Annotated in this window: 194 protein-coding genes, 1 tRNA gene and 1 pseudogene; 101 read left to right on the forward strand and 95 right to left on the reverse strand. The window is 40.9% G+C overall.

Translation table 11 applies throughout. From position 1 onward, the window contains the following. Window positions 1-191 precede the first annotated feature (191 nt). Entirely contained in the window at window positions 192-422 is a 231-nt protein-coding gene (locus CXF88_RS14440; protein WP_101087475.1) for a hypothetical protein, read from the reverse strand. Window positions 423-783: 361 nt separating this feature from the next. Between CXF88_RS14440 and CXF88_RS14445 the strand changes: the two genes are divergently transcribed. Then, window positions 784-1,230 (forward strand): Hsp20 family protein, encoded by a 447-nt coding sequence (locus tag CXF88_RS14445; protein WP_101087476.1) that lies wholly within the window; start codon window positions 784-786, stop codon window positions 1,228-1,230. 142 nt (window positions 1,231-1,372) lie between these two features. On the opposite strand, the gene soxR is transcribed toward CXF88_RS14445, so the two are convergent. Beyond that, entirely contained in the window at window positions 1,373-1,813 is a 441-nt protein-coding gene (gene soxR / locus CXF88_RS14450; RefSeq protein ID WP_101087477.1) for a redox-sensitive transcriptional activator SoxR, read from the reverse strand. 97 nt (window positions 1,814-1,910) lie between these two features. Here soxR and CXF88_RS14455 point away from each other — a divergent pair, with 97 nt between their 5' ends. Then, window positions 1,911-2,333, forward strand: coding sequence for a VOC family protein (locus CXF88_RS14455; protein WP_197708452.1), 423 nt, complete (start codon window positions 1,911-1,913; stop codon window positions 2,331-2,333). 101 nt (window positions 2,334-2,434) lie between these two features. On the opposite strand, the gene pepE is transcribed toward CXF88_RS14455, so the two are convergent. Then, the gene (gene pepE / locus CXF88_RS14460) at window positions 2,435-3,142 is read right to left on the reverse strand and encodes a dipeptidase PepE (protein ID WP_101087479.1); all 708 of its coding nucleotides are present in this window, start codon (window positions 3,140-3,142) and stop codon (window positions 2,435-2,437) included. 268 nt (window positions 3,143-3,410) lie between these two features. On the opposite strand from pepE, the gene htpX reads away from it, so the two are divergent. Together htpX and CXF88_RS14470 are read left to right on the forward strand one after the other, a co-directional pair. After that, window positions 3,411-4,274, forward strand: a complete 864-nt coding sequence (htpX, locus tag CXF88_RS14465; protein ID WP_101087480.1) for a protease HtpX — start codon at window positions 3,411-3,413, stop codon at window positions 4,272-4,274. Window positions 4,275-4,573: 299 nt separating this feature from the next. Next, window positions 4,574-7,093, forward strand: a complete 2,520-nt coding sequence (locus CXF88_RS14470) for an EAL domain-containing protein (protein WP_101087481.1) — start codon at window positions 4,574-4,576, stop codon at window positions 7,091-7,093. A gap of 67 nt (window positions 7,094-7,160) precedes the next feature. Here the strand turns inward: CXF88_RS14470 and CXF88_RS14475 are convergent, their stop codons facing one another. Both CXF88_RS14475 and CXF88_RS14480 read right to left on the reverse strand, forming a co-directional pair. Continuing rightward, window positions 7,161-7,523 carry a hypothetical protein gene (locus CXF88_RS14475; RefSeq protein ID WP_242445174.1) on the reverse strand — a complete coding sequence of 121 codons (363 nt, stop codon included), beginning with the start codon at window positions 7,521-7,523 and terminating at the stop codon, window positions 7,161-7,163. A gap of 63 nt (window positions 7,524-7,586) precedes the next feature. Continuing rightward, window positions 7,587-7,850, reverse strand: coding sequence for a hypothetical protein (locus CXF88_RS14480; protein WP_101087482.1), 264 nt, complete (start codon window positions 7,848-7,850; stop codon window positions 7,587-7,589). Window positions 7,851-7,986: 136 nt separating this feature from the next. Between CXF88_RS14480 and CXF88_RS14485 the strand changes: the two genes are divergently transcribed. From CXF88_RS14485 to CXF88_RS14505, 5 genes are all read left to right on the forward strand, one after another. Then, entirely contained in the window at window positions 7,987-9,483 is a 1,497-nt protein-coding gene (locus CXF88_RS14485) for an ATP-binding protein (protein WP_197708453.1), read from the forward strand. A 2-nt stretch (window positions 9,484-9,485) separates the two neighbouring features. Continuing rightward, complete coding sequence (locus CXF88_RS14490) at window positions 9,486-10,190, forward strand: response regulator (protein ID WP_101087484.1); 705 nt, start codon at window positions 9,486-9,488, stop codon at window positions 10,188-10,190. 748 nt (window positions 10,191-10,938) lie between these two features. Then, complete coding sequence (locus tag CXF88_RS14495; protein ID WP_101087485.1) at window positions 10,939-11,811, forward strand: 6-carboxytetrahydropterin synthase; 873 nt, start codon at window positions 10,939-10,941, stop codon at window positions 11,809-11,811. Between the two features lie 127 nt (window positions 11,812-11,938). Next, complete coding sequence (locus CXF88_RS14500; RefSeq protein WP_242445177.1) at window positions 11,939-12,763, forward strand: M23 family metallopeptidase; 825 nt, start codon at window positions 11,939-11,941, stop codon at window positions 12,761-12,763. A 228-nt stretch (window positions 12,764-12,991) separates the two neighbouring features. Continuing rightward, a complete protein-coding gene (locus CXF88_RS14505) occupies window positions 12,992-13,396 on the forward strand; it encodes a GFA family protein (protein ID WP_101087487.1) in 405 nt (134 codons plus the stop codon). Window positions 13,397-13,572: 176 nt separating this feature from the next. Here CXF88_RS14505 and CXF88_RS14510 read toward each other — a convergent pair whose 3' ends face one another. Next, window positions 13,573-15,192 (reverse strand): NAD(P)/FAD-dependent oxidoreductase, encoded by a 1,620-nt coding sequence (locus CXF88_RS14510; RefSeq protein ID WP_101087488.1) that lies wholly within the window; start codon window positions 15,190-15,192, stop codon window positions 13,573-13,575. Between the two features lie 205 nt (window positions 15,193-15,397). Between CXF88_RS14510 and CXF88_RS14515 the strand changes: the two genes are divergently transcribed. Continuing rightward, the gene (locus tag CXF88_RS14515; RefSeq protein ID WP_101087489.1) at window positions 15,398-16,063 is read left to right on the forward strand and encodes a DUF3047 domain-containing protein; all 666 of its coding nucleotides are present in this window, start codon (window positions 15,398-15,400) and stop codon (window positions 16,061-16,063) included. Window positions 16,064-16,131: 68 nt separating this feature from the next. On the opposite strand, the gene cls is transcribed toward CXF88_RS14515, so the two are convergent. After that, window positions 16,132-17,586 carry a cardiolipin synthase gene (cls, locus tag CXF88_RS14520; protein WP_101087490.1) on the reverse strand — a complete coding sequence of 485 codons (1,455 nt, stop codon included), beginning with the start codon at window positions 17,584-17,586 and terminating at the stop codon, window positions 16,132-16,134. 322 nt (window positions 17,587-17,908) lie between these two features. On the opposite strand from cls, the gene CXF88_RS14525 reads away from it, so the two are divergent. Next, complete coding sequence (locus CXF88_RS14525; protein WP_259395491.1) at window positions 17,909-18,715, forward strand: endonuclease/exonuclease/phosphatase family protein; 807 nt, start codon at window positions 17,909-17,911, stop codon at window positions 18,713-18,715. Window positions 18,716-19,026: 311 nt separating this feature from the next. Here the strand turns inward: CXF88_RS14525 and CXF88_RS14530 are convergent, their stop codons facing one another. The 3 genes from CXF88_RS14530 to norV all read right to left on the reverse strand — a co-directional run bounded on the left by CXF88_RS14530 (window position 19,027) and on the right by norV (window position 22,270). Further along, window positions 19,027-19,362: a DUF1971 domain-containing protein gene (locus CXF88_RS14530; RefSeq protein WP_101087492.1), complete on the reverse strand. Its 336-nt coding sequence runs from the start codon at window positions 19,360-19,362 to the stop codon at window positions 19,027-19,029. 260 nt (window positions 19,363-19,622) lie between these two features. Further along, on the reverse strand, window positions 19,623-20,768 hold the full coding sequence (gene norW, locus CXF88_RS14535) for an NADH:flavorubredoxin reductase NorW (RefSeq protein WP_101087493.1): 1,146 nt from the start codon (window positions 20,766-20,768) through the stop codon (window positions 19,623-19,625). After that, window positions 20,765-22,270, reverse strand: a complete 1,506-nt coding sequence (gene norV / locus CXF88_RS14540; RefSeq protein WP_101087494.1) for an anaerobic nitric oxide reductase flavorubredoxin — start codon at window positions 22,268-22,270, stop codon at window positions 20,765-20,767. Before norV ends, norW begins: the two co-directional genes overlap by 4 nt. A 434-nt stretch (window positions 22,271-22,704) precedes the next feature. Between norV and CXF88_RS14545 the strand changes: the two genes are divergently transcribed. The 4 genes from CXF88_RS14545 (at window position 22,705) to CXF88_RS14560 (ending at window position 24,756) form a co-directional block, all read left to right on the forward strand. Continuing rightward, window positions 22,705-23,073 carry a PH domain-containing protein gene (locus tag CXF88_RS14545; RefSeq protein WP_101087495.1) on the forward strand — a complete coding sequence of 123 codons (369 nt, stop codon included), beginning with the start codon at window positions 22,705-22,707 and terminating at the stop codon, window positions 23,071-23,073. A 226-nt stretch (window positions 23,074-23,299) separates the two neighbouring features. Beyond that, window positions 23,300-23,794, forward strand: coding sequence for a GNAT family N-acetyltransferase (locus CXF88_RS14550; RefSeq protein WP_157822814.1), 495 nt, complete (start codon window positions 23,300-23,302; stop codon window positions 23,792-23,794). Window positions 23,795-23,964: 170 nt separating this feature from the next. After that, window positions 23,965-24,276 carry a hypothetical protein gene (locus CXF88_RS14555; protein ID WP_101087497.1) on the forward strand — a complete coding sequence of 104 codons (312 nt, stop codon included), beginning with the start codon at window positions 23,965-23,967 and terminating at the stop codon, window positions 24,274-24,276. A gap of 21 nt (window positions 24,277-24,297) precedes the next feature. Beyond that, window positions 24,298-24,756 carry a GNAT family N-acetyltransferase gene (locus tag CXF88_RS14560; protein WP_101087498.1) on the forward strand — a complete coding sequence of 153 codons (459 nt, stop codon included), beginning with the start codon at window positions 24,298-24,300 and terminating at the stop codon, window positions 24,754-24,756. 431 nt (window positions 24,757-25,187) lie between these two features. Here the strand turns inward: CXF88_RS14560 and CXF88_RS14565 are convergent, their stop codons facing one another. Continuing rightward, window positions 25,188-25,790, reverse strand: coding sequence for a VOC family protein (locus CXF88_RS14565; protein WP_101087499.1), 603 nt, complete (start codon window positions 25,788-25,790; stop codon window positions 25,188-25,190). Window positions 25,791-25,842: 52 nt separating this feature from the next. Further along, window positions 25,843-26,346: a L,D-transpeptidase family protein gene (locus CXF88_RS14570; RefSeq protein ID WP_101087500.1), complete on the reverse strand. Its 504-nt coding sequence runs from the start codon at window positions 26,344-26,346 to the stop codon at window positions 25,843-25,845. Window positions 26,347-26,512: 166 nt separating this feature from the next. Between CXF88_RS14570 and CXF88_RS14575 the strand changes: the two genes are divergently transcribed. Next, window positions 26,513-27,343 (forward strand): ion transporter, encoded by an 831-nt coding sequence (locus CXF88_RS14575; RefSeq protein WP_162022836.1) that lies wholly within the window; start codon window positions 26,513-26,515, stop codon window positions 27,341-27,343. Window positions 27,344-27,403: 60 nt separating this feature from the next. Then, window positions 27,404-28,984 (forward strand): MATE family efflux transporter, encoded by a 1,581-nt coding sequence (locus tag CXF88_RS14580; RefSeq protein WP_101087501.1) that lies wholly within the window; start codon window positions 27,404-27,406, stop codon window positions 28,982-28,984. 272 nt (window positions 28,985-29,256) lie between these two features. Here the strand turns inward: CXF88_RS14580 and CXF88_RS14585 are convergent, their stop codons facing one another. The 4 genes from CXF88_RS14585 to CXF88_RS14600 form a co-directional block, all read right to left on the reverse strand. Beyond that, window positions 29,257-29,454: a DUF2986 domain-containing protein gene (locus tag CXF88_RS14585; protein ID WP_101087502.1), complete on the reverse strand. Its 198-nt coding sequence runs from the start codon at window positions 29,452-29,454 to the stop codon at window positions 29,257-29,259. Between the two features lie 216 nt (window positions 29,455-29,670). Continuing rightward, complete coding sequence (locus tag CXF88_RS14590) at window positions 29,671-30,117, reverse strand: hypothetical protein (RefSeq protein WP_101087503.1); 447 nt, start codon at window positions 30,115-30,117, stop codon at window positions 29,671-29,673. A 164-nt stretch (window positions 30,118-30,281) separates the two neighbouring features. Continuing rightward, window positions 30,282-30,638, reverse strand: coding sequence for a glutathione S-transferase N-terminal domain-containing protein (locus CXF88_RS14595; RefSeq protein WP_101087504.1), 357 nt, complete (start codon window positions 30,636-30,638; stop codon window positions 30,282-30,284). A 120-nt stretch (window positions 30,639-30,758) separates the two neighbouring features. Further along, on the reverse strand, window positions 30,759-34,229 hold the full coding sequence (locus CXF88_RS14600; RefSeq protein WP_101087505.1) for a DUF748 domain-containing protein: 3,471 nt from the start codon (window positions 34,227-34,229) through the stop codon (window positions 30,759-30,761). 311 nt (window positions 34,230-34,540) lie between these two features. Between CXF88_RS14600 and CXF88_RS14605 the strand changes: the two genes are divergently transcribed. The 4 genes from CXF88_RS14605 to CXF88_RS14620 all read left to right on the forward strand — a co-directional run bounded on the left by CXF88_RS14605 (window position 34,541) and on the right by CXF88_RS14620 (window position 36,413). Beyond that, window positions 34,541-34,936 carry a GNAT family N-acetyltransferase gene (locus CXF88_RS14605; RefSeq protein WP_101087506.1) on the forward strand — a complete coding sequence of 132 codons (396 nt, stop codon included), beginning with the start codon at window positions 34,541-34,543 and terminating at the stop codon, window positions 34,934-34,936. A 146-nt stretch (window positions 34,937-35,082) separates the two neighbouring features. Further along, on the forward strand, window positions 35,083-35,790 hold the full coding sequence (locus CXF88_RS14610) for a DUF445 domain-containing protein (protein ID WP_101087507.1): 708 nt from the start codon (window positions 35,083-35,085) through the stop codon (window positions 35,788-35,790). Window positions 35,791-35,884: 94 nt separating this feature from the next. Then, window positions 35,885-36,235 (forward strand): VOC family protein, encoded by a 351-nt coding sequence (locus CXF88_RS14615; RefSeq protein ID WP_101087508.1) that lies wholly within the window; start codon window positions 35,885-35,887, stop codon window positions 36,233-36,235. Continuing rightward, the gene (locus tag CXF88_RS14620; protein WP_192116125.1) at window positions 36,216-36,413 is read left to right on the forward strand and encodes a DUF1289 domain-containing protein; all 198 of its coding nucleotides are present in this window, start codon (window positions 36,216-36,218) and stop codon (window positions 36,411-36,413) included. The genes CXF88_RS14615 and CXF88_RS14620 overlap by 20 nt, the downstream gene beginning before the upstream one ends. A 47-nt stretch (window positions 36,414-36,460) precedes the next feature. On the opposite strand, the gene CXF88_RS14625 is transcribed toward CXF88_RS14620, so the two are convergent. Further along, a complete protein-coding gene (locus tag CXF88_RS14625; RefSeq protein WP_101087510.1) occupies window positions 36,461-36,976 on the reverse strand; it encodes a GNAT family N-acetyltransferase in 516 nt (171 codons plus the stop codon). 119 nt (window positions 36,977-37,095) lie between these two features. Further along, entirely contained in the window at window positions 37,096-38,760 is a 1,665-nt protein-coding gene (asnB, locus tag CXF88_RS14630; RefSeq protein WP_101087511.1) for an asparagine synthase B, read from the reverse strand. A 609-nt stretch (window positions 38,761-39,369) separates the two neighbouring features. Here asnB and CXF88_RS14635 point away from each other — a divergent pair. Continuing rightward, entirely contained in the window at window positions 39,370-39,771 is a 402-nt protein-coding gene (locus CXF88_RS14635; RefSeq protein ID WP_101087512.1) for an ACT domain-containing protein, read from the forward strand. Window positions 39,772-39,913: 142 nt separating this feature from the next. On the opposite strand, the gene CXF88_RS14640 is transcribed toward CXF88_RS14635, so the two are convergent. Next, complete coding sequence (locus CXF88_RS14640; RefSeq protein WP_101087513.1) at window positions 39,914-41,572, reverse strand: M28 family metallopeptidase; 1,659 nt, start codon at window positions 41,570-41,572, stop codon at window positions 39,914-39,916. A gap of 158 nt (window positions 41,573-41,730) precedes the next feature. Further along, on the reverse strand, window positions 41,731-42,477 hold the full coding sequence (locus CXF88_RS14645) for an HAD-IIA family hydrolase (RefSeq protein ID WP_011637074.1): 747 nt from the start codon (window positions 42,475-42,477) through the stop codon (window positions 41,731-41,733). A gap of 621 nt (window positions 42,478-43,098) precedes the next feature. Between CXF88_RS14645 and CXF88_RS14650 the strand changes: the two genes are divergently transcribed. From CXF88_RS14650 to CXF88_RS14680, 6 genes are all read left to right on the forward strand, one after another. Further along, window positions 43,099-44,775, forward strand: coding sequence for an AMP-binding protein (locus CXF88_RS14650; protein ID WP_101087514.1), 1,677 nt, complete (start codon window positions 43,099-43,101; stop codon window positions 44,773-44,775). A gap of 1,337 nt (window positions 44,776-46,112) precedes the next feature. Beyond that, window positions 46,113-46,646 carry a hypothetical protein gene (locus CXF88_RS14660; protein WP_101087516.1) on the forward strand — a complete coding sequence of 178 codons (534 nt, stop codon included), beginning with the start codon at window positions 46,113-46,115 and terminating at the stop codon, window positions 46,644-46,646. A gap of 116 nt (window positions 46,647-46,762) precedes the next feature. Further along, a complete protein-coding gene (locus CXF88_RS14665) occupies window positions 46,763-47,182 on the forward strand; it encodes a hypothetical protein (protein ID WP_101087648.1) in 420 nt (139 codons plus the stop codon). A 120-nt stretch (window positions 47,183-47,302) separates the two neighbouring features. Then, window positions 47,303-48,082, forward strand: a complete 780-nt coding sequence (locus tag CXF88_RS14670; RefSeq protein WP_101087517.1) for a hypothetical protein — start codon at window positions 47,303-47,305, stop codon at window positions 48,080-48,082. A 110-nt stretch (window positions 48,083-48,192) separates the two neighbouring features. Further along, window positions 48,193-48,705: a hypothetical protein gene (locus CXF88_RS14675; RefSeq protein ID WP_101087518.1), complete on the forward strand. Its 513-nt coding sequence runs from the start codon at window positions 48,193-48,195 to the stop codon at window positions 48,703-48,705. A 181-nt stretch (window positions 48,706-48,886) separates the two neighbouring features. After that, on the forward strand, window positions 48,887-49,219 hold the full coding sequence (locus CXF88_RS14680) for a hypothetical protein (RefSeq protein ID WP_101087519.1): 333 nt from the start codon (window positions 48,887-48,889) through the stop codon (window positions 49,217-49,219). 216 nt (window positions 49,220-49,435) lie between these two features. Here the strand turns inward: CXF88_RS14680 and CXF88_RS14685 are convergent, their stop codons facing one another. Both CXF88_RS14685 and CXF88_RS14690 read right to left on the reverse strand, forming a co-directional pair. Next, window positions 49,436-50,563 (reverse strand): zinc-binding dehydrogenase, encoded by a 1,128-nt coding sequence (locus CXF88_RS14685; RefSeq protein ID WP_101087520.1) that lies wholly within the window; start codon window positions 50,561-50,563, stop codon window positions 49,436-49,438. A 139-nt stretch (window positions 50,564-50,702) separates the two neighbouring features. Then, entirely contained in the window at window positions 50,703-51,380 is a 678-nt protein-coding gene (locus CXF88_RS14690) for a glutathione S-transferase (protein ID WP_101087521.1), read from the reverse strand. Between the two features lie 221 nt (window positions 51,381-51,601). Between CXF88_RS14690 and CXF88_RS14695 the strand changes: the two genes are divergently transcribed. From CXF88_RS14695 to CXF88_RS14705, 3 genes are all read left to right on the forward strand, one after another. Then, on the forward strand, window positions 51,602-52,513 hold the full coding sequence (locus CXF88_RS14695) for a LysR family transcriptional regulator (RefSeq protein WP_101087522.1): 912 nt from the start codon (window positions 51,602-51,604) through the stop codon (window positions 52,511-52,513). Between the two features lie 436 nt (window positions 52,514-52,949). After that, entirely contained in the window at window positions 52,950-53,372 is a 423-nt protein-coding gene (locus CXF88_RS14700; protein ID WP_101087523.1) for a hypothetical protein, read from the forward strand. Window positions 53,373-53,707: 335 nt separating this feature from the next. Continuing rightward, window positions 53,708-54,568 carry a hypothetical protein gene (locus CXF88_RS14705; RefSeq protein ID WP_101087524.1) on the forward strand — a complete coding sequence of 287 codons (861 nt, stop codon included), beginning with the start codon at window positions 53,708-53,710 and terminating at the stop codon, window positions 54,566-54,568. Window positions 54,569-54,606: 38 nt separating this feature from the next. Here CXF88_RS14705 and CXF88_RS14710 read toward each other — a convergent pair whose 3' ends face one another. The 5 genes from CXF88_RS14710 to pdsR all read right to left on the reverse strand — a co-directional run bounded on the left by CXF88_RS14710 (window position 54,607) and on the right by pdsR (window position 59,936). Beyond that, entirely contained in the window at window positions 54,607-54,801 is a 195-nt protein-coding gene (locus tag CXF88_RS14710) for a hypothetical protein (RefSeq protein ID WP_101087525.1), read from the reverse strand. Between the two features lie 423 nt (window positions 54,802-55,224). After that, entirely contained in the window at window positions 55,225-55,650 is a 426-nt protein-coding gene (locus CXF88_RS14715; protein WP_101087526.1) for a hypothetical protein, read from the reverse strand. A gap of 67 nt (window positions 55,651-55,717) precedes the next feature. Next, a complete protein-coding gene (locus CXF88_RS14720; protein ID WP_101087527.1) occupies window positions 55,718-56,908 on the reverse strand; it encodes a cystathionine beta-lyase in 1,191 nt (396 codons plus the stop codon). A 163-nt stretch (window positions 56,909-57,071) separates the two neighbouring features. Next, window positions 57,072-59,243 (reverse strand): proteobacterial dedicated sortase system histidine kinase, encoded by a 2,172-nt coding sequence (gene pdsS, locus CXF88_RS14725; RefSeq protein WP_101087528.1) that lies wholly within the window; start codon window positions 59,241-59,243, stop codon window positions 57,072-57,074. Window positions 59,244-59,246: 3 nt separating this feature from the next. Then, a complete protein-coding gene (gene pdsR / locus CXF88_RS14730) occupies window positions 59,247-59,936 on the reverse strand; it encodes a proteobacterial dedicated sortase system response regulator (RefSeq protein WP_011637090.1) in 690 nt (229 codons plus the stop codon). 262 nt (window positions 59,937-60,198) lie between these two features. Between pdsR and pdsO the strand changes: the two genes are divergently transcribed. The 3 genes from pdsO (at window position 60,199) to CXF88_RS14745 (ending at window position 63,871) form a co-directional block, all read left to right on the forward strand. Further along, window positions 60,199-60,966, forward strand: a complete 768-nt coding sequence (gene pdsO, locus CXF88_RS14735) for a sortase-associated OmpA-like protein PdsO (RefSeq protein WP_101087529.1) — start codon at window positions 60,199-60,201, stop codon at window positions 60,964-60,966. Window positions 60,967-61,055: 89 nt separating this feature from the next. Then, on the forward strand, window positions 61,056-63,224 hold the full coding sequence (locus tag CXF88_RS14740) for a marine proteobacterial sortase target protein (RefSeq protein WP_101087530.1): 2,169 nt from the start codon (window positions 61,056-61,058) through the stop codon (window positions 63,222-63,224). Between the two features lie 14 nt (window positions 63,225-63,238). Continuing rightward, complete coding sequence (locus tag CXF88_RS14745; RefSeq protein ID WP_101087531.1) at window positions 63,239-63,871, forward strand: class GN sortase; 633 nt, start codon at window positions 63,239-63,241, stop codon at window positions 63,869-63,871. 82 nt (window positions 63,872-63,953) lie between these two features. Here the strand turns inward: CXF88_RS14745 and ilvN are convergent, their stop codons facing one another. From ilvN to CXF88_RS14760, 3 genes are all read right to left on the reverse strand, one after another. Then, window positions 63,954-64,448: an acetolactate synthase small subunit gene (gene ilvN / locus CXF88_RS14750; protein ID WP_101087532.1), complete on the reverse strand. Its 495-nt coding sequence runs from the start codon at window positions 64,446-64,448 to the stop codon at window positions 63,954-63,956. Further along, window positions 64,448-66,166: an acetolactate synthase 3 large subunit gene (locus tag CXF88_RS14755; protein WP_101087533.1), complete on the reverse strand. Its 1,719-nt coding sequence runs from the start codon at window positions 66,164-66,166 to the stop codon at window positions 64,448-64,450. The genes ilvN and CXF88_RS14755 overlap by 1 nt, the downstream gene beginning before the upstream one ends. A 397-nt stretch (window positions 66,167-66,563) precedes the next feature. Then, window positions 66,564-67,724, reverse strand: coding sequence for a multidrug effflux MFS transporter (locus CXF88_RS14760; protein WP_101087649.1), 1,161 nt, complete (start codon window positions 67,722-67,724; stop codon window positions 66,564-66,566). A 304-nt stretch (window positions 67,725-68,028) separates the two neighbouring features. Here CXF88_RS14760 and CXF88_RS14765 point away from each other — a divergent pair, with 304 nt between their 5' ends. From CXF88_RS14765 to CXF88_RS14785, 5 genes are all read left to right on the forward strand, one after another. Beyond that, window positions 68,029-69,945 (forward strand): choice-of-anchor I family protein, encoded by a 1,917-nt coding sequence (locus tag CXF88_RS14765; protein ID WP_242445175.1) that lies wholly within the window; start codon window positions 68,029-68,031, stop codon window positions 69,943-69,945. 214 nt (window positions 69,946-70,159) lie between these two features. Then, the gene (locus CXF88_RS14770; protein WP_101087651.1) at window positions 70,160-71,899 is read left to right on the forward strand and encodes a SulP family inorganic anion transporter; all 1,740 of its coding nucleotides are present in this window, start codon (window positions 70,160-70,162) and stop codon (window positions 71,897-71,899) included. A 228-nt stretch (window positions 71,900-72,127) separates the two neighbouring features. Further along, the gene (locus tag CXF88_RS14775) at window positions 72,128-72,751 is read left to right on the forward strand and encodes a 2OG-Fe(II) oxygenase (protein WP_101087534.1); all 624 of its coding nucleotides are present in this window, start codon (window positions 72,128-72,130) and stop codon (window positions 72,749-72,751) included. 181 nt (window positions 72,752-72,932) lie between these two features. Beyond that, window positions 72,933-73,523 (forward strand): GNAT family N-acetyltransferase, encoded by a 591-nt coding sequence (locus CXF88_RS14780; RefSeq protein WP_101087652.1) that lies wholly within the window; start codon window positions 72,933-72,935, stop codon window positions 73,521-73,523. A gap of 33 nt (window positions 73,524-73,556) precedes the next feature. Further along, window positions 73,557-73,946: a hypothetical protein gene (locus CXF88_RS14785; protein ID WP_242445178.1), complete on the forward strand. Its 390-nt coding sequence runs from the start codon at window positions 73,557-73,559 to the stop codon at window positions 73,944-73,946. 64 nt (window positions 73,947-74,010) lie between these two features. Here the strand turns inward: CXF88_RS14785 and CXF88_RS14790 are convergent, their stop codons facing one another. The 5 genes from CXF88_RS14790 to sbcB form a co-directional block, all read right to left on the reverse strand. After that, complete coding sequence (locus tag CXF88_RS14790) at window positions 74,011-74,343, reverse strand: YdbL family protein (protein ID WP_101087536.1); 333 nt, start codon at window positions 74,341-74,343, stop codon at window positions 74,011-74,013. Between the two features lie 15 nt (window positions 74,344-74,358). Further along, window positions 74,359-74,517: a YnbE family lipoprotein gene (locus CXF88_RS14795; protein WP_081430160.1), complete on the reverse strand. Its 159-nt coding sequence runs from the start codon at window positions 74,515-74,517 to the stop codon at window positions 74,359-74,361. 63 nt (window positions 74,518-74,580) lie between these two features. Continuing rightward, window positions 74,581-77,727, reverse strand: coding sequence for a YdbH domain-containing protein (locus CXF88_RS14800; protein ID WP_101087537.1), 3,147 nt, complete (start codon window positions 77,725-77,727; stop codon window positions 74,581-74,583). A 468-nt stretch (window positions 77,728-78,195) separates the two neighbouring features. Next, window positions 78,196-79,092 carry a cytidine deaminase gene (gene cdd, locus CXF88_RS14805; RefSeq protein WP_101087538.1) on the reverse strand — a complete coding sequence of 299 codons (897 nt, stop codon included), beginning with the start codon at window positions 79,090-79,092 and terminating at the stop codon, window positions 78,196-78,198. Between the two features lie 45 nt (window positions 79,093-79,137). After that, a complete protein-coding gene (gene sbcB / locus CXF88_RS14810; RefSeq protein ID WP_101087539.1) occupies window positions 79,138-80,553 on the reverse strand; it encodes an exodeoxyribonuclease I in 1,416 nt (471 codons plus the stop codon). A 167-nt stretch (window positions 80,554-80,720) separates the two neighbouring features. Here sbcB and CXF88_RS14815 point away from each other — a divergent pair, with 167 nt between their 5' ends. The 3 genes from CXF88_RS14815 (at window position 80,721) to CXF88_RS14825 (ending at window position 82,840) form a co-directional block, all read left to right on the forward strand. Then, entirely contained in the window at window positions 80,721-81,527 is an 807-nt protein-coding gene (locus CXF88_RS14815) for a hypothetical protein (RefSeq protein ID WP_101087540.1), read from the forward strand. Between the two features lie 26 nt (window positions 81,528-81,553). Next, window positions 81,554-82,378: a 23S rRNA (guanine(745)-N(1))-methyltransferase gene (gene rlmA, locus CXF88_RS14820; RefSeq protein WP_101087541.1), complete on the forward strand. Its 825-nt coding sequence runs from the start codon at window positions 81,554-81,556 to the stop codon at window positions 82,376-82,378. A gap of 255 nt (window positions 82,379-82,633) precedes the next feature. Next, window positions 82,634-82,840 carry a cold-shock protein gene (locus tag CXF88_RS14825; RefSeq protein ID WP_011637160.1) on the forward strand — a complete coding sequence of 69 codons (207 nt, stop codon included), beginning with the start codon at window positions 82,634-82,636 and terminating at the stop codon, window positions 82,838-82,840. A gap of 1,139 nt (window positions 82,841-83,979) precedes the next feature. On the opposite strand, the gene CXF88_RS14830 is transcribed toward CXF88_RS14825, so the two are convergent. The 4 genes from CXF88_RS14830 to CXF88_RS14845 form a co-directional block, all read right to left on the reverse strand. Beyond that, entirely contained in the window at window positions 83,980-84,879 is a 900-nt protein-coding gene (locus CXF88_RS14830; protein WP_101087542.1) for an ABC transporter ATP-binding protein, read from the reverse strand. Continuing rightward, entirely contained in the window at window positions 84,876-85,709 is an 834-nt protein-coding gene (locus CXF88_RS14835; protein ID WP_101087543.1) for an ABC transporter permease subunit, read from the reverse strand. The genes CXF88_RS14830 and CXF88_RS14835 overlap by 4 nt, the downstream gene beginning before the upstream one ends. 38 nt (window positions 85,710-85,747) lie before the next feature. Beyond that, a complete protein-coding gene (locus CXF88_RS14840) occupies window positions 85,748-86,401 on the reverse strand; it encodes a DUF480 domain-containing protein (protein WP_101087544.1) in 654 nt (217 codons plus the stop codon). Between the two features lie 105 nt (window positions 86,402-86,506). Next, entirely contained in the window at window positions 86,507-87,340 is an 834-nt protein-coding gene (locus tag CXF88_RS14845) for a S1-like domain-containing RNA-binding protein (RefSeq protein ID WP_101087545.1), read from the reverse strand. Window positions 87,341-87,927: 587 nt separating this feature from the next. On the opposite strand from CXF88_RS14845, the gene speA reads away from it, so the two are divergent. The 14 genes from speA to CXF88_RS14915 all read left to right on the forward strand — a co-directional run bounded on the left by speA (window position 87,928) and on the right by CXF88_RS14915 (window position 104,644). Next, on the forward strand, window positions 87,928-89,838 hold the full coding sequence (speA, locus tag CXF88_RS14850; RefSeq protein ID WP_101087546.1) for a biosynthetic arginine decarboxylase: 1,911 nt from the start codon (window positions 87,928-87,930) through the stop codon (window positions 89,836-89,838). Between the two features lie 252 nt (window positions 89,839-90,090). Continuing rightward, window positions 90,091-91,020 carry an adenosylmethionine decarboxylase gene (locus tag CXF88_RS14855; RefSeq protein WP_101087547.1) on the forward strand — a complete coding sequence of 310 codons (930 nt, stop codon included), beginning with the start codon at window positions 90,091-90,093 and terminating at the stop codon, window positions 91,018-91,020. Window positions 91,021-91,377: 357 nt separating this feature from the next. Continuing rightward, window positions 91,378-91,653: an arginase family protein gene (locus CXF88_RS22220; protein ID WP_347400441.1), complete on the forward strand. Its 276-nt coding sequence runs from the start codon at window positions 91,378-91,380 to the stop codon at window positions 91,651-91,653. 102 nt (window positions 91,654-91,755) lie between these two features. After that, entirely contained in the window at window positions 91,756-92,394 is a 639-nt protein-coding gene (pdxH, locus tag CXF88_RS14865; protein ID WP_101087548.1) for a pyridoxamine 5'-phosphate oxidase, read from the forward strand. A gap of 29 nt (window positions 92,395-92,423) precedes the next feature. Further along, window positions 92,424-92,891 (forward strand): YaiI/YqxD family protein, encoded by a 468-nt coding sequence (locus CXF88_RS14870; protein ID WP_162024328.1) that lies wholly within the window; start codon window positions 92,424-92,426, stop codon window positions 92,889-92,891. A gap of 60 nt (window positions 92,892-92,951) precedes the next feature. Further along, the gene (locus tag CXF88_RS14875) at window positions 92,952-93,527 is read left to right on the forward strand and encodes a YceI family protein (protein ID WP_101087550.1); all 576 of its coding nucleotides are present in this window, start codon (window positions 92,952-92,954) and stop codon (window positions 93,525-93,527) included. An 82-nt stretch (window positions 93,528-93,609) separates the two neighbouring features. Further along, window positions 93,610-93,960: a DUF3802 family protein gene (locus tag CXF88_RS14880; RefSeq protein WP_101087551.1), complete on the forward strand. Its 351-nt coding sequence runs from the start codon at window positions 93,610-93,612 to the stop codon at window positions 93,958-93,960. A 55-nt stretch (window positions 93,961-94,015) separates the two neighbouring features. Then, complete coding sequence (locus tag CXF88_RS14885) at window positions 94,016-94,900, forward strand: RimK/LysX family protein (RefSeq protein ID WP_101087552.1); 885 nt, start codon at window positions 94,016-94,018, stop codon at window positions 94,898-94,900. Between the two features lie 538 nt (window positions 94,901-95,438). After that, on the forward strand, window positions 95,439-98,306 hold the full coding sequence (locus CXF88_RS14890; protein ID WP_101087553.1) for an ExeM/NucH family extracellular endonuclease: 2,868 nt from the start codon (window positions 95,439-95,441) through the stop codon (window positions 98,304-98,306). A 479-nt stretch (window positions 98,307-98,785) separates the two neighbouring features. Beyond that, window positions 98,786-99,769 carry a phenylalanine--tRNA ligase subunit alpha gene (gene pheS / locus CXF88_RS14895; protein WP_059745381.1) on the forward strand — a complete coding sequence of 328 codons (984 nt, stop codon included), beginning with the start codon at window positions 98,786-98,788 and terminating at the stop codon, window positions 99,767-99,769. Window positions 99,770-99,784: 15 nt separating this feature from the next. Then, window positions 99,785-102,172, forward strand: a complete 2,388-nt coding sequence (gene pheT, locus CXF88_RS14900) for a phenylalanine--tRNA ligase subunit beta (RefSeq protein ID WP_101087554.1) — start codon at window positions 99,785-99,787, stop codon at window positions 102,170-102,172. Between the two features lie 3 nt (window positions 102,173-102,175). Further along, window positions 102,176-102,475 (forward strand): integration host factor subunit alpha, encoded by a 300-nt coding sequence (ihfA, locus tag CXF88_RS14905; protein WP_011637176.1) that lies wholly within the window; start codon window positions 102,176-102,178, stop codon window positions 102,473-102,475. 315 nt (window positions 102,476-102,790) lie between these two features. Continuing rightward, a complete protein-coding gene (gene lpxM / locus CXF88_RS14910) occupies window positions 102,791-103,726 on the forward strand; it encodes a lauroyl-Kdo(2)-lipid IV(A) myristoyltransferase (RefSeq protein WP_101087555.1) in 936 nt (311 codons plus the stop codon). A 48-nt stretch (window positions 103,727-103,774) separates the two neighbouring features. Further along, window positions 103,775-104,644: a mechanosensitive ion channel domain-containing protein gene (locus CXF88_RS14915; protein WP_101087556.1), complete on the forward strand. Its 870-nt coding sequence runs from the start codon at window positions 103,775-103,777 to the stop codon at window positions 104,642-104,644. A gap of 83 nt (window positions 104,645-104,727) precedes the next feature. On the opposite strand, the gene hisIE is transcribed toward CXF88_RS14915, so the two are convergent. The 8 genes from hisIE to hisG all read right to left on the reverse strand — a co-directional run bounded on the left by hisIE (window position 104,728) and on the right by hisG (window position 112,053). Next, the gene (gene hisIE, locus CXF88_RS14920; protein WP_101087557.1) at window positions 104,728-105,348 is read right to left on the reverse strand and encodes a bifunctional phosphoribosyl-AMP cyclohydrolase/phosphoribosyl-ATP diphosphatase HisIE; all 621 of its coding nucleotides are present in this window, start codon (window positions 105,346-105,348) and stop codon (window positions 104,728-104,730) included. A gap of 52 nt (window positions 105,349-105,400) precedes the next feature. After that, a complete protein-coding gene (hisF, locus tag CXF88_RS14925) occupies window positions 105,401-106,174 on the reverse strand; it encodes an imidazole glycerol phosphate synthase subunit HisF (RefSeq protein ID WP_101087558.1) in 774 nt (257 codons plus the stop codon). Continuing rightward, on the reverse strand, window positions 106,156-106,893 hold the full coding sequence (gene hisA / locus CXF88_RS14930; protein WP_101087559.1) for a 1-(5-phosphoribosyl)-5-[(5-phosphoribosylamino)methylideneamino]imidazole-4-carboxamide isomerase: 738 nt from the start codon (window positions 106,891-106,893) through the stop codon (window positions 106,156-106,158). Before hisA ends, hisF begins: the two co-directional genes overlap by 19 nt. After that, on the reverse strand, window positions 106,890-107,540 hold the full coding sequence (gene hisH, locus CXF88_RS14935) for an imidazole glycerol phosphate synthase subunit HisH (RefSeq protein ID WP_101087560.1): 651 nt from the start codon (window positions 107,538-107,540) through the stop codon (window positions 106,890-106,892). Before hisH ends, hisA begins: the two co-directional genes overlap by 4 nt. Before the next feature lie 9 nt (window positions 107,541-107,549). Continuing rightward, complete coding sequence (hisB, locus tag CXF88_RS14940; RefSeq protein WP_101087561.1) at window positions 107,550-108,617, reverse strand: bifunctional histidinol-phosphatase/imidazoleglycerol-phosphate dehydratase HisB; 1,068 nt, start codon at window positions 108,615-108,617, stop codon at window positions 107,550-107,552. 112 nt (window positions 108,618-108,729) lie between these two features. Further along, on the reverse strand, window positions 108,730-109,779 hold the full coding sequence (gene hisC / locus CXF88_RS14945) for a histidinol-phosphate transaminase (protein ID WP_101087562.1): 1,050 nt from the start codon (window positions 109,777-109,779) through the stop codon (window positions 108,730-108,732). A gap of 82 nt (window positions 109,780-109,861) precedes the next feature. Then, on the reverse strand, window positions 109,862-111,148 hold the full coding sequence (hisD, locus tag CXF88_RS14950; RefSeq protein WP_101087563.1) for a histidinol dehydrogenase: 1,287 nt from the start codon (window positions 111,146-111,148) through the stop codon (window positions 109,862-109,864). Window positions 111,149-111,153: 5 nt separating this feature from the next. Next, window positions 111,154-112,053, reverse strand: coding sequence for an ATP phosphoribosyltransferase (gene hisG / locus CXF88_RS14955; protein WP_101087564.1), 900 nt, complete (start codon window positions 112,051-112,053; stop codon window positions 111,154-111,156). 809 nt (window positions 112,054-112,862) lie between these two features. Here hisG and CXF88_RS14960 point away from each other — a divergent pair. Together CXF88_RS14960 and CXF88_RS14965 are read left to right on the forward strand one after the other, a co-directional pair. Next, on the forward strand, window positions 112,863-113,747 hold the full coding sequence (locus CXF88_RS14960; RefSeq protein ID WP_101087565.1) for a diguanylate cyclase: 885 nt from the start codon (window positions 112,863-112,865) through the stop codon (window positions 113,745-113,747). A gap of 234 nt (window positions 113,748-113,981) precedes the next feature. Next, window positions 113,982-114,365, forward strand: a complete 384-nt coding sequence (locus tag CXF88_RS14965; protein ID WP_101087566.1) for a Fis family transcriptional regulator — start codon at window positions 113,982-113,984, stop codon at window positions 114,363-114,365. Window positions 114,366-114,420: 55 nt separating this feature from the next. Here the strand turns inward: CXF88_RS14965 and CXF88_RS14970 are convergent, their stop codons facing one another. Both CXF88_RS14970 and CXF88_RS14975 read right to left on the reverse strand, forming a co-directional pair. Further along, on the reverse strand, window positions 114,421-114,972 hold the full coding sequence (locus tag CXF88_RS14970; protein ID WP_101087567.1) for a DUF1569 domain-containing protein: 552 nt from the start codon (window positions 114,970-114,972) through the stop codon (window positions 114,421-114,423). Window positions 114,973-115,125: 153 nt separating this feature from the next. Next, entirely contained in the window at window positions 115,126-116,469 is a 1,344-nt protein-coding gene (locus CXF88_RS14975; protein WP_101087568.1) for a hypothetical protein, read from the reverse strand. A gap of 349 nt (window positions 116,470-116,818) precedes the next feature. Here CXF88_RS14975 and CXF88_RS14980 point away from each other — a divergent pair, with 349 nt between their 5' ends. The 12 genes from CXF88_RS14980 (at window position 116,819) to rnd (ending at window position 128,855) form a co-directional block, all read left to right on the forward strand. Then, window positions 116,819-117,832: a permease gene (locus CXF88_RS14980; protein WP_101087569.1), complete on the forward strand. Its 1,014-nt coding sequence runs from the start codon at window positions 116,819-116,821 to the stop codon at window positions 117,830-117,832. Window positions 117,833-117,848: 16 nt separating this feature from the next. Continuing rightward, window positions 117,849-118,079, forward strand: a complete 231-nt coding sequence (locus CXF88_RS14985; protein WP_101087570.1) for a thioredoxin family protein — start codon at window positions 117,849-117,851, stop codon at window positions 118,077-118,079. Window positions 118,080-118,441: 362 nt separating this feature from the next. Next, the gene (locus CXF88_RS14990) at window positions 118,442-119,464 is read left to right on the forward strand and encodes a YHYH protein (RefSeq protein ID WP_101087571.1); all 1,023 of its coding nucleotides are present in this window, start codon (window positions 118,442-118,444) and stop codon (window positions 119,462-119,464) included. Window positions 119,465-119,496: 32 nt separating this feature from the next. Further along, entirely contained in the window at window positions 119,497-120,024 is a 528-nt protein-coding gene (locus CXF88_RS14995; RefSeq protein WP_101087572.1) for a hypothetical protein, read from the forward strand. A 222-nt stretch (window positions 120,025-120,246) separates the two neighbouring features. Then, window positions 120,247-122,172: an ATP-dependent DNA helicase gene (locus tag CXF88_RS15000; protein WP_101087573.1), complete on the forward strand. Its 1,926-nt coding sequence runs from the start codon at window positions 120,247-120,249 to the stop codon at window positions 122,170-122,172. A gap of 73 nt (window positions 122,173-122,245) precedes the next feature. Continuing rightward, complete coding sequence (gene tsaB, locus CXF88_RS15005; protein WP_101087574.1) at window positions 122,246-122,947, forward strand: tRNA (adenosine(37)-N6)-threonylcarbamoyltransferase complex dimerization subunit type 1 TsaB; 702 nt, start codon at window positions 122,246-122,248, stop codon at window positions 122,945-122,947. A 59-nt stretch (window positions 122,948-123,006) separates the two neighbouring features. After that, entirely contained in the window at window positions 123,007-123,336 is a 330-nt protein-coding gene (locus tag CXF88_RS15010; RefSeq protein ID WP_059745362.1) for a hypothetical protein, read from the forward strand. After that, window positions 123,329-124,006, forward strand: coding sequence for a M50 family metallopeptidase (locus CXF88_RS15015; protein WP_101087575.1), 678 nt, complete (start codon window positions 123,329-123,331; stop codon window positions 124,004-124,006). Before CXF88_RS15010 ends, CXF88_RS15015 begins: the two co-directional genes overlap by 8 nt. A 77-nt stretch (window positions 124,007-124,083) precedes the next feature. Further along, a complete protein-coding gene (locus CXF88_RS15020) occupies window positions 124,084-124,866 on the forward strand; it encodes a methyltransferase (RefSeq protein ID WP_242445179.1) in 783 nt (260 codons plus the stop codon). A 21-nt stretch (window positions 124,867-124,887) separates the two neighbouring features. Beyond that, window positions 124,888-125,781, forward strand: a complete 894-nt coding sequence (locus tag CXF88_RS15025) for an alpha/beta fold hydrolase (RefSeq protein WP_101087577.1) — start codon at window positions 124,888-124,890, stop codon at window positions 125,779-125,781. Window positions 125,782-125,979: 198 nt separating this feature from the next. Beyond that, the gene (gene fadD, locus CXF88_RS15030; protein WP_101087578.1) at window positions 125,980-127,653 is read left to right on the forward strand and encodes a long-chain-fatty-acid--CoA ligase FadD; all 1,674 of its coding nucleotides are present in this window, start codon (window positions 125,980-125,982) and stop codon (window positions 127,651-127,653) included. Window positions 127,654-127,742: 89 nt separating this feature from the next. Then, entirely contained in the window at window positions 127,743-128,855 is a 1,113-nt protein-coding gene (rnd, locus tag CXF88_RS15035; protein ID WP_101087579.1) for a ribonuclease D, read from the forward strand. Window positions 128,856-128,957: 102 nt separating this feature from the next. Here rnd and minE read toward each other — a convergent pair whose 3' ends face one another. Genes minE through minC form a run of 3 tightly spaced genes read right to left on the reverse strand, consistent with a single transcriptional unit; the run spans window position 128,958 to window position 130,723 of the window. Continuing rightward, on the reverse strand, window positions 128,958-129,218 hold the full coding sequence (minE, locus tag CXF88_RS15040; protein WP_011637201.1) for a cell division topological specificity factor MinE: 261 nt from the start codon (window positions 129,216-129,218) through the stop codon (window positions 128,958-128,960). A gap of 2 nt (window positions 129,219-129,220) precedes the next feature. Then, window positions 129,221-130,030 carry a septum site-determining protein MinD gene (gene minD / locus CXF88_RS15045; RefSeq protein ID WP_011637202.1) on the reverse strand — a complete coding sequence of 270 codons (810 nt, stop codon included), beginning with the start codon at window positions 130,028-130,030 and terminating at the stop codon, window positions 129,221-129,223. 27 nt (window positions 130,031-130,057) lie between these two features. Next, window positions 130,058-130,723 (reverse strand): septum site-determining protein MinC, encoded by a 666-nt coding sequence (gene minC / locus CXF88_RS15050; protein WP_101087580.1) that lies wholly within the window; start codon window positions 130,721-130,723, stop codon window positions 130,058-130,060. 119 nt (window positions 130,724-130,842) lie between these two features. Here minC and CXF88_RS15055 point away from each other — a divergent pair, with 119 nt between their 5' ends. From CXF88_RS15055 to CXF88_RS15065, 3 genes are all read left to right on the forward strand, one after another. Next, window positions 130,843-131,121 (forward strand): YcgL domain-containing protein, encoded by a 279-nt coding sequence (locus CXF88_RS15055; RefSeq protein ID WP_101087581.1) that lies wholly within the window; start codon window positions 130,843-130,845, stop codon window positions 131,119-131,121. A gap of 31 nt (window positions 131,122-131,152) precedes the next feature. Then, complete coding sequence (locus CXF88_RS15060) at window positions 131,153-132,121, forward strand: lytic murein transglycosylase (protein WP_101087582.1); 969 nt, start codon at window positions 131,153-131,155, stop codon at window positions 132,119-132,121. 62 nt (window positions 132,122-132,183) lie between these two features. Next, window positions 132,184-132,630: a YcgN family cysteine cluster protein gene (locus CXF88_RS15065; RefSeq protein WP_101087583.1), complete on the forward strand. Its 447-nt coding sequence runs from the start codon at window positions 132,184-132,186 to the stop codon at window positions 132,628-132,630. 69 nt (window positions 132,631-132,699) lie between these two features. On the opposite strand, the gene dsbB is transcribed toward CXF88_RS15065, so the two are convergent. Then, the gene (gene dsbB / locus CXF88_RS15070; protein ID WP_101087584.1) at window positions 132,700-133,209 is read right to left on the reverse strand and encodes a disulfide bond formation protein DsbB; all 510 of its coding nucleotides are present in this window, start codon (window positions 133,207-133,209) and stop codon (window positions 132,700-132,702) included. A gap of 116 nt (window positions 133,210-133,325) precedes the next feature. Then, window positions 133,326-134,912 (reverse strand): sodium/proton antiporter NhaB, encoded by a 1,587-nt coding sequence (gene nhaB, locus CXF88_RS15075; protein ID WP_101087585.1) that lies wholly within the window; start codon window positions 134,910-134,912, stop codon window positions 133,326-133,328. Window positions 134,913-135,500: 588 nt separating this feature from the next. Between nhaB and fadR the strand changes: the two genes are divergently transcribed. After that, entirely contained in the window at window positions 135,501-136,220 is a 720-nt protein-coding gene (fadR, locus tag CXF88_RS15080; RefSeq protein WP_101087586.1) for a fatty acid metabolism transcriptional regulator FadR, read from the forward strand. A 117-nt stretch (window positions 136,221-136,337) separates the two neighbouring features. Here the strand turns inward: fadR and CXF88_RS15085 are convergent, their stop codons facing one another. From CXF88_RS15085 to sodB, 4 genes are all read right to left on the reverse strand, one after another. Beyond that, window positions 136,338-137,849 (reverse strand): SpoVR family protein, encoded by a 1,512-nt coding sequence (locus CXF88_RS15085; RefSeq protein WP_101087587.1) that lies wholly within the window; start codon window positions 137,847-137,849, stop codon window positions 136,338-136,340. Window positions 137,850-137,858: 9 nt separating this feature from the next. Continuing rightward, window positions 137,859-139,124 (reverse strand): YeaH/YhbH family protein, encoded by a 1,266-nt coding sequence (locus tag CXF88_RS15090; protein WP_101087588.1) that lies wholly within the window; start codon window positions 139,122-139,124, stop codon window positions 137,859-137,861. 64 nt (window positions 139,125-139,188) lie between these two features. Continuing rightward, a complete protein-coding gene (locus tag CXF88_RS15095) occupies window positions 139,189-141,123 on the reverse strand; it encodes a PrkA family serine protein kinase (RefSeq protein WP_101087589.1) in 1,935 nt (644 codons plus the stop codon). A 297-nt stretch (window positions 141,124-141,420) separates the two neighbouring features. After that, entirely contained in the window at window positions 141,421-142,005 is a 585-nt protein-coding gene (gene sodB, locus CXF88_RS15100) for a superoxide dismutase [Fe] (RefSeq protein ID WP_011637213.1), read from the reverse strand. Window positions 142,006-142,239: 234 nt separating this feature from the next. Here sodB and grxD point away from each other — a divergent pair, with 234 nt between their 5' ends. Then, a complete protein-coding gene (grxD, locus tag CXF88_RS15105) occupies window positions 142,240-142,581 on the forward strand; it encodes a Grx4 family monothiol glutaredoxin (RefSeq protein WP_101087590.1) in 342 nt (113 codons plus the stop codon). A gap of 122 nt (window positions 142,582-142,703) precedes the next feature. Here the strand turns inward: grxD and CXF88_RS15110 are convergent, their stop codons facing one another. Beyond that, window positions 142,704-143,933, reverse strand: coding sequence for a uracil-xanthine permease family protein (locus tag CXF88_RS15110; protein WP_101087591.1), 1,230 nt, complete (start codon window positions 143,931-143,933; stop codon window positions 142,704-142,706). A gap of 238 nt (window positions 143,934-144,171) precedes the next feature. On the opposite strand from CXF88_RS15110, the gene CXF88_RS15115 reads away from it, so the two are divergent. Further along, a complete protein-coding gene (locus CXF88_RS15115) occupies window positions 144,172-145,269 on the forward strand; it encodes a DUF2066 domain-containing protein (protein WP_101087592.1) in 1,098 nt (365 codons plus the stop codon). Window positions 145,270-145,423: 154 nt separating this feature from the next. Further along, window positions 145,424-146,134 carry a DnaA inactivator Hda gene (gene hda / locus CXF88_RS15120; RefSeq protein ID WP_059745344.1) on the forward strand — a complete coding sequence of 237 codons (711 nt, stop codon included), beginning with the start codon at window positions 145,424-145,426 and terminating at the stop codon, window positions 146,132-146,134. A 113-nt stretch (window positions 146,135-146,247) separates the two neighbouring features. Here the strand turns inward: hda and CXF88_RS15125 are convergent, their stop codons facing one another. From CXF88_RS15125 to CXF88_RS15140, 4 genes are all read right to left on the reverse strand, one after another. Then, on the reverse strand, window positions 146,248-148,197 hold the full coding sequence (locus CXF88_RS15125) for a hypothetical protein (RefSeq protein ID WP_101087593.1): 1,950 nt from the start codon (window positions 148,195-148,197) through the stop codon (window positions 146,248-146,250). A gap of 150 nt (window positions 148,198-148,347) precedes the next feature. Continuing rightward, window positions 148,348-148,725 (reverse strand): DUF2069 domain-containing protein, encoded by a 378-nt coding sequence (locus CXF88_RS15130; protein ID WP_011637219.1) that lies wholly within the window; start codon window positions 148,723-148,725, stop codon window positions 148,348-148,350. A gap of 11 nt (window positions 148,726-148,736) precedes the next feature. Further along, complete coding sequence (gene arsC, locus CXF88_RS15135; RefSeq protein ID WP_101087594.1) at window positions 148,737-149,093, reverse strand: arsenate reductase (glutaredoxin); 357 nt, start codon at window positions 149,091-149,093, stop codon at window positions 148,737-148,739. 97 nt (window positions 149,094-149,190) lie between these two features. Next, window positions 149,191-150,624 (reverse strand): M48 family metalloprotease, encoded by a 1,434-nt coding sequence (locus CXF88_RS15140; RefSeq protein WP_242445180.1) that lies wholly within the window; start codon window positions 150,622-150,624, stop codon window positions 149,191-149,193. Between the two features lie 163 nt (window positions 150,625-150,787). On the opposite strand from CXF88_RS15140, the gene CXF88_RS15145 reads away from it, so the two are divergent. Then, the gene (locus tag CXF88_RS15145; RefSeq protein ID WP_101087596.1) at window positions 150,788-151,009 is read left to right on the forward strand and encodes a sulfurtransferase TusA family protein; all 222 of its coding nucleotides are present in this window, start codon (window positions 150,788-150,790) and stop codon (window positions 151,007-151,009) included. Window positions 151,010-151,034: 25 nt separating this feature from the next. Continuing rightward, window positions 151,035-152,117 (forward strand): AI-2E family transporter, encoded by a 1,083-nt coding sequence (locus CXF88_RS15150; protein WP_101087597.1) that lies wholly within the window; start codon window positions 151,035-151,037, stop codon window positions 152,115-152,117. 263 nt (window positions 152,118-152,380) lie between these two features. Here CXF88_RS15150 and CXF88_RS15155 read toward each other — a convergent pair whose 3' ends face one another. The 13 genes from CXF88_RS15155 to CXF88_RS15215 all read right to left on the reverse strand — a co-directional run bounded on the left by CXF88_RS15155 (window position 152,381) and on the right by CXF88_RS15215 (window position 164,604). Beyond that, complete coding sequence (locus CXF88_RS15155; protein WP_101087598.1) at window positions 152,381-152,614, reverse strand: DUF2897 family protein; 234 nt, start codon at window positions 152,612-152,614, stop codon at window positions 152,381-152,383. 75 nt (window positions 152,615-152,689) lie between these two features. Beyond that, window positions 152,690-153,427, reverse strand: a complete 738-nt coding sequence (gene kdsB / locus CXF88_RS15160) for an 8-amino-3,8-dideoxy-manno-octulosonate cytidylyltransferase KdsB (protein WP_101087599.1) — start codon at window positions 153,425-153,427, stop codon at window positions 152,690-152,692. Window positions 153,428-153,515: 88 nt separating this feature from the next. Then, window positions 153,516-154,586 carry a 3-deoxy-alpha-D-manno-octulosonate 8-oxidase KdnB gene (gene kdnB / locus CXF88_RS15165; protein WP_101087600.1) on the reverse strand — a complete coding sequence of 357 codons (1,071 nt, stop codon included), beginning with the start codon at window positions 154,584-154,586 and terminating at the stop codon, window positions 153,516-153,518. 71 nt (window positions 154,587-154,657) lie between these two features. Beyond that, entirely contained in the window at window positions 154,658-155,842 is a 1,185-nt protein-coding gene (gene kdnA, locus CXF88_RS15170; RefSeq protein WP_011637227.1) for an 8-amino-3,8-dideoxy-alpha-D-manno-octulosonate transaminase KdnA, read from the reverse strand. A gap of 169 nt (window positions 155,843-156,011) precedes the next feature. Then, window positions 156,012-156,626: a carbonate dehydratase gene (can, locus tag CXF88_RS15175; protein WP_101087601.1), complete on the reverse strand. Its 615-nt coding sequence runs from the start codon at window positions 156,624-156,626 to the stop codon at window positions 156,012-156,014. A 109-nt stretch (window positions 156,627-156,735) separates the two neighbouring features. Next, window positions 156,736-157,584, reverse strand: coding sequence for an alpha/beta hydrolase (locus CXF88_RS15180; RefSeq protein ID WP_157822816.1), 849 nt, complete (start codon window positions 157,582-157,584; stop codon window positions 156,736-156,738). Window positions 157,585-157,619: 35 nt separating this feature from the next. Then, window positions 157,620-158,330, reverse strand: a complete 711-nt coding sequence (locus tag CXF88_RS15185; RefSeq protein WP_101087603.1) for a M15 family metallopeptidase — start codon at window positions 158,328-158,330, stop codon at window positions 157,620-157,622. After that, entirely contained in the window at window positions 158,321-159,466 is a 1,146-nt protein-coding gene (gene dapE / locus CXF88_RS15190; protein WP_197708454.1) for a succinyl-diaminopimelate desuccinylase, read from the reverse strand. The genes CXF88_RS15185 and dapE overlap by 10 nt, the downstream gene beginning before the upstream one ends. Then, a complete protein-coding gene (locus CXF88_RS15195; protein WP_101087605.1) occupies window positions 159,454-159,795 on the reverse strand; it encodes an ArsC family reductase in 342 nt (113 codons plus the stop codon). The genes dapE and CXF88_RS15195 overlap by 13 nt, the downstream gene beginning before the upstream one ends. A 275-nt stretch (window positions 159,796-160,070) precedes the next feature. Continuing rightward, a complete protein-coding gene (gene crr, locus CXF88_RS15200) occupies window positions 160,071-160,580 on the reverse strand; it encodes a PTS glucose transporter subunit IIA (RefSeq protein WP_101087606.1) in 510 nt (169 codons plus the stop codon). 81 nt (window positions 160,581-160,661) lie between these two features. Next, window positions 160,662-162,383, reverse strand: a complete 1,722-nt coding sequence (gene ptsP, locus CXF88_RS15205; RefSeq protein WP_101087607.1) for a phosphoenolpyruvate--protein phosphotransferase — start codon at window positions 162,381-162,383, stop codon at window positions 160,662-160,664. Window positions 162,384-162,395: 12 nt separating this feature from the next. Further along, window positions 162,396-162,653 carry an HPr family phosphocarrier protein gene (locus CXF88_RS15210; RefSeq protein ID WP_041413537.1) on the reverse strand — a complete coding sequence of 86 codons (258 nt, stop codon included), beginning with the start codon at window positions 162,651-162,653 and terminating at the stop codon, window positions 162,396-162,398. Between the two features lie 334 nt (window positions 162,654-162,987). Next, window positions 162,988-164,604 carry a methyl-accepting chemotaxis protein gene (locus CXF88_RS15215; RefSeq protein ID WP_101087608.1) on the reverse strand — a complete coding sequence of 539 codons (1,617 nt, stop codon included), beginning with the start codon at window positions 164,602-164,604 and terminating at the stop codon, window positions 162,988-162,990. Between the two features lie 275 nt (window positions 164,605-164,879). On the opposite strand from CXF88_RS15215, the gene CXF88_RS15220 reads away from it, so the two are divergent. Beyond that, the gene (locus CXF88_RS15220; RefSeq protein WP_101087609.1) at window positions 164,880-165,590 is read left to right on the forward strand and encodes a DUF3334 family protein; all 711 of its coding nucleotides are present in this window, start codon (window positions 164,880-164,882) and stop codon (window positions 165,588-165,590) included. Window positions 165,591-165,735: 145 nt separating this feature from the next. Here CXF88_RS15220 and CXF88_RS15225 read toward each other — a convergent pair whose 3' ends face one another. Both CXF88_RS15225 and CXF88_RS15230 read right to left on the reverse strand, forming a co-directional pair. Next, window positions 165,736-166,164 carry a hypothetical protein gene (locus tag CXF88_RS15225; RefSeq protein WP_157822818.1) on the reverse strand — a complete coding sequence of 143 codons (429 nt, stop codon included), beginning with the start codon at window positions 166,162-166,164 and terminating at the stop codon, window positions 165,736-165,738. After that, window positions 166,140-166,580 (reverse strand): T6SS effector amidase Tae4 family protein, encoded by a 441-nt coding sequence (locus tag CXF88_RS15230; RefSeq protein ID WP_082707333.1) that lies wholly within the window; start codon window positions 166,578-166,580, stop codon window positions 166,140-166,142. Before CXF88_RS15230 ends, CXF88_RS15225 begins: the two co-directional genes overlap by 25 nt. 345 nt (window positions 166,581-166,925) lie before the next feature. Here CXF88_RS15230 and CXF88_RS15235 point away from each other — a divergent pair, with 345 nt between their 5' ends. Both CXF88_RS15235 and CXF88_RS15240 read left to right on the forward strand, forming a co-directional pair. Next, a complete protein-coding gene (locus CXF88_RS15235) occupies window positions 166,926-167,963 on the forward strand; it encodes a LacI family DNA-binding transcriptional regulator (protein WP_101087611.1) in 1,038 nt (345 codons plus the stop codon). 193 nt (window positions 167,964-168,156) lie between these two features. Next, on the forward strand, window positions 168,157-169,089 hold the full coding sequence (locus CXF88_RS15240) for a DUF808 domain-containing protein (protein WP_101087612.1): 933 nt from the start codon (window positions 168,157-168,159) through the stop codon (window positions 169,087-169,089). A 164-nt stretch (window positions 169,090-169,253) separates the two neighbouring features. Here CXF88_RS15240 and CXF88_RS15245 read toward each other — a convergent pair whose 3' ends face one another. The 6 genes from CXF88_RS15245 to CXF88_RS15275 form a co-directional block, all read right to left on the reverse strand. Next, the gene (locus CXF88_RS15245; protein ID WP_101087613.1) at window positions 169,254-169,649 is read right to left on the reverse strand and encodes a DUF805 domain-containing protein; all 396 of its coding nucleotides are present in this window, start codon (window positions 169,647-169,649) and stop codon (window positions 169,254-169,256) included. A gap of 170 nt (window positions 169,650-169,819) precedes the next feature. Continuing rightward, window positions 169,820-172,282: a glucan 1,4-alpha-glucosidase gene (locus CXF88_RS15250; RefSeq protein WP_101087614.1), complete on the reverse strand. Its 2,463-nt coding sequence runs from the start codon at window positions 172,280-172,282 to the stop codon at window positions 169,820-169,822. A 337-nt stretch (window positions 172,283-172,619) separates the two neighbouring features. Next, window positions 172,620-174,179, reverse strand: coding sequence for an MFS transporter (locus CXF88_RS15260; RefSeq protein WP_101087615.1), 1,560 nt, complete (start codon window positions 174,177-174,179; stop codon window positions 172,620-172,622). 399 nt (window positions 174,180-174,578) lie between these two features. Continuing rightward, a complete protein-coding gene (locus CXF88_RS15265) occupies window positions 174,579-176,672 on the reverse strand; it encodes a glycoside hydrolase family 97 protein (RefSeq protein ID WP_101087616.1) in 2,094 nt (697 codons plus the stop codon). A gap of 223 nt (window positions 176,673-176,895) precedes the next feature. Next, window positions 176,896-177,492: a tRNA (pseudouridine(54)-N(1))-methyltransferase TrmY gene (gene trmY / locus CXF88_RS15270; protein WP_101087617.1), complete on the reverse strand. Its 597-nt coding sequence runs from the start codon at window positions 177,490-177,492 to the stop codon at window positions 176,896-176,898. A 235-nt stretch (window positions 177,493-177,727) separates the two neighbouring features. Continuing rightward, complete coding sequence (locus CXF88_RS15275; RefSeq protein WP_101087618.1) at window positions 177,728-179,938, reverse strand: putative Ig domain-containing protein; 2,211 nt, start codon at window positions 179,936-179,938, stop codon at window positions 177,728-177,730. A gap of 333 nt (window positions 179,939-180,271) precedes the next feature. Between CXF88_RS15275 and CXF88_RS15280 the strand changes: the two genes are divergently transcribed. Further along, window positions 180,272-180,514: a YecH family metal-binding protein gene (locus CXF88_RS15280; protein ID WP_101087619.1), complete on the forward strand. Its 243-nt coding sequence runs from the start codon at window positions 180,272-180,274 to the stop codon at window positions 180,512-180,514. A 419-nt stretch (window positions 180,515-180,933) separates the two neighbouring features. After that, complete coding sequence (locus CXF88_RS15285) at window positions 180,934-182,247, forward strand: coproporphyrinogen III oxidase family protein (protein WP_101087620.1); 1,314 nt, start codon at window positions 180,934-180,936, stop codon at window positions 182,245-182,247. Between the two features lie 104 nt (window positions 182,248-182,351). Here the strand turns inward: CXF88_RS15285 and CXF88_RS15290 are convergent, their stop codons facing one another. The 4 genes from CXF88_RS15290 to CXF88_RS15305 all read right to left on the reverse strand — a co-directional run bounded on the left by CXF88_RS15290 (window position 182,352) and on the right by CXF88_RS15305 (window position 190,840). After that, the gene (locus CXF88_RS15290) at window positions 182,352-184,340 is read right to left on the reverse strand and encodes an alpha-amylase family protein (RefSeq protein WP_242445176.1); all 1,989 of its coding nucleotides are present in this window, start codon (window positions 184,338-184,340) and stop codon (window positions 182,352-182,354) included. 151 nt (window positions 184,341-184,491) lie between these two features. Then, window positions 184,492-186,411 (reverse strand): glycoside hydrolase family 13 protein, encoded by a 1,920-nt coding sequence (locus tag CXF88_RS15295; protein WP_101087622.1) that lies wholly within the window; start codon window positions 186,409-186,411, stop codon window positions 184,492-184,494. 68 nt (window positions 186,412-186,479) lie between these two features. Continuing rightward, window positions 186,480-188,003: a tryptophan halogenase family protein gene (locus tag CXF88_RS15300; RefSeq protein ID WP_101087623.1), complete on the reverse strand. Its 1,524-nt coding sequence runs from the start codon at window positions 188,001-188,003 to the stop codon at window positions 186,480-186,482. Between the two features lie 116 nt (window positions 188,004-188,119). Continuing rightward, the gene (locus CXF88_RS15305) at window positions 188,120-190,840 is read right to left on the reverse strand and encodes a TonB-dependent receptor (protein WP_101087624.1); all 2,721 of its coding nucleotides are present in this window, start codon (window positions 190,838-190,840) and stop codon (window positions 188,120-188,122) included. Window positions 190,841-191,345: 505 nt separating this feature from the next. Here CXF88_RS15305 and CXF88_RS15310 point away from each other — a divergent pair. The 4 genes from CXF88_RS15310 (at window position 191,346) to CXF88_RS15325 (ending at window position 198,408) form a co-directional block, all read left to right on the forward strand. Next, the gene (locus CXF88_RS15310; RefSeq protein WP_101087625.1) at window positions 191,346-192,980 is read left to right on the forward strand and encodes an alpha-glucosidase family protein; all 1,635 of its coding nucleotides are present in this window, start codon (window positions 191,346-191,348) and stop codon (window positions 192,978-192,980) included. 162 nt (window positions 192,981-193,142) lie between these two features. Continuing rightward, a complete protein-coding gene (locus CXF88_RS15315) occupies window positions 193,143-194,408 on the forward strand; it encodes a sugar MFS transporter (protein ID WP_101087626.1) in 1,266 nt (421 codons plus the stop codon). Window positions 194,409-194,711: 303 nt separating this feature from the next. Further along, window positions 194,712-195,926, forward strand: coding sequence for an RsmB/NOP family class I SAM-dependent RNA methyltransferase (locus CXF88_RS15320; protein WP_101087627.1), 1,215 nt, complete (start codon window positions 194,712-194,714; stop codon window positions 195,924-195,926). A 223-nt stretch (window positions 195,927-196,149) separates the two neighbouring features. Then, window positions 196,150-198,408, forward strand: a complete 2,259-nt coding sequence (locus CXF88_RS15325) for a GGDEF domain-containing protein (protein WP_101087628.1) — start codon at window positions 196,150-196,152, stop codon at window positions 198,406-198,408. A gap of 137 nt (window positions 198,409-198,545) precedes the next feature. Here CXF88_RS15325 and ald read toward each other — a convergent pair whose 3' ends face one another. After that, entirely contained in the window at window positions 198,546-199,661 is a 1,116-nt protein-coding gene (ald, locus tag CXF88_RS15330; protein WP_101087653.1) for an alanine dehydrogenase, read from the reverse strand. A 182-nt stretch (window positions 199,662-199,843) separates the two neighbouring features. Between ald and lrp the strand changes: the two genes are divergently transcribed. From lrp to serS, 6 genes are all read left to right on the forward strand, one after another. Continuing rightward, entirely contained in the window at window positions 199,844-200,341 is a 498-nt protein-coding gene (gene lrp, locus CXF88_RS15335) for a leucine-responsive transcriptional regulator Lrp (RefSeq protein WP_101087629.1), read from the forward strand. A 273-nt stretch (window positions 200,342-200,614) separates the two neighbouring features. After that, on the forward strand, window positions 200,615-203,272 hold the full coding sequence (locus CXF88_RS15340) for a DNA translocase FtsK 4TM domain-containing protein (protein ID WP_101087630.1): 2,658 nt from the start codon (window positions 200,615-200,617) through the stop codon (window positions 203,270-203,272). Between the two features lie 2 nt (window positions 203,273-203,274). Continuing rightward, a complete protein-coding gene (lolA, locus tag CXF88_RS15345; RefSeq protein ID WP_101087631.1) occupies window positions 203,275-203,919 on the forward strand; it encodes an outer membrane lipoprotein chaperone LolA in 645 nt (214 codons plus the stop codon). Between the two features lie 8 nt (window positions 203,920-203,927). Further along, window positions 203,928-205,259 carry a replication-associated recombination protein A gene (locus tag CXF88_RS15350; RefSeq protein ID WP_101087632.1) on the forward strand — a complete coding sequence of 444 codons (1,332 nt, stop codon included), beginning with the start codon at window positions 203,928-203,930 and terminating at the stop codon, window positions 205,257-205,259. Further along, window positions 205,252-205,626, forward strand: a complete 375-nt coding sequence (gene crcB, locus CXF88_RS15355) for a fluoride efflux transporter CrcB (RefSeq protein ID WP_101087633.1) — start codon at window positions 205,252-205,254, stop codon at window positions 205,624-205,626. Before CXF88_RS15350 ends, crcB begins: the two co-directional genes overlap by 8 nt. A gap of 18 nt (window positions 205,627-205,644) precedes the next feature. Then, the gene (serS, locus tag CXF88_RS15360; protein WP_101087634.1) at window positions 205,645-206,931 is read left to right on the forward strand and encodes a serine--tRNA ligase; all 1,287 of its coding nucleotides are present in this window, start codon (window positions 205,645-205,647) and stop codon (window positions 206,929-206,931) included. 498 nt (window positions 206,932-207,429) lie between these two features. On the opposite strand, the gene CXF88_RS15365 is transcribed toward serS, so the two are convergent. The 6 genes from CXF88_RS15365 to punR form a co-directional block, all read right to left on the reverse strand. Beyond that, window positions 207,430-207,768, reverse strand: a complete 339-nt coding sequence (locus CXF88_RS15365) for a TusE/DsrC/DsvC family sulfur relay protein (protein WP_101087635.1) — start codon at window positions 207,766-207,768, stop codon at window positions 207,430-207,432. Beyond that, window positions 207,762-208,070, reverse strand: coding sequence for a sulfurtransferase complex subunit TusB (gene tusB / locus CXF88_RS15370; protein WP_101087636.1), 309 nt, complete (start codon window positions 208,068-208,070; stop codon window positions 207,762-207,764). The genes CXF88_RS15365 and tusB overlap by 7 nt, the downstream gene beginning before the upstream one ends. Next, a complete protein-coding gene (gene tusC, locus CXF88_RS15375) occupies window positions 208,067-208,423 on the reverse strand; it encodes a sulfurtransferase complex subunit TusC (protein WP_101087637.1) in 357 nt (118 codons plus the stop codon). Before tusC ends, tusB begins: the two co-directional genes overlap by 4 nt. A gap of 19 nt (window positions 208,424-208,442) precedes the next feature. Next, window positions 208,443-208,832 carry a sulfurtransferase complex subunit TusD gene (tusD, locus tag CXF88_RS15380; protein WP_101087638.1) on the reverse strand — a complete coding sequence of 130 codons (390 nt, stop codon included), beginning with the start codon at window positions 208,830-208,832 and terminating at the stop codon, window positions 208,443-208,445. Window positions 208,833-208,897: 65 nt separating this feature from the next. Then, window positions 208,898-209,557, reverse strand: a complete 660-nt coding sequence (locus CXF88_RS15385) for a Bax inhibitor-1/YccA family protein (protein ID WP_101087639.1) — start codon at window positions 209,555-209,557, stop codon at window positions 208,898-208,900. A gap of 217 nt (window positions 209,558-209,774) precedes the next feature. After that, the gene (gene punR / locus CXF88_RS15390; RefSeq protein WP_101087640.1) at window positions 209,775-210,677 is read right to left on the reverse strand and encodes a DNA-binding transcriptional activator PunR; all 903 of its coding nucleotides are present in this window, start codon (window positions 210,675-210,677) and stop codon (window positions 209,775-209,777) included. A gap of 339 nt (window positions 210,678-211,016) precedes the next feature. Here punR and CXF88_RS15395 point away from each other — a divergent pair. The 7 genes and pseudogenes from CXF88_RS15395 (at window position 211,017) to CXF88_RS15425 (ending at window position 213,781) form a co-directional block, all read left to right on the forward strand. Next, window positions 211,017-211,106: transfer RNA gene (locus CXF88_RS15395), tRNA-Ser, on the forward strand. A gap of 154 nt (window positions 211,107-211,260) precedes the next feature. After that, a pseudogene (locus CXF88_RS15400) lies at window positions 211,261-211,485 on the forward strand (transposase); the annotation flags it as partial. A 251-nt stretch (window positions 211,486-211,736) separates the two neighbouring features. Continuing rightward, complete coding sequence (locus tag CXF88_RS15405) at window positions 211,737-211,964, forward strand: hypothetical protein (RefSeq protein WP_157822819.1); 228 nt, start codon at window positions 211,737-211,739, stop codon at window positions 211,962-211,964. Between the two features lie 221 nt (window positions 211,965-212,185). Continuing rightward, window positions 212,186-212,536, forward strand: coding sequence for a hypothetical protein (locus CXF88_RS15410; protein WP_101087642.1), 351 nt, complete (start codon window positions 212,186-212,188; stop codon window positions 212,534-212,536). Window positions 212,537-212,573: 37 nt separating this feature from the next. Beyond that, window positions 212,574-212,918 carry an energy transducer TonB gene (locus CXF88_RS15415; RefSeq protein WP_101087643.1) on the forward strand — a complete coding sequence of 115 codons (345 nt, stop codon included), beginning with the start codon at window positions 212,574-212,576 and terminating at the stop codon, window positions 212,916-212,918. Between the two features lie 83 nt (window positions 212,919-213,001). Beyond that, window positions 213,002-213,268, forward strand: coding sequence for a hypothetical protein (locus CXF88_RS15420; RefSeq protein ID WP_101087644.1), 267 nt, complete (start codon window positions 213,002-213,004; stop codon window positions 213,266-213,268). Window positions 213,269-213,535: 267 nt separating this feature from the next. Continuing rightward, on the forward strand, window positions 213,536-213,781 hold the full coding sequence (locus CXF88_RS15425) for a hypothetical protein (protein ID WP_101087645.1): 246 nt from the start codon (window positions 213,536-213,538) through the stop codon (window positions 213,779-213,781). Window positions 213,782-213,805: the final 24 nt, after the last annotated feature.

Genomic DNA, 213,805 nt, shown 5'->3' on the forward strand with positions numbered 1-213,805 from the left:
CATATAGCGGGCTGTTTTGTGTAAAAAACAATATGTAGCCCTTAACTCTCCATAATGACCGCAATCAAAGAGCTCGCTTATTTCGATGGCATTAATTAAATGGCTATTTAATATAAGCAACTTTATGAAATCAACAATACCACTCAATACACTCAATAAGGTGGCGTTGTTTAAGATTCTCTCTGACAGTGTTACGCGTTATTTATTTTTTGCTTTAGGTCATAAGCATCGTCGGTAACAACACGTTCAAGTACTTCAATTCGTTGACGCAGGGCGTTAATTTCATCATGCAGTGCTTTATTGTTAGTTTCTTGTTCTGCAGTCGTATGCGATTGTCTTTGCTTCAGCTTCATGATAGTGACAATAAAGCTGCCTAAAATGGCCAGAATAGGAATTAATAATGCCAATGTTGGTGGGTTCATAATGTGTCCTTAATTGTTTCTATTTATTGTGACGTTTTCAAGCAGAAATACTAGTGACAAAAGTCATCATTGTGAAATGACCACCAACTTATTCATTATGTTATAAATTAGTTGTTATCTTAATTATTGATTATAAAGTCTATTTTTTATTTTAGGTTATTAGTAACTCACTTTTTTATCCATTGCACTTGATATAGCGCCAGTGGTCCATATATCTAATTCTGTAGCAGGAGCGAATCATGAAATGCTCGATCGAGGTTTCAGTAAACTTGCTACCACAGTGCCGTAAGGGCTGTGAAAACTAAACACCACAAACAGACTGTGGTCATTTTTACATATTGCTTTAGACAAGGGTATGAACATGCGTAATTTTAATATTTCTCCAGATTTAACACCTCTTTATCGTAGTGCTATCGGTTTTGATCGTTTAGCACAACTTGCTGAACATGCTGCAGCTAACAATAGCAACAGTGGTTATCCTCCTTATAATATTGAACTTTTAGGCGAGAATCGTTATCGGATAACGATGGCCGTCGCGGGTTTTTCTATGCCAGAACTCGATATTATGAGTGAAGGTGAAAAACTATTAGTAAAAGGTAATAAGACAGCTACAAGTGATGAACGTAAATATTTGCATCAAGGGATTGCTGAGCGTGGTTTTGAGCGCACTTTTCAATTAGCAGATCATGTACGAGTAATCGGTGCGGAATTAGAACACGGTTTATTAAATATTGATTTAGTACGTGAAATTCCAGAAGCAATGAAACCTCGTAAAATTGATATTGTTGCTACCAACACCCTTAGTTAAGGCGTTATTGTGAATTAATACGATTGATGGCTTAGGTGTTAATAGCATTTAAGCCATATTCTCAACCTTCTAGTTTATCTCCCCCCAATTTAGCCAATTGCTTACGCCTAGTTTGTTATCAAACTAGGTTTTTTTGTATTCATCATTTATTCAAAAGCACTGGGCCAGGGCCTTGATCTGCAAGAATATCGTTAGGATTATACAGTGGGCAATTTGTCATCGATAAACAACCGCAACCGATGCAACCTTCTAGTGAATCTTTTAATTTTTGCATTTGAGCGATCCGCAGCGTGAGTGATTTATTCCAAACATGTGATAATTCTGCCCAATCTTCTTTAGTCGCTGTTCGTTCATTCGGTAAAGCAGCAAAAGCCTGCTTGATATTATCCAACGATATCCCTAATTGTTGCGCAGCTTTGATGAGCGATATTCGCCTGATAACGTCTCGTGTATAACGACGTTGATTACCATTATTGCGCCAACTGCTGATGAGACCTTTTTGCTCATAAAAGTGAATCGCAGAGATATTTATTCCACAACGCTTAGCGACTTGGCCAACACTTAACTCAGTATCTACTGACATTCAACCTCCGAATTTTTTATCATTTTGGCAAAAATAGTACTTTACCTCAAGTTAACTTGAGGTATTAAGCTGTGTTGCATTAATCATAAGGAGATAAGTGATGCGATTAGAACATTTAAATCTAGTAGTTAATGACTTAGATGAATCATTAGTATTTTATAAAGCCGCCTTTCCACACTGGCGAGTGCGTGGTGGTGGTGAGTCAGTCTGGCATGATACGCCACGGAAATGGCTTCACTTTGGTGACGATTATCATTATTTATCGTTAAATGATTCTGGTAGCGGCGAGGTGCGCGATCTTAAAAGTAATGCATTGGGTTTGGCACATTTCGCTTACGTTGTGGACAATATTGATGCATTAGTTGCTAGGTTGTCACAAGCGGGTTTTGAGGTGGCGATTATGGGTAGACACGACCCTTTTTATAAAAGCCGTTACTTTATTGATCCGAACGGATTTGAAGTTGAGTTTGTTGAATACTCAACGGATATTCCTAGTGAACGAAATCAATACGGTGGTTAGTAACTTATCAATATGCACCATTGGGCTTATAGAGTAAGCCCAATGGTTTTGATCAAAATCGATTATCAACAAAAGCCATAGGTTAATAGCAGGTTAGCTAACTAAAGGTAGTGTGATAAGTCGCTGTTAGCGGTAAGCTCAACTTCTTGTTGTTTACCATGGAATAAGTAAGCCGCCTCTTTACCAATAAGGTGTAATTTATCGCCCTGGCGCCATAGGGCGCTACCTTCTTGGATTCCGATCACCGGTGTCAGTGGATCGACCATGGTAAACTCTAACAGTCGTTGCGCACGTGTTTCACCATTATGGCCTGGCATTTGGTAATTGGTGTAATGCGGATTTAATTGGAATGGCAATATACCCAATGCTGTAAACGAGGGCGGTTCGACAATTGGCATATCATTGGTGGTACGAATACTGGCTCCAGTAATGTTTGATCCCGCACTCCAACCCACATACGGCATGCCATTGTCTACTTTTTCACGAATTAAATGTAGCAAGTCGTAGCGATATAATTCGTTGAGCAATTGGAATGTATTGCCGCCACCAACCAAAATGCCTGCAGCATCTTGAATGGCTTGTTTTGGGTCTGCAAACTGATGAATACTACTAATGGTAATTGTTAGGGGTTCAAGTGCCGTTTGCACTTTTGTTAAATACTCATCATAACTTACACTGACGCCAGCATAAGGAATAAACAGCCATTGTTGTCCTGGTTGAGTGAGTGGACGAATAAGCTCAACGGTATGGCTTAGATATGTCGAATTACCGACCCGTGAGGCGCTCAACATTAATGCATTAATGGGCATAAAAAGTCCTTTTTGGTTTTAGTTTTTGACAGTTTATCAAAGATTAATCACTGCCGACACAGAGTTTGTTTTTGTAGTCTATTTTTCAGTTTCAATTAATCAATTCTCCCTAGACTCTGCTCGCGTGAATTTCAAGACGATGTTTTATCAAGTTAAAAAAGAGTCATAAATCTTTTTTAATATAACTAAGCTTGAATTTTCATTTTATGGACATATTATGTCTGTAGTAACAATCGTAAATCGGCACTTTTGCCATACAGGAGCTTAAATGAAGCGTATATTTTTGTTGATTGCAACCAACTTTGCCATCTTACTGGTTGCCTCAATTGTAATGTCTATTCTTGGGGTTAATACCTCAACGATGGGTGGACTGTTAGTATTTGCTGCCATTTTTGGTTTTGGTGGCTCGTTTATCAGTTTAGCCATTTCAAAATGGATGGCGAAGAAAACCATGGGCTGTGAAGTTATTACGCAACCACGTGACAGTATGGAACGTTGGTTAGTTGAAACGGTTGCACGCCAAGCTGAAAAGTCTGGTATTAAGATGCCTGAAGTGGCTATTTACCAGTCGCCAGAAATGAACGCATTTGCAACGGGTCCAAGTAAAAACAATGCGCTTGTTGCTGTGAGTTCTGGTTTGCTTTACGGTATGACTCAAGATGAAATTGAAGGTGTACTTGCACATGAAGTGAGCCACGTGGCGAACGGTGACATGGTGACATTAACCTTAATCCAAGGTGTGGTGAATACTTTTGTTATTTTTGCTGCGCGTGTTGTTGCTGGCATTATTAACAATTTTGTTTCCAGTAATGACGAAGAAGGTGAAGGCCTAGGTATGTTCGCCTACATGGCTGTAGTATTTGTACTTGATATGCTATTCGGTATTTTGGCATCGATTATCGTAGCTTACTTTTCACGTATTCGTGAGTTTAAAGCTGATGAAGGCGCGGCACGTTTAGCAGGCAAAAATAAAATGATTGCCGCATTAGAACGTTTACGTCAAGGGCCTGAATCTGGCGATCTGCCAGCACAAATGTCAGCCTTTGGTATTAATGGCAAACGTTCAATGGCTGAGTTAATGATGAGCCATCCTCCACTAGAGAAACGTATCGCTGCATTAAAAAACAGCTAGTATTCATGCGTTTATCATCATTTATAGTAAAGTTAAACTAAGGAGCCTTTTGGCTCCTTTTTTATTTATTGGGTTAGGTTATGATTGAATATGCCCTATTAATCGGGTAATTATAGTTAACTAATAGTATTAACCGCTCGAATCGATTGCATTTTGTTGTTTAATCACAGCGTATAGGATAGGTTCTGATGTATAGTTAGACTCGGCACTTATATTCATAACACTACTTGTTACAGTATTCATACATATTGAGTATGGCTCGTTTAACATGGTCTATTAAACATTATCAGGATCTTAATATGCTTAAAAAAGCTATTTCTCAAGTACAATTAAGAGAATGGCAGCTAGAAATAAATGATATTTCTGCCGAGTTTCGTCTTACCATCATGTTTTACCAAATTAATGCTGAAAACAGTATTGAAGCTATTTGTACCAGCCAAGGTATTGATGACAATACCCAGCGACAGCATCAAGATAGCTTGTTACAACATCTTAAAGCGGCAGATGCTCAAAGTGTCCAAACGGTAGACAAACATGTTACCGTTTATCATCAGCCTATTCGTTCATCTAAAGGTCATATCATCGGTGTGATCACCTTTAGTGACAAAGCTATCGAACCATCTCAGCAAACATTATTTAAGCCCTTGTCGGCAATGCAAACACGCATAGCGGATATGCTAAGTAATGCCATTCGTTATTATATCAATTCCTTAGCTGTTGATCCTAATGCATCTGAGTCTGTGTCGCTCGATGTTGATTTACAGTCATTTATTGATGCTTTTGATGAACATATGTGGGTTAAAGATGCTAACGGACACTATGTAGCGTGTAATAAAAGTGTTGAGCGAGCTTGGCGAAAGTCTACAGAACAAATTGTTGGCAAAACCGACTTTGACCTTTTTGATCAACGCACTGCAAATGAATTTATTGAGAGTGATAAATTAGCCATCAGTAACGGTTCGACTGTCGTGGTGTCTGAATGTGAAGAAGTTGATGTCAATTTTAATAAAGTCTGGCTCGAAACCATCAAAGCGCCCATTTATAATACCCAAGGTCAATTGACTGGTGTTATAGGGATGACACGTAACATTGCCAAACACAAAGAGGCGCAGGATCAACTCATATTAGCCGCCAATGTGTTTCAAAATGCAGTCGAAGGGGTAGTGATAACAGACAGTAATGGCAATATTACCGAAATTAACCAAGCGTTTACTGATATTACCGGTTACAGCCGCGAAGAGGTTATAGGCCAAAACCCTAGAATGCTGAGTTCAGGTCGCCATCCTAAAAGCTTTTTTGAACGATTGTGGAATACCTTATTAGTCCAAGGCAAATGGCATGGTGAAATTTGGAATCGCCGTAAGCATGGTGCTATTTTTCCGCAAGCGATAACCATCAGTGCTGTATTCGATAAACTCAATATCATTCAGTATTATGTTGCCGTATTTGCCGATATTTCAGCGCAAAAACAAAATGAAGAAAAGCTGAAAAACTTAGCCTATTTTGATCCGTTGACACAATTGCCTAATCGGATGCAATTTATGTCACTGCTAGAGCAAGAGGTAAATCACTCTCATCGGGCTAAAAAGCAGCTGGCTATTGTGTTTTTAGATATCGATTTCTTTAAGCACATTAACGACAGTTTAGGCCATGTTATTGGCGACGAAATTCTGGTTGAATTGGCTAAACGCTTATCTTACGCTTTATCTGATTTTGACGTATTAGCACGTTTAAGTGGTGATGAGTTTGTGGTCATGTTGCCGAGCATTATGGGAACTGATTCTGTAACGTCATCGGTTGACCGTATTCGCAGTGTATTTGAACGCCCATTTATATTGGACAATACCCAATCTGTACGCCTTACCGCCAGTATGGGAGTGGCGATATACCCAAGTGATGGTGATGATCACGACAGCTTATTACGTAATGCCGACGCTGCAATGCACCGAGCCAAGTTAGATGGGCGAAATAATTATGCCTTTTATACTGAGTCGATGACCAAACAGGCTGTAGCACAATTAAAACTGCAAACAGCATTGCACCAAGCGCTGGTGAATGAAGATTTTTATTTAGTTTATCAACCTAAGTTGAAACTGTCTGATCTGTCTCCTAGTGGCTTTGAAGCGTTAATTCGTTGGTCTGATCCTGTCTACGGCAATATCTCTCCAGCAGAGTTTATTCCATTAGCAGAGAAGATTGGTTTGATTTGGGATATAGGTTTGTGGGTATTAAAGGCCGCTTGTTTACAAGGGGTTGAATGGCTAACCCAAGGTAAAATGTTTGAACGCATTTCGGTAAATGTAGCCAGCTTACAGCTGCAAAGAAATGATTTTGTCGATAAAGTGCGCTCGATTTTATTGGAAACGGGATTACCGGCCAAACATTTGGAATTAGAAGTCACCGAGTCTTGCATGATGAATGATCCAGACGCGATTATTCGTGATTTGAAATTGCTTGGCGCCATGGGCATTGCCTTGAGTATTGACGATTTTGGTACCGGATACTCATCTCTCAATTATCTCAAAAAGTTACCAATTGATAAGTTGAAAATCGATCAATCTTTTGTACGTGATATCCCTCATGATGCAAATAACACTGCGATTGCTAAAGCGGTTATTGCACTGGGGCATGCATTGAATTTGCAGATTATTGCTGAAGGTGTGGAAACTATCGATCAAGCAGATTTTCTGCGGCTCAATGGCTGTGATTTGGTTCAAGGGTATTTGTACAGTAAACCGCGATTGCCACAAGATCTTAACGAGTTTTTACCGATATTCCATAACCGTATTAACCTGGCCACTGATATTAAATTAAAGTAAATAAAATAGCAGCTTACATAATTTGTAAGCTGCTTTTATATCACTATTACGACTTTTTAATGCTGTATTAAGCGTAAATATCTACGTTCACAGAGGTTGAATTACTGTTAGCCGTTGCGGTGTTATCACCATTATAAATACTGCTCAATGCCTCAAAGAAAATACTGCCGATGTCCTCGTCAGTTAATCCATCTGTAAGTGGTTTTAATTCATCTAACATAGACTTCAACGACTCTTGCTGCTCGTCGGTCAATGATGACAACATGTCTGTGGTTAATTGCTGTTGATCATCAGACAAGGTCGATACCGCTGTATCTAGCCCAGGCGGTACACCGCCTTTTGGTGGCGGCGGGCCATCAGGACGCGGAGGTCTTTGTGTGTTTTCGGTCGATGTCATTTGCATCGAAGTATTACCACTCGTCACTTGCATATTTACTCCTTAGATATTCTCTGTAATCTATTTTTGATGAAACTACCTAGCAACATATTATTGTTAATTACGTTGTTTTGGTGGTTGTTTCATATCGTCAGGACCATTGGCAGGTACAGCGACAAGCTCGCCATCGATAATTTGACAACTTGCTTCAAGGGTGTCTCCCCGCGGGGTGTCAAAACTAACCTGATCATTTTCAACACTGTTAGCACACGCTTCAACAGCTTCTTTAGGTGGCTTTCTATCATGCGGGTTAGCATTAGCAGCGAAAGATGCTAATAACAGAAAGCTAAGTAGACCAATACTGATTGGCTTAAGAGTCATAGTGACACTCCTTGGTTAGGTAACTAAAGGTAATATAACCTAACAATGTGGAGTAATTGTGCAGAATTGGAGGAGATTTTTATCAGTTATTTATCGCGACTAGTTTATGCGTATATAGCTGGTTATAATGTATTTTATGCAAATATCTCAAAAGCTTTTCTTGGCCTTTGTTGGCCTAACCAGTATTGTACTTATCGCCACGTTATCGTTAGCGAGGTGGAGTTTTGACCAAGGTTTTTTAGACTATATCAACGGATTAGAACAAGAACGTTTACAGCATTTATCGAATGAACTATTGACACTTTATGCGGCTAATCCGGAAGCACAAACCGATCCATCAGTCATGACAGATCAACAATCTACACAAGTGTGGCAGTCGATTAATCAAAAAACATTAACACAAGCCATTTCGCTTCACGCTCCATTTTCAAAAAGAAATAGACCCGGCGACGGGGCAAGACCGCCAAGACCTGCAGGTGATAATCGTCCTCCAATGGGACCTGATCGACGTTTAGGTCCTCCTAGGCAACGGCCACCTTTTTCACCACCTTCTGGTCCACCGACGGGGTTATACTCAGCAGAACAACAGTTTATTAGCGGCGTTGATATTGGCAATGTGGATAATCGGATTAGCTTAACCTTGTTATTCAACGATCGTATAGTAGGCTATTTATACAGTAGCCCTATTCGTGAAGTTGAATCGTCTTCAGCTACCGCATTTTCTCAGCAACAACGTTGGACCAGTATCGGAATCGGTTTATTGTGTTTACTGCTTGCCAGTGCAATTGCTTGGTGGTTGTCACGTTTTCTACTGATCCCCGTTAAACAAGTTATGCTGGGAGTATCGTATTTATCTCAAGGTAATTATGATGAACGCTTATCACCTCAGCGTGCAGATGAGCTGGGTCAATTAATGACCAATATTGATCATCTCGCCATGACGCTATCGAAAAACCGCAGTGCTAAAAATCGTTGGTTAGCTGATATTTCTCATGAACTGCGCACGCCATTGAGTATTTTATGTGGTGAGATTGATGCGATTAAAGCAGGGATCAGGACGTTCGATAACACTCAGCTGAACTCACTCGAACAAGAAGTGCTGCGTATGAAGCACTTAGTTGATGATTTGTATGAACTGTCTTTATCTGATGTTGGTGGACTCCGATATCATTTTCAGCGGGTGAACGTCAGTGAGTCCCTACACAGCACGCTTAATAGTATGGCTACCAGCCTACAAGATAAAGGCCTAACGCTACAAAGTCAGCTCCAGCCGGGGGTGTATTTATCTGCCGACGTGCTTCGTCTTGAACAACTATTTATTAATTTACTAATGAATTCTATGGCTTACACAGACAGTCCTGGGGTAATTGATGTGCGATTGTCACAACAAGCCAACATGATGATATTAACCATCAATGATACTAAGCCCAGTGCCAGCATTGAAGAGTGTGAACACCTGTTTGAGCCATTGTATCGCCAAGACAGTGCCCGCACACGCCGTGGTAGTGGTGCAGGTCTTGGTTTAACCATCTGTAAGAATATTGTCGAAGCGCATGATGGCACCATTAAGGCCGTCCCATCACCATTGGGTGGGCTTTGTATTGAAGTACAATTACCTATGCACAGGGAATGACTATGAGTGGACATGTTCATCAACAACCATTGACCATATTAGTGGTAGAAGACGAGCCTAAAATAGCGCAGATTTTAGTCGACTTTTTAACCCTTGAAGGTTTTAACACCTTGGTACAACACGATGGTCGTGATGTAATTGAAACCATTAAGTCTCAACAAATTGACTTTATGATTCTAGATTTGATGTTGCCCTATAAAGACGGTTTAACCATTTGTCGTGAATTGAGGCAATTTTCAATGCTGCCAGTGCTAATGTTAACGGCGCGGGTAGATGAAATTGACCGCTTAATGGGCTTAGATATCGGCGCAGACGATTATGTGTGTAAGCCATTTTCGGCTAGGGAAGTCGTTGCTCGGGTAAAAACGATTTTAAGGCGAGTCGAAAATACTCTCGGCAGTCAAAGCGAGCAGGTTATTCGTTATAAACATCTACAAATCAATATCGAACGCTTTAAATGTCAGGTCGACCAACAAGACGTAGAATTAACCCCTGTTGAGTTTAGATTACTGCATACTTTGCTAAAACGGCCAGGTGTGGTGCACTCTCGAGATAGCCTCATGCAGGTGTGTTATGTCGACGATCGTATTGTGAGTTCACGTACCATTGACAGTCATGTGAAAAATCTACGACATAAGTTAACCCAAGCCAGCCAACAAAAGGAGTTACTGCATTCCATTTATGGTGTGGGTTATAAGGTAGAGTAATGCTGCATTTTATTGGTAAGTCTATTTTTACGTTTTAAAGCCGTTTCATAAGCATCCTAATGCAATGGGTAAGCTTAGTAGCTGGCGATTAATGTGTATTACTGATCGGCTTTAGTTTCGGCAAAACTCCTTTAAATCTGCACTTTTTTTGCGCTTTTGATTGCTAACATCACTATACCTAATGCTCCTAGCTGTCTGGATTAACAAGGAATAGTTTTATGCCGTCACTAATTTTATTATTACTGCTGTGCTGTCAGATTTTTCTGACCATTACCTTGGTCGTAGTATTTATTGGTGGTTATCAGGAACCGTCATAATTTGACCTTAACGCCAGAGTCTCTTGTTAACCTTTCAAGTATCCACGCGAATCATTTTCTAAGTGTTTTATAAAATGCTCAGCATTTTGTTGTTGCTGTTCCCCTAGCAAGATTATTATCCGATTCAGGTGCATTGCAGCAGCTTTATCGATTTATTACATTTATCTACGATGTTTACTCGCTCAAAGCGTGGCTTTTGTTTAGAATGTCGTTGATATCATTTAGGGTATCAACGTGGTCTTGTGCAGGTATTAAATATACTGGCGCGTTATTACTCATCGCTAGCAGAACGTAGTCATTAACCCGTGAATGTTAGACTAAGAGTTGATAGTCGGATAAATTCCGATCACGTAAGATAGACCTTCCACTGGCATGCGCCGTTAGGAATACATTTATACTGAGGTGGACTGTTTTTCTGCCTAGGAGCATTAATGCAACTGTTTGTAAAAGATTTAACCGTTATCGATTTCTCTTACCTTTGTCCTGTTCGTGGCATGGTTGGTGAAAGCTGGATTGTCGATGTGCTATTAGATGGCGGCCTAGATGAGCAAAATATGGTGCTCGACTTTGGTAAGGTTAAACGCATCATCAAAAACACCATTGATGATGTAGCCGATCATCGCTTGTTAATCCCTACTGCGTGTAGCGAAGTGCGCTGGCAGCAAAAAAGCGACCGAGTTTGGATGGATTTTAGCAGTGAAAAAGGTGACATACATTTAGCATGTCCTTCACAAGCATTTGCGCTTATTCCTACAGAAGTGATTGACTACCAAAGCGTTAATGACTTTTTGAAAAAAGCCTTACGTGAAGTGTTACCTGAAAATGTCCAAGGCATCAGCCTCACATTGCGCAGCGAAGTGCTCGATACCCCGTTTTACCATTACAGCCACGGATTACGTAAACATGACGGTAACTGTCAGCGTATTGCGCATGGTCATCGTAGCCCGGTAACCGTATTTGAAAATGGTATTGCAGAGCCGAAATGGGACCAATACTGGGCAGAACGTTGGCATGATATTTACCTCGGCACTGAAGAAGACTTAGTGTCAGTGAAAACACTAGAGTTGTCGAAGCAGACTAAAATCAACGACGAAACTCATTTTGGTTTTCACTATGTTGCACCTCAAGGTGATTTTCAATTAGCGATGCCTAAGCATTGCTGTGACTTAATTCCTCACGACACCACGGTTGAGATGCTAGCTGAATACATGGCAAAGACATTGGCAAGTCAAGCGCCTGAAAGTCATTTTAAAGTTATCGCTTATGAAGGTATTGGCAAAGGGGCCATTGCGGTAAGAGGTTAATCAAGTATTATTAATGGGCTGCCTTAAGGTGGCCCTTTTTTTTATGTTTTTTGGCGCTATTAACAAGGAATGCGTTTTGATTATGTTATTAAAAAATACCGTTTTAAAATCGATATCAACAGCTGCAATGCTGGTGGTCAGCTTTTGCGGCTTAAGTGCTAATGCGATTGCCGCTGTGACATTTCAAGGCCAGTTTGAACAAGGTGCATTAGTGCGCGGCGCAGTGCCGGTCGGCAGTAAAGTATTACTTAATGGCCAATCGGTAAAGGTCACCCCAAACGGTCAGTTTGCCATTGGATTTGATAGAGACGCTAAGTCAGAACAAGTGTTTAAAGTCATTTATCCAGACGGATTAACAGAAATTAAGCCGTTAACCATAGCCGCACGACAATACCAAATTGATCGAGTCACAGGCATCAGCCAAAAAATAATGAAACCGGATCCAATAGCCCAAGCCAGAGCGGCAAAAGATGCCAAACAGACTCGCGCTGCCAGAGACTTATTTAGTCAACAACAGGCGTTTATGCAAACATTTATTTGGCCGGTTACTGGCAGAATTTCAGGTGTTTATGGCAGCCAGCGGGTTTACAACGACGTACCCGGTAATCCGCATTTTGGCGTTGACGTTGCCCGTCCAAAAGGCACTGTAGTGGTTGCGCCAGCAGATGGTGTTATTACGTTAGCCGAGCCAGATATGTTTTATTCTGGTGGCACGGTGATTATCGATCACGGTTATGGTGTCAGCTCTACCTTTTTGCACCTGAGTAAATTGTATTTAACCGTTGGTGATAAAGTTGTGCAGGGTGATAAGGTCGCTGAAATTGGTGCCACCGGTCGAGTGACTGGCCCGCATTTAGACTGGCGCTTAAACTGGTTCCAAATGCGTTTAGACCCCGTTTCGATTGTACCGTCAATGGCGACAGTACTGGCAGCGGAGAAAGCGGCAAAATAGTGTTAAGCCATATGTTAGGGTTTCGGTATGACGATTGAACCGGAACCCTTTATTCAATGGTAATGCTATTCGCTTGATAACTTGCACTTCATACGTCCTGAATTCACCACAACGTCAACGCTATTTGCCTCACAAAACTGATGATGTTGAAACGTTTTCTCACTTTAAGCGACAAACTTATATCGAACGACTAGATGCTTATCGTCAACATCACAAAGGGTTCTGGTTATGATCAAGCAAGTGGGTAATACCGTTATTGAGTTAAAGCACAAAGCAACATGTCATTGTGGTGCCGTTGAACTCGAGCTCACGTTACCCAATGGTATCGAAAATCCGCGACGCTGTGATTGTTCAATTTGTCGTAGAAAAGGTGCGATTGCTGGGTCTGTTAAACTGGACGGGATCAGGGTGGTAAAAGGTCAAGATGTGTTAACGCTTTATCAATTTAACACCAATACCGCGAAACATTTTTTCTGTTCTCATTGTGGTATTTATACTCATCACCAACGTCGCTCAAACCCAACAGAATACGGTTTTAACATAGCTTGTTTAGACGGTGTTAATCCATTTGATTTAGGTGATGTACAAACGAGTGATGGGGTAAACCATCCATCAGACCGAGACGTTGTATAGCAAATGGTAAGGCATGTTAATAAAAGGCATTAGGTATTGTATTTTCATCTCAGAGTATCTAATAGAAAACCTCATCATGAATAGCTCTGAATTTGAAAATAAATCTAATGTTATTGTTGCGATGAAGCAATAAACAGAGCATTCAAATATGACTGCTCTGTTTATTAAAGATGGATTTAACTGTTTGTCATTTCTTTAATCATGTCTAATGCAACGGCTTCTGCAATACTGATACCGTCGATACCCGCCGATAAAATCCCGCCAGCATAACCGGCGCCTTCACCTGCAGGATATAAACCTTTGGTGTTAATGCTTTGGAAATCGGCCCCACGTTTAATTTGCACCGGTGAAGAGGTACGAGTTTCAACGCCGGTTAACATGGCATCTTTACTGTCAAAACCACGAATTTTTTTACCAAATGCTGGAATGGCTTCACGAATAGCATCGATAGCGAATTGCGGTAATGCATCGCTTAAATCGGTCATTTTTACGTTGGGTTTATAAGACGGCTCAACGTTTTCAAACGGTTTACCAACACCTGCAGCTAAAAAGTCACCGACCATTTGCGCTGGAGCATCGTAATTGCTGCCGCCCATGATATAGGCGTGGCGTTCCAATTTACGTTGTAGCGCAATACCTTGAAGTGGATCGTTGTCAAAATCACTCGGATCAATGCCAACCACAATGGCACTGTTGGCATTACGTTCACTACGCGAATATTGGCTCATGCCATTAGTCACTACCGCATGTTCTTCAGACGTCGCCGCCACAACCACACCACCAGGGCACATACAAAAGCTGTAAACACTGCGACCACTTTTGCAATGGTGGACTAACTTATAATCAGCTGCACCTAACATTGGGTGACCCGCGTTAACGCCAAAGCGATCTTTATCAATCATTTCTTGTTTATGTTCAATACGAAAGCCAATCGAAAATGACTGCGCCTGCATATACACGCCTTTATCATGTAGCATTTGGAAAGTATCACGGGCACTGTGACCAATCGCAGCAATGACATGTTTAGAATGCAGTACTTCGCCATTTCTCAGGGTGACACCAGTCACTTGACGGTCAGTAATGTTGATTTCATCAACACGGGTTTCAAAGCGAATTTCACCGCCTAATCGGATTATTTCGCGGCGCATTTTTTCCACCATGGTGACCAACTTAAAGGTACCTATGTGTGGTTTACTAACATAAATGATTTCAGCTGGTGCACCCGCAGCGACAAATTCTTGTTTGACTTTTAAGCCTTTAAATCCAGGGTCTTTAACTTGGCTATATAACTTTCCATCCGAGAATGTACCAGCGCCACCTTCACCAAATTGTACGTTTGATTCAGTGTTTAACTCACTGGTACGCCAAAAGCGGAAGGTATCTTTAGCGCGTTCGTGGACAGATTTTCCACGCTCTAAAATAATCGGTTTAAAGCCCATTTGTGCCAACATAAGCCCAACAAATAAGCCGCATGGTCCCATGCCTATCACCAATGGACGTTCCGTTAAGCCTTCTGGTGCAGTCGCGACATATTTATAGTCGGTATCTGGCGACACGCGGATATTATGGTCGTCAGCAAGTGATGCCAATAACGCGGCTTCGTCTACGTTGGCTAATGTCACATCTAATGTATAAATTAACGAAATTAAATTCTTTTTACGGGCATCGTAGCCACGCTTAAACACATGTATATCAACCAGCTGATCCGCTGAGATAGAGAGCCTTTGCAATACGAGTTGTTGCAGCGCATCTTCATTATGGTCGAGAGGCAATTTTACTTGGTTTAAACGGATCATGATCTACCTAAAAAGAGACTTAAAAAACAGCGCGTAGTTTACGTGATTTAACCTTAAAATGAAATTATCTATTGATGGTACTTGCTCTATGTCATGCTGTATTCTTTACCTTCATGATTAAATAGTAAAACAGATCACCCAGTTTAGCTCACTCTAGCGGGTGAACTCAGTGTGATACAAGCGAGTAGGGCGATAGGAAGTGAATATGTTGCGATGGATTATATTTCTTTATAGCGTAACAGTTTGTGTGAACGTGCAAGCTGCAACCAATGTGACTTTATTGAGTGATAACGGGATTGAGAGTTGGACCACCAAAGTATTCTCTGGTGAATCAATTTACAGCGTTGGAGACTATAAAGGGCGCCTAGCATTAAAAGCACTCAGTCACCATTCCGCGTCAGGCCTGGTGCTAGAAAAGCAAATTGACCTCATTGCAACGCCTTACCTAAACTGGAGTTGGTTAGTTGAAAAGACGCTGCCGCAGTTAGACGAGCGAAGTAAAGCTGGTGATGATTTTGTGGCGCGAGTTTACGTGGTTATTGATGGTGGTTTTATGGTGTGGAACACCAAATCATTAAACTATGTTTGGTCGAGCAATCAAGCCAAAGGCTTGGTTTGGAACAACGCTTTTGCTGGCTCAAGTGTTAAAATGATGTCTGTGCGAGGACAGCAATCGCAGCAAAGTCAGTGGTATGAAGAAAAACGCAATGTGTATCAAGATTTGATTGAAACATTTGGGGATAAAGGCAGTGAAAAAGCTAACCGCAAAGCGTATCAATACATCGATATGATTGCGATTATGACCGATACCGACAACAGTGGCAAAGATGCAGAAACGTATTATGGCGACATAATATTTACTGAAAAATAGCAACTGATCAACCTGCATTTACTGGTGCTTAGCGACCTAGCAAAGTCGCATTGATTTTTACTTTATCGTTAAAGTAGTGGGCTAAATAAGTAAAAAAACTGCTCGACTAATCGTTTAACTAACGGTCTTTTACGCCACTGGCGCGCATCCATTTTTATTGAATTAGCCATATATTGATGTTGGACTTCACTAAGCGATTGAGTGAATTCTAAATTTTCAACAGAAAGAGTCACTTCAAAGTTAAGCCATAGGCTGCGCATATCAAGATTAACAGTGCCGATTAGACTATGGTGCAGGTCAATGACCACTGACTTTGTGTGCAGTAAACCGCCACGAAAACGATGAATATTGACACCTGCATTCAGTAACTCGCCAAAGAAAGATCTGCTGGCCCACTCCACCATCATTGAGTCGTTTTTATCGGGTATGATTAAATTGACCTCCACACCCCGTAATGCAGCTGCTGTTAATGCAAACAGTAGGTTTTCACTGGGGACAAAATAAGGGCTAGTGATGGTGATGCTGTGTTTTGCTTGATAAATACTGAGCAATAAAACTTGTTGGATCATATCCTCAGGCATACCGGGTCCTGATGGAATAACTTGAACCATGTCGGATGGTTCCTCGTCGTGCGGATGGCATTGTGGCGGTTCGGGTAACATTCTCTGGTCTGTTTCGGTTTCCCAATCCCAGGCGAGAATGCAGTTAAGCACTGGTACACTGGAGCCGGTAATTCTCACCATGACATCAACCCACTCACCAACACCAGCGCTTTGCTTAAAATATTTGGGATCGACTAGATTCATTGAGCCGGTATAACCGATTTGGTTGTCTATCACGACTATTTTACGATGAAGGCGAAGATCTAAACGGCGGAAGATCATACGTACAAGAGAAACAGACAGTGCGGATACCAAATTTATGCCAGCTTCACGCATTTTTTTTGGCCACTTACTGTTAAAAAAGGTTCGACTTCCTGCAGCATCTAATAATATTCTCACTGCCACATCGCGTTGAGCAGCTTGAATAAGTGCTTGGGCAACTTGGTCAGCAAGCCCACCAGGATGCCAAATATAGAACTCTAAATGAATCGAGGTTTGCGCTTGTTGTATGTCTTCAATCAGGGTTGTTAAAATCGTTTCGGCGGATGATTTAAGTGTTAGTTGATTATTGGCTAACGTAGGAATGCCCAGACGTTTTTCACATAAATGGCTTATGGGAATCGCGTAATCACTTAAGTTGTGAGGACGATATTGCTGAATGGCAAACAGTCGACGAAACCATTCCCGATAGGGGCTGTACATCTCTTTAGCTCTCACTGCGCGGGTTTTACCAAGGTTCATCTCGCCAACGAGGAAATAAAGGAAAATACCTAAGATGGGGACAACATAAATAAGCATCATCCAAGCTAAGGAAACACCAATAGATCGCCGTTTATAGACAATACGCGTGGTGATACCAGCAATGAGCAGCCAATAAGCTAATACGCTGATTATCGTTAATATTTTATAAAGCTCAACCATAGCTAGCCAGTGTATCAATCATGTAGAAAAACATGCACTTATCATATCAGGTTTTCAATCGGTATTGTCTACAGTCATCCGTCTGTACGGCTGGGTATATCAAACAGTTTGTTTTATTATAAAGACTCTGGTGCTATTCAGTTTAATGCGAACCAAACGCTAGCATCACTTTAAGTCACTTTTAGTCATTTTCAGATAGCCCTCCCAAAACGAATAGAGGTATTCATCCATCGGTATTTTTCGCTCAAAGCCAACATCGACCTTACAGCCTAAGCGTAAACTGCTTGGGCTTGCTCGATGGGGAAGTCTGGTTATCGTCATATTGTTGATGATGACAGTTGTGGTTGTGCCAAAATTTGTTCATTTAGCCACAGAGCCTCAAGTGATTAATAATGAGCAAGAGTCGTTTGCTGCACAATGTGTAAAAGCCACACCTATCGCTAAATTGGATACTGATGGCCAACTGGCGGTCGCGAGCTGGAATGTTTATAAACAGCAAAATGCTGGCTGGCAAACGCTGCTCAGTCAGTTAGCTAAACAACATCAATTATTGTTGCTGCAAGAGGTGAAGTTATCTGACGAGTTTCAGTTGTGGCGCCAACAACATCACCAACAATTGGCGATGGTGCAAGCATTTAGCCAAGACCATATACCACTAGGGGTGATGAGCTTGTCTCAAGTTGCTGCGAGTGAAAGTTGCGGTTATTTGACGGCTGAACCCCTAATACAGTTTCCCAAGTCGAGTTTGTTAAGTTATTTCCCCTTATCGAATGGTGAAACTTTGCTGGTGGCTAACTTGCACAGTATTAACTTTGAGTATGATCTAGACAGTTATGCTGCGCAGTTACAGCAGCTACTACCAGCGTTAAGTGCTCATAAAGGACCGATAATTTTCGGCGGGGATTTAAATACTTGGCGTCAAGCCAGATTATCAATGTTAGCCTTGATGACAAAGAAATTAGGGCTAAAAGCGGTGATCCCCGCGGATGACAAACGCACAACCGTGATGGGTTATCCAATTGATCACCTTTATTATCGAGGACTAACTTTAGAGTCATCTCGGGTCATTATGACTAAAAGCTCAGACCATTATCCTTTGTTAGCGCAATTTAGATTAGGCGAAAGTTAACGCTCATAGTTTATGACGGCTATTAACTGATTAAAGTTGTGTTAAAGGTCATAAAGACCGCATGGGCTCGCTCAAGATTAATTGATTAGTGCGGCTGACAGGCACATCAATGTTAAAATCGATTCACAGTCGTTTTTCAATTCGAGTAAAATAACCTTTAACGATTTAATGTGTGTTTTGTGCAAGTTAAAACGATAAGAGCATAATACATTATGATCTTATCGTTAATTAACCCGCTGATTAAACGACTATATCAGTAGCTTGATATGTCTCTCAATATTGATTTTTTTATCTGCCACAGCTTCAATTAATTATTTCTTATTAAACATCGCTTGGCCGGTTTTATCTTTTTCAGACCAGAAATTAAGATTGAACTGGGCATCAGGGCTTAATTCAATACGATGCCAGTACTCTGGTGGACTAGTGGCAAATTGGCCTGCTTTGATCACCACTTTTACTTCTGGTTCAGTTGCTTCGCTGTCTGCAAAACCAAAATACGTGACCACACCTTCCATTACACATAACTGGCCGAATACACCTTCGGCGGTATTGTGGTGAGTCAGTAGCGCATCAGGCACATTTTTAGTGGTGAAAAATGGCGTAGAGCGTTGAATTGTCCAGTTTGCTGGGATACGTTGATGAGACATAATGTTCTCCTAAATAACCTGAACTCGGGATAATAAACGCCTTTCAAACAGTCCTTTGCCCTGCTAACTGCGTTGAATCGACTTACAATAGGCTAGCTATTGACGCGTCAATTCGCCTTGTTCGCATAACCAATGACAAGCTTGAAAGTGAGGAGGGTTAACATGCTGATTTTAAATAGCATAAGTTCATCCCTTATCCCAATTTCAGGTTAAGTTGATTGATGAGTAGGCTTTATGAGTAAAGCCTACTCGATAAAATACTAAAGACTTGCTGGTAAGGCTCTGAGTAGCGGGAAGGTATTGTTCATGTGGCCTTCTGTTACCACAAAACCGATTATCTGTTTTTGCTCATTGTACGCTTTTACTGAGCAACCCAGAGCATCAATATCAACCTGCCACGATGCAACGTCAATTACGGTATTCCCGCCTAATTGAATGGGCATTTGCGGTGTTTTAACTTTGACTAACATAGCCGGTAGTTTCAAATCTGTCGGTTGGCCTAATAAGGTTTTCGCTAACGCATTGGCGCTTAACATAATGGGCTGCAAGTAGGACATCACCTTACCATTGATTTCGGCGCAATCTCCTAAGGCATAAACATTGTTCGCTGAGGTTTGCAGTTGCAGATTAACCACTAAGCCATTATTGACTTTGAATCCTGACTTTCGTGCTAAGCCAACATTAGCCTTTAATCCCGCAGCTGAAATAACACAATCGACAATATGGGTATTACCACAACTGAGTGTGGCACAAATACCTGATTCAGTTTTGTTTAGCGAACTAATGGTACGGCCAAACTCAAATACAACACCGTTATCGACCATCTTCTTTTGTAAAACACTGGCGACTAAATCTGGCAGCATGGTTGCCATCACGCCGTGACTTGGATCAACCACCACAACGTTTTTACCGCTGCGATTAAGATCCATGGCTATTTCAGTGCCGATAATACCCGCGCCAATAACCAAAACACGTTGTGCATTTTGTAGTTGCAGCTGCGCATTATCAAACTCACTAAGACTGTTTAAGGTGACCACACTGTTTGTTGCGTTACCAAGCATTGATGGCACAAAGGTTTTTGCTCCTGTTGCTAGCACCAGTTTTGTATAAGGGTAAGCAACACCTTCAACAAACACCGCTTGCTGTTCACTATCAATGCAATCAACCTTGGTAAAAGCATGCAGAGTAATATTATTCTCGGAGGCAAACTCTTGTGCAGTAAGGCGGATTAAGTCCGCACTGTTTTGCTTGTTACTAAATACATGGCTCAAGTCCGGTTTATTATAATCGTGGCCTTCATCAAAGGTGAACACGGTTATCGGTAAATGCTTATCTGTGCGTCTAATGGTTTTGATTAGTTGATATGAGCCAAAGCCGCTACCGATGATAATGATGGGGGCGCTCATGATGCTTTCCTCTCAGCGATAGGGACAAAAACATCTTTGCCAAGGCCGCAATCTGGGCAAAGGAAAAAGTCTGGCACTTCGCTCCACGGTGTACCTGGTGTTACATCTTGATTAGGCTCACCCAATACTGGCTCATATACCCAATTACACACAGTGCAGAGCATATTTTGTGAATCACTCATTGCCGTCGCTGTTGTACATGTCGGTTTGGTTGCTTGAGTTGCTTGAGTTGGCTTAGTGGTTACAGTGGCTTGAGCGCTCTTAGCTAGCGATGCCGGTGAAATGGATTTTACATTACTTAAATCATGCCATGCCCAGCTTTTAGCTATCTGGCGACCGTGCTCACGGCATTCGCGCATCGCTTTACCATCTGGTCGCCATTTTGCTTTTAAGCCGACAATAGTTTCAAATCCGGCATCTGTAAGACGGGTGTGAATACGGTCAACGGCGCCGCCGTTCCAGCCATAACTTCCAAATGCACCTGCTTTTTTATCTTTAAAGCGCAGGCCTGTGATCTCTTCTAGCATTCCCGCGACTTTCGGCATCATGACATTGTTCATGGTTGATGAGCCTACCAAAATACCTTTGGAGCGGAACACGTTAGCTAATATGTCATTTTTATCATGACGGGCCACGTTAAACACTTTAACCGACACAACAGGGTCAACGTCGTGGATGCCTTGAGCAATGGCATCGGCCATCATGCGGGTGTTATTAGACATCGAATCATAAAAAATGGTGATTCTGTCTTCCTGATAGTTATCTGCCCATTGCAGATATTGATGAATAATCTGTGCTGGGTTGTCGCGCCACACTACGCCATGGGCGGTAGCAATCATGTCAACGGGCAGGTTAAAGCTTAGCACCTCGTTAATTTTGGCGGTAACCAGCGAGCTAAACGGGGTTAAAATATTGGAATAATAGCGTAAACATTGATCCATCAATTCAATTTGGTCTACTTCGTCATTAAACAAATGCTCATCGCAGTAATGCTGACCGAACGCATCATTGCTAAACAACACAGCATCTTCCGTTAAATAGGTCATCATGCTGTCAGGCCAATGCAACATCGGAGTTTCAATAAACACCAGCTGCTTACCGTTACCAATGTCTAAGGTATCGCCGGTTTTAACGATATTAAAATTCCACTCTGTATGGTGATGTAAGCCAGTAATAGAGTCGATAGCATTTTCGGTACAGTAAATCGGGGTATTAGGAATTTTAGCCATTAAAGCCGCTAAGGCACCTGAGTGATCTTCTTCCGCATGGTTAATGACGATGTAATCAATCTTATCGAGATCAATTTCCATCTCAAGGTTTTGGATAAATTGCAGGCTGAAACGATGGTCAACAGTATCGATTAAGACATTTTTCTGTTCACGAATAAGGTAACTATTATAACTGGTGCCTTTGGTGGTTTTATATTCAGTACCATGGAAGTCCAATATTTCCCAGTCACGTTGTCCGACCCAATCGATGTTATTTTTAATGTGAATTGTCATATGTACACCTGTAATAAATTAGAAGTTAAAGTTGATAGAGATATTTCAAAAGTTAACTTCGTTATTGCAGAGTGCATGCCAACTGTTTATCTTATTGATTATATGAAAGTAATGTATTTTTAGTGAATTTTATTGATGTCATAAAGACATGCTCTTTATTGTTTATATGACACATAAGTGTCATATTGACTTCTTGTTGTGTTCTAAAACGACATTATTGATGAAATGCCAATCACAGGCTTTATCGCTATTTATCAGCTAATACAAACTGGGATAAATGCTTGCTTCAGCTGCATTTTGTAATGTTATTGTTATTACATTAAGCTAAGGCTATTCACTAGAATACGATAACCACGAAATTTACTGAGCTGTTTATGTCGTAAAATTTGTATTAATTCAATCCCTTTGGATGTCAGATATAAAAAGGATGTTAGATGATAGATTTTAATAATAAAGGTTTTTTCAAACTGAAGCAGAATTCTGATTTTGCAGACAAAGCCCGCGATTTACTTGTCGATGATGAACGAGTCATTGATTCATATAAATCCATGCGTGATGGTGTCATTTTTACCAGTAAAAGAATTATCGCTGTTAATGTTCAAGGCATTACAGGAAGTAAAAAAGATTTTACATCTTTGCCTTACAAAAATATTGTCGCTTACTCAATTGAAACATCGGGGACATTCGATCTCGATTCCGAACTAGAAATATACTTTTCAGCGATAGGCAAAGTTAGGTTTGAGTTTACTGGTAAGGCCTCAATGCTGGAGATATCAAAAATAATCTCAGGTTATTTATTATAGGTCTGCAAATGCCGCTATTGTCAATAATTGCTTAATAAATTGATAATTTCAACAAACGAACCATTAAGGTTTAATCTGTTGTAAAATATGAGTTTAGTCTAGAATTTAATGCTGAAACTGAGGAGTGTTAAGTGGGTCATTTCGTCAGTTATCTGGCGTCGAGAAAGACTAAAACGTGGGGTGTAAAATTGTAAATATGGCTAATGTTCAAATCAGAGTGTTGCTGATGAGTGATTGGGAAATCTATAGAAGGTTACGTTTATTAGCATTACAAGACTCGCCAGATTCGTTTGGCTCGACTTATGAACGAGAAGCTGAATTTACCGACGAAGAGTGGATTTCTCGTCTTAATGCAAGCAATCGAGCAAAGCATGCATTGCCACTGATCGCTGAACTTGATGGCGTCGCTGTAGGCTTAGCATGGGGACAGATCCATAGTTCTAGTTCTATTCCTATGAATACTGATGCTGCACATGTGTATCAAATGTGGATGTCACCACGCGCGCGCGGATATGGACTTAGTAAGTTATTACTGAATAGCATTATTGATTGGGCCAAAAAATCTAATCGAAAAGTCGTTTGCTTAGAGGTTACTATTGCTAACGAGGCCGCTGTTAATCTCTATAAATCAATTGGTTTTGTTGCTGTTGGTGAAACACAGACTCTACGAGAGGGTAGTGCATTACTGACTCAAACCATGATACTGGAGTTATGTGGTTAATAAATGAGTCATGTTCTCAATAAAATCGACGTTTTCGGCAAAATAGTTTTCAGTAAAATCGTTTTCAATAAAATCTAGGTGACACGACTCACTTTTAGGGTATTGTCGCAACGGTTTAATTAACCACGTTTCGCTCATTAACTGAGTGGCTTTTACAATGGAGTGTAAAAATGAATGAATCTCAAGCAGATAATATTATCCAATCTTATGAAACGGATAGCATTACCGCTTTACGTTCAGATTTAGATAAACTGAGACCCAAACCATATACTTGGTTAATCCAATGGCTGATGTGTTTGGCGACTATTGGCGCTATTTTATATATTGCAAAAGTAGACCTATTAGTAGAACAAAATTTTGTGTGGTTGCTACTGTTATTTGTCGCGATTGGCTTTAGCCATCGAGATGATTATTTAGCTCATAAACGTATCGATTTGGTGATTAAACTACTCGATAAAAATGCATTTCATAAACGATCATAGTTCAAAAGGAAGCCTTGGCACATGGATATTATGATTGATGATTTACAGGGCTCTGGCGTGGTTGAGTTACTGCAAGCACATTTGGCTGACATGTATGCAACGTCGCCACCGGGTAGTGTTCATGCATTAGATATTGAAGCCTTAAAACATCCATCAATTACTTTTTGGTGTGCCAAACAAGGTGACATAGTACTTGGGTGCGTAGCGATAAAACAGTTAACGCCAACCCACGGCGAAATTAAGTCTATGCGAACGGCTGCAATGGCGAGAAACCAAGGAGTAGCATCGGCATTGTTATCGCACATATTGGGCGTAGCTAAGTCTTGTGGTTATCAGCGGTTGAGTTTGGAAACTGGATCGATGGATTTTTTTGCGCCAGCAAGGCGTTTGTATGAACGACATCAATTTGATTACAGCGGCCCATTTGCGGACTATGAACTAGATCCTAATAGCTTGTTTATGACAAGATTAATTGAGTAAATTGATTTGTGATAAAGGTAAAGCTTAGCAAAGCGCTAATTTATGAAATGTGTAAGCGACTATTACTCTTCTTCATTATTTTTGGCATTGCCATCGTAATATTAATGACCCCCAGAAGGTGAGTGTGTAGCATTTTTTAGCCATAGCTTGTGCACAGGAAAAGATAAGTGGGTTATTGTAAAGTGGATTTTTTTGTTTGATTCATTGTTACTGGCATACACAGCTTTGTCTGTGTTGCATTACTTAGCGCTAAGATTTTTAATTAAGCATAAAAACTGACCTCTAAATGGGTTTTGAAAAGCTTAATGATTTACAACCTTTCTATCATTGATCTAAACAAGCCAAACTCAGTTATAGCATTGGCATAACTGAGTTTGGCTTGTTTTATATTAGTGCTGCAGTTTCCAGACAAAGCGTTATTAATACTATGCCTAGCAGGCTTGTTCACTCTCAACAATTTTTTGAATATCGTGCGGGTGTACTTTAACGCAAATGCCATTGGCCTTAAATGCGATAGTTGGGTTAGCAAGGCGCTCTTTATCACCTTTTGGCGAACTTTGTTTAACCTTAATATCACTGTTTTCGTTACTACCTGCAATAGTATTACCTGCAATAGTATTACCCGCAATAACATCAGCCAGTAGTGGCACTTTTTCGATAAGCTCTGCGACGAGTTCATCACAGGTTTGTGCCTGTGATGGGAACACTAATTCGATATGCTCCCAACCTTCAACCGGATAAGATTTGTCAGATGGAAAGGGCAGCTCAACACATTGAATTTTCATCGCACCGATAACTAATGGTTCGGCTAATTTAATGATTAAAATCGGCCGACCGTTGATGATGTTATTAGAGATGATTTTGCCGTGTTGACTAAATTCATCGACGAGTAACTGCGCTGTTTGATTATCGTTCACCCGCAGAGCAGCATGATCACAATTCAATGCTAAGTTGTCTAAACCTAACCGATGAATAAACGCGCTTATGCGCTGGCTAAAGTCTGCCCAAGTATGTTGTAGATGTTGGTAATTCATTTAATAACCCAAGAAACAAAGCAAAAAATGGTATGGTTGAGATTGAATAAGCTTATGGCCATATTTCAATCGGTGTACCAGCATCAATCATTTGCCACAATTCATCCATTTCTTTGTTGGTGACGGCAATACATCCATTGGTCCAGTTGTACTTTTGTGCTTCTTCTGGCGGTAAAGTTGAACGAGGGTTTTCACCGTGGATCATAATCATGCCACCGGCTCTAATGCCTAATGCATCAGCTCGTAATTTATCTTCTTCATTGGGATAAGAGATATGAATCGATTTATAAAATGCACTATCAGATTTTTTATAATCTAATACATAACGACCTTGCGGAGTACGTTGATCACCTTCTTTAAGCTTATGACCACTTGGCACATCGCCCATAGCAATAAGGTAACTTTTAATCACTCTTCCGTCACGCATGACAGATAAGCGTGATTCAGATTTATTGACGACAACTAAATCTACTTTTGCTGTAGTTTGGCTTGAAGAGGCAACCGCCAATGACGGGCTGAAAATTAAGGCTATAAATATTATGTACAACGCGCGCATGAAATCTCCGTAAACCAATGACCTTTTTAATTTTTATTGTAAAATGACCCTATTTCGAATGTTAAAACTCGACAGTCAATGTTAGATTTTAACGACAACAAGGGTTAATTGATATTAGTTAACCGAGTTTATTTGCAATTTATTACCCGAGACAGTGAATATTAAGATGAATATCGAAGAAAAATCTGACAGTCCACTAAAAAAACAGCTTAGAAGTGTGATTTTTGGTACCGAAACCCCAGCAGGAAAACGTTTCGATATTGCCCTTATGGTCTGTATTGTACTGAGTGTGATATTGATTTTTATCGATACCACAGAATATGTTAATTCCCTTTACGGTGACTATATTAGTATCGCCGAATGGACCTTTACGGTATTGTTTACCGTTGAGTACATATTAAGACTCTATTGCTCGCTTAATCGGTTACACTATGCACGCAGTTTTTTTGGTGTAGTGGATTTAGTGTCAATTTTACCCAGTTATTTAGGGTTGATTTTCCCTGGTGCCAATGTCGCGTTAGCGTTAAGAGTACTGCGTTTATTCCGGGTGTTTAGAGTATTAAAGTTACTTCGATACCTAAGCGATGGCCAAATATTGCTTAAAGCCATGGTGCAGTCTGGTCGAAAAGTGTTTATGTTTTTCTTCTCGGTAAGCCTGATTATTATGGTGTTAAGTGTGGTTATGTATGTGGTTGAAGGCCCTAACAATGGCTTTACTTCCATTCCTAAGTCCATGTATTGGACCGTAGTGACCATTACCACCGTTGGCTACGGAGATATTACGCCGCAAACGCCATTGGGCCAAGGGATTGCGGCACTTACTATGCTGATTGGTTATTCGATTATTGCGATCCCCACCGGTATTTTAACCGCTGAAATTTCACATGAAATGGTCAGAACCCGTGATTTACGTAAATGCAGCAATTGTGGCAAAAAAGGCCACGATAAAGATGCTGAATATTGTAATCATTGTGGTAGCGAACTTGAAAAACTCTAGGGTTACAGCCTGTAAAGCTGATTTAGATTTGATTTTTATTATAGACACACAAGGATATTGATGACCGCTGCTAAATTTGTTGAGGGTTCCATTTTACGCCATATCCTGGTGATGAGCTCTACTGCTGCTGTGGGTATTTCGGCACTTTTTGTGGTCGACTTACTCGATATTTTCTTTTTAAGCTTACTTGGTGAAATAGAGCTCGCCGCCGCAGCAGGTTATGCTAGCACGATTTCATTTTTTACGACTTCGATAGGTATCGGCTTATCGATTGCTCTAGGCGCTTTGGTGTCAAAAGCGGTGGGGTCGAAAAACATAAAGTTAGCCAAGAGATTATTTTTAAACAGTGCCATCGTGACGTTAATTACCAGTGTGCTGGTGGCTGCAGTTGTCATAGCGTTTATTCCCGAATTGTTAGCGTTGGTGGGTGCAACAGGGCGCACTGCGGAATTGGCTGAAAGCTATTTGTATATTCTGGTGCCATCCTTACCATTTATTTGTTTAGCAATGGCGCTTGGCGGCGCGCTGCGTGCAGTGGGTGATGCCAAACTATCGATGATGTCGACACTAGCTGGTGGCGGTGTTAACGCCGTATTAGACCCTATCTTTATCTTTAGTTTATCAATGGGTATTGAAGGTGCTGCGGCTGCATCGGTATTGGCCCGTATTGCGGTGTTTGTCATCTCAGCTCGCGGAGTGGTGGTTAAGCATAAGCTGTTAGGTCAATTTTCGTGGATTGAGTTCAAGCAAGACCTAGGGGTGATTTTTGCCATAGCCGCACCTGCAATGCTCACCAATGTGGCAACTCCCATTGGTAATGCGGTGGTAACGCGTGCCATAGCTGATTTTGGTGATAGTTATGTAGCTGGCTGGGCGGTATTAGGACGTTTGATCCCCGTCTCGTTCGGGATGATTTTTGCGTTGTCTGGCGCAGTCGGACCGATAGTGGGGCAAAACTTTGGTGCCAATGAAATTGAACGAGTTCGATTGAGTTTAAACAAAGCGATTCAATTTTGTGTTGTTTATGTTCTGGTGGTGTCACTGGTACTGTTTTTATTACGAAATGTCATTATTAGTAGTTTTGATATGAAAGGCGATGCGGCAGAGCTTATTTTGTTTTTCTGTCAGTACATCGCGGTGTTCTTTATCTTTTCGGGCATTTTGTTTATTGCCAATGCCTCATTTAATAATTTAGGTAAGGCTAAATACTCGACCTTTTTTAATGTCGGTAAAGCAACCATCGGCACCATACCATTTGTGTATTTTGGCGCCCAGTGGGGCGGTGTATTTGGGGTGTTAATTGGTCAGGTGATTGGGGCAATTATATTTGGTGTGATAGGTATTTTATGTGCATATCGATTAGTCGACAAAATTAGCCGCCAAGGTATGCTTTCAGCGGGTGCTAATCGACAACTACTAGAAGACGATGCGATAAACATTGATATGGTGGCCGCTCCTTCACCTATGCCAGGGCGCACTCAGATGGCTCAATTAGATGAAGATCCACTGTGTAAGCAAGTTGCTCAACAAGACAACGCCGATACAGCCAATGGCGACACAAATGATACAGAAAAATCCGGTGCTGATAGCGCTAGTACCGATAACATTGGCAGTGAGAAAAACAGCGATAAAATCAATTGATCTGATAGATGCTATGTAGATGTGACTTCGTTTAGATGTGACTTAGTGTAGATGTGACTTAGTGTAGATGTGATTCAGTGAAGATGTGATTCAGTGTAGATGTGATTCTGTGAAGATACGATAGAGTTTACATGTGATTGGGATCGAGACGTGATGCTATGATAGATATTTAATCTCTGGCTAATGCCCATAGAGCAGATAATAAAAAGCCCCTATTTTTGGCCTTAACCGAGAATAGGGGCTTTTTGATACTGACACCTTGTAAATGGGTGTTAGTCTTTGTCAGTTTCTGAGCTGGCTTCTGTGGCAACTGTTTGTTCAGCCGCTTCTGCTAACGCAATTTTCTCACGTTCAGCTTTAGAGATATAACGCTCAACAGGCTTGTTACTTGGGTTAGCCGGCACCACTTTATTTTGGCGAGCCTTGGCACGTTTGGCCAATTTTTTGATCATCTCTTGCTTTCTATTCATCTGATTTCTTACTTTGTAAACGACAAACTATTAATATCATTCTAGACGATACACGGCTTATCGGAGCGTGATGACACTGGTCTTGGAGCCTACGGCAACATCACGAGAAAATTTGGATGCTAATTTTAGCTTAATTGCTTAGCTGGATATAGTGTTTTATCCGTCAGTGACAATAATTAACCTATTAAGTCAGTTAAAGCAGCATCGGCTTGGCAATTAGGCGCCGAATTTTTTAATATCTTCAGCGGTAGCACCATCATTACATTCGCCACGAATTTCACCGCGCTCAGTTTCAACATAACGACTTAATTCAATAAAACCGGCTTTACAATAACCATTCATTTCGATGGTTTTTCTAAGACCCAGATCAATTTGTTGATGCCATAGTTCGAGGCGATTCTCTGCGTTACGTTGTTCAATTAAATAACTCTGTGCATCTTGTTTACTGCGAATTCTTCTTTCTAGCGGGGAATCACCAGGAATGCTGCGGTCAAGGGCGGTAGCTAATTTTGCTTTATAGACAAACAACTTAATCCCATTACCTTTAATTTGAGTACTGAATGCATCGCGAAACTGCCCCGCAAAGTCCATAGGATCAGGTTCGCTTGCGCTACAGGCGCTAAGCAGTATGAGACTGCAGATGATTAAGCTTATTTTTGACACTCATTACCTCATTCGTTCTTATGTTAAATGAAACTCGAATAAATGCTGCAAAATATTATCATGACCTTTACTGATACAAGCATGGCCAGAGTAAAAATATTTCTACAGCAATATGTTAGCCACAGTGTTGAGATAAACTGTGGCGACATGACATAACCAGTGCTTTATGCGAAACGTTCGTTGAGGTAGCTGGTAATGGCTTTTGACTCATATAACCATTGGGTGTTGCCGTCTTGTTCGATACGTAAACAAGGCACTTGTAGCTTGCCACCATGGCTTACTAACACGCTTTTGTTGTCATCTTGTTTGGCGTCGACTAAGTTAATGGTTAAATTTTGGCGACGCATATCACGACGAACCTTGACACAAAAAGGGCAGGCGGCGTATTGATACAATGCCAATGATTGAGTTTGTTGATCGACAATAGCTTGTTGATCTTGTGGACGTTGGCGCTTTTTAGGAGCAAACACAAAATTTAACAACAAAATAATTCGACCTAAAATCCAGCGAACGATAAACATAGATAACCTCAATCTTAACAATATTAATGATACATCATGATTACAAACGTTTGTTATTACTCGTTTGCAATGTATGCGCAGTCTACCCGATGTAGATAGCGGTTAACAGCCACAGACAGGTTATTTTACTTGTAGTTCAAGCAATGCTTCTGCGGCATCTTCTGCTGTGTTGATACGGCTTTCAAGCACAAATATTTTACCTGCATCAATTCCTGCTTGAGCAATTAAATAGGCTTTAACCGCTTTAGCGCGCTCTTGGGCTAAAAGGCCAAATTCATCTGCAGTAAACTGTTGGTGATTTTTAAGCATATTGTACAAACCAATGTGCCAACGCGTGATCAGCTCTGCTTCAGTCAGTTTTGGTTTTTTCTGCTGTAATTTTTGCTTGATGTCTAATGGATCCTGCGATAACTCTTGCTCAACCAATTGATACAATGCATCTGCTAATGGCCCCGTAACAGGGTATTTGCTGGCAGAGACACTTTTGGGGAAATCTTTGAATTTTATCCCCGCAGCGTTAGCCAGTTGCTTATGCAGTTTGGTTTCTGCTAATGCTTGTTTATCGTTAATTATGTCGATACTGCCTTTAATATTTAGATTAAGCAGCGGCCTGTCTATTAACGCTTTAGCCAGTTTGTCTAAGGTGCTTTTTTGTTTAAGTGAGATGTTGCTGCGTCCATACTCAAAACTGATTTTATCTATTTGTTCATCACTGCCCACAAGACCAGCTAAGAATGAAAACGGTGAGGTCACCGCTTTGGTTATGATATTGCCTAGTGCATTAATGATGATGCTACCAAAACTAAAGCTAGGAGAATCAATATCCCCAGACACATCAACGCCTAAATCAATTACGCCATGTCGGTCTTGCAATAATGCTATCGCTAATGTCACCGGTAGGCTGGTTGCTAAACTGCTGTTACTGCGTTTACCTAGTTCGAGTTGATCAATCACTACATGATTACTGCCAACTAATTCATTATTTTTAAGCTGATAGTTTAGATCCAGTGACAACTGACCTTTATCAATATAATAACCAGCATAAGTGCCAGAGTAAGGGTTAACCGAGGTGAGCTCTACTTTGTCAAAGTTCAAATTAAGGTCAAGATAAGGTTGTGCTAATAACGGGTTAACATCACCTTTTAACGTCACCGGTGCGTATTTGTCTATTTTTCCCGCTAAATCAACTGATGCAGTGGTTTCTGGATTTGATGATAAGTTGGTGATCTGGCCGTTAAGCATTTCAATGCCCGAAGCAAAATTGGGCGTTAACGAATTATCCGCAAAGAAGGCCGAGCTGTCTTTAAAGCCAATCTTATTAATGTTGAGCTTCATTTGTGGCGCATCGGTGGTGGATTGCTCATTGCCTGTCGATAAGGTCGCTTGTTCAGCTTTACTTGGACTAACAGCAACTTTATCTGTCTCAACACTATCTGTCTCAACACTAGCAGTGGTTTGTTTTACGTCTGCAGGAGTATTGATCAACTCGCTAATATTGGTGCTGCGGTCGGGTGAGATAATCAGGCGACTAAACAGCTTATCGAAGTTTATTTCATCAATATCAATGTTAGCTTGTTGGCGATCAAACGATAATTGGTTGATGTCCATGGTTTGCCATGTCAGCAAAGGTTGTTTTAACACGTTATCGTTAATGTGTAATTGACTAATGTTTGCACTGCCAGAGTAGGTTAGCGTGTCTTTAGCGTCTGCATGCAAAATGCCCTTAGTGGAAAACATGCCATCTTCAATAGTGATATTGATGTAAGGAGCAATATAAGGTTGTAAACGTGACAGCAACATATTACTAAAGTCGATTTCAGCATTCACTGTTTGCGCTAATGCATCAACTTGTCCTGTTGACGTTAATAAGCTTTGTTGATTAATTCCTGCCGAAAATTGATAATCAATCGGGCTGGATAGATCTGATTTTATTACCCCAGTAGTCAGGTCAATCGGGCCGATTTGCCAAAGAATAATCTTATCACTGGCAATGCCTTCACCCAGTTTAACTTGATACTGCGCGATACTGATTTTGTCTAGTGTGACTAACCAAGGGGAGTCAGCATCGATGGAGTTAGACGTTACTGCTGTTTTTTGTTGAGTCGTTTGTGAGTCTGTCTCAACTGTCGCTTCTTTCGTAGCATCTTGTGTCGCTGATGGTGGTGATTGCTGCGCTAATAGTGGTTCTGCATCTATTTCTGTATCTGTTTTTGCAGTTGTATCGCTAGCTGCTTTTGTGTTGAGATCAGTGGTGACTTGTTTAACGGTCGCGATGGCTTTATCAGTAATGGTATCAGCCACATTTGTGCTGTCAGCTTTTTGCTCATCTGAGTTAGCTTTCTCTATATCTATACTGCCTAAATCTGCAGTCTCTGAATCTATCGTGTCTGTAGTAGCTGATTCGGTAGTAGCTGATTCGGTAATAGCAGACTCGGTAGTCGTTGAGGCTGTAGAAGATAAATCTGAGGTATCTACGGTAGTTGTTAACTCAGTGTCTTTAGGCAGCAATAAAGCAACCAAATCAGCACCAGTAGGAGTGATATTGAGTTTGATATTACCTTTTTCGGTATGGAACTCACCAATGCTAACGCGTTTTTTGTGGCTGTCTAAATTGATATTATTTAATGCTAAGACATCAATGGCGATTTTTTCATCTTGCTGATGTAACGCTTTAAAACGTTTAATCACTATCTGTGCTTTGGTGACATTGATATGGCTTATTGGTGCTAAGTTTTTGTCTTGCAATATCACGTCATACTGTCCGTTTAGGCTCAGCGTGCCTTCAGCTAAGTTAATCGCAAACAGTTGATCAACAAAAGACCAGTAACGCGATAAATCAATCCCAGTCACCTTAACATCGCCTTTTATTGCCAGGGGCGCTAATTGGAATTGCCCTTGCAATGCGACCGAGCCTTTGAATTGATCTTCTATGCGTAAGTTATAACGATTTACTTGGTCTTGCTTGTCGTTTAACGCACTACTCAAGCTATTGAATTGTGCCAATGACACATTGATGTTGGGATAATTAATGTGGGTATCTGTGACGTTGTCGTCTAGGGTAAACACGCCTTGTTGGATCTGAATATTAGCAATGTTTATCGCCGGTATAACACTCGGTTCAGTACTCATTGGTGTTGGCTGACTATTTTGGCTTAGGCGAGTAATAATGTCACTGAAGTTAAATACAACTTGTTGATTTGCCGTTTCAGTACGCGCCACTCTAAAGGTGGGTTGTTGTAGACGGATATCTTCAATCACTATCGCCCAAGATGAGATCGATTGCCATAATTGAATGTTGCCATAGGCCGCGGCGAATGACGCAAACGTTTTCGGGCTATCAAGTTCGTTGATTTCAAAACCCGATACCGCTAGTTCTAACGTAAATGGGTTGATACTAATGTCTTGTAGGGTAACGTTTCTGCCTAATTGCTCGGTTAATATCGTTGGTGCTTGTTGTTTGGCAATATATGGAATTAATCCGCCGAGAACAGCACAACCCAATAGATAAACAGTTAATCCATAAAGGGCTAATTTTAGAATACGAGAGCGCGGTGTAACCGCTGAGCGCAATTGCGCAAAAAACGAGGTCATAAGAGGTAATCTTGATACAAAACAGTGGCAACAGCTGACTATTTTACCAAAAAAACAATCGTAACGAATGATTATTTTGTCAGGATAATAGATTAATTTACATTTATGTTTATTGATGTTAACTTTATATTTAAGCTTATGTAATTAATAGATTTTCTATTTATCTTTTTTATATAGGTTCATTTTGTTTTGTGCGTTAAACACTTACAGTGACATATTGTTTTAACCTGATGGCTTGATGCCATCACTTAATAGGCATGATATCTGCGATATTCATACGCGGTATTTAATCCTAATTTCAAGGATGAGAAATGCAAATACGTCTAGCTTCGAGCATCGATTTAGAACCATTGAGCCTGCTATTTGATCTATATCGGCAGCAACTACAACAGCCCTCTGACTATCCAGCGTGTCATCATTTTTTGAAGCATCGCTTGGCCGAAAATGATTCGATGATTTTTGTCTCCATCAGAGACGACGAAATGGTGGGCTTTATTCAATTATACCCCTCGTTTTCTTCATTGCGCCTTGCTCCTGTGTGGTATTTGGAAGATGTGTTTGTAAAACCTCAATATCAGCAGCAGGATGTTGTTAGCCAAATGTACCAAAAGGCTCAGTTGTTGGCACAAAGTACTGGGGTATTATTGATTAACCACCATGATTCCCAAGTGCCTATCGAACCTGAATCATTAAGTTGTACGGCGTAAATTGATCAGTATTATTTGCTTACCATTAACCATGGTAATTAAGTCTGTGATGAGATGAACGATGAATTATGTAGACCTCAGTTATTTCTGATAAAATAGCTGAGGTTTTTTATTATTTTATCATCATAGATGTTAAGGAAAAGAGATTGAATAAGAGCGTATTAACCAACCTTATCGCGGCTGTCTTTATGCTGGTTGGGTATGTGTTACAACAACAAATTGTCATGACAATAGGGTTATTTGCGTTGTCGGGTGCATTAACCAACTGGTTAGCAATCCATATGTTGTTTGAAAAAGTCCCCGGTTTGTATGGTTCCGGTGTGGTTCCATCACGATTTGAAGAGTTTAAAGCGGGCATTAAACATTTAATGATGCAGCAATTTTTTACTCAAGAGAATATCGATCGCTTTTTGACAACCAGCAGTGCCAGTAGTATTGATTTAACCCCTGTGATAGAAAAAATTGATTTAGCGCCATCATTTGATGCATTAGTGTCGACTATCGAAAAGTCATCATTTGGTGGCATGTTAGCGATGTTTGGTGGAACCGAGGCGTTGATCCCACTGAAAGAGCCATTTATTGAAAAAATGAAACTGTCGTTAGTTGAACTGGCTCAAAGTGAAGAGTTCAATGCTATTTTAGTCAATGAGCTTGAAAAGCCAGATGTTATCGCAGATATGCAAGCTAAAGTGGCCAATATTGTGGAACAGCGTTTAAATGAACTCACGCCTGAATTAGTGAAGCAAATCATCCAAGACATGATTAAAACCCATTTGGGTTGGTTAGTTGTGTGGGGTGGTGTGTTCGGCGGTATTATTGGCGCCGTCGCGGCAGTGCTGCAGCAATACAGTTAACCCCAAAACGTATTATTTTCATGGCGTTGTCTGCCATATGATATTGTCTGCCATATAATATTGTCAGCCAAATAACAGAGTAACAGAGGTGAGTATGAGTCAACATCATAGTATTAATTATTTAGAAATACCCGTGAGAGACCTCATCGCAACCAAAGCCTTTTTTACTCAGGTTTTTGGTTGGCAGTTTCAAGACTATGGTCCTCAATACAGTTGTTTTTTGCAGGTCGGAATTGATGGTGGATTTTATCAAGCAGACTCTCAATTCACCTTAGCAAACGGCAGTCCGTTAATTGTGCTTTACAGCCAAGATTTGGCCGCCACAGAAGCTAAAATTATTCAGGCTGGTGGACTCATCACCAAAGCTGTATTCAGTTTTCCTGGCGGTAGACGTTTCCATTTTACCGACGTTAATGGTAACGAATATGCCGTCTGGTCAGAATAACGACAATCAAATTGCCTCACCTTGTGTGAGGCAATGTTGTTTAGATCAACAGGATATCTGTTTAGGTTGCCATCGCTCGCTCGATGAGATTCTGGCTTGGCATACAATGGACCAACAACAAAAAAGCGCATTGCTGGAAACGTTACAACAACGCGCTATCGCGCGTAAAAAACGCTAGTAGGCCGCTAATCTATAATTGTTGAGCACTACAAATATCGTATTGAGCTACACCGCAGTTGGGTTGGTTCTCGGTTCGGTATCGGTTCTAAATAAGCTAAACCCGCGAGCTTGGTAGTTTTGTAAAGCGCTTGGGTGATCTAATGAGCAAGTATGCACCCAAACACGGCGGGTGTTAGGTAGCGACCACGCTTGTTCAATAGCCTGAGTCAGTAAATAGCCGCCAAAGCCTTTACCGATAAAGCGTTCGCCTAAACCAAAATACATAATCTCGACAGTCGCGTCACCTTGTTGCTGCAACTCAAAGTAACCCGCTGGTGCACCGTCTTTATACGCGACAAACAAATGCAAATTATCCGCTTCACTGTATTCCTGCCATTGGCTATCGGACAAGGCTAATTTATCTGCCCACTCCCACGCAGCACCCACAAATTGATATAAAAAACGATTGAATTGATATTGTTTTATTTTCACCTCAACCACGGTTAAGCCGTTGGCATCATGTTTAGGTTTTAATTGACTGCGGTCGGTCATCTCAAGATTAAAAATGCTGATGTCTGTCATGGAGAACCTTATTATTATGTATGAAACGAAAAATATCATTATCTTACAAGATGGCGCCAAACAAAAACACCACCCAAAAGGTGGTGTTTACAATTGTACTGTTCACATAGAGCTAATGATTAATACGCGCTAGCGTGAACGTTTTTAACTGCGCGGCCCGATGGGTCGTTAAGTCCTTGTAAACTAGCATCCCACAATAGTGCTTCAGGGGTTGAACACGCTACGGTTTTACCACCTGGCACTGTTTCAGCGGCACTGGCTAATGGGAAAAACTCTTCAAAGAAGCTGCGGTAAAAATAGGCTTCTTTCGACTCTGGCGTGTTGTATGGGAAACGGAATTTTGCGTTAGCAAATTGCACGTCATCTACGTTTTCTGCCGCATGAGCTTTTAAGCCATCAATCCACGAGTAACCTACGCCGTCACTGAACTGTTCTTTTTGGCGCCATACCACTTCTTTAGGTAATTTGTGCTCAAACGCTTGACGTAAAATGTGCTTCTCGATACGACCATCTTTAGACATCTTCGCTTCAGGGTTAATGCGCATTGCTACGTCAATAAACTCTTTATCTAAGAAAGGCACACGTGCTTCAAGTCCCCATGCTGCCATAGCTTTGTTGGCACGCAAGCAATCAAATAAATGCAGCTTATCAAGCTTACGGACTAATTCTTCATGGAACGCTTGTGCGTTAGGCGCTTTATGGAAATACAGGTAGCCACCAAATAGTTCGTCAGCACCTTCGCCAGACAACACCATTTTAATGCCCATGGCTTTAATTTTACGTGCCATTAAATACATTGGCGTAGCGGCACGAATAGTGGTTACGTCGTAAGTTTCTAAGTGATAAATCACTTCTTTAATCGCATCCAAGCCTTCTTGGAAGGTATACACAATAGGGTGATGAATTGTACCAATAGCATCAGCCACTTTTTGCGCTGCGACTAAATCTGGAGACTCAGCTAACCCTACAGCAAATGAATGCAGTTGTGGCCACCATGCGCCTGTTTCGCCGTCGTTTTCAATACGGTGTTTTGCATATGTTTGAGTAATGGCAGAAATCACTGATGAATCTAGGCCACCAGACAATAATACTCCGTAAGGAACATCAGACATTAACTGGCGTTTTACCGCTGCTTCTAATGCTTCACGTAATTCTTCAATGCTAGCTGGGTTATCTTTAACGGCATCAAAATCGCGCCATTCACGGTGATAATACTGTGTCGGTTTACCGTCGGCAGAATATAAATACTGTCCTGGGTAAAACTCAGCAACTGTTTTACATACGGGCATTAATGCTTTCATTTCAGAGGCAACGTAGAAGTTACCAGACGAATCTAGACCAGTATAAAGTGGGATAATGCCCATGTGGTCGCGACCGATTAAGTAAGTGCCTTTGGCTTTGTCATACAGTACGAATGCGAAGATACCGTTCAGTTTGTCTAAAAAGTCACAACCGTATTCTTGGTACAATGACAAGATCACTTCGCAATCTGAGTTAGTTTGATACTGGTATTTGTCACCTAGCTGAGCTTTTAACTGCTTGTGGTTATAAATTTCACCGTTTACGGCTAACACTATGTTGCCATCAAGGCTGATAAGCGGCTGCGCTCCGTGGTCAACGTCAACAATCGATAAACGTTCATGAGCTAAAATGGCTTTGTCATCAGCATATATGCCAGACCAATCTGGGCCGCGGTGACGCAGCAGTTTTGACATTTCTAACGCCACTTGGCGAAGTTTGCTTGCATCAGTTTTGATGTCTAAAATTGAAAATATTGAACACATAATACGGCTCCAGCAGCGTTGGCTAATCTTTATCTGGTTCCTACTTTGCCAGCATTTTGGTTAACTGCCAAGCTTGTTTTTTGAGATAACATCATAAATATAGCTATTTTAATGATTTTATCTCTTTTAAATATCTTTTTGTTTGAGTAATGTTTTGTTAAATGTCATTTTTATTGAGATATCTTTATTTTTATCGTGATTATGGCTATTTTTTTTAAGATTTCATAATCAAATACCACTAAAAGCCATAATTGCACTAATGCTGTGCGTATGATGTTTATTTGAACAAAATTGGGGCTTAATGGTCATTTAACGCCTTTAACGTAGTCATAATCGTGCCTACGTGGCATGTTGATGCGCGATAATGGGGCTTCAATTCACTCGGTGATAGTCAACCAAGCAGCGCTAAACTTGTTAAGTGTTTTAATACTGGATAGGGTTATGTTGATCACTTCTGTTAGTCACTTATATGGGTCACTTATGTGTAGCAAGCAGCAAAGCTGCATTTACGTTAAGCCACATTTTATTAAGGCTGGCGCTTTTTATTGCAACACAAGACCTTGAACCATAAAATCGCTTTATAACGGAAACATATTTAAGGAAAAAAGTATGGTAGGTGAAACAAATTTAACGGCATTACTTGCATCGATGTCACCGGTATTATTAGATGACGAATACGTTTTTTGCTCAGTGCCGGGCGGCCAATATGGCGATTATCAAACTTTATCGCCACTCGCGACGTTTCGCGAATCTGAAGGGCTGACATTAGTATTAACCAAAGCGGCTGCTATAGAGGGCGGCTTGTCTTTTGAATCAGTATTTAAAGGCATTACCTTAACGGTACACTCTAGTCTGGATGCCGTTGGTTTAACGGCTGCAGTGGCCAATAAACTCACCGAAAAAGGCATTAGCGCTAATGTTATTGCCGCTTATTATCATGACCATATTTTTGTGCAAACAGAAAAGGCGGCTTTAGCCATCGAAGCGCTAAATGAATTTAGTAAAGTGTAAGTCAGGTTATCTAAAGGCTTAAATCAGATACTCATGACACAAAGCTTAATGACATAAATTCTAATAGCCAAATACCAATAAAAAAGCCCATCAAATACATGATGGGCCAATCCTTGGGGGGAAGGAATAGGGTAGTGCGGAACTAATCTGCAGGACGTAATTGATTAAATTCAGAACCGGCAAAGTATCCTGGCCAATCTTGGTTATTACCTAACTCTGCCGCAGCTTGGTAATACACGCCTAAATCTTGTAATGAACCGGATAAATCCCATTCAGGACGATAATGATCGCAAACGTTATGGTAACAACCCTTCATTTTGACCAGCATTGCCGTTTTGTATTGTGCGGTAGCTTCATCAAGCGGTTCGTTACCACCACCGGCAAATACTGCTGGCACGCCTAATTTAGCAAAGCTGAAGTGATCTGAACGGAAAAAGCCGCCTGATGCAGGGTTTAGCTCACCTTGGCTGGTACGATTTTGTTTAGCGACAGCGCGGTCTAAATAGTTTTCTAACTCAGACTGGCCTTTACCGACAATCGTGTAATCTTTGGTTTTACCATAAATATTGGTGCTGTCGAGGTTAAATACTGCCACGGTTTTATCAATTGGATAAATTGGGTTTGCAGCATAATAACGTGAGCCTAATAAGCCTTGTTCTTCACCCGTAGTGGCAATAAAGGTTAATGAACGGGCTAAGCCATGCCCTTGTTTAGCTTGCTGGGCAAACTGGCGGGCAATTTCTAAAATACCGGCGGTACCAGTGGCATTATCTAACGCGCCATTATAAATTTGGTCGCCGTCTTTGGTTTCATCGGTACCGATATGATCCCAATGGGCAGTAAATAAAATCTGCTCATCAGCTTGTTTGCTGCCAGCTAATGTTGCAACCACATTATAACTGTCGGCATATTCGGCTTTATTGGCAAATTCAATGCTGGCTGTTTGGGCTAAATCGACATTGAGTGAATTGGTTGCGGCGCGATCCATTAATGACGTTAATGACAAGCCCGCTTTATCGAATAAGGCCGTAGCACTGTCTAAGGTTAACCAACCTTCAACTTGGACCCGCTGATCTTGTTCTGCTTTGCTTTGAACTAAATCTTGTTGAGCACCGGTCCAGCTGTTTTCAACTACCGACCAAGGGTAAGAGGCAGGTTCGGTATCATGAATGATAATTGCGCCTAACGCGCCTTGGCGACTGGCTTCTTCAAATTTATAGCTCCAACGACCATAGTAAGTCATCGCCTTACCATTGAACTTGGCACCTTCAGGATGTGCAAAGCCTGGGTCATTGACTAAAATGATGGCAATTTTGCCTTTCATGTTGAGGTCTTGGTAATCATTCCAGCCATATTCAGGCGCATTAATACCGTAACCTACAAACACTAATGGCGCATCTTTAATACTCACCTGGTTACTATCGTGACGACTGCTTAACACGATATCTTGGCGGTACTGTAAATCCAACCCCGCTAAAGTAACTTGTTGTTGTTCGCTAGCGGTGTAGCTCACCATTGGAACCGGTTGCAAAAAACTGCCTTTATAAGCGCCTTTAAGCCCCATTTGGGTGAAAGCGGCAGACAAATACTCTATGGTGAGCTTTTCGCCTTGGGTTGTTGGCGCGCGACCTTCAAACTTATCTGACGATAATGTTTCAATATCGGTTCTAAAGCGTTGTTCGTCAAAGGTTACCGCAGTCACTTTAGCCGGAATAATATCGTCGGTTGCAGCGTGTTTAGCATCATCGCCGTTACATGCTGACAGTAAGGCAATGGCGCAAAAAGGAAACAATCGTTTCATGCTATGTCCTGTTATTGTTATTCGTTTTTATTTCAGACAAGCATAATGAAGCAAGCCAGTGCTTGAAAACAAGTTCACTGGCTTGGAATTGTGTTACCTAATGTAAATTGTGTCTTGGGTGCTCAGCTTATTAACTGGCGGACATTAACTGGTGCTAATTAAACGACGTCGATATCGCCAGCGCAGGCAAACACATGATTTGGTCTGAAAGGTTCTTTGTCTATATCACTCATTTGGCTTACGCCAGTCGTCACCAGAATCGTTTCCAGGCCTGCTTGGAAGCCAGCCAGAATATCGGTGCGCATGTTATCGCCAATAATAACGGTGTTTTCAGAATGTCCCTGTATATGATTCAACGCCGAGCGGATAATCCACGAGCTAGGCTTACCCACATAAAATGGCATCTTACCTGTGATACGCTCAATGGCTGCACATAATGCGCCACATGCTGGGCTAAATGCAGGGCCGTGGGTGTCTGGGTTGGTGGCAATAAAGCGTGCACCGCCAGCAACAAAACGAGATGCTTTATGGATCATATCCCAGTTGTAAGAGCGGGTTTCACCGACAATGACAAAGTCTGGATTAATATCCGTTATGGTGAAACCGGCATTGTAAAGTTCGTGTGTAAGCGCACCTTCGCCAATTACATAGGCTTTATTGCCGGTTTGGTGTTTTAGAAAGTCTGCCGTAGCCATGGCTGAGGTATAAAAACAGGTTTCTGGTACATTAATACCTGCAGCGCCGAGTCGATTTTGTAAGTCTTTGCCAGTTTGAACGGGATAATTAGTGAGGATAACCAGCGGATTACCTTGTTCAAGTACGCGGTGAATAAACTTGTCGCTTCCAGGGATTAGCTTGTTGTCATGCAGTAGCACACCATCAATATCGCAAATAATATTTTTCATTCAGTAATTTCTTCCTTCAAATACAACCTGCTTACATCTAATGCTAATTCAATTCAGAAAACAACGATTAAATATAAAAAATGCCTGTTAGGTGATTGATTTACTCTTTGAGAGTTGGAGATATTGGTTGCAGGTTGCAGGTTGCAGGTTGCAGGTTGCAGGTTGAGGAGTAGGGGATATTGATTATAGCGTTTGCTGTTGTCGATATGGCTGCGGCCACTAACGTCCTGGCGCGTCACACCAGATCAAGAGAAACGGCCCAGCCACCCCGCAACATTTTCTCTATTGACTTAAACAACAGATATGAAAAAGTCGCCATGGCGATTTATCCTGCTTTTTAGTTCATGTGTCTGACTAACGAAGCTTACTTTAACAACAACCCCTGATACATGTATGTGCCACAGTAGAAACTGTCATGATAATGTAATAGCTGAATGTTTTTTTATTGATGAATAAAGATAGAGTGAAGCGGAAAAGCGATAAAAGCAGGGATGAGTCACACTCCGAGAGATTAGCTACTGATAACCCCCCTAGAACAGTAGTTAATTCATTGAATTCAGTCTATTATTTTTATACTGATTAGGTAAATTAATTTACAATAGTGATGTTTAAACAACATTAATGATGGCTATAATGACAAATGATAAACCGTGGCTAACACAATATCCTGAGGATGTGCCTGCAAAAATAGATTCAAGTATGTATAACAATATCAATGATTTGTTTAAAGAGTCTTTTAATGCGCATGCTAAAAAAGCAGCATATATTAATATGGGACATAGCTTATCCTATCAAGATCTCGAAAGTAAAAGTAACGCTTTTGCTGCTTATCTACAATCTGAACTAAAAATGAAAAAAGGCGAACGAATCGCCTTGATGATGCCTAATTTATTGCAATATCCCATCACTATTTTAGGTGCATTAAAAGCAGGACTCATTATTGTCAATGTTAATCCACTTTATACTCCTCGAGAGTTAAAACATCAATTACGAGACTCAGGGGCCAGTGCTATTGTTGCCGTAACAAATTTTGGTAATAACCTTCAGCAAATACTGCATGAGACTAACATTAAGCATGTTATGTTAACCAAAATCGGCGATGAGTTAGCTATGCATAAGCGTACATTGGTTAACTTTCTTATCAAACATGTCAAAAAAATAGTGCCTAAATATCATATTCCCGACGCTATTTCATTGCGTAGAGCATTAACCGAAGGCAAGAAACTTCCCTTTATTGATCCCCAAATAACAGTAGATGATTTAGCATATCTCCAATATACAGGTGGAACGACGGGTCCTGCGAAAGGGGCAATGCTGACTCATAGTAATATTATTTCTAATGTTCTACAGGTTCATGCTCATTTTAGCCCAAGAACCTTATATGATAAGGAATATGCAGTAACCCCACTTCCGCTTTATCATATTTTCGCCAACTCAGTGAGTATGATGTTTATGCTCTTTCTCGGTGCAACGAATCTACTCATTACCAACCCAAGAGATATAGATGGTTTTGTAGCAGATTTAAGTAAATATCCATTCACAATGGTTTTTGGTTTAAATACACTTTTTAATGGTCTAAACAATCATGCTGGTTTTCAAAAATTAGATTTTAGTCACGCTCGTTTTACTATTGCAGGTGGAATGCCGACGCAGAAACATATTGCTGATCGTTGGCAACAGCTCACTGGAATGCCTGTCATAGAAGGTTATGGCTTAACTGAATGTTCCCCAGTAGTCGCTGCAGGTACTCATCAACAACAATCATTTATTTCTTCAATTGGTGTCCCTTTACCCAGCACTGAACTTCGTATCGTTAATGATGAACATGAACCTTTAGGTCCTAACCAAATTGGTGAAATTCAAATTAGAGGGCCCCAAGTGATGAAAGGCTATTGGCAACAAGAAGCCGAAACTAATACTGTAATGCATGCAGGAGGTTGGTTAAGCTCTGGCGATATAGGAAGAATGGATGACGATGGGATTTTTTATATTGAAGACCGTAAAAAAGATATGATTCTAGTATCGGGATTTAATGTTTTTCCAACTGAAATTGAAGAAGTTGCAACCCTTCACCCTCACATCATCGAAGCTGCGGCCATTGGCATTCCTGATGACGCCACAGGTGAAAAAGTTAAATTATTTATTGTACGCAAAGGTAATGTGACCGTTGATGAAATAAAAAAACATTGTAGAAAATATCTTACCGGTTATAAAAACCCAAGGATAATCGAATTTAGAGATGAATTGCCAAAATCAAATGTTGGCAAGATCTTACGTCGAGAATTGCGAGATTCATAGGCGCTATTACTAACGTGCTAAGGATAATCAACATATTTGGTATTGATATGAGGCGCAGCCGAACAAATCCGACGAAACCTCATTCACATGCTGACTGAGGTTTCCGTCAACGGCCATTTCAGCAATTTGGTGCGAGAAAGGCCATGTGAGCTTCACGCATTCTTGTATAAAGAGTTTTCAACGGCCTCAAGTTCAGAGTTGAATCACACCTTTTGAAAGTAAAATCTTTAACTTATTTATGCCCCAAAGTTGGTTAGGCTATGGCCTGCGGCCACTAACGTCGTGGCGCTTCGCCCACACCAGAGCAAATGGGTAAAGCGCTTGTACCCCTTTGCAAACCCTCAGCGTTCCGGCAATATTTTCTGAACAGCGAAAATGTCGCAACGGAAATTAATCGAGCTTTTGGCCTCGTTTGAATCCTTCTTCGGTCAACTCTTTATAGTAAAGAATGAAAATGCTAACGCTTCCGATGGTACATCCTGTACCGCGAAAGTTAAGCTCACCATCCATGGCCAGCTCACGTATTCTTTTATAAAGAGTCTTCAACGTGCTCAAGTCCAGAGTTGAATCACACCATTTCCAAGTCAAGAAAACTAACTCGTTTTTGCCCCAAAATTTGTTTGGGCTATGGCCTACGGCCACTAACGTCGTGGTGCTTCGCCCACACCAGACCAAGAGGAAACCAACGGCTGTTCCCTCTTGGATCACCCAGCCGCCCCGCAACATTTTCGCTATTTACGAAACAACAGCTGCGAAAAGGTCGCCATGGGGTAGATCCAGCTTTTAACTTTATTTTTAGTCAGCCTCGGCCTTATTCGAAAATGCTAACGCTTCCGATAGGCCATCCTTGGCCAACGAAAGCTAGCCTGACGTCCTGTCAGGCTCACGCTATTTTCTTCAACGTCCTCAAGTTCAGAGTTGAATCACACCATTTCCAAGTCAAGAAAACTAACTCGTTTTTGCCCCCAAAGTTTATTTCAAATATGAACCTGTGGCTACATCATCCCAGACGAAAAAAGCTAATATGTTGTGTGTACTGTATACAAAAACAGTTGTAATGGTTTTTCGTGCTTTTTTAAGTTAAACCGGCTAATAAGTAAACTAAAGTAGTACGATAAATAATTTGTTTATTTTGTAATGTATTGAAATAAATGTGTTTTTATTTCCTGTTGAATATTGTGTCCACTTTTAACGCGCAACCTCGCTTTTTATTTGTCAGTGGAGTTAAATAAAACTGCTTTACATCAAGAAGATAGTAAATGTAGGATGATATTAATCAATAACTTAAAAGGGCGACTTTAATTTTTTTTGCCCTTCAATAAGCTGTTAGAGTACTCATGAGATTAGCATTCTTTATATCTATATTATTTCTAATTAGCTCCTGTGCAAAACACGAGCAGCTATTAGATTTTAGTGGGGAATTTAAGCTTTCAACTGATGTAGCACATTTCATGTATGTTCAAACTATACCAAGAATTATTAACGGCAAAACATGTGACTACGCTGTAAAAGAATACGAAGTAATTAAGACCTTTAAAGGTGAACTAAAGCAAGGTGAATTAATTAGAGTTTTAGCTACGGGTAATGAAGCTAAGGGCGACGAAAGTATTTTACTACTTTACCGAGAGAGTATTGATGATTATAGAGAGCCTAATAATTGCGTTGTTGATAGGGTTCAAAACTATAAATCTGTAATGCTGTCATATGTTATTAAGAAAGACTCCGCTTCTAACAAGAGTGTTGTTTTCTTTGAAATGCCTAATTCTGAAACTAGAGGCCCTGACATATTAATTGGCTTACGAGATGTATATAGTAAGCTAGAAGAATTTGGTGAAAAGTACTCTAACAAGGCAATAAAGTCGGATTCGTAACAGTTTGCTCGGTTCCACTTCGTTTCACATTTTAGCAAACTGTTACTCACCGCTTATTGCGGCGTTAGGCATATACAGGAAGTATTGTGTTAGATTCAAGTACAAATAAACCTCTTATGTTAGGTGCATTCTTCAGCGCAGTTGCTGCTGTAGCTCATCTAGGATGCATTATATTTGGTGGTGATTGGTATCGCTTCTTCGGTGCTGGTGAACAAATGGCTAGGATGGCAGAGTCAGGAGAGTCTTACCCTACTATTGTTACATCTGTTTTGGTTTTACTACTTTTAACTTGGTCTGCTTATGGGTTATCTGGTGCAAAGTTAATCATCAAACTTCCGCTTTTACGTACAGCTTTAGTTCTTATATCATCTATTTATGTATTACGTGGCGTATTATTCTTTATGTTAATACCTATATTTCCTGAAAATAGTATTACATTTTGGGTTGTAAGCTCCACAATATGTTTAAGTATCGGTATGCTATATTCTGTTGGTACTTATCAAAGCTGGTCAAAGTTAAGTGTAAAATATGCCTAACAAGGCATTGCAAAGGACTAAAAACAGTTGGCCGTTGCTCGTGCCTCGCTATTTTAGCCAACAATTTTTAGCCTCTGAATGAGGCGTTAGCTCTCTATTGTATTTACACAGGCAACCTCGATGAATTTATCACCATGGGCAAAAGGTCCATTAGAACTAATAAAGCATGCATTGGAACATTTAAATGACGGTGGAGACACAGATCGTCGTATTGCTTTGATTGGCTTTGATAATGCAACAGAGGTGTGCGTGGATGTATTTATTCGATTACCGCCAAAGCTTCGTAACAATTATGAAATTAAACGAGAAGATGTAACTAAACACCTACGCAGTTTTAATAGCAAAATTGGTTTTGTAGAAGATTATATTAATGAAAAAGCTATAGAAACAGACCTTTCTATTAATGAACTTCTTTGGTATCACACATTACGTAATGAACTTTATCATTCTGGCAATGGGATGGTTCCTGAACTCCATGTATTAGAGGGGGCGAGAGATAATTGTTTAGCTGTTTATAGTTGCATATTTAGTGTCGATGCATTTGAAATGCTAGGAGTTAATAAAGAGGTAAAAGAGCAAGATATGCCATTTGTTTCTCAAAATATTGAAATGGAATATCTTCGAACATTTATTGAATTTGAAAAAAGTTTAAGAAAGTATGTAGTAAAGCGTAAAGGTCCAGAAAAAGCGAAACGGGGTGCATTTATGCACATTCGTGAATTTGGAGGAGAGCTAGGTTTTACTCCAGATCTACTTAATAGGCTACGTGAAGCTAATCAAATGAAAAATGGTATCGTTCATGGCGATGACGAGATATTAATACCTGATTTCAATTACGAAACTGCTACAGATACTCTGATTGAAGCAAATGAATTAGTAAACTGTAAGCTAGAGAGCTAACAAGACACTTAAAACGAAACTAAAACAGTGGGTTAGGTTTCGCTTCGCTCCACATTACGACCCACAATTTTAGTCCGCATAGCAAGGCGTTAGGGCTCTAAGGAGAGAGTGTGGAAGCATCAGAGTTAGAGTGGACATTTTCACCACACATGTTAGAAACAGCTCATCATTACTATGAAGCTGCAAAAATTTTATACCCTCATGGAAACTTAGGACAGGTTGCAGTTATAAATGCAGCATTAGCAATAGAAATTGTCTTCAAAAGCTTCAACTCATCTGTTTCCGCAAACGAAGGTAAATTGAATGAAAAATATGATTTTCAGCGCAATAAGCTTTCGAACAGAAGGGACGCACATAACCTAATAGAGCTCTATGAGCTTTTGCCTAAAGAAATCAAATGTAAATTCCGTGATAAATTTACACTTGATATGCTAAAAAAATATAAAAATGTATTTACCGCAGATAGGTATTTTTACGAAAAAACTGCTCGGAGTTCATACTCAGGCACACTTATTGACATTGCAGGGAAGTTAATCCATATCTCGGCATTAATTTATAAAGAAAAAGGTTGTACTGATATTTGGGTTGAAAATTATCCAAACGTATCAAGCATTAGAGCTTAGGTTGCACAAAGCGAGTCCTAATCGGATAGCCGGACACAGGATAACATGGCCACCCACGATTGTTGTTCGAGAAGATAGAACGTCAATATGGCATTCAAGAGTTGGCCTAACAAATCATTGTAGTCGGAATTTTTCTCGCTTCGCTCCCAAAGTTCCGGTGAGTGAAGCGTTGGTAAATAATATGAATTCATTCTTTATCCGTCTGGGTTATAAATCAGATCATAATTTGATCGAGTTTAGCGGTGATCACAGATCTGGTGATTTTCCTGATGTCCTTTACATATTGAAAAATGCTCTCAAGCCTTCAAGAATTATAATGGAAGACTACGTAACTGATGATTATGTTTGGAAAGTCGAATTTGAGAGAGGGATCTTCGAATTAAATGATGATTGGGGTGGCTTGTTTATTATCCCTAAAACCAATCATAAAAAAGTAATCGAGCAGATTTCAAAAATACTAGTTTCTTCAGGCTCTTTTAAGGAGATTCAAGTTGATAAAAGCAAATACACATAACAAGGTTAGGCATGCTCGCCTTCGGCTGGAACTCCTGAAACTGTCATCTTATGTGCAAAAGGTCGAAAAAAATCCGTCCAAGATACAAGATAACATGGCCACCCACGATTTTTGCTATGATGAACAGGCAAATAAAAAGCAGATACTATAATCAGTATCTGCTTTTTATTACGTTAACAATTAATCACTTAAACGGTTATGATCTTTGAGGGTTAACTACTTATGCGGTGTAATTAAGTACTTCTCACCAGTAGCATGTTTAGAATAACCCGCTATTGATTTTAATTGTAATACTTCAGCCAATGACACTTCATGGGTGTAGTGGCTAGCAAATGTGGTGGTGATTTCATCTGCAACACGTTTACGCATCGCCATAACCGTTTTCGTGCCTAACTTGGCTAGCGCATTGAATAATAAGAAGCCATTAACACCCCATGCAAAACCGAAGTTACGATTTAGAGTAATAGGGCCGCGGTCTAATGCGCCATAAATATAAGCTTGCTTGAAAGTGTCAGAACCATAAACGCTGTGTTCTTTCATATCGCGCGATGCAGCCACTTCCATACAGTTAAGAATGTCACTGGTTAATTTACCGCCACCAATTGGGTCAAACGCAATCGTTGCACCTGTTTCAATAATTGCTGCGGTTAAGTCAGCTAGGAAAGTATCACTGCTTGAGTTAACAACGTATTTTGCGCCCATGTCACGTAATAGCGTTTCTTGTTCCGCTTTACGGACGATGTTAATTAAATCGACGCCATCGGCAATACAAATACGGTTTAACATTTGGCCAAGATTAGACGCAGCTGCTGCATGAATAATGGCTTTATGGCCTTCAGCACGCATTGTTTCGACCATTGCTAATGCCGTAAGCGGATTAACAAAAGAAGATGCACCTTCTTTAGCGGTAGTGCCTTGTTTCAATTCTAGGCAGCTTTGCACATTGGCACATAGGTACTGACGATACGTTCCACCGCCAATGACAGCAACGGTTTTACCCATTAATGCTTGCGCTGCAGGCGATGAACCCGCTGCGACAACGGTTCCTGCACCTTCATTACCAACAGGAATGGCTTTACCGACTCGGGTTTTAACCGCTGGCATAAATTTAGCCGGAACATCCGCAATAATAGCGGGGCTTTGTTCAGTGCCTGCTTGTGTCGCAGTAGTCATATCTGCAGCGCTGAACAGAACGGCTAAATCAGACGGATTTAATGGCGCAGCTTCAATGCGAATAACCACTTCATCGGCACCTGGTTGTGGCATGTCGATGTTTTTTAACGCAAGCGTTAATTTATTGTCTTCGCTGATCAATGAAGTCAGTTGGATATTGGTATCTGTCATTGGGATTCTCTCCTGCAAAATAATTAATTCATTGAGCCAATCACTTTATGGTATTGGCTATTTCTGTTTGTAATTGAATTCAAGTCAAACGTCAGTATTGATTGTTTTTATCGCTAATATCATTTCGTATAAATAAGTATTATCCAGCGTTCGCCGCTTGGATTTGAGCTTTCACTTTTTGCATAAATTCGGGCATGTTTGCTAGGCGATCGGATTCCACCTGTTGGGCAATAACCGTTTGGCTCATGGCATCTTTCCACTGTTTCATGCCTGGTATTTCAGCCAGTACATCCCAGTTAAGCTGGCTCGAGCCAAACGAGCTGACTATGGTGTTGACGTAATAAACGTAGATATCTGCCATGGTGAATTGTTCGCCGGCAATCCAAGGTGAAAACTGACACAAACGACTTAAACCGGTAATGCCACGGGTTAACACTTGGCGGACCTCAGCTTTAACCGATTCAGGAACTTCTGTGCCAGAAAATGCATAAGGTATAAGTCGTCTGCTTGGCAGTTCAAAATAAAGCTCTGCCATTTTCATAATTTGACGCACAACTGCACGCTCTCCGGCATTTTCAGGGTATAGCGACGTTGCAGGGTAAGTCTCTTCGATAAAGTCGCAAATAACACTCGACTCTGAAATATTCAGTCCTTCAGTCGTTGTGATAGCAGGTACTTTGCCAGCTGGACTGACTTTCAGTAACTCGTCACTACCACCGTAAATAAGGTTTTCTTGAAATGGCAGTTGTTTGTATAGCAGTACATGTTTCACTAGGTTGTAATAGTTGCTAGCAGCAAAACCGTGCAAAGTAATCATAAGTCAGTGTCCATCATTTACGTGAAGGTTGGTGTTAATTGCTGAAAAATGCAATTAACACCTCTGCTTTTAACACGCGGCAACAGGGTTAAGGTTGCAATGTTTAAGTTAACTGTATTATTACCTGTTTTAATTTGGTTATATATAAGGGAAAATGCTAATCACTATTGCTTTTAAGACAATAATAAAGCTAAAGTACTTAGATTTAATGGAGAAGTAAGTTGGATCAACTACGTGCAATGCGGTATTTCAGTAAGGTAGTAGAAACGGGCAGCTTTACCAAAGCGGCGAGTGCGTTTAATGTGCCGCCATCATCCTTGTCTAGACGAGTTGCTGATTTAGAAAAGAGTTTGGGGGCGACCTTGTTAAAGCGTTCGACCCGAATCGTTAAACTAACCGAAGTGGGGCAAATTTATTATAACGATGTACAGCAAATATTGAATCAACTAGCGCAAAGTAATGAAACGGTTCGTAGTTACCAAACAACGCCAATGGGGCGTTTACGGATCAGTTCGATGGTGGGTTTTGGTGAAAAGATATTACTGCCGTTGTTAGATGAATTTAGCGCGTTATACCCTCAAATTGTTTTAGATGTCAGTTTAAGCGACGAGTTATCAACACTCGGACGTGACGATGTCGATATTGCTATTCGCGGTGGTTACGCGCCCAATGAGCGCGTGTTAGCAATAAGACTGATGGACAATGGCTTTATTCCTGTGGCGTCACCAAGTTACATAGAGAAACACGGTGTGCCTAACAATGCGATGGAATTAACGCAACATAATGGCCTGTATTTTAAAGCGCCAACAGGGCCAACGCCTTGGTTATATAATATGAACGGTCAATGGCATGACGTTTCAGGGCCGGCGGTGGCGATTTCAAATAACGGACCCTGGCTGGCGAAAAAGGCTTGTGATGGGGAAGGTATCTTAATGTCAACTCGATGGGCGTTAGCGTCTTATCTTGAGTCTGGTAAATTGCTAGAACTTAAGTTTGAACATGAGTTAGCTATCACTCAACATTCTGATATGGCGGTTTATTTATTGTATCAAAAACAGCGTTACTTAGTCCCAAAAGTAAAAGCGGCAGTAGACTTTTTAGTGGAAAGAATAAAAGTAACAAATGATCGTTAGAAAGCGCCATTCTCTTTCGTGGTGCCGTGGAGCTTCATTTCTGATACTTACTTGTTTTGTCATTATGACTTTCAACGTAAATATTTCTTTTGAAGCAAATTAAATAGTCTGTAATGGTCAAGTATTTCTAGAGAGATTTTAAGCCGCTTTTATTCAATATTTTATGCCGCGCACTTCCTACTATTTGGGTGTCAAAGTACTGCAATACGGTCTCCCAAGATTGCTCGGTAAATAAAGCAGAGTTTATTTACTCTTTCAAAATAATGATTAAAAATGGCCAGACCAAGATAAACTATCGTTAGTCTAGAAGGCATGCCTTACTTTAATAGTGTCGGAAGCTATCGCACTTCAAGCTAAAGAAGTGATGTTAATTAATTATAGGTAGGGAGTTGTCCGAGGTTGGATAATAAGCGATTAACTGTAAAAGGAGCTCGTCATGCAGTATAAAAACACTCAGCTTGGAATCGCGATGCTTTCAGTTATGGGAATTGTAACATTAGTGCTTATCTTTGCTTCGGCAACTCAACCTACCGAACCGATCGGATTTGCGTATTTAATTGTAGGTGTGGTTTCAATTCTTTTTTCAGCATTAACAATCAAAGTTGAAGATGGGAAAGTTAAATGGTTTTTTGGTCCAAAATTTTGGAATAAATCAATAAAAATATCTGAAATTGAGTCGACACAAGAGATAAGAACAAAATGGTACTATGGGCTCGGCATCCGGTTAATCTCAACTGGATGGTTATATAACGTTTCTGGTCTAACGGCTGTTGAATTAAAACTTAAAGATGGCACAACGGTTTGTCTGGGTACAAACGATCCAGAAAATCTAATAAAGGCTATTAAGCAAAGTAGCTGACTTGTGTTCGTTCATTGCAAGTTTGAGTCAACTATTTTCCGCCTTTTACTGTGCTCGTTACTATCTCGCTTCTGTCCCGAAACGATTTAGATAGTGAGCAAATCATATCGTCAGTCGCGGGGGGAACCACTCCATTATGAATAGCAAACCCACTAACAGCCCAATTGTTGAGCTGCTTCTAGCATGTTAAGCTCAATCTAGAATGTCTGCCGATAATGGTTAGCATTATTGAAAATAGTATTTTTATTAATAACTTGCTATTGTTTCACTAAGTTTTAAGGTTCCTTTAATCGCTTATTTTAAAGGTTCGTTTTTATAGAAAATGTGGATAGCAAATGATTGATGCGGTTTGTACTTATGGTGGGCAAAAGCACACTTTTTCAATTTTGAAATTTCAGGCGTTAACTGAAACAGAAATTGAAAAGTTTAGGCAATTTTTACAATGCCCTGAGTGCAAAGGAAAAGCTTACTATCGTAAGAGAAGCTCAGACGGTAAAGCGGCGTGTTTTGGCTCTAGATATCATGTTGCAGAATGCGATGAAGGTCATTTTTCAACTCAACGAGACCGAGAGAATCGGCATAGCGTAGAAGTGAATAAAGTCATTTCAGATGCTGATATTATTAGCATTGATTTCATGTTATCAAACACCAAAAAGCCAGTTACAGAGGTGCAAACGGTTGCCTCTACATCAAGCCTCACCTCAAGCAGCCTCCCAAAAATCGATAATGCCAGTCGTAAACACAATGGCAACAATGAACAAACCAAGGTCAAAGTGCTAGGGCTGGAGAAAATACTCAATAGCCTAATGCGTGGTAGCGACTTAGCTGAGTCGAGTACTTTGATTGAGCTTGATACGGGTTATAAATTCAAAGCGAAGAATTTATTTGTTAACTTTGCCGAGGCTGAGCCAAGCGATAATGCTAAACAGGCAAAGCCTAAAATGTACTGGGGTACGATTTCGCATCTAGACAAAGAACTTGATTGGTTAAATCCATCTGATTGTACTGATGTTGGCATTCCTATCTCTAAATTTAAATCGGCAATATTAGAACGTTTCAATGTATCGGAAGGGCGTCAGTTAGAAGGTGCGGGGATTATTTTGTTTGGAAAATGTTTTTGGAACTCAAAGAAGACACGCAAGATAATTGAACTGTGGAATGCAGACAGAATTTTCATATCAGTACTTGAAGACTAATCTGCAATAAGCCGTTTAGCCATTAAAGGCATACAGGCTTATATCACAATATGTTGTTTACAAAATTGAAGCAGCTTTTTGATAAATGGCATATTTGGTTTTACAGTCGTGTTTGCCGCACTTTTGCTATTGGATTGACCTTTGAGTCGATCTTCTCTTATTTTACGCCGATCATCGGCACGGTTAGCGACTTCGGCAAACTGTTGTCGTTGTGCCAATGTCATGCTTGCCATAAAGCTCCGAAAAGGAACTTTGGGCGTGGCAGCGGCTAGGTTAGTTTTTGGTGTGCTACACATAGTTAAACTCTAGTTGGCAAATACTGGTGTACTTAATAAGACCGACAAGAGTGAGATAACATTTCATTTGTGGCGTAATTTACATTTGACGGGCGATATCATCACATAAGTACGCTCAGATATTTATCACTTCTATAATTCCCTAAAGTATGTTTTGAACAACTGTTTTGCTAAATGATTGCTAATAGTTTTGGCAACTATTGACTAAACGTTTGGTAAACTGCTTAGTCTTTGTTTTTATGACTATTATTGATAATAAAAAGCCCTGAGACGATGACGACTCAAGGCTTAGATTGATGGCAATGTTGACTAGCAAGATATGTTCACCTTGCTTTGTTTAGCGCTCAAATTCGGATTCTGTTAAATACGTGCCATACGTTTAAGCAGTAACAACCACAATACAGGGAGCAGTAAGATATAGAAAAATAGCACTTTTGCACCGATATCACCGTAGAATAAGGTGTTGTTTACAAACCTTACAATACCCATAGGATCCCATGGCATGTAATGGATATTACCGTGTAATAACATAGCGCCTAAAATCATAATGGTAATGGCAATCCATTGTCTTGCGGGCTCGTAACTTCTCACTAGAAACGCAGGGATTAACGCGGCTAAGCCGATACCAACAAAGTTCTGTGCAAGGTGAGCCAGTATTGGATATTCACTGCTATTAAACCACCACAATAAGTTACCAGCAGCAGACTGGCCAATTGCCACGATAGTTAATGCATAATAGCCAATGCTAATACACAGGCTGAGTATGACTAATTTGATGATATTCATTTATTCCCTTATTGTTTGAACATTCCATTAACGTTTTTTGCAAAACGTTTCAGCAGCTGAGTAGAAGCTACTTTTGTAGTATTGCATTATATCGGCTAAATGCCGTATCGAGATCGGCAATTAAATCGTCGGCATCTTCAAGTCCAATATGTAAGCGTATTAATGGTTTGCTGCTGTCCCATTGAGTAGCGGTACGGATATTGTTAATACCGAATACCCCTAAAATTAAGCTTTCGAAACCGCCCCATGAAAAGCCCATTTTAAAATGGTCCATGTTTTCAACAAAAGCTGTGACTGACGCTAAGTCGCCTTGCTTAAGTACAAATGAGAACAAACCGTTACCGCCGCTAAAATCGCGTTTAAAAAACTCGTGACCTGGGCAAGTATCAAATGCTGGATGACGGACATGATCCACTTCTGCACGAGTCACCAACCAATTCGCCACTTTTAAGGCATTTTTATTATGTTGTGCCATACGTACCCCTAGGGTACGTAAGCCTCGCGCAGCTAAATAGACGTCATCCGGCGAGGTAGTTTGGCCCATTAAGTAACTGTTTTCGCGCAGTTGTTCCCAATGCTGTTCATTGGCAGTGGCGGTACCCATCATCACATCTGAATGGCCGACAATGTACTTGGTGGCGGCTTGAATAGAGATGTCGACACCCATATCAAATGGACGAGAATTAATCGGTGATGCCCAGGTATTATCCAGCATTACAATGACATCATGTTCGTGAGCGATACGGCTAAGCGTCGGTACATCTTGCACTTCCATGGTGATAGAACCTGGTGATTCTAAAAATAATACCTTGGTGTTAGGACGAATTAACTCACGAATGCCTGCGCCAATCATTGGGTCGTAATAGGTGGTTTCGATGCCAAAACCTGCTAGCATTTTATTGCATAAATCGCGCGTTGGTTCATAGGCGGTGTCGACCATTAATAAATGGTCGCCACTTTTTAAAAATGATAACAAAGCGCTGCTGATCGCGCCCGCACCAGAAGGGTATAACGCCGTGCCAGCTCCACCTTCAAGTTCGCATATGGCTTGTTGAAATGAAAAATGGGTTGGGGTGCCGCGACGACCGTAAAACATTTCACCGTTGGTTTTGTTTTTAATCGCAAAACGCATCTCATCCATGGTGTCGAACACCACGGTAGAGGCTCTAAATACTGGCGGATTAATAATGCCTTTAGTGAACTTTTTGTCGCGGCCAACGTTAACAATTTGGGTGGCCAGTTTATCGTCTTTGCTCATGTTGTTATTTCCATTATGTGTAGAGTCCATGGTTTATGTTTTAGCTAATGTTTATTAGCAAATATCAATGACATGGATAAATGCGCTACGGTGAATGATCTACTGATGTTTATCATCCTAGCACCAACAAACCTAAATAAAAGCGCCTAAATGCTGTGGTTGACTATTTTTCATCACTCAAGGGTAACGTCAGGCATATTTCAACCCCTTCAATGTCGTTCTCTATTATGTTGGTTGCTTTAATGCTGCCATGGTGAAAGTCGGTAACTAATCGGGCAATGTATAAGCCTAAACCAAGATGAGGCTTACCATTAATACCTTGAGGCCTGATAGACACCATAGATTCAAAAATTTGGCTGTTCATGTCTTTTGGCAGTAAAGGACCAATGTTACTGACTTTTAATATTGCCTGTTTATGATATTGGGTCAGGCTGACGGTGATGGCGCTGTCGGGCTGATGAAATTCAATGGCGTTGTTGATCAGTTTATCCATTAATTGGGCGATGTATTCCGGTACACCGTCGCAAGACATGGCTTTATCTTCAATGTGGATGCTAAAGAGCTGGTCTGGATAAGTCATTTGATAGCCTTGCATACAACCGCTAATCACTTTCTTTAATGAAAAACGACAGCTTTCAGCTTGGGTTAAACTGGCTTCCAAGCGAGTTGCTTCGCTTAAGTTATTTAAAATAAGGTGTAGGCGGCTGACACCTTCTTGGGCACGGCTAACATATTTTTGTGATTGCTCGTCCAGTTGTTGCAAACCTAAGTGTTCAAGTGAGCTGCGCACCACGGCAACAGGGGTACGCAGTTCGTGCGATAAACGCGACGACATGTTTTCTAAATAATGAGTGTATTGCCCAAGGCGACTGACAATACTTGAAAAGCTGCGTGACAAATCACCGATTTCATCTCGGTTTTTTGATGCCACAATCTGCTGTCTTACTCGGCCCTGGCTGTCGATGGCGAGTTCAGCCTGATCACGTAAACGGCGGATGCGGCTTGAAATACTCGAGGCAAAAATAAACAAGGCTAATGTGCCCATGCTCATAATAGTTAATATGACGTTAAACAGTTTTTCCAGGGCGCGGTTACGCAGGCTGCGAATGCCGTGAGTGGTTTCTTCTGCAATAACGACTCCCATGACTTTATCGTCAATCCAAATTGGGCTTGCTGCGGCTAATACTACGGCTTTGTTGTCTGGCGTTAAGCGCCATGTAGAGCCTTGTTTGCCGCTTAAGGCTTTTTCAATGTGGCTACCAGTGAGTTCAGTTGAATCTTGCAGTGAATCGATAAAGTCTTGTGGCGGACGAGTTAATATTTTGTAGTATAACGGCAGAATATATTGCTGTTTAAAGTGCAGCCAAAAAGACTCAGGTTGATTGACCTCGATATCATCTGCCCAGGTGTTGGACGATGAACGAATATCACCCGATTTTGCCAGTACGCGGCCATGATTATCGACGACCCAAATACGTGAGCTGTTGTGGCTCATGCCTTTAATGATATTTTCAATTTCAGGCGAGGGCACTAACACCGTGCCTAAACTGGCTACTGAGTCGGTGGCTGAGGTACCAATAACATTCACTAATTGACGTGTTTTTGTATCGTTTACATTATGTATCGCAAAGCCTAATTTGCTGCCTACCATTTCAAGTGGCAGTCTAAACTCAATATTGTATCCCTTGTCGGTTTTTAACCACTGGCCTTGAATGCGCACTTCTGGGGTAACGGGCATCGATTGGCTGGGGTCGGCGGGTAATTCAAACGCACTAAGCCAACCACTTTGGGTATTGGCAATAATATAACGCCTGAACATGCCATCGGGCGATTGAGTTGCCATGACTAAGTGATCGTTTCTATCAATGCGTAAGCTTTTACGGTTACGAAAAATCAAACTCGGGTCATTGACGTTGAAAAAGCCGTATAAATAGCCGCCGTATTTGCCCACCATATGACTAAAGCTAATATCGATTGGCTCAGTTTCGCTGCGCTGATAAATAACATGTTTGTCTGAATAGTTGAGGGTGCGATGTTGGTATAAGTCCCAGTCACTCAGTTTACCGTCGAGTTGAATGGGCCCAGCTAACGGGTAGGCGTATAAGTCGCGGCCTTTTTCAACTTGGTTTAAAAAGCTGGCTTGGTTATCAAATAATTTTGGTCGCTCATGTAGCGCCGTAGCAAGCGCTTGAGTGGTGCCTTCAAGGGTTTTTTCTTGGCCATAACGCAGGTACTTCTCCATTTCCCACACATATTCATACCCAAGCCATGGTAGGCAGAGTAAAAACAGCGACAAAATGACGACCTTGGCACGCAGCCCTATCGGTAAATTCATCTGTTAGATATTGTCCCAGCGGTAGCCCATGCCATAAACGGTATCGATACAGTCAAACTCAGCGTCGATAACGATAAACTTTTTCCTAATGCGCTTAACGTGCGAGGTGATTGTGCTGTCGTCGACGTAAATTTTAGCTTCTTGCATTAAATCCTGACGGCTGCGCACATGTCCTGGATGTTTGGCCATGGCATGAACCATCCAAAACTCGGTCACGGTCAGTTCAATGGGTTGCGATTTCCAATATACCTGAATGCGATTGCCATCGATGGTGAGGTGGCCGCGCTCAAGTAAGTTGTCTTCTATTGGGCTTGAACCGATTAATTCTGAACGGCGAAACAGGGCGGCAATACGGGCCATTAAATGGGGGAAACTGACTTCTTTTGTTAAATAATCATCGGCCCCTAAACGCAGACCACACACGGTGTCAAAGTCACTGTCGCGTGCAGTTAAAAAGATGATTGGTAGGCTGCTCGACATTGCACGCAGTGCCTGGCATAGGGTAAAGCCGCCGTCTATTTCATGCTCTAAACCAATATCAATAATGGCTAGGTCTGGTAAGCGGGCATTAAAGGCGAGCATGGCTGCGGGGCGATTTGCATAGGCTTGAACACTATACCCTTGCTGTTGCAGGACATCTTTGTAGTTTTCGCGGATAGCGGCTTCGTCTTCAACAATGGCAATTCGTTTCATGGGATGATTTCAATTAATAGGCTGATAATTAGATACAGTACTGACTATACAGGATTTTATCGACCAAAAAAGCCGTTGACGGCAATTGCCATATTGTTGCCACATTTGATCGCCACATTGCCATTTTTGCTCCCCAATAAAGCCACCTATGAGGTGTTTAATAGCGACATAGAGTTAATCAGCAACGCATTAACTCATGTATTGATGATAACCATCATTTTTTTAAACAACCACTTTAAACAACCGCTAAAAGGGATTCTTTATGAAAAAGCAACTTATTGCCGCAACAATTATTTCTACCATGATGATTTCAAACGTCAGTTGGGCAAATGACAATGACCATGGCATGAGCGAAGAGCGCGAACACACAGAAGAGCTAGTGGGTTTGAGCTCTGGGATTTTACTCGGTGCTGTTATCGGCGGCCCAGTGGGTGCCATTATTGGTGCATTTACCGGTACGTTTATTGGTAAGTCGGTTGGCGATGAAGCAGAACTCAGCGTCCAGAAACAACAATTAGTGCAGCAAGAACAAAAATTAACGCAAACTAACGAGCAATTAATGGCATTGAGCACTAAGCAGCAGTCGTTGGAGCAAGTGTCGGAGAAATATTATCAATTACAGTCTAACTTGGCTGAACAAAAAGCGAATCAACAACAAACGCTTAATGAGTTAACCATTGGAATGAATGTGCAGTTTAAAACCGGTTCGAGCCATATTGAGCCGTTATTTGAACAACAATTAGATAATGTGGCTTACATGATGAGCTTGTCACCAGAATTGACCGTAGATTTAACCGGTTATGCCGACCGCCGTGGCGATAATGATTTCAACCAAGCCTTGTCTGAACAGCGTTTAGCTGAAGTGACACAATACTTAGTTACCCAAGGCATTGCCCGCGAGCGTTTGCATGGACAGGCTTATGGTTCAACGTTGCCAATGCACCAGGAACAAAATTTTGAAAACGACTTTTTTGATCGTCGGGTGACGCTCAAGTTATTAGCCCCAGGTGCTGAACTTGCTGCTAACTAAATTTACACGTCGATTTTCCTTTTTGTTTTGAATATTACCCATCTAGGCGCAAACATTGATGTTGTAGCCTAAATGGGTGAGGAGCGAGTATGCGCCCGTTGTTGTTAATCTCACATTTGTCTATTAAACCTGTTTGTAAATCGCTGTGTTTTGGTTTGTTGTTTGTCATTTATGCCAGTATTACAACGGCATTTGCATCACCGTCTGGGTATCAAGAAGACGATATCACTCAAGGAACATTAGAGTACTTTCAACAAAATCAAGTGATACAAGCTTTTGCGCTAGATACACAAGTGAGCATGGATGTGTCGGGATTACTCAATCGGGTCACCGTTAAGCAAGTGTTTATCAATGATTCTGATCAATGGGTGAATGGGCGATACCTATTTCCGTTACCTGAAACTGCAGCGGTCGATAGCATGCAGTTACGCATTGGCGACAAAGTCATAGCAGGACAAATACAACCTAAAAAACAAGCATTACAGACTTTTGAAACTGCCAAGAAACAAGGTAAACAAGCGAGTTTGTTACAGCAACAACGACGCAATTTGTTTACCTCAGATGTGGCCAATTTAGGGCCACACGAGCAACTCGTGGTAGAAATTAGTTATCAACAAAAGGTTGAGTATCGTGATGGGCTGTTTAGTTTACGTTTTCCATTAGCGATAACACCGCGTTATAACCCGCAAGCAGATCGCACTACCGAGCAGCCGCCATTGGCCATGCCATCGAGCGCTAATACGGCGACATCTGTTAAACAAGTAATACCTGAACTAAATGTGAAGATGCAGGTGAACATTGATGCCGGTTTTGAACTAACCTCATTAAACAGTCTTTATCATCCGATTAAACAGTCTATTGCCGGTAATCATTACAGTGTTAACTTTGACGGCAAGCAAATTGCTGACCGTGATTTTGTGCTGCAATGGCAGGCTAACGTAGGGGCATTACCACAAGCCGCGACGTTTTATCAAACCGGTAAAACCCATGTGATAAACAATAGCGTTGGACATGAACAGACAGCACAAAGACAACCAAATCCGGTTGATAACAATATGTACTCGCTCTTGATGTTAATGCCGCCGAGTGTGGAAGTGAGCGAGCAACACCTTATTGCCAGAGAACTGATTTTAGTTATCGATACGTCTGGTTCTATGTCTGGCCAGTCTATTACTCAAGCCAAGCAAGCATTACAGTTCGCACTAGCGGGACTGCGTGACATCGACAGCTTTAATATTATTGAATTTAATAGTGACGTAACAATGTTATCTGCCACGCCATTGTCTGCTAATAGCCGTAATATTGGTAAAGCAAACCGATTTATTCAGTCACTAGATGCTGATGGCGGCACCGAAATGCGCAGTGCATTACAAACTGCGCTGGTGGACAGCGTACAGCAAGATTCAGATCAAACCGATGCTCACAGCGAAATGTTACGCCAAGTGATTTTTATGACCGACGGTGCCGTTGGCAACGAACATGAGTTGTATCAGCTTATTAATGATCAATTGGGTGACAGCCGATTATTCACGGTCGGAATTGGCTCTGCACCGAATTCCGATTTTATGCGCCGAGCGGCAACAATGGGTCGAGGAACATTTACCTATATTGGCAATGAGTCTGAAGTGCAGCAAAAAATTGAACAATTACTTAATAAAATTGAGCAACCCGTGCTGACCAATATTGGCTTGTATTATCTTGATGGCAGTGTCCCGGATTATTGGCCGACCACCATTAGCGATTTATACCAAAATGAACCCCTTTGGGTAAGTATTAAATCGGCGTCACACCAACAACAGCCCATCATAGTGTCTGGCAATATTAATGGTCAATATTGGCAACAACAACTTGATTTTGAAGAAAATCAAGCAGCTAAGGGGATTGATTTGTTATGGGCAAATGCGCAAATAACATCACTTGAGCTTTATAAAGACAATGCCAGCCGCGACCGCGTCAATAAGCAAGTTGAAGCATTAGGCTTGTTGTATCACTTAGTGACCAGTCAAACCAGTTTAGTTGCGGTGGATGTGACACCGGTTAACCCATTAATTGATAGCCCTATAGATGTGCAGTTACAGCCGCATATGCCCCATGGATTAAATGCATCGCAGTCGTCGCAAGTATTGCCACAAACCGGTACCGCTAGTCGATTATGGTTATTAATTGGTTTTAGTTTGCTTGGCTTAGGATTGTTGCACTATTTATGGTTAAGGCAGCGCTTACCAGGCCAATTGTTAGTGATTGAATCACATGATTAAACAGGAGCGGAAATATGCAGCGAACAATATCACCGACCAAGCATTGGATTGTGATTGTGCTTCTAAGCGTACTGGGATGTGCATTATTATTACAGGGAGGTTATATGCAAGCTAAAGCCCATTTTGCCCAGTTTTTAATTGAACGGGCTTTTGAAAAAACCTTGGCAGATAGCCAACCACATAAACCCTGGTCTTGGGCAGACACTCATCCGGTAGCTAAGATGCGTGTGTTGCAACAACACAATGATAGCTTGCAACCTTTAGGCAGTGACTTGTACGTATTAGCGGGGGCCTCTGGGCGTAATTTAGCCTTTGGCCCTGGATTAATGTTAGCGGGGGCGGCGTTGGGTGAGCAGGGCAATATGATAATTGCCGGCCATCGAGACAGTCATTTTATGCGTTTACAATACGTTAAGGTTGGCGACATGATTGAGCTTTATAGCACTGCAGGTGAGCGAGTGTTATATCAAATTACTACCACGCATGTGGTGCATGAAACCGACTTAGATGTGCTGGCTCCCACAGCAGAAAGTCATTTAACCTTGATAACCTGTTATCCGTTTGACCAACTGAGTGGCAATGCCGAATATCGCTATATTGTTGAAGCTAAACCAATCGATACAAAACCGCGATACAGTGTGAGTTAGCTATTTATGGCCACTTGTCTTAATTGCAATAAAAAAGCAGAGCCCAATAGGACTCTGCTTTTTTGTGTCAGACAACCTGTAATTAGGCTCTCATTGATTTTTCACCTCGGGCTAAACCAACCACACCAGAACGCGATATTTCAATCACTTTGGTCATATCGGTGATCGCATGGATAAACGCATCAATTTTATCGCTGGTTCCGACCATTTGGATCGTATAAATATTGGCGGTAACATCAACGATTTGGCCACGAAAAATATCAGCAGTGCGTTTGACTTCTTCGCGTTGATCGCCTTGAGCTTTCACTTTAACTAAGGCAATTTCACGTTCAATATAGGCCGACTCGGTAATGTTAGCCACTTTCAAAATATCGATAAGCTTATGCAATTGTTTTTCAATTTGCTCAAGAATATTGGCATCAGCAATCACGGTAATATTTAAGCGTGACAAGGTCACATCTTCAGTCGGCGCAACGGTTAAGCTTTCTATGTTGTAACCGCGTTGAGAAAATAATCCCACCACTCGTGACAAAGCGCCTGGTTGGTTTTCAAGTAATACAGAAATAATACGACGCATTAGCTTTTCTCCGTTTTGCTTAGCCACATTTCGTTCATCGCGCCGCCGCGAATCAGCATTGGGTACACATGTTCAGTCTCGTCTACGCTGATATCAACAAACACTAACTTGTCTTTCATCGCCAACGCTTCAGCCAGCTTAGATTCTAATTCATCTGGATGATTAATGTTCATTCCCACATGGCCATAGGCTTCAGCAATTTTGGCAAAGTTAGGCACAGAATCCATATAAGAATGGGAATGACGACCTGAATAAATCATGTCCTGCCACTGTTTCACCATGCCAAGGAAGCGGTTGTTTAAGTTGATAATTTTAACCGGAGTATCATATTGCAGTGCCGTTGAAAGCTCCTGAATATTCATTTGGATAGAACCATCACCCGTAACGCACACTACAGTCGCTTCAGGGAACGCCATTTTAACGCCCATTGCCGCAGGCAAACCAAAGCCCATGGTGCCTAATCCACCTGAGTTAATCCAACGGCGTGGTTTATCGAACGGATAATATAACGCGGCAAACATTTGATGTTGGCCGACATCCGACGCCACATAAGCGTCACCATTGGTGAGTTTGTACAATGTTTCAATAACTTGCTGTGGTTTGATTCTATCTGTAGTGCGATCGAACTCTAAGCTCTTTCGTGAACGCCAAATTTCAATGTCACTCCACCATGCTGCCATAGCAGTAGCATCATTGGTGTCCTTGGATTCATCAAGTAGATCTAACATGCCGTCTAAAATATTGTCGGCAGAGCCAACAATTGGAATATCGACCCGAACCGTTTTAGAGATAGAAGATGGATCAATATCGATGTGTAAAATGGTGGCGTTAGGACAATATTTTTCAACATTGTTGGTGGTGCGGTCGTCAAAACGGACCCCAATACCAAAGATTAAATCGGTGTTGTGCATTGCCATATTCGCTTCGTATAAACCATGCATTCCTAGCATGCCTAAACTCTGCTTATGGGTGCCAGGAAACGCGCCTAAGCCCATCAAAGTACTCACGACAGGGATGTTTAAACGTTCGGCAAGGGCAAGTATTTGTGCATCACAACCCGAAATAATCGCGCCACCACCGACATATAATACCGGTTTTTTAGCCGCTAACAGGGCTTGCAAACCGCGACGAATTTGTCCTTTATGACCCGATGTAGTGGGGTTATACGAACGCATTTTAACGCTGTCCGGATAAACATAATCATGCAGTATATCTGGGCTTAAACAGTCTTTAGGCAAATCAATGACCACAGGGCCAGGGCGACCGGTAGCGGCAATGAAAAAGGCTTTTTTAACCGTTTCTGGAATGTCTTTTGCATCTGTTATTAAAAAACTGTGCTTAACGATTGGGCGAGAAATACCAATCATGTCGCATTCTTGGAAGGCATCATTACCAATCAAATTACTCGGCACTTGACCAGACAACACAACCAGTGGGATTGAATCCATGTAAGCAGTGGCAATACCAGTAATAGCATTGGTAGCACCAGGGCCTGAAGTGACTAACACGACGCCAACTTTGCCAGTTGCACGGGCATAACCATCAGCCATGTGCACAGCGGCTTGTTCATGACGAACTAGGATGTGTTCAATACCAGATATTTTATGCAGAGAATCATAGATGTCTAATACCGAACCACCGGGATAACCGAAGATATGGCTGACACCTTCATCTATTAATGAGCGCACGATCATACTCGCGCCAGAAAGCTTTTCCATGAAATGAATCCTTGTTAAGTTACCGTATGGTAAACAGTATCTTGTATACAACGACGGTAATCGTTTTAAAAAATAAGTTTGAAGGATAATCCAAACTCGAAGATTGAAATTGCTGTCGCAATATTCAATGGCTGGTTTCATTGTTACTGAACAAGTAACTAGCCTCCATCTTATGTAAATTTATTTTTACTGCAACCCCTTTAGTTAATTATTTTTCAAGGTTGAAATCATTTCATGTTTGTGAACTATTTTTTGGTTGTTGTGATGAGTTTAATGTTTAAGTGCTGCTATTTGCTCGACGAAAGGGGATTGATAGTGTCTATCACCAATAATAAGGCAATAAAAAGACCACTAAAATAGTGGCCTCTGCATAATGTTATTTCAGAAATATTTTGCGTTATTCAGTTTTAGGTAAGGTACTTTGAAAAAACTGACATAATCCGACTAGCAATATTGCGCCAAGCATCAGCGCTGAAAAGGGCACGGCAGTACCATCATAAAAGTACGCCAACAGTGGCCCCGCTACTGCACCAAAACCAAATCTTAGCGTACCAATGACGGCAGTTGCGGTGCCGGTTTCTTGCTTGAACTTCATTAATACAATGGCGTCTGCATTGACCGACATGACCCCGAGCGAACCCATTAAAGGGATAAGCATTAACACGGTAAAATGATAACTTAAATCAAGTAAATTAACCGCTAGTAGGCCGGTTGCGGCAATGACGCCGAAGAATGTTGCTACGTGTAACATCCGTTTTGAGCCGAATCGGGTTACCACTCTAGAGTTAACAATATTGGCGAGCATCAAGGCTCCCACATTGGTGCTAAATAAAATCGCAAACAGCGATTTATCTAAATTAAACACTTCCATGTAAATAAATGGCGAAGCGGTTAAGTAACAAAAGAAAGCAAATGACGTTAATACACCGCTGGATAAATTCAGTTTAACGCCATTGCGAGCAAAGACTGTGTAGTAACCGCCTAAAAATGATTTTTGGCTGCGACCGCCTAAGTCCTTATCGCTGGGCATTTTTAGTTTAAATAATACTAATACCAATAATGTGATGGCATAACAACTTTGGCTTAAAAAGATAAGATGCCAATCCCCGAGCTCCATAATTAAACTGCCCAAAGTAGGGGCGAGTAATGGTGCTAACATCATGATAAGACTTACATAAGACATACCTTTGGCGGTGTTGTCGCCATAGATCTCTTTAATATAACCCGGTACCACAACCGTGGCAGCTGCGCCAATGAGAGCTTGTGCAAAACGCAATATTAAAAACTGTTCAATACTGGTACTAAGTGCAATTAACAAACTGATAATGGTGAAACCTAACAACCCAAAAATCACCAGTGGTCGACGACCAATTTTATCGGCAAGGGGGCCAAAAATCAGCATGCCTAAGGCATAACCTGCAAGATAAATACTGAGTGACTGTTGTACTGTGGTGATGTCGGTCTCAAAACCTAATGCCAGCATGGACATTGCCGGTAAGTACATGTCTATGGCTAAAGGCGTAATGGCGACAATAGCGGCAAGCATAGGGATTAGCATCGCTAAGTGGGGAATACCCGCAGAGACTGGAGACGAGTCGAATTTTGATGGCGATACCACGTGAACCTCATGTGCTTTAGGTGTTGCAGACGATGCTAATTTAATCAACACTAGTTTACCACGATATTAGACATTTACTGCGGCTGATTTTGTAATGAATAATATGTACAGATTGTGCTTACATTTTCATTATATTGATTTTTATTGATGGCACATAAATGCAACATTATTGTCATTAAAGCTTCATTGTTTTTGATTAGATTATTCGCTTTAGATTACCAACCTCTATTCGGAACTTGAGTTTATGATGCGCTTTGTTCAAGGAAAAACGGCACTGCTAGTGTCTGCAATAATGACCACCATGCTACTAACAGCATGCGATGGCGATGACGGCCAAATGGGCTCAAAGGGTGATAGTGGCGTAGATGGAGCCAGTGGTAATAATGGTTTATCTGCTTTGGTTAGTGTAACCCCTCTTGTTGTAGGTCATGCTCAGTGCACGTTTGGTGGTCAGCAAATTGACACTGGATTAGACACTAATAGTAACGGTGTATTAGAGATGAGTGAGGTTGATAGCAACCAAACTCAAACGATTTGTAATGTTACCCAAAATACTTTGGCAGTTGATTTAGTGGGGCGTTATCAGTCTGGTGTTTATGGCTTAAGTGCTGCAGAAATTGTCGATTATCATCCGTTGAGTCAGAGCGCATTTGTGGTGAATGCTCAAAGTGGCAAAGTAGATGTACTCGATTTATCGACATTAACTCAAACAGCCGTTCAAGATGAAGCAGGCTACAGTTTAAATAATATTGCCAAAAAGACCGAATTGAATATTAGCGTCGATACCGGGTTAACCTTACTGGGCGCCGTGAACAGTGTCAGTGTCTCGGGTAATTTGTTAGCGGCAGCCGTTGAGCGAGGCGATGGGTTAGGTAACGCTACTCAAGGTAATGGTATAGTGGCGTTCTATCGATTATCTGAAAGCGCATTACCCGTTTATTTGTCGTTTGTTGAGGTGGGTGCATTACCTGATAATGTCACTTTTAGCCCTGACGGTAGTGTGTTGTTAGTTGCCGATGAAGGTGAGCCTAATAGCGCTTATGATGTTGACCCTGAAGGTTCTGTTGCGTTAATTGCCATTGTGGGTGGTGTGCCAGCAACCACGGCAACTGTCATTGATTTTAAAGATTTTAATATTGGTGGTACGCGTAATTCAGAGCTTAATCCATTGATTAAAATTAATGGTCCTGGCGCGAGTGTGGCGCAAGATTTAGAACCTGAGTACATTTCAGTGTCAGCTGACAGTCAATTTGCGTATGTCAGTTTACAAGAAAACAATGCTATTGCTGTGATTGATATAGCAACAGCAACGGTAAAGCGTATTATTGCATTAGGGCTTAAAGATTTTGGTTTAGACGCTAATAAAATTGATGCCAGTGACAAAGACGATGCCATAAATTTACAAGCTTACGAAGGTGTTTATGGTATGTATCAGCCTGATACTATTGCTAGTTATCGATGGAATAATACTGATTTTATCGTAACGGCCAACGAAGGTGATGCCCGCGACTATGACGGTTTTTCTGAAGAAGCTCGAGCTGAAGATTTGAATTTAGATCCTAACCATCCGCAGTTTGCTGCCGCACAAGATAAAACCCAACTTGGGCGCTTAAAAGTCACCACGAGTATGGGCGATGAGAATAATGATGGCTTAATGGATAAAATAGTCGCTTACGGTGGCCGTTCATTTTCGATTTGGACTGCAGAGGGGCAACAAGTTTTTGACAGTGGTAGTGATTTCGAGCGTATTACCGCGGCGTTATTAGCGATGAACTTCAATAACAACAACGATGAAAACAAAGGTGATAGCCGCAGCGACGACAAAGGCCCGGAGCCAGAGGCATTAGCTATTGGCCAAATAGGTTCACATACTTATGCCTTTATTGGTTTAGAACGCACCGGTGGTTTTATGATCTACGACATTACTAACCCTTTTGCCGTATCGTTTGTCGATTATGTTCGTAATCGTAATTTTGATGCCGACTTTGCCATTGATACCGACACCGGCGAAGTAGAAGGTGATGCCTCTTTAGCGGGTGATTTAGGTCCTGAGGGGATGAAGTTTATTGCTAGTCAATACAGCCCTACCGGATTGCCATTATTGTTAATTGGTAATGAAGTCAGCGGCACCACTGTGGTATATCAATTACGTTTACAGTAACGATATCGCTACTTCTGTATCATTATGGCTATTTTATATTAGCCACAAATTAGTAACTCAAAACGCCAAGTCTAACTCGCTTGGCGTTTTTTATTGGATGAAATTTTATTTATCGTTGGTGAATATGTCGTAATTAATTTGAAATAAAACTATGATAACAACCTGCTTTATTATTATTGAGGTTGTTGTGTTACTGAGTCGGTTATATGGATTTATGCCTGGTTTAGAAACCTTTTCTCGTTACGAGCGAAGCTGGCTTAAAGATGATGTTCGTGCTGGTTTATCTGTTGCTGCAGTCGCTTTACCCGTGGCAATTGCGTATGCGCAGTTAACGGGCGTGAATGCAGCTGTAGGTTTGTATTCATGCGTGTTGCCGATGCTCATCTACGCCTTATTTGGCACCTCAAGACAACTAATCGTTGGCCCTGATGCTGCAACATGTGCGGTAATTGCCGCCGTTGTGACCCCTCTAGCGGCCGGCGATAGCCTAAAACATTGGCAATTAGTGATGACCATGACCGTGATGACAGGGTTTTGGTGCTTGATTGCAAGTCGATTTAAATTAGGCGTGTTAGCCGATTTCTTATCCAAACCCATTCTGATGGGGCTGCTTAACGGTGTCGCTATTACCATTATTGTGGGGCAATTCTCAAAAATATTCGGTTTTACCTTTGATGAAAAATACTTGCTTGAACGCCTAGGCGGTGCGCCAAGTTATTTATCACAAACTCACATACCGACATTGATGATGGCCATTCTCACTGTGGTTGTTTATTTTGTGATGAAGCGGTTAAAACCGACATGGCCAGCATCAATGTTTGCAATTGCAGTAGGTGGTGCATTGGTGTGGGCTTTTCATTTAACCGATTATGATGTGGCGGTTATTGGTAGCGTGGCAGGTGGTTTGCCATCATTTCAAGCTCCTGTGTTTAACATAGGTATTGCGCGTGAATTAGTGATGCCGGCACTCAACTTAGCCATGGTCAGTTTTGTGAGTATGATGCTGACCGCACGCAGTTTTGCTGCTAAAAATGGTTACGACATTGATGCCGACAAAGAGTTTAAAGCCTTAGGCTTAGCCAATATTGCTTCTGCATTATCGCAAGGTTTTGCCGTGAGTGGTGCCGATTCTCGTACTGCGGTGAACGATGCTAACGGCGGCAAAACTCAGTTAGTATCGGTAATTGCTGCAGTGTTAATCGCCGTAGTGGCGGTGTTTTTAACCGCGCCGTTAGAGTTTATTCCCAGCGCAGCGCTCGGGGTAGTATTAGTGATAGCGTCTGTGCACCTTATCGACTTAAAAGCGATTTGGGGCTTACGTTTACGTGATCGCCAAGCCTTTTATTTAGCTTTAACCACTTTCCTCGCAGTACTTTTTATTGGCGTGATCCCTGGGATCACCCTTGCAGTGTTATTAGGATTGTTTCAGTTTCTTCGTACGGTTATGCGACCGACGGATCAAGTGTTGGGGCTGGATGCAAAAGGCATTATTCGCAGCTTAGATAGCAGCGACAAAGCCTCATCGGTACCTGGCGTGTTTATTTATCGGTTCAATTCTCCGCTAACCTATTTTAATGCCACCTACTTTAAACGCCGTTTACTGGAACGCTTTGCTCGGCAGAACCAACTTGAAACGGTCGAATGTGTGATTATTGACGCGGTACCCTGCTTTACTCATTTAGATCTAAGCGTAATGGCAATGCTGACCGACATCGATGTGTTATTAAGAAAGCGTGGTGTCAGTTTAGTGTTGGCAGGGCGTAAGCGGCAGTTAATTAGCTGGTTTGAACAAACAGATATGGTGTCGGGCTTAGAAGGTATTACTATTCGCTCAGATTTATATCTCGCCTTAAAAATGCAACAAAGTCATGTTGCAGCGTGTGAAGCACAAAAGCTTGATGATAGTCATAGCGATGATTCAACCGAGGCCGTATTAACACACAGCCAAATTTAACCATTAGGTTTACCTGGTACTGTGTGTTAGCTTGGTTTAAGTTTATGAATTTTAATGATTTTAATAAATGTTGTTCATGGCGGTTTTATTCTATAAAATCGCCGAAAATAATCAAGGTATGGCAATCATACTTTGTAATGACGCCCCCTCGAAAATCAGGCCCTTAATTTCCTTTCTGTGCCCTTGAGTAAAGTAAAAAGCGTAGTCTTTCTGTTGGATGTGGCATATATGGTTTCGCAAGTAAGTGAAGCAATGCTGGATGTGATCGCAGATGCGTTAGTCGATAAAGGGTATATCCTTTTATCTGATATCATTCCTGATTATGTAAGTTTAGCCTTGCTTGAAAAAGTGCAAGCTCAGCAAGATATTGATTTTAAAAAAGCCGCCATTGGTCGAGGGATTGAACAACAAATCAATACTGAAATTCGCTCGGATAAAATTAGCTGGTTAGACAATCAAGATCATATTGACCGTGAATATTTATCGATTATGAGCCAATTGAAAGACGGGTTAAATCGTCGTTTGTTTATGGGGCTGTTTGACTTTGAAAGTCACTATGCTGTTTATGAGCCTGGTGCTTTTTATAAAAAACATGTTGATGCGTTGCATGGCAGCCAAAATCGTATTTTATCGACAGTATTTTTCTTGAATCCAGATTGGCAACACAGCGATGGTGGCGAATTGATCATTTATGATGAGTTTGATGCACCTTTAGAAGTCGTTAATCCTAACATTGGTACCTTGGTATTGTTTTTAAGTGAACGCTTTCCGCATGAAGTCAGGCCGACCACAAAAACCCGTAATAGTATTGCCGGCTGGTTTAGGGTGAGTAACGCGAATCACGGTTTTTAATTTTACCGTTGGCAAGGGATCCGTCTTTAGTGATTGGTTGTAGCAACAGCAAAACAATGTTTTTACGCGATAGATAAAAACATTGTAGTTGCTGGCTGTAAATCTATATGCAGTTAAGGTAATGTAACCTTTTACTATAAGGAGCGTTAATTTGAGCTGGATTAATAGACAAGATTGCTTAATGGGCGAACATGTTATCCTAGAGCCACTGTCTTTCGATCACGTTCCTGGATTAACTGTGGCTGCCAGTGATGGCGATTTGTGGACATTATGGTTTACGCAAATTCCTAATGCCGATGGTATGAAAGAGTATGTCGAGCACGCTTTAGCTTGTGAAAACAAAGGCGAAGCGGTCGCGTTTGCGGTGCGTGATAAAGTCTCTGGCAATATTATTGGTTGTACTCGAATTTGCCACTGGGACCAACCTAATCGTAGACTCGAAATAGGCTACACTTGGTACGCTAAATCTTATCAACGTAGTGCTATTAATACTGAGTCCAAGTTATTATTACTCCGCTATGCATTTAATACCTTAGATGCTATCGCGGTCGAATTTAGGACGCATTGGCATAATCATGCCTCTCGAAACGCTATCGCACGGTTGGGTGCTAAGCAAGATGGCATTATACGCAATCATAAAATTCAAGCTGACGGGACTATTCGTGACACTGTGGTGTTTTCGATTATTGAAACCGAATGGCCTCAAGTTGAACAATTTTTAACATCTCGCTTAGCGCATTATCAATCGTTAACTTTATCTCCAAATTTCTAAAAACGAAGGGAAACAACCATGAACAAATCTGCTATGTGGGTTTTTACTGTGTCGGCTATATGCATGAGTGTAACTGCACACGCAGAAGATGCTGCAGAAAAAGCATTCACTGATGAACTACTTGAATGTGCAGCGTATTATCAAATTAGCTCGGAAGCGATTGCTGCGATGAATGCCCCACAAATGAAAGCGGTGGGTGATCGTTTAAAAACCTCTGCAATTGATGCCGTGGCGATAGCGGGTAAGTACCGTGCCCCAGAGCAAGTTGAAAAAGATGTTGTTGCTGCTAAACAAAAGCAAATTGATAAATTAGCTGGGTCGAATAACTTAGGCGCATTGATGTCAAAATACAAAGACTCTTGCAAATCGATTGTCACAGACCCACAGAAGCGCTTAGATTATTGGGTTATGGCGACCATGTAATGGTTTGTTAGACATAGACATAGACATAGACATAGACATAACCACGTAGAGGCAACTCTCGTGGTTATTTTTTTAGCCATTGCCCTTGTGGCGTTTGGATCATATGCCCAGGTTCCGCTGCTTCAATCGCTTTTTGAGCCGCAAGAGTGGCAATTTTATCTAGGCTAATTTTATTTCTCTCAGCGATGAGTTGATAATAGTGTTTGCGTTTGGTATTAACCGTGAGTACGAGCTGTTGTGTTTCTTTTGATTGAATGACAACACCTAAATAACCGTTTGTTTGCTCACCTACTAGTCTGGCCGTTTTGGCTTGTTGCAATGTCATTGCCCAAGCAGTGGCACACCATAATAAACTGGTTAAGCATACGGCAGTGGCTAAAACGAATCTAGATTTCATCTTGATAACCTCTGCTTAAAATAACTCGTCATTCTCAAGTAAATTATTGAGTTCTTTTTCCACTTTAATTCTAATTTCATGCTCAATTTTAACATTTAAGTTAATGACAATTGGCTTGTCAGGTGGCTCTATCTTTACGGTAGGCGTACAAGCTGATAACCATAACGATGCCATTATGGTGCTGATACTGACTAAATATGTCGATGAATATTTCACGTGGGCGATCCTTTTATGCTGCTATTGGACTTTTGCTTCAATTTTGCTTTGTAGCTGATTACCGATCTGAGTACTTTTGTATAACTGAATTAAGTTTTCTTGGTGAGAGTAATTAAGGTGAACAGGGCGCTCAATGTCACGGCTGTTACCTTTTACTGCAATATTAATCTGTGCATCGCCGTTGGGTATCATGTCAAAGGAGCTCGACAATTCAGTATAGTTAAGATGCTCAAGTGCGGTAAAGACTAATCCAAGATAAGGCTGAGATAATTCTAGCTGATCCATTGCAGGATTTCCGGCAACTTCAATTAATCCTCCAGGTGCTCGCGCAGCCAGTTTGCCACCAGTAACAGTCACTTTGCCATCAACCAGTACCGCGGGTAATACGCCATCAAATAAGCCATTGGCTTTAACACCCACTTGCGGTTGCTCTTCTAAGAATTTTTCTAGGCTCAACCCTTGTAATAATAAGTATCCATAAGATTTATCATGCAATTTTAGTACAAACTCAGGTAATAAAAAGCGTCCATCAAGCATGTCGCCGCTGGCGGTAAGGTTGATGTTGGTCTCGCTTAACCCTGTAACTTGCTGTAACCAATTGGTCGGCGTTTTATTGCCGTCTTTATTGAGTTCGATATCGGCATTCAAATTCAAGTTTGTTAGCGATAAACCAAGTTTAGCTTGCTGTAAACTGATTGCGGTTTGTGGGCAGACTAATTGACTGTGAGCAAAGTGTTTTTCAGCCGCAGGAGTATTAGGACCATCGTGAGTTTGCTGCCAGTTAAATTGGCATTGGGCAAACACGTCACCGCCGTTAAAGGTTTTATCTTCCCATTGGCCTGACAAAGATGATAACTGTTGTTGAATTTTCATTTCAAACTGACTGGTGTTGCCTATTTCGCTTAATGCAAAACCTGCGATTAGTTTGCTGTGGCCTTGAATTGTAAAGTTATCTGGCAGGGGTTGGACTTTTTGTAATGTCTTGATTGCTGTTTCAATATCGGTATCAAAAGTCCATTGGCCAGCTAATGATAATGGGCTTTTTTTATCAGCAAATTTAAGTAAGTGATAACTGCTTAAATTAAGGGTATCGAGTTGCCATTGTTCGCTACCAACCAGTAATCCTTTGGATAAATTGAGCTGCTGAGTAACCGTAATCTTATCAAGCGCAAGTAGTGGCTGGCGGCGACTTTTGCCCAGTTGCTTGGTGATATCGAGTTTATTGATACGCCAAGCTATGTCGTTGGTTGCAGGGTTTTGTAACCAACGTTCTAGCGACTTGTCGATGGGCTCATCTTGATGTAACGCCAAGATTATACCTTGATTGATGGCAATATCGGCTTTGTTAACCGAGGCCAGTGTAGTTGATAGTTTACTGTTGTCCACTTGGGTTGCTTGCTGAACAATCAATTGGCCAATTTGCAGTGTAAACGGAGATAGATTGAGTTGAGTATTATTTTGTTTGAATGACATGGTCGAGGTGTCGTTAAGCACAAGTCCGAATGACCCTAATAGTGCAGAAGATTTTTTGGTCTGCTTGGTATGTTGTTCATTCTCACTGGTAATACTGCGCAATATACTTGTGTTGTTGACGGCTACGCTGGAGCTTGGCAGCAATGACAGTTCGAGTTGATGTTGTTGCCACTGCGATATTTGACCGACTAGATTCACTTTCGCATTAGAAAGTGACAGCTGCTCTAACGGGATCTCAGGGAATAAGGCTTTTATATCAATGATACTTGGAGCCATCGTGGTTACTGGTGCTGATGTTGGTTCGGATATATTTTCACTGACGGTTACGGTTGTGTTGGCTGTGGTGAGTGTGTTAATTGGCTGTTGTTGTGTCTTGCCTGTTGCTTCCGGGGTCGACAATGCCATACCCCAATCGAAATGACTGTTAAATTGTTGATGACTATTGAATGTGGTGTGCGCCAGTTTTAATTTGCTTTGGAGCAATAACCCTTCAATGCTGACGCTTAGGTCAGGAATTGACACCTGCAGAGGTAGAGCATCATTTTGCAGCGGGATAACGACTTCAACGGGATAGGCCATGCCTACATCGATACTGGCTAGCTGAGAAGGTGATTTAGGGGTTAACTGTTCAATGATATGAACTATTTGATTGGCGTGATCATCGGCTAACAATGCAATTAATTTATTTCTGTCGTCTTGTGAGGGCGACAGTTGGTAGTGTAGCGGGGCAATATCAAGTTTTAGCGCGAAGGCATCGATGGTTTTACTGTTGTCTAGTGAGGCCTGTAGCGGGTAATTGCCCAAATTAAGCATCGCCTTAATGGGTTGTTGCGGCGAAAAATAGACACTAGGCCAAAGTGGCGAGTGCAAAGATAATCCGTCTATCGATTGCTGACTGCTCATCTCGCCGCTGATTAAATTAATTTTACTGTTGGCTGTCCATTGGCCTTCTATGGTGACTTGCTGTTGACGAATGGGTTGTAGAAGTTGTGATAGCTGCGTATGCAAACCATGAAGCATATTGTTGCTTTGCGCTTGTTGTGACTGTTGTTTATTGTTTAATAAGCTTAAATATTGTTCCAATGAATCAAGCCCTTGATAGCTTAACCCTAAATCAACAAGGGTGTTAAATTGCCAAGCACGTTTGTCTAAGCTGGCATCTAGGCTAAATAGCGGGAAGTCATCAAATCGCCACAAGGTATTTAGTTGACCTTTTTGTGTCAACGTAAGCTGGTCCATCTTTAAAGTGTGTTGCTGTGGGAGATCTTTATCCAGCACTGGTAGCTTAATGTTTATTTCACCTAGCTCAATAGTGGGTAATTTTGCGAGGTTGAGTTGCATTGCCGCTGGAGATTCTTCAGTTTGTTGTGATTGACGAATGAAAAAACTGTCGCCCAAATCAACATAGACACTCTGGGTTTTGATGCTAACGATATCGTCGGCGTTGATTTGTTGGTTTTTAAGAATTTGCAGGCTGTCACGCAGCTCAAGATTGAACTCTTGGATAGCGATATGACTGTCTTCAATTTTTAGGACTAACCTGGGGATCCGAATATGATTAAATGAGACATATTCGGCATCAAAATTAAGCACTTCTATGTGGTTGTCGGCTAATAAGTTGTTGAGTATTTTGACCGTAAGAGGTTTGGCATTTTCGATAATGGCCCATACTAAAGCGACTGTACAAAACAGCATAAAGAGTAAAACTTTGCTAAGGCTCGATATGCGCAATAGTGACTCGCTTTACATTTGTTTGTTCATAGATAACGATGTGCCCGTTAATAATGTTGCAGTTATTATCTGAATTTGGCTATAAGATTGATTAATATCGGCCATGGTAATAATCCTACTCATTATCTGCCATTAAAGGAGATAAATTATCTACAGACTGTTGTTGATTAAACGCTGCATTAGATGAAAATTATTAGCCAGTAAATAATTAAAATAGCAATAAACAGTTGTTTGTTTAACGATGTGTACACCGATAATTTAATGTTATCCATGCTAAAAATGTCAATTAGCTTAGCATGGTATCAGCAGTAGATTGTTAAAATATAATACATTATTAATCTAGGTTTAATGTAGTGTTAATCCAAATAAAAAAAGGCGCTTATTAGCGCCTTCCATCTATCTGAATATTTAACATAGTAAGTTTGCTGTTATTTATCCCAGCAATGGTTCTACAACCATATGTTGAAGCTCAATCGGTGCGATTGCATGCAGAGCATCCATAGCAGCGCCGACCAAGGTAATTTTGCCTACTGATGATTCGACTAATACCGCGCGCTTTATTTCGCTGTATTGACGGTTATGGCGGATTAAATTGGATAATGCCATTTGCATCGGTTGCATTGATGGATTAAATGCCGCACTTTCAGCATAACGACCACAGAAAGTGGCGCCGTCGTTAGTTTCTAATACAACAGCGGCATTGCTATTAGTATATGGCGCGTAACTGAGGCCCATTTGATCAATGGCTTCGATGATCATTGGGTCATCTGAATCACAATTAAATTCTTGCTCGCGCTTACATAATAGTGGCACGGTTATATCTAAGTCTGCCGGCCCAAACGCATAAGGTAAATAATGCGCTAATGTTTGGGTTGGTTGATTAGGCAGGTGAATATTTATTTTACTGCCATTGACTAGTTCGTTCATAAATTGGCGACAATGACCACAAGGACTGAAGTTTACAATGATATCAACAATTTCTGTTTCACCACTTAACCATGCATGACTAATGGCACTTTGTTCAGCATGAACACTGTGAAATAACGCTTCTCCGGGTAATTCTAAATTAGCACCCATGTACAAGTCGCCACTGCCACCTTTTGCAATAGCACCGACATAAAATTCGCTTATCGGTGGGTTAGCGAGTGCTGCGGCAATAGGTAATAAATCCATGAGCACTTGTTGCTCTGTTTTACCGCTTGCGTTAACTAGGCCTGCAAATTGACTTGCATCAATATGACCGCAAAATTGCTCGTGTAATAATGGCACAAGCGCATTGGCCAAAGGTTTGTCTAGTTGAGTAATGCTTTCTAAAAAACGATTTTGCATTCCCTTAATCCTTAGATGAAATAAATTGGGTAAAAATAAAATTTACTATAGTGACTGTAAATATTGATATAGGGCTTTTAATAGCTTTTGTTTGTGTTCATTCTCGCTGGTTTCTTCGACCAGGTTCTCGAGTTTAATCACATAATCGGCATCCGATAAGCGTTGTTGACAGAAATCACGCCATTTACGGACTTCACTGTCGCTTAATGTTTCTGGATAATTACGTGCCCGAAAACGAAACAACATTTCATTGATCCGCGGATCATCAAATTGCAATGCCAAAGCTGCTAAATTATGTGGTGCAGTATGGCAAATAATGTCCATTTTTGTTTTATCAGCATGGCTGAAAAATCCACCGCTATATAGCATTAAATCAGGATCGGTGATCGGTTTACGATCTGATTCAAGTTCAAATACTTGGTTAAGCTTTTCGCGCAATTCTGGGTGGTTTTTTAAGCGTTTATATTGCTCACGTGCAAATGCTTTATCGAACTGTAATTTTTCAGCTACCTCGTCGTCAAGTAATTTTGGCGATCCGATAAAGGGACACTTGTTAAGGTGGATTTGTTTGAGTGGTATTGCGAGCTCATTTTCAGCTAAGTTTTGACGAGACGTATACATACGATCATTTATTTCTTGAGCAGATAATTCTAATAATGGCGAGATATCCATGGCCAAATTAACGCATATCACCGCATTTTTATTAGTTGGGTGATATGCCACTGGCGCGATTAACGTAGTACAGCCTTGCAGCGCACTAATTTTTGAACTGACATGAACCAAAGGCTGCATTTTAAGGACATCAATATGATCCGCAACCGCTTGTTTACGCCTTAAATTAAAATAATATTCGTACAGCTTGGGTTGTGTCTGCTTTATCAGTTTAGCCATAGCAATCGTGGCATAAACGTCTGACATAGCATCATGGGCTTTTTCATGACTTAAACCATTCGCTTGGGTGAGTAACTCTAGCTTGAAACTCGGTGAGCCATCTTCTTTCTTCGGCCAATTTATTCCGTCTGGACGAAATGCATAGCAAGCTCGAACTAAATCAATGATATCCCAACGAGAATTACCGTTTTGCCATTCTCGCGCGTAAGGGTCGATAAAATTACGATAGAAACCATAGCGACTGACCTCATCATCAAAACGTAATGAGTTATAGCCCACAACACAGGTGCTGGGTTGGCTAAACAGCGTATTAATACGTTTCATAAACTCAGCTTCTGGTACGCCCTTAAGGTTGGCCAGTTGTGGGGTTATCCCCGTAATTAATATGGCTTCGGGAGACGGTAAATAGTCAGGCGCGAGTTTGCAATAAAAGGTTTCAGGCTCACCGATAATGTTGAGTTCTAAATCGGTTCGAATACCCGCAAACTGAGACGGACGATCTTTGCTTGGGTTTGCCCCGAATGTTTCATAATCGTGCCAGAATAAGGTGGGTTGAATTGCGTTAGCCATAGTAAGTATAAGATCCTTTTCGCGATTAAAACCATGTTAACATTTATCAGCATAAAAAAATGATAATGAGGTAACCTTCAATATGATTTTTCTAATATAACCTTGTTTACTGGTGACTAATGTGGATTTGCTGGTTACAATTTAGTGAAGTAGTAAAGGAATATTGTATGCATCATCATGTATTTACTCAACCATGCGTCAGTGAAATAACTCAACCGACTGCGTTGACACTTCGTTTACCGGATAGTGTGAGTGATTTATTAGTACTTTCAACGATGAGTAATCCTTTAGTTGAGTTTGTGGTTAGCCAAGTTGAGCATAAACAAACGACACTCATTTTACGTATTCAACCTTTTTTGACTTTTGCTTTTGAACATACACAAACAATGATTGAAACGCCTACTCAGCCAAGGCTCGTAGGGCAGGGAATTAAGTTATATCCTTCAATGGGGGTAGCTCCACGTGTGTGTATTGAACAACTCAGAAATGGGGTGACGATTAATATTCACGCTGATGAAGATGTGCACTTTAGTGTAGCTGCTGAAGCTCGTTTTGAACTAGTGACGTTAGAGAATGACTTACGGATTTTGAGTGAACCTCAAGCTCTAGTTATGGCTAAAGCGATATTAGGACGTAAGTTTGATTATGATGAGCCTTCTACCATGCTTGCGGTTCATATCAGTGAATTAGAGCAAGTTCGACGAGAATTACGTGATTACCTCCGAGGCGAGTCGGGCAAAATCCACCCAGGTGTCTCAACTGAGCTACTAAAACTCGATCATTTATTGCAAAATAAGCATCAATGGTTGTTACGGACCTATCATCAGTCATTAGAGCGTTCCAACTTCGGCCGCTCGTCTAATGAACAATTTTATAATAATGAACAATTACAGCGTAAATTGGATTGTTTTGAACTTTTAGCCCCTAAAGACGTGTCGGAAATGGTCAATAAGCTGTGTGATGACGATCTTTAACTTTTCAGTAACTCTAGAGCCCACCCATGTCTTATATTTGCCCTATTTGTAGCGCGCCATTAGTACAACAACAACATTCTTGGCAATGTGAACTGCGTCATCAATTTGATTGTGCTAAAGAAGGTTACGTTAATTTATTGCCTGTACAAAAAAAGAAAACAAAAGATCCTGGTGATAACAAAGAAATGATGATTGCCAGACGAGAGTTTCTTAATCAAGGCTTTTATCAACCTTTAAGCGACAAAGTAAATCAGTTAGCGCTAGAGTTTGCTGGAGGAGATGCCACTAAGGTGCTCGATATAGGGTGTGGCGAAGGGTATTACAGTCATCGGTTATTTGAAACGTTGCAGTCTGTGGTTAAACCCCATTGTGAGTTTTATGGTTTAGATATTTCTAAGTCTGCAATTCGTTATGCTGCCAAACGCTATAGTGGATTACATTTTTGTGTGGCAAGTGCATTTGAAATGCCTTTTGCTGATGACAGTTTTGATTTAGCGATACGTATTTATGCGCCGTCTAAAGTTGAAGAGTTACAGCGGGTGATAAAACCGACCGGAATACTGATAACCGTTTCTCCCGGGCCGATGCATCACTATGCGTTAAAAAAGAAAATTTATAGTGAACCCAAACAACATCCACAAGAACCTATGGTGTTAGATGGCTTTACTTACTTAGCACACCAAGCGTTAGCTTATTCATTAACATTAACTCGTGCGGAAGACATTGATCACTTTCTTAACATGACTCCTTACGCATGGAAGTTGAGTGATTCACAGAAGTCTCAGATAATAGAGCAAGGGCTCGAGTGTGAGATAGATTTTAAAATCGAAATTCATCAACGAGAACAATAAGCAATCAGATAATTGATATAAATAACTATTTGATGCTCAAAGATAAACCTTTTTGAAATGAGACTAATTAAATACCATTGTTTGGTTGATGTTTGTTGACTTATCCTGAAAATGGTTTATAGTTTACTCAGCTTGAAGGTTGGGCTTATATTTATCAATACGAACAGTTTCGTCCTGTAAACATAAGTAATACCGGCATTTTCCAGCTTTACTGCCGTTAAGGCTTTAACTATTTTTTTTTACAGGATTTATATTATGTCTCAAGTTACTGGTGTTGTTAAGTGGTTTAACTCTGATAAAGGTTTCGGATTTATTGAGCAAGAGTCTGGTCCAGACGTATTCGTTCATTTCCGTGCTATCAACTCAGACGGTTTCAAAACTCTTGACGAAGGTCAGAAAGTTTCTTTCACTGTGACTCAAGGTCAGAAAGGTCCTCAAGCTGAGAACGTTTCAATCGTTTAGTATTTAGCTTCGGCTAAGTGTTAAAAGATTTAAAACTGTAGCAATTTATTGCTGCAGTTTTTTTTGCTTTTTTATTGTGTATTGTCATCATGCTAATCGTCTAATCGTCTAATCGTCTAATCGTCTAATCATATGTTGTATATCATTAATCTATTTATCTCTCTCTCATATCATTAATACACATAGAAATATTGTTATGCGCATCAAATCATTTATCAGTTCAAAATGACTCCAGAAACTCATTCAAAGATGATAAAAACCGTTCTTCTGTCGACGCTATACGGTCGACCCGCGTATCCCTATATGCTGTACCGTCACTTAAGATTTAGCTTTTCTAAAGAACCAGGTGGCTCACTCATAAACGGTCATCACATAAAGCCAACTTAATAAGATGACTAGAATTGAGGATTATTAGTTTGTCTTTGTTATGTAAATACATTAACAGCCAAAATTGTTGAGTATTATAAGCACAATAACAGCAATGGCTTGTTTGCCATTTAGTGACAATACAGAGCAGACTCAGAACTAATACACAACGAATTCATCGTTATAAACGCTCATTCAGCCGTTGCTTATTGAATATCTGGATTGTATTAGTCGTAACGACAGGTTATTAGCGCATTAAAACACACGTCAGCAATGGGCGTGTTTAAGTCTAAGCTTATAAAATCATTATTATTATGAATTTTGCCTATTTATGTTGTCTATTTTAGAATCTTTTAATAGATTTTAGCGTTGAGCTCACTAACTGAAGGACGCTGAGTTAATTGCATTGAGGTTGCTGGGAAGGCTTCTTTACTTAAGGGCCTAGTCATTTAGACTGATTTCTTAGCATTTAGTCGTTATTTTGAATGTAGAGTATTTGCTGTTTTAGAGTCGCTGTAGAGGAGGGATGAGCGATTGAAGACACTTTAACATACCTCATTTGATGTGGTTTTTTAAGCAATTAAATTTTCATTATATCGACCTGATACGTAAATAATATATTAAAAAATGCCATCGTTTATTAATATGGTGAGTTATCACTAATTAATAAACGATGGCATTAGAGACTGATGCTTATGAGGTTTGTTGTTAAGCCTTTTTACGCAAACCGATTTTAGTCAGCATTAAAGGTTCATTTAACCATTGGCGGTGAGTTAAGAAAACAAGGTTTCTTCTAAGGTACGGCCTTTAAGTAATGCTTTATATTGCCACTGGTGAGCAGTAAACAGCTCAAACAACTGCATTTCAATGGCAAAGCCGGATTGCTTTTGGTACTCGATAACATATTGCTCATCACCGATACGCCTTACTTCAATGATATCGTTAAGGCCTAATAACTGCTGATGGAGGCTGTCCATGTCACATTGCTTCATTGTCAGCGTGATAAAGTCTGTCGCTTGGCTGGCTTTAATTGATACCGATTGCTGTAATTTGCCATGTTCGAGATAGACAACTTGGTCGCATAACTTTTCAAGTTCATCAAGGTTATGTGAGCTGATCACAAAAGTCGTATGGTCGGATAAATCTTTGACAATTTGACGAATTTTTTTCGCATTGGCAGGATCAAGTCCCGCTGTCGGTTCGTCGAGTAACACAATCTTAGGAGAACCCATGAGGGCTTGGGCAATAGAGACTCGTTTACTCATACCATGACTTAAACTTTTAGGTTTCGCCTCTGCTGAGTCACTTAAGTCGACAAGGGCGAGAACTCTTAATGCTTCTTGTTTTGCTGCCGCTGCTGTCATGCCTTGTAATTGGGCAAAAAACTGGAGTTGCGACACAATACTAAAATTAGGATCCAATGCTGCATCTTGTGGCAATGCCGACAATAGTCCTTGTAACGCTTTGCTACCGGGTTTATGGCCTAAAATGCTAATACTGCCATTGGTGGGTTGAATAAAACCGCATAGTAAACTAAATAGCGTTGTTTTACCGGCACCATTTGGACCCACTAATGCAATGGGAGCACCTTGTGTAAGCGTTAACGATACAGTGTCGAGCGCAAGTTTATTACCGTATTGTTTAGAAAGGTTGTCACATTGAATGATACTCATAGCGCACTCCTACTCATTAAGACTTTACCAGCAAATAAAATAACCGCAGTTTGCAGTAAAGGAATGGGAGCGTATACGAATGAACCTAATCCTTGAGTATTGATCAAATTACCTATTTGCGAACCAGGCAGTATCCAGTTTAACCAGCTTAATTGTGGGAAATTCATATTAATTAATGCAATAAATATTGATACTACAGCCCACAAGATAACCGCAAATATACTGGCTTGTCTTGCTGAGTTTGCATGTAATGACAGCACCGCCATAGCAGCAGTGTAGGGTAATAATACGATCACTAGATTAACCATTACGATTAAGCTAGTTGTTATTGATGGCAATAACAAAGATATATCACGTGATAATGCTAATGCGATGGTTGCCAATAACGTTAAGATGATCAACATCAATTGGATAAACATTTGCCCTAAGAAACGACCAAAAAACAAACTGGAACGACTGACTCTTAAGGTTAGAAATCGCAAACTACCACGTTGTTTATCTGAACTAAATTGGTCTGCGGCAATAAAAATACTGAACATGGGGAAAAGGTACAGTGCAGCTAACCAAAACACAGCAAACTCTTCGACGGTCCATTCAAACAGATGGCGTAAACTCCCTGGCCCAAAGAGGGCTTCAGTAAAGTCTTTGAAGTTAGGCTGCATAATAAATTCAGATGCACTCTTGATAGGGTACAGCAATAAAATTGCCCAAATTAGCATAAAGGCGATTAATGAAATCATACCGCTTTTGTTAGTAAAACGTTTGGTTAACTCATATTTGGCTAATAACCAAATATGAGTTAACGTCGATGGAGAGGCGGTACGGTCCATATACTTTTCCTTGCTTAACCTGTTTTGGAAAGCGTTAATTAGTTTAAAAGCGACTCTAATTGGGCTAGCTTTTGTTCTAGCAACTCAACTCTTTGTTCTAGTTCTACAATCCGAGAATCTTGCTGTACAGTTTGTTGAGTGTGAGTCGACACGACAATGGCATCACTGCTGTTCACATCATAATCATCAACGTTGCCACTAAAGCACTCAAGGAAGCGACAATCACGTTTATTCGCTTCTCGAGCAAGTTGAACTACTAAAGGCTTTTCACGTTGGCTTAATGCCAGTAATGCAGTTTCAACCTGTGAGACATCAGTGAATTCGTGGAGTCGATTGGTACGAGTTTTGAGTTCGCCTGGTGTTTGCGGTCCCCGCAATAACAACACGCAAATTATAGCGACTTCCGCACTGCTTAACTGCAATTCACTGAATTCAGTATTACAAAAGCGATGCTTATATTTTACGACTCGACTACCGAAACCAGATTGCTCGCTGAGTAAGCGTTTTTTGGTAAGATCGTCTAATACTGTTTTTACTTGAGATTCGCTCAGTGACAGCACAGGTTCGCGGCTGCTTTTTTGATTACATGCTAAGGCGAGTGAATTTAATGACAGAGGATATTGATCTGGAGTCGTGAGTTCTTTTTCGAGTAAACATCCGATAACTCTAGCTTCTAGTGAGGTTAATTCCATACACAGTATCCTTTTAATAAAAAGCATGATTCTATTACTTTTATAACAGAGGCATGCTTTTTCTCAAAGGATTGGACTAGTTTACCGAGGCTAATCGATTATTGTTCACACAGTTAGGCGAATACCTTCACTTTCGATTGTGATTTCACCTGCTTTAAATAAACCACCAATTGATTTCTTAAAGGCTTTTTTACTCATGCCGAGTTTGTCATAAATGACATCAGCATCAGTTTTGTCATGTAGTGGTAAAAAACCATTAGCGCTACGCAATTTATTAATGATCAAACGGGCATTTTTATCTAGCTCGTCTTTATCACCTTTTTGCAGTACAAGATCAATTTTGCCATCACTGCGAATCGTTTTGATATAACCAGTCACTTTTTGACCAAATCGCAATTTTTGGAAAACTTCATTAGTGTAAATTACGCCCCAATGCAGGTTGTTAATAATGGCTTTGTAACCCAACTCTGTAGTGCCACCGATGATTAAATTAACCTGTTCACCTTCGGTATAATGCGCTTCTGTTTTATCGACAAACTTATCCAGTTTTGACGATGCCATAATACGTTCGTCGGCATGGTTAGCATGGACATAAACTAAATATGAGTGGCCTTCTTCTGCCGGTTTATGTTGCTCGCCAAAAGGGAGTAGTAAATCTTTGTCTAAGCCCCAATCTAAAAATGCGCCGAATGGGCCCGTGGCGATTACTTTTAAATAAGCATATTCACCCACTTGAGCTAACGACTTTTGGGTAGTAGCAATCACAATGTCTTCAGAGTCTAGGTAAAGAAACACATCTACCATATCACCGACATTACAACCGGTAGGGACAAATTTATTAGGAAGCAAGACTTGTCCAAGCTCTTGAGCATTTAGATAAACCCCAAAATTAACTTGTTTAACAACTTCTAATGAATAACGTTTACCGATTTGTATCATGAATGACTCTACTTTAATTAAAAATGAAAAAGATGATCTTAAGAAAAACACGTAATTATACACGTAAATTAAGCTCACGTTGTGCCAATTAAGCGCTATCGAAAATCATTTAGGCTTATCGCCTTGTTTGTTGAGGTTTATGACAACAATTGTAGATGATTTTTTATAGTAATTAATCGGTAATTAACTTGCATTACACCGCATAGCAGGTTTTAATTGCGCCGTTTTTATAAAGGCTAAAAATGTGGTTGGTTAGCAATTAAAAAGTGAACTAACTGCAGGCGTAATCAGTAAAATACTTGTTACAGCAGCGAACTGATGTTCAGCAGCCAAAATTTGCATGCTTTGTGGATTTCTGCGTAAGATGTTCTATATAAGCAGATGCGAAACATGATAACAATGACGATATGATCTCGAGCCAATATATAGGGCCTTCATTTTGTCTGTCACAGGTTTTACAGCCATAATCATAGTGCTGAATAAACCATTTTATTTCTTGGATAGCATTGTTGTGTTATCTGGATTTTTAACAAGCAGAAGCCACTTTTGGTCAACTGCTAACTTTGATACAAATACGGAAAATAATTATGTCTGATTGGTCTATCGAAGATGCTCGCTCGGGTTATAACGTGACTCACTGGAGCCAAGGTTTTTATGGTATTCGTGAAGATGGCGAAGTGACAGTGTCACCTAACCCACAAAATCCTGATCATAAAGTCGGCTTAAATGAACTAGCCAAAAGTATGGTCGAAGCAGGCGTCTCGTTACCGGTATTAGTCCGTTTCCCGCAAATCTTACACCATAGAGTGGAAAGTTTATGCGAAGCATTTAACGATGCAATTAAGAAGTACGATTATCAAAATGATTACTTGTTAGTTTACCCAATTAAAGTAAACCAACAGAAAACGGTAGTTGAAGAAATTTTAGCTAGCCAAAAATCTAAAGAAGTCCCTCAGTTAGGACTTGAAGCCGGTAGTAAGCCAGAGTTAATGGCTGTACTTGCCATGGCACAAAAAGCCAGTTCAGTCATTGTATGTAATGGTTACAAAGATAAAGAATACATTCGTTTAGCACTTATCGGCGAAAAGCTTGGCCATAAGGTGTATATCGTTCTGGAAAAAATGTCAGAACTTAAAATGGTATTAATTGAAGCTGAAAAGCTTGGTATTACACCTCGTTTAGGTTTACGTGTTCGTTTGGCTTTCCAGGGCAAAGGCAAATGGCAAGCCAGCGGTGGTGAAAAGTCTAAATTTGGTTTGTCTGCAGCACAAGTGTTGAAAGTTATAGCTGAATTGAAAAGTGCTAATATGCTTGATTCTCTGCAGCTATTGCACTTCCATTTAGGTTCGCAAATTGCCAATATTCGCGACATTCGCCAAGGCGTAAGTGAAGCTGGCCGTTTTTACTGTGAATTGCGCCAACTTGGTGCCAGCATTGATTGTTTCGATGTGGGCGGCGGGTTAGCGGTTGACTACGACGGTACTCGTAGCCAGAGCAATAACTCAATGAACTATGGTTTAAATGAGTATGCTAACAATATCGTCAACGTATTAACCGATTTATGTAATGAGTACGAGCAACCAATGCCGCGTATTATTTCTGAATCTGGTCGCCATTTAACGGCGCATCATGCGGTGTTAATTACTGATGTTATTGGTACTGAAGCGTATCAACCAGAAAATATTCAGGAACCAAGTGAAGAGGCGCCGCAATTGCTCCACAATATGTGGCAATCTTGGTTAGAAATCAGCGGTCGATATGATCAACGTGCAATTATTGAAATTTACCATGATAGTCAAAGTGATATTTCTGAAGCACACTCATTGTTTGCTGTGGGTCAATTAAGTTTGGCTGACCGAGCTTGGGCAGAACAAGCTAATTTACGTGTTTGCCATGAAGTGAAGGGACTATTAAGCAACAATAACCGCTATCACCGTCCAGTGATTGACGAATTAAATGAAAAGTTAGCTGATAAGTTTTTCGTTAACTTCTCTTTATTCCAGTCATTACCTGATGCATGGGGTATTGATCAAGTGTTCCCAGTGTTGCCGTTATCGGGTTTAGATAAAGCACCTGAGCGCCGTGCGGTTATGTTAGATATTACCTGTGACTCTGACGGTATTGTTGACCAATACGTAGACGGTCAGGGAATTGAAACCACATTGCCAGTCCCAGCATGGAGTGCCGATAGCCCATATTTGATTGGTTTCTTTATGGTGGGTGCATACCAAGAAATTTTGGGTGATATGCATAACTTGTTTGGTGATACTAACTCTGCTGTTGTACGCATTGATGAGCGTGGATTAAGCCAGATTGAATCTGTTTTAGAAGGCGATACGGTAGCTGACGTTTTACGTTATGTAAACTTAGATGCGGTTGACTTTATGCGCACTTATGAAGAGCTTGTAAATCAGCATATTGTTGAAGAAGAGCGTGCCAGTATTCTAGAAGAGTTACAGTTAGGGCTTAAGGGTTACACTTACTTAGAAGATTTTTAATCTTATCGACTAAGTGATGTTAGCTTATTATTAAAAAGCCTAGCGATCTCAGGTCGCTAGGCTTTTAAGTTGCTAACATATTTGTAATTATTCAGGCAGTTTTATTTAAGCCTATTTTATCGTTGGGAAATGCTCATTTAAACCGCTAAACTACGCTTTTTTCGCTTTTTACTGCGCATATATGGCTTAACCATGAGACATTACATTTTTATACAAACGTCTCTAATTAGAATAAGTGCTGAGTAGTTACACATGTTTTTTGAAGGTTCAGAGAAAAAGTTAGAGATTATTGTTAATGAATCAGCGCCTAAATTACGATCCTTAGATCGAACATTTTGGCTGGGGCTCGTTGCTGCCTCAAATGCAGACATTTTATCTTCCATAAGTAATGAATATTGTGATGCTTATTTGCTGAGTGAATCGAGTTTATTTGTTTGGGATGATCGTATCGTTATGCTCACTTGCGGGGCTAGCACGTTGGTAGAATCTGCATGCTACTGCATTGATCATTTAAGTGAACAGGCGATTGCGTACATTTGTTATCAACGCAAAAATGAATACTATGCCCATTTACAAGCAACTTCCTTTACCGATGATGTGTTTAGATTAAGGCAGTTTATTGCTGGGCAGGCCTATCGAATGGGTCATTTAGATAGCCATCATCATTATATATTTTCGACCAACAAAGACTATCAAGCTAACCAGCTCGATACCACCAATGAGCTGCTGATGTACCATATTTCTGGTGCAGTAGCTGATTATTTACGTGGTGAGCAGCAATCAACTATTCAAATTAGTCAGATGCTGCAACTGGAACAATTATTTAATGGTTTTAATATTGATCAGTATTTATTCAGTCCGTTAGGTTATTCAATAAACGGTATTCGCGGTGCTGAATATTTTACAATACACATTACACCTCAAGAAAATAGCTCTTATGTGAGTGTTGAAACTAACATTGATCTTAGCTCAACGCCGGTTGATGTTTTTGCTGAACTGGTAAGATTATTGCAGCCTAGTAGCTGTGACATTATTGGCTTTAATAGTCATATTGCCAATAAACCCTTTTTAAATTATTTGTGTTTAAGCCATTGCGCGATGCCAATCGAGCAAGGTTTCACTATACACTTTAACCACTATCAGCAAGATTGCTCAGAACTGCTGAGCCCTACACTATTATAATTATCAACAGTTGCCATCTTTTGGTCGTTTATAACTACTTTCGTAGAAAAATTTGATTATTCGTATTATTCAAACCCATGTGGCTATTTACGCCAACCGCTTGATTTCAAACCCGCAGAGTCTGACGCAGACGTTGTTATTGGTTTACCTTTTGATGCCCACACAGATACCGCCAAGGCAGTAAGTACGGTACGACTACGGGACAATGTTTTACTATGCACTGCGTGAGGGGTTTATTGATGTTGAGCATTCAATGCAAATTGCTATTTGTACTGAATAGCACAAAAAAGGTCATGGCTTTGAAGTGATTCGCCAATAACTTAACGGCTCAACAAATGGTTGAACACTTAATTATGCGTGTTGGCGATATGCCGTTATACGTCGCATTCGACATTCGACATTGACTGTTTATGTTTAGACCCAGCTTTTGCAACCGCTACAGCTACGCCCGTTTGTGGTAAGTTCACTAGCGAGATCATTCGTGGCTTACGTGGTTTAAATATTGTCGGCATGGATGTTGTAGAACTAGCACTCTTTTATGATTATACAGATGTTACCCCGCTAGCTGCAGCAACACTGGGCCTTGAAATGCTACAGGTGTGGGCTGAAGGTAAAGGCTTAATTAAAAAGTAATTTCAACTTTGTAATTAAACACATTAGCCAACGAGTTGACGTTGGCTTTTTTGTGTCTGCTCAGCGTAGAATAGGTCCAGCAAGGTTTAATGAGGAACCAATATGAGTGATTTAAGTGATATTCGCCGTGAATATACCCAAGGCGGATTAAGACGAGCGAATTTGCCTGTTAACCCAATGGATCTATTCGAACAATGGATGCAACAGGCAAAAGATGCCCAACTTACTGACCCAACGGCCATGTGTGTCGCGACGGTAGACGAAGATGGCCAGCCATTTCAACGTATTGTGTTATTAAAAAAGTTTGATGATAACGGTTTTGTGTTTTTTACTAATTTAGAAAGCCGCAAAGCAAAACAAATTGCGATTAACAGTAAAGTCAGTTTACTGTTTCCTTGGCATCCACTTGAACGTCAAGTGGCTGTATTAGGGCAAGCTGAACCATTATCGATGTTGGATGTTGCGAAATATTTTATGTCTAGACCAAAAGACAGCCAAATTGCTGCCTGGGTATCTAAACAATCAAGCAAGATTAGCGCACGACAGGCGTTAGAAGGTAAATTTGCTGAAATGAAAGCTAAATTTGCCCAAGGTGAGGTTCCACTACCTAAGTTTTGGGGTGGATATTTAGTGCGACCAGCTAGCATTGAGTTTTGGCAGGGTGGTGAACATCGGTTACACGACCGATTTATTTACACTAAAACCGATGCGGATTGGAATATTGATCGGTTGGCACCTTAATGAGTGTTAATGAAGTGGAGCATTTTGCGGTGATAACCAATAAAATCTGGGTTGATGCTGATGCTTGCCCCAACCCAGTTAAAGAAATGTTGTTTAGGGCATCTGAGCGTAAATCGGTTCGATTAGTGTTAGTGGCCAATCAAATGATTAAAGTGCCTATTTCGCCCTTAGTTAGCATGATACGGGTGAGTTCGGGTTTTGATGAAGCAGATAACTACATTGTGGAACAAGTCGTCAAAGGGGACTTAGTCGTCACTGCTGATATTCCTCTGGCATCTGATGCGGTTGATAAAGGCGCACTAGTATTAAACCCTCGTGGTACGGTGTATACAGCTGAAAATATTAAACAGATTCTGACGATGCGCGATTTTATGGAAGAAATGCGCAGCAGTGGCATCCATACTGGTGGTCCGAACAGTTTTTCGCAAACGGATAAACATGCTTTTGCACAAGCGTTAGACAAATGGCTGGCTAGATTGATCCCCAGCAAGATATAACCAAAGATTACTCTATACTTATTTATTGTTAATCTTACTTTCTATACAAAGGACTTTACGATGAAAAAATGGTTACCATTATTAGCCGCGAGCTTGCTGAGTACATCAGTGATGGCAGGCGATTGGCAAGTCAATCAAGATCATTCTCGGGTGAGCTTCATTTCGATTAAGAAAGCCGATGTTGCTGAAGTGCATCATTTTAAACAAGTTGCAGGTTCATTAACGGATGCTGGTGCATTTTCTTTATCGATTGATTTAACCAGTGTTGATACCGGAATAGAAATTCGTGATCAACGAATGCAAGCAGTGTTATTTGAAGTGGCACAGTTTCCTAAGTTAACCTTGGATGCAGTGGTTAACCCTAAATTGCTAGCCGGATTAAAAGTCGGTGACACGCTAACGACGCAAGTTGAAGCAACCATTAAGCTACATGGTCAGAAACAACAGAAGAGCTTTGATGTGTTAGTCGCTAAATTGTCGGATAAGAAAATGGTGATTTCAAGTTTAGCGCCAGTGATTGTTCAAGCAAGTGAATTTGGTTTAGTGTCCGGTGTCGAAAAACTTAAAGAAATGGCGGGATTGCCGAGTATCAGCTTAGCGGTGCCAGTGTCATTTGTGCTAACCTTAGCGCAATAGTTATATGTGGTTATTAATGGTTTTCAATCATCAGGTTGAGAGCCATTTCCTGTTAAGTCGTTTTTAAGAAAGGTGGTATGAAATGGTTACTGACAAAGACGGATACATGCATTTAATTCAGTATTTAACTGAACATTTAGGGCTATTTGAGTCGTCTGAGAGTAATGCCGCTGCAACGGAAACTGTCATGGAATTGTTTGAAGAGCAGTTATCTGCTCAGATCATTATGGTATGTGGGCAAAACCCGCAATTATCATTTGCACAACGTAATATGGTAATTCGCGAAATTGACGCAATTGTATATGACTTAGAAGAGATTTTAGCCTCTGTAGCCAATCAACAAGCCACCCCCGAACAAAGCATTTTTATTACTGAGTTTTCAGGACTGATTAAAAATTTATTCGATCAAGAAGTTGATCATTTATTGCAATAAACGTACATAAAACTGGCCGCTACTAAAGCGATTTGTGGATTTTTTGGGATTGATCATGTTTAAAAGAATTGTGATTTCGACTCTGCTGTGTTTGCTTTCTATATCTGTTTTTGCGAATGATAAAACCGTTTTAAGTCAAGTTGAAACCATGACCGTCGCTAAGTCAGGACTACAATATAATGCTCGCATTGATACAGGTGCCGTGAACACTTCACTGCACGCTGTCAATTTAGAAATCCTTGGCGGTGCATCCAAAAAAATGAAAAGCAATGTTGGTAAAGTTGTTGAATTCACTACTGAAAATGAACGTGGTGAGAAAAAACGCATTCAAGCCGAAATTGTCAGTACTTCAAGGGTGAAAAACTCTCAAGGTATTGAAACTCGTTACATGGTGAAGCTTGATATAGGTTTTCCTGATCAATTGCATAATATTCATGTTAATTTACGCGATCGTAGCCACATGAATTACAAATTACTTATTGGGCGTAACTTTTTAAAACATAACTACATTGTGGATGTTTCTGACAAAAAGACCATTGGTCCTTTAGCAGAGCTGAGCATTAAGCAAACTGGCTTAATGTATAATACGCGTATCGATACCGGCGCCGTTGAAAACTCATTACATGCAGTTAATATTCGAGTCGAGAATGAAGACAAAGTGAACATTGAAAATAACATCGGTAAGATGATTACGTTCACCACAGCGAATGAAAAAGGCGAAAAAGCTGATGTTCGCACCAAAATTCGGGGCACATCGTTAATTCGTAATGCACAAGGTACAGAAAGGCGTTACATGGTGAGGTTAAGTGTTGGTGAGCCTCGTCATGAATTTATAGTCGATGTGAATCTTAAAGACCGTACCAAAATGGGTTATAAATTATTAATTGGCCGAAATTGGTTACAAGGTCACTATATGGTTGATGTATCTAAAAAGCATTAATTGCTTATTATCGGTCAATAACATCGGTCAATAACGCTGGTCAATAACATCGTTCAATAACATCAGCTAACAATACCGCTCAATATGAGCGGTATTTTTTTGGCTGTTTTTCACGCCTAGGTAACCAAAAAAGATCGTAGAAAGAGGTGTGTGAATAAGCGGTAGTTAGGCGCGGTTGTTGACTGAAATTACTTTTGTATTCACTGCAACATCTTTGCAACCTTATTGTCATCCGTAATCGTTATAGTAAGCGCTGATTGAGCTATGTAGCCTCAACGCGGGATCATAAATGCTTATCAAACATGCGCTTATTTCGCTATCGCTGTTGTATCAACTTACAACTCGCACACTATTGATTCGTCAATACGGTTTGTTAGCAAAACAATGGCAAGCTTGATATTGATGATTTGAACATAAACGGATCTTTATCTGTTTATTACAACGGTTATTCCAAGCTGAGGTTATACCAAGCAATAAAATATCAATTGAATAGTTAAATTAACTCATTGGATTTATGGATAATGAATAGGGGTTCACTATGTTAGTTCAAAAGTCGTTGCTCGCGATATCGATATCATCTTTAATGGTATTCAATGTTGCTGCTCAAGATGTGCTTATTTCAGAGTACATAGAAGGCAGCAGTAATAACAAAGCAATTGAATTGTACAATCCAAGTTCGACAGCGATAGATTTGAGTAATTATGTGTTGTCATTTTATTTTAATGGCAATACCGCAGCGGCAACCAATATTACATTGGATGGTAATATTGCAGCCAACTCAACGTTTGTTATTGCCGATAATGATGCATCTGCAGAGATCCTTGCGCTTGCTCAACAGACGAGTACAGCGAGCTTTTTTAATGGTGATGATGCCATTGTACTCAGTCACAATAGCGTAGTGATCGACTCTTTAGGACAAGTGGGTACAGACCCCGGTTCACAATGGGGAGCAGGTGATTTATCGACCCAAAACAATACTCTTCGTCGTGACGCCACTCAATTAATTGCCGATACCATCATTGACGACGAAGTCACATTTACTGGCTGGCAAGGTTTTGCTCAAGATGACATCAGCGATTTAGGTGTTTTCGCGGGTAATGATTCAGGTCCAACAGATCCGGTAGACCCAGTAGATCCAACTGAGCCAATAGAATTTGTCTGTTCACAAAGCGCAGTCGCAATCCATGACATTCAAGGGATGGATGACACAAGCCCTATAGTGGGTTCAGAAGTGGTGGTTGAAGCGATTGTGACGAGTAATCAACAAGCTGGGCTAAAGGGTATATTTATCCAAATGGCCGACAGCGAAGTCGATGCTGACATTAACACCTCAGAAGGTATTTTTGTTTACAGCGGTAATCAATCACTTGACGTGAATGCCGGTGATAGAATTCGTTTACAAGCTTCTGTTGCCGAATATCAAGGCACAACTCAGTTGTCTAATGTGACTCAATTTGCGTTATGTGGTACTAACCTACCATTGCCTGTGGTTGCTACTGTCACATTGCCGTTAGCCGACAATCAACAACTTGAGCGTGTTGAAGGCATGCGGGTATTATTCGATCAATCTCTAGTGGTCAATGAAGTGTATAACTTGGGCCGTTATGGTGAAGTATCACTAGGCAGTAGTCGCCATTTTATCGGTACTCAAGTTGCTTTACCTGGTGCAGCAGCGCTGGCAGTGACTGAAGCGAATGCCAGAGATAGTATTTTGTTGGATGATGGCTTAACCAGCCAAAATCCTGAACAGATACCTTATCCAGCTCCTGGGTTATCAGCCTCAAATACCTTGCGGGTAGGCGATTCTGTTACCGGGCTCGAGGGTATTATGCATTATGGCTTTAGCCAATATCGTGTGATGCCAACTCAAGTGGTCAATGTAGTGCAAAGTAACCCGCGACAATCTACTCCAGAGTTAGCGCTTGGCGCAGATCTTCGTGTCGCCAGTTTCAATGTGCTTAATTATTTCAACGGTGATGGCAACGGCAATGGATTTCCGACTGATCGCGGCGCCGACACATTATCTGAATTTGAGCGTCAACGCGTGAAAATTATCAGTGCAATGCATGCCATTAACGCTGATGTATTTGGTTTAATGGAAATTGAAAATGACGGCTATGGTAGTGATTCAGCCATTAACGACTTAGTCAGCGGATTAAACCAAGCTATGGGAGCGGAGGTATACGCTTATGTTGTGCCTTCAGTGGCACAAATAGGTTCCGATGCAATTGCTGTGGGAATGATCTACCGTGCTGATAAAATCACTCCAACAGGTGATGCTCAAATATTATCTTCAGCTAATTCGCCTGTTGATGGAAATGGCGCGGCATTGTTTGATGACGGTAAAAACCGTCCGATGTTAACGCAATCATTTATGCTCAATGGCCGTGAGGGCAGCATTGTTGTCGCCGTAAACCATTTAAAATCAAAAGGAAGTAGTTGCGACAGTAACAATGATCCTGATTTATTGGATGGCCAAGGTAACTGTAATTTAACCCGTACCCGGGCAACAGATGCTATTGGGCAATGGTTAATGGAGCAGTATCCAGAGCAAAAAATCTTGGTAATGGGTGATTTAAATGCTTATGCCAAAGAAAATCCACTCACTCAACTTGCCAGCCATGGCTATAGCGAATTAAATGAACATCTTGGCAGTGTTAATTCATACTCCTATGTGTTCTCGGGTGAGTCAGGCCAATTAGACCATGCATTAGCAAACCAAGCGTTATTGGATAATGTATTAGCCATAACGGAATGGCACATCAATGCTGACGAGCCAAGGATCCTTGATTATAACCAAGAGTTTAAATCTGCTGCTCAGATACAAGATTTGTATCAAGCTGATGGCTTCCGCTCTTCAGACCATGATCCTGTGATTGTTTCACTGCAATTTGAGGTGAAAAATGAGCTCCCAATCGCCAGTTTTGATCATCAAATCAATGGTAGCCAACTACAGGTTCAGTCTACCTCTGTTGATAATGATGGTGATATTACGTCATTAGAATGGGATTTTGGTGATGGTACTATCGTTAATGGTACTGTTGCTAATGGAGAAACGGCTTCACATCAATATCTGCAATCAGGTAATTATCAAGTTCAGCTTACTGTTACTGACAATAAAGGTGAGGTTGTGACAACCGTGAAAACCATAAATGTGCTTGTTGAACAGGCTAATATTGCGCCAACTGCACAAATACACTTGGTTAACTTATGGTTTATGAAATTATTTATTTCAACGAGCTATGACCAAGACGGTTTTATTAAACGTCAAAACTGGCTATTTAATAATGGTCGAAAAGCACATGGGCCAATCGCGTTTAGTTTCAGTCGTCGCGATAAAGCTGTGTCACTGACGGTAGTCGATAATGACGATGAAAAAGACACTGCAACACTCAATTTTAGATAGGTAAATATTGTCGATATGTGAATAAATATTCACGAAAAATAATAAAGAAGGCGCAACATGCGCCTTTTTTATTGTGTTTTCTCCGCGTAAACCGACCTTTATGATGACTGTTCAACGGCACTAAATTGTTGCATGCAAGCTCAATAGACATTCATCTATTCTCATCATCAGCAGACCGACGATTTTGCTTAGCAAGACTGTTAGCTTATTACTTGTCGTCACCGATACACACTAAGAGGGGTAATTGTAGTTAAATACAACTATTTGCCATTAAATATACCAATAATGACTAGTAAATTTAGACTCGCTAACGTAAAATTTCACTCTTTTATTTTAACCCCAGTTTTGATGGTTTATTTGTCATAATAAGCGTCAAACTACCGCGTCGTCACTCACTACCGAGTTATCACTTTTGTGTACTCGCATAGCCGACAAGACGCCCAATCGCATTTAAATGCAAAAATGCAGTGGATGATAACATGCAGCAGTTAACCGAGATCGTAGAACAAGCCTTAGAAGTCATTGATAAGGCCAGTGATCTAAAGACATTGGATGATATCCGTGTCGATTACCTTGGTAAAAAAGGTAAAATCACTGACATGATGAAAATGATGGGATCATTAAGTGCAGAAGAAAAACCTGCCTTTGGTGCCGCAGTCAATCAAGCTAAACAAGCCGTTCAACAGCAGTTGACTGAGCGTATTGACGGATTAAAAGCATCTGAGTTAGAAGCCAAATTAATTGCTGAAAATATTGATGTGACTTTACCCGGTCGTACCTTAGATATCGGTGGTTTACATCCGGTTACGCGTACTATCGAACGTATTGAAACCTTCTTTGGTGAGTTAGGCTTTGTTGTTAAGCAAGGTCCTGAAATCGAAGATGATTTCCATAATTTCGATGCGTTAAATATTTCTGAGCATCATCCTGCTCGTGCTGATCATGACACTTTTTACTTTAATCCTAAAGTGATGTTACGCACCCAAACATCGGGCGTACAAATTCGCACGATGGAACATGAAAAGCCGCCACTTCGGATCATTTCTCCAGGCCGTGTTTATCGTAATGATTACGACCAAACTCACACGCCAATGTTCCACCAAGTTGAAGGGTTAATGGTTGCTGAAAACGTTAACTTTGCCGAGCTTAAGGGCATTTTGCATGATTTTTTACGTAACTTCTTTGAAGAAGACTTAGAAGTACGTTTCCGCCCATCTTACTTTCCATTTACAGAACCTTCAGCCGAAGTAGACGTGATGGGAAAAAACGGTAAGTGGTTAGAAGTATTAGGCTGTGGCATGGTACATCCAAATGTATTGCGCAGTGTGGGTATTGACCCTGAAAAATACTCTGGTTTTGCATTTGGTATGGGTGTTGAGCGTTTAACCATGTTGCGCTATGGCGTAAATGATTTACGTGCCTTCTTCGAAAACGATTTACGTTTTCTTAAGCAATTCAAATAACGGAGCAAAAAGTAGATGAAATTCAGTGAATCTTGGCTTCGTGAGTGGGTTAACCCATCAGTAAGTCGTGACGCATTATCACACCAAATCACCATGGCCGGTCTTGAAGTTGACGGTATTGATGCCGTAGCTGCCGATTTTAGCGGTGTTATTATTGGTGAAGTGGTTGAATGTGGCCAACACCCAGATGCAGACAAATTACGCGTCACCAAAATCAATGTTGGCGGCGATGAGCTTATTGACATTGTTTGTGGAGCACCAAACTGCCGTTTAGGCTTAAAAGTGGCTGTAGCGATGGTTGGCGCTGTATTACCTGGCGATTTTAAAATTAAAAAAGCCAAGTTGCGCGGTCAACCGTCAATGGGCATGTTGTGCTCGTATGGCGAGTTAGGTATGGACATCGAAAGTGATGGCATTATCGAATTACCACAAGATGCGCCTTTAGGCGTCAATGTGCGTGAATACTTGCAATTAGATGACGCCATTATTGATGTTGATTTAACGGCTAACCGCGCTGATTGTTTAGGCATGGCAGGGCTTGCACGCGAAGTGGGTGTATTAAATCGCCAAGCAGTGACAGAGCCTTCCTGGGAAGCGGTAACGGCCACTATCGACGCGCCGTTTAGCATAAATGTGGTTGCACCAGATTTGTGCCCACGTTACTTAGGCCGTGTGGTTAAAAACATCAATGTTAAGGCTGCTACGCCATTATGGATGCAAGAAAAATTGCGTCGTAGTGGTATTCGCTCAATCGATCCCATCGTTGATATCACCAACTATGTGTTGATCGAATTTGGTCAGCCAATGCATGCGTTTGATTTAAATGCTTTAAACGGCGGTATTACCGTGCGTTTAGCTGATGGTGTTGAAAAGCTAACCTTACTGGATAGCAACGAAATTACCGTTCCAAGCGATACCTTAGTGATTGCAGACGATAAACAAGCGGTTGCGCTTGCGGGTGTGTTTGGCGGCGAAAGTACCGGTGTGAATGAAAACACCCAAGACATTCTTTTAGAGTGCGCTTTCTTTGCACCATTAGCCATTATGGGTAAATCTCGTCGCTTAGGCTTACACACAGACGCGTCACACCGTTTTGAACGTGGTGTAGACCCTGAGTTGCAACATAAGGTTATGGACCGCGCTACACGCCTTGTATTAGATATTTGTGGTGGTGAAGCCGGGCAGGTGATTGAAGCCGTGTCTGCTGAGCATTTGCCCGCAGCCGCTAATATCACTTTGCGTCGTAGCAAGTTAGATAAAAGCTTAGGTCACTTTATTCCAGATTCTGACGTGGTTGAAATTCTAGAACGTTTAGGTTTTAGCGTGCAGACCAGCGGTGATGTATGGCATGTGACAACGGCTACCTATCGCTTTGATATGGCGATTGAAGAAGATTTAATCGAAGAAGTCGCCCGCATTTACGGCTACAACAACATTCCTAATGTCGCCCCTCAAGCGGCGTTAAGCATGCCAGATCACAAAGAAGCGGATATTTCGTTAAAACGTGTGCGCAGTATATTTGTGGCTCGTGGTTTCCAAGAAGCGGTGACCTACAGCTTTGTCGACCCTAAGATGCAGAACATTGTTCATCCTGGCGAAGAAGCCATGGTATTGCCTAACCCGATTTCTGTCGAAATGTCAGCAATGCGCTTATCAATGTTTACTGGATTATTGACCGCAGTAGGCTATAACCAGAGCCGTCAGCAAAATAGAGTACGTTTATTTGAGACCGGTTTACGCTTTGTTCCTGATGCACAAGCAGATTCTGGAGTTCGTCAACAAGCTATGCTGGGCGCGGTTATTTCCGGTGTTCAAAACGAAGAACATTGGTCAATGGAATCGAAAACTGTCGACTTCTTTGATTTAAAAGGTGATTTAGAAGCAATAATCGGCTTGACAGTTGCCTCTACAGAATTTAGCTTTAGAGGGGCAACACATCCTGCGCTGCATCCAGGTCAATGTGCTGAAATATTACGAAATAATCGAGTCATTGGTTACATCGGTGCTATCCATCCTAGTTTGGAAAAGCCGTTTGGACTCAATGGGAAAACAATTGTTTTTGAGTTAGAACTGGATGCATTATTGCACGCCCGTTTGCCGCTAGCCCAAGCTGTATCTAAGTTTCCTGCCAATCGTCGCGACATCGCGGTAGTAGTAGATGAAACAGTTTCTGCAACTGATGTTATGAATTTGATAAGAAAAGTTGGCGAAAATCAGTTGGTTGGCTTAAACTTGTTCGATGTATACCAAGGTAAAGGTGTTGAGCCAGGCAAAAAGAGCCTAGCCATCGCACTTACGTTACAAGACACTACTCGTACACTTGAAGATAAAGATATTACTGAGACTATGGAATCAGTGGTATCGGCTCTAAAGACCGAGTTCAACGCATCGTTGAGGGATTAAAGTATGGCACTTACCAAAGCCGAAATGGCAGAACATCTTTTTGAAACATTGGGCATTAACAAACGTGTGGCTAAAGAGATGGTTGAGTCTTTTTTTGAAGAAATTCGTGAAGCACTCGAAAGTGGTGAGCAGGTCAAGTTATCTGGCTTTGGCAACTTTGACCTTAGGGACAAGAATCAAAGACCGGGAAGGAACCCGAAAACTGGTGAAGATATTCCGATTTCTGCACGCCGTGTTGTTACCTTCCGTCCTGGACAGAAGTTAAAATCACGTGTCGAAGCGGCAAACTCGGGTAAAAAATAGTTCACTAGTTAATACGCCAATCCGAACGGATCTGTATTACGAAGAGCCACTCTTAATTGAGTGGCTCTTTTGTTTTTGAATTTGGTGAATGTAACCCACCGTTTGCTGCATCAGCTTGATATTGGCATGGTAACCAGTGTATTCGATACATCTTGCCCAGGCTGTTCTAAAGTAGGTGTGAGTAAGCTGTGCAACAAAGACGTTTGCTATTGTCTGGTATAATTTCTGTTTCACACTCATTAATCACTAGTATAATGCCTTCGTTATAATATGATTTTTTACCGTGGGTCACGGTCAGTTTATTTGGAGTTTCTTTTGGCACGACAAGCAAAATATTTTGATACTCGCTTTAATAAATCACTATTGCATCCTCGTTACTGGGGAACATGGCTAGCTATCGCTGTGTTGTTTCTATTTGGCGTACTTCCCGCAAGCGTAAGAGATCCCATTGCGAGACTATTGGCTCGAGTCGTGATGAAAGTGGCCAAAAAACCATTGCGAATAGCAAAGGTGAACATTACCCATTGTTTTCCAGAAAAATCAGCTGAACAAGTCGATGAATTAATCAAAAAAAATGTTGAGACATTTGTCATTACTTTATTATCGCAAGCAGAGCTGCTTATTCGTTCTACCGCGCACCTTAAACGACGTATTCAACTTAACGGTTTTGAGCATGTTAAAGCAGCTCGCGATGCTAAGCAGCCGATTATTTTCATCATGCCGCATGTATGGCCGATGGAGTACGCAGGTCTTCGTATTAACATGGAAATACCTTTAGTGACTATGGCTAAGGCTCATCGCAATGGGTTATTTAATTGGTTTAGTAACCGGATGCGCAGCAGTCAAAATGGTCGCGTGTATATGCGTGAAGCAGGCATCAGAGCATTGTTAGCAGAGTTAAAAAATGATAACAGTTTTTTCTATTTACCAGATGAAGACTTAGGCCCTGAACAGAGTGTGTTTGCACCTTTTATGGGTACTGTTAAAGCGACGTTACCCGTGGTAGGGCGCTTAGCTCAAGCCGGCAATGCACAAGTTATGCCTGTTAAAATAGGATACGATCAACAAGCTAAACAATTTATTATGACAGTGATGCCAGCGGTGAATCCTGATGAAATGATTGGCAAAGAAAACGAAGCTATCGCATTAAACAAAGTGGTTGAACAAGTCATTAATGCTTATCCAGAGCAATATATGTGGTTTTTGAAATTACTTAAAACTCGTCCTCCGGGCGAGCAAGAATTTTACTAAAATATAACGACTACCATGATATGAACACAATAATAATAAGAGGTTTATATGGATTTTAATGAGTTATTAGCGGCTTTATCGTTTGTGGTATTCACTTATGATAATCATCACATCACCTTATTGCAGCTGTTGCAAGTGCCTCTCTACATATTTTTAGCGTGGTTTATTATCACTCGTGTTGGGCGATTGATTGTTAAAGCACTAAAACGTCGTAAAGTGGGCGCAGATGCCATTCACTTGTTCACTCGCATGTATTTTATTATCAGTATTGCGGTGCTGGTGTTTACCAGTATGGAAATTTTAAATATTCCATTAACGGCATTTGCGTTTGTGTCTGGTGCGATAGCCATTGGGGTCGGTTTTGGTGCACAAAACATTATCAATAACTTTATCAGTGGTTGGATTTTAATGTGGGAACGGCCAATCCGTATCGGTGATTTTTTAGAAGTCGGTGAAGCCCGTGGAGTAGTGGAGTGTATTAATACTCGCTCAACCTTGATACGCCGAAATGACGGGGTGCACATGCTAGTGCCTAACAGTCAGTTACTGGAAAATACCGTAACTAATTGGACCTTGATCGATAAAAATGCACGTACATTTGTTCGTGTTGGTGTCGCTTACGGTTCGGATGTGATTAAAGTGCGTGAGCTGATTTATCAAGTTATTGCTGAACGGGATGATATTCTGCCGCAACCTAAACCTTCTGTCTTATTTGAGGACTTTGGCGACAACGCATTGATTTTCGACTTAATATTCTGGGTTAGTGCAGTGTCAGAAACGGATATCCGCCGCCGTCGTAGCGAAATTCGCTTTAGAATGTATGAACTATTTAACGAGAATAATGTGGTGATAGCATACCCACAACGTGATTTGCATGTTAATGGTAATTTGACGATAACTCAAAGTCATAAAATGTAAATAAAACCATTTTTATATCAATGTATATCAACAAAAAAGACGCCGTAGCGTCTTTTTCTATTTAATGCAGAAGGACTCGAAAACTACTTGGCTTTATTGTGGCGATCTAATAAGTTTTTATTAATATCAGCCATTGATAAGCCTTGGTCTTCAAGTAACACGATTAAGTGATACATCAAATCAGAGGCTTCATTCACAAGCTCCTCTTTATCATGAGTCGCAGCAGCAAGCGCAGTTTCTAAACCTTCCTCACCGACTTTTTGGGCGATACGCTTAGTACCACGTTCAAATAGCGAGGCAGTATAGCTTGACTCAGCACTTTGGCCTTTACGTGAAATAATCAACTTGGTTAGATTATCGATAAAAGGATGCGCGTTACCATCTTTCCAGCAGCTTTCTGTCCCAGTGTGACAAGTTGGGCCGTTAGGAATAACTTGAACTAGAAAACTGTCGTTGTCGCAATCTTTGTCGATAGCAATGAGATCAAGCGTGTTGCCTGAGGTTTCGCCTTTGGTCCATAAACGTTGTTTAGAACGACTAAAAAAAGTGACTTGTTTGGTGGCTAAGGTTTTCTCTAATGCAGCTTGGTCCATGTAACCTAGCATGAGGACTTTGCCCGTTAGGTGGTGCTGTACAACCGCTGGGATCAAGCCTTGTTGCTTGTCCCAATCTACGCCTGTGCTATCAAATTTGATGTCTGTCATCTGTAATCTCTTTTTGGGTAAGGCTATTTTCTAGTTTCGTAAAAGTCTAAGCCTATAAACGAATCGCGATGTTATTGGCGTGCAAGTATTGTTTTAACTCACCAATATCAATGATGCCTTTATGAAACACGCTTGCTGCTAATGCGGCATCAACCTTGGCAAGTTCAAACACTTCTTTAAAGTGCTCCATGGTGCCCGCACCGCCAGAAGCAATTAACGGTACATCGCAAATGGCGCGTACAATGCTGAGTTGTTTGATGTCATAACCACCGCGCACGCCGTCTTGGTTCATGACGTTCAATACAATCTCGCCACAACCGCGTTTTTGCACTTCTTCAACCCAATCCTGAGTATACCATTGAGTGTCTTTGGTAGCGGCTTCATCCCCGGTAAACTGTTTTACTTTGTAACTATCGCTGACAGCATCGTAAAATGAGTCAATGCCGATAACGATACACTGGCGGCCAAACTCATCTTGTAGGCGTGATATTAAACTCGGGTCGCTTAATGCAGGCGAGTTAATCGATATTTTATCAGCACCAAAGGCGAGTTTTTCGCGTGCTTGCTCGATGGTTTTAATGCCCCCGGCGACACAAAACGGAATATCAATTTGTTCAGCTACGCGGCTAACCCAAGATTTATCGATAACGCGGTCGTGCGCGCTGGCGGTAATGTCATAAAACACTAACTCATCAGCGCCTTCTTCTGCATAACGGGCGGCGAGGGGAACGATGTCTCCAACAATCTCGTGATTGCGAAACTGCACCCCTTTAACCACTTTACCTTCGCGTACATCAAGACACGGAACTATGCGTTTGGCCAGCATTGTATTGCCTCCTTCACGGTAAATTGGTTAATCAGTAAAGCTTTACCGATAATAATGCCCGATGCTTTGCTGTCGCGTACAGCGGCAACATTGTCAAGTGTTGCAATGCCACCAGAGGCTTGCCAAAGGATATGGGGATACGTTGCGGCAAGTTCCGTGTAGAGCTCGGTATTGGCGCCTGTTAAGGTGCCATCACGGCTGATATCAGTCACTAAAGCATGCTTAAGACCGACGGTTTCAAATTCAGCCACTAACGACTCTAATGACTTACCGCCACCCGATTGCCAGCCCGATACCGCGACAATTTTGTCGCCGTTATCGTTAATATTGACATCAAGAGCTAAACAAATGGCATCGCTGCCGTATTTTACAAACCAACTTTTGACCAGTTTAGGCTCTTTGACTGCAAGAGAGCCTATCACCACACGTTTAACCCCAATGGCTAATAATTCCGCGACTTGCTCTTCGCTGCGAATACCGCCGCCGACTTGAATATCAACATCAAGTCCCGCAGCAAGTTCAGCAATTAATTGAGTTTGGCGTTTATTAGGATCTTTAGCACCCGTTAAGTCAACGATATGCAGCAATTTTGCCCCTTGGGCTTGATAAGACTGCAATTGTACCAGTGGACTTAAGTCAAAGGTGGTCTGTTTGTCATAGTCACCTTGGTACAAGCGCACCACTTGGCCGTCAATTAAATCAATGGCAGGAATAATCACTGTGGTGTCCCCATGTTTAAGAAGTTCTGTAAAATTTGTGCGCCTACTTTGGCACTTTTTTCTGGGTGGAATTGCACCCCAAAAAAGTTACCTTTACCAATGGCGGCACTGAATGACTCGCCATAAGTGCTGCTGGCTAGGGTGTACTCACTGATTGGCGCACGGTAGCTGTGAACAAAATACACGTAGCTGCCATTTTCAATGCCAACAAATAATGGGTGATCGCTCACCTCTATTTGATTCCAGCCCATGTGTGGCAGCGGTAAGCCTTTACTGTCTAGGTCGCCAATGTCTGTCGGCACTAATCCTAGACAGGTGATATTTTGCTCGCTGCGGCCGCCATGTTCATTAGACAATGATGCCAGCATTTGCATGCCTAAACACACGCCCATAACAGGTTGCGTTAAGCTTTTAATTAGCTCGATAAGGTTCTTTTGTTTTAGGGCATCCATGGCCGCACCAGCGGTGCCAACACCCGGTAGTACCACTCTTGCGGCGCTGCGGATGACATCAAAGTCAGCACTGACTAAGACATTGGCATTCAGGCGCTCAAAAGCAAACCGTACAGAGCTTAAATTGGCACAGCCGGTATCAATAATCACGGTAAGATCATTGCTAGCGTTTGAAGTATTCGATACTTGTGTCACATGAACTCCTTACAGCACACCTTTGCTTGATGGCAGTATGTCACCTTCGACTTTCACCGCTTGGCGAAGCGTACGGCCTAACACTTTAAACAGTGCTTCTACTTTGTGGTGATCGTTATCGCCTTTCGATCCAATGTGTAAAGTGCAACGTAGGCCATCAGCGAATGAGCGGAAGAAGTGAGGCACCATTTCGATAGCCATTTCACCGACCATTTCGCGATCAAAGTCAGCATTGAATTTTATGAATGGACGACCAGAAATGTCCATTAAACATTCGCCACTGGCTTCATCCATAGGTAAGCTAAAACCAAAACGAGCGATACCGCGCTTGTCGCCTAATGCCTGGCGAATGGCATCGCCAATAGCGAGGGCCGTGTCTTCTACGCTGTGGTGGTCGTCAATTTCTAGGTCGCCGTCAACATGCACGTCCATTTTAAAATTACCGTGGGTTTGAATTTGATCCAGCATATGGTCAAAAAAGCCAATCCCGGTTTCAATCTTACCTTTGCTTTGGTTGTCTAAGTCGATGGTGACTTTGATGTCGGTTTCTTTGGTGGTACGCACTACCGTTGCCACGCGACCTTTACTTAATAAAGCGCTGGTTATAGCGTCCCAGTCGAGTGTTTGACGATTATATTTAAAGCTTTTAATACCCATGGCATTAGCGAGCTCAACGTCAGTTTCACGATCGCCAATTACTGCGGATTCAGTAAAATCTACTTTACCCTGGGTTAAGTAGTCTTTTACTAAGCCAAGTTTAGGCTTACGACAGCTGCAGTTTTCATCATTAAAGTGTGGACAGATAACCACATCGTCAAAAACGACACCTTGGCTTGAAAAAATTTGCATCATCATGTCGTGCGGGGCATCAAAGTCTGCTTTTGGAAACGAAGGTGTGCCCAAACCGTCTTGATTGCTGACCATGACTAAACGGAAACCGGCTTTCTGCAATTTAAGTAACGCTGGGATCACTTGTGGTTCAAACACTAATTTAGCCAAACTATCGAGTTGTTTATCGATGGCTGGCTCTTCAACTAATGTACCGTCGCGGTCGATAAAAAGGATTTTCTGTTTCATGCTAACTACCTTAATGGTGATATCTAATTCTTATTTATGATGTATAGGGTATTGACCGATATGCAACGTGCACTAACGCACTAACGCACTAACGCACTAACGCACTAACGCATTAACCAAATAACTGAATAATCACATCGGTTTGTTTGGCTGATGTAAAGCTAAAACGAATCGCATCAGCAAGGCGTGGGTCTTTGTATGCTCGAGCAACCACGCCGGAATCGCTTAATCGTTTAGCGGCTGCTTGTACATCGTCAAATTGGGCTAAAACATAGTTACCGTTGGCAGGTAACACCTTAGCGCCATAGGCTGTTAATGCAACGCTTAAGCGTTTGCCTTGTTCAATTAAACTGGCGACTTGAGTTCGCATAGTGTCAATGCCAGCAGGACTTAACGCTTTTACCGCAAGGTCTGACACCGGTAATGGCACCGGGTAAGGGGCGATGACTCGCATGACTAAGTCAATAATGTCATCACTGGCGAGCATAAAGCCACAACGTGCACCTGCTAAAGCAAATGCTTTTGATAATGTGCGCAACACCACAAGGTTAGGGTAGGCGCCAAGTAAATCTGCCACGCTGTAGTCTGGGCAAAACTCAATGTAGGCTTCGTCTACCACCACAATAGCTTTAGGTGCTGCGTTAATAGCTTGTTCAATTTTGTCTTTTGCAATCACGGTGCCGGTTGGGTTATTTGGGTTACAAATAAATACAATTTTGGCATTGCCGATTTGTGTTGGCCACGCATCCGGTAACTGATATTCATCGGTTAAACTTAACGCTGTGACAGCTACATTAAAGGTTGCAGCACTAATTGAATACATTCCATAAGTTGGACCAAAACAAGCAATACTGTCGACGGCAGGGATACAAAATGTACGAATGAGTAATTCGATCGCTTCGTCGGCACCGCGACTGGCAATAATATTACTTGCCTTAACGCCTGAATAACGGCTGTAAGCATTGATGAGTTCAGCAGGTTGGCATTCTGGGTAACGATTCACTTTATCAAGCGGGCTATTATTGAATGGCGATTCATTGGCGTTAATCCAAATATCACCGCGACCACCAATTCGTCTGGCACTTTGATAGGGTGTTAATGTCAATAATTCGGGTCTAGCCAACTGCTTTGGATCAAAAGACGCTGCTACGGTCTGGCTCATGGCGGTGTTCTCTACTTTCTACTCTAATAGGGTGCTAACTAGCTCTTAGCTATAGCGCTGACATACTATTTACTGCTAACGACTAAAAACTGGCTAAACGAATGGCGATAGCATTTTTATGTGCATCTAATAATTCATTTTCTGCCAACACCATCACAGTGTTACCTAAAGTTTTAAGCCCTTGTTGGCTGAGCTCTTGCACTGTAAATCGTCGACTAAAATCGGCTAATGACAAACTTGAAACTGAACGGCTATAACCATAAGTCGGTAAAACATGGTTAGTACCGCTAGCATAATCGCCCACAGACTCTGGGGTATAAGCGCCTAAAAAGACGGAGCCGGCACCGCGAACTTGCCTAAGCACGTCACGTGGGGCAGTAGTTTGAATAATTAAATGTTCTGGGCCATACAAATTAGATACTTTTGCAGCTTGCACCATATCGCTAACAATAATACTGCGGCTGCATTCTAGCGCTTGTGCGGCGATGTCTTTACGGCTCAACTGTGCTAATTGTTCAGTTAACGCTTGGTTGACTTGCTCTGCCAGTGTTAATGAGTCAGTCACTAACATTACTTGCGAGTCAACACCATGTTCTGCTTGGGATAATAAATCGGCCGCAACAAAACCAGGATTTGCATCTTTGTCGGCAATCACTAACACTTCAGACGGACCTGCAGGCATGTCTATTGACACACTAATACGGCTGTCTTGTGACACTAATCGTTTTGCTTCAGTAACATAACGATTACCCGGACCAAATATTTTATCTACGTTCGGCACCGACTCTGTCCCAAATGCTAATGCCGCAATGGCTTGGGCACCACCCACCTGGAAAATATCAGTAATACCACAGACATTGGCGGCATAAATAATCGCATCATTAATCGGCGGTGGACTGACTAACACACGCTTTTCGCAACCGGCAATTCTTGCTGGTAACGCCAACATCATTACTGTGGATATTAATGGAGCTGTACCACCGGGAATATATAAGCCGACTCGCTCGATGGGTTCACTGCGCAATTCACAACGAATTCCCGCTTGAGTTTCTATATCAACACCCTGAAACACCTGCGCCTTGTGAAAGGTTTCAATGTTGTTCACCGCTTGCGCAACAGCTTGTTTGACGTCGTCACCTACACGTGCACATGCTGCCGCAATGGCGTCAGTTGATAATGCGAGCTCAGTCAGTTCAACACCGTCAAATTGCTTGTTATAAGTCAGTAATGCGCTATCACCTTGAGCGTTGACTTGCTCAATAATGTCACGAACACGTTGCTCTACACTTGCATCACCAATTAATGGCGAACGCGCTAACGTTTGTCGTTGTTGTTCAGTAGATAAAGAAGCCCAATCGAGAATTTGCATTTGTGTTACCCCATCATTTTTTCAATAGGCATGACCAGAATTGAGCTTGCACCTAGTGCGGTTAATTCTTCCATAGTGTCCCAGAATAAATCTTCTGTGCTTACTACGTGAATTGCCACACGATTAGTGTCGTCATTAAGTGGTAATACGGTTGGGTTTTCAGCGCCTGGGAGTAGGGCAACAATTTGATCTAACGTTTCAATTGGAGCGTGCAATAAGATGTACTTACTTTCACGGGCACGGATAACGCCATTAATACGCGATAAGATTTTGTTGATTAGAGCTTGTTTTTCAGTAGATTGAGTTTTGTTTGATTGAATAATGCAAGCCATTGAGCGGTAAATGACTTCGGTTTCATACAAGCCGTTCGCTTCAAGGGTTGCACCGGTCGAGACTAAATCACAAATGCCATCTGACAATCCTGCCCGTGGCGCGACTTCAACAGAACCTTTAAGCATACAGTCGCTGTAGTTAATGCCTTTTTCTAGCATAAAACGGCGCAGTAAGTTCGGGTAAGATGTCGCGATGCGCAGACCTTCTAGTGAGTTGGCATCTTTATATTCAAACTCATTAGGTACCGCGAGTGATAAACGACATGAACCAAAATCTAATTCACGTAATTTAGTGCATTCAGCCGGTTTACCTGCTAGTTGGCGCTCTATTTGTTCTTCTTCTAGAACGTTTTCACCGATAATACCTAGGTCGACAACTCCATCCATTACTAGGCCTGGAATATCATCATCACGAACGCGTAATAAGTCGATTGGCATGTTGTCTGCGTGTGCAATCAAGCGTTGCTCATTAACGTTAAATTTAACGCCACAGCTTTTCAGCAATTGTTGAGATTCTTTAGATAAACGGCCTGATTTCTGGATGGCTATACGTAAACGCTTTGACTCACTCATGTGATAATTCCTTATGTATTAAATATAAAATGTGTAAATTTAACTGCTTAAATAAAAATAAAAATTTAGAAACAAAAAACCCCTGAAATTCCTTCCAGGGGTTTATGTGAATAATTGTTCACCACCAGAAGGATATCGTCCTTCGGCAGTTAGCATCCGAAGGCTACCGCATATGGTGATGATGGTGGATTGTAGTCACTTGGATGTTCATTTCAGTACTCTTTATTTGATATTAGTAAATCAGTTCAAATGAGGGATTATGCACTCATCTGATGTCGTGTATATCGACTTGCAGTTAACTTAACCGCATTTATGCTTGTTTGCAAGAGCGGATAAAGCATTAATGTTATTTAATTACCATATTTTTTGCATAAGATATGCTTTCTTGTCTGTTTGTGATCATTAGAGCCGATTAAGAAAGCGTTAACAACACAACTGCTTAATATTTTAGCTATCAATGCCCTTGGGGATTAACCTCTACTTGTTGTTTGTCGATAAATGACTTTGAGAACTCAATAAATACAAAGGGTAGACCGTTAGCGTAATGACGCCTCCCATTTGGCACTCTATATCACTTAGGTTAATGATACCGTTCAATTGCTTGATTCTTATGCAACAAGAGCCGTGTGCTAGTCGATTATTCAAGGGATAAATGATGTTTTAGTGTGATGAAACTTGTTCCTTTAGTCTTTATGAATCGCAATGTTTAAATCATATCGTTATAAGCCATTGAGTTTATTGGACGCTACTTATAAGCTGGCGTGTATTACGCTTTATTAATTTAGCTAACTTCTCGAGGTACGCACAGTATGAAGACCATTGATGTAGTGGCGCTTAGAGATGTTATGGACTTAATGCTCGATGCAGTTTGTGTGGTTGATAAAGCAGGAAATTTTGTGTTTGTTAGTGCTGCATTTGAAGATATTTTTGGATACTCTCCTGACGAAGTGATAGGCAAACCTATGCTTGACCATGTTTATCCTGAAGACGGTATAAAGACACTTAAAGTCGTTGAATCATTGCTGAGTGGCAAAAAACTACCTCGCTTTGAAAATCGTTGGGTTCGTAAAGATGGTAAAATAATTGATATTCTTTGGTCGGCACGATGGTCTGAAGATCACCAGTTTAGAATTGCAGTTGCTCATGATATTACTGAACGAAAATTAATGGAGCAGCAACTTCATTACATTGCAGGACATGATCCATTAACAGAATTACCTAATAGAGCTTTGTTGTTTGGGCGTTTACAAACATCGCTTGGACTGGCGCGTCGCGAAGGCTCTCATCTTTCTTTGTTATTTATCGACATTGATGGGTTTAAACATGTTAATGACAGCTATGGGCATCTTGTTGGTGACAAGCTACTTAAGAATATCGCCCAGCGTTTGCGTGATTGCGTTCGTAAATCAGATACGGTTGGACGTTTTGGTGGCGATGAATTTGTCGTTGTACTAAACGGTATTGATTCAGTTGATAGTGTGTTGTTTATTGCAGAGAATATTCGACTTGAACTGGAGAAAACTTATCAATTTGATAGCCTTAATTTGCAACTTTCACCGAGTATTGGTGTCGCTCGTTATCCCGATAATGGTGCTGATGAGCAGCAATTAATTCAATATGCAGATCAAGCTATGTATAGAGCAAAAAATGCTGGAGGGAACCGGATCGATACTGGTGTAGACCATCTTAAGTAGGGTTACGGTTTAGGGCCTGTTGATCTTTCAAGGCTGTTTTTGCAAAGATCAACAGGCCCTCGTCATTAGCTCAAACTTTAACAAGAGTTATGTAACGAAATAGCCGTTCATCATTAATGGTAACCAGAACTATGGTTAACGATATGTTCTGCGCATAAAAACATAATGTACTCGATAGCTTTTAATATGATGATGTATTCATCTAGTTGTACAGATTAGGAAGAACATTTTAGTATGCGAAAAACCGATAAAAAAATCGATAATAAATTAAGAGAGGGGTTAACCGTCGTATGCGAACATGCACTGGATAGCTATCCTGGTTTTGCATGGATTACGCACGTCGTTGATTACACGACATTCCCCAAGAGCTTACGAATTATTTGTATATTTGATACTGAAACACAACTAACGCAATTTAATCAAAGTGGTCATAAAGCGCTACTGTTAACGCTAATTCAACGCACCCTTGCTCAATACCAGATTGATCTCAAAAATATTAATCAACATGTTAGCTTTGATACTGAAACTGCTTGTGATCAGCAACATCATGGTAATTGGGCGTTGCGATTACATAATGCCAGTAGTATCGATAAAAACGGGCTATCTAAGCTGCACTAACGTTGTATTGGGATTTTGTTTAAGCTCTTGATATTTAATGTTAATTTTTTAACCGTTAACTCATTAGATTAAAGTTCTGTTGGTGATTATAAAAATGCAGTACATGGGCAAGCTCGTAATCTGCTTTGTTTAATTCACCATAAGCAAAATGTGGTGCCAAATCAGTTTTATATTGTTGAAAATCTTTTAAAGATTGTATTAGCCTAGCGAGTGCTTGATTAACATCAACACTGCGGTCTAACTCTGGCGCAGCAGGGATTGGTTCGGCTAAGTTATGAGACATTGCACCTTTAGTGACAAATGCGGTGAATGCCAGGGCTCCGACAGTTTGTTTAAAGAGTGCTGATTTATGCTCTGGAAACCCGCTCATTGAAAATTCAACACTTTGCGCGCAATGTGTAAACACTTCAGCACTGTTCCACTTGCCAGTGCTTAAACCTGCAAGTTGTTCGGTTGATAACATCGTTAACTTATTCAACTTGGCTAATAGTGCAGCAATGTTCAGTTGTGTTGGATCATTGCCTTGGCTTAACCATAATGCACTGGCACCAGTTAATCCTACCGCAGCGCCTAACATTCCCACTTTTAAAAACTGTCTGCGTTGCATTATGTGGCCTTTTTGGTAGGCATTAACTTACTATTTAATGTCATCATCATCATCAACTTAACGACTGTGTGGATTGCTTATTTCTATAACAAGATGTTAATTGCCGTGTCAATCAATAGAACAAGCTCGTTAGCCAAATAATCAAATGGCTACTCAAGGGTAAATAATATTCGATGATGTCAGCTGCAATTGTATTTGACTGCTTATTTCGGCTTTTTGACTGGCTGTTAAGAGGGTTGAGTTATCAATTGCTGTCATCGCTGCTCGTTTGTCAAACCCACTCCAGACATTGACGGTACTGGCAATAGATTCTAATCGAGTCGTGGCATCATTAATGCGTTCGGCTACATTAAACGCTTGTTGTGGATCTGTTTGGCTCAACTGGGCTGATCGTTGACGAAAAGCAATATCTTTGTTGTCATCGGACAGCGAGTTTATTACCTGCAAAAAATCGACTTCCGAATTTTCTGCGAGGGCGTAGCTAGCGTTAATGATAATATCCCGCTGAACATTCGCTTCATAATTATCTATTCGCGCTAGCATCATATTGGGTTCCACACTGGCTATTTCAGCTAAGGCACTGTTGAAATAATCTTGATTTAAATCGTAAGCTTGTTTTTGATTGTTTAAAAATACTAAAGCAGCCTCAGGATCTGTTTCTGCCATTTTTCGAGAGACAATATATATCCCGCTGGCACGTTGCTCTACGGCAATAGTATCTAACCAATCGACAGCATCTTGAGTATTCTTTTCAACCAACTGATATACCATCGATGTAATAAGATAATTAGTCGATTCATTTAATGGCAGTGATGAAATGAGATTGGCGGCTTCGTTAGGTGACTGTTCAATGTAATAATACATGGTATTTAAGTACATTTTTAACGTTGATTGAGTTTCTGTTTGCAATTTTAACCATTCAAATGCGGCTATTGCATCGGTGTTGGCCCATGAGTCGACAATCGACATTATGATCGACGACTTCATTGGTTCTACTGCTAATAACTCTACATCGCTTAATGCTTGTTGTGGATTTACAGACGCTAAACCACGTAAATAACCGTCGAGTAATGATTCATATTGTTCAGTCGACTTTTGCTGTTCTAGCCATGAAATGACATTTGAAAATTGCATTTTCCCCGCTATTTCTAAAATTAATCCATATAAGTCTTCATGTTGCGTTTCTTCGGCAACGAGTAATGCTTCTAGAGGGTCTTGTTCGGCCAGTTGCATGATGCGAAAAATCGACATGTAAGGCGTTTCATCATTGCCTAACGATGCCTTAAATGCTTCTCGGTCGTGAGTGTTCTGGGTTACATCATTTACCGAAGTAAGATTAGCTTGACCTACAGAGACAAATTTTGAAATGTTGCCTTGTGGTGTTTTGGACAATAAATCGGCATGTTCGGTAGTGTCTGGGGTGTCACTAGGCCATATCAGCGGATAACTGATAAACCCGATACACCAACTTATAACCACTACAATTAACCATTTCATTATTGCTTTTCCTTAAGCTTATTGACTGTGTTCAAATATCTCTAGGGCTACGTTATTATGATGCCGTTAACATTGCAACGAATTATTCAGTAATAGATTTAATAAAAACGAGTTTAACTGACTAATTTTTATATTAATTTATCATCGACATTTAAATTTTGAGTTTGAATAAGTCATCATAGGTAAAACTGACAAAAACAAGACATTTCACTTAGACAAAAAATTAACCCGATATTATTTCGGATAATCTATGTTTATTTTTATCATCAACAAAATCGAGACCTGGATCTTATATTACGACTAAAAATAAGGCTATCTTTACAGTAGTGTTTTTATAGAGCAATAACTTATGTTTCAGATTTTTTCTGATTTTGCATCTTGGCTTATATACAGTTTATTGGGGTTGTCGCCAGAGACCAAACTCGGAGATGCGCTGCATTTTTTTGTTGAAGACGCCACTAAAATTTTTGCTTTACTGCTGGTGATGATTTATTTCATTGCCCTCATCCGGGCTTCGTTAAATGTTGAGCGTGTCAGAGATTATTTAGCAGGTAAACACCGAGGATTAGGTTATTTGATGGGATCAGGTTTTGGTGTCATAACGCCATTCTGTTCTTGTTCGAGCATTCCTGTTTTTTTAGGTTTTACCTCTGCCGGGATCCCATTAGGGATCACCATGAGCTTTTTGATTACCTCGCCTTTAATCAACGAAGTCGCAATATTACTGCTTATGAGCTTATTGGGGCTCAAATTTACCTTATTGTATATTGCCGTTGGAATGAGTGTGGGAATGTTAGGCGGCCTGTTTCTTGACAGTATTAAGGCTGAACGTTGGCTACAGTCGTTTGCGGCCGAAGCCTTAAAACGTGGTCAGCAGAAGGGGGTTGGCAATACTGCTGATGATAGTGGCAAAGTGCAAACTATGTCATTGCCACAAAGGCATCAATTTGCCAAAACTGAGATGCTAGATATATTCGGCCGAGTGTGGAAATGGGTCATCATTGGGGTGGGTTTGGGCGCGGCGCTGCATGGCTTTGTACCAGACGGTTGGATTGAAGCGCATTTGGGCGACGGACAATGGTGGTCTGTTCCTGCTGCGGTGTTGCTCGGCATTCCACTTTATTCCAATGCGACAGGTGTTATTCCGATTATGGAAAGCCTTATTATCAATGGTTTACCAATAGGTACCACATTAGCATTTTGTATGAGCACTGTAGCGGCCAGTTTTCCTGAATTTATTTTGTTAAAGCAAGTTATGCAATGGCGTTTACTGGCAATATTATTTAGCCTTCTATTAGTTTCATTCACTTTAGTGGGGTGGATATTTAATGCATTTGCTCCGTTTCTATCATCTACGAATTAGTCACAAGGAACAATAAATGAAAATCATTAAAGTATTAGGTTCAGGTTGTAAAAAGTGTCTTGAAACTGCTGAGCTTGCCCAAGCTGTTGCCGACGAAAAAGGTGTTGCTATAAAAATAGAAAAAGTAACCGATATGGCGCAAATTATGGCTTATGACGTAATGAGTACGCCAGCGGTAGTGGTTGATGAAAAAGTGGTCCATAAAGGCAGTAAACCCACCAAAGATCAAATGGCAATGTGGATATAATGTGTCTGTAGCGATTAATGGCTTGGGGCTATTGGCTGTAAGTTAGTAGTAACCTGCCATTAGATTGAAATACGATCATCTATAAGTTTACTATATTCAAATCAACCTTAACCCTGTTGTGTTTACTCTGCTCAGGTATATTTAAGCGTAAAGCTAAGGTTCCTCCTCATCGCTTTTACGTTCCCACGTTACGTTGTTCACAACGCTGTAAGTGACGTCTCGTCATTAACAGATGATTCACCGAATCCATCACTTTTGTTATTTTTCTACATAATTTCTGCACTTTCTGTCTATATCATCTATTGGTAATACAATATCTCTTTAGTTAAACCAATAACGATCCACTTAAAGGAATCGATGCCATGAAATTATTCGTTAAACATCAACAATTCACTCAATCAATTTTGTGTTCTTTGGTTATCGCAGGTTTATTAACAGCCTGCAACGGCAGTGATAATAACACTGACACAGCTACAGTCGATGAGAGCACGACAGTGGTCACTGATAATGGTGTCAGTTACGACGGCACTACTGACGGTGTACTATGTGATTATGCATACAGCGAATTCAATGATTCTGAGTCTGTGGGTTATAACAGCGATTCACAGTGGAATTGTACCGATGATATGCGCGAATTAGTGGCAAACGGTATTCCTGATCACGCTGTTGGGACTTTTCCTAATGATAACAATCCGAACATGATCACCGTGCAAGACATTACAGCCAGTATTACTTTACAGCCTGTTAAAACTGATGTTGCTAAAGAATTAGGTGGCCCATCAGGCCCGCAGGGGTATGTGTTAAATGGGGTTAAAATCGATGCCAGCACAGCCGGAACCTGTGATGATTCTGGTTTAATTTGTGATGCAGTTATGAATGTTGGCAACTGGAATATTGAGGCGCTAGGTCAATCAAGCTTTGATTTTGGTACTGATGACAATAATGCGCATGTTCAACCAAGTGGCGAATATCATTATCACGGTATGCCTGAAGGTTTTATTACGCTACACGGTGGCAGCAGTGACACTATGACCTTAATTGCATGGGCATCTGATGGATTTCCGATTTATGCTCGTTATGGTTATAGCAGCGCAGATGATGCTACTTCAGGACTTAAAGTGGTCACGGGTAGTTACCAATTAGTCACAACAGTGAGTGATAACAGACCATCGACGGATTTATATGCTTTAGGTACCTTTAAACAAGATTGGAAATATGTAGATGGATCAGGTGATTTAGATGAATGTAACGGCCGCTTTGGGGTCACTCCAGAGTTCCCTAATGGCATTTATCATTATTACGCGACAGACAGTTACCCGTTCTTTCAGCGATGTGTGAAAGGTGAAGTTGAAGCTGCTGGCCAATTACCTCCACCACCTCAATAAATCAATCTTATTACACGTAAGGAGGACATTACATGCGCGTTTTGAAAAAACAAATAATAATGATTATTTTTATGATGAGTTTACTGTTGGCAACAGAGGCTCAATCTCACATGATGGTGTCTCAACACGGCACCATCAATATGGTCAATAATGGTGCGTTTATGGTGTTATCATTACCGATCAGTGCGTTTAATGATATAGATGATGATATTAATGGTCATTTATCAACGGTTGAGTTTAACGCTCATCGTGTTGAAATCATTGCTCAAATATTGGCTAAGGTTAAATTAAAAGATAATAATGGTTTGCGTCCATTAGAGGGGTTAATGTTTTCGTTAGGCGATGATCATCATGACGCCGATACAGCGACGCAATTAATTGTTATGGGGCGTTTTGCTATTGATAACAACGCGACAAATTTAATTTTCTCATTAGACTTATTTGGCCTAGCCGAGGCTGAAAAAGTCATGAGCATGAGTGTGAAACACAAGGCGGCCAATCAAAAAATGGCGTTTGAACTCACCCCGGAACACCCTATTCAAAACCTATTTGCTGAATAACTCACTGTCCAACGATTAAGTTAGGCGTTGAACGAGTCAAAAATGCTGAGTCACGCTGGTGGCCGGCATTTTTTGTTTCCAGTTTAATCCATCGGAGAGTCGACATTGTTAACCTATCTCCTTTACAACTTTTGGTGATAAACAGTTGGAACATGATGCCGTTATAAGCATAATAGCCCAAATCACACTAAATCAGCATTAGCGCGATAATTTGAGGATGCTTTGAGCTCTACACTTACCCAATCTGTAATCCATGAATTTAGCGATCGCGGTGCGTTAGCCAAACATGTGCATCATTACCACCATCGACAAAGTCAGACAGATATGGCCGTTGCGGTCAGTGACGCTATTGCTAAAAAGCATAATCTGATTTTAGAAGCGGGTACTGGTGTGGGTAAAACCTATGCGTATTTAATTCCGGCCTTACTCAGCGGCAAGCAAGTGGTTGTGAGTACCGGCAGTAAAAATCTGCAAGAGCAGCTATTCCTCAAAGATCTCCCCGCATTACTTGCCATGTTAGATGTACATGTACCGATTGCGTTATTAAAAGGGCGTAACAATTATTTATGTCAGTTACGTCTTGAAAAGCAGATGCAAAATGCCAGTCAATTTAGCGAATATTATATTGATGATTTACTCAAGATTAACCAATGGGCACATTTAAGCAAAGATGGCGATATCGGCAATTTAACCTCGGTGGCAGAGCATTCAGAGGTTATTCCTAACATTGTGAGCACCAAAGAAACCTGTACGGGTAAAAAATGCGATCATTATGATGTGTGTTTTACCCGTAAAGCACGTATTAGGGCCATGGAGGCAAAAGTGGTGGTGGTTAATCACCATTTATTTTTTGCCGACCGCTTACTCAAAGACACCGGGTTTGCCGAGTTATTGCCAGATCCTGATGTGGTTATTTTTGATGAAGCCCATTTGGTGCCAGATATTTGCATTAACTACTTTGGCAGCCATATCTCCAGTCGCGAAATTGATCAGTTGCTTAATGGCATCATTAAAATACACAAACAACTCATTCGCGACAGTATTCAAATAGAGCAACTGTCGCAACGTGGGCTGTTGGCTTTGAGTGACTGGCACAACGCTATGTACGACAACCAAGTAACTGATTGGCGTAAAGTACTCGCCAATAAACACTTAGCGACAGTATCGTGGGCACTACAACAGGCACTTACCGACCTTACCAATGTAATGCGTCATCATCTTGGGCGTGAAGACCAACTCGACTTAGCGTTTGAACAATTGCATGAGCTTGCTGAAAAGCTACAAGACTATTTTGAATGCAAAGACATGCAAGCGGCTTATAGTGTCGAGTTAGGTCCGCGCTTTATCCTGTTAAGACTGAGTCCTATCAATGTGGCAAAACAATGCCAGAAGCTGTTTGATGCCAAAACTCGCTGGATTTTCACTTCGGCTACCTTACAAGTAAACCGAAGTTTGGGCCATTTTGCGACTGAGCTAGGCTTGTTATCAGCGCAACAAATCATTTTAGACAGTCCATTTGATTACCCTAATCAAGCGGTATTTTGTGTGCCACGTCATTTAGGTAAAGTGGGGCAGTCGCAGCATACGGTAAAACAATTAGTTGATGTGTGTATTCAAGCTATCAACGCGGCTCAAGGCCGTACGTTCATATTGTTTACTAGCCATCAAATGCTCGAGCAAGTTGCATCGGCATTGCAAGGTAAAGTCGCTTATCCTTTACTGGTACAAGGCCAAGCCAGTAAACAAAGTTTGTTAAATAAATTTAGGCAGTTAGGTAATGCAGTATTACTCGGTACCAGCAGTTTTTGGGAAGGCGTCGATGTTCGCGGTAAGTTACTCAGCTGCGTGATTATCGATAAGTTGCCGTTTGTATCGCCAGATGATGCTTTATACAAAGCCCGTTCAGCCAATGCCGAACGTCAAGGGCTTGACCCCTTTAACCATATTTCTCTGCCACAAGCGGTCATAAGTTTAAAGCAAGGCGTCGGGCGGCTAATCCGTGATGAGAAAGACCGTGGTGTGCTTATTTTGTGCGATAACCGCATCGTTAACCGCGCTTATGGCCAGGCGTTTATTAATTCTTTGCCACCCATGCAACGCACACGTGACTTAGACCGTGCATTACAATTTTTAAAACAAATCCCTTAAGCTTTTTAAAACCGTACGCATCAGTTATCATATTGAGTCTATTTGATGTTTTTTTACTGGGTAACCCATCATAATGCCAAAGCCGTTAACCATCCTCGCTCTTGATACTTGCACTGAAACTTGCTCCGCTGCGTTAACCATTAATGGTAAGGTGTTTGCACTTATTGCTGATGCACCACGTGAGCATAGTCAACGATTATTACCTATGGTCGATGAAGTGCTAGCCCAAGCCCAAGTGACACTGGCCGATGTGGACATGATTGCCTATGGCCGCGGTCCTGGCAGTTTTACCGGTATCCGCATTTGTACCAGCATGACCCAAGGATTAGCCTTGGGACTCGACTTGCCGGTTATTGGCATTTCGACCTTAGCCGCTATGGCCCAATTAGCCATAACAGAGCAAGGTGCTACGCAAGTATTGTGCTGTATTGACGCCCGTATGAAGGAAGTCTATTGGGGCCAATACATTGCCAAAGACGGCATTGCTACCTTAGTCGGTCAAGAACACGTTAGCGCGCCAGAAGCGATTGAGTTAACCCTCGATACACAACAAAACATTAGTGTTTGTGGCACAGGCTTTGAAGCCTATCCACAATTATTAACGATAGCGCCACACATGACACCATGCACCCAAGCAACTTATCCAGATGCGAAAGCCATGTTAATTCTGGCACAACAAGGTTATCAACAAGGTTTGCATACTACTGTTGATGAACTTTCGCCTGTGTACCTTCGTGATACTGTTACGTGGAAAAAACTTCCGGGCCGAGAATAGCCATTCACGGCAATTTGACATAAAGTATAAGATTCAAATATAGGTAAACGGTGTCGTTAATGACGATAAATTCAGCATTATCAATGGCAAATAATCAATCAGGCCCAATTAGCCTGAGCCAAGCTGTTGCCGGTAATCGGCCGATCATAGCGGCCCACGAACCTATTATTGTTAATCCTGCTACTGTAGAAACTGAGGTTCAAGGGATTGAAGCTCGCAACATGGCCATTGTTGATGATTCAACTTTATCGGCCAAACAGCAAGCGCGTGTTGAATACGACCGTGAGACTTACAGTCAGCGTGGCGCTATAGCGCAGTATTTATCGACACAGCATTCTGCTAAAAGAGACGAAATTCAACAAATGGTTGGTATTGATTTATATGCCTAATGTGCCGTTGTCTGCAACACCCAGTCGTAGCCGTTTTGTGATTGAATTACTGTTGGCTTTTTTACTGACGCGATTCCCTTATATCTCTATACCTTTTAAATGGTTTGAAAGTTATTTTCACGAATTATCTCATGGCATCGCGACATTATTGACCGGTGGCTCGGTCAGTCATATTCAGCTATTTCCAAACGGCGCTGGCTTTTGTTTTAGCCAAGGCGGCAGCAGTATCTTAATCGCTTATGCGGGCTATTTTGGCGCCGCACTCTGGGGTTATTCGATATTTCTGATGGCAACGCAAAAACAGACCATTAGATTTACCCTGACTTTACTCGCGTTTACCGTGGCTGCATCGTTACTTTTTTGGGCTCGCGATGTGTTAACCATTGTTATACTCAGCGTATTGATAATACTTTTTTTGTTACCACTTAAATTAAAAAACAGTAGTCTGTTAAACACCTTACTGCGTATATTAGGGTTAATGATTATTTTAAATGCCATGGCAAGTCCGATGGTATTATTGGGGTTAAGCGGTCAAGGCGATGCGGTTATGTTAGCTAAAATGACTTGGCTACCTGCATGGTTATGGGTAATAACATGGCTCGCCTTTAGCGGGTTTATGTTGTTGCTCTGTTGGCGTAAAGTTGATCGAAAAAAGGGAGTGTCAAAATGAAACGTAACATGATGTTAGGAGCCTTAATTGGCTTATCAAGTTTAGGTATGTCGACCGCAATATACGCAGCCGATAGTATGCCCGATAAAAAAGTGACGGCACCGCAGGTTAGTTCTGCCCTTGCTAAAGCAGTGGCCAGCGAGTTTCGTACTGCAGATAATAAACTACGTGACCAATATCGTCATCCTGCTGAAACATTAGCGTTTTTTGATATTAAGCCTGAACAAACTGTGATTGAACTATGGCCCGGTGGTGGTTGGTATGCTGAAATTTTAGCGCCATACCTAGCTGAAAAAGGCCAATATGTAGCTGCTAATTTTGAAACTAATCCTGCAACAGACACGAATCAAAGTGCTTATTACAAATCAGCTGGTTTAAAGTTTGAAAAATGGGTTAACGATAACAAAGCCAGTGTAGGCAATGTACAGTTTGTAACGCTTGATCCACCGGCTAAGTTTTCATTGGGTAAAGATAATTCTGCAGACCACGTATTAACATTCCGTAACTTGCACAATTGGGCAATGAAAGGAGAGTTGGAAGGTGTGTTTAAAGCCGCTCATGACGTGTTAAAAGTTGGAGGTTCATTAGGCATTGTTGAACATCGTGCCAATATCGGTATGGCTGCAGAAAGTGGCTATATGGATCAAAATCAAATGGTTGAGTTGGCCAATAAATACGGTTTTGAATTAACCGGCAGCTCTGAAGTGAATGCCAATCCTAAAGACACTAAAGATTATCAAAAAGGTGTGTGGACATTACCACCGCGTTTAGCTATGGGCGATCAAGATAAACAGAAGTATCTTGATATTGGTGAAAGTGATCGTATGACAATCAAATTTACCAAAATAGCCGCTAAATAATTTTTGCAAAGTGAGCCAACAATGTTGAACATTGATGTAGAAGAAATTCAATTGCCGTTGGCTCATATTACTCTTGCAGCTAAACGTTATGGTCAAGCCGACAAGCCAGTGATTTTGGCTTTGCATGGTTGGCTTGATAATGTCGACAGTTTTATCCCCTTAGCGCAGGCCTTTGCCCAGCAAGGGTTATTCGATAAATTTCAACTGATGTGCATCGATTGGCCAGGGCATGGATTATCAGATCATCGCCCAGGGCGTTATCCGTTGCATTGGGTTGATTATATTTACGATCTGCAAGCCGTGATCCATACCCTGTCACAAGAAACGGGTCCCATTATCTTATTGGGCCATTCGCTCGGCGGCATTGTGGCGTCAGCTTACAATGCATGTCTTGCTGACAACATCCATAAACTCATATTAATAGAAGCCCTAGCACCGTTATCTGAATCTGCCACACAAGCTAAAGATCGCTTACGAAAAGGCTTACAGCAACAACAACGCTTTAATCGTCAACTAGCCAGAGTCACTCCAACGTATTCTTCAATGGATACTGCGATTCAGGCTCGCCATCAACTCACTGGATTAGCATTACCATGGTGCGAAATGATCACCAAACGTAATATGGCCGCCACTGATGGCCACTATTCTTGGCGTAGTGATCCTCGGTTAAAATTAGACTCACTTAACCGTTTTACCTTTGAACAGGTTGACGTTTTGATGACAATAAGTGACACGCCTTCGTTACTCATTGTTGGCCATGATGGCTATAAACAATTAACAGTATCAACAGAGCAAGCCAATAAATGGTTTTCCAATATTGATATCGTTCATTTAGCCGGAGACCATCATCTTCACATGGGGAATGCCGACCTGGTTGCTAAATCGATTGGAGCATTTATTCTAAATAGCCGTTAGCCATAGGTGAAAACGCTGTTATTTTTAGTTTATTTATGTGATTATGATCGAAAATTAAAACACTTGTATGATTTAGTTCATGACAAGCAACATAATAAAGCCTGCGAAAACAATATTAATGATACGCAGACAATAAAATATTTTACCACTGACGGGGAATGCACGTCTTAGCACAGTGGGCATTATTAGGAGACACCTGTGGACCAGCCTTGGATTAATAATTTACCTGAACATGTTCCGGCCGAAATCGACCCATCTCAATTCAGTTCTTTAGTACACATGTTCGAAGATGCAGTAGCAAAATATGCTGACCAACCTGCATTTATTAACATGGGTGCGACGATGACGTACCGTAAACTCGAAGAGCGAAGTCGAGCATTTGCTGCATATTTACAAAACGAACTGCACTTAAATAAAGGCGACCGTGTTGCCATTATGATGCCCAATTTGCTGCAATATCCTATTGCTCTGTTTGGTATTTTACGTGCGGGTATGGTGGTGGTTAATGTTAACCCACTGTATACGCCACGGGAATTAAAACATCAATTAGTCGATTCGGGTGCAAGAGCCATCATTGTGGTGTCTAACTTTGCTAACACTCTAGAAGAAGTTGTTGATCAAACACCAATAGAGTCGGTCATTATCACTAACCTTGGTGATCAGCTCAGCGCACCCAAACGCACCTTAGTGAATTTTGTTGTTAAATACATTAAAAGATTAGTACCAAAATATCATTTACCGCACGCATTATCATTTCGTGATGCGCTCTCTAAAGGCCGACGCCTGCAGTACATTAAAGCCGATATTAGTGGCGAGGATTTGGCCTTTTTACAGTATACCGGTGGAACTACAGGGGTATCTAAAGGTGCCATGTTAAGCCATAAAAACGTAGTAAGTAACGTTTTACAAGCTAGTGGCGCTTATTCTCCAACGCTTGATGATGGTGCTGAGTTTGTGGTGACAGCATTGCCTCTTTACCATATTTTCGCACTGACAGTCAACTGTTTATTGTTTTTACACAAAGGCAGTAAAAATCTTCTGATCACTAACCCTCGAGATATCCCAGCATTTGTGGGTGAACTTAGAAAGTACCCGTTTACGGTATTAACGGGTGTTAATACCTTATTCAATGCTTTGGTTAATAATGAAGAATTTACTCAACTTGATTTTTCTGGTTTAAAATTGTCTATTGGCGGCGGGATGGCGGTGCAGCGCGCCGTTGCTGATAAATGGCAAAACCTTACTAAGACACGTTTACTCGAAGGCTATGGTTTAACTGAAGCATCACCATTGGTCACATGCTGCCCCTATAATCTCAGTGGGTACAATGGCTCTATTGGTTTTCCTGCGCCTTCAACCTTCATTCAGATACGTGATGATGATGGTAAAGTATTAGCCCAGGGTGAAACCGGTGAGTTGTATGCTCAAGGCCCGCAAGTGATGCAAGGCTATTGGCAGCGTCCGGAAGAAACGGCCAGTGTGATTGATAAAAACGGTTGGTTAGCCACTGGTGATATTGGTTATATGGATGAAAAAGGTTTCTTTTTCATTGTCGATCGTAAAAAAGACATGATTTTAGTGTCAGGTTTTAACGTATTTCCGAATGAAGTGGAAGAGGTTGTTGCCCTACACCCTAAAGTTATCGAAGTCGCTGCTGTTGGCGTTCCCAATGATGCCAGTGGCGAGTTAGTGAAGATTTTTGTGGTAGCAAAAGACAAATCATTAACCGAAGAAGAACTGATTAAGCACTGCCGTCATCATTTAACGGGATATAAAGTTCCTAAGCTGGTAGAATTTAGAGACGAATTACCGAAAACCAATGTGGGTAAAATTTTACGCCGACAACTTCGAGATGAAGTTAACAAAGCGTAAAATCAAAGCCGGCAACTAAGCCGGCTTTTTTATGTTTGGTTGTTATCAGCTTATCGTATTGCTCACACCTTTTTTTAGCGGAGCCTATTTTGTTAACGTTTGAATATATCAGTGATGATGCCAGCCTGTTGTCATTAGTTGAACAATACCAACAAAGCACCTTGCTGGTGCTAGATACTGAGTTTGTCCGCACTCGAACCTATTATGCTAAATTAGGCCTTATTCAAGCCTATGATGGCAAAACTTTAGCCTTAATTGATCCGGTTGCGATTACCGATTTAAGCCCATTTTGGCAGTTATTAACTGACCAAAATATTGTCAAATTAGTGCATTCATGCAGTGAAGATCTCGAGGTGTTTGCTCATTATGGTGAATGCCAACCAAGCCCTTTATTTGATAGCCAAATAGCGGCAAGCTTTGCTGGTTTAGGCCACGGATTAGGTTATGCCAAGCTCGTTGACGCATGCTTGCAAGTCGAAATAGATAAAGGCGAATCACGTACGGATTGGATGAATCGTCCACTGTCTGATGCGCAATTACAGTATGCGGCTAATGATGTGTTTTATTTATATCAATTATACCCTCAGCTGCAACAGAAGCTTGCTGCGGACAATCGTCTTGAATGGTTGTTTGAAGAAGGTCAGCGTATGACTGAAGGGCGCATGTCATTGCCAGAAGGCGACAGCGTTTACCTTAAAGTCAAAAATGCATTTCAATTATCGAGTCAGCAGCTAGCCTATTTAAAAGTATTGGCGAAATGGCGTCTAGCCAAAGCGGTAAGCCGCAATCTAGCGCTGGGTTTTGTGGTAAAAGACCATGCATTAATTGCATTAGCCAAAAAACAACCGACCACACTGGCGGAATTGAATAGTTTAAATGACTTAACAGATCAAGAGAAACGCATTCACGGCAAAGATTTATTAACAGTTATGGCGACGGCAGATTTAATTAATCTACCTGAAGAAGTTGATGTTGTTGCGCTTAAGTCAGGTTATAAATCAGCTTTTAAAGAAGTTAAAACAGTCTTAACTGAATTATGTGAGCGTGAAAATGTCGCATTAGAATTTGTTGGTTCTAAGCGCCATATTCATGAATTTCTATTATGGTTGTATCACAACAAACAAACACCAACACCAATACTCTTGGTCGGTTGGCGTGGGCAGTTGGTAGGTGATTTACTAGAGCCAGTGCGCTTTAGTTAATTCAGCTTTAGTTAATGCAATTTATCAACATACCAAAAAAGGATACTCGCATAATGCCAGTATCCTTTTTTGTGTTAAGCAGAGTAGGGTGACCTTGGCTGATTACTTTGAATCAGGTAAGGTAACGTTTAACTCTAACACCGATAAATTGTCATCGTTTTGGTCAAGTTGCACAGAGACTTGGTCGTCTGATATTTGCACATACTTACGGATCACTTCGATGATTTCTTGTTTCATCTTTGGGAAATAATCAGGTGCACCACGTTCACCACGTTGGTGAGCCACAATAATTTGTAATCGTTCTTTTGCCAATGATGCGGTATTGGGCTTTTTACTGCTTCTAAAATAATCAAGTATCGACATAGTTAGCTCCCAAATATCCTTTTAAGGAATCCCTTTTTTTCTTCTGTAATAAATCGAACAGGTACATCATCACCTAATAAGCGTGCAACCGTATCGCCATAAGCTAAACCTGCATCACTTTCTTGATCAATAATGACCGGTACACCAGAGTTTGACGCCTTCAGTACCGATTGAGACTCAGGGATCACACCGAGTAATTCAATGGCTAATATTTCCTTCACATCCTCAACACTGAGCATTTCACCCGTTTTGACCCGCGCAGGAGAGTAACGAGTTAACAATAAATATTCTTTTATGGGCTCTAAAGACAATTCCGCACGACGTGAACGGCTCTGCAGCATGCCTAATATACGATCTGAGTCACGTACAGAACTCACTTCAGGGTTAGTGGTAACAATCGCGATGTCGGCAAAGTAAAGCGCCATCATGGCACCTTGTTCAATACCCGCTGGTGAATCACAAACAATATAATCGAAATCTTTGGCTAAATTCTCAAGTACCCGGCCAACGCCTTCTTTAGTGAGCGCATCTTTATCGCGTGTTTGAGACGCGGGTAAGATAAACAGTTTGTCGCAGCGTTTATCTTTAATTAACGCTTGGTTCAAATTAGCTTCACCATTAATGACGTTAACAAAATCATATACGACTCTGCGTTCACAACCCATAATCAAATCAAGATTACGTAACCCAATATCAAAATCGATAACGACAGTTTTCTTTCCTTTTAAGGCCAATCCGGTGGCAATTGCTGCACTGGATGTTGTTTTACCCACACCGCCTTTACCTGATGTGACAACAATAATTTGCGCCATTTATATTTATATCCTTGTATTTGCCGATTATTGGGGCAATGATTCAACAGTAAGAGATGCGCCTTCAAGGCGAACACAGCCTCTTTGACTTAGATCGTATTGTTGCAAATGTTCTGTCAACCAATACTGTCCAGCAATCGATACTAATTCTGCTTCTAACGAGTTAGCGATAATCACACTTTGATTATCTCCCGCAGCACCCGCCATGGCTTTCCCACGAAGAGCACCATATATATGGATGCTACCATCAGCAATGACTTCAGCGCCATTACCAACCGCACCAAAAATGATTAAATCAGCATTTTGTGCGTATATTTGTTGTCCAGAACGCACATTTTGTTTAACAATTTTAGTTGCTCGTACAGGCAACTCAGCTTTGCGGGCTTGTTTACCCGATTTGACCACTGCAATTGCCATACTTTTTGCTTGTTCAATTTGTTCTGGGCTGGCATCGGTAATGCCTACAATAATAAGATTTCGGTCAATTAATAATTGTTTTAGTGCATTAAAATCAATGTGAGTATGCTGAATGGCTGATAAATTTAATACCAAGGGGGCGCCCAAAAAAAACTGGGGAGCTTGAGCCAATTTGTTGTCTAATTCAGCCGCAATGATATCGAGATCGTTATGATTGATATGCAGTACTGATAAGGTAAAAGACGTGGCCTTTAATTCGAGATTTTGTTTAGCCATCCCGGCGTGATTCTCCAATACTTCAGCGATAAACTGATTTACAATTATTTTCTTGTGCCACCATGTTATAGTGTGCTTAGTTGACTATCAAGTTTGAACCTTTGGAAATTTACACTAAAATGATATGTGCAGTATATAAAAGCGGTCGAAGAGCAGATACTTACCTTTTTGTCAAAAAACGTGATGTATTTGATGACGTTCCTGAACCGTTAATGGAAATGTTTGGTTCAAAGACATTAGTGATGATTGTACCTTTATCTAAACGAGATCATTTAGGTATCGCTGATATTGATAAAGTTAAGTCAGCATTAGTAGAAAAAGGCTATTACTTGCAAATACCACCACCGCAAATTAATTTACTCGAACAACATAAACAAGAATTAGCTTTTAAGAAATAAGCTCATTCTTAAAGGAGTAATCAAGACGAATATGATTCAAAAAATCATTTTATGTGCATTTTGTTACTTCATTTGTTCTAATATTGCCATGGCAGAAGACCGCCGTGGCGAATTTTCCGACTATTTGTTGGAACTACAACAAAGGGCAATAGCCACTGGCGTTAATCAACTGACAGCAGAACGCTATATTGCTAATATTAAAATCTTCAAAAAAGCCAGCCTCAATACCCATTCAGATGAATCACAAACATTAGAACACTTTATTCCCCAAGCTGTACCTGAAATTACCGTGAGTACAGCCAGAGCAATATTTCAGCAACATGAATCACAAATAGAAAATATTAGCCGAACTTATCAAGTTCAGTCCCGATTCCTGATGGCATTATGGGGGATGAACTCTCGTTTTGGAGAGCGAACAGGACGTTTTTCTGGGTTATCTGTTTTAGCCTCACTGGCTTATAAAGGCGATAAAGAAGCTTTTTACATTAATGAATTTATTGCAGCGCTCAAGCTAATCGAACAAAAAAATATTACCGAAGATTTATTGCAAAGTTCTTCATCAGGGGCGATGGGGCAGATGCAAATGATGCCTAGCCAGATACTCCAATACGGTATAGATGCCGATAAAGACGGCATCATTAATGTCTGGGACAGTATGGATGATGCCTTTGCATCTACGGCTAATATGTTACATCAACAAGATTGGCAATATGATTCTACGTGGGGAAGACAGGTAAAAACGACAATGATGTTAGATCCAAACTTACTTGGTTTACAATCACATCACACATTTCCAGATTGGCAAGCCTATGGTGTCAGGCGTTTTGATGGTGCAGATTTACCCCAACGTAATGACATGGAAGTATCATTAATTGCGCCGGATGGACCCAAAGGCCGCTTTTATTTAACTTATAATAATTTTCGATTATTACATCAATTTAATAATTCTTTGTACGATACGCTGGCAATAACCTACCTTTCTGAGAAAATTAAACAGTAAATTGTACCGTTTTAGGTGTAAAATGCGTGAAAATTTAGACAATAAACTACTTTAGACATAAAATGATGACTCAGTTTTGGATAACCACACCTTTAGAAAACATGACCCCCGAACAATGGGAGTCTCTTTGTGACGGCTGCGGTAAGTGCTGTCTAAATAAAATCATCGATGATGAAACGGATGAACTTTATTATACCAATGCCGCCTGCCATCTATTGGACAACGATACTTGTGGTTGCCGTAGATATCCTGATCGTTTTACTTATGTGCCTGAATGTACTGCCATTACGCCTGAGAATATTGCTGAGCTGACTTGGTTACCAGATAGCTGTGCTTACCGACGTTTGCATGTTGGTAAAGGCCTACCTAGCTGGCATCCGTTATTGACTGGAAATAAACAGGCTATGCATGCATCGGGCATTTCGGTACAAGGTAAAACCGTAAACGAAATGAAAGTGAAGTATTTGGAAGACTGTATTGTACTGTGGCCGATGCTAGACGTTGAATAATCAATTCTTCAAATATAAAAAAGACCTCAATGAGGTCTTTTTTATATTTGATTTCGAACTTTTGCTGATTTATTTTGCAGATTTAAGTGCAGGTAACAACATCAACAACCAAATAACACCATAAACAGCAAAACCAAGCATCATCCATTGTGCCATGCTGACAGACAGCCACGACCATGGTGAGTCACTACACATGCCTGTTGGCGAGAATACTGAAGGTAACCAGGTGTCTAATGGCATAAAACTGGGGAATTCGGGGTAAAAAGAACAAGTCGCAAACGGTGAAGGATTAACTTGCATCTGGTTTAGATCATAAGCTAATTTGAAGCCCCAAACCGCCGATACAGACCATCCAGCCATACCCACTAATCGTAACAACCACACTTTAGGTTGTAGTATCCCTATCAGCGCTGCCAGAATAATACCGAGTACAGCAACCCGAATATAAATGCACATGACACACGGCGCTAGATCCATTCCATATTGAAAGAAAAGGGCTGCCAATTCCAATCCAATGGCGGACAATAATAATAAACCCCAAGACAAACGGTTATGGCAAAACTGCTGTAGTTGCGACAATTTCAGTTCCTAATAAATGTGTTAACAGATAAAAAAACACCCTCAAATGAGGGTGTTTACACAAACAATAGAGACTTTAAGATAATTTATCTACTAAGTCCAATAAGCTGATTTAATTAATGACCCATTGCCGCGCCACTGATGTCTTTGGCTGAGTGGTGGATAATTAATTGAGTTTCATAAAGTAAATCAGTCATGTCGACTAAGAAACCTGACTCAATGGCCATCACGCCCACAATTGATAATACAATCGTATAAGGCAACGCCATCCATACCATACGGCCGTACGATAAACGAATAAGCGGTGCTATGGCCGAGGTTAACAAGAACAAGAACGCTGCTTGTCCATTCGGCGTAGCCACAGAAGGTAGGTTAGTACCGGTATTAATTGCCACAGCAAGTAAGTCAAATTGATCTCGAGTGATTTGGCCACTCATCAATGCTGCTTTCACTTCATTAATGTAAACAGTTCCCACAAACACGTTATCACTGACCATAGATAACAAGCCGTTAGCGATGTAAAAAATCACTAACTGCATATTGCCTTCATAACCTAATGCCCATTGGATCACTGGAGCAAACAGTTCCTGGTCAATAATCACACCAACGATGGCAAAAAATACCGCCAATAGTGCAGTGAAAGGTAAAGCTTCTTCAAATGCTTTACCCAAAGAATGTTCGTCGGTTATACCATTAAACGCAGTGGCTAAGATGATGACTGATAAACCAATGAGGCCAACAGAAGCTAGGTGAAGTGCTAAACCAGCAATTAACCAAATACCAATAAGGGCTTGGATAACCAATTTCATTTTATCTTGATTGGTTCTGTGCGAGTCTTCATGAGTGGCGTAATCAGTTAAAATCTTATGTACTGCATCAGGTAATTGTGCACCATAACCAAAGACTTTGAATTTTTCGACAAGAAAACAAGTGAATATACCTGCAACCAATACTGGCATTGTCACTGGCGACATCCGTAAGAAAAACTCACCAAACTGCCAATGGGCTTGGGCCGCAATGATTAAGTTTTGTGGTTCGCCAACCATGGTGCAAACACCACCAAGAGCGGTACCAATGCCTGAATGCATTAATAAATTACGTAAGAATGCTCGGAACGATTCTAATTCTTCATTGTTTAACTGTTCAGTTGTTTCAGATGTATGGTCGTGACCATCATTAAAACTCTTTCCTGAAGCCACTTTGTGGTAGATAGAGTAAAAACCAACGGCAACAGCAATAATAACCGCGATGACCGTTAACGCATCTAAGAACGCAGATAAGAATGCTGACGCAGTACAAAACATCAATGAAACGATTATTTTCGAACGTACTTTGGTAATCATCTTGGTAAATACAAACAGTAACAACTGCTTCATAAAGTAAATACCAGCGACCATGAAGACTAAAAGTAACAATACTTCTAAGTTTGCTTCAATTTCATGTAGAACTTGCGAGGGAGATGTCATGCCAATAAATACGGCTTGAATTGCGAGCAAACCGCCGGGCTGAAGTGGATAACATTTAAGTGCCATTGCTAGAGTGAAAATAAATTCAACGACTAGCACCCATCCAGCGATAAATGGACTGACATAAAAAAACAGCAGGGGATTTATTACTAAAAATGCCAAAATTGCGTATTTGTACCATTTAGGTGAATTGCCTAAAAAGTTTACAAATAGCGCCTGACTTTTGGTTACAGGCATATCAGCCTCTCCGATATTGTTATTGTGGCAGTATTGTTACCATTTTTTGATAGCTTACAATACATCATTATTTTCAAATAGATTTGGGAGAATAGAGGCAACTCAGATTAGAAAACTTGATAAGCATCAATTTTTCGTTAATTGAGTTTAAAATTCAATTCGATTGAACTGAGTATTTTGGCCAATTACTCTCTGTTGAATAAAGATATCTTGTTATAGCAAACAATGTGTTAGCAAAATAGTTTACTCACTAACTACGTATGGCTCTTATTTTCATCGCTAGTGTAGCTTAAAAAAAATCGAATTGTAACGCTGTTATTGTCGTTAGAATTAGCACGTAGCGTTAACAAACTAGCTACATCATTATATACTAAACTTAAAGAGTTCTATCAGATAAATTGATGATATGTCGATGATTATAGTGGTTTAATGTGATGAATATTCAATTATTGATTTTTGCTCAGTTTAGTTGTTTGAAAATCAATCGTAATGAGCGTAGTGATTAAACAATGGTTTTTATTTTCTACCGCTCTGGTATGATCAGTCACAATAGTTTCGCCATTGTTTAGCAATAGGATATGAAGGCTGATGATCATCAATGCCAAAGGGCCAGCGAGTTTTGCCGAGAAATATATTGTTCGTTCCATTTGGGAAAACAAATTTCCACCGGGATCAATTTTACCTGCTGAACGTGAGCTCTCTGAACTTATCGGTGTTACTCGAACAACGTTAAGAGAAGTGTTACAACGTCTTGCTCGAGATGGTTGGTTGAAAATTCAACATGGTAAACCTACCCAGGTGAATAATTTTTGGGAAACGTCTGGGTTAAATATTTTAGAAACCATTGCTGATTTAAATCCGGATGGTTTTCCACTACTTGTCGACCAATTAATGGCTGCTCGTGGTAACGTAAGCAACATTTATTTTAGGGCCTCCATTCGCCACAATCCTGAAAAAGTAGTTGATGTATTAGCGGGTATTCATAGCTTAGAAAATGATGCAGAAGCGTATGCTACATTTGATTACCAATTGCATCATACATTAGCTTTTGCATCAGGTAATCCATTGTATGTATTGATTTTAAATGGTTTCAAAGGTCTTTATAATCGTGTTGGTCGATATTATTTTTCGAGCCAAGAAGCTCGTGAATTAACCATGCGTTTTTATGTCAAACTTGAAAAGTTAGCTAAAGATAAAAATTACTCTGACGTACCAGCATTAATGCGTATCAATGGTATCGAAAGTGGCAAAATGTGGCAAAAATTACGTGATGATTTACCTGCTGAAATGGGTCATGATAAATCCTAGTGAATTAGTGAGTAAAACCTCTCATTTACACTTAAAAAAGAGCCAATCAAATCGATTGGCTCTTTTTTATAGCATAAATCATCTCGTTCAAACCACAGACTGTAAACTAGATAGACTTTATGCTGCTGTTTCTGGACACATTGACAAGGTACTAACAATGCCTAAGTCATCAAGTTGCTCCAAGGTGACATTAAATCCCCATAATCGATGTAAATGCTTTAATACCTCTTGATGGTTGTCTGCCAGCGGGATGCCGTCAAATGGTATGTAGCGTAAGATAATTGACCTGTCACCGTTCACTTGCACTTGTTGTACTTGTATATTGGGCTCAATATTCGACAGATTATATTGTTGTGATAGGGTGTTGCGAATATCTTGGTAACCTTGATCATCATGAATGGCCGATATTGATAGTTGACTGCGTTTTTCATTATCTAAAATACCAAATAGCTTAAAGTCACGAATCACTTTAGGTGATAGATATTGGCTAATAAAACTCTCATCTTTAAAGTGTTTCATGGCAAAGTGAACCGTTGTCAGCCAATCGCTGCCTGCAATGTCTGGAAACCATTTTCGATCTTCTTCAGTGGGGGTTTCGCAGATGCGTCTGATATCGATAAACATTGCAAAACCTAAAGCATAGGGGTTTATGCCACTATAATGTGGACTATTATAGGCAGGTTGAGCGACCACTGCGGTGTGATTTTGCAAGAATTCCAACATGAAACGGTCGGTAACTTTATCGGTATCATATAAGCGATTAAGTATGGTGTAATGCCAAAAAGTTGCCCAGCCTTCGTTCATCACTTGGGTTTGCTTTTGTGGGTAAAAATATTGCGCCATCTTACGTACTATGCGCACCAATTCACGTTGCCAAGGTGCTAATAATGGTGCGTTTTTTTCAATAAAATATAAAATGTTTTCTTGAGGTTCACTGGGGAAAATAGCCGTCGTTTCAGGGGTGTCTGTTTGTGGCGATGTAGGCAGCGTTCGCCATAAGTCATTCACTTGGCTTTGCAGATAATCTTCACGCTCTTGTTGTCTTGCTTGTTCTTCTTTAAGTGATACTTCAGCTGGACGTTTGTAGCGGTCTACACCGTAATTCATTAATGCATGGCAAGAGTCTAAGGTCAGTTCAACTTGCTCTACACCATAACGTAATTCACATTCACGAATATAATTCTTAGCAAAAACTAAATAATCAATAATCGAACTCGCATCGGTCCAGGTGTTAAATAAATAGTTATTTTTAAAAAAACTATTGTGGCCATAACAGGCGTGAGCCATAACCAATGCTTGCATCGTGATGGTATTTTCTTCCATTAAATAGGCGATGCAGGGGTCGGAATTTATCACAATTTCATAAGCTAACCCCATTTGGCCGCGCTTGTAGCCTTGTTCTGTTTGGATAAACCGTTTACCAAATGACCAATGAGTGTAACCAATCGGCATTCCTATCCCTGCATAAGCATCCATCATTTGTTCCGCGGTAATAATTTCAATTTGATTCGGATAAGTATCAAGTTTAAAGAAAGCCGCGGCCTGTTCAATTTCATATTGATATTTTTGCAGTAAATCAAATGTCCACTCGGGACCATCATCTAACGGGTTACGTTTATGTTGAACCATGATAGCCTCCTATATAGCTTGTTTTTTAAAGAGTTCACGGAAAACGGGATAGATATCTTCAACTTGGTGAATATGCTGTACCGCAATATTGTCAAACTGCTGTTGTAACTGTTCATATTGATGCCACAGGGTTTGATGAGCCCGATGACTGATTTCGATGTAACTGAAATAGCGTACTTTGGGCAGAATATGTTTTGCTAATATCTCATGGCAAGTGGGGGAGTCGTCGGACCAATTATCGCCATCAGAAGCTTGAGCTGCATAGATATTCCATTCATTTTCAGGGTAACGAGCTTGTTGTATTTCATGCATCAGTTTTAATGCGCTTGATACTATGGTTCCGCCGGTTTCTTGTGAGTAAAAAAATTCGTGTTCATCGACTTCTTTTGCCTGTGTATGGTGGCGAATATATACCACCTCGAGGTTCTGATAACTGCGGGTCAGAAATAGATACAATAGAATATAAAAACGTTTAGCCATATCTTTGGTAGCTTGATCCATCGAACCTGACACATCCATTAAACAAAACATCACCGCTTGACTTGAAGGGACTTCGCGTTTCGCATAGTTGTTATAGCGTAAATCAAAGGTATCGATAAATGGTACTTTAGCGATTTGCTGCTTGAGCACTGTTATTTGCTCTTTGATGGCTATAATCCGCTCGGCTTGAGCGCCAGGAGTATCTTCTAATACCGCAAGTTCGGCTTCCAATGCCTGTAGTGCTTTCTTTTTCCCGCCGCTCATGGCGATGCGTCTAGCGAGTGATGAACGCAGTGATCTGACAATATTGATATTGGCGGGTACGCCATCATTGGTGAAGCCTGCACGATAGGTTTGATATTCAACCAATTTATTAAGGCGATTATTCTGTAAGTTTGGCAGTTCGAGATCTTCAAACAACAATGCTAAATATTCATCTTTTGAAATAGTAAATACAAAATCGTCGTCACCTTCGCCAATATTTGAGGCATCGCCTTGACCTGCACCGCCTTGTCCGCCTTTAGGTCGTTGAATTTGGTCGCCACGATTAAATTGATCATTGCCAGGATGAACTCTGTCCCTTATTCCACCTTGTCCTTGCCTAAAAACGGGCTCACTGAGATCCCGCTTGGGAATACTAATCTGTTCACCTTTATCAATATCCGTAACACTTCGGCGTGTTACCGCATCACCGACAGCTTTTTTGATTTGTTTTTTATAGCGTTCAATAAAACGCTGCCGATTAACAGTGCTTTTTCCTTTTGCGTTGAGTCGTCTATCAATAAAATTTGCCATACGTCGCTCCCAAGTCTTATGTTTGGTAGCGCCCAGGTCAACGGCGCTGCCAATTATTGGGTGTCTACGATGATTTACGCACTCGTAAATACCATTCTGACAATAGTCTGACTTGTTTTTTGGTGTAGCCTTTTTCCATCATGCGATTAACAAAGTCGTCATGCTTACGTTGATCGTCATTCGATGTTTTGCCGTTAAACGAAATAACGGGCAGCAAATCTTCTGTGTTGGAAAACATTTTTTTCTCAATCACGGTGCGTAATTTCTCATAGCTAGTCCACAGAGGATTATTGCCTTCATTATTGGCTCGAGCACGTAAGACGAAGTTAACAATTTCATTGCGGAAATCTTTTGGATTACTGATCCCCGCTGGTTTTTCAATTTTCTCTAATTCAGCATTTAAGGCACCACGATCAAAAAGTTGTCCTGTTTCTGGGTCGCGATATTCTTGATCTTGGATCCAAAAATCAGCATAGGTAACATAACGGTCGAAAATATTTTGTCCGTATTCAGAATACGACTCAAGGTAAGCGGTTTGGATCTCTTTACCGATAAACTCAACATACTTAGGGATTAAATAACCTTTAAGAAACTCTAAATATTTCTCACTTATATCGTTAGGAAATTGTTCTTGTTCAATTTGCTTTTCCAGTACATAAAATAAGTGGACTGGGTTTGCGGCGATTTCTGCACTGTCAAAATTGAATACTCGTGACAAAATCTTAAAGGCAAATCGGGTCGATAGCCCTTGCATGCCTTCATCTACGCCAGCATAGTCCCGATATTCTTGGTAGGATTTCGCTTTGGGATCGGTGTCTTTTAAGCTTTCACCGTTATAGACGCGCATTTTTGAATAAATAGACGAGTTTTCGGGCACTTTTAACCGCGATAACACGCTAAATTGTGCCAAGGTTTCTAAGGTACCTGGTGCACAAGATGCAGTGGATAATTCAGAATTAGCCAATAATTTTTGATAAATTTCCATTTCTTCGGATACCCGCAAACAATAGGGCACTTTGACAATATAGACGCGATCTAAAAACGCTTCGTTATTTTTATTATTCCTAAACGCGGACCATTCTGACTCATTAGAATGGGCCAAAATAATACCGTTATACGGCAAGGCCGATAAGCCTTCAGTACCGTTGTAATTGCCTTCCTGAGTCGCAGTCAATAATGGATGAAGGACCTTAATGGGGGCTTTAAACATTTCAACAAACTCCATCAACCCTTGGTTTGCACGACATAACGCACCTGAGTAAGCATAAGCGTCGGCATCATCTTGTGAAAAATGTTCTAACTGACGAATATCAACTTTACCCACCAAAGCAGAAATATCTTGGTTATTTTCATCTCCGGGTTCTGTTTTAGCAATACCGATTTGATCGAGCACCGATGGATACACTTTTACGACTCTAAATTTTGAGATATCACCACCATACTGGTGTAAACGTTTTACTGTCCATGGTGACATAATCGTTTTGATATAACGACTTGGTATGTTGTATTCGTTTTTGAGTAGTTCACTGTCTTCTTCAGGATCAAACAGACAAAATGGGTGGTCGTTGACAGGACTACGAACGCCATCGGCAGTTAATATGTAAATCGGCACTTGTTGCATTAATGCTTTGAGTTTTTCGGCCAGCGATGATTTACCGCCACCGACAGGGCCTAAGAGATATAATATTTGCTTTGACTCTTCTAAGCCTTGAGCAGAATGTTTCAAGTAGGCCACGATTTGTTCAATCGCATCTTCCATGCCATAGAAATCTTTAAATGCGGGATACTGTGCAATAACACGATTAGAAAAAATCCGACTTAAAATTGGATTTTTTGCTGTGTCAATAATCTGCGGTTCACCAATGGCCATGAGTAACCGTTCGGCAGCAGACACATAGGCACTTCTGTCTTGTTTACAGATATCGAGAAATTGCTCTAAGGTATATTCTTCGTCACGTTTTTTTTCATAGCGTTGTTGATAGTGCTCAAAAATGCCCATAGTAACCCCCTCAAAACATACAGTTGTATGACGTAAAAAGCCTGAGTGATGAATGCGATGGTCAAGAATGTAATGTTAAATCTGTTAGCGCAATATTAGGCTTTACGACTAAAGTGTAGGACAGGGTAAATAACTTGGCGAAGTTTTAATGAAAAATAAATCAAATAAAAACAATAACAAACAGTAGCATTTGCAATAGTTGCAAACATAGTCTGATGATAGGCAGCGTACTTTAGGCGGATAAAATGACAAAAAAAGGAGCCAGAAGGCTCCTTTAATTTTTGCAGTTAATCGAAATTAAGCAGCAAAATTCTTATTAACAAATTCCCAGTTAACAAGCTGCCAGAAGTGAGCTAAATATTCTGGACGTGCATTACGGTAATCAACGTAGTAAGCATGTTCCCATACATCTACAGTTAATAGAATCGTAACAGACTCATCTGTTAACGGTGTAGCAGCATTGCTAGTGTTAACAATCGCTAATGAACCATCAGCTTTTTTCACTAACCATGTCCAAGCGCTACCAAAGTTATTTACTGCAGAATCAGTAAATTTAGCTTTGAATTCTTCAAAAGAACCAAAAGAAGCATTGATAGCAGCAGCGATATCGCCAGTTGCTTCGCCGCCAGCATTAGGTGCTAAGCAATTCCAGTAAAAAGTGTGGTTCCAAACTTGAGCCGCGTTGTTGAACATACCGCCAGTTGAAGTTTTAACAACTTCTTCTAGTGTTTTGCCCGCAAACTCAGTTCCTTCAACTAAACCGTTTAGTTTAACCACATATGTGTTGTGATGCTTACCATAATGGAACTCAATGGTTTCTTGAGAAATGTGTGGTTCAAGTGCGTTCTTTGCATAAGGTAATGCTGGTAATTCGAAGGCCATTAGTATCTCTCCATGGATTCAGGTTATCGTTTTGTTTACCCATCAGGTAACATTGCTCTATTGCTATTGTACTGATTATTTTTGTGATGTGAATCATTGTTTAGGGAATTATGTGGATTGCAGTAATCGATTTTATGGATTTTAGATAAACCCTACAAACTGTGGCATTTTGTTCTTAGTCTAGGTGTCGTACAATAGACATTATGTATTCAGTCGTCGTACTTAGGAAATCAAATGGAAACTGTAGAAAAGATTAAACAGCAAATTACCGAAAACCCAATTATTGTGTACATGAAAGGTTCACCTAAATTACCAAGCTGTGGATTTTCATCTCAAGTTGCTCAAGTGATGATCAACTGTGGTGAACAATTTGCGTTCGTAGATATTTTACAGCACCCAGATATTCGTGCTGAATTACCAAAATTTGCTAACTGGCCAACATTCCCACAATTATGGGTAGAAGGCGAGTTAATTGGTGGCTGTGACATTATCACTGAAATGTTCCAAAAAGGTGAACTTCAACCAATTATTAAAGCAACTGCTGATAAATTCCGTACAGAAGACGCAGCAGAGTAATTGCAGATGATTGAGTGTTTACGCACTCAAAAAAAGCCCCAAAGCGAAAGGCTGTTGGGGCTTTTTATTATTTTTTAAACATGTACTTACTAAGCAGTGCTTCTGCATGCGGTTACAGAAAGTTACTTTTCAACCTGTGGCTTTTTCACGGCAGGTAAAATCAAGTTCATCAAAATAGCAACAATACCGCACAAACTTATCCCCGTTAAGCTAAACGAGCCAATACCAAACGCCATTCCGCCAATACCAAACACCAACGTTACCCCGACAATACTCAGATTACGAGGTTCAGATAAATCGACTTGATGACGAATTAAGGTATTTAATCCAACAGCTGCAATCGAGCCAAATAATAAGCACATAATACCGCCCATTACCGGTACAGGTATGGTTTGCATCATGGCACCCAATTTACCGACAAAAGCTAGGGTTATCGCAGTGATGGCTGTCCAGGTCATGATCCGTGGATCAAAACTTTTGGTCAGTGTAACCGCACCGGTTACTTCACTGTAAGTGGTATTAGGCGGACCGCCCAATGCCGACGCTGCTATCGTAGCAATACCATCGCCAGTAAGGGTACGATGTAAACCAGGCTTTTTAAAATAGTCTTTACCCGTCACGTTAGAAATGGCCAAAATATCGCCGATATGTTCAACCGCTGGTGCAATGGCAACTGGGATCATAAATAGAATCGCATGCCAGTTAAATTCTGGGGCGACAAAGTTTGGCATGGCTAACCAAGCCGCTTGAGTAACTGGGGTGAAATCGACAACACCAAAGGCTAAGCTCACACCATAGCCAACCAATATACCCGCCAGAATAGGCATTAGTCGGACCAATCCTTTAGCAAAAATCGCTACGATTATGGTGGTCATTAATGCCGAAAGTGAAATCGTTAGCGCGACATTTTGCTCTACGATGATCAAGCTTCCATCACCACTTTTACCTAATGCCATATTGACGGCTACAGGCGCTAAGCCTAAGCCAATGATCATAATGACTGGGCCGACAACAACCGGAGGTAATAAAGTATGTATAAATCCAGTGCCACGAAGTTTTACTGTTAATCCAAGTAGCATATACACCACGCCAGCAGCCATTAAACCGCCCATGGTGGCAGGAATACCCCATGTTTGTACGCCATATAAAATGGGCGCAATAAAGGCAAAGGAAGAAGCGAGGAATACAGGTACTTGACGTTTAGTGACTAATTGAAACAGTAGGGTACCGAAACCGGCTGTAAATAATGCGACACTGGTGTCTAAACCCGTTAATAACGGCATTAGCACGAGTGCCCCAAAAGCGACAAATAGCATTTGTGCGCCTTGAAGCGGAATTAACACGCGTTTCATATTGTTCTCCATCATTATTTAGAAAGTTAGCGTGTGATTAAACGGCGCGAATTGTCACATAAAAGCGATAATATGCATAACAACTTTGAGGACGCTGTAGCGATTATTGTTATTTGATATGGCTACAATACTGGGTCAATTTGGCGGCAGTAAAAAAGAGTTTTCGTTATCCATTACTCGATAGAATTTTATTATGATATAATTTGTTCACTTATATTTGCTGCGTTTATGTTATCAGATGCTGAAAAAACTAATTAATCTCATTACGTTACCACTAATTGCGTTAACCTCGATTACGCTTGTGCATGCTGCTGAAGTGAGCAAGCTTGATGAAGCCGATATTACGGTAGCTTCACGCGCAAACGATGTGAAAAATAACGCCCTTAAAGAGGCATTAGCTGCCGTTTTCTTAAAAAACTCTGGTCTGCCGAGTGTAGTATTAAACCCATTGGTAAAAGACCAAATTAATAACCCAGAAGTCATTTTGACTCAATACGGTTATTATGAGAAAAATGGTGAACTCATGCTCAAAGCCAGCTTTGACCATCAACGGGTTATTTCAACGTTACGTCAAGCCGGTTTACCTGTTTGGGGCAGTCAACGACCATTAACCTTGTTATGGATGTCGGTTGATGAAAATAATGAACCGTCTATTTTAGCTGATGCTTCTTCAGCCGATATTCGATCAGAGTTGGCTCAAGAGTCTAATAATAAAGGCATTCCGTTATTGCTGCCTATTATGGATTTGGATGATGTGATGCAAGTGAGTATCACTGATGTACGTGGAATGTTTACTGATGTGTTAGCTAATGCATCTACCCGTTATCAAGCTGATTACTTCGCTATTGCCAATTTGGATACTCAAAGCAGTAACGTTCATTTCACCATCAAATTATTTGATAAAAATAGAACTAATGGTGTACTACAGCCGTTAATTTCACAACAGGGTGAAGCGACGGATTATCAACAAGCCACGAAGCGAATGATGAACATTCTGGCCGATTATTATATTAGCCAGTTTGCCATAGCCTCTACAGGCAGTGATGTAGCTACCCAAGTCAGCTTTACTGGGTTAAACAACATGACTCAAGTGGTAAATATTGAAACCTATCTTCGTCAGCTTAGTGCGGTGAAATCCCTGAAACTTAGTCAGTTTAAGGGTGAAGCAGCCACTTATACGATAGAATTGTTTAGCAGTGTAGATGACTTGCAACGATTGCTTAATATTGATAGTCGGTTATCAAAATTAGATACCGTTGGCAGTGTGGAGTCATTTTATGAGTCTAAGGCCGACAATTCTACGCCTAAATTACTTTATCAATGGTTGGGCCAATAAGTATTATCAAAAGGTGCGCTGTACACTTTAATTGTACAGCGTGAAATGCTATACCGAGGTGATCTTTATGTGCAGGATTCTTGCTGATACTCGCATAATTGACGGATTTAGGTATAATAACGTTAGTTAGTTTATGATTTTGAGACCTATCTGAGTGACACAAAACTCACCAAGACAATTATCTTTACCCGTTTATCTACCTGACGATGAAACCTTTCAGAGTTATTATCCTGCTTCGGGTAATGATGAGTTGATCCAGAAACTTCAAGCTAGCGCTGAAGGCAATCTAGCGTCTTCTTTGTATGTATATGGCCCAGAAAAATCAGGCCGCACGCATTTAATGCATGCAGCTTGTGCCCTTGCCAATGACCTAGAACGCCGCACTCTCTATATCCCATTAGGCATTCATGCGAGTATTTCACCGGCATTATTTGAGGGCCTAGAATCTCTGGAATTGATTTGTATTGATGATATAGAAGCCATAGCGGGTCATCCTGTATGGGAAGAAGCTATTTTTCATCTATATAATCGTATAGCTGAGCAACAAGATTGCCGTTTAATAGTTAGCGGAAAGGCATCACCTTCTGAAACGGGGTTTTTATTGCCAGATTTGGTTTCTCGTATGCAATGGGGATTAATCTATCAATTACAACCAATGGCAGACGATGAAAAGCTCGTGGCCTTGCAGCGCCGAGCGGCAATGCGTGGTTTGCAGTTGTCTGATGAAGTAGGGCGCTTTTTACTGACGCGAATGGCGCGTGATTTACGCACCTTGTTTGATGTACTCGATAAACTCGATAAAGCTTCTATGGTACATCAGCGTAAACTGACTATTCCGTTTATAAAAGAGATGTTGAGACTTTAATACCTTAGGTTTTAATTCTTTAGGCAAAAATTATCGTCATCAGTCTACGCAATTACATAATAAAAAACGCCAAATGAATTCATTTGGCGTTTTTTATTGTGTGAGTCAATGGTTTATTGCTTCACGTGATCACTGCCACTAAATTGCAATGGTCTAGTCTCAGCAGTGTTTTTTTCAGTTTGTGATGAGATTTTCTGTGGTGATTTTGATGGATCAGTTGTTAGCACCAAGTTTTGTGCCCAGGTTTGGCCTTTAACTAACGCTACTGGTGCAGGTAAACCGTCCATCACTTGGCTAACATCAACTTCAGGCAGTATTTGACTCAAGACGTAGCTAGCGCGATCGTATAACTCAGGTTGACCGACTCGGCCGCGTTGGCCCCATTCAACCACAATCGTCGAGCTCGTCTCAATTTCTGGTTTGTCAGTAATGGCGATATCACGCAAAATACCATATCGATGGCTCATCATCACTTCTTCAAACAACATGGCAACATCTTCTCGTGTTGATGAATAAGCATAATCATCGTTGGCGAGGTCACTTGAGAAAAATAGCGCTACATCACTTGGAGTATAGGCTTTTTGGGTGTTATTTGCATTTTCACCAGAGTATTGAACGCTAGCAAGAGCGTACATTTCAGTACTGGTTAATGGATAGCGGATGTTAAGTTGGTCTGATGTCATCTCTTTACCATCAAAACGACGATTAAATTCGTCTTTTAAAGTAGGGCCTTGAATATTGGCATGCATGTTTTGTGGATAAAAATCATTTGCATGAGCCAGTTCATGATACAAGAGCCTGGCTAGGTTAGAAGACATATTCTCCATGGTACGGTTAGTACGGTTGCCTATTTCTATATATTGACCAGCATAATCGTTGTTTTTGACATAACGATATGGCGAGAGGTAATTTAGATCTTCACCAAAGTTGCTGCGATAATCAGGGGTTTCATTAATCGTATCTCGCTGGGCAGAAGTTAGCCACAGGTATTCAGGATCAAGATATATTGCTCCTATAAAACCAGCATAAAAGGCTGGTCTGATATCGTAACTGATGACCACAGCCGTCACTGATTGCAACAATTCTACAAAGTCATTATGTGTTTGTGCGCGTAAATAGGCTTCAAAGTTTGCCCCCATCCAGTCGTGCGACACAAGTACTCTGTCCATAATAGTATCAATCGGATCTGGCTTAGTATCTTGGCTAATAAAGGGCAGCTCGTTAAGAATATTACATTGATTGACTAGTTGGTTCGAGTAAACACAATAGGCCAGATTATTAGCATAAGCTGAGTTAGGCTTGTAAGGGTGCATTCGTGCAATGGGGTAGCTGAAGTAGGCGTCCGATGGGGCGTTTTTTTCTTTGGTTACGAGTAAATTGACGTCATCACTAATGGTTTGGCCATCAAATGTGGCAGTGGCTTTAAGACTGAATAATTGATCGGTATCGACGTTTGGCGCAACAAAAAGTGGCCTATTTATGTCACTCAAATCCACGTTGGTAAAGGCTTTATTATTAGCACTCGGATACATGCACCAACTAATATTTTCAGGTACTTGGCCGTTTATATTCTGTAAACGTAAACTCGCATCAGTTCTATTCACCATTTGATGATCGCTATTAATGCGTAAAATATTGTCATTAGAATCGGCAGTAATTGATATCGTTTCTTCAATGTTGATATTACCGCCAGAGACAGTCACCTTAAAAGCGTAATCTTGGTTACTTGTGGGTGTGAATGCTAACACTTGGCTATTAACTGCAGCTAGTTCAAGACTGGGTCCTGATATCTGCTGCCACAAAAATGATTTGCCAATAGTGTCTTGTTCATTAAGGTTGGCAATAATGCTGCCAGGCTTGTCTTTGGCATAATGCTGTTCAAGGGTAAAAGTCAATTGAGAGTTTGTGTCGGTAATTGAATAAGTTAAACTTTCACTGCAGATTTCGAAAGTGGATGAGGTAGGCACACCTTGATCGTTATTGTCTGAATCTCCTCCGCAGGCGCTAACGAATATGGCACTGGCTAAAAGGCTATAGATCCCTAAATTTTGCGATAACTTCATTAAACGACTCCATGTCTATTTTATTATTGTTTAACAATACATTTTTATAACATCTTGTTTGCAAAATAATGTAGCACGCTGTTTTGATTAAATGCAACTAACAAAAAAGCGCCCGAAGGCGCTTAGTGAGGCAACAAAAATGAAGGTTGTTTATTGTTGTTCAGACTTTTTCTTCAACCCTAATCCCAGTTCTCGGCCGCGTTTACGAGCATAGAATGGAAAACTCACCAACAAGACACAAATCAATACTGATTCAATCAGTGCAAATACCAGCGCATCAGTGGTGACATAAGCAAGGGTTAAGCCATGTAATAAGTATACACACAGAATAAAACTGGCCCATGCATATGTATATGGGTTACCGGTTAAGATGCCTTTAAGCGGAAACAGTAAAGGTACAATCCATATTAAGCTGAATCCTAGCGAGTAGGTGCCATTCATGCCTTGTTGAATAAACCAGCCGCTGAGCAGCAGGAGTAATGCAAGGTAACCAATTCGACTTAGTTGAAACAAGGTTTGTGAAGTCATTATTTTACTCGTTAAAGAATAGACAAAACATTTTCTGGTGGACGACCAATGGCTGCTTTGTTGTTGGCTAGCACGATAGGACGTTCAATTAATTTAGGTGTTGCTACCATTGCAGCGATGAGCTGATCTTCCGATAACGATGTGTCAGCCAAATTTTGAGCTTTATATTCGTCTTCTTTAGTGCGCATAAGCTGGCGAGCTGTTAAACCAAGTTGTTGCAAAATAGTCTGAATTTCAGCGGCTGTAGGTGGCGTCTTTAAGTATTCAACGACAGTGACATCTACTGCATTAGCTTGCAACAATGCGAGCGTCTCACGGCTTTTTGAACAGCGAGGGTTATGGTATATCGTTGTTTTGGTGGTTGTCATTGTCATAGTCCGTCATTAAAAAATGGCAAACAATAAGTAGATTTATTGTTTGCCATTATTCTATCAAAGAATAGCTTGTAAGGTTAGATTATCGCGGCTATTTTAATTCTTCCATTGCCCTATCTGCTTGTCTGAATTGTCTTATTCTTGCTTCAATTCGTGCCATTTGTAGGTTTTGGCCATCAGAATAGCGATATGCATAATTGAGTTGGTCAATTGCACCTTTGTAGTTAGCCGATAAGGCCATGAGTTCAGCATTGCTATAATACTCAAGCGCTTTATTGTCTAGCTTACGATATGCATCAGCCATAATTTGATACGGCAGCATACTTTGCTTATCGAAAAATATCAGTTCTTCTAACAGCGGGATAGCTTTTTTAGGCTGATCTGCCTGAACATAAATATTGGCTAAGTTAGCGTTGACCACTTGTGAGGTCGGTTTTAATTTCCGTTGAGCTTCTAATAATGCTATTGCACCTGCAAAATCTTTTTTCTGATCTAATAAATCTGTTTTGGTGTCGATGTAGAACAGATTATTGTCATCTTGTTTTAGTAAATCATCAATGATCACTTCAGCTTGTGCAAATTTTTCTAAACGGAAAAGTGCTAAAGCTTTGCCATAGAGCGCGGCCTGTTTAAACGAATACTCGTTCTTTTTGAGTTGTTGATCAAACAAAGATAACGCGGCATCATCACTAAAACTTGAAAAGCGTACTTGGATACGCGCTTTAGCTAGCTGAAAGTTAAGGCTGTTAGGGACATTACTTTTAGGGTACTGAGCCGCGCGGTTACGTGCCTCGGTAATACGTGATTCTGGCAATGGATGCGTCAGCAACATTTGTGGTGGTGTTGTGGTAAAACGATAACGAATTGCCAGTTGACCAAAAAATGTAGCGGCAGCATTAGGATCAAATCCGGCATCGACAAGAATTTGCATTCCAATACGATCAGCTTCTTTTTCATGTAAGCGGGTATAGTTAATTTTAGATTGTGTTGCTAAGGCCTGAGTGGTTGCTAAGGCTGCCATACCGGCTTGTGGTGCAGCAATCGTTAATAAAATAGCCCCTAACATTCCCACAATTGTGGCAGTTGAGCTTTTTTGTTGTGCCTCAAGAGATCGTGCTAAATGGCGTTGAGTGACGTGGGTAATTTCGTGGGCTAATACCGATGCAAGTTCACTTTCGTTGTCGGCATTTAAAAATAACCCCGTATGCACGCCAACATGACCACCAAAAAACGCAAACGCGTTGATTTCATCATTGCGGAGTAAAAAGAAATAAAATGGTGTCTTTACCCCCGTGGCATTAGCAACCAGCTTGTTACCCAGTTCAGATAAATATTGGGTTAACACTGGATCACTGAGTACCGGTGCCGATGAGCGAATAACGCGCATATAGGCGTCACCGTACACAGTTTCTTTTTCTAAACTAAAAGTATTGACTGCTGCGGTACCAAGATCAGGAAGATCATTATTGGCAAAACTGTGGCCAATACTGGCAGCAAAAAGCACACTAATAGCGCTAGCAGCCAGTGATTTTGAAAAGGTCGATAATGATAATTTACTCAAGCGGAACCTTTAATGATGATTGAATCGAAAAATTAAGCTTAACCAGCAAGTTTGCTTAAGTTACATTGCTTGTGGTTTATTGTCCAAGCTAGGATAATAGCCCTAGATTGTTTAAAGCAAGTTGATAATGATTTTAATTGATTTAACACCCTATGTTTGTCCTTATCCTTTAGTAAAAGTGAAACTTTTACTAAAGCAGATGGATGTGGATGAAAAATTACATGTACTCTTATCTGACCCTGGTTCACGCCGAGATGTTCCCTTGTTGATAAAAAAAATGGGTTTTGGTATTGAAATCATTGCTGATCAACCGCAATGCTTGTCATTTATCATCACCAAAACAAATTAATATTGTTTATATAAAAGGTTTTTCAATGCTGGAAATTTTAACTGATTGGTACAAAACCCGTTTTAGTGATCCACAAGCCATAACGTTAATGTTTATCATTATTGGGATTGGTCTTGCATTGTACTTCGGTTCTGGATTGCTTGCGCCTTTGCTGGTTGCTTTGGTGTTAGCGTTTTTACTGGAGTGGCCGGTAGCACAAATGTCGCGACTGGGTATAAGCCGAACCGCTGCGGCAACAATCGTGTTGGTGGTATTTTTAGGGGTGATGATTATTTTGATGTTTGGTTTGGTGCCCAGTATTTGGCGTCAAGGGGTGTCATTGGTTACTGATTTACCCTCAATGATTGATAAGGGCATGCTAATTGTGCGCGAGTTTAGCGCTGATTACCCGCAGTTTGTGAGTGCATCACAACTTGATTCGATGATGGAAGAAATTAATAAGATGCTTGATACACAGCACCTTATTGATTTAGGGAAACAAATTTTAGGTTATTCTGCGTCATTATTAGTATTAATGGTGTACGCCATTTTAGTGCCATTGTTGGTATTTTTCTTTTTAAAAGACAAAGACTTTTTATTAAACGGCAGCAAACGATTTTTCCCGTCTAACCGTGGTCTAGCGAGAAAAGTTTGGTTTGAAATGGACCAACAAATCTTTAATTATATTCGTGGTAAAGTGATTGAAATTGTTATTGTTGGCGTAGCCAGTTATATCTTTTTTGCTATCATGGGGCTGCGTTACTCAGCACTACTAGGTGTATTGACAGGCTTGTCGGTATTGATCCCATATGTTGGCGCTACTTTGGTTACATTGCCGATTGCATTAGTCGCATTTTTTCAATGGGGTTTTAGTGCTGAGTTTGGTTACTTAATGTTAGGTTATGGGATTATTCAGGCGCTAGATGGCAATGTATTGGTACCGCTATTGTTTTCTGATGCGGTTGATTTACACCCGGTTGTGATTATTGCCGCCGTGTTAGTCTTTGGGGGCTTATGGGGCGTTTGGGGAGTCTTTTTTGCCATACCACTAGCATCGCTAGTAAAAGCAGTCATTAATGCTTGGCCGAATAACCAAGAGCAACAACGAGTCACACTTGACAGTGAATAACACTTGCCTGTGGTATTAAAACATCAGTACAGAAACAGAGCCGTTGGATACATTAAGCTAACCTCATTATGGGGTTAGCTTTTTTATTATTAGGCTTAAGTTGCGCCATATAGAGGTTATGACGAATGGAAATACAGATATAAAATAACTGCTAGGCAAATAACAACGATTAAGAACGAGAAGATAGGCCAACATGGGCGTTATGCTATTTGCAACCCACTAAATTATAGATAGGCTCATTTTATAGATAGGTTCATTGCGCATTATAACGTTTTGTCTTTGCTGCCGTTGTCTTTCTCGTCTGAAGGTTCTTCAGTCAGTTTTTGTTCAGATTCTGGTGAACTGGTTTCTTTTTCAGGATTTTGCTCTCGGTCTTTATGTTCACCAAATTGAGGCATTTTAAATTTGGCAGAATATTTCAACACCGCAATGTTACTTGCAATAACGCCGATGACTAAAATGATAATTAGCCAAACTTCATAACCTTCTAGACTCATTGGAAACTCCTTTTAACCTGCAATTTTATAGCTGATGTTGTTAAGACAACACCAGCTATAAGCATATATGTTTGGTTAGTCGACGGCTAAACGTAGTTCACATTTGCGAATATCTTCAGGGGTATCGACTTCTGGAGAGTCAAATGCGCTGATAGCAATTTTAATTTTGTGGCCGTATTCGAGTGCGCGTAGCTGTTCTAATTTTTCGAGATCTTCAAGTCTACCTAAAGGTAACTTAGCAAAGGCATTCACAAAACGCTTAGTGTAACCATAAACACCTAAATGCTTGTAAACCGGATAGTCATTGGTATCGCGACCAAAGGGGATACGAGAGCGAGAGAAATACAATGCATTATGGTCATTATCAAATACCATTTTAACGTGCATAGGATCGTCTAATTCTCTTTTATCGACGATTTCAAATCCTAATGTCGCCATTTCGAATTCACCAGGGTGACGTTCAAATAGACTTATGATTTGTTCGATTGAGATAGGATCAATCAGCGGTTGATCGCCTTGTAAATTAATCACTAAATCGTCATCGTTAAGACCAAGCAATGCAATGGCATCATTAATACGGTCGGTACCAGAGGCGGCATCAGGGCTGGTCATTACGACTTTACCACCAAAGGATTCAACGGCATCTTTAATGCGGTCGTCATCTGTAGCAACATAGATGCTATCGAGGCCTTTTGCTAATGATGCACGTTCATAAACGTGTTGGATCATGGGTTTACCATTAATCGGGGCTAGCGGCTTGCCCGGGAAACGGCTTGAACCATAACGTGCCGGGATTAATAGAGTAACTTTCATTAATATGACCTACTTGTGGTTGTGACAATAATATAGACAATAAATAAAAGGGCTCATAAGAGCCCTTTATGACTTAATCTGTCGTTTATTATATACGACGGAATAACTTAGTCAGCATTTCATCGGTAACTTTCTCTTCCCAGCCTTTACCGTACACGTTGTCCCAAAGTGGACCCATGCTCTTAGTCACGGCAACCATCTTAGCGATAGTTTCATCTGGCAAATCTTTACAGATGTTTTTAGGCAGAGTGATGTTATGAATTTTCATCATTTTACGGAATTCAGTCACACCTTCTGGATAGAATTCTTCCAGCACGTCAAAGGCTAAACAGTTACCAATACCGTGGTGATAACCCAGTACATAACCTAAACCGTAAGATACCGCATGACATGCACCAACTTGGCTATAAGCAATGCTCATACCGCCCATGTATGACGCCATCATTAACTTGTCGTCTTTTTCTGCGTGGTCGTCTAAGAACACTTGACGACATAAATCCATTGATTTTTCGGCAAATGCTTTAGCAAACTCGTTGAGGTATGTGCCTTGTAATGATTCTACACAATGGATAAAACAATCCATACCAGTATAGAACCACTGATCAGTCGGAACCCCTGCAATTAATTCAGAGTCCATGATGATTTGATCAAACACGGTGTAATCTGAGTTTAAACCTAGCTTACGAACGGGTCCGCACAATACTGCAGTACGTGATGCTTCAGCACCCGTGCCAGACACTGTTGGAATACCAATATGATGTATTGCAGGATTTTTAATTAAATCCCAACCTTGGTATTCAGAAGAACTACCAGGGTTAGTGAGCATTAGTGATACGGCTTTGGCTAAGTCCATCGTTGAACCGCCGCCTAAACCGACTACGCTCACTGGTAACTTAGTGTTAAATGCGTTAACTTGCGCCGTTAACGCATCAACTTGTTCAGTTGTTGGCTCATCATCTACGTTTACGTAAATCAGTAGGTCGTGCGCTTGAGTTGGCACGCGGTCAGCTAGCGGTTTACCTTGATGTACATCATCGACAAGGAAAACGACAAAATCGTTAGCATCTTGGCGCTCTTGACCTAATACAACATCAAGTTGCACAAATGAACCACGGCCAAAGATCATTTTTGGTACACATTTAAAATTTTTAAAACTCATTACAACAGTCTCCATTGAGATAAGTACTGTAAAAAGTGCTCTGAGCCATCACTGACCGAGAGGCATCAATGCTAGGCAAAAGCGCGTTTGATATTTTCAATACGTTCAGCTATTTGCTCATCAGTCCAAGACAACTTGATCAACATCGAAATCGTTCGGCTCATGATAGCGTCAGATTTAGGTGTCAGCACTTTAGTGTAGTCAGGGCGATCAGCGATTAGCATAATAGGTAATGCGGCAGGTGCTTTAAGTTCTTGGATGTGTTTCCAATTTTTAAGGTAATGCCAGTTGTTAACATACCAGTAAAAACAACCATCAACTTTGTTGGCAGCCAGCTTTTTATTAATTTCTTGAGTGCGTTCTTCTGTTGGCATCATAAATGTTAAGAAGCCTGCAGAATCGCCGTCTGGATCTGGAATTTCACGGAAGGTGATTTCAGCAATAGATGCCATAGCATCTTTAATGGTTTTCTTATTTTTACGCTGAATAGCAATGATTTTATCAAGCTTACGTAATTGTGCTAAACCCATTGCTGCATTCATTTCTGAAATTCGGAAATTCAAACCCATAATTGGGTGTGATTCTGCACCACGATCATTACCAACATGGTCATGACCGTGATCTGAAAACATGTGTGAGTGGTTATAAATTTCGCTATTGTTAGTGACAATCGCGCCGCCTTCACCACAGGTGATGGTTTTAACTGAGTCAAATGAATAACAACCTACATCACCGATGGTGCCCAATGCTTGGCCTTTATAACTGCCACCGATGGCTTGACATGCATCTTCTAAAATCACCAAGTTATGCTTTTTACACACCGCTTTGATTTCGTCCATCTTCGCCATAGAACCACACATATGAACAAGGTTAATAGCCTTGGTACGTGGTGTGATGACAGCTTCAATACCTTCTGGAGATAAACATAATGTTTCGTCAATTTCAGCAAAAATAGGGACAGCACCGGCCATAAACACGGCTTCAACAGAGGCTACGAAGGTAAATGGAGGCACAATAACTTCATCGCCAGCACCAATGCCCGCTGCTGCCATTGCAGTTTGTAATGCAGCAGTACCGCTTGATACTAAATGAGCGTGTTTCACGTTCATTTTTTCGCAAAGTAGTTGCTCCATGTCGCGGGTTTTCCAGCGATCATTACGCATATGGTCGAAGTTATAACGGAAGGTAAAACCGTTCTCCATTACGTCAGCAACTTCCTGCTTTTCTTCAGGACCAAATAATTCAAAACCAGGCATGGAAATCATCTCCTAAAAATTCTGCGCATAGTAGCGCTAAATAAACTGGATGATTATAACGTTCTTCAGTGGTGGTTCGCGACTTTTATTGCATATTTTTAATAACAATAAACAAAGGCCTGCTAAATAACAGGCCTATTAAAAGTGTAAATGGAGATAGAAGGCAAGGTTAAGCTAAATTGCGCCCATGAAGACGGTCGATTGTCACGTCTAAATCTGTGAGTAATCCGTTATTAATTCCGTAAATCCAACCATGTATTGCAACATCTTGGCCACGATCCCATGCTTCTTGAACTATGTTGGTCGACACAACATTTGACACTTGTTCCATCACATTAAGCTCACACAGGCGATCAAAACGCCCTTGTTCACTCATCGATTCAAGAGCATCCTCGTGAATACGATAAATGTCACGTAAATGTCCGAGCCAATTGTCAATCAGGCCCAGTCGCTCTTTATTCATTGCCGCACGAACACCACCACAGCCATAATGCCCAACGACCATGATGTGCTTTACTTTTAGTACATCGACAGCATATTGCAGCACTGATAAACAATTTAAATCTGTGTGAATGACCATATTAGCGATGTTACGGTGAACAAACACTTCACCGGGTAATAAGTCGATAATCTGATTAGAAGGCACTCGGCTATCTGAGCAACCAATCCATAAGTATTCTGGGTTTTGTTGTTTTGCCAGTTGCGCAAAAAAGGTAGGATCTTCTTTGTTGATCCGTTCAGCCCAACGGCGATTATTATCAAATAATGGTTTAAGAAGTTTCATGAGCGCTCGAATTAGGTCGTTTTTTACCGGTAAGGTATTACAGGTAATATGTCATTTTGTAATGAGTATATCAGCAATGCCGACGGATCTGGTCTATCCATTGAGGTGATTAATTAAAATTAACTTTACTCAAAAAATCAACAAGATGCTGATTGAAAATGGCTGGTTTTTCGATGTTAGCTAAGTGACCAGCTTGTTCAATGTGCAATAATTGACTGCCATCAATACAGTCATGCATTAAATAACTTTCCAGTGCGGTACGCAAATAACCACTTAATCCTACGGCCACCAAAGTCGGTAATGTTAATAACTCAACCGATTCGAGTGTGTCACGTTTGAATATGGCCATATTGGCAAATTTAAGTAACGCAGTAAGTTGGGCGCCAGAATAAGACGTTAATTCAGCGCTAAATTGTGCAACAATATTAGCTAGATTGGGGTCTTGGTTGACCAATTGCTCAATCTCTTTACTAAAATATAATGTGCTAATGGTTTGTGCAAGGTCTGCTGATATAGCTTGGTCGTTGGCAACTTGAGCCATTAACCCTTGGTATTTAACGCAATTAACTTGCGGTTCAAATCCCACAAAACTGTTTAACATCACTAAGCCATTAATGCGAGCCGGTGCATGTAATATAAGCTCTGCCGCAATTGCACCGCCACTACCATGACCTACGATGGCGGCAGAGTTGATTTCAAGCTTATCCATTAACGTTAATACGTTTTGGGCCACATCTTGTAAATTTTCAACAGATTCTGGGATAGTGGTTGTTTGACCATGGCCCCAAAAGTCGATGGCAATACATCGATACTGTGATGACAGTTGGTCAATTTGCGATCGCCACATAGTGCTATTGGTGAGTAAGCCATGACAAAGAATAACAACAGGTCCATGTCCTTCATCTAAGTAATACAGTGGTTGATTATCAATTTCTATGTGATGCATTAAAGTGGACATAACAAACTCATTCAAAGAGGAAATGCGCGCAAACATTAAGCCGGAGATGGCGCAACAAAGAAAACATAATGATTAACTAACTCTGTTAGCCGTTCAATTAAGGGTGATTTTAACGATATTTCTGCCGCAGACAACACTTTTGCAAATTCATCTGCGCTAAATTGCTCCAACAACTCATTAGCGACAGGAAAATAGCTCATGTGCCATGGCTCAGGACTAACGCCACTTAAATCAGGTTGATAGGGGAAATAAAATCCAAACTCAGCAGCATGCGAGATAAGCCATTGATGTAGAGGAGCACAAGGGCCATCGGCGGTATATTCTGAAGTGATTAACTGCAGTGCTTGTTTGCTAATGTTATTCGCATCATATATATCGAAATCGGTGCCCCAATGATGCCGAGATGCGCCAGGGAGTGCAGACCATATCAAAATAGTATCAATCAGCTGTTGGGGCGTGAGTGACGTAAACTCAACTGGATTTGAGTCTTGGTCGAGTAATGGTCGCTGACCTGTGGCTTTGGCGTTCCAAATACTCAATTGACGATCAAATGGTCTATATGCAGAACATATTTGTACATTAAACCCCGCAGCAGATGCCGCGTTCTGCAACAGCTGAAATGCAGTTGCAGTGCGTTGTTCAAGCAAAAACTGTCCTACTGAAACTAAATGACGATCGTCTAAACCGTATAGTTTAGCTTGCTCGTTAGGGATATCAATCGAACAAAGCAGTGAGCTTATTTGCACAATAGCTTTTCCAAAATGCGTTCATAGCAATTAGCTAATATTTCTAAGTCGGCCACGTTGACACATTCATTCACTTTATGAATTGTCGCGTTGACTGGGCCTAACTCCAACACTTGTGCGCCAGTTGGTGCGATAAAGCGACCATCTGAGGTACCACCTGAGGTTTGGGGGTCGGTTTCATAACCTGTGACTTCGCGAATCGCTTCCCGTGTTGCATCAAGCAGTGGACCGTCACCCGTTAGAAACGGTAAACCATTAAATATCCAGCTGATATCATAATCTAAGCCATGGGCATCAAGAATACTTACCACCCGTTGGATTAACTCTTCAGCGGTCACTTCGGTTGAGTAACGGAAGTTAAACATCACGGTTAATTCACCGGGGATAACATTAGATGCCCCTGTACCGCCATTTATATTAGCAATTTGGAAACTGGTTGGTGGGAAAAACTCATTACCGTTATCCCAATGCATTTGTGCGAGTTCAGTTAGTGCTGGAACCGCGTTATGAATAGGGTTGTCGGCTAAATGTGGATAGGCAACATGGCCTTGAATTCCGTTAACGGTTAAGTTGCCCGTTAAGCTGCCACGACGACCATTTTTGACGACATCACCCAATTTATGCGTTGATGAAGGTTCGCCAACTAGCGCCCATGTCATTTTTTCATTACGAGCTTCGAGCGTATCAATAACCCGAGTGGTACCGTTAATAAAAGGACCTTCTTCGTCACTGGTAATTAAATAAGCAATAGAGCCGTTGTGGTCTGGATGCTTAGCAACAAAACGTTCAGTCGCGATAATCATCGCGGCTAACGATCCTTTCATGTCTGCTGCACCGCGACCATGTAAATAGTTATCAATGATGGTCGGTTCAAACGGAGGAGTATGCCAACGGTTAAGATCACCAGTAGGCACCACATCGGTATGACCTGCAAAGCAGAAAACCGGATCACTGTTCCCTCTTCTTGCCCACATATTGGTGGTGTCTTCAAAAACCATTGGTTCAATGTTAAAACCAATGGCGGCAAGGCGATTGGCCATTAAGGTTTGGCAACCTTCATCCAATGGTGTTACCGATGGACGTGAAATCAGATCTTTTGCTAATTCAACTACATCATTATTCATCATGCGAACCACGCTTGGTATTGAGCTAGGTTAAAACCAACCAGTAATTTATCGTTATTGACGAGAACAGGGCGCTTAATTAATGTTGGATGTTGCACCATTAAGGCAATGGCTTTGTCTTGAGTGATATCCGTTTTATCTGCATCAGATAAACCACGAAAACTGGTGCTACGTTTGTTAAACAAGGTTTCCCAACCTACAACATCAGCCCACTGCGTAACCATGGCTTCATTTAGGCCATCTTCACGGAAGTCGTGAAACGTGTAATCAATTTTTTCGGCTTCAAGCCATTTGCGCGCTTTACGAACGGTATCGCAATTTTTTATGCCGTATAAAGTCAAAAGAATACTCCATTAATGTCGGTAGGGTTGTCATGTAGAGGCTTGGCTCTATAGATAAGCCTGAAAAAGTGCCTTATGTAACATTGATATCATTGAATGCATTTAACAACATTGTGGCATTGTGAAGCGGCTTGGACAAGCCGAAGACGGTGTTTTGAAAAGATTTCATAATATGCAACCTACGCTCACTTAAGCTGAAGGTTGCATATTATCGTGGCGTAATAGTTTACGACACGATTGAGTAGAGGTATTAAATAAATCGAACCAATTTGATGTTACATTTGCACCGTAAAAATAATATCTTTACCCGCAATAACGCTGCCTTGGGCCTTATCTAATTGTTTAACGTCTTCCATATTGGCCAGCACTACCGGAGTGAGCAAACTATCAACTTTTCCGCGTAAGTAAGCTAAATCGAAAGACAAAATCGGTTCACCGGCTTTAACTTGCTGACCTTCCTCGGCTAAACGCTTAAAACCATTGCCTCTAAGTTCAACGGTACCAACCCCAAAATGCACAAACAGCTCAAGCCCTTGTGGAGACTCAATACTAAATGCGTGGTTGGTTTCAAAAATTTTACCTATAGTGCCATCAATCGGGGCAACAATAAATTCGCCCTTAGGGTCGATAGCAATCCCATCACCAACAATTTTTTCAGCAAATACCACGTCGGGTACTTTTTCAATTGCAACAATATCACCCGATACAGGTGCATAAATGGCAATACCACCCGTTAATGGTGGTTGGCCGGAAATAAGTCGTCTAATGCGGCTTAAAAATCCCATAAGAACAAGCCCCTTTTATTAATATTTTTATGCGCTTAATTGTAAACGGCTCTGTCAACTTTACCAACTTTATTCGTGTGATTAATCGCAATCATGTGCAAAAGCGTTAATGGCTTTACGAATTTCAGTAATTCGAGTTAACAAAGCAATGTGTTGTGCATGGCGGACAAATTTTGTGTAATTACCTTTAATCAATGCCACTTTTACGTCTAATAAATTAGCCGGGTTGATACTCAACTCATCAAGCCCAAGTCCGACTAACAAAGGTAAGACGTATGGATCGCTGCCAAGTTCACCACATAAAGAGACTTTAACATTTGCCTGTTTACAGTGGTTTATGGTGATGGAAATTAATTGAATAACAGCAGGTGATAAAGGTGGATATTGTTTGGCTAAATGTGGATTAGTTCTATCGGCCGCTAAAGTATATTGAGTTAAATCATTGGTGCCGATACTGACAAAATCGAGCAGTGGCAGCATGCTGGGTAGGTTCAATACCGCTGCTGGGGTTTCAACCACAATGCCGTAACTCAGGGTACCAAAACCTTTTTCTTGTTCAATTAATTCTGCTTTGGCACGTTCAATTAATAAAAATGCGGCGTCAAGTTCTTCAACCTGGCTTACCATCGGAAACATTAATCGAACCTGGCCATGATTCGCCGCCCGAAGTATCGCTTTTACCTGGGTGATAAAGGTCTCTGGGTGCGCCAAACTATAGCGAATACCACGAATGCCAAGAGCTGGATTATCTTCGTTGCTTTGCGGCAAACAAGGGATCTCTTTATCTGCGCCGATATCAAATGTTCGAATGGTCAGTACGTCACCTTGTAAGCTATGAAGGGCGTCACAATAGAGTTTATATTGTTGCTGCTCATTAGGTAGCGCTTTGGCATTCATCAATAAAAATTCAGTACGAAACAAGCCAATGCCTTGTGCTCCGACTTCGGCTGTATGAGATATTTCACTCAGATTACCCACATTGGCCAGCAAAGTGACCAGATGACCATCATTGGTTTGACTGGGCTTATCTTTATAAATCATTAATGCTTGGCGACGCAGTAACTCTTGTTGTTGTTTTTGCTTTAATTGGTCGAAAAGTTCAGGTGATGGGGCGATATGTAACTCACCAGACATACCATCTAAAATAAGCTGCGAGCCATCTGTAATAGGGTCTTCAGATTGTGAAAACTGATAATTGAGTAATGCAGGAATTCCTGCTGCCCGAGCCAAAATGGCAGTATGGCTTGTTAGGCCTCCAGATTCGAGAATAAGTCCAGTAATGTGGGTTAATGGCAATATGGCAAATTCAGCAGGGGTTAAGTCATCTGCGAGTAAAATAGTGTCTTCAGTGAGTGTTGATAAATCCCATTGCAAATGGCCATGCAAAGCACTGGTGAGGCGTTTAGCCAAACAAATTATATCACCGCTACGATTGGCCAAATAAGGATCGTCTAATGACAACATTTCTGCAGCATGTTGATTAAAAATACGATCAACTGCGACAGCTGCGCAGACTCTAAATTGCTCAATATGTTGATGTAGTTGCTGCTGCAGCTCCTCATCTTCAAGCAACATAATATCGCTATCAATCAGTTGGAAATTATCACAATCTGGGCACAGGTGATGTTGGCAGTGTTGTAAATGTGCAATCAAGTGATGAATTGCCTGGGTTAACTGTTGCTGTTGCTGGTCAATTTGTTCAATAGAAAGCAGTTTAAAATCGAGTGGTGGCAGTTGGGTGGTAATAGTCAATGCTTTACCAAAAGCGATACCTGCAGATACAACGATTCCATTGATTGACATAACGTTGTCCTATTAACTAAGCGTAATCAGCATTGAGGCTATTTTGTCAACGGCTGCTTGGCCGTGTTCACCTGACGCTAACACCGTCACAGACATGCCTTGGTAAAGGCCTAATGTTTGCAACTTAAATAAACTTTTCGCACTGGCTTGTTTTCCATTACATTCGACCATAATGTCGCAATCAAACTCTTTTGCCTCTTTTACCAGTAATGCCGCTGGACGGGTGTGAATACCGTGAGGAGCAACAATGGTGACCGTTTTTTGATACATAAACAACATACTCTGTAATGAATGACAACTAAATACTCATCGGATTAAGTATCAATATTTCAATAAGCTAGTCGAAAGTACTCACTAGCCATTTGGTTGAAAAATGCTTGTAGAACCCAAGTTTTTAATCTGATGGAGACAATATACCCTAAAGTCAGAAGGGCTAAAAGTGATGTTCGACTCGAAATGATCGGCGATGTAATCATCAAGGATATAAGCCAATATTGACAGTGCTAAGAATGAGAGGGTTTAGCAGATAAAAAACGAAGGCTTTTGGGGCTGACATTTGCAATGCTACGCCTGACAAGCCTTAGTAAATAAATCGTTTTATTAATTATATTTTAAATTGCCCTAGTGTTTTGCTCATATCAACACTAATGGCTTGCAACGATTGCGCTGCCTGGCTGTGGGTTTCGTTAGCGGTCAACGACTGTTCGGTGAGTTCAGAAATGGTATTGACGTTGACATTGATGTCTTCGGTAACCAATGCTTGTTCTTCAGTGGCACTAGCAAGTTGTGCTGTCATGCCACTAATATTATCGATGAGTGCTAGAATTTCGATAATTGCATCGCTTGACTGTATGGCTTTTGACTGTAACTGAGCAGACTCCCGTTGGGTATGAGTAATGCTGTCGATAACCGATTGAATACCCGTTTGGATCTGACTAATAATTTTATTGATTTCATTAGTCGATGACTGAGTTCTATTCGCGAGTGCTCGTACTTCATCTGCCACTACAGCAAAGCCTCGACCATGTTCACCGGCTCGTGCTGCTTCAATGGCGGCATTGAGCGCAAGCAGGTTAGTTTGATCTGCAATACTGCCAATAACATCAAGAATACTGCCAATCTCAGCGGATGAATGACTCAGTGTTAGTGACACTGTTTCAGCTTGATGTAATTCATGGACTAAACTTTGTGTTTGTTCAACGGTTTGTTGCATCAATTTTTGATTCTGTTCCGCTTGATGTTTTACATTAGCGGCACCGTCAGCTGCATCTTGTGTATTTCGTGCCATTTCTTGGCTAGTCGATAACATCTGGTTGATAGCCGCGGCGACACTTTGGGTTTCACTATGCACTTGATTCGCGCTTTGATTAGATGACTTTACGGTGTCTAATAAATGTATGGCTTCATCATTTAAGGTATGCCCGAGCGGTTGCAAATTAGCCACCATATTGGCAATTTTAATCACAAATTGATTGAATGCATCAGCCAATTTAGCCACTTCGTCGTTACCTTCAGTCGACAAACGCTGGGTCAAGTCACCTTCACCTTTGGCTATCTGTTCCATCGCATCGATCGTGACGTTGAGAGGTTGGGTAATGGAATGATTCAACAATAAAAAGAATGCAAAAATAGGCACTGAAATAATCATCATGATAATAAAATAGTCAATAATGATACCTGTCATGCTTTCATTAACATCGTTGACGTTAGCTTGAGTGATTAAGGTCCAATCAAGGGCTGAATAATACTGCGCTGCGACTAATACTGTTTGAGGCTGATTTTGTTGGTCGACAATAGCAAGTTCATTTTGTGCGATGTTGTTTTTTTTGGCGTTAGCGATCAATTGTTGATATGAATTAGAACCGTTGAATGTTGCTAAATTGGCAAGTGGTTTACCGATAGAGTTTTGATTAAGCGGATTAACAATAATGCGGTCTTGGTTATCAACAATGATAAAAGCTTGATGATCATTAACCTCAATTTGACTGGCAAATTGGCTTAATATTTCAACCGTAGCGTCCGGCTTAGCCAATTTAAACGCATCAAGAGTGCTACTTAATTGGCTGACTTGTCCACTTATCTGCTTATATTTTTCCTCAATTAAATGATTATATTGTTCTTTAATTGAAAAAGAACCGAAAACCACAGTGCCTACAGCAGCTAAAGCTAACATAATGAATAAGCGCTTTAAAATGGTTAAGCGTCTTAATAATCCAATCATCATCAGTCCTAATTCAAACAATCCATACAAAGTTGTGCGATTATAATGAAAATATGAAAAAACATAAGCTTGAAAGATTGTTTTTGTGAGCAAACAGCTGATTTTTACATTTGTTAATTGAATGTGTTTATTTGTAAAAAATTATTGATTATCAAATGATTAGTGTACCATTAAGTTTGATTGGTTAATTAACATGCTAATCGATTGTTTTAATTTTGATTTTTTTTTGATTTACCCGCAAGATTAGCTTAATTAATGGATAAGGTACCTACGTTATGAATTCATCTTCTACAGTCAAAAATGACGACATTTTACTTAAACTTTGTCATTCTGTTTCTCATGTTCTGTCTAGCACTAGTGCGAGCCATATTAGTCATGCTGGGATGGTTCAAAGTATTTCTCGTACCCGTTTAAAGCCTGATTTGGCGTGTTTTTCCATTTTCGACGGCGGCTTTTCAGGTCTAGTGGTTATCAATTTTTCAGCTGCTGCGGCTATTGAAATTTATCGCCGCTATATGATCAACATGGGCATGCCTGAAACAGAACTCGCGTTTTCACATACTTCTGATGATGTCAGTAATGTTATGGGCGAATTAATGAACCAAATTTTGGGTGATTTTATTGGTAAAATATCGAAAGAATTGCAAACATCAATTAGCCAAAGCCAACCTAAAATGTTGGTTATTAATAAAGAGTTAACTATTTCTATCGATACAAACCTCGATAATGCAGTTGCCAGACGAGTGTCATTTAAGACTGAAAATAATCATATTTTTTATCTTGAATTCGCCATGGATAAAACCGAGTTTATTCGCTCAGCAGACTTTGAAATGGACGAAGAGTTTGATTTGGACTCGTTAATTGAAACTCATGGTAAAACAGCGCAAGTCAGCACTGTAAAATCAAAAGATGTATTAAATGATCCCAATATTAAAGGCATTGTTGTCGATGACGCAGATGACTTGCTTAGTGAACTTGGATTATAAGTAATGCAGATTGAGAGACATAACCAAATAAGCAATTCATCTTGGTTGTTTCTCTCGATTTAGGCCATCTTGGTTGTTAATTTCTTTATTGAAGCTCTTTAAAGACATTCAACTTATAGCGTTAGAATCTTATTACCAGAAAAATTTATTGTTTATTATTTAAGAAGTGACGGTAGACCTTTTCATCTAGGCCAATTGTTGGACACGTTAACCCTTTATCTCTTACAGTTGAAACAGTCATCTTGCCATCAGTGATAAACACTGCTTGTGATTGTAATGAGCATTTATCAATCGCTTTCACTTGCCATCTTTTGAGTTCATCTAAAGCTGCAGGCGCACCAGCAACAATATAAACTTTCACATTATTGTATTGATAAAAATAACGCCCATCGTCATTAACCTTTACGAGAGAACATGGTGTTTTTAGTTGTAAAGAAATATGTTGAGTATCTTTATCGAAAACGCATTGCCCTGAATCATCGTTCAAACTGACATGAGCGTTAGCACATGACATTAACAATAATGATCCGAGTAAACCAAATGGTCGAATCATGCTGACATTTCCCAGAACCATATTTGCTCTCCTAAATTAAGCCAGTCAGGATCTCCAGCCTTTAAATATTCACCATCCCATAAATCAATATGATCAGTATTTCCCCAACCATTCATTATAAAAACAATGCCTTTTTTATCTTTTAAAACAGATAGAGCATCGTTTTTAAGGACTTGTTTGTTACCAACAAATGTACAGCTAGCAGAGTCAATCCAATTTGCAAGTTCTTGTGCAGCAAGGATATGCCTTGGTGTATGTTTTAAACCAGGATAACAGCGACGTTGAGGATACATTTTATCAAAAGATGAAATATCGATTCCAGACGCTTCTAATGACACACCCATACGGATAGCACATTGATTAGCGAATAATGTTTTGTCGCAAGGGTTGCTGGGATAAGGATGGTTAACCCATAATTTATTAAATTGAATAAGCATGTTACTAAGTCCTTTTAAATGAATAATTAACAATACCACCTTCTTAATGTTAAAAAAATTACCCATAGTAATTACTGATAACTTAACTTAACATATGATAATAGATACCTAAAACCAAAGTAAATGATGTAGTTAACTACCCCCATTTACGTATTCAGCTAGCCTAAGTAGGCTCATTACTATGAAATGATAGAGGTATGAATAAATATTTTAAGCGAATAAACTACAATATTTATAAATTTCATAATAGTAGAGGCTAACTATTTTTTTAAATCATTATTAAAGGCATATGCAGGTACTTTCAGTTTCAAACCTTCACCCATTAACTAAAGGCGATGCAGAGAAATGACATCTAAAGCGACTTCTATTGATATAGCTTACCGTGCAGGCGTGTCGCAATCGACTGTGTCTCGCGCGTTAAGAAACAGTCCGTTGGTAAATTTAGAAACGCGGCAGCGTATTCAAGCCATTGCAAAAGAACTCAATTATAAAGTCGATAAAAATGCCAGTAACTTACGCATGCAAAATAGCCATACGTTAGCATTGCTAATTTGTGAAGATCCTACTAACGATGAGTCGATGATCAACCCATTTTTTCTCTCTATGCTGGGTTCGATCACTCGAGCCACCGCCCGTCAAGGTTATGATTTATTGGTTTCATTTCAGCAGCTTTCAACGGATTGGCATGCAGATTATGAAGACAGCAATAAAGCCGATGGTATTATCTTATTAGGTTATGGCGATTATATGGATTATGCCCATAAACTTGATAAGCTTATCGAAAAAAATACTCACTTTGTTATCTGGGGAGCTGAGCATAACAATAAAGCGGTGTTGTCTATTGGTTGCGATAATCATCAAGGTGGTTTTGTGGCCACGGAGCATTTGCTCGGGTTAGGGCATAAACACATTGCGTTTTTAGGTGACTCGTCAAGTCGCAGCCCTGAATTTCGCGACAGATATTTAGGTCATGTTGATGCTTTAAAATCTACCGGTATCGAAGCTGACAAACAGTTACAGCATGACGCTATTAATACCGAAGCCTCTGGCTATCATGCCGCCAACGTATTATTAGATAGCGGCGTGACATTTGATGCTATTTTTACTGCGAGTGATCTTATTGCGATAGGGGCGATTCGTGCATTGAAAAAGCGCGGTGTTGTAGTGCCAGATCAAGTTGCTGTAGTGGGATACGATGATATTCCAGTGGCCAGTTTTGCCAATCCGGCGTTAACAACCATAAAGCAAGATACTCAGTTCGCAGGTGAAATACTTGTCGAAAGTGTGTTGAAGTTAATCCGTGGTCAAGAAGTTAGCCAGCGATTAATCAAGACCCATTTAGTGGTGCGTAGTTCATGTGGTGCAAATGTTGAAGATAATTAGATAATTGATATTAAGTGCATTGAATACTTTATGTAGTGCTATTTTTGTTTATTTACAGAAGCTTGGCAAACTAATGCTCTGAGTTAAGATAACTTATTTTACAGTAACAACTTACATGCTCATATCATTAAATCGCTTTCAAACATGTGTGTAATTCCTGCTATTCAATTGTTTTTTAAAGGATAAGTTTTTTATGGCCGGTGCCAGTTTATTAACCCTATTAGATGATATTGCGACTATTCTGGATGATGTGGCGGCAATGAGTAAAGTGGCTGCACGCAAAACTGCGGGCGTTCTGGGTGATGATTTAGCCTTAAATGCACAACAAGTGTCTGGTGTTGCTTCTGATCGTGAACTGCCTGTGGTATTTGCGGTGGCGATGGGATCATTTAAAAATAAAGTGATTTTAGTGCCGATGGCCATGCTGATCAGCGCATTTATTCCATGGGCTATAACGCCTTTATTAATGTTTGGTGGTTTGTTTTTATGTTATGAGGGCTTTGAAAAAGTCTATCATTCACTAACACATAAGCGTGCTCCTGTGATTGATGACGATGCGGTAGTCGCCAAAGCAAAAGCGGATATCGAAGATTTAGCCGCATTCGAAAAAGAAAAAATAAAAGGGGCTATTCGTACCGATTTTGTCTTATCGGCTGAGATCATCGCTATTAGTTTAGGTGTTGCTGCACACATGGATCTAATGGGGCAATTTTTAACCTTATGTGTGATTGCCATTGTGATTACGGTAGGGGTATACGGTTTAGTAGCAGGGATTGTTAAAATCGATGATCTTGGTTTGTTTCTGGCTCAGCGTAAGCCAAGTGGAATAGGGCATAAATTGGGTTTAGGATTAGTATCTGCTGCCCCTTACTTAATGAAGGTCCTGACATTTGTCGGCACTATTGCCATGTTTATGGTCGGTGGCGGTATTTTAACTCACGGAATTCATGTGGTGTCTGAATGGATTGTGCATGCAGAAACGCTGGTAAGCCAAGTGAGTGTTGTTGGTGACGTTTTAGGGCTATTAACCCCAAGCGTGTTGAATGCACTATTTGGTGTTGTTGCTGGTGGTTTGGCGGTATTATTGATGAATGGTGTGACCAAGTTACTGCCTGCAAAAGATTAGTGACTGCCTGCAAAAAACTAGTTAATGCCAGCAAAAAGTTAGTTAATCCAAGTATTTGTTGTGGTAAGCAATGATGGGTAAAAACATACGAAAAAAGCATAGTCCATGACTATGCTTTTTTCGTGGTATTGACGATAACGACGATGTTAATAAGTCTCTTAGGACTAAACCGTTAAATTATCGGGACTGTCTGGATTTGGTACTGTTTTTGGATTTGGCCCATATTCGTTGTCATCTTTACTGTTAAAGCACATCACAACCAGTAAAATTAATATGCCAAGCAATGGAATAAATATCAATAATAACCACCAACCAGAATGGTCTGTGTCGTGTAAACGACGGACACTCACAGCGATACTTGGGATCATGATGGCGAGTGAATAAATTGAGCTTAATACCCCTGCACCGTAGACGTCGCTGTAAAAACCGACACCCATGTCTAATAGCGTCAGTACGATACTGATCACCGCACTGATTAATCCAAACATCCAGTATTCTTTACGACGTGCACGGCCGCTAAAATCAAAATACTGCTTCAATACTTTTACATACCAATCCATTTGTTGTTCCTTAACGTTAACTTTTATTAATCCGGTTTATTTGTAACAAGATAGTGTTGAATTAACAAGGTTTATTCAACATACACACAAAAAATAAAGCCGTTGTGAGTCACAACGGCTTATTGAACAAGCTAATACAGTGCTATCAATACACTGTGATTAATACAGTGCTATTTAGCGAGTGTTTGTTGTACAACAGGGTAAAAGTCCCATACTTTTTCATCGGTCATCGAACGCACCAATTTAACGTATTCAGCATGGGTCCACGCTAGCGGTGTTGCTGAGTTGGTACCTTGGCCCATTTTGTAATTATAACGAGTCGCGTTGCCTACGCCGTCCCAAGCTTGCTCTGGCAACATTAACCCTTGGTTAGCAAAGGTTTCCATGCCTTGAACATAGGTATTGATTAATACTTTCCTCGTGTCAGGGGTTAAGGTGTCATTCGCTTTTGCTAAGGCTAATTCGTAATGACCGCGTTCACCGGTAAAGAAAGGCCATACTCGACCTCGTTGATTTTCGGTGTCGCCTTTTTCAGCGTAGCTAAGACCTGTGACAGTGTCTTCACCATATCCATCGTTACCATAGCGGCGGTATCCTGGTACTTTACTGCCATCTTTGGCGGTAAATAGGTATTTAACTCGTAAGTTATCTTCAAGACCTTGGTTGTCTATTAGCATGACGCTGTTTTTAATAACAGGGTCTTGGGCGTTAACCACACCATAACGGACTAATTCTAAAAAACCACCATCGAGGATCATGCGCTGATCTAAACCAGGTTTACCATTGTTATCGATGAGCTTATCGGTGTTATTAGGGTTACCATTTGGGCTAATGCGCACATAATAAGGTGCAACTTTACCTTTGGCATCTGTTTCACCTAATAAGCCAGTGGTGGTGACCATCGTTGTTTCGAGCTGACGTTGTAGCTTACGCGCTAAATCGGCATATTCAGGTGCTTGTTCATCTTTGGCTAGCGCTCCGATATCACTGGCAGCCACTAAACCCGCAATTACGGCTGCAGTTGTGGATGGAGAAAATCCTGCTTGCTCTTCCCAGCGTTCTTGTTGGGTACTAGGAGGGTTAATTTCAGTGTCATTCCAATCCAGTTTTACTTTGCCGCCTTTAACTAAAAAGTCAGCGGCTGGTTTAAGCATGTCGTTATACCATTGGATTATTTCTGCATCGCTAAGCACACCTGCTTGCCACAGTTTCCAGCCGAGCATGATTGGCATAGCGGTTTGATCTAACTGCACGCCAACCCATTCAATTTCACCATCGACATGGGTTTTCTGTAAAAACCATCCAGGAGTACCTGCAAAACCAGGTGTTTGTTGTTGAACTTGAACCTGCTTTAAATATTCAAAAGCCACTTTTGGTGTTTGAATATCGCCCATGGCTAAAAATGCCATTGCACATTGGTAAAAATCACGTGGCCATACGGCTTTATAGCCTGTGCTACCGACTTTAGCTGAAACGGTGTCGCCCCAAGGATTTGAAAGTGATGCGATTAACGCACCAGCATGGGTTTTATCTTCTTGAGCTTTTAACACTAAGGCGCTGGCATAGAGTAATTTACCGTTATCTGTAGTGTTGCTGCTCATGTCATTTAATGGCTTCAGCGAGGCTAAGTAATCTTTCCAGCCAAGATGTTTATCGTCGCCTAAATACGCTTGTTTAACGGCGTCATAACCCGCATCTAATGTCGCTTGAGTGGTGGCTAAGCTGCTTGCTTTGTCTTTACCAAAACCAATAACCAAATTAAAGCTTAGGCTGTCATTAGCATTGGTGAGGGTAGGGTATTGTGCGGTTAGGGCGACGTTGCCGCCTTGATTGGTGTCGCTAGTGGTTTGGTAATGAGAGTCAAGTTTACCGTTATCTTGTAAATCGACAATACCATCTGATGTGCCGACAAACCCAGCGCTTGCAGCGACAAAATCAACATCTGTTTTAACGGTCATTACCGTTGAATTAGTGTCGCTGGTGTAAGCCACTAGCGATTGGCCTTCAACACTAGCAATGTCATTTGAACCACTGTTATCAATGTGCGGATTGACATAAAGGTGTGGCGTAATGCCAGCCTCAAAAGCAGTAAAGGTGACTTTCATCATCAAGCTATTTCTATCGGGATCGGTAAAAATATGTTTTTCTATTTGGTATTTACCTTCAACATCTTTATTAATGACTTTATAAGCCAGCGATAATGGTCGTCCCATATCATCGGTATCTAAATACTCAATAGTGCTGATAGTGTGGTCTTTTTCAGTATCGACAAAGCCATTGCCAGAGATAATAAATTGCAGTTCTTTAAGCTGGGCATTGTGAATAAGGCCAAACATGGTTTCGGTTAATACGCCTTGAGCTATCGAAAACCACACTTTACTGACAGGGTTTGCAGCTGTGTCTTGATAATGGCCGTTAACATAGGGCTCATAAGATGTGCCTATGCCAGTTTTTCCTGAGAAAGCCCAAGTAGGTTCTATGCCCGGGGTACCGGGTGCGACGTTAATAACCTGAGCTTGTGTGTTTACTTGAGTATCAGCTGGTGAGCATGCACTTAAGGCTAGTGCCATCAGACTAGTTGTGACAGCTTTCGCTATGATGCTGTGATGCGTGAGTAAATGTGGTTTTAACATGGAATTCCCCAAAATAATGATCTTAATTTAGGGCCTGTTGATCTTTCAAGGTTGTTTTTGCAGCAAATTGTTGGTCATTTGTACAAGGCAGAGACTTTGTGGTGTAGTTATTCTACATAAAAAGTCGATAACGCAGTAAAAATGACCAACAAACGCTGCCCGAAGGGTTCGGCTAAAAACGTTTTACTCTTTGTTGAGTTACTCTTCGTTAAGTAAAAGTAGCTTAGATTGCTAGGCAGCAATCCGCTCGCCTCGATTAAAACGTTTTTATCTCGAACAAAATTTAACCTGCAAAGATCAACAGACCCTAGTTACCAGTGACAAAGACTGGTAATTCTTATTGTGTTTGCTTGTCTTGATCGACAAATAACACCGCAATGCCCGACAACATCATAAATATCCCGCCTAGTACTAACGCGTAAATAGGTTGTCCATCAAAAAATACCTTAAGCAATAAGCCAAGAATACTGGCCGCTAACAGCTGTGGGATCACAATGAAGAAGTTAAAAATCCCCATGTAAACGCCCATTTTTTTCGGGGGTAATACACCTGATAACATGGCGTAAGGTACCGATAGAATGGATGCCCAAGCAAAACCAACGCCAATCATCGGTATCCACAACAGGTTAGGGTTTTCAATAAACATAAAGCTGATGAGACCCGCACCGCCAATAAACATGTTGATGGTATGGGTGAGCTTAATGCCGACGGCTTTAGCTAGAAACGGAATAATAATCGCAGCAATTGCAGCAAAGCCGTTATATGACGCGAATAAGATACCGACCCAATCTGCACCATCATTATAGGCTTGTGATACCACATCAGTGGTGCCGTAATGGTACGAAGTAACGGCCGCTGTGGTGTAAATCCACATTGCAAATAGCGCAAACCAAGCAAAAAACTGTACCAGTGCTAGCTGACGCATGGCTTTAGGCATATGAAACAAATCATCGACAACATTAAACGTCATGCCTAAGCCGTCGCGTGTTGCTGACGATTCAGCGTTATTGTTTGACAGTTTGGCTAACTTACGCGAGCAGTAAAGTTGCAGTGGTCCGAAGGTAAAAATACCCAAACTTAAAATATAAAGTTGCTTATCTAGGTCTAGGCTTACAATTGCGAGAGTGAAAATGGCGCCAATCGCCATCCATATAATGGCACCATGTTGATATTGTTTGACTGTACGCGTATTGGCGTTAGTGTCTTGTGCATCAGTAGTGTCTTGTTGATGAAATTCAGCCAATTGCTCTGGAGAGTATTCTTTGGTTGAAATAATGGTCCAACCCACGGCCAACATTAGTACCGCGCCACCAAAGTAAAATGCATAGCGTACAGAGTCGGCAATTTCGCCCGCTGGGGCGGTATTTTCCACATCAAATACATTGGTTAAAATATATGGCAAGGCAGATGCCACCACCGCACCAATACCAATGAAAAAGCTCTGCATTGCATAGCCTTGGGTCCGTTGGTTTTTGGGTAGATTATCGCCGACAAAAGCACGAAACGGTTCCATGGCGATATTGATTGAGGCATCCATAATCCACAACATACCCGCCGCAATCCATAACGTAGGTGAGTGCGGCATGATAAATAGCGACAAGGTGGTTAGTATGGCGCCAATTAAAAAATAGGGGCGACGACGGCCTAATCCATTCCAAGTGTTATCACTTAAATAACCGATGATAGGTTGTACTATGAGACCCGTGAGCGGTGCGGCAATCCATAAAATGGGAATGTCATCAATGGATGCTCCTAGAGTTTGAAAGATACGGCTGACATTGGCGTTTTGCAGTGCGAAACCAAATTGGATCCCCAAAAATCCAAAACACATATTGAAGATTTGCCAAAAATTAAGCTGCGGTTGTTGGGTGACGTTTTTATAATTATTGTCAGACATGTGACATCCTTTTTGGTAAGTCGTTGTGCTTACTTCTTTTTAATTTTATTGCTTATGGCGAATTCGTTGGTAACCATTACGTTGGCTATGTTACATATTAATAGTTAAAAAAATGGCGAATACGCATCTCCCTAAGACGGATATTCGCCAAAACCTACGCTTTATCCATTAGCGACTTTCGTCAAATAATCAGTGGATAAAGTTAATCAAGGTACTCTAAAGCTGATGGTCTCCATGGCCGAAGACACACCAGAAACGACCTAAACCATTCCATCCTGCAATTAGAAACGAAATAGCATGTTTTATAGTATCCTCGAGCTTGTTCTTGGTACAACTGACTACATACGTATTCATGCTTTGTGAGCAACCTAATGCGAACACTTATGTAACATTCTAGCGTTACAAAGCTTTAAAACGAATCGCGGTACCCCCACTGGCTGCGAGGTTAAGTGTCAGCGCGTCTTTTGCAGTAACGATTTTGGTTTCAATCACGTAATCATAAGGGTTTGTTAGCCAATCCGCTTTATCACCGTCACGATAAATTTGGGCTTGGTAGCGTTTCCCCTGCGTGAGGAAGTCTAATTTTAACGTCAATTTTCGTGAATCTTCATCTGTTAATGCGCCTAGGTACCAGTCTTCAGCACCGCGCTGTTTTCTTGCAAAGGCAACATAGTCGCCAACTTCACCTGCAAGGGCGATACTGTCGCTCCAATCTGTTGGTACATCTTCAATAAACTGGAAGGCATCGAGACGTCGCACATAGTTACGCGGTAAGTCTGCAGCCATTTGAATAGGGCTGTACAACACGACATACAAGGCTAATTGCTTTGTGAGTGTGGTTTTTACGCGGTTAACCGCATCTAGACCTTCAGGCGCTAAATTAAAGATCCCAGGGGTGAAGTCCATCGGCCCAGCCAGCATACGGGTATAAGGTAGAATTGCTGTATGTTCTGGAGTATTAGGTGGGCTTCCCCATGCATTAAACTCTTGGCCTCGAGCGCCTTCGCGTGCTATCCAATTTGGATAAGTACGACGTAGACCGGTATCTTTAATCGGCTCGTGAGTATTAATGCTAATGCCACGTTTTGCGGCTTCGGTAACGCTATGTAGATATTCGTTAACCATAAATTGGCCGTCGTGCCATTCATGGCGCACTATACCATTTTCATCAACGCGCTTAATGTCACCACCGTCTGCTACGTAACCGGTTTTAACTTGAGTCACGCCATTTTTTTGATATAAATCATAAGCATCACTCATTTGATTTCGGTAATTAGTCACTGAACCTGAGGTTTCATGATGACCAATTAAACGGACATTTTTATTGTGACCGTATTGTGTAATCTCATCGATATTAAAATCAGGGTAAGCCTTCGTAAAGCTGAATACATCGCCGTTATCGAACCAACTACCATCCCAGCCTTCATTCCAACCTTCTACCAATACCCCATCAAACCCATATTGGGCGGCAAAGTCCATATAACGCTTAGTTTCGCTGGTGGTCGCACCATGCTTAGGGCCGCTTCCCCAGGTGTTTTCATTGAGGTGCATTCCCCACCAAATGCCGACGTATTTACCCGGTTGCACCCAAGACACATCACCTAGTTTATTGGGTTCATTAAGATTAAGGATAAGATCTGAGTTAAGTAAACCTGGGGCATCTTTAGCAATTTGAATCGTACGCCAAGGTGTTGAAAAGCCAGGTTGAGTCTTCACTCGAATACCATCTGACCAGGGGGTTAAATCAGCACGTAAAATACCGTCACGCCCTTGATTAAGCACCATTGCAGCATAATCGGTGAGGGCGGCTTCATGGATGCTTAAATGCACGCCATCAGCCGTTCTAAAAGTCATAGGTGTGTGGGCTCTGTCGATTTTATCAAGTGAGGTTGTACGGTATAAATATTCGTAGCGGTTCCAGCCGCGCCCGGGGATCCACCATGCGGTTGTGTGTTGTGGATCTGGGATGGCAAATTCAGTCAATTCATCGGTAATATCGAGTTTTGGTGTGTTAGCCAACCCGGTTTGTTTTGGCACTAGGTAACGAAAGCCAATACCGTCATTAAATGCTTTAAATTCGATATCAAAGTCAATTTTGCCGTTACTCAGGGTGGCGACCACGCGGTTGTAATGATCGCGGATATTTTCACGTTCACCCCAAGGTTGCTGCCATGTTTGGTCTACGCTGCTGTTAGTCACATGTTTAATGTTAAAATCAGTACCTAATTCACCTACCTGTTGAAATACCAACCCTAATTTACTTGGGTTGATAACAATATTGTCATTAAATTTTACTTGGTATTCAGGACGGCCATTATCATCGGTCAAGCTGATGTTGATGTGCTTGTCAGGCGAGGCGACATTAATGGTTTTAGCTTGAGCGAGACTGGGAATGGTTGATAACGCGACAGCACAAGCTACTGCGATAACATTAAGTGCAAAGTGTGACTGTGTGGATAGCGGATTTGCTCCGTTAAATAAAACGCGCGCCATAGTATGTCCTTGTTGATTATTATTTTATCTTTAGAACAAGTAATATATGACGCTTTTCGTTTATACAGCAAAGATTTGCATACGTATTCAGTGTGCCAAGCAAGTGCTTGAAGTGAAATTACGCAACAATTTTATTACCCCACGAACAATGATTGGCTCAGGGTTGATTACTTGACTCAGACATTGTTCACCAACACTTTATCCTTTACGCAATCGTATTAATTTACAATCTCATGTCCAATTCATTGTGTATTAACACCACGCATTGTGATGCAAACAACATTTTGGGCCCCAAGTTTATGTGCTGGGTACCCAGGCGTTTAAGACTGTTAAAGCTCTTTTTAGGCATAGGAATATGATCGGTCAGTAAAAAACACGGGTTAGCAGCAAACTCGATATCACGTACTGGGGTGCCTTTTTTCTCTAACATATACAGCTGATAATCTTCCGCTAACTCTTGCACCAGTTTTTCAAAGCTAACAGTGCGCACTGTGATACCTGCTTCAACTTCACGTAATTGTTCTTTCGCCATGCCTTTAGATGCCGTTAAGGCTTTAGCAATTTTATGGGTTAAGTTTTGCTCATGGAAGCCGCCAATATGACCTAACTCACTTGAACGGAAACAGATGGTGCGAGAAAAATCGAGGGTGCTTTCTAACACTAAATACACCACTACATCGTCGCGATGTGATTGGGCGACAAAAATGGTATTCATCAAAGTGTGAGCTAAAATTTCAGTGTGGGCCGATTGACCAATACCTGCCAAAAATTGTTGGCTATCAACGGGAGCTGCTCTGGCTCGAACTACAAAAGCGCGCATGGGGAAATCCTATTAGAGGTAAATTAAACATGAAGCGGATAACGTAGTCGAATAATCAATCAGTTAAAGCCTAATATAATGTCTATTATCACAGTTTAAAGGCCCGCTGTAACGCTATTAATGACTGAAAAAATGAGTAGCGCAGATTCAAGTTATTTATTAGTTACGGCTATGTAGTTAATTGAATAATTAATAAAAAAGGGATTAAATTTGTGGCTTAATCCCTCTGGAGTATTTACTTGGTCTGGCTATCGTAATACTTACTACTAATCATGCCTTTAACAATTGATTCAATTTGTTTGATCGGAACCACCGATTGTATTCCTTGTGATGATTGCGGCGTCACTGGTTGCGGTTCATCTATCCATTCATTAATTGAGGTGAACAATAATTGACCATCAGCACCTTTTTCAATTTTGGCTACATACCACCACTCTGTAATACCAACTGTTGGTGGGCTAAATATGCGTTGTTCATTATTAAATATAAATTCAACACGTGTTGTAGCCGGGTCAATGTCAGGTGAGCCAGAGAAATTTTTCACGTAGTAATCGTATCTACCTTCGACAGGAAACTGAGGAATTGAAATCACTTCAGGCCCATAACTTGTTACATCATCAACATCTAAATAGATGATGGTTTCATTAAGGGTGACTTCTGAATTGGCATAATACACATGGCTTTCATTACCTTCAGTATCAGTAATATAGAGATGTGAGTCTAAATCTCTTGGTGCTTCACCCCAGTTCAAGGTTATTTTAGTTAACGCTTCAGATAGCACTAAACACTCTGCTAAGGTGATGTCCTCTTCAAACGTGTTAATAATAGATGTTCGGCTTTGAAATCCGATAGTGGCGCCAAGTAAAACGGTAGAATGACGCTTAACTGGGATGCTAAATGTGCCATCATCGATAGAGAATGTGAGTGAGCGCCCCAAGTAATCACGTCCGTCTGAAATAACGCGAGCACCATTTAACAAATTACCATCTTCATCTTCCACACAACCATTTACCATAATGGTGTCGTAAATCATATCAGCATTCCAAGTAGTGAAATGACTAACATTACCTTGATAAAATGATTCACCGTTGACTGAAACTAATTGCGCTTCACCTTCTTCGATCCATAAACCTGACGTGGTGTCGAAATAATAAAGCGGTATCGTTGAGGGGGGAGTAGTACCTGCTACAGGTATATGAATTTGCGCGACTTTGTTTGGAGCGAGTTGTAGCTTGTTACCTGCACTATCAACAAAACTAACTGTAATAGCACCAAATGATTCTATTGGCACAATTTCGTTGGCACCGTTTGTTGTGAGCATATCACCTGGCATCATTTCAATATCAATAGCCGGGTTAATGACGGTTAGTTCAGCTACAACGGCAGAAGATACAAGGTTACCATTTAAATCAACAAGGCTGTTTTCAGGTAAAGTAACAAGCACATTACCATCAACAGCTAGCTCAGATACTTGAGTCGCATCAAAACTAATTGATGCATGAACAGGTTGTAATAGTAAATTGTGTTCTTGGGTTAGTTCATTTCTTGAAATACTCAATGCAGCTTCAGAATAATCTGTCGCATCAGCCACAATAGTCAATCTGTCACTCAATTGAGTATCTTGGATTTTTGCTGAAAATAAGCCTTCAGCATCAGCCGTTACTGTATTAACAACTAGGTTACCATTAGATAAACTCACGACACTTTCTGGAATGACTTCACCATTAAAATAGTTAATCGTGGTACCAGAAATAGTATAAAAATATTTTTCATTTAAATTGAAACTAACTTGAACTGGCGCAACGCTATCTTCACCACCGTCAGTAACTTGTACAGAAATATCGGTTGATTTTGTTTCATATACGGAAGATGTATAACTCATTAAGCCAGAAGGACTAATCAATAAACCATTTGGTCCGGTAATTAGTTCAAAGTTAATGTCATTTTCAATGTCAGAATCGTCTACATCAGAGACAATTAATTGGTAGGTAAATGTCGAGCCTGAATCAACACTTTGCGCCACGATAGAAGACACAACCGGGGCATCGTTTACAGGCGTTACAGAGACTTCAAAGTTCTGTACAGCAGGTTGCGCTTCGTCTTCTCCACCATCACTCACAGTAACCGTGATTGACCCAGACGTTAATACACCTTCAAGTGGTGTCCATGAAATCAGACCTGTATTGTTAATGGCCATACCATCTGGCGCATTGGTTAAATTGAATGTTAAATTCGTACCATCATTGGCATCGTCTTGATCGGTAACGGTTAGCTGATACAGGTATTCACTATCTTCAATTGCAGTGACAACAGCGCTAGAAGATATTAACGGTGCGATGTTTTTAATCACCTCATTTTCATCATCGGAAGATGAACCACATCCGGTTAATACAAAAGAAAGTGCAGTTGCAACAACAGAAAGTCGCCACTTGTTTGTTAATTCCATTTACCTACTCCATGAATCAATAATTGTTAACTAGTCATTAAAATATTAAACATAAGGTGTTGATCTTTAGTTGCATATTTCGTTGCGATAATGACGATTAAACAATGATTTATCAATAATCATAAGTGATGTGCATTAGCGATTAGCGTACACTTTTGTATAGGTTAAATGTTAATAGCAAGCCAAATATGGCTATATAATTCTGTTAGCAGCATCAATTTTAATACAGGCAACAAGAAAGATATTTTTCAAATCTTGTGTGTGAGATCGGTATTTATAACTAAAAAATACGTTATAAAGTACAAATAAATTACATCTTTAATTGGAGATACTATGTCTGGATCAGTTCACGGTCATCAAGTTATGCAAATGATGCTAACCCACGGCTCAGCGTTAACAAAACAAGAGCTTAAAATGATGATGCAAACTACATTTGGTGTAGATACTCGTTATCATACTTGCTCTGCAACAGAGATGGACGCTGAGATGCTGATTGAGTTTTTAGAGGGCAAAGGTAAGTTTATTCCCAGTGACGGCGGTATTACCACAGCAGCAGATAAAATTTGTAATCACTAAATTAATCAAGATGACAATATGTGGCTTAGCACTAGTTGGTTCTAGATAAGCCTAATGTAAATATAATTTACCATACACTCTTCAATTTCACTCACTAACTCTTCAGTGTTGATTTCTGGCTCGGATAAATCCATTTCACCAATTAAGCACACAATCCCCTTTGAACCTTTGAATTTCAATATGTGATCAACATCAAACTTTAACAATAGGAAGGCTCGTATTGTGTAGATAAAGGTAAAGGTGTGGTTATACATATAAATATAGATTTTCTAATTACGCAATCTATTCACGCAATCTAATATCACACAAATAATCGCTGTTAAATAGCACACTTACGCAGATACTCAGGATTGGCTGAAGCCCATCCTGCTGATTTAAACACTCATGCCATTGGCAGTATCTAAGACTAAGGCCAACTCATGAACACATTCTTTTCGTCCTCAAAGTTGAATATTGCCACAAGCAGCCTTGACTGGGTTATGGGCCAAACCATAAGACATTCATTAAATCTGCAAGATGCTGTAGCACTTGATGAATTACAACCGCTGATTGTGCCAGACAAGCCGATTGAAACGCTTTATATCCACATTCCTTTTTGTCATACTTTGTGCCGTTATTGCTCGTTTCATAAAATTAAATTTAATGAACCAGTAGCCCGAGAATATTTTAAGGCGCTGAGACAAGAAATCCGCCAAGTGCTTGCCAAAGGATTTCGTTTTAATCGGGTGTACATCGGCGGTGGCACCACAACTATTTTAGAAGATGAGCTGATCAAAACAATAGAGTTGATTAAGTCATTAACATCAGTACGTGAAGTCACTTGTGAAAGCGATCCTATTTACTTTAAAAATGGTCAGCCGCATTTGCTTAACGGTTTGGTCGACCGAATGTCGATTGGAATACAAAGCTTTGACGATAAGATTTTAAAAGCGGTTGGTCGTTTTGAAAAATTTGGCAGCGGTTTACAACAAGCTGAGTATGTTAGCCGCGCTATCGAGATTATCCCTACGGTTAATCTCGATATGATGTATGGCTTTACCATGCAAACACCGCAGACGGTGGCGAACGACTTGGCTCAAACCATTCGTTTACGTCCTGATCAAATTACCACTTATCCGTTAACCATTGGCATTGGTAAAAATCGCAAAAAAGCCGGTTGCCTTGCTGGCGAGCCTGAAGCGTTATGGCCACAGTTTTTAGCGGTAAAACAAGCGTTAGCTGAACACTATATTATGGAGTTTCCGTGGACCTTTAGCCGTAACTTTGGTCAGCCAGTTGAACATAAATATGTATTAGATGGTGAAGACTGCTTCGGTGTCGGTTCAGGCGCATTTGGTCGCTTTGGGGAGCAATTTAGAATTTCCAGTTTTAATATCCCAGATTACATTAACCGTATTAAAGCAGGACATAGCGGCACTTGTTATACCAAACCATTAAAAACCAAGGCACTGTCACAGCATTATTTAATGATGATGATGGGCTGCGGCTTACTGGACAATCGACAATGTAAAGCCTATACCGGCAAGTCTTTGTGGCACGCATTCCCGTTAGAAATGAGTTTTTTAATTTCAGCTGGAGCACTGAATAAGCAGGGTGATAATTATATCACTACGGTTGAGGGCCAGTTTATAGCGCTAAAAATGTTTTCAGGCTTTTTGTCTGGAATGGATTTTTTACGCGAACAGGCCTGTGGATTGCCCTTAAGCACAATTGAAACGATGCCGAATATTTAGTCTGTGCGTTATCGATAAACGTTTAAAAAAGCCACAGGTAAGCATATCTGTGGCTTTTTAATGAGATACTTTTTTACATAAACTAAACAATTATAAGTATCAGTTTATGCCTTATTGGCGACATTAAGAATAACAGACTGCAAAGGGGCTAATTCAATATCAACACTGGCGCTGCCATCTTTGTGTAAAATGAGTTGTTGATTCTGTGGGGTACTTTTCAGCAAATCTGTCAGCTTTTTATTACTGCTAATTTGCCACGTTTGTATCAGTGTGTTTGGCAACTGAAGGGTAAATTGTTTGCTGTGGCTTTGACTGAAATTACTGACAATGATCAATTGCTGTACTTCGTTAAAACGGCTAAAAGCAAATACGCTGTCGTCATAGCCTTTAAGCTTATTTTGGCGTTGTAGGCTATCGAGTTCCCTGTACTCACCGCTTAGCGCAGTAGCAGTGTGGCTTAAGTTTAATAACGTTTGATAATAAGCGCGTAATGTCTTTTCATCGCTTGTGGACTGTCCGCCATCAAACTTGCCGTTGTTCATCCAGCGTTGATGAGCCGGTACGCCCACATAATCAAAAATACTGGTGCGAGTCGGTTGGCCAAAACCTGCATTTTCAGCACCTTGTTCGCCAACATCCTGGCCAAAATACAGCAAGGTGGGTGAGCGACTTAAGGTTGTAGAGACCACCATGGCAGGTAGGGCATTAAATGGATTGCCAGCAAACTCGTTGGTGTTGATGCGTTGTTCGTCGTGGTTTTCTAAAAAATGCAGCATGTACTGATCGATGTCGCTGACTTTGGCTTGAACTGTCGCAATGGCTGCAGTGCTAGCTTTACCTTGAATAATGGCTTTTAAGGTGTCATATAAATCGACTTTGTCGTACAAGTAATCCATTTTACCTAAATGAATATAATCGCGGTATAAATCGGGGTTATACACCTCAGCCAGAATAAACGCATTTGGGTTGGTGTGCTTAATGTGGCTATTGAGGTAGCTCCAAAACTCTACTGGTACCATTTCAGCCATGTCGTAGCGAAAACCATCTACGCCTTTGGCTAGCCAATATTGCGCAATGTGCTCAAACTTACGCCATGAATCGGGAATGTCATCGGCCGCTTGTGCTTGCCAAAAGGCTAAATGCTCGGCGGTGGTTTTATTTGCATAATCATTAGGCAGTGCAGGGAAGTCATGGCTACCATCGGGTTTGACTCCATAATTTATTTTAACGGTTTCGTACCAATCGTTGGCATCGGGCTTGGCTAAACGTGAGCCATTGCCGGTCCATTTTGCCGGTGACTCGGCAAACTTTGCGTCGATGAGGGGATGTGTTTCGCCGCCTAATGGCAGATAACCATCCGATGCTTGTGGGACTTGAAAGTCTTCACCGACCACATAATAGAAATTGTTGTGTCTACTATAGGTGTTAGTTTTATCGTCGTTTGCACCAAAGTCTGGCTCGCCTTTTGGCGCTGAAATAGAATGATAATTGCGCGCGACATGGTTAGGTACGATATCGATGATGACTTGCATACCATTGGTATGGGTGCGGTCGATTAATGCTTCAAACTCTGCCAATCGATTAGCCGGATTATCAGCTAAATCTGGATTGACGTTGTAATAATCTTTTACTGCATAAGGTGAACCCGCACGGCCTTTGACGACATCAGGATCATCATTACTAATACCATCAGCCGTATAATCATTGATTAATGCATGGTGTGGTACGCCGGTATACCAAACGTGAGTGGTGCCTAATGATTTTATATCTTGTAATGCCACATCGGTAAAATCACTGAATTTGCCTACGCCATTTTCGGCAATAGTTCCCCATGCTTTATTGGTGGTATTGGTGTTGCCATACAGGCGAGTGAATACTTGATATACCACAGGTTTGCCTGTTGTAGCAGTTTTATTTGTTTGAGTAACTGATACGTTTTCGTTATCGTTTTTTACAGCAGTATCAGTTTGTTCAACGGTATTGGGTTGGCAAGCGCTTAATCCTAACCCCAGTATACAGGCTAGTACTAATACGTTTGAGGTCGGTGAAGGTAGGCGAAGTTGGCTTACTAACGGTTTATTGATGGGGCGCATGAGTCTCTCTTTTATTGTTTTTATGAGAGTGATTCTATTGAAGAACATAGAACCACTTCTTAATTTCAAATAACTGAACGTATCTGTATCTAAACTTTAGAGCGTAAATTCCAGCGTCTACATATTCGAGTCTACATATCCGTGATAAAAATCAATGGCTCAGTTTAAGAATCGTGACACCTTTATTGGCCAAGGTAAGCGGCTTAGATAATGAATACGTCTGTTTGCTGATAATATCAACGCCAGTGGTGTTGCCATTAATAGCAGATTTAAAACGTTGTAAATCAAGCTCAATGGCTTGGCTGTTTTTATTATAAATGACCAGTAAGCTTTCATTGCCCTGATGACGGCTTTGGACATAAATACCGTCTTTTGGCACAAAGTGCTGCAACTTACCTTGTTGAATCGCTAATGAGTTTTTACGGTAATTTAATAATGTACGTACAAAGGTAAGTGCTTCGGTTTGTTGTGCATTCAACCCTTTACCTGTAAATACATTGACACTGTCTTGCGGCCAGCCACCGGGGAAGTCTGCGCGCACAGCGCCGTCGTTACGGTCTTTTGTAGGACTTTGCATGACTATTTCTGAGCCGTAAAATATTTGTGGGATTCGGTTGCTGGTCAGTACATAAGCCATGGCCATTTTGTACAGTGCAATGTCGTTTTTCATTAAACTGTAAATACGGTTGGTGTCGTGATTACCTTCAAATAACACTAACTGGCTTGGATTGGCATACACCACATCGTTAGCCAACATTTGGTAAAGATCGATAAATCCAGCGCCCCAATCTTCCTCTTTGGTTAAGCTTGCTATGAGCGTGTCATATAACGGAAAATCCATCATGCTGGGTGCAAAAGATTGATAACCATCTGCATTTACCTTACCAGCTTGCCAGTAGCTTACCGTCACTGGGTTACTACTCCATTCTTCACCAACAATATTAAAATGCGGGTATTCATCCATAATGGCTTTTGACCATGCTGTTAGAAAATCTTTATCAGCATAAGAGTAAGTATCTTCACGAATACCGCTCAGCCCCGCATATTCAACCCACCAAATGCTATTTTGGATTAAGTATGTTGCCAGGTGTGGATCGCGCTGATTGAGATCTGGCATAGTGACGTCAAACCATCCATCACTAAAATCGACCGTGTCTGCATTCACTGAATAAGGATCTTGTACTGTAGTGCGTCTATGGCTTGAGTAATTGACATCAGTTGAATCGTTCGCCCAACGGGATTGGCCGTTAATCCAAGTGTTACTCGGCATACTGTTCATCCATTTATGACCAGAGCCCATGTGATTAACAACCACATCTTGGATGATGCCAATGCCAAAGGTTTGCGCTTCTTCTACCAAGGCTTGGTATTCTTGATTGCTACCAAAACGAGGGTCTATTTTATAAAAATCTGTGGTGGAATAACCGTGGTAAGAATATTTTTGTTGGTTATTTTCAAGCAGTGGATTAATCCACAATTGAGTGACACCTAAATCATGCAAGTAGGGCAGAGCTTTGCGGATTCCCATAATATCACCACCATGGCGGCCGCCATCAAAGCTTCTATCGGCTTTTTCAAGCATGTCTGGGTGGTTATCATTGTCGGGATTACCGTTAACAAAACGATCTGGAGAGATTAAGTAAATCACATCTTTATTACTAAAGCCTTGGCGATCGCGTGAACCTTTTTGACGGGTTTGCAGCTCATAATCAAATTGATCAACTAATTGGTCGTCTTGATATAGACCCAAAGTAAGTTGTTGTGGTTTAGCTTGGCTTAAGTCCAAATTAACGAATAAATGGTCGTTACTGTCGGTTTTATCAACGCTGCTGAGCGTGACACCTTCAGCCTTGATTAATTTCACTTGGGTGTCGCGAATGTTATCGCCAGCAATCAATAGTTGTAACGTAGGTTGTTGCATACCCGCCCACCATGACATGGGCTCGACGTTAAGTGCGGCATTCACCGACATGGCGCTGACACTGAGCGCACAGCCTAATACTAAACGTGATGCGAGCTTGCTGATGCGATGTTGGCCTAGGGGCGTTGGGTGTGAGTAATGTGATGACATGATTACTAGTCCTGTTTTATGTAATTTATTTTTATTCTGTTAACTCATTATTACTTTTTATCAAATACTTAAATTTTTTCGATATAGGTTTCATGGGTCGGCATTTGCTTCACCGTGCTGGCAATGACCTTACGGATATTAGTTAAGTAGTCGGTTAAATCGACTTGGGTGACCGCTTGGGTAAGTGGATGATAATCTAGAGGAATAATGCCTTGCCCTAACATGACCTGGATCCAGGCCGCTTCGGTAAAGAGTTCATCTTGATGCCGAAAAACCGTTGCCGTGGTGGTAAATAAATCTATTTTACGTTGTAAGCTTGCGGGAATATCCATGTCGCGACATTGCTGCCATAAACCGTGTTCACCGTCGGCAGATTGTTTAGAATTAAGATGATAGTGCAAAATAATAAAGTCGCGAATTTGCTCAAACTCGGTTTGTGATTGGCGATTAAACTCATCAATGTGCTGGGGTTGAATGCCGTTTCGGGGAAATAATTTGGTTAAACGAATGATAGCCGATTGGACTAAATGTAAGCTGGTGGACTCTAAGGGTTCTAAAAATCCGCTCGATAACCCAATAGCAACACAGTTTTTATGCCATTGCTTGACGCGCCTGCCTGTGGTGAAGTTGATTTTACGTGGCTCGGCTAACGGTTTTCCGTCTAGGTTGGCTAATAAATGCTGCTTAGCTTGCTCGTCGCTCATATGTTGGCTGCTATACACAATGCCATTGCCAGTGCGATGTTGCAGTGGAATCCGCCATTGCCAACCAGCATCGTGGGCGGTTGCTTTAGTGTAAGGAATGACAGGAGAAGAACTTTCAGATGGCACGGCATATGCGCTGTCACAGGGGAGCCAATGCTGCCAGTTTTCGTATTCTACCCCTAATGCTTTTTCAATTAATAAAGCAGAAAAACCTGAACAATCAATAAATAAGTCACCACTAATACAGCGACCATTTTGTAAGGTGATACTGTCTATCGAGTCATCATTGGTGAGTTGAGTGCTGGTTATAGTGCCTTCTATTCGAGTGACGCCACGTTGTGTGCTGTATTGGCGAAGTAAGTTGGCGTATAAGCTGGCATCAAAATGATAGGCATGGGTGATACCACTCATCTGCGCTTGAGCAATACTTTGAATAGGTTGGAATTTATTATGTTTAGCGGCCTGATAATTAAGCGAGTATTGCCAAAAGTCATTCGCGTTAAATGAATTTTGATTTTGTTGGCTACAATTAGCTTGAGCGCTGAGCCAATAATGATGAAACGAGGTAAAGCCTAAGTCACGACCAATGTTACCAAAAGCGTGCATATAAGCATCGCCTTGTTGGTGCCAGTTTTCAAACTCGATGCCCAATTTAAAGGTGGCTTGAGTTGCTTTAATAAAGTCTTTCTCGTTAATGCCTAATACGCTGTTAAATATCTGCAGTGGTGGAATGGTGGCTTCACCCACACCTATAGTGCCGATGGTATCAGACTCAATAAGGGTGATGTTAAGTTGTGTTTTAAACAACTTGGCTAACATCGCTGCGGTCATCCAGCCCGACGTTCCACCGCCTACAATGACAATGTTTTTTATTATTGTTTGATCCATTGTTATCGCCTTTTTAACTATTTTTGATTTATTTTTACTGAATCCGATAAAATAAAAAAGCCCCTGTAATAGGTTACAGAGGCTTTTTTGTCGGTTTAGTACATTCTATAAGCCCATTAGAACTTGTAGTTTGCGCCTAACATAAAGTTACGACCGTAGTTTTGATAATCACGCACGTGACGTGCATCTTCACCTGTGTACGATGTAAATGGCTCATTGGTTAAGTTGTTTACTTGGAACTGAACCGATAAGCCGTAAAGAGCATCGATACCGCTTTCGGTAAAGTCATAACCAATTTGGGCGTCAACAACTGTTTCAGCTTTTACGTTTACGTTGACACGAGTCAAGCTGATTGCGGTGACTTCACCTAAGAAGTCACTACGGTAACGTGAGCTAATACGTGCTTCGAAGCCAGCATTTTCATAGTAAACAGTGGCATTGAAGGTTTTTTTAGAAAGACCTTCAAGTTGTTGAGGTTCACTGTCAGCGGTTTCTTTCACTTCACTTTCGTTGTACGAACCACTTAAAATAGTACCAAAACCATCAAGCGAATCCGCAAATGTACCGAAATCTAGAGAAACTGAGGCTTCAACACCACGAACATAACCGCCATTACCGTTTTGAGGTTGGCTGATACTACCAATCGGGTTGTCACCTGGGTTTTGCGGTAAAAACGTGCTGAAGTCTAAAGTAGAGTCGTCGTTAAAAACATAGGTTTCTAGGTCTTTATAGAATACAGCTAAGGAAAAATAACCTTGATCACTAAAGTAGTTTTCATAGCTAATGTCATATTGACGCGCTAACCAAGGTCGAAGTTGGGGGTTACCCGAGTTACCAGACCAGTTAACACCATCATTAGGATTTTGGCTGTAACTATAATTGACGTTAGCATTCATTTTATCCATACGCGCACGGGTTAATGTACGCGCAGCGGCTAAACGTAGCATTTGGCCATCGGCAACTTCAAAACCTAAGTTAATACTTGGTAACCATTCAAGATATGTATCGCCTGCGGTACGAGGAAGTAACTCAACAATATTATTTTCAACTTTAGCTGCAGTGCCGTCTGAACTTTGATCTGTATAGACGGCTTGCAAGCCAATATTACCTATCAAAGGTAAACCAAATAGTTCTGACTCTAAGTTGGCTTTAACATAGGCCGTTGACACTTCTTCTGATACAGACCAAGAGTTGGTTGCACGTGATAAATCGACATCTGCAACGTCAGTTTCGGTATAACCGCCCGCATTGTAAAAGGCTAACGAATCGTAACTGAGCACATCACCCATGCCGAAAAAATCGAGTGAGGTTGGCGATAATAAATATTGCTCTGGCACAGATTCTAAGTAGTTATCTGTACCGTCATAACCCGCTAACGTTAGGTAATAACCTTTGTCTAACTTACTTTTATCGCGATTAGTGCGGTTAACACCAAACTCAACGCTGCGCACAGCGCCTTCATCAAACACATATTCAGCACTTAAGCGGAATGATGTTAATTCATCATCAATTTCGGGTTTGTTAATAAAACCATCTTGAGTATTGGCACCAAGCGGGCTTCCCCAACCCAGTGGGTCGCCTAATTTAATTAGGTTTGGATCTGCATAATTAAGATCATGAGTGAAGTTGTAACCACCTTCACCATTATATGCAAAACCTAGGTCATCAACCGCGCCAACACCGGTGCCACGGCCTGTACCGCTATAACTTTCCATACCAATATCGGTACGTTCAGCTTTTGATAAAGCGATATCTGCTTCAACGCGCCAATTGTCATTAATGGTGAACTTGTTGTTCCAACCAATTGACAGTGATTCAGCATCACGCTTGTTAACATCGTTACGGATGACGACTTCAGCGCCATTAATGGTACCTTCAGTCACTAAACCATTTTCTGTTTTAGTTGCTGTTACACCACCGTTAGTACCCCAAGCAGCAGGAATTTCGATACCGCGTAAACGTTGGTCATCAGTAAATTTGGTGTAATACACATCAACAACTGAAGTGAATTGGTCGTTAGGTGCGTATTCAAATACAGCTAATACACCGTCACGTTCTAATTCGCTTGAACGAACAAATGGTTTTGCGCCACCTAAAACACTGTCACCGGCATCATTTTCTGGGTAACCCCATGCCTGCCAGCGTTCTTCTTGGTTTGGTGACATCATGCGGGCATAACCTAACGCAATACCGATAGTGTCGTCTGCAAACTGGTCGATGTATGAAATACTGCCACGATAACCGGTGTCACTTGAGCCACTGTTAAGTGAACCTAAGTCGTTCATTTCGCCACGAAGCGACATGGCAATAGTTTGCTCACCATGGGTCAGCGGGCTAATTGTTTGCATATCAACGGTGCCGCCGATGGCTTGAGCCATGACAGACGCATCAGGGGTTTTATATACCACTACACGATTTAATAATTCAGAAGGGTATTGGTCAAACTCGACACCACGGTTATCGTTAACCGAGGCTTGTTCACGGCCGTTTAATGTCGCGGTAGTAAAATCTGGGCCTAAACCTCGAATTGATATGACGTTAGCGCGACCGTCAAGGCGTTGCGCTGCAATACCGGGTAGGCGAGCAAGTGACTCTGCAATACTGACATCAGGTAATTTACCAATGTCTTCGGCAGAAATGGCTTCAACAATGGATGATGAAGACATTTTTAGTGATTGTGATTCTTGTAAGCTGCGACGAATACCAGTGACTTGAATCACTTCAATATTTTCTTCGGCAGTATCAGTAGTATTAACGTCATCAGCAGCGTAAGCACTCATGCTTGCACCTGCAGCAACTAACGCTAGCGTAAGTAGGCTCGGTTTAAATAGCAACATTCATCTTTCCCCTTTAGTGGATACTTAACAACTTGAAGTCCAGGTCGAGTGTTAGTGTCCTTTTGAATTTTGGTTACAGTCTTTATTGTGTTTTTCCCTCAGCATGCTTAATTAACTTTTATAAGTGACTGCATAAGTGCTGAAGTTATGACCAAATTGTTGCGCAACAGTGACGATACTACTCCCAGTACAGTTTTGCCGACAATATTATGCATACGTATTCAACGTTATTAGTGGCGAATTAGCGGCTCGATTTTACAATTACGAAACAACTTAAGGATACTATTTATACAAGTTAACCTATTGTATTCATAGTTTTTTTATTGTTTCCAGTAAGTGCGTTAGGTCAATTAATTCTTTGCATACGTATGCAGGTGTATTGAACCTGATTTCCTTATTCACGTATCCTCGGGGTAATGAAAAACAACAGCGAGCTGTTACCCAGCCGCAACATCAAGGTAACTCACAGGTAATTTTGGGGTTAGCTTAATTCTAAGGGGAAGCAATGGATCAGGTAACCTGGTGGCGCGGTGGAGTGGTATATCAAATCTATCCACGCAGTTTAATGGATTCTAATGGTGACGGTGTTGGCGACTTACAGGGCATCATTGCTAAACTTGATTATATTGCCAGTTTAAACGTTGATGCTATTTGGATTTCGCCTTTTTTCAAATCACCGATGAAAGACTTTGGTTACGACATTAGTGATTATCTTGAAATAGACCCACTGTTTGGCACCATGGCCGACTTTGATCAACTTATTGAGAAAGCCCATCAATTAAATATAAAAGTGGTGATTGACCAAGTACTCAGTCACACCTCAGATCAGCATGATTGGTTCGAGCAAAGTCGTCAAAGCCGTGATAACGATAAAGCAGACTGGTACGTGTGGGCCGATCCTAAAGATGATGGCAGTGCGCCAAACAATTGGCTCGCTATTTTTGGCGGTTGTGCATGGGAATGGGAACCACGCCGTCAGCAATACTATTTGCATAATTTTCTTAAAAGTCAGCCAGATTTGAATTTCCATTGTCCGCAGGTTCGTCAAGCTGTGCTGGATAATGTTGAATTTTGGCTTAAAAAAGGCGTTGATGGTTTCCGTCTCGATGCGATTACATTCTGTTATCACGATGAACAATTACGCGATAACCCCGCTAAACCAAAAGATAAGCGTCAAGGCCGTGGCTTCAGTGAAGATAACCCGTATGCTTACCAATACCATTACTACAATAATACTCGTCCACAAACCGTTGGCTTTATTGAAGAGTTACGCGCATTAATTAATCGCTACCCTGGCGCGGTTACCTTAGGTGAAGTGTCATCTGAAGATTCACTTGCCACGATGGCTGAATACACTCAAGGCGATGACCGTTTACACATGGCCTACAGTTTTGAGTTGTTAACCGATGATTTTAGCGCGGCTTATATTCGCCAAACTGTTGAAGAACTGGAAGCCAGTATTGGTGATGGTTGGCCATGTTGGGCTATCGGCAATCATGATGTGAAGCGGGTTGCATCACGTTGGGGTAAAGATAGTGTTAACCAAACGATGGTGAAAATGCTCAATGCGATGTTGTTTTCATTACGCGGCAGTGTGTGTAGTTATCAGGGTGAAGAATTAGGCTTAACGGAAGCACCGATTGAGTTTAATCAATTACAAGACCCCTTCGGCATAGCATTTTGGCCGATGTTTAAAGGCCGTGACGGATGTCGCACGCCAATGCCTTGGGTAAAAGAAGCACCTAATGCAGGTTTTAGTGAGGCAACACCTTGGCTACCAATAGATCCGTTACACAATAATAGTGCTGTAGATGTACAAGAAGCCGATCAAGATTCAATACTGAACAGTTATCGTCATTTTTTACAGTGGCGTAAACAGCAACATATCCTGATTGAAGGTGATATTCAGTTTATTGATAGCCATCCTGATGTATTAGCGTTTATCCGCAGTCAAGATCAACAACGGATGCTAGTTCTGTTTAACTTGTCAGCAATGCAACAAACCTTTGACCTAAAAGCGTTACGTTTATCTTCGACCTTAGATGGACATGGCTTACTCAGTGGCATGCAAGATAAACAGCATCCTGCGACTATCGTATTACCAAGTTATGCCAGTTTTTATGGCTTGCTTGCTAAGTAGAGTGACTAAGCTGAAATACGACAGTATTTCAGCTTTTTTGATCTATTAGTTTTCAGTAGAGAGACAATATAAAAATTAATGTATCAAACTTCAAATGCTATACGGCCGCCATTATAAATTTATAAAACAGCGACATAATAATTAACAAGAAGAGACCACACTATGGCTTCATCAATGCAAAGTACTCAACAAACAACAGTGACCGGAGGCAGCGGTAGTTATCGCTTTGCACTTGTGTCATTAACTTCACTGTTTTTCATGTGGGGATTTATTACCTGTTTAAATGATATTCTCATTCCACATTTAAAAGCGGTGTTCTCGCTTAATTACACCGAAGCGATGTTGATCCAATTTTGTTTCTTTGGAGCCTACTTTTTAGTCTCATTACCAGCAGGTAAGTTAGTCAAAAAATTAGGTTATCAAAAAGGTATCGTGACTGGGCTTGTTATTGCTTGTATCGGGTGTTTGTTATTTTACCCTGCTGCAGCGTTTGCAACGTATGGATTATTCCTTGGTGCACTGTTTGTATTGGCGTCTGGGATCACCATTTTACAAGTGGCGGCAAACCCTTATGTCAATGCGTTAGGCAGCGTTGAAACCGCATCAAGTCGTTTAAACCTAACTCAAGCATTTAATGCATTAGGCACGACGGTTGCTCCTTTTTTTGGTGCTGTATTGATATTATCTGTTGCATCTGGCGCGGTAGAAGGCTTAAGCCAAGCGCAATCAGAAGCAGAAGTGGTTAAACTTCCATACCTTATTTTGGCTGCGATGTTAGGCTTACTCGCGTTAATTTTTTCTAAACTCAATTTACCTACCATTGCTGAACACAGCGATGATTCAGCGACTGGCGTGATAACGCATAATGGCAAAACAAGTGCCTTACAAAGCATCCATTTGGTGTTAGGTGCTGTAGGTATTTTTGTCTATGTTGGTGCTGAAGTGTCTATTGGTAGTTTTTTAGTTAACTTTTTAGGCGAAGAGCAAGTTGCCGGTTTACAAGAAGCAGAAGCCGCTAAATATATCACCTACTATTGGGGCGGGGCGATGATAGGCCGTTTTGTCGGTTCGGTTATTATGCAAAAAATTCCAGCAGGTACTTTGTTAGCCTTTAATGCCTTTGTTGCCGCTGCACTGGTGTTAGTGGCAATGAACAGTACTGGCGCAGTGGCCATGTGGTCTATCTTGGCAGTTGGATTGTTTAATTCGATTATGTTCCCAACTATTTTTAGCTTAGCACTCCGAGATTTAGGCCCACACACCTCACAAGGCAGTGGCATATTATGTTTAGCCATTGTTGGCGGCGCAATTGTACCGTTATTACAGGGTGTGATGGCCGATAGTATGGGCTTACAAGTGGCGTTTATTTTACCTGTGGTGTGTTATGCGTTTATTTTATTCTATGGCGCTAAAGGCTCAAAAATGTAATCTGGTTTTGATTACAGATACATTACACTAAATCAACAGCGGCTTTCGGGCCGCTTTTTAATGCATTGCATTAGTGAACATAACATCACACAGTAGTGAAAGGGGGAAGGGTTAGCTTCAATGTATTAAGGTCGGGTGATGTTAAAAAAGGTCATTCACAGAAAATCTATAAACATAGAATGATTGACTCTTTTATGCTGCCAAAGTGAGGAGTAAAGGCTGATATGGCCTTGCTATCAACAGCGTTAATCCCTATGATCAGCACGTTTTTAAATTGATCGTTATATTAGATAGAGAGCCCCCATGTTGACTTATCCGTTGTCAGGCAGTTCATCAGAGTTAGTCTTAAATGTGCTAACCATGGTGTTAACCCGAGGAAAACCATTAGATAGAGCTTATTCAGAGCATTTTTCTGGTTTAACGCTTAACCCATCAGAGCAAGCGCGGATCACGCAAGTCACCGGCGATATTTTACGTCGTTTAAACTTATATTGTTTTCTGGTTGATATTAAACCAGAAGAATTTGATCGTTTAGGGTCAAAATTACTTAACGGCTGGCATGTATTTCATGGCTTAGATTTACCTAAAATGCAGTATTCATTGCAACTAGAGCAAGCAGCATTTGAGGCGAATCTAGAACAAGCCAAAACTGATCCTGTATTATGGGATGGTTGTCCTGAGTGGCTAAATGAGCTTGGTCAAGCACAATTGGGTGACAAGTGGCCTGCTGAACGTGCGGCACTGGCTGAGCAACCAAAACGCTATTTACGCGTTAATGAACTGAAATGTAATCGCGACGCCCTTATTGAAAGACTTAAAAAAGAAGGCGTAACGGCAATAGAAGTAAGCGATGTGGCTTCTGCTATTGAGGTCACATCAGACTCAGCATTATTTCGCACCGATGCATTTAAAGACGGTTGGTTTGAACAGCAAGACGCGGGTTCACAATTAGTTGCTAATGCTGTGGATGCAAAACCAGGTATGCGTGTTGTTGATGCTTGTGCAGGTGCGGGCGGTAAAACCTTGCACATTGCGGCACAAATGCAAGGTAAGGGACGTTTGCTTGCGATGGATGTAGAGCAATGGAAACTGGATAATCTTAAAACTCGCGCTAAACGTGCAGGTGCCCATAACGTTGAAACGCGGATTATTGCCAGTTCAAAAACCATTAAACGCTTAAAATTAACCGCTGACCGTGTGCTATTAGATGTTCCTTGTTCTGGACTTGGCGTGCTAAAACGCAATCCAGATTCAAAGTGGCGTGATACTCCTGAGCGTTTGCCTGTGTTGGTTGAATTGCAGAAGCATATTTTGCAAAGCTACAGCCGTATGGTTAAAGTCGGCGGAATATTAATCTATGCGACTTGTTCAATCATGCCAGAAGAAAATCGAGATCAAATTGATGCATTTCTTGCAGACAATCCACAATTCAAGCTTATTGAAGATGAGAACATTCTGGTTTCGGAACGCGGCTTCGATGGTTTCTATCTTGCAAAGATGGAACGCATTGGCGAATAATTATTCAATTAATACCCATTTTTATATTCATTAAATTGATGGTGAGTAAAATAAAAACAGTGCATTTATTTGCACTGTTTTTATTTATGGATAATTTTTGCTCGTTAAACTGAGTGTTTTGAATTAATTTACGTTAAGACATTGATTAAGTTCTCACAAATGCATAATCTTATTCATATTAAAAATATCTATTTTTAAGCATTCGCCGTAATAATGGAGCGTTATGGATATAGGACCGCATATCAATAAATTCATAGAAAAAACAGACCAACATGATTTTCGTGAATCGAGTATCGAGCGATACAGTACAATACTCGATATGGTATTGCAGGGCCTACCCTTAGGCGAAATGCTTCATGCCTTAGTATTATTGATAGAAGCACAAAAAATTGGTACTCGTGCATCAGTGCTTTTATTGAGTGATGACGGTAAACGGTTATTCTCGGGTGCGGCTCCTAATCTTCCTGAAGAATATAACAATGCGATTAACGGCATCGAGATTGGCGTTGATGTGGGCTCTTGTGGCGCCGCCGCATATACTTGTGAAAGAGTCATTGTTGAAGACATTGAACATCATCCTAATTGGAAAGACTTTAAAGCATTACCTTTAAAAGCCGGACTAAAATCGTGTTGGTCTGAACCGATAAAAGACAGTAATCAAAAAGTACTGGGCACTTTTGCCATGTACTATGACACGATTAAATCGCCGTCCAAGCAAGATTTGCACCTAATACAAGAAGCGGCACGTTTGGCCAGTTTAGCCATTGAACGAAGCCGCGGAATGCATATTCAACGGTTAAGTAGCAAGATTTTTAACAGCTTGCCTATTGCGTTAGTTATCACCAGTGAAGATAACTCGGTGTTATCAGCCAATCCAATTTTTAAATCCTTAACGTCTACCTATTACGCCAATCTTAAATTATTTGATGTTCATCGTTTTTTGAGTCACTCCCAACAAGATGTAGTAGCAGATTTATTTGAGCATTTAAAGCGCGGACACCCTTGGCAAGGGGAATTAAAAGGTCTTAAAACCGACAATGATATTATTGATATCTCGCTTAATGTGACCGTTATTCGGGATAGTTTTACGCAACAGAATTGTTTTGCATGGTTAATTACCGATATTTCCGCCCGTAAAAACGCTGAAAAAATGATTAACTTTCAATCCAACTACGATCAACTTACCGGATTGTCGAACCGTAAATACTTGTTTGAAAGTCTACAAGCTATGATCGATTCAGAAGACAGCGTAAACGGTTGCAAGCAAGACTTTAGCTTGATGCTGATGGACATCGACCATTTTAAACAAATTAACGATACCCTCGGACATGATAACGGTGATCTTGTATTGAAATTTGTCGCACAGCGCTTACTGAGTGCCATTCCTGATAATGTCCTTATTGCGCGTATTGCGGCCGATGAATTTGCATTAGTTTTACCGGGTAAAATGTGTACCGAGTCATTAATTAGTCTTTTTGATGATCTAACGGATGAGTTGAAAAAGCTTTTTATTGTTGGCGGTCAAGATGTCATGTTATCCATGAGTACTGGCCTTGCTCGTTATCCACACGATGCTGATAATGTGGAACAAATATTAAATTGCGCCACGCAAGCTATGTACAACGCAAAATCTCGAGGTCGTAATTGTCTGCAGTTTTTTAATCAGCAGATCCAAAAAGATGCAGAAAGACATGCTGAATTGTACTTACACCTTAAATCAGCATTGAGCCAGAATGAATTTGAATTGTACTACCAACCCATTGTGAATCCGTGTAGTGGCCAAATCATTAAAGCTGAAGTGTTGTTGCGCTGGATACATAACGGTCAATTTATTTCGCCAGATGAGTTTATTCCTATTGCAGAAGAATCAGGTTTAATTGTTCAAATCGGAGAGTGGGTGAGAACAGAAGCTCTAACCAGTATTTTAGCATTGCAAAAAATTGGTCATGCCATTCCTTTTTCAATTAATGTGTCGACAATTGAATTTTGGACAACTGAGTTGCAAGAACGTTTTTTAACGTACTTTGATAATATTTCACAGACGTTAGGTGGTAGTGAGATCCCGTATCAATTGATCACTTTAGAAATCACCGAATCACTAATGATGAAACAACAATCATCGATTAGCCAATTATTAACAGAACTTCGGCACCGTGGTATGCAAATTTCAGTGGATGATTTTGGTACCGGTTATTCATCGTTATCTTATTTGGCTAACTTCCCTGTGGACCAAGTTAAAATTGATAAATCCTTTATCCAGAAAATTTCATTGGGTGCGCGACATGAAGCGTTGATTGAAGCTATTGTCAGTATGAGCCGAGCATTAGATCTGTCAATTGTCGCTGAAGGTGTTGAAACTGAAGTTGAATTAGATTTTATCAAAAAACAGAATATTGAAGCGGTGCAAGGGTATTATTTTTATAAACCTATGCCAAAAGCTGACTTCTTTGCATTATTGGCGAAACAATCTCGTATCTTTTGATATCAGTGTTTGATATCAGTGTTTGATATCAGTGTTTAATATAAGTGTTTGATATTCTCGCTTAATAAACATAAAAAATGCCGCATTTATTAATGCGGCATTTTTATTGAATAAAGTTAATTCAATGACTTACTCATTTAAGCAAGCATGCTTTTTGGTTCAGTGAACTCAAGGTTCAACGCTTCTGCCACTTCTTTACAGACGACTTTACCGTGCATTACGTTTAAGCCATTTAATAAATGTTTGTCATTTAATAATGCTTGTTTGTAACCTTGATTAGCTAGCTTGATGATGTAAGGTAGTGTTGCATTGTTTAATGCAAACGTAGACGTACGGGCAACTGCACCAGGCATGTTAGCCACACAGTAATGTACTACGTCATCAACAATGTAAGTTGGGTCTTGGTGAGTGGTAGCGTGCGATGTTTCAACACAACCACCTTGGTCAATAGCAACGTCAACAATTGCACTGCCTGGTTTCATGCGCTTAACCATGTCACGAGTGATTAATTTTGGCGCTGCAGCACCTGGAACTAATACACCGCCAATAACAAGATCAGCTTCTAATACGTGACGCTCAATAGCATCAGCTGTTGAGTAAATAGCTTTAACCGCTGAACCAAACTGAACGTTTAGACGACGTAATGCATCGATGCTGCGATCTAAAACAACAACATCAGCACCCATACCAACAGCCATTTGCGCTGCGTTTGTACCAACCATACCGCCACCAATGATGACCACTTTAGCTGGCTCAACACCTGGAACACCACCAAGCAACATACCACGGCCGCCTAATGATTTTTCAAGTGCGCGAGCTCCTGCTTGGATTGACATGCGGCCAGCCACTTCTGACATTGGTGCAAGTAATGGTAATCCGCCGCGGTCATCTGTTACGGTTTCGTAAGCAATACAAACAGCGCCACTGGTGATTAATTCTTCAGTTTGCGGCAAATCTGGTGCAAGGTGCAAATAAGTGAATAAAATCTGGTCGTGACGTAACATTGCACGTTCTACTGCTTGTGGCTCTTTAACTTTTACAATCATGTCTGACTTAGCAAACACTTCAGCTGCTGTAGCTAAAATCGAGGCGCCCGCATCCATATAGTCTTGATCGGTAAAACCAATACCCACACCCGCATCTGATTGAACATAAACAACGTGACCTTTTATGGTTAATTCACGTACGCTTGAAGGGACCATGCCTACACGGTATTCGTGGTTTTTGATTTCTGTTGGAACACCAATAATCATTATTTGAGCCTCGATTGACATAAAAAACCCCACTTCAAGTGGGTATAGTTGTTATTAATTGTGACCTGAACGTGCTTATTTCAGGTGACTCTAGTATAGTGCTGCTTTAGCAGATTATGTTGCTGAATTTCGATAATTAATAGGCAGAAGTGTTGTTTTAAGGACAAAACAAGGTTGAATATATGGCAAATAGCAAAAGCTTTTCAGTGAAAGATTTAGACCGCATTGATCGTAATATCTTAAATGAACTTCAACAGGATGGTCGCATATCAAATGTTGAACTATCTAAACGAGTCGGCTTAAGCCCTACACCGTGTTTAGAAAGAGTAAAAAGGCTTGAGAAACAAGGTTTTATTAGCGGTTATACTGCGTTGGTTAATCCACATTTTCTCGGTGCTTCTTTATTAGTCTTTGTTGAGATCACTCTAAATCGTGACACTCCAGACATTTTTGACCGCTTTAACCGTGCTGTACAATTGCTTGATGACATCCAAGAATGCCATTTGGTCTCTGGTGATTTTGACTACTTATTAAAGACTAGGGTGTCAGATATGTCTGCATATCGGCGATTATTAGGTGAAACCTTACTGAAACTGCCATCCATTTCAGACACTCGTACTTATGTAGTGATGGAGGAGGTTAAACAAACCAATAAGGTTGCGTTATACAACCTAGGGTAATCTCACTAACTTAATCGCCTATCCCGTTTTTAGAGCCGGAATGATGAATTATAGATGACTGTTGTTGCCTATGTTCATCTTTTTCGCTAACTAAACATTTTTTGTATATAAAATCATCATCTTGACTACCATCATCAATGCTTTTATGTTTCTTGATTAATTCGACATAACAATCGATTGAGCTTGATTAATTCAAGGTGCATAATCACTGCAAATACAGTGATATTCTGTTATCTTAACCCTTATTTTTCACTTTTTTATGGATGCTTTCGTTTGACTCAGGAAAATAGTCTTAAAACACTCAGTGGCCTACAAAGGCTACTTGAAGGTGGTCTTATATTATGTTGCATGGTTGCAACCTATATTCTATTGGCATTATCCAGTTTCAATCCAAGTGACCCTGGCTGGAGTCAGTCGCATTTCCAAGGTGAGATACACAACTGGACTGGTGCTGTAGGTGCTTGGACAGCAGATGTGTTGTTTTATTTCTTCGGGTTCATCGCTTTTTTAATTCCCATGATTATAGCCACAACCGGTTGGTTTATTTTTAATCGCGCGCATCGAGTGTTCGAAATAGATTATTTTTCTGTTGGCCTAAGAATTATTGGTTTTATTCTGATGTTGCTGGCGTTAGCTGCGCTGGTCAGTATGAATGCCGACAATATGTTTGTGTTTTCAGCCGGTGGTGTTGCAGGTGACGTTATTGGTCAAGCCATGTTGCCGTATTTTAATAAGCTCGGCACCACATTACTATTAATGTGTTTTATTGGTGCAGGCTTCACCTTAGCGACAGGCGTGAGTTGGTTAACCATTATTGAGTTAACGGGTTTAGGTTCTATCTGGTTAGCTAAGAAAATATGGACATTGCCACGATTATTTAAACGTGAACGTGAGACCGAAGATACCAAAGGTTTTATGTCATTAGTGGATAAGTTTACCCAACGCCGTAATGAAATTGATCTACAAAATGAGCCCTCACTGGATAAGCCAAGCAAATCGGCAGTCAAAGTGCCAATTCATATTAAGCCAGCAATAGAGACGCCACCAATTGTTGAGAAAAAACGCAGTTTCTTTAGCCGCAAGGCTAAACCTGCTGAAGATATTAACGTATTAGACAATGATGACGATGAATTTGATATAGATGATCGCCAAGAACCGTCGATGCAACTCGATAATGACGACACATCTTTTGCACCTTGGGTCGCGACTAAAGATGATGTCGATTTTGATATTGATGACGACAATGATGATGGCGTTAATGATAGCCCTACAATTAATAATCTAGATATCGCAGATGAACCTTTTGAGGAAGCATTTAATAAGCCTCATTCAACAGGGGCATTAGTCGCTCAGCAAAAGCCGAAAAAAGATGTCCGAATTGTGGATGGCGTTGTGGTAATTGATGGCCAAACCCCTCAACAAGCGCGTCAAAAAATGGATCCGCTACCGAGCATTACCTTACTTGATGTTCCAGATCGTAAGAAAAACCCCATTAGTGAAGCTGAATTACAGCAAGTTGCTCGATTGGTTGAAACAAAACTGGCCGACTTTAACATTATCGCCAATGTAGTAGGGGTGTATCCTGGACCTGTGATTACTCGTTTTGAACTTGAATTAGCTCCAGGCGTTAAAGCGTCTAAAATCACCAATTTATCGAAAGATTTAGCCCGTTCATTATTATCTGAAAACGTGCGTGTAGTTGAAGTCATTCCTGGTAAAGCTTATGTAGGCTTAGAATTACCGAACAAGTTCCGTGAAACCGTGTTTATGCGCGATGTACTCGATTCTGCCGCGTTTAAAGACAGCAAATCGACATTGTCTATGGTGTTAGGACAAGACATTGCCGGTGAGCCTGTGGTCGTTGATTTAGGCAAAATGCCGCATTTATTAGTTGCTGGTACAACGGGTTCTGGTAAATCGGTCGGTGTGAATGCGATGATCACCAGTTTGTTGTATAAATCGGGCCCAGATGATGTCCGCTTTATTATGATTGACCCTAAGATGCTCGAATTGTCGGTGTATGAAGGTATTCCACATTTATTGTGTGAAGTGGTTACCGACATGAAAGAAGCAGCCAATGCACTGCGATGGTGTGTAGGTGAAATGGAACGCCGATATAAATTAATGTCGGCATTAGGTGTGCGTAACCTTAAAGGCTACAACTTTAAAATTAAAGAAGCAGCCGCCAAAGGGGAGTACATTCCCGATCCATTATGGAAGTCTTCTGAAAGCATGCTAGACGATGCGCCACCATTAGAAAAACTGCCTTCTATTGTGGTGGTCGTCGATGAATTTGCTGACATGATCATGATTGTCGGTAAGAAAGTAGAAGAACTCATTGCCCGTATCGCGCAAAAAGCGCGTGCGGCAGGTATTCACTTAATATTAGCGACACAGCGTCCATCGGTTGATGTGATCACTGGCTTGATTAAAGCTAACATTCCAACCCGTATTGCGTTCCAAGTGTCGTCACGAATTGACTCTCGTACCATTCTTGATCAACAGGGCGCAGAAACCCTATTAGGCATGGGTGATATGCTGTATTTACCTCCAGGAACGGGTTTGCCAAATCGTGTTCATGGGGCGTTTATTGATGATCATGAAGTGCATAAAGTCGTAGCCGATTGGTGTGCTCGTGGTAAGCCACAATATATTGAAGAAATTCTTAATGGTGCTACAGATGGTGAACAAGTACTGTTACCCGGTGAAACCTCCGATAGCGAAGAAGAGTTGGATGCGTTATATGATGACGCGGTAGCATTTGTTACCGAAACTCGCCGCGGCTCCATTTCTAGCGTACAACGTAAATTTAAAATTGGTTACAATCGCGCCGCCCGCATTATTGAAATGATGGAAAGCCAAGGTATTGTGACAGCCCAAGGCCACAATGGTAATCGTGAAGTGTTGGCTCCGCCACCACCGAGGAATTAATGATGAATAAACGTATTACAGTGTTAAGCCTATTATTAGCCACAAGTTTAAGCAGCGTTGCCGCAACGGCCGATGACGCAACCGAATTACGCGCTAAGCTATCTAATATAGACAGCTTGCATGCGACATTTACCCAACAAGTGACTGACATTAACAGTAAGCCTATTCAAACCGGAAGCGGGGTGTTTGCACTTGCGTATCCGAATCAATTTTACTGGCATTTAACTCAGCCAGACGAATCATTAATTGTGGCAGATGGCGCTAACTTGTGGATTTATAATCCTTTTGCGGAAGAAGTTACTGTGATGGATGTTGCTCAAGCCGTTGATGCATCACCTATGGCCTTGTTAGTGCATCGAGACGAAGCCACATGGGCTAAGTATTCGGTCATTAAGCGTGCCGTAAGCGGAAAATCAGGCTGTTTTGATATTCAACCTAAAAAACTTAACAGCAATGTCGTTGCCGTGAGTGTGTGTTTTGAAGCGAGCCAGTTAGTTAAATTTAACTTGACTGACGAGCAAGGCAACCTCAGTCAATTTGCGTTAACTCAGCAACGTAAAGTAAAAGATAACGAGACAAACATTTTTAAGTTTGCCGTACCTGATAACGTTGATATTGACGATCAACGTTTAAAGCAAACAAACTAGGTTGTTTGATGGCTAATTTAGGTTTTGATTTTGCACCAGATTTTCGCCCCTTGGCCGCTCGCATGCGCCCAAGGGAGATTAGTGAATACATAGGTCAGGCACACTTATTAGGTGAAGGTAAACCTCTGCGTAAAGCGCTAGAGGCTAATCGAGCACATTCTATGTTGTTATGGGGCCCACCCGGTACGGGGAAAACCACCTTAGCTGAGTTAATTGCCCATTATGCCAACGCCCATGTTGAACGTATCTCTGCGGTAACATCTGGCGTAAAGGACATTCGCGCCGCAATAGAACAAGCTAAAGCCATTGCCCAAAGTCGTGGTCAACGAACCTTATTATTTGTCGACGAAGTTCATCGCTTTAATAAAAGTCAGCAAGATGCATTTTTACCTTTTATTGAAGACGGCACGGTTATTTTCATCGGTGCCACCACCGAAAATCCCTCATTTGAAATCAATAACGCTTTATTGTCGCGTGCGCGTGTTTACCTTATTAATCGCCTAAGCTCTGACGAAATAAGCTTAATTGTCACTCAAGCATTAGCCGATGTTGAACGTGGTTTGGGCAAACGCCAATTAACATTACCTGCAGATGTAGCCAAGCAATTGGCCGACATTAGTGATGGTGACGCACGTAAAGCGCTTAATTTGCTTGAGTTAATGAGCGATTTAGTGGCAGATGCTGGCGCGTTTACCACCGAGATGCTGACGCAAGTCGCCGGACACCAAGCTGCAGGTTACGATAAAAATGGCGATCAATTTTACGATTTAATTTCTGCTGTACATAAGTCTGTGCGGGGCTCTGCGCCGGATGCCGCTTTGTATTGGTATTGCCGTATTTTAGAAGGTGGCGGTGATGCTTTGTATGTTGCCCGTCGCTTATTAGCGATTGCCTCAGAAGACATTGGTAATGCCGACCCAGTAGCCATGACCGTTGCACTTAATGCGTGGGATTGTTATCACCGCATTGGCCCTGCAGAAGGTGAACGAGCGATAGCGCAAGCAGTATTATATTTATCCAGTGCTCCTAAAAGTAATGCCGTTTATAGTGCATTTGGTGCTGCTCGCGAGTTAGCCAAGCAAACCGGACACGAACCTGTGCCCAACCATTTACGTAATGCGCCAACCAAACTGATGAAAGACATCGGCTTTGGTAAGGAGTATCGTTATGCACATAATGAACCTGGTGCTTATGCTGCTGGCGAAAATTACTTTCCAGAATCACTGCAACACAGTCAATTTTATCAACCCACTAACAGAGGTTTTGAAAAGCGCATTCAAGATAAATTGGCCCAATTAAACCAACTTGATCAACAAAGCGAGGACAAACGCTATGACTAATGTGTTCTTGGTGGCATTAGGTGGGTCGATTGGTGCAGTTTTACGCTATCTTCTGTCAATTTTTATGATCCAGGTATTTGGAAGCAGTTTTCCTTTTGGTACACTGTTAGTCAATCTATTGGGATCGTTTTTAATGGGCGTAGTTTATGCGCTAGGGCAATTGAGTCATATTAGCCCTGAAATTAAAGCGCTTATTGGCATTGGTCTATTAGGTGCATTAACGACGTTTTCGACTTTTTCGAATGAAACCTTACTGCTATTGCAAGAAGGCTTATGGCAGAAAGCTATTTTAAATGTGTTGTTGAATGTCACCTTATGCCTCTTTATGGTGTATTTAGGTCAACAGCTTATATTTTCACGTGTTTAACTAAAAAGAACTCACAACATGCTAGATCCAAAATTTTTGCGTAATGAACTGGAAATCACTGCCGAGCGTTTAGCCACTCGTGGCTTTATTCTTGATGTCGATAATTTGACCAAACTTGAAGAAAAGCGTAAATCGCTACAAGTTGCTACAGAAGACTTGCAAGCATCGCGTAACGCGATCTCTAAGTCGATTGGTCAAGCTAAAGCGCGCGGTGAAGATACCAGTTCCATTATGGCGCAAGTGGGTGATTTAGGTGCGCAGCTAGATGCAAAGAAAGCTGAGCTTGCTGAGTTGTTGCAACAAATCAATAGCATCGCCATGAGCATGCCAAATTTGCCAGACGAATCGGCTCCGGTAGGCGCTGATGAAAACGACAATGTTGAAGTGCGTCGTTGGGGCACCCCAAAGGTATTCGACTTTGAAGTGAAAGATCACTTAGATTTAGGCGAAGCACTAGGCGGTTTAGACTTTAAAAGCGCGGTTAAAATTACCGGTTCACGTTTTATTATCATGCGTGGTCAAATTGCCCGTTTAAATCGTGCCTTAGGTCAGTTTATGTTAGACCTACACACCACTGAACACGGCTATACAGAAACATACGTCCCGTTATTGGTTAACGAAGACAGCTTATTAGGCACAGGCCAATTACCTAAGTTTGGTGAAGATTTATTCCACACTAAACCGGCCACAGAAGAAGGCCAAGGTTTATCACTTATTCCAACTGCAGAAGTGCCATTAACTAACTATGTGCGCGATATGATCGTGGACGAAAGTGAACTGCCAATGAAAATGACGGCGTTAACGTCATGTTTCCGCAGTGAAGCGGGCTCTTATGGTCGTGATACTCGTGGTTTGATCCGTCAGCATCAATTTGACAAAGTTGAGTTAGTGCAAATTGCTCACCCAGATAATTCAATGCAAGCACTAGAAGAAATTACTGCCAATGCTGAAAAAGTATTACAGTTATTAAACTTACCGTACCGCACTATGGTGTTATGTACTGGTGATATGGGCTTTGGATCAAGTAAAACTTTTGATATCGAAGTGTGGTTACCAGCGCAAAATACTTACCGAGAAATTTCATCTTGTTCAAACATGAAAGATTTCCAAGCGCGAAGAATGCAAGCTAGATACCGTAGCAAAGTCGATAACAAACCTGCTTTATTGCACACCTTAAATGGTTCAGGTTTAGCGGTTGGCCGAACGTTAGTAGCAGTACTTGAGAACTATCAAAATCAAGATGGCACCATTACAGTACCTGAAGTATTACGTCCATACATGGGCGGTTTAAGTCTGATTGGTTAATGTTAAGCGCTAATTATAGTTAGCTAATATGATTGGCCAATTGATATAGTCCTAGCCGCAATCCATTTTGAGTGTGGCTAGGGTGTTAATTGTCAGTCTTGTACAAGATAGAGCTTTAGACATTCGTGGCCTTAAAAGACCTGTATGTTGTAGCGCGTTGAGTAACCCCGTAATCCGTAAATCGTGTTAATGGCGTTACCGTGTCGCAGCACATATTTTATTTTTACGTTGTATTGGAAATTGTGTCACTCAGTTTGAGTTGGTCACATATTTATAAGGGTTGGTACAACCAGTAATGGGTTCAAGTCGGCGTGATAATCGTAGGCTTATCTACTTATCAGTTATCTTCTTTTTTATGTTGTTGGTAATTGTTCAACTAGCTCAAGCAGCATTTATAGTGATAGAAAATATATTTCCAAAATAACCTCAGTCAAGGTTAGCAATTTAAAAAGCCCGCTTAAGTTATCTTAAGCGGGCTTTTTTGTCAGTACTAATCAACTATAAACATTTTGCCGGTTTGGGTAATCCCGCTATTTTTGTTGCTTGTTTCGCTGGGCCAATCGGAAACAAGGTATATAAATATTTAGAATTACCTTTATCTGCTCCTAATCGTTGGCCTATCGCTTTGACCAACACACGAATAGCTGGGCTGGTTTTGTACTCTAGATAAAAATCCCGCACAAACCGGATAACTTCCCAGTGTTGCTCGGTTAACTCAATGTTCTCTGTAGCGGCAATCGCAATTGCCATAGGCTCTTGCCAGTCATTTACATTTTTTAAATAGCCCTGATGATCGGTTTCGATTTGTTGGCCATTAAATTCAAAAAAGTTTACCAAGTTATCACCTTCTCGTGTAACAAAGATTGTTCAACAAATTGTGAATAATCAATAATATCAAAAGAGCCCGCAGCTTTATTGGCTAACATAATCGTCAAGCGATCCGATAAACCCCGTGCAACAACATCATCTTGTAGCACAAACAGAGTAATGTTCACTAAACGCTGTTGCCACTGGGTTTGTAATAAACAATTCACCGCATCGCTAGACAATAAAATACTGTCGTTAGGGTGAATATAGCGTAGGCATGTAGTCAAGGCGTCGCCAGTCATTACTGATGTTTGGATATGATGTAATATCAAAATACTAACACCTCATCAGCAGCTTGCAGGGTTTGACTAATCACCTCTGGAGTCGCCACCGTCGCGGCAATACTAAGGTCATTGGGCTGAAGCCCTAATGTGTGCATTGACTCTGCACACACCAATACGGTATCAATATCGTAAAGAGAAAGCGCTTTAAATGCCGACACATAATCTTTAGATCCTGCTTGCTCAGGTGTTTGGCCTGCCAGCAAATGTAATACCGCTTCATTGGTAAATATAATACTCACTTGTTGTTCAAAGCTGGCACTGAGCATGGCAAAATCTAGCCCTTCACGGGTACTAGTGGTACCCAATGGTGCATGCCTAAACATAATTGCCAGTGATTTCATTGTCTATTCCACTCATACGTTAAAAGCTAATCAACCTGTCAGCTTGTTCAATACCGACCACTAATTCACCTAAACCGCCCATGGTAAATGAGTCACTGCTATTCCATTGTGGTTTGCCGTTTTCGGTTGCATCTTGCGCTGATAACACACCACGGCGCAGCGCTGCAGACACACAATTGGTTAGCGGTATTGAATGTTGTGATGACAATGATTGCCATTTTGAATGCATATCAATTTCGTCAGATGCAGGACAGGTGAGGGCATTACTGTTGGTTACGCCATCTTGATAGAAAAAGACGTTGATAATTTGATGGCCATTGGCTAATGCGCTTTGACAAAATGATAACGCACGAAAACTGGCCGTAGAGCCATAAACGCTGCCGTTTACTTGAATGATGAATTTGCTCATGATAAAAAAAATGACCCTAATGTAGGGTCATTTTAACGTAATTTGTCAATGAACTCTATCGACGATTAATCGTCGTTGCCAATACCCATTAAATGTAACAGGCTTATGAATAAGTTCAAAAAGTCTAAGTACAATGAGATAGTCGCACGAACGTAGTTTGTTTCGCCGCCATTCACGATACGACTAGTGTCATATAGAATGAAACCTGTCATTAGCAACGCAATACCTGCATTCATTGCCATAAATAATATTGAGCTACCGACGAAGATATTAATGACCATCGCACCAATCATCACTAATAAACCCGCAAATAAGAAGCCGCGCATAAATGAGAAGTCTTTCTTAGTGGTTAACGCATACGCTGAAAGCGACACGAAAATGATAGAGGTTAACCCTAAGGCCTGCATAATTAAGCCAGGGCCATTTGCCATACCAGCATAATGGTTAAGAATGTAACCGAGCGACGCACCTTGCATACCGGTAAAGGCAAACACCCAAAATATAGCGGCTGCACTGTCTGCTTTTTTAAGGGTCACAAATAATAACACTAAGCTACCAAGCGATAAGCCTATTGACATCATTGGACCAATGTTGATTGCCATGGCTAAACCTGCAGTAACAGCAGAGAATGCCAATGTCATTGCAAGCAGCATATAAGTGTTTTTTAGCATTTTGTTGACATCAGTAGTCGATAGACTAGGTGATATAACTGATTGTTGATTCATTATCGTCTCCAGGTGTTAACTCAATGATTTGCTCAACGAGAAAAATATCTTTCACAAAAATATATTTCACTCTGAAGCTAAATCCTTTTGTATAGCGTAAGCAATGTACATTAAACAAAAATTAATTCATAACAAACATCATCTTAATAGTCGCTAATTTAACATAAACGTTTATATAAGTAATGTTATTAACAAAAACTTATTTTGCAAAAGTGGTTTAACTAAGCCACTCTTTTTTTAATTTTTCGGTATCGCCGAGATGATCTAATACCCACTGCATAGCAGGCGACATATTGGCATTATTCCAGGCTAAACAGCAGGCTGTGTCTTGCTTTGGGGTGGCAAGTTGTTTTTCTATTAGCGCGCCGGCTTTAATAAAAATATCGGCCAAATGATATGGCATGTAACCCACGCCTAAGCCTTCTCTAAAACAATTTATTGCTCTGATCCAATCAGGCACCACAATTCTGCGCTGGTTATTTAACAACCAATTTGGCCTATGGGCAATATTATGAGCCGTGTCTTGAAGGCAAATTGACGGATATTGTAATAATTCATCATCGGTTAACGCATGCTCTGCTTTGGCTAACGGGTGATTTTTACCGACTAAAAAAGACCACTGAATCATTCCCATATCGCGCGACTTGAAAGTACCACCAACAGGAATACTTGAGGTTGCTCCTATGGCGATATCGCTTTTACCCGTCGACAATGCTTCCCACACACCATTGTAAACTTCTAAGCGAATAATCAATTCAATGTCGGTAAAATGGCGATAAAAATCAGCAATCAAGCCACTGATTTTGTCTGCGCGAACCATATTGTCAATCGCAATAGATAAAGAAGGGCGCCAGCCATTAGCCACTTTCTGGGTATCACGTTTAATGTTGTTCAATTTAGTCATTATCTCGCGCGACTGCGCCACAAAATGCTCACCCGCGGGCGTCAAACTGACACTGCGATGGTGACGCTCAAACAATATTACCCCTAAGTCATCTTCAATCTGTTTAATGGCGTAACTCACTGCAGACGGTACTTTATTCAACTTATTGGCTGCGGCGGTAAAACTGCCCACACGGGCAACAATATCTATCATCTCGAATGCTTGTTCTGAAAGCATCTCGCTATCCTTGGCATTGGCAAAATTACTTGCAGTAAAGGTAAACATTAAGCCTAATCAAATCAAGCAAAGTCGCCGCTATCAGCTGTTTAATCACATTTTAAATGACAAAAATGGTCAGCTTAAGTTGATTAGCACAATTCAACTGCCGTTGAGCTCGTTTAAGAACACTTCAAGCCACATATTGTGTTCATCCTCAGTATAGAGGCTTAGCTGTTAGCGAATAATCCATATCGATACACCAATTACAGTTAACTTGAGTGTTTAATCACCACTTAACAAATTATTTGCAATTTACCCTTTACACAAAACAGTCATTGTCATATTATTCGCCCGCTCGGAGGGATGGCAGAGTGGTCGAATGCACCGGTCTTGAAAACCGGCAACGGTTTATCCCGTTCTAGGGTTCAAATCCCTATCCCTCCGCCACATTAAAATAAAAAGGCCCGCTATTTATAGCGGGCCTTTTTATTTGGCGAAAGATAGGACTTTGAACCCACGGGTTCCTCTTTATTACAAGCAAGCTATCCCTCCACAAGATTCAAGACTTAAGTCTTCGAAATTAAAACATGGTCATCCACTTCAACTGATTCGAGAAGATAAGCGTGGATCCATTAGCTCAAGCAACCATGAGATACTTAATAGGCTAAACATCCCCGCAGAGAATTGGCTTAAAATCACCACAGAGTTTGGTGCATTATTTAAAGGCGCTGTCGGAGCATTACCCGCATTAACTGAATATTGTGAACATTTAGACCGAAAACGACGACAAGGCGCTGCAAATTTTCAGCGCTGGCTGTGCGCTTAAGTCATCATCCCCACTTAAATTACAATTCACCTGACACTTGATAACTATCAAATTTTTCTGCTGTGCCGAATTTCTTTGATGACCATAAATCACTTATTTAACAATGATATTTTAGTTATATCGATTGAAATTGATGAGTTGAGTACATCGAGCGTAACCCTCGCCAAAGCCATGAAAACGAGTTATGTTACTTGTTCAAATAATGGGTGGCTTCGTTTTTCTTTTTCGATTTCGAAAAAATCGAAGGTGGTATGTACAGAAGTGTAACTGATGAAATCGCTGCAAAATTTTGTCTTGAGGTTGTTTCTAAGGAAGTTGCTGGCTTCGACGAGGTATTTCAGGACTTTAAAAGAGGCAATGAAGTTGTCGGCCTAGAGTGGGATAATTGGTCAGGTTACACTGTTGTAGCAAAAGGAATATCAGCAGAGCCATTGGTTCGTGAAATAGCGGGTTACATCAGTGCCACATTCAACTCATAACAAGGCGTGCAATGATCGCCCTTCGGGCTGGACAGCTTTAAGCGTGGCTTCGCCACAAAGCTGCCCATTCACTAGGCGTTATACGCGGGAGGATGCATAGCATGAGTTTTGGAAAAATACTTTTTGCGACATTGCTATTCGCTATTTTAGGCGGTTGCGACACGATATATGGTATTACTCGTTACTCATCCATTGGCTCTGTGCAACTTCCCATTTAGTGTATGGTAAAAGCGACAAAATCAGTTCAAGGAGTCTCTGATGTCGAGTACCGCTCAGAGGAGGGTGGCCGGGAATTAACTTTGAGTGGGATACAGCAACCAGAAGTGATTAGCAGGATTCTATATACCTATGATGGTTTAAATGGAAATTTCTATTTCCGAACTAACCATAAGGGTATTGTTGAATTTAATCATACCTACTTTGGTATTAATCGTCGTCCTCCTCAATCTGATATCGACAAAATCAGGCAGGTGATGCTGAAAATTGAAGACTCAATTACTCAACATTGCAAAATAGATATATCTACAAAAACAGTAGAAAAATGCATGGGAATTACATGTGGCGGCGTATAACAAGCGCAAGCAATCGGACTTGGTCAAGGTGGCCTCTATGAGATTTGTACTGTTAATTTCATTACTTTTCCCTTTTGTCGTAGGGGCAACTGATGTCATGCCTAATGAAGGAAATCTAGTTTATACCCCTAAACTCAATGAAGTTCTCGAATTGAAGATTTGGGCTAAAAATACTTCTAATGTCAGTGGCTTTGCCACTATAGAGTTTACCGTGGTGAAATCAGGCAAAGTGGAAGATGTTAACGTTATTGATGCTTACCCGGTAAGCTTAGGTTACGACTCAGTAGAGGCTATTAAGTTATGGCTATTTACTCCCGCGACAGTTAATGGAGAAGTGGTTAAAGTTACCAATAAGGCAACTTTTCATTTTCAGCAGAAATGACGTATAATAAACCAATTATTCCGACCTCAACTCGCTGCGCTCGTTTCGTCGGCATATTGGGGCGTTAGCTGTTTCGGATACGTATGAGTATTAACATTCAAACTTCGCCATTAATTGCTAAATTAGAGAGATACTTATCTGGTGAATTATCTCATGATGAAATATCAGAATATTCTTGGGCATTAGCGGATAAAGCACCTGATTCAATTCCAGAGGAAGACAAAGAGTATTGGTCTTGTGTTTTTTCAATTATACATCTTGCAGACGAGTCTCACTTCAAAGATGGATGTACTCAAAAAGAGTTAGGTGTACTATTGGAAAAGTTAAAAATAAACCAACACCTGCGATAAAACAGCTAACAAGAGACTATGGATTTCTTGACAAAAGATTATATAAATATTTAAATGTCATATATCGACTACGAATGTTCACTATCTGAGATGTGATTTTTCGATTAGTGATTGATTATAATGAATTTTAATTTTATTTTGTGTCTGATTGCTTGGGTTCAAATCCCTATCCCTCCGCCACATTAAATACAAAAAAAGCCGTTGATTATCAACGGCTTTTTTTGTTTCTGGCGTTTGAGGGGCTCTCCATAAGGATTGACTCAGACAATGTATCTTTATCGAGCACCCAACAATGTATACTTCACGCGTATCTGCTTAGCCAAATATTTACGCGACAAGGGCTTCCCTTTTGACGTAAAAGTCTCCTTACTGACTCGTGACAGAGCAGAAGCGGTCATCCGTAACATTGATGTTGCCGGAGCACTCAAAAAAATCATCAAGTCTATTGACCATCAAACGCGCATTAATGACTTTATTCGCTACGTCGATGACAAAACATGGCCACCCCGATGACAAAACATGGCCACCCAACCCAAC

The sequence above is a fragment of the Shewanella sp. ALD9 genome, assembly GCF_002836315.1.
GTDB lineage: Bacteria > Pseudomonadota > Gammaproteobacteria > Enterobacterales > Shewanellaceae > Shewanella.

Coding starts and splice junctions, on each gene's coding strand:
- CXF88_RS14440 (WP_101087475.1), bottom strand. CDS start 422: ATGAACCCACCAACATTGGCATTATTAATTCCTATTCTGGCCATTTTA.
- CXF88_RS14445 (WP_101087476.1), top strand. CDS start 784: ATGCGTAATTTTAATATTTCTCCAGATTTAACACCTCTTTATCGTAGT.
- soxR (WP_101087477.1), bottom strand. CDS start 1,813: ATGTCAGTAGATACTGAGTTAAGTGTTGGCCAAGTCGCTAAGCGTTGT.
- pepE (WP_101087479.1), bottom strand. CDS start 3,142: ATGCCCATTAATGCATTAATGTTGAGCGCCTCACGGGTCGGTAATTCG.
- htpX (WP_101087480.1), top strand. CDS start 3,411: ATGAAGCGTATATTTTTGTTGATTGCAACCAACTTTGCCATCTTACTG.
- CXF88_RS14470 (WP_101087481.1), top strand. CDS start 4,574: ATGCTTAAAAAAGCTATTTCTCAAGTACAATTAAGAGAATGGCAGCTA.
- CXF88_RS14475 (WP_242445174.1), bottom strand. CDS start 7,523: ATGCAAGTGACGAGTGGTAATACTTCGATGCAAATGACATCGACCGAA.
- CXF88_RS14480 (WP_101087482.1), bottom strand. CDS start 7,850: ATGACTCTTAAGCCAATCAGTATTGGTCTACTTAGCTTTCTGTTATTA.
- CXF88_RS14485 (WP_197708453.1), top strand. CDS start 7,987: ATGCAAATATCTCAAAAGCTTTTCTTGGCCTTTGTTGGCCTAACCAGT.
- CXF88_RS14490 (WP_101087484.1), top strand. CDS start 9,486: ATGAGTGGACATGTTCATCAACAACCATTGACCATATTAGTGGTAGAA.
- CXF88_RS14495 (WP_101087485.1), top strand. CDS start 10,939: ATGCAACTGTTTGTAAAAGATTTAACCGTTATCGATTTCTCTTACCTT.
- CXF88_RS14500 (WP_242445177.1), top strand. CDS start 11,939: ATGCTGGTGGTCAGCTTTTGCGGCTTAAGTGCTAATGCGATTGCCGCT.
- CXF88_RS14505 (WP_101087487.1), top strand. CDS start 12,992: ATGATCAAGCAAGTGGGTAATACCGTTATTGAGTTAAAGCACAAAGCA.
- CXF88_RS14510 (WP_101087488.1), bottom strand. CDS start 15,192: ATGATCCGTTTAAACCAAGTAAAATTGCCTCTCGACCATAATGAAGAT.
- CXF88_RS14515 (WP_101087489.1), top strand. CDS start 15,398: ATGTTGCGATGGATTATATTTCTTTATAGCGTAACAGTTTGTGTGAAC.
- cls (WP_101087490.1), bottom strand. CDS start 17,586: ATGGTTGAGCTTTATAAAATATTAACGATAATCAGCGTATTAGCTTAT.
- CXF88_RS14530 (WP_101087492.1), bottom strand. CDS start 19,362: ATGTCTCATCAACGTATCCCAGCAAACTGGACAATTCAACGCTCTACG.
- norW (WP_101087493.1), bottom strand. CDS start 20,768: ATGAGCGCCCCCATCATTATCATCGGTAGCGGCTTTGGCTCATATCAA.
- norV (WP_101087494.1), bottom strand. CDS start 22,270: ATGACAATTCACATTAAAAATAACATCGATTGGGTCGGACAACGTGAC.
- CXF88_RS14545 (WP_101087495.1), top strand. CDS start 22,705: ATGATAGATTTTAATAATAAAGGTTTTTTCAAACTGAAGCAGAATTCT.
- CXF88_RS14550 (WP_157822814.1), top strand. CDS start 23,300: ATGAGTGATTGGGAAATCTATAGAAGGTTACGTTTATTAGCATTACAA.
- CXF88_RS14555 (WP_101087497.1), top strand. CDS start 23,965: ATGAATGAATCTCAAGCAGATAATATTATCCAATCTTATGAAACGGAT.
- CXF88_RS14560 (WP_101087498.1), top strand. CDS start 24,298: ATGGATATTATGATTGATGATTTACAGGGCTCTGGCGTGGTTGAGTTA.
- CXF88_RS14565 (WP_101087499.1), bottom strand. CDS start 25,790: ATGAATTACCAACATCTACAACATACTTGGGCAGACTTTAGCCAGCGC.
- CXF88_RS14570 (WP_101087500.1), bottom strand. CDS start 26,346: ATGCGCGCGTTGTACATAATATTTATAGCCTTAATTTTCAGCCCGTCA.
- CXF88_RS14575 (WP_162022836.1), top strand. CDS start 26,513: ATGAATATCGAAGAAAAATCTGACAGTCCACTAAAAAAACAGCTTAGA.
- CXF88_RS14580 (WP_101087501.1), top strand. CDS start 27,404: ATGACCGCTGCTAAATTTGTTGAGGGTTCCATTTTACGCCATATCCTG.
- CXF88_RS14585 (WP_101087502.1), bottom strand. CDS start 29,454: ATGAATAGAAAGCAAGAGATGATCAAAAAATTGGCCAAACGTGCCAAG.
- CXF88_RS14595 (WP_101087504.1), bottom strand. CDS start 30,638: ATGTTTATCGTTCGCTGGATTTTAGGTCGAATTATTTTGTTGTTAAAT.
- CXF88_RS14600 (WP_101087505.1), bottom strand. CDS start 34,229: ATGACCTCGTTTTTTGCGCAATTGCGCTCAGCGGTTACACCGCGCTCT.
- CXF88_RS14605 (WP_101087506.1), top strand. CDS start 34,541: ATGCAAATACGTCTAGCTTCGAGCATCGATTTAGAACCATTGAGCCTG.
- CXF88_RS14615 (WP_101087508.1), top strand. CDS start 35,885: ATGAGTCAACATCATAGTATTAATTATTTAGAAATACCCGTGAGAGAC.
- CXF88_RS14620 (WP_192116125.1), top strand. CDS start 36,216: ATGCCGTCTGGTCAGAATAACGACAATCAAATTGCCTCACCTTGTGTG.
- CXF88_RS14625 (WP_101087510.1), bottom strand. CDS start 36,976: ATGACAGACATCAGCATTTTTAATCTTGAGATGACCGACCGCAGTCAA.
- asnB (WP_101087511.1), bottom strand. CDS start 38,760: ATGTGTTCAATATTTTCAATTTTAGACATCAAAACTGATGCAAGCAAA.
- CXF88_RS14635 (WP_101087512.1), top strand. CDS start 39,370: ATGGTAGGTGAAACAAATTTAACGGCATTACTTGCATCGATGTCACCG.
- CXF88_RS14640 (WP_101087513.1), bottom strand. CDS start 41,572: ATGAAACGATTGTTTCCTTTTTGCGCCATTGCCTTACTGTCAGCATGT.
- CXF88_RS14645 (WP_011637074.1), bottom strand. CDS start 42,477: ATGAAAAATATTATTTGCGATATTGATGGTGTGCTACTGCATGACAAC.
- CXF88_RS14650 (WP_101087514.1), top strand. CDS start 43,099: ATGATGGCTATAATGACAAATGATAAACCGTGGCTAACACAATATCCT.
- CXF88_RS14660 (WP_101087516.1), top strand. CDS start 46,113: ATGAGATTAGCATTCTTTATATCTATATTATTTCTAATTAGCTCCTGT.
- CXF88_RS14665 (WP_101087648.1), top strand. CDS start 46,763: ATGTTAGGTGCATTCTTCAGCGCAGTTGCTGCTGTAGCTCATCTAGGA.
- CXF88_RS14670 (WP_101087517.1), top strand. CDS start 47,303: ATGAATTTATCACCATGGGCAAAAGGTCCATTAGAACTAATAAAGCAT.
- CXF88_RS14680 (WP_101087519.1), top strand. CDS start 48,887: ATGAATTCATTCTTTATCCGTCTGGGTTATAAATCAGATCATAATTTG.
- CXF88_RS14685 (WP_101087520.1), bottom strand. CDS start 50,563: ATGACAGATACCAATATCCAACTGACTTCATTGATCAGCGAAGACAAT.
- CXF88_RS14690 (WP_101087521.1), bottom strand. CDS start 51,380: ATGATTACTTTGCACGGTTTTGCTGCTAGCAACTATTACAACCTAGTG.
- CXF88_RS14700 (WP_101087523.1), top strand. CDS start 52,950: ATGCAGTATAAAAACACTCAGCTTGGAATCGCGATGCTTTCAGTTATG.
- CXF88_RS14705 (WP_101087524.1), top strand. CDS start 53,708: ATGATTGATGCGGTTTGTACTTATGGTGGGCAAAAGCACACTTTTTCA.
- CXF88_RS14710 (WP_101087525.1), bottom strand. CDS start 54,801: ATGGCAAGCATGACATTGGCACAACGACAACAGTTTGCCGAAGTCGCT.
- CXF88_RS14715 (WP_101087526.1), bottom strand. CDS start 55,650: ATGAATATCATCAAATTAGTCATACTCAGCCTGTGTATTAGCATTGGC.
- CXF88_RS14720 (WP_101087527.1), bottom strand. CDS start 56,908: ATGAGCAAAGACGATAAACTGGCCACCCAAATTGTTAACGTTGGCCGC.
- pdsS (WP_101087528.1), bottom strand. CDS start 59,243: ATGAATTTACCGATAGGGCTGCGTGCCAAGGTCGTCATTTTGTCGCTG.
- pdsR (WP_011637090.1), bottom strand. CDS start 59,936: ATGAAACGAATTGCCATTGTTGAAGACGAAGCCGCTATCCGCGAAAAC.
- pdsO (WP_101087529.1), top strand. CDS start 60,199: ATGAAAAAGCAACTTATTGCCGCAACAATTATTTCTACCATGATGATT.
- CXF88_RS14740 (WP_101087530.1), top strand. CDS start 61,056: ATGCGCCCGTTGTTGTTAATCTCACATTTGTCTATTAAACCTGTTTGT.
- CXF88_RS14745 (WP_101087531.1), top strand. CDS start 63,239: ATGCAGCGAACAATATCACCGACCAAGCATTGGATTGTGATTGTGCTT.
- ilvN (WP_101087532.1), bottom strand. CDS start 64,448: ATGCGTCGTATTATTTCTGTATTACTTGAAAACCAACCAGGCGCTTTG.
- CXF88_RS14755 (WP_101087533.1), bottom strand. CDS start 66,166: ATGGAAAAGCTTTCTGGCGCGAGTATGATCGTGCGCTCATTAATAGAT.
- CXF88_RS14760 (WP_101087649.1), bottom strand. CDS start 67,724: ATGCTAATCCCTATGCTTGCCGCTATTGTCGCCATTACGCCTTTAGCC.
- CXF88_RS14765 (WP_242445175.1), top strand. CDS start 68,029: ATGATGCGCTTTGTTCAAGGAAAAACGGCACTGCTAGTGTCTGCAATA.
- CXF88_RS14770 (WP_101087651.1), top strand. CDS start 70,160: ATGCCTGGTTTAGAAACCTTTTCTCGTTACGAGCGAAGCTGGCTTAAA.
- CXF88_RS14775 (WP_101087534.1), top strand. CDS start 72,128: ATGGTTTCGCAAGTAAGTGAAGCAATGCTGGATGTGATCGCAGATGCG.
- CXF88_RS14780 (WP_101087652.1), top strand. CDS start 72,933: ATGGGCGAACATGTTATCCTAGAGCCACTGTCTTTCGATCACGTTCCT.
- CXF88_RS14785 (WP_242445178.1), top strand. CDS start 73,557: ATGTGGGTTTTTACTGTGTCGGCTATATGCATGAGTGTAACTGCACAC.
- CXF88_RS14790 (WP_101087536.1), bottom strand. CDS start 74,343: ATGAAATCTAGATTCGTTTTAGCCACTGCCGTATGCTTAACCAGTTTA.
- CXF88_RS14795 (WP_081430160.1), bottom strand. CDS start 74,517: ATGGCATCGTTATGGTTATCAGCTTGTACGCCTACCGTAAAGATAGAG.
- CXF88_RS14800 (WP_101087537.1), bottom strand. CDS start 77,727: ATGCTGTTTTGTACAGTCGCTTTAGTATGGGCCATTATCGAAAATGCC.
- cdd (WP_101087538.1), bottom strand. CDS start 79,092: ATGCAAAATCGTTTTTTAGAAAGCATTACTCAACTAGACAAACCTTTG.
- sbcB (WP_101087539.1), bottom strand. CDS start 80,553: ATGGCTAACGCAATTCAACCCACCTTATTCTGGCACGATTATGAAACA.
- CXF88_RS14815 (WP_101087540.1), top strand. CDS start 80,721: ATGCATCATCATGTATTTACTCAACCATGCGTCAGTGAAATAACTCAA.
- rlmA (WP_101087541.1), top strand. CDS start 81,554: ATGTCTTATATTTGCCCTATTTGTAGCGCGCCATTAGTACAACAACAA.
- CXF88_RS14825 (WP_011637160.1), top strand. CDS start 82,634: ATGTCTCAAGTTACTGGTGTTGTTAAGTGGTTTAACTCTGATAAAGGT.
- CXF88_RS14830 (WP_101087542.1), bottom strand. CDS start 84,879: ATGAGTATCATTCAATGTGACAACCTTTCTAAACAATACGGTAATAAA.
- CXF88_RS14835 (WP_101087543.1), bottom strand. CDS start 85,709: ATGGACCGTACCGCCTCTCCATCGACGTTAACTCATATTTGGTTATTA.
- CXF88_RS14840 (WP_101087544.1), bottom strand. CDS start 86,401: ATGGAATTAACCTCACTAGAAGCTAGAGTTATCGGATGTTTACTCGAA.
- CXF88_RS14845 (WP_101087545.1), bottom strand. CDS start 87,340: ATGATACAAATCGGTAAACGTTATTCATTAGAAGTTGTTAAACAAGTT.
- speA (WP_101087546.1), top strand. CDS start 87,928: ATGTCTGATTGGTCTATCGAAGATGCTCGCTCGGGTTATAACGTGACT.
- CXF88_RS14855 (WP_101087547.1), top strand. CDS start 90,091: ATGTTTTTTGAAGGTTCAGAGAAAAAGTTAGAGATTATTGTTAATGAA.
- pdxH (WP_101087548.1), top strand. CDS start 91,756: ATGAGTGATTTAAGTGATATTCGCCGTGAATATACCCAAGGCGGATTA.
- CXF88_RS14875 (WP_101087550.1), top strand. CDS start 92,952: ATGAAAAAATGGTTACCATTATTAGCCGCGAGCTTGCTGAGTACATCA.
- CXF88_RS14880 (WP_101087551.1), top strand. CDS start 93,610: ATGGTTACTGACAAAGACGGATACATGCATTTAATTCAGTATTTAACT.
- CXF88_RS14885 (WP_101087552.1), top strand. CDS start 94,016: ATGTTTAAAAGAATTGTGATTTCGACTCTGCTGTGTTTGCTTTCTATA.
- CXF88_RS14890 (WP_101087553.1), top strand. CDS start 95,439: ATGTTAGTTCAAAAGTCGTTGCTCGCGATATCGATATCATCTTTAATG.
- pheS (WP_059745381.1), top strand. CDS start 98,786: ATGCAGCAGTTAACCGAGATCGTAGAACAAGCCTTAGAAGTCATTGAT.
- pheT (WP_101087554.1), top strand. CDS start 99,785: ATGAAATTCAGTGAATCTTGGCTTCGTGAGTGGGTTAACCCATCAGTA.
- ihfA (WP_011637176.1), top strand. CDS start 102,176: ATGGCACTTACCAAAGCCGAAATGGCAGAACATCTTTTTGAAACATTG.
- CXF88_RS14915 (WP_101087556.1), top strand. CDS start 103,775: ATGGATTTTAATGAGTTATTAGCGGCTTTATCGTTTGTGGTATTCACT.
- hisIE (WP_101087557.1), bottom strand. CDS start 105,348: ATGACAGACATCAAATTTGATAGCACAGGCGTAGATTGGGACAAGCAA.
- hisF (WP_101087558.1), bottom strand. CDS start 106,174: ATGCTGGCCAAACGCATAGTTCCGTGTCTTGATGTACGCGAAGGTAAA.
- hisB (WP_101087561.1), bottom strand. CDS start 108,617: ATGAAACAGAAAATCCTTTTTATCGACCGCGACGGTACATTAGTTGAA.
- hisC (WP_101087562.1), bottom strand. CDS start 109,779: ATGAGCCAGACCGTAGCAGCGTCTTTTGATCCAAAGCAGTTGGCTAGA.
- hisD (WP_101087563.1), bottom strand. CDS start 111,148: ATGCAAATTCTCGATTGGGCTTCTTTATCTACTGAACAACAACGACAA.
- hisG (WP_101087564.1), bottom strand. CDS start 112,053: ATGAGTGAGTCAAAGCGTTTACGTATAGCCATCCAGAAATCAGGCCGT.
- CXF88_RS14960 (WP_101087565.1), top strand. CDS start 112,863: ATGAAGACCATTGATGTAGTGGCGCTTAGAGATGTTATGGACTTAATG.
- CXF88_RS14965 (WP_101087566.1), top strand. CDS start 113,982: ATGCGAAAAACCGATAAAAAAATCGATAATAAATTAAGAGAGGGGTTA.
- CXF88_RS14970 (WP_101087567.1), bottom strand. CDS start 114,972: ATGCAACGCAGACAGTTTTTAAAAGTGGGAATGTTAGGCGCTGCGGTA.
- CXF88_RS14975 (WP_101087568.1), bottom strand. CDS start 116,469: ATGAAATGGTTAATTGTAGTGGTTATAAGTTGGTGTATCGGGTTTATC.
- CXF88_RS14980 (WP_101087569.1), top strand. CDS start 116,819: ATGTTTCAGATTTTTTCTGATTTTGCATCTTGGCTTATATACAGTTTA.
- CXF88_RS14985 (WP_101087570.1), top strand. CDS start 117,849: ATGAAAATCATTAAAGTATTAGGTTCAGGTTGTAAAAAGTGTCTTGAA.
- CXF88_RS14990 (WP_101087571.1), top strand. CDS start 118,442: ATGAAATTATTCGTTAAACATCAACAATTCACTCAATCAATTTTGTGT.
- CXF88_RS14995 (WP_101087572.1), top strand. CDS start 119,497: ATGCGCGTTTTGAAAAAACAAATAATAATGATTATTTTTATGATGAGT.
- tsaB (WP_101087574.1), top strand. CDS start 122,246: ATGCCAAAGCCGTTAACCATCCTCGCTCTTGATACTTGCACTGAAACT.
- CXF88_RS15010 (WP_059745362.1), top strand. CDS start 123,007: ATGACGATAAATTCAGCATTATCAATGGCAAATAATCAATCAGGCCCA.
- CXF88_RS15015 (WP_101087575.1), top strand. CDS start 123,329: ATGCCTAATGTGCCGTTGTCTGCAACACCCAGTCGTAGCCGTTTTGTG.
- CXF88_RS15020 (WP_242445179.1), top strand. CDS start 124,084: ATGCCCGATAAAAAAGTGACGGCACCGCAGGTTAGTTCTGCCCTTGCT.
- CXF88_RS15025 (WP_101087577.1), top strand. CDS start 124,888: ATGTTGAACATTGATGTAGAAGAAATTCAATTGCCGTTGGCTCATATT.
- minE (WP_011637201.1), bottom strand. CDS start 129,218: ATGTCGATACTTGATTATTTTAGAAGCAGTAAAAAGCCCAATACCGCA.
- minD (WP_011637202.1), bottom strand. CDS start 130,030: ATGGCGCAAATTATTGTTGTCACATCAGGTAAAGGCGGTGTGGGTAAA.
- minC (WP_101087580.1), bottom strand. CDS start 130,723: ATGGCTAAACAAAATCTCGAATTAAAGGCCACGTCTTTTACCTTATCA.
- CXF88_RS15055 (WP_101087581.1), top strand. CDS start 130,843: ATGATATGTGCAGTATATAAAAGCGGTCGAAGAGCAGATACTTACCTT.
- CXF88_RS15060 (WP_101087582.1), top strand. CDS start 131,153: ATGATTCAAAAAATCATTTTATGTGCATTTTGTTACTTCATTTGTTCT.
- CXF88_RS15065 (WP_101087583.1), top strand. CDS start 132,184: ATGATGACTCAGTTTTGGATAACCACACCTTTAGAAAACATGACCCCC.
- nhaB (WP_101087585.1), bottom strand. CDS start 134,912: ATGCCTGTAACCAAAAGTCAGGCGCTATTTGTAAACTTTTTAGGCAAT.
- fadR (WP_101087586.1), top strand. CDS start 135,501: ATGATCATCAATGCCAAAGGGCCAGCGAGTTTTGCCGAGAAATATATT.
- CXF88_RS15085 (WP_101087587.1), bottom strand. CDS start 137,849: ATGGTTCAACATAAACGTAACCCGTTAGATGATGGTCCCGAGTGGACA.
- CXF88_RS15090 (WP_101087588.1), bottom strand. CDS start 139,124: ATGGCAAATTTTATTGATAGACGACTCAACGCAAAAGGAAAAAGCACT.
- CXF88_RS15095 (WP_101087589.1), bottom strand. CDS start 141,123: ATGGGCATTTTTGAGCACTATCAACAACGCTATGAAAAAAAACGTGAC.
- sodB (WP_011637213.1), bottom strand. CDS start 142,005: ATGGCCTTCGAATTACCAGCATTACCTTATGCAAAGAACGCACTTGAA.
- grxD (WP_101087590.1), top strand. CDS start 142,240: ATGGAAACTGTAGAAAAGATTAAACAGCAAATTACCGAAAACCCAATT.
- CXF88_RS15110 (WP_101087591.1), bottom strand. CDS start 143,933: ATGAAACGCGTGTTAATTCCGCTTCAAGGCGCACAAATGCTATTTGTC.
- CXF88_RS15115 (WP_101087592.1), top strand. CDS start 144,172: ATGCTGAAAAAACTAATTAATCTCATTACGTTACCACTAATTGCGTTA.
- CXF88_RS15125 (WP_101087593.1), bottom strand. CDS start 148,197: ATGAAGTTATCGCAAAATTTAGGGATCTATAGCCTTTTAGCCAGTGCC.
- CXF88_RS15130 (WP_011637219.1), bottom strand. CDS start 148,725: ATGACTTCACAAACCTTGTTTCAACTAAGTCGAATTGGTTACCTTGCA.
- arsC (WP_101087594.1), bottom strand. CDS start 149,093: ATGACAACCACCAAAACAACGATATACCATAACCCTCGCTGTTCAAAA.
- CXF88_RS15145 (WP_101087596.1), top strand. CDS start 150,788: ATGATTTTAATTGATTTAACACCCTATGTTTGTCCTTATCCTTTAGTA.
- CXF88_RS15150 (WP_101087597.1), top strand. CDS start 151,035: ATGCTGGAAATTTTAACTGATTGGTACAAAACCCGTTTTAGTGATCCA.
- CXF88_RS15155 (WP_101087598.1), bottom strand. CDS start 152,614: ATGAGTCTAGAAGGTTATGAAGTTTGGCTAATTATCATTTTAGTCATC.
- kdsB (WP_101087599.1), bottom strand. CDS start 153,427: ATGAAAGTTACTCTATTAATCCCGGCACGTTATGGTTCAAGCCGTTTC.
- kdnB (WP_101087600.1), bottom strand. CDS start 154,586: ATGAGTTTTAAAAATTTTAAATGTGTACCAAAAATGATCTTTGGCCGT.
- kdnA (WP_011637227.1), bottom strand. CDS start 155,842: ATGCCTGGTTTTGAATTATTTGGTCCTGAAGAAAAGCAGGAAGTTGCT.
- can (WP_101087601.1), bottom strand. CDS start 156,626: ATGAAACTTCTTAAACCATTATTTGATAATAATCGCCGTTGGGCTGAA.
- CXF88_RS15180 (WP_157822816.1), bottom strand. CDS start 157,584: ATGTCCACTTTAATGCATCACATAGAAATTGATAATCAACCACTGTAT.
- crr (WP_101087606.1), bottom strand. CDS start 160,580: ATGGGATTTTTAAGCCGCATTAGACGACTTATTTCCGGCCAACCACCA.
- ptsP (WP_101087607.1), bottom strand. CDS start 162,383: ATGTCAATCAATGGAATCGTTGTATCTGCAGGTATCGCTTTTGGTAAA.
- CXF88_RS15210 (WP_041413537.1), bottom strand. CDS start 162,653: ATGTATCAAAAAACGGTCACCATTGTTGCTCCTCACGGTATTCACACC.
- CXF88_RS15215 (WP_101087608.1), bottom strand. CDS start 164,604: ATGATTGGATTATTAAGACGCTTAACCATTTTAAAGCGCTTATTCATT.
- CXF88_RS15220 (WP_101087609.1), top strand. CDS start 164,880: ATGAATTCATCTTCTACAGTCAAAAATGACGACATTTTACTTAAACTT.
- CXF88_RS15225 (WP_157822818.1), bottom strand. CDS start 166,164: ATGGTTCTGGGAAATGTCAGCATGATTCGACCATTTGGTTTACTCGGA.
- CXF88_RS15230 (WP_082707333.1), bottom strand. CDS start 166,580: ATGCTTATTCAATTTAATAAATTATGGGTTAACCATCCTTATCCCAGC.
- CXF88_RS15235 (WP_101087611.1), top strand. CDS start 166,926: ATGACATCTAAAGCGACTTCTATTGATATAGCTTACCGTGCAGGCGTG.
- CXF88_RS15240 (WP_101087612.1), top strand. CDS start 168,157: ATGGCCGGTGCCAGTTTATTAACCCTATTAGATGATATTGCGACTATT.
- CXF88_RS15245 (WP_101087613.1), bottom strand. CDS start 169,649: ATGGATTGGTATGTAAAAGTATTGAAGCAGTATTTTGATTTTAGCGGC.
- CXF88_RS15250 (WP_101087614.1), bottom strand. CDS start 172,282: ATGTTAAAACCACATTTACTCACGCATCACAGCATCATAGCGAAAGCT.
- CXF88_RS15260 (WP_101087615.1), bottom strand. CDS start 174,179: ATGTCTGACAATAATTATAAAAACGTCACCCAACAACCGCAGCTTAAT.
- CXF88_RS15265 (WP_101087616.1), bottom strand. CDS start 176,672: ATGGCGCGCGTTTTATTTAACGGAGCAAATCCGCTATCCACACAGTCA.
- trmY (WP_101087617.1), bottom strand. CDS start 177,492: ATGCGCGCTTTTGTAGTTCGAGCCAGAGCAGCTCCCGTTGATAGCCAA.
- CXF88_RS15275 (WP_101087618.1), bottom strand. CDS start 179,938: ATGGAATTAACAAACAAGTGGCGACTTTCTGTTGTTGCAACTGCACTT.
- CXF88_RS15280 (WP_101087619.1), top strand. CDS start 180,272: ATGTCTGGATCAGTTCACGGTCATCAAGTTATGCAAATGATGCTAACC.
- CXF88_RS15285 (WP_101087620.1), top strand. CDS start 180,934: ATGAACACATTCTTTTCGTCCTCAAAGTTGAATATTGCCACAAGCAGC.
- CXF88_RS15290 (WP_242445176.1), bottom strand. CDS start 184,340: ATGCGCCCCATCAATAAACCGTTAGTAAGCCAACTTCGCCTACCTTCA.
- CXF88_RS15295 (WP_101087622.1), bottom strand. CDS start 186,411: ATGTCATCACATTACTCACACCCAACGCCCCTAGGCCAACATCGCATC.
- CXF88_RS15300 (WP_101087623.1), bottom strand. CDS start 188,003: ATGGATCAAACAATAATAAAAAACATTGTCATTGTAGGCGGTGGAACG.
- CXF88_RS15305 (WP_101087624.1), bottom strand. CDS start 190,840: ATGTTGCTATTTAAACCGAGCCTACTTACGCTAGCGTTAGTTGCTGCA.
- CXF88_RS15310 (WP_101087625.1), top strand. CDS start 191,346: ATGGATCAGGTAACCTGGTGGCGCGGTGGAGTGGTATATCAAATCTAT.
- CXF88_RS15315 (WP_101087626.1), top strand. CDS start 193,143: ATGGCTTCATCAATGCAAAGTACTCAACAAACAACAGTGACCGGAGGC.
- CXF88_RS15320 (WP_101087627.1), top strand. CDS start 194,712: ATGTTGACTTATCCGTTGTCAGGCAGTTCATCAGAGTTAGTCTTAAAT.
- CXF88_RS15325 (WP_101087628.1), top strand. CDS start 196,150: ATGGATATAGGACCGCATATCAATAAATTCATAGAAAAAACAGACCAA.
- ald (WP_101087653.1), bottom strand. CDS start 199,661: ATGATTATTGGTGTTCCAACAGAAATCAAAAACCACGAATACCGTGTA.
- lrp (WP_101087629.1), top strand. CDS start 199,844: ATGGCAAATAGCAAAAGCTTTTCAGTGAAAGATTTAGACCGCATTGAT.
- lolA (WP_101087631.1), top strand. CDS start 203,275: ATGAATAAACGTATTACAGTGTTAAGCCTATTATTAGCCACAAGTTTA.
- CXF88_RS15350 (WP_101087632.1), top strand. CDS start 203,928: ATGGCTAATTTAGGTTTTGATTTTGCACCAGATTTTCGCCCCTTGGCC.
- crcB (WP_101087633.1), top strand. CDS start 205,252: ATGACTAATGTGTTCTTGGTGGCATTAGGTGGGTCGATTGGTGCAGTT.
- serS (WP_101087634.1), top strand. CDS start 205,645: ATGCTAGATCCAAAATTTTTGCGTAATGAACTGGAAATCACTGCCGAG.
- tusC (WP_101087637.1), bottom strand. CDS start 208,423: ATGAAATCACTGGCAATTATGTTTAGGCATGCACCATTGGGTACCACT.
- tusD (WP_101087638.1), bottom strand. CDS start 208,832: ATGAGCAAATTCATCATTCAAGTAAACGGCAGCGTTTATGGCTCTACG.
- CXF88_RS15385 (WP_101087639.1), bottom strand. CDS start 209,557: ATGAATCAACAATCAGTTATATCACCTAGTCTATCGACTACTGATGTC.
- punR (WP_101087640.1), bottom strand. CDS start 210,677: ATGCTTTCAGAACAAGCATTCGAGATGATAGATATTGTTGCCCGTGTG.
- CXF88_RS15405 (WP_157822819.1), top strand. CDS start 211,737: ATGTACAGAAGTGTAACTGATGAAATCGCTGCAAAATTTTGTCTTGAG.
- CXF88_RS15410 (WP_101087642.1), top strand. CDS start 212,186: ATGGTAAAAGCGACAAAATCAGTTCAAGGAGTCTCTGATGTCGAGTAC.
- CXF88_RS15415 (WP_101087643.1), top strand. CDS start 212,574: ATGAGATTTGTACTGTTAATTTCATTACTTTTCCCTTTTGTCGTAGGG.
- CXF88_RS15420 (WP_101087644.1), top strand. CDS start 213,002: ATGAGTATTAACATTCAAACTTCGCCATTAATTGCTAAATTAGAGAGA.
- CXF88_RS15425 (WP_101087645.1), top strand. CDS start 213,536: ATGTATCTTTATCGAGCACCCAACAATGTATACTTCACGCGTATCTGC.